General features: G+C 71.9%; 199 protein-coding genes, 3 pseudogenes and 1 riboswitch (1 of these 203 cut by a window edge). Of the genes and pseudogenes, 106 read left to right on the top strand and 96 right to left on the bottom strand.

Annotated features, from left to right (window positions below; all coding sequences use genetic code 11):
• Positions 1–114 precede the first annotated feature (114 nt).
• The 5 genes from IE255_RS09720 to IE255_RS09700 all read right to left on the bottom strand — a co-directional run bounded on the left by IE255_RS09720 (position 115) and on the right by IE255_RS09700 (position 8,205).
• On the bottom strand, positions 115–2,940 hold the full coding sequence (locus IE255_RS09720; protein ID WP_190049782.1) for a TniQ family protein: 2,826 nt from the start codon (positions 2,938–2,940) through the stop codon (positions 115–117).
• Positions 2,937–4,025, bottom strand: a complete 1,089-nt coding sequence (locus IE255_RS09715; RefSeq protein ID WP_190049781.1) for a TniB family NTP-binding protein — start codon at positions 4,023–4,025, stop codon at positions 2,937–2,939. The genes IE255_RS09720 and IE255_RS09715 overlap by 4 nt, the downstream gene beginning before the upstream one ends.
• A complete protein-coding gene (locus IE255_RS09710; RefSeq protein ID WP_190049780.1) occupies positions 4,022–6,067 on the bottom strand; it encodes a TnsB C-terminal domain-containing protein in 2,046 nt (681 codons plus the stop codon). Before IE255_RS09710 ends, IE255_RS09715 begins: the two co-directional genes overlap by 4 nt.
• Positions 6,064–6,816, bottom strand: coding sequence for a TnsA-like heteromeric transposase endonuclease subunit (locus tag IE255_RS09705; protein WP_190049779.1), 753 nt, complete (start codon positions 6,814–6,816; stop codon positions 6,064–6,066). The genes IE255_RS09710 and IE255_RS09705 overlap by 4 nt, the downstream gene beginning before the upstream one ends.
• Positions 6,817–7,035: 219 nt before the next feature.
• Complete coding sequence (locus IE255_RS09700; RefSeq protein ID WP_190049778.1) at positions 7,036–8,205, bottom strand: C40 family peptidase; 1,170 nt, start codon at positions 8,203–8,205, stop codon at positions 7,036–7,038.
• 8 nt (positions 8,206–8,213) lie between these two features.
• Positions 8,214–8,384: riboswitch (cyclic di-AMP (ydaO/yuaA leader) on the bottom strand.
• Positions 8,385–8,696: 312 nt separating this feature from the next.
• Between IE255_RS09700 and pcrA the strand changes: the two genes are divergently transcribed.
• Entirely contained in the window at positions 8,697–11,174 is a 2,478-nt protein-coding gene (pcrA, locus tag IE255_RS09695; protein ID WP_190049777.1) for a DNA helicase PcrA, read from the top strand.
• A gap of 51 nt (positions 11,175–11,225) precedes the next feature.
• Here pcrA and IE255_RS09690 read toward each other — a convergent pair whose 3' ends face one another.
• Both IE255_RS09690 and IE255_RS09685 read right to left on the bottom strand, forming a co-directional pair.
• Positions 11,226–12,764 (bottom strand): M23 family metallopeptidase, encoded by a 1,539-nt coding sequence (locus IE255_RS09690; protein WP_372487517.1) that lies wholly within the window; start codon positions 12,762–12,764, stop codon positions 11,226–11,228.
• Between the two features lie 296 nt (positions 12,765–13,060).
• A complete protein-coding gene (locus IE255_RS09685) occupies positions 13,061–13,927 on the bottom strand; it encodes an esterase/lipase family protein (protein WP_190049775.1) in 867 nt (288 codons plus the stop codon).
• 533 nt (positions 13,928–14,460) lie between these two features.
• Here IE255_RS09685 and icmB point away from each other — a divergent pair.
• On the top strand, positions 14,461–14,883 hold the full coding sequence (icmB, locus tag IE255_RS09680) for a coenzyme B12-dependent isobutyryl CoA mutase small subunit (protein ID WP_190049774.1): 423 nt from the start codon (positions 14,461–14,463) through the stop codon (positions 14,881–14,883).
• A 305-nt stretch (positions 14,884–15,188) separates the two neighbouring features.
• On the opposite strand, the gene IE255_RS09675 is transcribed toward icmB, so the two are convergent.
• Together IE255_RS09675 and IE255_RS09670 are read right to left on the bottom strand one after the other, a co-directional pair.
• Entirely contained in the window at positions 15,189–16,862 is a 1,674-nt protein-coding gene (locus IE255_RS09675) for a DUF5691 domain-containing protein (protein WP_190049773.1), read from the bottom strand.
• 145 nt (positions 16,863–17,007) lie between these two features.
• Complete coding sequence (locus tag IE255_RS09670) at positions 17,008–18,363, bottom strand: SWIM zinc finger family protein (protein WP_190049772.1); 1,356 nt, start codon at positions 18,361–18,363, stop codon at positions 17,008–17,010.
• A gap of 145 nt (positions 18,364–18,508) precedes the next feature.
• Here IE255_RS09670 and IE255_RS09665 point away from each other — a divergent pair, with 145 nt between their 5' ends.
• From IE255_RS09665 to sucD, 6 genes are all read left to right on the top strand, one after another.
• Complete coding sequence (locus tag IE255_RS09665; RefSeq protein ID WP_190049771.1) at positions 18,509–19,639, top strand: ATP-binding protein; 1,131 nt, start codon at positions 18,509–18,511, stop codon at positions 19,637–19,639.
• A gap of 34 nt (positions 19,640–19,673) precedes the next feature.
• Positions 19,674–22,082, top strand: a complete 2,409-nt coding sequence (locus tag IE255_RS09660; protein WP_234560119.1) for a DUF5682 family protein — start codon at positions 19,674–19,676, stop codon at positions 22,080–22,082.
• Between the two features lie 139 nt (positions 22,083–22,221).
• Positions 22,222–23,388 (top strand): VWA domain-containing protein, encoded by a 1,167-nt coding sequence (locus IE255_RS09655; RefSeq protein ID WP_190049769.1) that lies wholly within the window; start codon positions 22,222–22,224, stop codon positions 23,386–23,388.
• A 239-nt stretch (positions 23,389–23,627) separates the two neighbouring features.
• Entirely contained in the window at positions 23,628–24,755 is a 1,128-nt protein-coding gene (locus IE255_RS09650; protein ID WP_190049768.1) for a hypothetical protein, read from the top strand.
• A gap of 638 nt (positions 24,756–25,393) precedes the next feature.
• On the top strand, positions 25,394–26,575 hold the full coding sequence (gene sucC, locus IE255_RS09645; protein ID WP_190049767.1) for an ADP-forming succinate--CoA ligase subunit beta: 1,182 nt from the start codon (positions 25,394–25,396) through the stop codon (positions 26,573–26,575).
• A gap of 21 nt (positions 26,576–26,596) precedes the next feature.
• Positions 26,597–27,481, top strand: coding sequence for a succinate--CoA ligase subunit alpha (gene sucD, locus IE255_RS09640; protein WP_190049766.1), 885 nt, complete (start codon positions 26,597–26,599; stop codon positions 27,479–27,481).
• A 100-nt stretch (positions 27,482–27,581) separates the two neighbouring features.
• Here the strand turns inward: sucD and IE255_RS09635 are convergent, their stop codons facing one another.
• The gene (locus IE255_RS09635) at positions 27,582–28,730 is read right to left on the bottom strand and encodes an RNA polymerase sigma factor (protein ID WP_372487521.1); all 1,149 of its coding nucleotides are present in this window, start codon (positions 28,728–28,730) and stop codon (positions 27,582–27,584) included.
• A gap of 297 nt (positions 28,731–29,027) precedes the next feature.
• Positions 29,028–29,138: pseudogene (locus IE255_RS40330) on the bottom strand (RNA polymerase subunit sigma-24); the annotation flags it as partial.
• 114 nt (positions 29,139–29,252) lie between these two features.
• On the opposite strand from IE255_RS40330, the gene IE255_RS09630 reads away from it, so the two are divergent.
• Positions 29,253–31,055, top strand: coding sequence for a cell division protein PerM (locus IE255_RS09630; protein ID WP_229906336.1), 1,803 nt, complete (start codon positions 29,253–29,255; stop codon positions 31,053–31,055).
• A gap of 14 nt (positions 31,056–31,069) precedes the next feature.
• On the opposite strand, the gene IE255_RS09625 is transcribed toward IE255_RS09630, so the two are convergent.
• Positions 31,070–31,849: a hypothetical protein gene (locus IE255_RS09625; RefSeq protein WP_190049764.1), complete on the bottom strand. Its 780-nt coding sequence runs from the start codon at positions 31,847–31,849 to the stop codon at positions 31,070–31,072.
• A 321-nt stretch (positions 31,850–32,170) separates the two neighbouring features.
• On the opposite strand from IE255_RS09625, the gene purN reads away from it, so the two are divergent.
• Positions 32,171–32,809, top strand: coding sequence for a phosphoribosylglycinamide formyltransferase (gene purN / locus IE255_RS09620; RefSeq protein ID WP_190049763.1), 639 nt, complete (start codon positions 32,171–32,173; stop codon positions 32,807–32,809).
• On the top strand, positions 32,806–34,368 hold the full coding sequence (gene purH / locus IE255_RS09615) for a bifunctional phosphoribosylaminoimidazolecarboxamide formyltransferase/IMP cyclohydrolase (RefSeq protein WP_190049762.1): 1,563 nt from the start codon (positions 32,806–32,808) through the stop codon (positions 34,366–34,368). Before purN ends, purH begins: the two co-directional genes overlap by 4 nt.
• A gap of 78 nt (positions 34,369–34,446) precedes the next feature.
• On the opposite strand, the gene IE255_RS09610 is transcribed toward purH, so the two are convergent.
• The 3 genes from IE255_RS09610 to IE255_RS09600 all read right to left on the bottom strand — a co-directional run bounded on the left by IE255_RS09610 (position 34,447) and on the right by IE255_RS09600 (position 38,633).
• Positions 34,447–36,135 carry a serine/threonine-protein kinase gene (locus IE255_RS09610; protein WP_190049761.1) on the bottom strand — a complete coding sequence of 563 codons (1,689 nt, stop codon included), beginning with the start codon at positions 36,133–36,135 and terminating at the stop codon, positions 34,447–34,449.
• 79 nt (positions 36,136–36,214) lie between these two features.
• Positions 36,215–37,825: a protein kinase domain-containing protein gene (locus IE255_RS09605; RefSeq protein ID WP_190049760.1), complete on the bottom strand. Its 1,611-nt coding sequence runs from the start codon at positions 37,823–37,825 to the stop codon at positions 36,215–36,217.
• Positions 37,826–38,045: 220 nt separating this feature from the next.
• Positions 38,046–38,633, bottom strand: a complete 588-nt coding sequence (locus IE255_RS09600; protein ID WP_190049759.1) for a hypothetical protein — start codon at positions 38,631–38,633, stop codon at positions 38,046–38,048.
• Positions 38,634–38,907: 274 nt separating this feature from the next.
• On the opposite strand from IE255_RS09600, the gene IE255_RS09595 reads away from it, so the two are divergent.
• The 4 genes from IE255_RS09595 (at position 38,908) to IE255_RS09580 (ending at position 43,215) form a co-directional block, all read left to right on the top strand.
• Positions 38,908–39,762, top strand: a complete 855-nt coding sequence (locus IE255_RS09595) for a bifunctional methylenetetrahydrofolate dehydrogenase/methenyltetrahydrofolate cyclohydrolase (RefSeq protein ID WP_190049758.1) — start codon at positions 38,908–38,910, stop codon at positions 39,760–39,762.
• Positions 39,752–40,243 (top strand): DUF3017 domain-containing protein, encoded by a 492-nt coding sequence (locus IE255_RS09590; protein ID WP_190049757.1) that lies wholly within the window; start codon positions 39,752–39,754, stop codon positions 40,241–40,243. Before IE255_RS09595 ends, IE255_RS09590 begins: the two co-directional genes overlap by 11 nt.
• Positions 40,244–40,630: 387 nt before the next feature.
• A complete protein-coding gene (locus IE255_RS09585) occupies positions 40,631–41,893 on the top strand; it encodes an XRE family transcriptional regulator (protein ID WP_229906335.1) in 1,263 nt (420 codons plus the stop codon).
• A gap of 332 nt (positions 41,894–42,225) precedes the next feature.
• Positions 42,226–43,215 (top strand): malate dehydrogenase, encoded by a 990-nt coding sequence (locus IE255_RS09580; RefSeq protein ID WP_190049755.1) that lies wholly within the window; start codon positions 42,226–42,228, stop codon positions 43,213–43,215.
• 58 nt (positions 43,216–43,273) lie between these two features.
• On the opposite strand, the gene IE255_RS09575 is transcribed toward IE255_RS09580, so the two are convergent.
• Complete coding sequence (locus IE255_RS09575; protein WP_190049754.1) at positions 43,274–44,170, bottom strand: bifunctional helix-turn-helix transcriptional regulator/GNAT family N-acetyltransferase; 897 nt, start codon at positions 44,168–44,170, stop codon at positions 43,274–43,276.
• A 104-nt stretch (positions 44,171–44,274) separates the two neighbouring features.
• Between IE255_RS09575 and IE255_RS09570 the strand changes: the two genes are divergently transcribed.
• The 6 genes from IE255_RS09570 to IE255_RS09545 all read left to right on the top strand — a co-directional run bounded on the left by IE255_RS09570 (position 44,275) and on the right by IE255_RS09545 (position 52,154).
• A complete protein-coding gene (locus IE255_RS09570) occupies positions 44,275–44,847 on the top strand; it encodes a DinB family protein (protein WP_190049753.1) in 573 nt (190 codons plus the stop codon).
• Positions 44,848–45,027: 180 nt separating this feature from the next.
• Positions 45,028–46,548, top strand: coding sequence for an aldehyde dehydrogenase family protein (locus tag IE255_RS09565; RefSeq protein WP_190049752.1), 1,521 nt, complete (start codon positions 45,028–45,030; stop codon positions 46,546–46,548).
• 63 nt (positions 46,549–46,611) lie between these two features.
• Positions 46,612–48,144 (top strand): GMC family oxidoreductase, encoded by a 1,533-nt coding sequence (locus IE255_RS09560; RefSeq protein WP_190049751.1) that lies wholly within the window; start codon positions 46,612–46,614, stop codon positions 48,142–48,144.
• A gap of 32 nt (positions 48,145–48,176) precedes the next feature.
• Positions 48,177–49,247: a quaternary amine ABC transporter ATP-binding protein gene (locus tag IE255_RS09555; protein WP_190049750.1), complete on the top strand. Its 1,071-nt coding sequence runs from the start codon at positions 48,177–48,179 to the stop codon at positions 49,245–49,247.
• Positions 49,247–51,196 carry an ABC transporter permease gene (locus IE255_RS09550; RefSeq protein ID WP_190049749.1) on the top strand — a complete coding sequence of 650 codons (1,950 nt, stop codon included), beginning with the start codon at positions 49,247–49,249 and terminating at the stop codon, positions 51,194–51,196. Before IE255_RS09555 ends, IE255_RS09550 begins: the two co-directional genes overlap by 1 nt.
• A gap of 1 nt (position 51,197) precedes the next feature.
• Positions 51,198–52,154 carry an ABC transporter substrate-binding protein gene (locus IE255_RS09545; protein WP_190049748.1) on the top strand — a complete coding sequence of 319 codons (957 nt, stop codon included), beginning with the start codon at positions 51,198–51,200 and terminating at the stop codon, positions 52,152–52,154.
• A gap of 6 nt (positions 52,155–52,160) precedes the next feature.
• On the opposite strand, the gene IE255_RS09540 is transcribed toward IE255_RS09545, so the two are convergent.
• Genes IE255_RS09540 through IE255_RS09530 form a run of 3 tightly spaced genes read right to left on the bottom strand, consistent with a single transcriptional unit; the run spans position 52,161 to position 53,820 of the window.
• Complete coding sequence (locus IE255_RS09540; RefSeq protein ID WP_190049747.1) at positions 52,161–52,877, bottom strand: isocitrate lyase/PEP mutase family protein; 717 nt, start codon at positions 52,875–52,877, stop codon at positions 52,161–52,163.
• Positions 52,874–53,320 (bottom strand): carboxymuconolactone decarboxylase family protein, encoded by a 447-nt coding sequence (locus IE255_RS09535; protein ID WP_190049746.1) that lies wholly within the window; start codon positions 53,318–53,320, stop codon positions 52,874–52,876. Before IE255_RS09535 ends, IE255_RS09540 begins: the two co-directional genes overlap by 4 nt.
• Entirely contained in the window at positions 53,317–53,820 is a 504-nt protein-coding gene (locus tag IE255_RS09530; protein WP_190049745.1) for a carboxymuconolactone decarboxylase family protein, read from the bottom strand. Before IE255_RS09530 ends, IE255_RS09535 begins: the two co-directional genes overlap by 4 nt.
• A 47-nt stretch (positions 53,821–53,867) precedes the next feature.
• On the opposite strand from IE255_RS09530, the gene pdxR reads away from it, so the two are divergent.
• Together pdxR and IE255_RS09520 are read left to right on the top strand one after the other, a co-directional pair.
• The gene (pdxR, locus tag IE255_RS09525; RefSeq protein ID WP_190049744.1) at positions 53,868–55,256 is read left to right on the top strand and encodes a MocR-like pyridoxine biosynthesis transcription factor PdxR; all 1,389 of its coding nucleotides are present in this window, start codon (positions 53,868–53,870) and stop codon (positions 55,254–55,256) included.
• A gap of 48 nt (positions 55,257–55,304) precedes the next feature.
• The gene (locus IE255_RS09520) at positions 55,305–55,772 is read left to right on the top strand and encodes a carboxymuconolactone decarboxylase family protein (protein ID WP_190049743.1); all 468 of its coding nucleotides are present in this window, start codon (positions 55,305–55,307) and stop codon (positions 55,770–55,772) included.
• Between the two features lie 64 nt (positions 55,773–55,836).
• On the opposite strand, the gene IE255_RS09515 is transcribed toward IE255_RS09520, so the two are convergent.
• The 7 genes and pseudogenes from IE255_RS09515 to IE255_RS09480 form a co-directional block, all read right to left on the bottom strand.
• Complete coding sequence (locus IE255_RS09515) at positions 55,837–56,640, bottom strand: aminotransferase class IV (protein WP_229906334.1); 804 nt, start codon at positions 56,638–56,640, stop codon at positions 55,837–55,839.
• A gap of 11 nt (positions 56,641–56,651) precedes the next feature.
• Entirely contained in the window at positions 56,652–57,830 is a 1,179-nt protein-coding gene (locus IE255_RS09510; RefSeq protein ID WP_190049742.1) for an FAD-dependent monooxygenase, read from the bottom strand.
• Positions 57,827–59,398 carry a class I adenylate-forming enzyme family protein gene (locus IE255_RS09505; RefSeq protein WP_190049741.1) on the bottom strand — a complete coding sequence of 524 codons (1,572 nt, stop codon included), beginning with the start codon at positions 59,396–59,398 and terminating at the stop codon, positions 57,827–57,829. Before IE255_RS09505 ends, IE255_RS09510 begins: the two co-directional genes overlap by 4 nt.
• Positions 59,399–59,421: 23 nt before the next feature.
• The gene (locus tag IE255_RS09500) at positions 59,422–60,945 is read right to left on the bottom strand and encodes an AMP-binding protein (RefSeq protein WP_190049740.1); all 1,524 of its coding nucleotides are present in this window, start codon (positions 60,943–60,945) and stop codon (positions 59,422–59,424) included.
• The gene (pabB, locus tag IE255_RS39090) at positions 60,942–63,545 is read right to left on the bottom strand and encodes an aminodeoxychorismate synthase component I (protein WP_229906333.1); all 2,604 of its coding nucleotides are present in this window, start codon (positions 63,543–63,545) and stop codon (positions 60,942–60,944) included. Before pabB ends, IE255_RS09500 begins: the two co-directional genes overlap by 4 nt.
• Positions 63,546–63,576: 31 nt before the next feature.
• A pseudogene (locus IE255_RS09485) lies at positions 63,577–64,157 on the bottom strand (hypothetical protein).
• A 104-nt stretch (positions 64,158–64,261) separates the two neighbouring features.
• Complete coding sequence (locus IE255_RS09480; protein WP_190050098.1) at positions 64,262–65,107, bottom strand: DMT family protein; 846 nt, start codon at positions 65,105–65,107, stop codon at positions 64,262–64,264.
• 126 nt (positions 65,108–65,233) lie between these two features.
• Between IE255_RS09480 and IE255_RS09475 the strand changes: the two genes are divergently transcribed.
• On the top strand, positions 65,234–65,587 hold the full coding sequence (locus IE255_RS09475; RefSeq protein ID WP_190049739.1) for a hypothetical protein: 354 nt from the start codon (positions 65,234–65,236) through the stop codon (positions 65,585–65,587).
• Between the two features lie 15 nt (positions 65,588–65,602).
• Complete coding sequence (locus IE255_RS09470; protein ID WP_190049738.1) at positions 65,603–66,778, top strand: glutathionylspermidine synthase family protein; 1,176 nt, start codon at positions 65,603–65,605, stop codon at positions 66,776–66,778.
• Positions 66,779–66,820: 42 nt separating this feature from the next.
• Here IE255_RS09470 and IE255_RS09465 read toward each other — a convergent pair whose 3' ends face one another.
• The gene (locus tag IE255_RS09465) at positions 66,821–67,483 is read right to left on the bottom strand and encodes a DUF4276 family protein (protein WP_190049737.1); all 663 of its coding nucleotides are present in this window, start codon (positions 67,481–67,483) and stop codon (positions 66,821–66,823) included.
• On the bottom strand, positions 67,480–68,682 hold the full coding sequence (locus tag IE255_RS09460) for an AAA family ATPase (RefSeq protein ID WP_190049736.1): 1,203 nt from the start codon (positions 68,680–68,682) through the stop codon (positions 67,480–67,482). The genes IE255_RS09465 and IE255_RS09460 overlap by 4 nt, the downstream gene beginning before the upstream one ends.
• Positions 68,683–69,024: 342 nt before the next feature.
• Here IE255_RS09460 and IE255_RS09455 point away from each other — a divergent pair, with 342 nt between their 5' ends.
• Positions 69,025–70,506 (top strand): glycine hydroxymethyltransferase, encoded by a 1,482-nt coding sequence (locus tag IE255_RS09455; RefSeq protein WP_268255752.1) that lies wholly within the window; start codon positions 69,025–69,027, stop codon positions 70,504–70,506.
• Positions 70,507–70,537: 31 nt separating this feature from the next.
• Here the strand turns inward: IE255_RS09455 and IE255_RS09450 are convergent, their stop codons facing one another.
• The 3 genes from IE255_RS09450 to IE255_RS09440 form a co-directional block, all read right to left on the bottom strand.
• On the bottom strand, positions 70,538–71,218 hold the full coding sequence (locus tag IE255_RS09450) for a hypothetical protein (protein WP_229906332.1): 681 nt from the start codon (positions 71,216–71,218) through the stop codon (positions 70,538–70,540).
• A gap of 151 nt (positions 71,219–71,369) precedes the next feature.
• Complete coding sequence (locus IE255_RS09445; RefSeq protein ID WP_372487518.1) at positions 71,370–72,344, bottom strand: WS/DGAT domain-containing protein; 975 nt, start codon at positions 72,342–72,344, stop codon at positions 71,370–71,372.
• Positions 72,337–72,960, bottom strand: a complete 624-nt coding sequence (locus tag IE255_RS09440; RefSeq protein ID WP_190049734.1) for an RNA polymerase sigma factor — start codon at positions 72,958–72,960, stop codon at positions 72,337–72,339. Before IE255_RS09440 ends, IE255_RS09445 begins: the two co-directional genes overlap by 8 nt.
• A 131-nt stretch (positions 72,961–73,091) precedes the next feature.
• Here IE255_RS09440 and trpS point away from each other — a divergent pair, with 131 nt between their 5' ends.
• Entirely contained in the window at positions 73,092–74,105 is a 1,014-nt protein-coding gene (trpS, locus tag IE255_RS09435) for a tryptophan--tRNA ligase (RefSeq protein WP_190049733.1), read from the top strand.
• Positions 74,106–74,248: 143 nt separating this feature from the next.
• Complete coding sequence (locus IE255_RS09430) at positions 74,249–74,827, top strand: 2'-5' RNA ligase family protein (RefSeq protein ID WP_190049732.1); 579 nt, start codon at positions 74,249–74,251, stop codon at positions 74,825–74,827.
• 451 nt (positions 74,828–75,278) lie between these two features.
• On the opposite strand, the gene dprE2 is transcribed toward IE255_RS09430, so the two are convergent.
• Positions 75,279–76,034, bottom strand: coding sequence for a decaprenylphospho-beta-D-erythro-pentofuranosid-2-ulose 2-reductase (gene dprE2 / locus IE255_RS09425; RefSeq protein WP_190049731.1), 756 nt, complete (start codon positions 76,032–76,034; stop codon positions 75,279–75,281).
• 19 nt (positions 76,035–76,053) lie between these two features.
• Positions 76,054–77,448 carry a decaprenylphosphoryl-beta-D-ribose oxidase gene (dprE1, locus tag IE255_RS09420; RefSeq protein WP_308280864.1) on the bottom strand — a complete coding sequence of 465 codons (1,395 nt, stop codon included), beginning with the start codon at positions 77,446–77,448 and terminating at the stop codon, positions 76,054–76,056.
• A 133-nt stretch (positions 77,449–77,581) separates the two neighbouring features.
• On the opposite strand from dprE1, the gene IE255_RS09415 reads away from it, so the two are divergent.
• Genes IE255_RS09415 through IE255_RS09400 form a run of 4 tightly spaced genes read left to right on the top strand, consistent with a single transcriptional unit; the run spans position 77,582 to position 80,439 of the window.
• Positions 77,582–78,103, top strand: coding sequence for a phosphatase PAP2 family protein (locus IE255_RS09415; RefSeq protein ID WP_190049730.1), 522 nt, complete (start codon positions 77,582–77,584; stop codon positions 78,101–78,103).
• Positions 78,096–79,040: a decaprenyl-phosphate phosphoribosyltransferase gene (locus IE255_RS09410; protein ID WP_190049729.1), complete on the top strand. Its 945-nt coding sequence runs from the start codon at positions 78,096–78,098 to the stop codon at positions 79,038–79,040. The genes IE255_RS09415 and IE255_RS09410 overlap by 8 nt, the downstream gene beginning before the upstream one ends.
• A gap of 23 nt (positions 79,041–79,063) precedes the next feature.
• Positions 79,064–79,534: a GtrA family protein gene (locus tag IE255_RS09405; RefSeq protein ID WP_190050094.1), complete on the top strand. Its 471-nt coding sequence runs from the start codon at positions 79,064–79,066 to the stop codon at positions 79,532–79,534.
• Positions 79,522–80,439: a YihY/virulence factor BrkB family protein gene (locus tag IE255_RS09400; protein WP_190049728.1), complete on the top strand. Its 918-nt coding sequence runs from the start codon at positions 79,522–79,524 to the stop codon at positions 80,437–80,439. The genes IE255_RS09405 and IE255_RS09400 overlap by 13 nt, the downstream gene beginning before the upstream one ends.
• Here IE255_RS09400 and IE255_RS09395 read toward each other — a convergent pair.
• Positions 80,387–81,706 carry a D-alanyl-D-alanine carboxypeptidase family protein gene (locus tag IE255_RS09395; protein ID WP_372487519.1) on the bottom strand — a complete coding sequence of 440 codons (1,320 nt, stop codon included), beginning with the start codon at positions 81,704–81,706 and terminating at the stop codon, positions 80,387–80,389. The two genes, IE255_RS09400 and IE255_RS09395, sit on opposite strands and share 53 nt — an antisense overlap.
• A gap of 91 nt (positions 81,707–81,797) precedes the next feature.
• Here IE255_RS09395 and IE255_RS09390 point away from each other — a divergent pair, with 91 nt between their 5' ends.
• From IE255_RS09390 to IE255_RS09380, 3 genes are all read left to right on the top strand, one after another.
• On the top strand, positions 81,798–82,037 hold the full coding sequence (locus IE255_RS09390) for an SCO4848 family membrane protein (protein WP_190049726.1): 240 nt from the start codon (positions 81,798–81,800) through the stop codon (positions 82,035–82,037).
• A 476-nt stretch (positions 82,038–82,513) separates the two neighbouring features.
• Positions 82,514–83,896, top strand: a complete 1,383-nt coding sequence (locus IE255_RS09385) for a metallophosphoesterase (RefSeq protein ID WP_443732516.1) — start codon at positions 82,514–82,516, stop codon at positions 83,894–83,896.
• Positions 83,897–84,080: 184 nt separating this feature from the next.
• The gene (locus IE255_RS09380; protein WP_190049724.1) at positions 84,081–85,637 is read left to right on the top strand and encodes an ABC transporter substrate-binding protein; all 1,557 of its coding nucleotides are present in this window, start codon (positions 84,081–84,083) and stop codon (positions 85,635–85,637) included.
• A gap of 14 nt (positions 85,638–85,651) precedes the next feature.
• On the opposite strand, the gene IE255_RS09375 is transcribed toward IE255_RS09380, so the two are convergent.
• The 10 genes from IE255_RS09375 to IE255_RS09330 all read right to left on the bottom strand — a co-directional run bounded on the left by IE255_RS09375 (position 85,652) and on the right by IE255_RS09330 (position 93,209).
• A complete protein-coding gene (locus tag IE255_RS09375) occupies positions 85,652–86,392 on the bottom strand; it encodes a TetR/AcrR family transcriptional regulator (RefSeq protein ID WP_190049723.1) in 741 nt (246 codons plus the stop codon).
• A 17-nt stretch (positions 86,393–86,409) separates the two neighbouring features.
• On the bottom strand, positions 86,410–86,949 hold the full coding sequence (locus IE255_RS09370; protein ID WP_190049722.1) for a thiol-disulfide oxidoreductase DCC family protein: 540 nt from the start codon (positions 86,947–86,949) through the stop codon (positions 86,410–86,412).
• A 12-nt stretch (positions 86,950–86,961) separates the two neighbouring features.
• Positions 86,962–87,369: a hypothetical protein gene (locus IE255_RS09365; protein ID WP_190049721.1), complete on the bottom strand. Its 408-nt coding sequence runs from the start codon at positions 87,367–87,369 to the stop codon at positions 86,962–86,964.
• A gap of 100 nt (positions 87,370–87,469) precedes the next feature.
• On the bottom strand, positions 87,470–88,243 hold the full coding sequence (locus IE255_RS09360; protein ID WP_190049720.1) for a LamG-like jellyroll fold domain-containing protein: 774 nt from the start codon (positions 88,241–88,243) through the stop codon (positions 87,470–87,472).
• Positions 88,244–88,302: 59 nt separating this feature from the next.
• Positions 88,303–88,941, bottom strand: a complete 639-nt coding sequence (locus tag IE255_RS09355) for a Uma2 family endonuclease (protein ID WP_190049719.1) — start codon at positions 88,939–88,941, stop codon at positions 88,303–88,305.
• 151 nt (positions 88,942–89,092) lie between these two features.
• Positions 89,093–89,872, bottom strand: coding sequence for a succinate dehydrogenase iron-sulfur subunit (locus tag IE255_RS09350; RefSeq protein WP_190049718.1), 780 nt, complete (start codon positions 89,870–89,872; stop codon positions 89,093–89,095).
• Positions 89,872–91,626 carry a succinate dehydrogenase flavoprotein subunit gene (sdhA, locus tag IE255_RS09345; RefSeq protein ID WP_190049717.1) on the bottom strand — a complete coding sequence of 585 codons (1,755 nt, stop codon included), beginning with the start codon at positions 91,624–91,626 and terminating at the stop codon, positions 89,872–89,874. Before sdhA ends, IE255_RS09350 begins: the two co-directional genes overlap by 1 nt.
• Positions 91,627–91,645: 19 nt before the next feature.
• Entirely contained in the window at positions 91,646–92,128 is a 483-nt protein-coding gene (locus IE255_RS09340) for a succinate dehydrogenase hydrophobic membrane anchor subunit (RefSeq protein ID WP_190049716.1), read from the bottom strand.
• Positions 92,129–92,133: 5 nt separating this feature from the next.
• On the bottom strand, positions 92,134–92,514 hold the full coding sequence (sdhC, locus tag IE255_RS09335) for a succinate dehydrogenase, cytochrome b556 subunit (protein WP_037670267.1): 381 nt from the start codon (positions 92,512–92,514) through the stop codon (positions 92,134–92,136).
• Between the two features lie 221 nt (positions 92,515–92,735).
• Complete coding sequence (locus IE255_RS09330) at positions 92,736–93,209, bottom strand: 2-oxo-4-hydroxy-4-carboxy-5-ureidoimidazoline decarboxylase (protein WP_190049715.1); 474 nt, start codon at positions 93,207–93,209, stop codon at positions 92,736–92,738.
• A gap of 290 nt (positions 93,210–93,499) precedes the next feature.
• On the opposite strand from IE255_RS09330, the gene IE255_RS09325 reads away from it, so the two are divergent.
• The 4 genes from IE255_RS09325 to IE255_RS09310 all read left to right on the top strand — a co-directional run bounded on the left by IE255_RS09325 (position 93,500) and on the right by IE255_RS09310 (position 96,911).
• Positions 93,500–95,095: a beta-N-acetylhexosaminidase gene (locus tag IE255_RS09325; RefSeq protein WP_190050093.1), complete on the top strand. Its 1,596-nt coding sequence runs from the start codon at positions 93,500–93,502 to the stop codon at positions 95,093–95,095.
• A 96-nt stretch (positions 95,096–95,191) separates the two neighbouring features.
• A complete protein-coding gene (locus IE255_RS09320) occupies positions 95,192–95,698 on the top strand; it encodes a hypothetical protein (protein WP_190049714.1) in 507 nt (168 codons plus the stop codon).
• Between the two features lie 108 nt (positions 95,699–95,806).
• Positions 95,807–96,361: a hypothetical protein gene (locus tag IE255_RS09315; RefSeq protein ID WP_190049713.1), complete on the top strand. Its 555-nt coding sequence runs from the start codon at positions 95,807–95,809 to the stop codon at positions 96,359–96,361.
• A 154-nt stretch (positions 96,362–96,515) separates the two neighbouring features.
• Positions 96,516–96,911 (top strand): hypothetical protein, encoded by a 396-nt coding sequence (locus tag IE255_RS09310; RefSeq protein ID WP_190049712.1) that lies wholly within the window; start codon positions 96,516–96,518, stop codon positions 96,909–96,911.
• A gap of 2 nt (positions 96,912–96,913) precedes the next feature.
• On the opposite strand, the gene IE255_RS09305 is transcribed toward IE255_RS09310, so the two are convergent.
• Positions 96,914–98,080, bottom strand: coding sequence for an N-acetylmuramoyl-L-alanine amidase (locus IE255_RS09305; protein ID WP_190049711.1), 1,167 nt, complete (start codon positions 98,078–98,080; stop codon positions 96,914–96,916).
• A 179-nt stretch (positions 98,081–98,259) separates the two neighbouring features.
• Positions 98,260–100,932: an N-acetylmuramoyl-L-alanine amidase gene (locus tag IE255_RS09300; protein ID WP_190049710.1), complete on the bottom strand. Its 2,673-nt coding sequence runs from the start codon at positions 100,930–100,932 to the stop codon at positions 98,260–98,262.
• A gap of 306 nt (positions 100,933–101,238) precedes the next feature.
• On the opposite strand from IE255_RS09300, the gene IE255_RS09295 reads away from it, so the two are divergent.
• The 5 genes from IE255_RS09295 to IE255_RS09275 all read left to right on the top strand — a co-directional run bounded on the left by IE255_RS09295 (position 101,239) and on the right by IE255_RS09275 (position 105,732).
• Complete coding sequence (locus tag IE255_RS09295; protein ID WP_190049709.1) at positions 101,239–101,856, top strand: RNA polymerase sigma factor; 618 nt, start codon at positions 101,239–101,241, stop codon at positions 101,854–101,856.
• Between the two features lie 162 nt (positions 101,857–102,018).
• Positions 102,019–103,002, top strand: a complete 984-nt coding sequence (locus tag IE255_RS09290) for a hypothetical protein (RefSeq protein WP_190049708.1) — start codon at positions 102,019–102,021, stop codon at positions 103,000–103,002.
• Positions 103,003–103,134: 132 nt separating this feature from the next.
• A complete protein-coding gene (locus IE255_RS09285) occupies positions 103,135–103,593 on the top strand; it encodes a hypothetical protein (RefSeq protein WP_190049707.1) in 459 nt (152 codons plus the stop codon).
• A 370-nt stretch (positions 103,594–103,963) separates the two neighbouring features.
• Positions 103,964–104,638 (top strand): RNA polymerase sigma factor, encoded by a 675-nt coding sequence (locus IE255_RS09280; protein ID WP_190050092.1) that lies wholly within the window; start codon positions 103,964–103,966, stop codon positions 104,636–104,638.
• On the top strand, positions 104,638–105,732 hold the full coding sequence (locus IE255_RS09275) for a hypothetical protein (protein ID WP_190049706.1): 1,095 nt from the start codon (positions 104,638–104,640) through the stop codon (positions 105,730–105,732). The genes IE255_RS09280 and IE255_RS09275 overlap by 1 nt, the downstream gene beginning before the upstream one ends.
• Before the next feature lie 157 nt (positions 105,733–105,889).
• Here IE255_RS09275 and IE255_RS09270 read toward each other — a convergent pair whose 3' ends face one another.
• Positions 105,890–106,720, bottom strand: coding sequence for a L,D-transpeptidase family protein (locus IE255_RS09270; protein WP_190050091.1), 831 nt, complete (start codon positions 106,718–106,720; stop codon positions 105,890–105,892).
• Between the two features lie 136 nt (positions 106,721–106,856).
• On the opposite strand from IE255_RS09270, the gene IE255_RS09265 reads away from it, so the two are divergent.
• The gene (locus IE255_RS09265) at positions 106,857–108,437 is read left to right on the top strand and encodes an acyl-CoA mutase large subunit family protein (RefSeq protein ID WP_190049705.1); all 1,581 of its coding nucleotides are present in this window, start codon (positions 106,857–106,859) and stop codon (positions 108,435–108,437) included.
• A gap of 62 nt (positions 108,438–108,499) precedes the next feature.
• On the top strand, positions 108,500–109,147 hold the full coding sequence (gene leuE, locus IE255_RS09260; RefSeq protein WP_190049704.1) for a leucine efflux protein LeuE: 648 nt from the start codon (positions 108,500–108,502) through the stop codon (positions 109,145–109,147).
• Positions 109,148–109,154: 7 nt separating this feature from the next.
• Here the strand turns inward: leuE and IE255_RS09255 are convergent, their stop codons facing one another.
• Complete coding sequence (locus IE255_RS09255) at positions 109,155–110,561, bottom strand: FAD-dependent oxidoreductase (RefSeq protein ID WP_190049703.1); 1,407 nt, start codon at positions 110,559–110,561, stop codon at positions 109,155–109,157.
• Between the two features lie 78 nt (positions 110,562–110,639).
• Between IE255_RS09255 and IE255_RS09250 the strand changes: the two genes are divergently transcribed.
• The gene (locus IE255_RS09250) at positions 110,640–111,290 is read left to right on the top strand and encodes a TetR/AcrR family transcriptional regulator C-terminal domain-containing protein (protein ID WP_190049702.1); all 651 of its coding nucleotides are present in this window, start codon (positions 110,640–110,642) and stop codon (positions 111,288–111,290) included.
• Between the two features lie 10 nt (positions 111,291–111,300).
• Here the strand turns inward: IE255_RS09250 and IE255_RS09245 are convergent, their stop codons facing one another.
• From IE255_RS09245 to IE255_RS09230, 4 genes are all read right to left on the bottom strand, one after another.
• Positions 111,301–112,221: a class I SAM-dependent methyltransferase gene (locus IE255_RS09245; RefSeq protein WP_190049701.1), complete on the bottom strand. Its 921-nt coding sequence runs from the start codon at positions 112,219–112,221 to the stop codon at positions 111,301–111,303.
• A 63-nt stretch (positions 112,222–112,284) separates the two neighbouring features.
• Positions 112,285–113,439, bottom strand: coding sequence for an acyltransferase family protein (locus tag IE255_RS09240; protein WP_190049700.1), 1,155 nt, complete (start codon positions 113,437–113,439; stop codon positions 112,285–112,287).
• A 177-nt stretch (positions 113,440–113,616) separates the two neighbouring features.
• Positions 113,617–114,948 (bottom strand): alpha-2,8-polysialyltransferase family protein, encoded by a 1,332-nt coding sequence (locus tag IE255_RS09235; RefSeq protein WP_190049699.1) that lies wholly within the window; start codon positions 114,946–114,948, stop codon positions 113,617–113,619.
• On the bottom strand, positions 114,948–115,934 hold the full coding sequence (locus IE255_RS09230; protein WP_190049698.1) for a glycosyltransferase family 2 protein: 987 nt from the start codon (positions 115,932–115,934) through the stop codon (positions 114,948–114,950). Before IE255_RS09230 ends, IE255_RS09235 begins: the two co-directional genes overlap by 1 nt.
• Before the next feature lie 198 nt (positions 115,935–116,132).
• Here IE255_RS09230 and IE255_RS09225 point away from each other — a divergent pair, with 198 nt between their 5' ends.
• The 4 genes from IE255_RS09225 to IE255_RS09210 are packed head-to-tail and all read left to right on the top strand — an operon-like array spanning position 116,133 to position 121,007.
• Complete coding sequence (locus IE255_RS09225; protein WP_190049697.1) at positions 116,133–117,479, top strand: DUF6716 putative glycosyltransferase; 1,347 nt, start codon at positions 116,133–116,135, stop codon at positions 117,477–117,479.
• A 35-nt stretch (positions 117,480–117,514) separates the two neighbouring features.
• On the top strand, positions 117,515–118,780 hold the full coding sequence (locus IE255_RS09220) for an N-acylneuraminate cytidylyltransferase (RefSeq protein WP_190049696.1): 1,266 nt from the start codon (positions 117,515–117,517) through the stop codon (positions 118,778–118,780).
• A 14-nt stretch (positions 118,781–118,794) separates the two neighbouring features.
• Positions 118,795–119,733, top strand: a complete 939-nt coding sequence (locus tag IE255_RS09215; RefSeq protein WP_190049695.1) for an N-acetylneuraminate synthase family protein — start codon at positions 118,795–118,797, stop codon at positions 119,731–119,733.
• A gap of 47 nt (positions 119,734–119,780) precedes the next feature.
• Positions 119,781–121,007, top strand: a complete 1,227-nt coding sequence (locus IE255_RS09210; protein ID WP_190049694.1) for a ferritin family protein — start codon at positions 119,781–119,783, stop codon at positions 121,005–121,007.
• Here IE255_RS09210 and IE255_RS09205 read toward each other — a convergent pair.
• The gene (locus IE255_RS09205) at positions 121,004–121,702 is read right to left on the bottom strand and encodes a class I SAM-dependent DNA methyltransferase (protein ID WP_190049693.1); all 699 of its coding nucleotides are present in this window, start codon (positions 121,700–121,702) and stop codon (positions 121,004–121,006) included. The genes IE255_RS09210 and IE255_RS09205 overlap by 4 nt on opposite strands.
• A gap of 299 nt (positions 121,703–122,001) precedes the next feature.
• Between IE255_RS09205 and IE255_RS09200 the strand changes: the two genes are divergently transcribed.
• The 9 genes from IE255_RS09200 (at position 122,002) to IE255_RS09160 (ending at position 132,762) form a co-directional block, all read left to right on the top strand.
• Positions 122,002–123,234 carry a M20 family metallopeptidase gene (locus IE255_RS09200; RefSeq protein WP_190050090.1) on the top strand — a complete coding sequence of 411 codons (1,233 nt, stop codon included), beginning with the start codon at positions 122,002–122,004 and terminating at the stop codon, positions 123,232–123,234.
• A gap of 522 nt (positions 123,235–123,756) precedes the next feature.
• Positions 123,757–124,806 (top strand): BMP family lipoprotein, encoded by a 1,050-nt coding sequence (locus IE255_RS09195; protein ID WP_190049692.1) that lies wholly within the window; start codon positions 123,757–123,759, stop codon positions 124,804–124,806.
• Between the two features lie 276 nt (positions 124,807–125,082).
• Positions 125,083–126,129, top strand: a complete 1,047-nt coding sequence (locus IE255_RS09190) for a BMP family lipoprotein (protein WP_190049691.1) — start codon at positions 125,083–125,085, stop codon at positions 126,127–126,129.
• Positions 126,130–126,337: 208 nt separating this feature from the next.
• Entirely contained in the window at positions 126,338–127,909 is a 1,572-nt protein-coding gene (locus tag IE255_RS09185; RefSeq protein ID WP_190049690.1) for an ABC transporter ATP-binding protein, read from the top strand.
• Positions 127,909–129,030, top strand: a complete 1,122-nt coding sequence (locus tag IE255_RS09180) for an ABC transporter permease (RefSeq protein ID WP_190049689.1) — start codon at positions 127,909–127,911, stop codon at positions 129,028–129,030. Before IE255_RS09185 ends, IE255_RS09180 begins: the two co-directional genes overlap by 1 nt.
• Positions 129,027–130,292 (top strand): ABC transporter permease, encoded by a 1,266-nt coding sequence (locus IE255_RS09175; RefSeq protein ID WP_190049688.1) that lies wholly within the window; start codon positions 129,027–129,029, stop codon positions 130,290–130,292. Before IE255_RS09180 ends, IE255_RS09175 begins: the two co-directional genes overlap by 4 nt.
• On the top strand, positions 130,289–130,705 hold the full coding sequence (locus IE255_RS09170; RefSeq protein ID WP_190049687.1) for a cytidine deaminase: 417 nt from the start codon (positions 130,289–130,291) through the stop codon (positions 130,703–130,705). Before IE255_RS09175 ends, IE255_RS09170 begins: the two co-directional genes overlap by 4 nt.
• An 84-nt stretch (positions 130,706–130,789) precedes the next feature.
• On the top strand, positions 130,790–132,073 hold the full coding sequence (locus IE255_RS09165; RefSeq protein WP_190049686.1) for a thymidine phosphorylase: 1,284 nt from the start codon (positions 130,790–130,792) through the stop codon (positions 132,071–132,073).
• 95 nt (positions 132,074–132,168) lie between these two features.
• Positions 132,169–132,762 carry a Uma2 family endonuclease gene (locus IE255_RS09160; RefSeq protein WP_190049685.1) on the top strand — a complete coding sequence of 198 codons (594 nt, stop codon included), beginning with the start codon at positions 132,169–132,171 and terminating at the stop codon, positions 132,760–132,762.
• Position 132,763: 1 nt separating this feature from the next.
• Here IE255_RS09160 and IE255_RS09155 read toward each other — a convergent pair whose 3' ends face one another.
• Complete coding sequence (locus IE255_RS09155; protein ID WP_190049684.1) at positions 132,764–133,684, bottom strand: AEC family transporter; 921 nt, start codon at positions 133,682–133,684, stop codon at positions 132,764–132,766.
• Positions 133,685–133,815: 131 nt separating this feature from the next.
• Between IE255_RS09155 and IE255_RS09150 the strand changes: the two genes are divergently transcribed.
• Positions 133,816–134,202, top strand: coding sequence for an STAS domain-containing protein (locus IE255_RS09150; protein ID WP_190049683.1), 387 nt, complete (start codon positions 133,816–133,818; stop codon positions 134,200–134,202).
• Here IE255_RS09150 and IE255_RS09145 read toward each other — a convergent pair.
• The 3 genes from IE255_RS09145 to IE255_RS09135 form a co-directional block, all read right to left on the bottom strand.
• Positions 134,086–135,102 (bottom strand): sigma-70 family RNA polymerase sigma factor, encoded by a 1,017-nt coding sequence (locus tag IE255_RS09145; RefSeq protein WP_190049682.1) that lies wholly within the window; start codon positions 135,100–135,102, stop codon positions 134,086–134,088. The two genes, IE255_RS09150 and IE255_RS09145, sit on opposite strands and share 117 nt — an antisense overlap.
• A 154-nt stretch (positions 135,103–135,256) precedes the next feature.
• Entirely contained in the window at positions 135,257–136,390 is a 1,134-nt protein-coding gene (dnaN, locus tag IE255_RS09140; RefSeq protein ID WP_190049681.1) for a DNA polymerase III subunit beta, read from the bottom strand.
• Positions 136,391–136,505: 115 nt separating this feature from the next.
• The gene (locus IE255_RS09135) at positions 136,506–137,777 is read right to left on the bottom strand and encodes an MFS transporter (protein ID WP_190049680.1); all 1,272 of its coding nucleotides are present in this window, start codon (positions 137,775–137,777) and stop codon (positions 136,506–136,508) included.
• A 63-nt stretch (positions 137,778–137,840) separates the two neighbouring features.
• On the opposite strand from IE255_RS09135, the gene IE255_RS09130 reads away from it, so the two are divergent.
• Entirely contained in the window at positions 137,841–138,791 is a 951-nt protein-coding gene (locus IE255_RS09130; RefSeq protein WP_190049679.1) for a LysR family transcriptional regulator, read from the top strand.
• A 74-nt stretch (positions 138,792–138,865) separates the two neighbouring features.
• On the opposite strand, the gene IE255_RS09125 is transcribed toward IE255_RS09130, so the two are convergent.
• A complete protein-coding gene (locus tag IE255_RS09125) occupies positions 138,866–139,624 on the bottom strand; it encodes an alpha/beta hydrolase (RefSeq protein WP_190049678.1) in 759 nt (252 codons plus the stop codon).
• 123 nt (positions 139,625–139,747) lie between these two features.
• Here IE255_RS09125 and IE255_RS09120 point away from each other — a divergent pair, with 123 nt between their 5' ends.
• Complete coding sequence (locus tag IE255_RS09120) at positions 139,748–140,905, top strand: adenosine deaminase (protein WP_190049677.1); 1,158 nt, start codon at positions 139,748–139,750, stop codon at positions 140,903–140,905.
• Positions 140,906–141,046: 141 nt separating this feature from the next.
• Positions 141,047–141,403 (top strand): ATP-binding protein, encoded by a 357-nt coding sequence (locus IE255_RS09115; RefSeq protein ID WP_190049676.1) that lies wholly within the window; start codon positions 141,047–141,049, stop codon positions 141,401–141,403.
• A gap of 86 nt (positions 141,404–141,489) precedes the next feature.
• Here the strand turns inward: IE255_RS09115 and IE255_RS09110 are convergent, their stop codons facing one another.
• The 5 genes from IE255_RS09110 to afsQ1 form a co-directional block, all read right to left on the bottom strand.
• Positions 141,490–141,702 carry a PspC domain-containing protein gene (locus tag IE255_RS09110; protein ID WP_190049675.1) on the bottom strand — a complete coding sequence of 71 codons (213 nt, stop codon included), beginning with the start codon at positions 141,700–141,702 and terminating at the stop codon, positions 141,490–141,492.
• 64 nt (positions 141,703–141,766) lie between these two features.
• The gene (locus IE255_RS09105) at positions 141,767–142,351 is read right to left on the bottom strand and encodes a VanZ family protein (protein ID WP_190049674.1); all 585 of its coding nucleotides are present in this window, start codon (positions 142,349–142,351) and stop codon (positions 141,767–141,769) included.
• 88 nt (positions 142,352–142,439) lie between these two features.
• Complete coding sequence (locus tag IE255_RS09100; RefSeq protein WP_190049673.1) at positions 142,440–143,057, bottom strand: hypothetical protein; 618 nt, start codon at positions 143,055–143,057, stop codon at positions 142,440–142,442.
• A complete protein-coding gene (locus tag IE255_RS09095) occupies positions 143,057–144,658 on the bottom strand; it encodes an ATP-binding protein (protein WP_190049672.1) in 1,602 nt (533 codons plus the stop codon). The genes IE255_RS09100 and IE255_RS09095 overlap by 1 nt, the downstream gene beginning before the upstream one ends.
• The gene (gene afsQ1 / locus IE255_RS09090; RefSeq protein WP_010048893.1) at positions 144,655–145,332 is read right to left on the bottom strand and encodes a two-component system response regulator AfsQ1; all 678 of its coding nucleotides are present in this window, start codon (positions 145,330–145,332) and stop codon (positions 144,655–144,657) included. The genes IE255_RS09095 and afsQ1 overlap by 4 nt, the downstream gene beginning before the upstream one ends.
• 239 nt (positions 145,333–145,571) lie before the next feature.
• Between afsQ1 and IE255_RS09085 the strand changes: the two genes are divergently transcribed.
• Positions 145,572–146,321, top strand: coding sequence for a SigE family RNA polymerase sigma factor (locus IE255_RS09085; protein WP_190049671.1), 750 nt, complete (start codon positions 145,572–145,574; stop codon positions 146,319–146,321).
• A gap of 211 nt (positions 146,322–146,532) precedes the next feature.
• Here IE255_RS09085 and IE255_RS09080 read toward each other — a convergent pair whose 3' ends face one another.
• On the bottom strand, positions 146,533–147,192 hold the full coding sequence (locus IE255_RS09080; protein ID WP_190049670.1) for a uridine kinase family protein: 660 nt from the start codon (positions 147,190–147,192) through the stop codon (positions 146,533–146,535).
• Between the two features lie 100 nt (positions 147,193–147,292).
• Here IE255_RS09080 and IE255_RS09075 point away from each other — a divergent pair, with 100 nt between their 5' ends.
• Positions 147,293–147,700 (top strand): hypothetical protein, encoded by a 408-nt coding sequence (locus IE255_RS09075; RefSeq protein WP_190049669.1) that lies wholly within the window; start codon positions 147,293–147,295, stop codon positions 147,698–147,700.
• 67 nt (positions 147,701–147,767) lie between these two features.
• Here the strand turns inward: IE255_RS09075 and IE255_RS09070 are convergent, their stop codons facing one another.
• Genes IE255_RS09070 through deoC form a run of 3 tightly spaced genes read right to left on the bottom strand, consistent with a single transcriptional unit; the run spans position 147,768 to position 151,049 of the window.
• Complete coding sequence (locus IE255_RS09070; RefSeq protein WP_190049668.1) at positions 147,768–148,652, bottom strand: aldehyde dehydrogenase family protein; 885 nt, start codon at positions 148,650–148,652, stop codon at positions 147,768–147,770.
• Entirely contained in the window at positions 148,645–150,081 is a 1,437-nt protein-coding gene (locus IE255_RS09065; RefSeq protein WP_190049667.1) for an aldehyde dehydrogenase family protein, read from the bottom strand. The genes IE255_RS09070 and IE255_RS09065 overlap by 8 nt, the downstream gene beginning before the upstream one ends.
• Before the next feature lie 5 nt (positions 150,082–150,086).
• The gene (gene deoC, locus IE255_RS09060; protein WP_190049666.1) at positions 150,087–151,049 is read right to left on the bottom strand and encodes a deoxyribose-phosphate aldolase; all 963 of its coding nucleotides are present in this window, start codon (positions 151,047–151,049) and stop codon (positions 150,087–150,089) included.
• Between the two features lie 109 nt (positions 151,050–151,158).
• On the opposite strand from deoC, the gene IE255_RS09055 reads away from it, so the two are divergent.
• A complete protein-coding gene (locus tag IE255_RS09055; RefSeq protein WP_190049665.1) occupies positions 151,159–151,863 on the top strand; it encodes a PH domain-containing protein in 705 nt (234 codons plus the stop codon).
• 72 nt (positions 151,864–151,935) lie between these two features.
• Here IE255_RS09055 and IE255_RS09050 read toward each other — a convergent pair whose 3' ends face one another.
• From IE255_RS09050 to IE255_RS09040, 3 genes are all read right to left on the bottom strand, one after another.
• Positions 151,936–153,567 (bottom strand): phospho-sugar mutase, encoded by a 1,632-nt coding sequence (locus IE255_RS09050; RefSeq protein ID WP_190049664.1) that lies wholly within the window; start codon positions 153,565–153,567, stop codon positions 151,936–151,938.
• Between the two features lie 314 nt (positions 153,568–153,881).
• Entirely contained in the window at positions 153,882–154,706 is an 825-nt protein-coding gene (locus tag IE255_RS09045) for a purine-nucleoside phosphorylase (protein ID WP_190049663.1), read from the bottom strand.
• Positions 154,707–154,799: 93 nt separating this feature from the next.
• Positions 154,800–155,237 (bottom strand): gamma-glutamylcyclotransferase family protein, encoded by a 438-nt coding sequence (locus IE255_RS09040; protein ID WP_190049662.1) that lies wholly within the window; start codon positions 155,235–155,237, stop codon positions 154,800–154,802.
• Positions 155,238–155,335: 98 nt separating this feature from the next.
• Between IE255_RS09040 and IE255_RS09035 the strand changes: the two genes are divergently transcribed.
• Both IE255_RS09035 and IE255_RS09030 read left to right on the top strand, forming a co-directional pair.
• Positions 155,336–156,784, top strand: coding sequence for an NAD(P)H-quinone dehydrogenase (locus IE255_RS09035; protein ID WP_190049661.1), 1,449 nt, complete (start codon positions 155,336–155,338; stop codon positions 156,782–156,784).
• Positions 156,785–156,949: 165 nt separating this feature from the next.
• Complete coding sequence (locus tag IE255_RS09030; protein ID WP_190049660.1) at positions 156,950–157,927, top strand: DeoR/GlpR family DNA-binding transcription regulator; 978 nt, start codon at positions 156,950–156,952, stop codon at positions 157,925–157,927.
• 231 nt (positions 157,928–158,158) lie between these two features.
• On the opposite strand, the gene IE255_RS09025 is transcribed toward IE255_RS09030, so the two are convergent.
• Complete coding sequence (locus IE255_RS09025) at positions 158,159–159,931, bottom strand: acetyl/propionyl/methylcrotonyl-CoA carboxylase subunit alpha (RefSeq protein WP_190049659.1); 1,773 nt, start codon at positions 159,929–159,931, stop codon at positions 158,159–158,161.
• A gap of 336 nt (positions 159,932–160,267) precedes the next feature.
• Between IE255_RS09025 and IE255_RS09020 the strand changes: the two genes are divergently transcribed.
• Positions 160,268–160,744 carry a hypothetical protein gene (locus IE255_RS09020; protein ID WP_190049658.1) on the top strand — a complete coding sequence of 159 codons (477 nt, stop codon included), beginning with the start codon at positions 160,268–160,270 and terminating at the stop codon, positions 160,742–160,744.
• Here IE255_RS09020 and IE255_RS09015 read toward each other — a convergent pair.
• The 4 genes from IE255_RS09015 to IE255_RS09005 all read right to left on the bottom strand — a co-directional run bounded on the left by IE255_RS09015 (position 160,713) and on the right by IE255_RS09005 (position 163,436).
• Complete coding sequence (locus tag IE255_RS09015) at positions 160,713–161,333, bottom strand: Maf family protein (protein WP_190049657.1); 621 nt, start codon at positions 161,331–161,333, stop codon at positions 160,713–160,715. The genes IE255_RS09020 and IE255_RS09015 overlap by 32 nt on opposite strands.
• 33 nt (positions 161,334–161,366) lie before the next feature.
• Entirely contained in the window at positions 161,367–161,495 is a 129-nt protein-coding gene (mmpB, locus tag IE255_RS39885; protein WP_267974148.1) for a morphogenic membrane protein MmpB, read from the bottom strand.
• A gap of 111 nt (positions 161,496–161,606) precedes the next feature.
• Positions 161,607–161,816, bottom strand: coding sequence for an acyl-CoA carboxylase epsilon subunit (locus IE255_RS09010; RefSeq protein ID WP_114254953.1), 210 nt, complete (start codon positions 161,814–161,816; stop codon positions 161,607–161,609).
• Positions 161,817–161,831: 15 nt separating this feature from the next.
• On the bottom strand, positions 161,832–163,436 hold the full coding sequence (locus IE255_RS09005; protein ID WP_190049656.1) for an acyl-CoA carboxylase subunit beta: 1,605 nt from the start codon (positions 163,434–163,436) through the stop codon (positions 161,832–161,834).
• A gap of 110 nt (positions 163,437–163,546) precedes the next feature.
• Between IE255_RS09005 and IE255_RS09000 the strand changes: the two genes are divergently transcribed.
• Together IE255_RS09000 and IE255_RS08995 are read left to right on the top strand one after the other, a co-directional pair.
• Positions 163,547–164,413: a biotin--[acetyl-CoA-carboxylase] ligase gene (locus IE255_RS09000; RefSeq protein ID WP_190049655.1), complete on the top strand. Its 867-nt coding sequence runs from the start codon at positions 163,547–163,549 to the stop codon at positions 164,411–164,413.
• Positions 164,414–164,759: 346 nt separating this feature from the next.
• Positions 164,760–165,863, top strand: coding sequence for an adenylate/guanylate cyclase domain-containing protein (locus tag IE255_RS08995; RefSeq protein ID WP_190049654.1), 1,104 nt, complete (start codon positions 164,760–164,762; stop codon positions 165,861–165,863).
• A gap of 95 nt (positions 165,864–165,958) precedes the next feature.
• On the opposite strand, the gene IE255_RS08990 is transcribed toward IE255_RS08995, so the two are convergent.
• Positions 165,959–166,645: a hypothetical protein gene (locus tag IE255_RS08990; protein WP_229906330.1), complete on the bottom strand. Its 687-nt coding sequence runs from the start codon at positions 166,643–166,645 to the stop codon at positions 165,959–165,961.
• 217 nt (positions 166,646–166,862) lie between these two features.
• Here IE255_RS08990 and IE255_RS08985 point away from each other — a divergent pair, with 217 nt between their 5' ends.
• From IE255_RS08985 to hutH, 3 genes are all read left to right on the top strand, one after another.
• Entirely contained in the window at positions 166,863–167,663 is an 801-nt protein-coding gene (locus IE255_RS08985) for an enoyl-CoA hydratase/isomerase family protein (RefSeq protein ID WP_190049653.1), read from the top strand.
• A 124-nt stretch (positions 167,664–167,787) separates the two neighbouring features.
• Positions 167,788–168,936: a GGDEF domain-containing protein gene (locus IE255_RS08980; protein ID WP_190049652.1), complete on the top strand. Its 1,149-nt coding sequence runs from the start codon at positions 167,788–167,790 to the stop codon at positions 168,934–168,936.
• Between the two features lie 94 nt (positions 168,937–169,030).
• Positions 169,031–170,569, top strand: a complete 1,539-nt coding sequence (gene hutH / locus IE255_RS08975; RefSeq protein WP_190050088.1) for a histidine ammonia-lyase — start codon at positions 169,031–169,033, stop codon at positions 170,567–170,569.
• Between the two features lie 78 nt (positions 170,570–170,647).
• On the opposite strand, the gene IE255_RS08970 is transcribed toward hutH, so the two are convergent.
• Positions 170,648–170,962, bottom strand: coding sequence for a hypothetical protein (locus tag IE255_RS08970; protein WP_190049651.1), 315 nt, complete (start codon positions 170,960–170,962; stop codon positions 170,648–170,650).
• A 148-nt stretch (positions 170,963–171,110) separates the two neighbouring features.
• Here IE255_RS08970 and IE255_RS08965 point away from each other — a divergent pair, with 148 nt between their 5' ends.
• The 4 genes and pseudogenes from IE255_RS08965 to IE255_RS39085 form a co-directional block, all read left to right on the top strand.
• Positions 171,111–171,410 carry a hypothetical protein gene (locus tag IE255_RS08965; protein ID WP_229906329.1) on the top strand — a complete coding sequence of 100 codons (300 nt, stop codon included), beginning with the start codon at positions 171,111–171,113 and terminating at the stop codon, positions 171,408–171,410.
• A 266-nt stretch (positions 171,411–171,676) separates the two neighbouring features.
• A complete protein-coding gene (locus IE255_RS08960; protein WP_190049649.1) occupies positions 171,677–172,927 on the top strand; it encodes a L,D-transpeptidase in 1,251 nt (416 codons plus the stop codon).
• 346 nt (positions 172,928–173,273) lie between these two features.
• On the top strand, positions 173,274–176,588 hold the full coding sequence (locus IE255_RS08955; RefSeq protein ID WP_190050087.1) for a S8 family serine peptidase: 3,315 nt from the start codon (positions 173,274–173,276) through the stop codon (positions 176,586–176,588).
• Positions 176,589–176,742: 154 nt separating this feature from the next.
• Positions 176,743–176,913: pseudogene (locus tag IE255_RS39085) on the top strand (antibiotic biosynthesis monooxygenase); the annotation flags it as partial.
• A gap of 20 nt (positions 176,914–176,933) precedes the next feature.
• Here IE255_RS39085 and IE255_RS08950 read toward each other — a convergent pair.
• Complete coding sequence (locus IE255_RS08950) at positions 176,934–177,851, bottom strand: helix-turn-helix domain-containing protein (RefSeq protein ID WP_190049648.1); 918 nt, start codon at positions 177,849–177,851, stop codon at positions 176,934–176,936.
• Between the two features lie 181 nt (positions 177,852–178,032).
• Here IE255_RS08950 and IE255_RS08945 point away from each other — a divergent pair, with 181 nt between their 5' ends.
• From IE255_RS08945 to IE255_RS08935, 3 genes are all read left to right on the top strand, one after another.
• Complete coding sequence (locus tag IE255_RS08945) at positions 178,033–179,073, top strand: NAD(P)-dependent alcohol dehydrogenase (RefSeq protein ID WP_190049647.1); 1,041 nt, start codon at positions 178,033–178,035, stop codon at positions 179,071–179,073.
• A 105-nt stretch (positions 179,074–179,178) separates the two neighbouring features.
• Positions 179,179–179,562: a VOC family protein gene (locus tag IE255_RS08940; protein WP_190049646.1), complete on the top strand. Its 384-nt coding sequence runs from the start codon at positions 179,179–179,181 to the stop codon at positions 179,560–179,562.
• Positions 179,563–179,676: 114 nt separating this feature from the next.
• On the top strand, positions 179,677–180,438 hold the full coding sequence (locus IE255_RS08935) for an SDR family oxidoreductase (protein ID WP_190049645.1): 762 nt from the start codon (positions 179,677–179,679) through the stop codon (positions 180,436–180,438).
• 3 nt (positions 180,439–180,441) lie between these two features.
• Here the strand turns inward: IE255_RS08935 and IE255_RS08930 are convergent, their stop codons facing one another.
• From IE255_RS08930 to IE255_RS08915, 4 genes are all read right to left on the bottom strand, one after another.
• Positions 180,442–181,389, bottom strand: a complete 948-nt coding sequence (locus tag IE255_RS08930; RefSeq protein ID WP_229906328.1) for a DUF5829 family protein — start codon at positions 181,387–181,389, stop codon at positions 180,442–180,444.
• Between the two features lie 319 nt (positions 181,390–181,708).
• The gene (locus IE255_RS08925; RefSeq protein WP_190049644.1) at positions 181,709–182,842 is read right to left on the bottom strand and encodes an AI-2E family transporter; all 1,134 of its coding nucleotides are present in this window, start codon (positions 182,840–182,842) and stop codon (positions 181,709–181,711) included.
• A gap of 58 nt (positions 182,843–182,900) precedes the next feature.
• A complete protein-coding gene (gene msrA / locus IE255_RS08920; protein ID WP_190049643.1) occupies positions 182,901–183,569 on the bottom strand; it encodes a peptide-methionine (S)-S-oxide reductase MsrA in 669 nt (222 codons plus the stop codon).
• A 92-nt stretch (positions 183,570–183,661) separates the two neighbouring features.
• The gene (locus IE255_RS08915) at positions 183,662–184,780 is read right to left on the bottom strand and encodes a hypothetical protein (RefSeq protein ID WP_190049642.1); all 1,119 of its coding nucleotides are present in this window, start codon (positions 184,778–184,780) and stop codon (positions 183,662–183,664) included.
• 163 nt (positions 184,781–184,943) lie between these two features.
• On the opposite strand from IE255_RS08915, the gene IE255_RS08910 reads away from it, so the two are divergent.
• Positions 184,944–186,098, top strand: coding sequence for a cystathionine gamma-synthase (locus IE255_RS08910; RefSeq protein WP_190049641.1), 1,155 nt, complete (start codon positions 184,944–184,946; stop codon positions 186,096–186,098).
• Between the two features lie 25 nt (positions 186,099–186,123).
• On the opposite strand, the gene IE255_RS08905 is transcribed toward IE255_RS08910, so the two are convergent.
• The 3 genes from IE255_RS08905 to IE255_RS08895 all read right to left on the bottom strand — a co-directional run bounded on the left by IE255_RS08905 (position 186,124) and on the right by IE255_RS08895 (position 187,764).
• On the bottom strand, positions 186,124–186,372 hold the full coding sequence (locus IE255_RS08905) for a hypothetical protein (RefSeq protein ID WP_190049640.1): 249 nt from the start codon (positions 186,370–186,372) through the stop codon (positions 186,124–186,126).
• A 190-nt stretch (positions 186,373–186,562) separates the two neighbouring features.
• Positions 186,563–187,066 carry a sigma factor-like helix-turn-helix DNA-binding protein gene (locus IE255_RS08900; RefSeq protein WP_190049639.1) on the bottom strand — a complete coding sequence of 168 codons (504 nt, stop codon included), beginning with the start codon at positions 187,064–187,066 and terminating at the stop codon, positions 186,563–186,565.
• A gap of 191 nt (positions 187,067–187,257) precedes the next feature.
• Entirely contained in the window at positions 187,258–187,764 is a 507-nt protein-coding gene (locus tag IE255_RS08895; protein WP_031119764.1) for a MarR family winged helix-turn-helix transcriptional regulator, read from the bottom strand.
• A gap of 163 nt (positions 187,765–187,927) precedes the next feature.
• Between IE255_RS08895 and ilvA the strand changes: the two genes are divergently transcribed.
• The 3 genes from ilvA to IE255_RS08880 all read left to right on the top strand — a co-directional run bounded on the left by ilvA (position 187,928) and on the right by IE255_RS08880 (position 191,083).
• Positions 187,928–189,157 (top strand): threonine ammonia-lyase, encoded by a 1,230-nt coding sequence (gene ilvA / locus IE255_RS08890; protein WP_190049638.1) that lies wholly within the window; start codon positions 187,928–187,930, stop codon positions 189,155–189,157.
• Between the two features lie 151 nt (positions 189,158–189,308).
• A complete protein-coding gene (locus tag IE255_RS08885; protein WP_190049637.1) occupies positions 189,309–190,286 on the top strand; it encodes an ATP-binding cassette domain-containing protein in 978 nt (325 codons plus the stop codon).
• The gene (locus IE255_RS08880) at positions 190,283–191,083 is read left to right on the top strand and encodes an ABC transporter permease (protein ID WP_190049636.1); all 801 of its coding nucleotides are present in this window, start codon (positions 190,283–190,285) and stop codon (positions 191,081–191,083) included. The genes IE255_RS08885 and IE255_RS08880 overlap by 4 nt, the downstream gene beginning before the upstream one ends.
• A gap of 96 nt (positions 191,084–191,179) precedes the next feature.
• On the opposite strand, the gene greA is transcribed toward IE255_RS08880, so the two are convergent.
• Together greA and IE255_RS08870 are read right to left on the bottom strand one after the other, a co-directional pair.
• Positions 191,180–191,677: a transcription elongation factor GreA gene (gene greA / locus IE255_RS08875; protein ID WP_031119760.1), complete on the bottom strand. Its 498-nt coding sequence runs from the start codon at positions 191,675–191,677 to the stop codon at positions 191,180–191,182.
• A gap of 179 nt (positions 191,678–191,856) precedes the next feature.
• Positions 191,857–192,255 carry a DUF4307 domain-containing protein gene (locus IE255_RS08870; protein WP_190049635.1) on the bottom strand — a complete coding sequence of 133 codons (399 nt, stop codon included), beginning with the start codon at positions 192,253–192,255 and terminating at the stop codon, positions 191,857–191,859.
• Positions 192,256–192,404: 149 nt separating this feature from the next.
• On the opposite strand from IE255_RS08870, the gene mca reads away from it, so the two are divergent.
• On the top strand, positions 192,405–193,286 hold the full coding sequence (gene mca, locus IE255_RS08865; protein ID WP_190049634.1) for a mycothiol conjugate amidase Mca: 882 nt from the start codon (positions 192,405–192,407) through the stop codon (positions 193,284–193,286).
• Positions 193,279–193,575, top strand: a complete 297-nt coding sequence (locus IE255_RS08860; protein WP_190049633.1) for a hypothetical protein — start codon at positions 193,279–193,281, stop codon at positions 193,573–193,575. The genes mca and IE255_RS08860 overlap by 8 nt, the downstream gene beginning before the upstream one ends.
• 81 nt (positions 193,576–193,656) lie before the next feature.
• On the opposite strand, the gene IE255_RS08855 is transcribed toward IE255_RS08860, so the two are convergent.
• Complete coding sequence (locus IE255_RS08855; protein ID WP_190049632.1) at positions 193,657–196,854, bottom strand: tetratricopeptide repeat protein; 3,198 nt, start codon at positions 196,852–196,854, stop codon at positions 193,657–193,659.
• Between the two features lie 237 nt (positions 196,855–197,091).
• Here IE255_RS08855 and IE255_RS08850 point away from each other — a divergent pair, with 237 nt between their 5' ends.
• From IE255_RS08850 to IE255_RS08830, 5 genes are all read left to right on the top strand, one after another.
• Entirely contained in the window at positions 197,092–199,125 is a 2,034-nt protein-coding gene (locus tag IE255_RS08850) for a thioredoxin domain-containing protein (RefSeq protein ID WP_190049631.1), read from the top strand.
• A gap of 132 nt (positions 199,126–199,257) precedes the next feature.
• The gene (locus IE255_RS08845; RefSeq protein ID WP_190049630.1) at positions 199,258–200,535 is read left to right on the top strand and encodes a glycosyltransferase; all 1,278 of its coding nucleotides are present in this window, start codon (positions 199,258–199,260) and stop codon (positions 200,533–200,535) included.
• Complete coding sequence (locus tag IE255_RS08840) at positions 200,532–202,181, top strand: ArnT family glycosyltransferase (protein ID WP_190049629.1); 1,650 nt, start codon at positions 200,532–200,534, stop codon at positions 202,179–202,181. The genes IE255_RS08845 and IE255_RS08840 overlap by 4 nt, the downstream gene beginning before the upstream one ends.
• Positions 202,178–203,371, top strand: a complete 1,194-nt coding sequence (locus IE255_RS08835; RefSeq protein WP_190049628.1) for a glycosyltransferase — start codon at positions 202,178–202,180, stop codon at positions 203,369–203,371. Before IE255_RS08840 ends, IE255_RS08835 begins: the two co-directional genes overlap by 4 nt.
• A complete protein-coding gene (locus tag IE255_RS08830) occupies positions 203,368–205,779 on the top strand; it encodes a galactose oxidase family protein (protein ID WP_190049627.1) in 2,412 nt (803 codons plus the stop codon). Before IE255_RS08835 ends, IE255_RS08830 begins: the two co-directional genes overlap by 4 nt.
• Here the strand turns inward: IE255_RS08830 and IE255_RS08825 are convergent.
• The 3 genes from IE255_RS08825 to trhA form a co-directional block, all read right to left on the bottom strand.
• Complete coding sequence (locus IE255_RS08825) at positions 205,770–206,501, bottom strand: Mut7-C RNAse domain-containing protein (protein ID WP_190049626.1); 732 nt, start codon at positions 206,499–206,501, stop codon at positions 205,770–205,772. The two genes, IE255_RS08830 and IE255_RS08825, sit on opposite strands and share 10 nt — an antisense overlap.
• A gap of 33 nt (positions 206,502–206,534) precedes the next feature.
• Positions 206,535–207,161 (bottom strand): TetR/AcrR family transcriptional regulator, encoded by a 627-nt coding sequence (locus tag IE255_RS08820; protein WP_190049625.1) that lies wholly within the window; start codon positions 207,159–207,161, stop codon positions 206,535–206,537.
• Between the two features lie 107 nt (positions 207,162–207,268).
• A complete protein-coding gene (trhA, locus tag IE255_RS08815) occupies positions 207,269–207,982 on the bottom strand; it encodes a PAQR family membrane homeostasis protein TrhA (RefSeq protein WP_190049624.1) in 714 nt (237 codons plus the stop codon).
• A 328-nt stretch (positions 207,983–208,310) separates the two neighbouring features.
• Between trhA and IE255_RS08810 the strand changes: the two genes are divergently transcribed.
• Positions 208,311–210,140: a phosphoenolpyruvate carboxykinase (GTP) gene (locus IE255_RS08810; protein WP_190049623.1), complete on the top strand. Its 1,830-nt coding sequence runs from the start codon at positions 208,311–208,313 to the stop codon at positions 210,138–210,140.
• Positions 210,141–210,854: 714 nt separating this feature from the next.
• On the top strand, positions 210,855–211,583 hold the full coding sequence (locus tag IE255_RS08805) for a hypothetical protein (RefSeq protein WP_190049622.1): 729 nt from the start codon (positions 210,855–210,857) through the stop codon (positions 211,581–211,583).
• A 100-nt stretch (positions 211,584–211,683) separates the two neighbouring features.
• Here the strand turns inward: IE255_RS08805 and IE255_RS08800 are convergent, their stop codons facing one another.
• Together IE255_RS08800 and IE255_RS08795 are read right to left on the bottom strand one after the other, a co-directional pair.
• Positions 211,684–212,106 (bottom strand): SCO4983 family protein, encoded by a 423-nt coding sequence (locus IE255_RS08800; RefSeq protein WP_190049621.1) that lies wholly within the window; start codon positions 212,104–212,106, stop codon positions 211,684–211,686.
• A gap of 112 nt (positions 212,107–212,218) precedes the next feature.
• The gene (locus tag IE255_RS08795) at positions 212,219–213,430 is read right to left on the bottom strand and encodes a pyridoxal phosphate-dependent aminotransferase (RefSeq protein ID WP_190049620.1); all 1,212 of its coding nucleotides are present in this window, start codon (positions 213,428–213,430) and stop codon (positions 212,219–212,221) included.
• A gap of 545 nt (positions 213,431–213,975) precedes the next feature.
• On the opposite strand from IE255_RS08795, the gene IE255_RS08790 reads away from it, so the two are divergent.
• Both IE255_RS08790 and IE255_RS08785 read left to right on the top strand, forming a co-directional pair.
• A complete protein-coding gene (locus tag IE255_RS08790) occupies positions 213,976–214,692 on the top strand; it encodes a hypothetical protein (RefSeq protein ID WP_190049619.1) in 717 nt (238 codons plus the stop codon).
• A 307-nt stretch (positions 214,693–214,999) separates the two neighbouring features.
• Positions 215,000–215,923: a S1 family peptidase gene (locus tag IE255_RS08785; protein WP_190049618.1), complete on the top strand. Its 924-nt coding sequence runs from the start codon at positions 215,000–215,002 to the stop codon at positions 215,921–215,923.
• Positions 215,924–215,945: 22 nt separating this feature from the next.
• Here IE255_RS08785 and IE255_RS08780 read toward each other — a convergent pair whose 3' ends face one another.
• Together IE255_RS08780 and IE255_RS08775 are read right to left on the bottom strand one after the other, a co-directional pair.
• Positions 215,946–217,559: an N-acyl-D-amino-acid deacylase family protein gene (locus IE255_RS08780; RefSeq protein WP_190049617.1), complete on the bottom strand. Its 1,614-nt coding sequence runs from the start codon at positions 217,557–217,559 to the stop codon at positions 215,946–215,948.
• 13 nt (positions 217,560–217,572) lie between these two features.
• On the bottom strand, positions 217,573–218,850 hold the full coding sequence (locus tag IE255_RS08775) for an amino acid deaminase (RefSeq protein ID WP_190049616.1): 1,278 nt from the start codon (positions 218,848–218,850) through the stop codon (positions 217,573–217,575).
• Between the two features lie 147 nt (positions 218,851–218,997).
• On the opposite strand from IE255_RS08775, the gene IE255_RS08770 reads away from it, so the two are divergent.
• From IE255_RS08770 to IE255_RS08750, 5 genes are all read left to right on the top strand, one after another.
• Positions 218,998–220,032: a sugar kinase gene (locus tag IE255_RS08770; RefSeq protein ID WP_190049615.1), complete on the top strand. Its 1,035-nt coding sequence runs from the start codon at positions 218,998–219,000 to the stop codon at positions 220,030–220,032.
• Positions 220,029–220,790 (top strand): IclR family transcriptional regulator, encoded by a 762-nt coding sequence (locus IE255_RS08765; RefSeq protein ID WP_190049614.1) that lies wholly within the window; start codon positions 220,029–220,031, stop codon positions 220,788–220,790. Before IE255_RS08770 ends, IE255_RS08765 begins: the two co-directional genes overlap by 4 nt.
• Positions 220,787–221,197 carry a RidA family protein gene (locus IE255_RS08760; protein WP_190049613.1) on the top strand — a complete coding sequence of 137 codons (411 nt, stop codon included), beginning with the start codon at positions 220,787–220,789 and terminating at the stop codon, positions 221,195–221,197. Before IE255_RS08765 ends, IE255_RS08760 begins: the two co-directional genes overlap by 4 nt.
• A gap of 103 nt (positions 221,198–221,300) precedes the next feature.
• Entirely contained in the window at positions 221,301–222,779 is a 1,479-nt protein-coding gene (locus IE255_RS08755) for a GntP family permease (RefSeq protein ID WP_190049612.1), read from the top strand.
• 54 nt (positions 222,780–222,833) lie between these two features.
• Complete coding sequence (locus IE255_RS08750; protein ID WP_190049611.1) at positions 222,834–223,334, top strand: hypothetical protein; 501 nt, start codon at positions 222,834–222,836, stop codon at positions 223,332–223,334.
• 21 nt (positions 223,335–223,355) lie between these two features.
• Here the strand turns inward: IE255_RS08750 and IE255_RS08745 are convergent, their stop codons facing one another.
• Positions 223,356–224,711, bottom strand: a complete 1,356-nt coding sequence (locus tag IE255_RS08745) for a M14 family metallopeptidase (RefSeq protein WP_190049610.1) — start codon at positions 224,709–224,711, stop codon at positions 223,356–223,358.
• A 275-nt stretch (positions 224,712–224,986) separates the two neighbouring features.
• Between IE255_RS08745 and IE255_RS39080 the strand changes: the two genes are divergently transcribed.
• The 4 genes from IE255_RS39080 to IE255_RS08720 form a co-directional block, all read left to right on the top strand.
• Positions 224,987–227,890, top strand: a complete 2,904-nt coding sequence (locus IE255_RS39080; RefSeq protein ID WP_229906327.1) for a LuxR C-terminal-related transcriptional regulator — start codon at positions 224,987–224,989, stop codon at positions 227,888–227,890.
• 42 nt (positions 227,891–227,932) lie between these two features.
• Positions 227,933–228,823 carry an anti-sigma factor RsbA family regulatory protein gene (locus IE255_RS08730; RefSeq protein WP_190049609.1) on the top strand — a complete coding sequence of 297 codons (891 nt, stop codon included), beginning with the start codon at positions 227,933–227,935 and terminating at the stop codon, positions 228,821–228,823.
• 80 nt (positions 228,824–228,903) lie between these two features.
• The gene (locus IE255_RS08725) at positions 228,904–229,386 is read left to right on the top strand and encodes an ATP-binding protein (protein WP_190049608.1); all 483 of its coding nucleotides are present in this window, start codon (positions 228,904–228,906) and stop codon (positions 229,384–229,386) included.
• Between the two features lie 161 nt (positions 229,387–229,547).
• Positions 229,548–229,683: the 5' end (the start) of an Nramp family divalent metal transporter gene (locus IE255_RS08720; RefSeq protein ID WP_190049607.1), read on the top strand. The gene runs 1,181 nt beyond the window's last position; only the first 136 of its 1,317 coding nucleotides appear in the window; it begins with the start codon at positions 229,548–229,550; its stop codon lies off the right edge, out of view.

Below are 229,683 nucleotides of genomic sequence, written 5' to 3'. Positions count from 1 at the left end.
TTCTTCAGGCCGTGATGCGGTGTTGAGTTTCGAGATGGGCGGCGCGGTGGCCCTCAGCGGTGAGGGTGTAGAAGGTGCGGCGTCTGCCGGGGCCGCGGCCAGGGGTGGCTCTGTTCATCCAGGCGGCGTCGTCTCGAGGCGGCTGGTGAGCCATCCTGCGCGTTCGAGTCGCTTGAGCTGGGGATAGAGGGTTCCTGGTTCGAGGCCGGTGCGTGGGATGACCTCTGCTCCGTAAAACTCCTCCTGTGGTCGGGTCAGCAGGTGCCGCAGGAGGATCAGCGTCGGTCCGGTGATGCGGACACGCTCGACAGCGATGTCGCTGAAGGGGGTGGGTGGGCCGGGATTGCGGCGGATTCTGAATTTGGCGTGGGCGGCTTCCAGGGTGTGATCGTCGGGTTGAGCCGTGATCTGGTCATGCTGGAGTGAGGTGGTCATGAGGGCCTGTACTCGGTTTTTTTCGAGGTTGCGCAGCAGTTGTCGGCCCTGCTTGGTGGGCTGCTGGGGTCGGCCGAAGGCTGCTCGGTTGAAGAGCGGCGTACCGATGTCACGTTCCAGCCGCTGAAACTGTGTGACCAGGGCGTTCGGTTCGACCTTCAGGTAATGGGCGGCGCTGTCGAGAGACGGGAAGCGCATGGCGATCTGGAAGCGGTGGAGCCGCAACCAGCCATGGAGTGTGCCTTTGACGGCGGTCCGGACGGCACGCGGGAGGTTGGCGTCGGTCTTGGTCATGATCGTGCGGCTGTGCACTCCCGGTGGCCGCAGAGGGATATTCAGGCGCTTGAGACGTCGACGCACTGTCTCGTCCTCGGTGCCGAGTTCTGAGGCGATGTCGAGGGTCGAGCGCTTGTGGGTGAGGTATTGCTCGCGTAGCCATGCCGGGTCCATGGGGAAAGGCTTGCGGGTGCGGCGGACGGTGACGCCGAGGGCGCGGGCATGAGCAACGGCGAGCGGGCGCGGGATGCCGGTTTCCCGGGCGATGTCTCGAAGGGGCTTGCCGCCGTCGATGTACTCGCGTTGAAGGAAGTCTGCGGTGAGGACGGCTTTGGCCTGCTGACGGAGGCGCCAGGAACCGACGCTCGATCGCCTGCTCCAGGCGCGGGGTTCGCGGGGAACGCGTTCCAGTGCGAACCGGACGTGGGCCAGGGTGGTGTCCAGAGCTCTGGCCGCCTCTCGTGGGGCACGTTGTTCGGTGATGACGATGCGGCGCACTTCCTCCAGGTCGAGGTCGTCGAGGCGGCGGCCGGGGAGGGCGAGGCCGTCGGCGCATTCCTGCGGTGGTTCCCAGGTCAGTGGTTCCTTGATGCTCAGGTCGTGCAGGATGCCGACCGCGTGCTGATGGAGCGCGTCGCGCTGGTCGAGGGTCAAGGAGGGCGGGAAGGCGAAGTAGCGGGAGCGGTCGGCTACTGATCGCAGGGTGAGGGGGTGGCGTGGGTCGGTCAGGTCGGCTCCGGTGAGCAGTTGGTTGAGGTAGCGCTGGGCGTTGAGGTAGCGGGGCGCCACGGTGGTCTTGCTGCTGAGCTGTTCACCGGGCTGGTTGCCGGTGCGGAAACAGAGTTCCCGCCAGTCGTCTGGGCTGATCGGGGCTACCGGGATGAGACGTCGGCGACGCTCGTAGTCGATCGGGCTGCCGTGATCGTCGAGGTAGTGGGCGAGGTTGCAGAGCGCGGTGAGCACGGCGGGATGCCCGGACTTGAGGGCTCGCTGCAAGGTGACGGTCATGGCGTTCGGCAGGTGCGGGCCCAGGCGGTCGGTGACGCCCCGTGCCCTCAGGTCGGGCTCGCCAGGCAGGAGGAGAAGTGCGGCGGCGATGCCACGGAACAGGTTCTCCTGCGTTCCCTCCCGGGGCATGAGCCGGACTGTCCAGCTGGGCCAGAGAAGTTGCGGAACATGACGGATGCGTGCGCCCGCCCTCTGGTCGCCGGGGCTGGGGACGCGGGCGCGGGGGGTGGAGGAGGCAAACCGGACACGGTCGAGGGCGCCCATTGTGTGGTCGCCGGCGTGCAGGAATCGGCGCTGTGCGGGAGGCGAGAGCTGGGACCACTGTTCGGCGGTCATGCCTCGGGGGATCACCTTGTTCGCGGTGTCGTGCCGTGCTCGCAAGTTGTGGACGGCATGGACGGCGAAGGAGTCATCATCTGTGTTGAGGAAGGGCAAAGCCGTGTGGGCGATCACGCCGCTGACGGCGGAGCCGAGCGGCTTGGCCCGATCGGCAGGGGTCCGCGTGGCCAGTGGCCGGTGCTGCCAAAGCCGCTGGATCGTCGCGCCCATGGGAGCGACGTTGTGGTCGTGGATCGTGTGCATCAGCCATGACGTGCAGTGGTTGAGGTCATCCAGGACCGTGCGGGCCGTGGCCGGGGTGGCGAGCAGGCTGTCGACGCGGCACTGTGCGGCCAGCAAGGGGTGATCAGAAGTCAACGGCAGAAGTTCGGCGCTGGACAGGTCGGTGCCGCAGACCGATGCCAAACGGGAACCGATGGTGCAGGCCGTCGGCGGGAAGCGGTGGGTGTGTCCGGGCAGTCTGACGCGTGTCCCTTTGCCGCAGCCGGGACAGGTGTCGTGCAGCAGTGCCTTGTGCGCAGTGCAGGCGAAGACCCAGGGGAGCCACCACTTCAGTAGCCAGCGTCCCTCCCGTTCGGCCAGGCACTGGGGGCAGAATCGGCATCGCCGCTGACGCCGGGGGCCGAAGGGGAAGCCGGGGCCGATCACCGCTTGGTCGAGGCGGCCGGCCGGAAGGCCGGTGCGGGTCTCCAGCATGCGGAGGGAAGCGGTGGGCAGGTCGGTGACCAGTGGGCGTGTGAGAGAGTGCCGGGGCAGGCCCAGGACGCGCAGGAACGCGGAGAGGGGCATGCCGTTGCGACGGCTCAGCGCTTCCAGCCAGCTGTCCACACCCTCGCCGGGCAGAATCGGCAACCGCAGCGGCAGCACACGCGTCTCGGTCACAAGGCATCCCCGAGCACGGTAGTGATGTTCGCATGGGCCATCCCTGCGGCCAGCTGCGTGCGTGCCTGCTCCGACGCTTCGTCCAGCCGGACTCCGTCGAGCACCTCGCGGGTCACGGCTTCCGTGCCGTTGCGGATCGCGCGGTAGCAGCCCCGCATGAGCAGGGTGAAGTACGACCCGATGTGCCCGCTGGTGCGTTCGAAGAGGTAGTCCGCGTGGCGCAGCAGCATCCCGGGCCGGTGCTCGGCAAGGACGAGCTGGCGTTCCGTGGCCTTGATCAGGCTCCGCCAGTGGCGGCGGCCCTGCTCGGTGTCGAGCCGGAACGGATCGACACCCAGACGGGTCCAGCGACGTGCGGTCTGGGCCAGGGCCACGTTCTTGCCGGTCAGACCGTCGGCGAAGAACCGCCGCTCGGCCAGACCGACACCGACATAGACGAAGGTCACCGGCAGTTCGTTGGCGAGCCACTTGAGGTGGTTGGACACCGCCAGGCCGTCGCGGCGGTCCAGGTCGATGAAGTGGATGTCGTCGATGATGCCGAGCTGTGTCTCGCAGGACAGGACACAGTCCAGGGCGTGACTGGCCAGGGCGGCCGCGTTCGCCCGGTCGGTGGCCGGGTGGCCGTAGTACTCGCAGATCATCCGGTTCAGGGTTCGCAGGGTGGTGTTGGAGGTCAGCCCGACACGGAAGACCGGGATGCGTTCGTGCCCGGGCTCGGTGACCGGGGACAGACGGCGCATCTGCTGACGGTCGAAATCGCGGCCGAACAGGTTGGCGATGGTGGTCTTGCCCAGACCCGGCAGGGCGTCAATGACGGCGGCGGAACGGATGCGGTCGCCGTCCTGCCGGTTGCTGGCCACGATCTGTTCGAGTTCGTCGTGAATGGCCGCGAGCTGTGGAGTCTGCACGATGCCGAAGTTGGCGTGCCAGTCGTGCCGGGCGTCGTTGTAGTCCTCAGCTGCGGCCTCGCCCAGCGCGGTTAGCCGGGCTCGTGTCAGGGTCTCAGGCCGGAGCCGGGGCGGAGCGTCGGCGAAGCGGCGCCAGCCCTCCTTGCGGGAGAGGCTGAACAGGTTGGGCTGCCTCACTCGATCACCTCGAAGGCGTCGGCGTAGAAGTCGTCGCCTTCAGGGATGTCGAACAGTTCGTCCTCGTCATCGCTGTCCCCGGCCGGCAGTTCCGGCACCAGCCGCAGCTCCGGAGGCGTCAGAGGGCCGGACTGGTCCGGCAGCACCGGCAGGGACAGAGCCCCGCGTTCAGCCGACAACCTCACCGCGATGCGGCGTTCGCGCCGGTCGGTGACCATGCCCTGGTCCCAGCGGGCCAGAAGATCCGCAAGGGCCTGCGCGGAGTCGACGTGCCGACCCTCCCGGGCGGCGAGCCTGCGGGCAAAAGCGGCGGCCTCACCGCTGAAGGCCATGTGTAGTGCGGGTGCGTGCTCCCAGTGCAGCGCGTGCCAGGAGTCGTCGGCAGGGTCCTGGAAGTAGACGAACCGTACGTCGTCAGGGTTGACGTGGATTGGCCACTGCCGTCCCATTCCGGGGTAGGGGCTGGGTGTGTTGCGGTAGCCGTCCAGAACGGGGCCGTTGTAGCGCATCCCGTCGACCTCGACCCCGTAGTGCTGGATCGTGCGTGCCTTGACCGCGAGAAATTGAAAGGCTAGCTCCGGCGACGCGGGCATGCGCAGCCGTCCGGCCCGGGATAGACCGATGCGGAGCATCTCCAGCGGCGACAACGACAGCTTCGGCCACTGCGGAATGACCAGTCCGTCATGCTCACGCCGGTGATAGACCTCCGAGATCCACTCAGGGATGATCTCCTCCACCTCGTGGATGAAGAAGAACGCGGCATCCTCGACCGCCTCACCCCGGCTGTGGACATCGGGCCCCTTGTATGCGGGAAGGTGCTGGATCAGCCCCTCCCGCAAGGTGCGGAAGAAACGCTCGACCGTCGGCTTGTCCGTTGGCTTCTTCGGCTGGGCTGGCTGAATCGACATGCCCAGACGGGTGCAGACCCCGATGACATGCGCCGAGATGAACGCCCGCCCATGATCGATGACCAGCGTCTCCGGCGGACACAGCCCGCCGCCCGGCACGAGCCCCTCCTCGGTGAACACCACCTCGTCCCACAGCCCGTGGTAAGGAGCCAGCGCGGGGCGGATCGAGTCATCCAGCGGAGGGCAGGCCGCCTCGAAGAGCACACTGGCGACATCGAGCGCCTTCGTAGAGCAGGCCGTCACCCGCAGGCCGACAATGCAGCGCGAGAACAGGTCTTGAGCAACGGTGAGCTGGAGCGGAACCCACCGGCAGGTCACCGGTTCCATGGCATAGATGTCCAGGTCCTGGGTGTCGAGCACGACGTACTCACCCGGTCGGGCAGCCCGCAGCCGCCCGTAGGCGCCCTGCGGCCTGTCCGCGATCGAACGGCGTGCCTTGGCACTGCCGGAGACCGCGTTCGTGCCCTTGGTCAACACGGCAAGCCTCGCGTAGGCCGTGCTCCGGGACGGAACGGCGACGATGCCCTTGCCGTACTCGCTGTTCAGCCGTTCCTCGACCCGCGACAACAGGGCCGACCGGGTAGGGGTCGAGCTGGCCACCGACTCCGCCACCACGCGGCGGACCGCTTCCTCCCACCGGGGATCGACGCTGGAAGTCCTCCCGGCGCGGGCGTCCACGAGCCCTGCATCGCCGCTTTCCCGGTAAGCGGTTAACCAACGCTGCAGCGTGCGAGGCGAGACACCGAGCTCAGCTGCCTTGGCAGCGGTCCGCTCTTTGAGCGGGAGATCGGGGCCGTATTCGGGCCGAGGTTCGCCAGGCAGAGCATCGGTCGCGTGCCCGGACTGGTAACCGCTGAGCACTTCGCGGACGTGCCCGGCCCGTTCCCGCAGCCGCTGACGCTGGTCGGCCGACAAGGACGCCAGCAGCAGGCCCACCCCGTCCGCAGCGGCCTGCGCTGGCTCATCCATCGACCGGGCGTTGGCCGCCAGCCGCCCGAGCGGAACGGAGCTGTACTCGCCCGTCCGCTCGTTATGGACCGTCGTCCGGAGCCCGTCGATGTCCACGACCTCGACGACGTCACCACCGAAGAAGAGACGCACCCCCGGGAACAGCGACACCGCGTATGCGTTCATGCCGCCACCCGCACCCGGCTTGCACCGTTCAGCGGAGTCCGCAGGTCAGCAACGAGCCGACCGGACCACACCAGGTGCAGGACGACCGGACGGACGATCTCGCACGGGTGCTGCCCGGCCAGCGCGGCTTCGACGGCACCGATCGTCGGCTGGCAGGTGGCAGCCTCCAGCACATGCGGGACGAGCGAGGCTTCCACCAGCTCCCGGCGCCGGTAGCCGGCCAGGAAGCGCACGTTCTCCACGACGGCCTGCTCAGCCCCCGACCAGGTCTCATAGACCCAGCCGCGGCGCGAACACACCCGGCGTGTCCAGTCGAACTGCGCGATCACCTTGGGATCCCTCATACGTGAGGGCGCCTTGACGTCCACGACAGTCACCAGACCGTCGGCATGGACGAGGAACAGATCAGGAACATGACGGCGAACGCGGTCACCGTCAGCACCGACCAACTGGAACGGCTGGGCCGCGACCTCCACGACATCCGGCGCGAAATCGGCAAGCAGAATGCGGGCGAGCTCCAGTCGACTCTCGTAGGCCACGAGACGACCCGTTGTGGCGGCGTGGTACCAACCCGAGTAGTGCTTCCGACCCCGGTACCAACGGAACTCGCGTACCGGCTGTCCGCCAGCGACCTCGTCCACCGGGACCCTGTGGAGTTCGGCCTCGACCAGCCGACCGTCGGCCCGCCGGTACGCCGCCCGAACCGTCCGACTATCTGTCGCGTCCGCGACGCCTGGACCAGTCCCCATGGTCGCCCCTTCGTGTCCGATGCCATCGACACCAAGACACTGGCAACCACCATGAGTAACGTGGATGAGAAGCCGGGAAGACCAACGAGGTAGTGGACCCGTGCGGTATGGCACGGCCAGGCGCCGGACCTGGCCGTGTACCGAAGAGAGCGTGTCGACTGACAAGTTGACGACAAGTCACTCGGACAGCGACATCTCTAATCGGAACCTACATGCCTCTCAGGCCGGCCGCACCACGCTGTGGATCGCCGACTCGCCGTCGTAGTAGATCGACTCCTCGCGCACGTAGGTGCCGGGCTTCGGGGCGTGGATCATCATGCCGTTGCCGATGTAGAGGCCGACGTGGGTGACGTCGTCGTAGAAGAAGACCAGGTCACCGGGCTGGGCCTGGGAGAGGGGGACCGTGCTGCCGGCGGCGACCTGGTCGTAGGTCGTGCGTGGCAGGGTCACGCCCGCGGCCTTCCACGCGGCCTGGGTGAGGCCGGAGCAGTCGTAGGAGCCGGGTCCGACGGCGCCCCACACGTACGGCTTGCCGATCTGGGCGCGGGCGAAGGCGAGGGCCTTCTCGGCCTTGGTGGCGTACGAGGAGTCGGCCGGGGCCGTCGTGGACGTCGAGCCGGAGCCCGCCGACGCGGAGCCGCTCTCCTGCTGCCGCGCGGCCTCCTCCTGGGCCTTCTGCTGCTCGGCCTGCTCCCGGGCCAGCTCGGCGGCCTTGCGGGCGGCCTCCTCCTGCTTCTCCTTCTCGATCGCCGCGAGCCGCGCCTTCTCCTCGGCGGTCAGCTTCGACAGCAGGGCGCGCGCGTCGGCGAGCTTCCGCTGGACGGTGGCCTTGGCGGTCTTCAGGTCGCCCTGCGACTCGGTGAGCGTCGCGAGGCTCTCGGTGGCCTCCTGGCGCTTCTGCATCGTCTCGGACTGCTGCGTGACGTAGTCGTCGACCGCGACCTTCTGACGGCCGGTCATCCGGTCCATCAGCTGGGTCTGGTCGAAGTAGTCCTGCGGGGTGTCCGCGAGCAGGAACGTCGCGGTGTCCGGGGCCGAGGCGCCGGTGCGGTACTGGGCGGCGGCGAAGGAACCCAGCTGCTCCCGCGCCTCGTTGAGCTTCTGGGTGCGCTGGGCGACGTCGTCGAGGAGGGTGTCGACGCGCTTGCGCTGCTTCGCGGTCTTCTCCTTGGCCGCGTTGTACTTGTCGGTCGCCGACTCGGCCTGGCGGTACAGGTCGTCGACCTTCTTCTCGACTTCCTCCAGGCTGGGCTTCTCGTCGGCCTCGGGGGCCGCGTTGGCCGACTGGGACAGCAGGGCCACGGAGGTGAGGGCCGCCGTTGCCAGGGCCGGGGTCCGTATGCCTGCCACGCGCGTACCCGTAGGACGCGACTTGCGGTGCGACGCCAAGGGAGGCGACTCCTTCCATGTTCCGCCTACCGGGTTAGCTGTCGGGTTCGGGCGGGTATGTCGGAAGGGTTGCCCTACGGCCTGCTCCGGAAAGGGAGTCGGGCCGATTCACCCCAAGTTCTCGGTGGGTCCCCGGCTCCGGCTGCTCGGTGGCGCACCGGACTCGGCGGAGGCCGCGCGGCCCGGCGACGTTCGCCGGTGGGGGTCATGCGGCCCGTCCGCACCGTAGCCAACTCGTGTGGCCCCTGTGAAGGTTGATGGGTGATATGCCCGATACATTTTCGTGACCTTATTCATGAACGTCGCGGACAGTGAGCGATCAAGGGGGATTCGTTATAAGTCATCCCTGATTGCGACGTCGTCGCGCACCGTGATCACGTCGCACTGGAGGGTGACAATGCGCCGAAGTGTGGTCGGCGGGCCCCGGGCTTCCGGCGATGTTCTCAGGGCGGCGGCGGGCTGTCAGTGGGGCGCCCTAGACTCGTAGAGCGATGAGCAGCCTCTTTGACGACAGCTTCCTGGCGGACCTCCAGGCCCAGCGGGGCCCCGCGGACGAGCCCCCGCCACCGCCCGAGGACGATCACGCTCCGGAGTCGATTCCGGACGATCTGTTCGGCGGGAAGTTCGACGTGCCGCCGGACCGGGACACCCACTACCGCGACGGCGCCCCGCGCCCGGTGGTGGACACCGCCGCCCTCCTGGAGGGGCTGAACGACAACCAGCGCGCCGCCGTCGTCCACTCCGGCTCCCCCCTGCTCATCGTGGCCGGTGCCGGCTCCGGCAAGACCCGCGTCCTCACGCACCGCATCGCCCACCTGCTCGCCGAGCGGGGCGTGCACCCGGGCCAGATCCTCGCGATCACCTTCACCAACAAGGCCGCCGGCGAGATGAAGGAGCGCGTCGAGCAGCTCGTCGGCCCGCGCGCGAACGCCATGTGGGTCATGACCTTCCACAGCGCGTGCGTGCGCATCCTCCGCCGGGAGAGCAAGAGGCTCGGCTTCACGTCCTCGTTCTCGATCTACGACGCCGCCGACTCCAAGCGCCTGATGGCCCTGGTCTGCCGCGACCTGGACCTCGACCCCAAGCGCTTCCCGCCCAAGTCCTTCAGCGCCAAGATCAGCAACCTGAAGAACGAGCTGATCGACGAGGAGGACTTCGCCGCCCAGGCCTCCGACGGCTTCGAGAAGACCCTCGCCCAGGCCTACGCGATGTACCAGTCGCGGCTGCGCGAGGCGAACGCCCTCGACTTCGACGACCTGATCATGACGACGGTCAACCTGCTGCGCGCCTTCCCGGACGTCGCCGAGCACTACCGCCGCCGCTTCCGGCACGTGCTGGTGGACGAGTACCAGGACACCAACCACGCCCAGTACGCCCTGGTCCGCGAGCTGGTCGGCACCTCCGAGCACCCCGTCGACGTGCCGCCCGAGGCCGAGATCCCGCCGGCCGAGCTGTGCGTGGTGGGTGACGCCGACCAGTCGATCTACGCCTTCCGCGGCGCGACGATCCGCAACATCCTCCAGTTCGAGGAGGACTACCCGGACGCGACGACGATCCTGCTGGAGCAGAACTACCGCTCCACGCAGACCATCCTCAGCGCGGCCAACGCGGTCATCGAGCGCAACGAGTCCCGCCGCCCCAAGAACCTGTGGACCAACGCGGGCTCGGGCGCGCAGATCACCGGCTACGTCGCCGACACCGAGCACGACGAGGCGCAGTTCGTCGCCGACGAGATAGACCGCCTCACGGACGCGGGCGAGGCGAAGGCCGGCGACGTCGCCGTTTTCTACCGCACGAACGCCCAGTCCCGTGTCTTCGAAGAGGTCTTCATCCGCGTCGGCCTGCCCTACAAGGTCGTCGGTGGCGTCCGCTTCTACGAGCGCAAGGAGGTCCGGGACGTCCTGGCCTACCTGCGCGTGCTGGCCAACCCGGAGGACTCGGTGCCGCTGCGCCGGATCCTCAACGTCCCCAAGCGGGGCATCGGCGACCGCGCCGAGGCGATGATCGACGCCCTCGCCCAGCGGGAGAAGATCAGCTTCCCGCAGGCGCTGAAGCGCGTGGACGAGGCGTACGGCATGGCCGCGCGCTCCACCAACGCCGTCAAGCGGTTCAACACGCTGATGGAGGACCTCCGTACGATCGTCGAGTCCGGCGCCGGACCGGCCACGGTGCTGGAGGCCGTCCTGGAGCGCACCGGGTACCTCGCGGAGCTTCAGGCCTCCACCGACCCGCAGGACGAGACCCGGATCGAGAACCTCCAGGAACTCGCCGCCGTCGCCATGGAGTTCGAGCAGGAGCGCGGCGAGGGCGAGCAAGGCACGCTGGCCGACTTCCTGGAGCAGGTCGCGCTGGTCGCCGACTCCGACCAGATCCCCGACGAGGAGGACGGCGACGGCGTCATCACGCTGATGACCCTGCACACCGCCAAGGGCCTGGAGTTCCCGGTCGTCTTCCTGACCGGCATGGAGGACGGCGTCTTCCCGCACATGCGCGCCCTCGGCCAGACCAAGGAACTGGAGGAGGAGCGGCGCCTGGCCTACGTCGGGATCACGCGCGCGCGGGAGCGGCTGTATCTGACGCGGTCCACGCTGCGCAGCGCCTGGGGCCAGCCGTCGTACAACCCGCCCTCCCGGTTCCTGGAGGAGATCCCGCCCACCCACGTCGAGTGGAAGCGCACGGGCGCGACCGCTCCCGCCTCCTCCGGGCCGGTCTCGGCGGTGGCCTCCTCGCTGTCGTCGTCCCGCTCGCGTTCCTCGGCCTCGGGCGCGTCCGGTTTCGCCACGCGCCGCGCCTCAGAGCAGCCGGTGGTGTCGCTGGCGGTCGGGGACCGGGTCACGCACGACCAGTTCGGGCTCGGGACCGTCGTCGCGGTCAAGGGCACGGGCGCGAACGCCGAGGCCACGATCGACTTCGGCGACACCAAGCCGAAGCGGCTGCTGCTGCGGTACGCGCCGGTGGAGAAGCTGTAGCCCGGTGACAGACGCCCCCCGTCGGCTCGACCGGCGGGGGCTGCCGGGACGTTACGCCGGGTCGACGCCGTGGCTGCGCAGCCACGGGAGCGGGTCGATCGCCGAACCGCCGGCGGGGCGCACCTCGAAGTGCAGGTGCGGGCCGGTGGAGTTGCCGGAGTTGCCGGAGCGCGCGATCGGGTCGCCGGCCTTCACGGTCGTACCCGAGGGGACCGTGTACGTGGAGAGGTGGCAGTACCACGTCTCCGTGCCGTCCTTCGCGGTCACGACCATCATGTTGCCGTACGCGCTGTTCCACTGCGTGCGCACGGTGCCGTCGGTCGCGGCCATCACGGTCGTGCCGTACGACACGGGGAAGTCGATGCCGGTGTGCAGGGACATCCAGTTGATGCCGGACTGGCCGTAGTAGGCGCTGAGTCCGTGCTGCGCGACCGGCAGGGCGAACTTCGGCCGCAGCCGCTCCTTGCGGGCCGCCTCCTCCGCCGCCCGCTTCCGCTCGGCCGCCTGCTGGGCCTTGAGGTCGATGCGCTCCTGCGTACGGCTGGCCCGGTCGGCGAAGTCGTCGGCGCCGGCGGCGAGGCTCTGCAGCTGCGTGTCCAGCTTGTTGTTGGCGGCGGCCGGCTTCACCGGCTGCGCGTCCGCCGCGGTCGTGTGCGCCTCCGCGGCGCCGTCGTCGGTGAGGCTGCCGACGGAGGCGGCGGCGATCCCGGCGACGCCCATCACGCACGCCGAGGGCACCGCGATGGTCAGCAGCGCCGAGCGCTTGGGGGGCGTACGGCGGCGGGAACGGGACCCGGCGCGCGAGGCGGCCCGTGAGGCCGGGGGCGGGGTGACCTCCTCCTGGTCGTCCAGGAGCGGGCCGACGGTGGGGAGTTCGCCGGTGGCGGCCGGATCGCCGCCGTCCGACGCGGGGTCGTGGTAGCCGGCCCCGGCGGATTCGTCGTAGGCGACCTGCTCGAACGTCGCGGTCTCGTGCTGGTCGAAGGGCTCGGCCGGGTGCTCGTACCCGTCGGAGGCCGGGGCGGCGGCGCCGTCGGTGTTCCACTGCGTGGCGTCGTAGGCGCCGGTGTCGAAGGCCTGCGTGCCCCATTCCCACTGCTGGGTCTGGTCGGCCGGGTTGCCGGACTGGTCGGGCTGGAGCCAGGCCCCGGCGTCCCACTGCCCGGTGCTGTCGGGCGACGTGGCCTGCGGCGGGATGACCGACAGCGGCTGCTGCTCGGCCGTCCAGGAGGTCGTGTCGTAGACGCCGGTGTCGTAGGCGGCGTGGTGCTGGGCCGCGTACGCGTCGTAGTGCGGGTTCTCGTGCGTGCCCGTGGGCCAGTGGCCGGTGTCGTACGTGCCCGTGTCGTGGCCGGTGCCCGGCATGTCGCCGAAGAGGGGGTCGGTGGCGAAACTCGCGGTGGTGTGCCCGGTGGCGTCGAAACCGGTGCCGTCCGTGCCGCTCGCGTCAAAACCGGTGGCGGCGTAGTCGCCGTACGTGGTGAAGTCGCCGTACTGGGCTTCCTGGGTGCCGTACGACGTGTAGTGCGCCGAGGTGGCGTCGGAAGCCGGAGCCGGGGCCATGGTCCCCGACGGGTGACGGTCGTTCACCAACTTCTCTTTCGCCTCGACAACAGGGGCTGCCAGAGCAGTGCGGCGACTGTACCCGGCGGTACGCGGGCACGACAATCTTCGACAGGTTTCGCGCGCGCAGGAAACGGGCATTCGGCCGTGTTTCGGCGGACTGCGGGCGCGGGTTTGGCCCTGTGTTCGATGTTTGTTCGAGGCTGGTCGGGGTGTCGATGGAGTTCGTCGTCTGTATGACGAGTCTGTGAGCCAGGTGTGACGGGCTGAGGGCCGACTGTCGCTCGACCGAGTGGCGAAACGGTGAGTGAGCCGGGCCGGTCTCAGGCCACCGTGAGGCCGTCGGCACGGCCGGCGGACGGTTCACCCGGGCGAGCCGTGTCCAGGACCTGCCGTATTCCGTTGGCGACGGCGGGGTGCACGGGCAGGGCGAGATGACCGATGCCGGTCACTCGCACGTTCTGCACCGTCAGGTCGGGGTGGTCGATGCAGGCCGTCTCCAGCGGATCCATCACGTGGTCCAGGTCGCTCCAGAAACTGACGAAGTGCGTACGGCAGCCAGGGGCGGGCCGAGTGAGCTCCTCGAGCACCGGTGAGCCGGGGCGCATCTGGCGCACGATGGGGTGCGCGTTCGCCAGGGGCATCACTCGGGTGCCGGAGTGCGGCGTGCCGAGTGTCACAAGGGTGCGCACGCGCGTGTCGCCGCCGAGCCGCTGCACGTAGTAACGCGCTATCAGACCGCCGAGGCTGTGCCCGACGACGTCGACCTGCCGGGCTCCGGTGCGCTCGCAGATTTCCTCTATGTGCCGGCCGAGCAGCTCGGCCGCGGCGCGTATGTCGCAGGTCAGCGGCGAGTAGTTGAGGGACTCGATCTGCTGCCTGCCGTGCTGGGCGAGGCTGCGGCGCAGCAGGACGAAGACCGAGCGGTTGTCGATGAAGCCGTGCAGCAGGACGACCGGGGGCTTGGCCCGGGTGGGCAGTTGGGCGGCGCCGTCGGCGGTGGGCAGTGGCGGGGCGGGGGCTCGCCGCTCCTGGGCGATGCCGGAGGGGTAGAGGAGGAGATGTCCGGCCAGGATCGCGATCTCCAGGGCGGTGGCCTTCAGGAGGGCCATCGACAGTCCCGCCAGCCGGCTCGGCAACAGGCGTTGGCAGAACGGCAGAAAGGGCAGAGCCTCCCGCGTGACCTTCATCGCCGACCTCCTGTCGGCACGCGGAAGGACAGCTTTGCCCCCCGTGTGCTCTCGTGGAAAGCCGGTGCGAAGGCGGCCGGTCGTGACCGCGCGGACGGCGTGAGCCGCGTGAGCTGCGGGGGCTGAGCGTGGCGTGTGGCCTGTGTGATGCCAGTGGTGCGAGGGAGTCCTTGGTCCCTGTGGTGACGGGACTCCCCGCTGTTGCGCCGTGCCTGCCCTGCGTGCTGTGCGTGCGGTGCTTGTCCTGCGTGCCCTGCCTGCCTTCGCCGAAGTGCCGTACCGCCGCGGTGCGTGGTGGGTGGCGCGGCGGTACGGCGACCTCGTTGCGGCTCCCCTTGCGCTTGTCCCATCGTGTGATTTCCCCCTCGGTCGGCGTCGCGAAACTGCCGGTTGCGGGATCCTGTAGATAACGTTCGTTCACTTGCCCGGGCGGTTCGGGGTAGGCCGGTGCGGTGTGTGCGGCATGTACGGCATGCCTGATGTGTGCGGTACTTGTCGGAACGGATGGATGTAGTCGCTTCATGGAGGCAGTGATGGGTGTGGCAGCCGGTCCGATCCGCGTCGTGGTGGCCAAGCCGGGGCTCGACGGCCACGACCGTGGGGCCAAGGTGATCGCGCGGGCCCTGCGCGACGCCGGTATGGAGGTCATCTACACCGGGCTCCACCAGACGCCCGAGCAGATCGTCGACACGGCGCTCCAGGAGGACGCCGACGCGATCGGGCTCTCCATCCTCTCCGGCGCGCACAACACGCTCTTCGCGGCGGTGATCGACCTGCTCAAGGAGCGGGACGCGGAGGACATCCTGGTCTTCGGCGGCGGGATCATCCCCGAGGCGGACATCCCCCTGCTGAAGGAGAAGGGCGTCGCGGAGATCTTCACGCCCGGCGCGACGACAGCGTCGATCGTGGACTGGGTCCGGGCGAACGCACGCCAGCCGGCGGCCTCCGGCGGCTGACCCGGAGGGTTCGGGGCGGGCCGTTGCCGGTGCGCTGCGGGTGGTGGACGTGAGGCGTGGGTGCCTGGCTGAGGCGAGGTGTTCGTGCCCGGCTGGGGGCTCGCGAACCGCCGAGGTGGGGCATCCCTGACCGGTCGGCTCCGGGTGCCTGTGGGCGGTTCGGGTGTGGACCGCTCGGCGGCCCGCCGACGCAGTGGGCCAGGGGCTGCCGGGGCGATGGTCCGTGGTGGATCGCGCGCACTTTCCGGCCGCTGTGGCCCACCCCGTGGCACCGAGCCGGTGCTGTCCCGCTCGGCCGGTGAGCCTCAGTTCTGCGCCGGCCCCATCTCCTCCACCATCGCCGCGCGCAGGCGCAGCGTCGTGACCAGGCGCTGGAAGGCCTCCGCCCAGTAGCCACCTGCTCCCGGGGACGCGTTCTCCGGTTCGTCCGGTACGGCCAGCAGGGCGTCGAGGCGGCCGGATTCGGACGGGTCGAGGCAACGCTCGGCCAGGCCCATGACTCCGCTGAAACTCCATGGATAACTCCCCGCGTCCCGAGCGATGTTGAGCGCGTCCACCACGGCCCGGCCGAGCGGCGGAGCCCACGGCACCGCGCACACGCCGAGCAGTTGGAAGGCCTCGGACAGGCCGTGCGTCGCGATGAAGCCGGCCACCCACTCGGCCCGTTCGGCGGCGCCCAGCGTGCCGAGCAGCTTGGCGCGTTCGGCCAGGGACACCGCGCCCGGACCGCCCGCCTCCGGTGCCGAGGGCTCGCCGAGCAGCGCGCGCGACCACTCGGCGTTCCGCTGGCGCACCGCGGCCCGGCACCACGCCGCGTGCAACTCGCCCTGCCAGTCGTCGGCCACCGGCAGCGCCACGATCTCCCGGGGTGTCCGCCCGCCCAGCCGCCGCGACCAGGTCCCGAGCGGTGCCGCCTCCACCAACTGGCCGAACCACCAGGACCGTTCGCCCCGCCCGGCCGGGGCCTTCGCCACGACGCCGTCGCGCTCCATGCCCGCATCGCACTCATGGGGTGCTTCGACGACGATCGTCGGTGCGGCATGCGGGTCCGGCGAGGTCCGCGTGTCCCGCCCGGTCCCCGCGGACTGGGTGTGGTCGATGGCCACGCAGGCCTCCGCCCTGACCGCCATCCGCGCGGCGAGTGCCGAACCGGGCAGTGCCGACAGCAGTTCCGCCGCCGTCGCCCTGACGTTGCGGCTGCGGTCGGCGAGGGCCTGTTCCAGGAACGGCTCGTCGTCCGGGCCAAGGCCCGTGCGCAGGGAGTCGAGGAACATCAGCCGGTCCTCGGCCCGTTCCGTCGCCCAGGTCGTCTCGAGCAGGGAGCGCGCGGCGGCCGGCTCCCGGTCCCGCAGCGCGGACAGGAGGGCGACCCGTTCGGCGAACAGGCCCTCCTGCCACAGCTGCTGGGTCCTGTCGTCGTCCTCCAGGTGCGGCAGGGCAGCTCCACCGCCCGGTGTGGAGCGCAGGGCGAACCGCCAGTCCGGGTTCAGCCGCGCCAGCCACAGGGCCCGCGGCCCCGCGAACTCCAGCGCGGCCGGGCGCAGGTCCGTCCGCCCCCGGGCCGCGTCGAGCAGCGCGGGCAGCACCTGCGGGGGCGGCGCGAAACCACGGGCGTTCGCCGCCGCGAGCCACTGGGGCAGCAGCTCCATGAGGTCGGGCGCGGTGCCCCGGCGGCCGCCGCCGGACCCGCCGGGGCGGTCGGCCAGCAGCATCGCGAGTCTGCGGGCGGCCGCCGGCGGCAGGGGCGGCCGCGGGTCCTCCGGGGCCGGCCGCGGGCGCTCCGCCGCCCGCGCCGGACGCAGACCGGCCCGTCGCCGTACGGTCTCCAGGGCCGCCGCGTCCAGCAGGGCCACCGGTGCGTCCGAGCCCGGGGCGGTGCCCGGCGGGGTGCGCCGGGCCGTGCCCAGCAGCGCCGTGGTGACGAGCCCCTCCCAAGCGCCCGTGCCGGGCGCGTCCACAGGAGCGGAGGTCCTGGTCATGAGCTTCCTTTCCGCCGGGCGCCCAGGGGTGGTTGAAGGCTCACCCTTACCGGTTGTCCCGTGATGCCTGAAAGATTCGTGGATCCCTGAGAAGGGCGGGTCTGCTCGGACTGGTCGGGCGCCCGATGGCTCAGGGCCCGATGGCTCAGCACAGCGCCACCGCGTCGCCCGCGCCCTCGGGCCAGGCCGTCAGCGGCGTGAAACCCTGGTGGCCGCATTCGCCGAAGACCCTGACCGGGGCGCCGCCCGACAGGGCGACGAGCCGCCACAGGCCCGGCCGGGACCGCGCGGCGGGGGTGAGCGGCAGCGCCGCGTCCTCGTCGGCGTCCGCCAGCTGCCAGGAGTCGCCGTCCGGCACCGGGACGACCCGCTCCAGCGTCACCGGGATGGACTCCAGCCACGGATCGTCGCGCAGGGCGTCGCCGTAACGGGCCGCCGCCTGCGACGTCGTCAGCCCCGGCGGACGTATCGCCGCCGGCGCGGGCGGTGCGAACTGCTCGCCCAGGGCCACCCGCGGCTGCCCGGCGCCCGGGTATGCGGACACCTCGGCCTCCAGGGTCAGCCCCACCGGCAGCGCCAGCTCCGGGGCGCGGCCGGCGGCACCGTAGGAGAGGAGCAGCACCGTGCGGTGCGATTCGGCGCCGTGGAGCCAGATCCGGCGGGTCGTCAGGCGCGGATCCGTCGTGTCGTACTGGGCGAGGACCAGCCAGCGGTCCCGCACCGGCGGGCCGTCCGCCGAGGCCGGCAGGCCGATGCGGGAGCGGACCGTGGCGGCGAGGCCGTCCGGCAGCCGCTCGCGGCGCAGCCAGCCCTGGCCGAGGAGATGCAGCAGCGCGCACTGCTCCAGCAGCCGCACCGGCCAGCCCGGGCCGGTGGACGGGATGGCGCCCAACTCCCGGACGCGGGCGGCCAGGCCCTGCGCCTGGGCGTCGACCATGCGGGCCGCCGTCTCCTCCCAGAGGCCGTAGCCGGACTGCTCCGCCGACGCCAGGCCACTCCGCAACAGATCCGCCAGGCGCTGCTCCAGCTCCACCGCGCCCGCCGTGACCCGCTCGGCCCGGCGCTCCGCCCGGCGCCGCGCCGCCTCCGGATCAGCGGACGCAGACGAAGAACCCGGGCTCTCCCCGGCCTTCTTCTCCTCCGCGCGCTGGCGCCGCCCCGCTATCCACTGCCCGGCCCACTCCGGTGCCTCTCCCGCCGGCACCGCCCCGTCGCCGCCCGCCCAGAGCAGCAGCAGCCCGAGCGCGTGCTTGCACGGGAACTTGCGGCTCGGGCAACTGCACTTGTACGCGGGCCCGGAGGCGTCCGCGATGTCCACGATCGTCTGATACGGCTTGCTCCCGCTGCCCTTGCACAGCCCCCACACCGTCCCCTCGTCGGAACTCCCCGCCTCGGACCACGGCCCCGCCGCGCCGAGTTTGCTTCCCGCTTTGCGTGATGCGGCGTCAGGCGCCAGTGCCAGCACCTGGTCCGCGGTCCAGCGCACCCCCTGCTGAGTCATGCCATCGAAGGTAGATCCCCCCACTGACAATCGGTCCCGCGAGCGGCACCGGCACAGTGTTTCCGCAGGTCAGAACGGATTGTCAGTGGTGTGGTGCAACGTTGGTGCCAGATCCGAACCGGCCGAGCTGGAGGGGGACTTTGCCATGACTGTGTCCGTTGAGCCGACGTCCGTCGAAGCAGGGGAGACGGAGCCGACCCAGGCATTGCGACCGCACGCCGAGGACGCCTTCGCCGGCGAACTCGCCACGCTCGCCGCGCAGGACGACCGTCCGCGCCCGGCCCGCTGGAAGCTGTCGCCGTGGGCCGTCGCGACGTACCTGCTCGGCGGCACCCTGCCGGACGGCACGGTGATCACACCCAAGTACGTCGGCCCGCGCCGCATCGTCGAGGTCGCCGTCACCACGCTCGCCACCGACCGCGCCCTGCTCCTGCTCGGCGTGCCCGGCACGGCGAAGACCTGGGTCTCCGAGCACCTGGCCGCGGCGGTCAGCGGCGACTCCACGCTGCTGGTGCAGGGCACCGCCGGCACCCCGGAGGAGGCCATCCGGTACGGCTGGAACTACGCGCAGCTGCTCGCCCACGGCCCGAGCCGCGACGCCCTCGTACCCAGCCCGGTCATGCGGGCGATGGCGGAGGGCATGACGGCCCGCGTCGAGGAGCTGACCCGCATCCCGGCCGACGTGCAGGACACGCTCATCACGATCCTGTCGGAGAAGACGCTGCCGATACCGGAGCTGGGCCAGGAGGTGCAGGCGGTCCGCGGCTTCAACCTGATCGCCACGGCCAACGACCGCGACCGCGGGGTCAACGACCTGTCCAGCGCCCTGCGCCGCCGTTTCAACACGGTCGTGCTGCCGCTGCCGGAGAGCCCCGAGGCCGAGGTCGCCATCGTCTCGCGCCGCGTCGACCAGATCGGCCGCTCCCTCGACCTGCCGGCCGCACCCGACGGTCTCGACGAGATCCGCCGTGTCGTCACGGTCTTCCGGGAGCTGCGCGACGGGGTCACGGCCGACGGCCGGACGAAGCTGAAGTCGCCGAGCGGCACGCTGTCCACGGCCGAGGCGATCTCCGTCGTCACCAACGGGCTCGCGCTGGCGGCCCACTTCGGCGACGGCGTGCTGCGGCCGGGCGATGTCGCCGCCGGGATCCTCGGCGCGGTGGTCCGGGACCCGGCGGCCGACCGCGTCATCTGGCAGGAGTACCTGGAGACGGTCGTCCGCGAGCGGGACGACTGGAAGGACTTCTACCGGGCCTGCCGTGAGGTGAGCGTGTGAGGGACACGGGGCGGGGGCTTGTCGGGGGGCGGACATGGGTTGGGAGGGGAACCAAGTGACGGACGTGGAAAGGGCCGTAGGCCGGGGGGCCGGGGCGGGGCCGGTGCTGCTCGGGGTGCGGCATCACGGGCCGGGGTCGGCGCGGGCCGTGCGGGCGGCGCTGGAGGAGACCCGGCCGGGCGTGGTGCTGATCGAGGGGCCGCCCGAGGCCGACGCGCTGATCCCGCTCGCAGCCGACGAGGAGATGCGGCCGCCGGTCGCCCTGCTCGCCCATGCCGTGGACGAACCCGGCCGGTCGGCGTTCTGGCCGCTGGCCGAGTTCTCCCCGGAGTGGGTCGCCCTCCGCTGGGCCCTGGAGCACGGTGTCCCGGCCCGCTTCATCGACCTGCCGGCCACGCACACACTGGCCTGGGGGAGGCAGGAGGACCAGGCGGGAGCGGAGGGGGAGTCCCCTCTCGACGCCGACCCGGCGGACAGCGAGGGCGACTCCGGCCCCGCCGACGCGCGGATCGATCCGCTGGGGGTGCTCGCCGAGGCCGCCGGCTACGACGACCCGGAGCGCTGGTGGGAGGACGTCGTCGAGCACCGGGGCGTGGGGGAGGGGGACGCGCTCGCGCCGTTCACCGCACTCGAGGAGGCCATGGGGGCGCTGCGGGAGACCTACGGAAGCGGGGGACACGACCGGGACCTGGTGCGGGAGGCGCACATGCGGCTCCAGGTGCGGGCGGCGCAGCGGGAGTTCGAGGACGGCGTGGCCGTCGTCTGCGGGGCCTGGCATGTGCCCGCCCTGCGGCGGAAGACCACCGTCGCCGCGGACAAGGCGCTGCTGAAGGGATTGCCCAAGGTCAAGACGGACATGACCTGGGTGCCGTGGACCCACCGCAGGCTCTCCCGGTACAGCGGGTACGGGGCCGGCATCGACTCGCCGGGCTGGTACGGGCACTTGTTCAGCGCCCCGGACCGGCCGGTCGAGCGGTGGCTGACCAAGGTGGCGGGGCTGCTGCGCGCCGAGGACCGGATCGTCTCCTCCGCGCACGTCATCGAGGCCGTGCGGCTGGCCGAGACGCTCGCCGCGATGCGCGGCCGGCCGCTGCCGGGCCTGAGCGAGACGACCGACGCGGTGCGGGCGGTGATGTGCGAGGGCTCGGACGTGCCGCTGGAGCTGGTGCGGGACCGGCTGGTCGTGGGGGACGTGCTGGGGGAGGTGCCGTCGACGGCGCCGGCCGTTCCGTTGCAGCGGGACCTCGCCCGGCTCCAGCGCCGGCTGCGGCTGAAGCCGGAGGCGCTGGAGCGGGAGGTGGAGCTCGACCTGCGCAAGGAGACCGACGCCGCCCGCAGCAGGCTGCTGCACCGGCTGCGGCTGCTCGGCATCGCCTGGGGCGAACCGGCCGCCTCGCGGGGCAGTACGGGCACGTTCCGGGAGACATGGCGGCTGCGCTGGGAGCCCGAGCTGTCCGTGCGGGTGGCCGAGGCGGGGGTGTGGGGGACGACCGTCCTGTCCGCCGCCAACGCCAACGCCGAGGCGGACGCCGTGGCCGCGGAGGGCCTCGCCGACGTCACCGCGCTCGCCGAGCGCTGCCTGCTGGCCGAACTGCCCGGCGCGCTGCCGACCGTGATGCGGATCCTCGCCGACCGAGCGGCCCTCGACACGGACGTCGGCCAGCTCGCCCAGGCGCTGCCGGCCCTGGTCCGCTCCCTGCGCTACGGCGATGTGCGCGGCACGGACACCGGGGCCCTCGGGGAGGTCGCCGCGGGCCTGGCCGAGCGGGTCTTCGTCGGCCTGCCCCCGGCCTGCGCCGCGCTCGACGCGGACGCCGCCGAGGAGATGCGGCGTCACGTGGACGCGGTGCACGGGGCCGTGGGGCTCCTGGGGGACACCCCCGCGGCGGGACACGGCCACCTGAGAGGCCGCTGGCAGTCGGTGCTGCGGGTGCTGTCCGGGCGGGACACCGTGCCCGGGGTGATCCGGGGGCGGGCCGTGCGGCTCCTGCTCGACGACGGGGAGCTGGCGCAGGACGAGGCGGCGCGGCTCATGGGGCTCGTCCTGTCCCCGGGCACGCCGCCCGCGGACGCGGCCGCGTGGATCGAGGGCTTCGTCGGAGGAGGCTCCGGCGGCGGGATGCTCCTGGTGCACGACGAACGGCTGCTCGGCCTGGTCGACGCGTGGCTGACCGGCGTACCGGCGGAGGCGTTCACGGACGTGCTGCCCCTGCTGCGGCGGACGTTCTCGGCCTACGAGCCCGGGGTGCGCCGGACCCTCGGCGAACTGGTCCGACGCGGGCCGGGTGCCGAGGGAGGCACCGCAGCCGCCGGCACCGGCATACCCGGCTTCGCGGCCGAACTCGACACGGCGCGCGCGGACGCCGTGCTGCCGGTGATGCGGCTGCTGCTCGGGCTGGACGAAGAGGACACCGAAAAGGACCTGATGGGGGTGGCGGGATGACGACCGACGGACTGAGCGAGCCGACGACGAGGGCGGCACAGGGGGACACCGCCGGGAACGGCGCCCGGGCGGACGGCCGGCCGACGACGACCGTGCCGGTGATCCCCCTGTGGGAGCGGCTTCGCGGGGGAGGCCACGGATGACGGCCGAGGTGACGGACCCGGCGCAGGAGCGGCTGCGGCGGTGGCGGCTCGTGCTCGGCGGAGACGCGGCGGACGGCACCGGATGCGCGCTGTCCGGTCAGGACGCGGCGATGGACGGGGCGCTCACCGCGCTCTACGGCAGGAAGGACGGCACGTCGCAGGGCGGCCGGGACCGTTCGGCGGGGCTCGGGGCGTCGGCGCCGTCCGTGGCGCGCTGGCTCGGGGACATCCGGACGTACTTCCCGTCCTCGGTCGTGCAGGTCATGCAGCGCGACGCCATCGACCGGCTCGGACTCGCCACGCTCCTGCTGGAGCCGGAGATGCTGGAGGCGGTGGAGGCCGACGTGCACCTGGTCGGCACGCTGCTGTCGCTCAACAAGGCGATGCCCGAGACGACGAAGGAGACGGCACGGGCCGTCGTACGCAAGGTCGTCGAGGACCTGGAGAAGCGGCTCGCCACCCGCACCCGGGCCACCCTCACCGGCGCCCTCGACCGCAGCGCCCGCATCAACCGGCCACGACACCACGACATCGACTGGAACCGCACCATCGCGGCCAACCTCAAGCACTACCTGCCCGAGTACCGGACGATCGTGCCGGAGCGGCTCATCGGGTACGGGCGGGCGACCCAGTCCACGAAGAAGGAGGTCATCCTCTGTATCGACCAGTCGGGATCCATGGCGGCATCGGTCGTGTACGCATCGGTGTTCGGAGCGGTGCTCGCCTCGATGCGGACGATCTCCACGCGACTCGTCGTCTTCGACACGGCGGTCGTCGACCTCACCGACCAGCTCGACGACCCGGTCGACGTCCTGTTCGGGACGCAACTCGGCGGCGGTACGGACATCAACCGGGCGCTCGCGTACTGCCAGTCGCAGATCACCCGGCCCGCGGAGACGGTGGTCGTGCTGATCAGCGACCTCTATGAGGGCGGAATACGCAACGAGATGCTCAAGCGGGTCTCGGCGATGAAGGCGTCGGGGGTGCAGTTCGTGACGCTGCTGGCGCTCTCGGACGAGGGGGCACCGGCGTACGACCGGGAGCACGCGGCCGCGCTCGCCGCGTTGGGGGCACCGGCGTTCGCCTGCACGCCCGATCTGTTCCCGGAGGTGATGGCGGCGGCGATCGAGAAGCGGCCGTTGCCGATACCGGATGCGGCGTGATGCGGAGCGGTTGGATGGCGACTTGTCGATGCAGTCATCGAAATCGGGTTGCTAAAAGGGACATGACTGGTCATCAGTAGGGAGGGGCTTGCGCAACCTCCGCACTCCCGTGCGAGGATCAGCGCCTGCTCGGCGGTGCGTCGCGCTGTGCCGGGCAGTACCGCGTGGTGCCGACTCGGTGCCCGTAACGCGTGACGCGTTCCGCGCCTGTTCCGTCGCACGGGAGGAAGCTCCCCCTCTTGACCTGGTCAGCAGCCCTGCCCGGTGCCGCGCTGCGCATGCTGCGCACGGCGGCCGGGCGGCGTGCCCTCCAGGTGGGGCTGCTGGTGGGCGGAGTGCTCCTCATCGGGCTGCTGTGCGGAGAGCGGGCGCATGCGGCGGACGGCGGGCGCGTATTGACGAACGGCACGGCTGGGTGGACCGAGGCGACAGATCCTCACGTCGTGCCCGGAGCCGACGCCGCTCACGGCGTCAGGGCCGTAGAGGAGCGAGTCGTACGGGCCGCTGGTGTGGTGGGCCAGGTGGTGAGCGGGGGCCGGGCGGAGTCGGGGGCGGAGGCGACGGAGCCTGCACCGGCACAGTCGCCCAAGCGGCCGTCGACGCCGGTACCTCCCGACCGACCGAAGCCGCCACGCCTGCCGGCGCCGGTGCTGCCCGAGCTGCGGTTGCTGTCCGGACTGCCGACTGGGCCGACGCTGCCCGAGCTGCCCGACGCCCCAGCGGCGCCGGCGCTGCCCGAGCTCCCGCCGCTGTCCGACCTGCCCGCCCAGCCGCCGCTCCCCACGCTCCCTGACGCCCCCGCCGTCCCCGACGCCCCCGCCCTCCCCGACCTGCCGAGCCTGCCCGCCCTGCCGGACGTCCCCGCCCCGCCCGATGACGGCGTCGCCCTCCCCGGAGAGCCCGGTTCTCCCTGGCTGCCCAGCCGTCCGGCCCTGCCCGGCCACGCCCTTCCCGTGCCGGTGGTGGCTCAGCCGCAGCCGGGCGGTGTGCAGGCGCCGTCGGATGACGGGTCTGTCTCCGTCGAGCGGTCCGAGGTGATGGAGCCGACCGGTGCGGGTGCGGGCACCAGGGCATACGACGCCGAGCACGGCTCCCGTGCCGGCCGGCGAGACCACGGGGACCCGGACCGCGCCGGACAGCCCGCCCACGTCCGGCACGCCCCGGCCGAACACGCCCCCGGCGGTCGTCCTGACGGCACGCTCGGGCATCGGGCCACCGTCGACAACAGCACCTCGCGCCAGGGTGACGTGCATGCCGTCACCCTGGACCACCGCGCCCCGCTGAGGCTCGTCCCCGGGGCCGCGGCCTGCTCCTACGCGGACGGAACCCGGGACAGACACCGGGACGTAAGCGTCTTCCCCGGCTAGCACACCTGGCGCACCCGGCCGGACCGCCGCGCCCCGTCGCAGATCGGCCACGCGGGGCAGCCGCGTCCCGTCCCTGGAGCCCCGTGGGTCGTCGCCCCGGGGGCCGTCCCACCGGCACCCATCCGCACCCATCCACCCTCATCCGCACCCATCCACCCTCATCCGCACCCATCCACCCTCATCCGCACCCATCCGCCCAAGAGCTCTACGAGGCATCCGGCCCCGGACGGCCGAAAGCCGTCGGTCGTCCGGGGCCGGAACCTCGTGGATGGGGCCGGCTGGTCCCCATTGGGGTGGGGACCAACCGGCCCGCACCCCGGAGAGCCTGGTCCTTAGCAGGGACTTTGCGCTCCTTCGGGGGTGTTCGGCGGGCCTCACCGGGTCAACCCCAGCCCGGTGAGGCCCCTCACCCCAGGCACGCCGTGCCAGAGAGCGCGGCATCATGTGACAGGTATCACCGCTCAGGTGTGACCCTCGATTTAGAGCGGCTCCGCAAGCGGCGATAACCTGCGAGACGGACATGCCGCGCGCTCGGACACCGTGTGCGCCTCCCTTGTGACACATGCGGACGTCACGTTGCCCTTCGCGGCACGCCCACGCATCCAACGAACCGCGATCACTGATAGGGACGGAAGCGCGTGGACCTGTTCGAGTACCAGGCGAGGGACCTCTTCGCCAAGCACGATGTACCGGTGCTGGCCGGTGAAGTCATCGACACGCCTGAGGCGGCCCGCGCAGCCACCGAGCGCCTCGGTGGCAAGTCCGTCGTCAAGGCCCAGGTGAAGGTCGGCGGCCGTGGCAAGGCCGGTGGCGTCAAGCTCGCCGCCGACGCGGACGAGGCCGTCGCCCGCGCGACGGACATCCTCGGCATGGACATCAAGGGCCACACGGTCCACAAGGTGATGATCGCCGAGACGGCCCCGGAGATCCTGGAGGAGTACTACGTCTCCTTCCTCCTGGACCGTGCCAACCGCACCTTCCTCTGCATTGCCTCCGTCGAGGGCGGCATGGACATCGAGGAGGTGGCGGCCACCCGCCCGGAGGCCGTCGCCAAGATCGACGTCGACGCCATCGACGGTGTGGACAAGGCCAAGGCCCAGGAGATCGTGGCCGCCGCCAAGTTCCCGGCCGAGGTCGCCGACAAGGTCGCGGACGTCCTCGTCAAGCTGTGGGACACCTTCGTCAAGTCGGACGCCCTCCTCGTCGAGGTGAACCCGCTGGCCAAGGTCGCCTCCGGTGACGTCATCGCCCTCGACGGCAAGGTGTCCCTCGACGACAACGCCGAGTTCCGCCACCCCGAGTTCGAGGAGCTCCACGACAAGGCCGCCGCCAACCCGCTCGAGGCGGCCGCCAAGGCCAAGGGCCTGAACTACGTGAAGCTCGAGGGCGAGGTCGGCATCATCGGCAACGGCGCCGGCCTGGTCATGTCGACCCTGGACGTCGTCGCGTACGCCGGTGAGGCGCACAAGAACGTCAAGCCCGCCAACTTCCTCGACATCGGCGGCGGCGCCTCCGCCGAGGTCATGGCGAACGGCCTCGAGATCATCCTCGGCGACCCGGACGTCAAGTCCGTCTTCGTCAACGTCTTCGGCGGCATCACCGCCTGCGACGCCGTCGCCAACGGCATCGTGCAGGCCCTGGAGCTCCTGGAGTCCAAGGGCGAAGAGGTCACCAAGCCGCTGGTCGTGCGCCTCGACGGCAACAACGCCGAACTGGGTCGCCAGATCCTCGACGACCGCAACCACCCGCTCGTGCAGCGCGTGGACACCATGGACGGCGCGGCCGACAAGGCCGCCGAGCTGGCTGCTGCCGCGAAGTAAGGGACGAGGTCACAGAACACCATGGCTATCTTCCTCACCAAGGAATCCAAGGTCATCGTCCAGGGCATGACCGGCTCGGAGGGTCAGAAGCACACCCGCCGCATGCTGGCGTCCGGCACGAACATCGTCGGTGGCGTGAACCCGCGCAAGGCGGGCACCAGCGTCGACTTCGACGGCACCGAGGTACCCGTCTTCGGCTCCGTCAAGGAGGCCATCGAGAAGACCGGCGCCGACGTCACGGTCATCTTCGTCCCGGAGAAGTTCACCAAGGACGCGGTCGTCGAGGCCATCGACGCCGAGATCCCGCTCGCGGTCGTCATCACCGAGGGCATCGCGGTGCACGACACGGCGTCCTTCTGGGCCTACGCGGGCAAGAAGGGCAACAAGACCCGCATCATCGGCCCGAACTGCCCCGGCCTGATCACCCCCGGCCAGTCGAACGCCGGCATCATCCCGGCCGACATCACCAAGCCGGGCCGCATCGGCCTGGTGTCGAAGTCCGGCACGCTGACGTACCAGATGATGTACGAGCTGCGCGACATCGGCTTCTCCACCTGCGTCGGCATCGGCGGTGACCCGATCATCGGCACCACCCACATCGACGCGCTGAAGGCGTTCCAGGACGACCCCGACACCGACCTGATCGTCATGATCGGTGAGATCGGCGGCGACGCCGAGGAGCGGGCCGCGGCCTTCATCAAGGAGAACGTGACCAAGCCGGTCGTCGGCTACGTCGCGGGCTTCACCGCGCCCGAGGGCAAGACCATGGGCCACGCCGGCGCCATCGTCTCCGGTTCGTCCGGCACCGCCCAGGCGAAGAAGGAGGCCCTCGAGGCCGCCGGCGTCAAGGTCGGCAAGACGCCGACCGAGACCGCCAAGCTGGCCCGCGAGATCCTCGCCGGCTGACGCCACTCCGGCTGACAGTGGGCCCGCTCCCCGCCCGGGGGCGGGCCCACCGCCGTTTCCGTGCCCACAGGCCTGTCACCGGCCTGTCACCACCGGCCTGTCACCGCGGCTGCGGCAGCAACCGCTCCGGCCCCTTCTGCTCCTCCTCGCGCAGCTTCGCCCGCAGTTCCCGCTCCGACTCCGACAGCGGCCCGGGTGCGACCCGCGGCGGCACGCCCTGGACCGTCTCTCCCCGCGGCACGGGTGGCTCGTAGTGCGTGGGGGCCGTGCGGGCGGTGAGGGCAGTGGCGCCGATCAGGGCCACCGTGAAGGCGATGGCAGCCCGGGTCCAGAAGCGGGCCCGGCGTTCCCCGCCCTGCCGCACCACCAGCGGTTTGGCGGCCCGGAGCCGCTCGGTCGAGGCCAGTTCGACCAGCCGCCAGTGCAGCACCTCGGGGTCCGCCAGCTCCGGCAGCCGCTCGGCGAGCGCCTCACGGGCGTGCATCAGCCGGTTCGCCGCCGCCCGGGTGCTCGCCTCCGTCTCCGCCGCGGTCTCCGGCAGGCCGAGCCCGACCCCGTCGTAGAGCAGCAGCGTGCGGCGGTAGGACGGCGGGAGCTTCAGCAGGGTGTCCATAAGCGCGCGGTCGAACGTGTCCGAGGGCGGCGGCTCCGGGTAGCGGTAGCGGGCCCGGAACCGGTGCCACGGAGAGAGCGCGCACTCGTACGCAATCGCGCGCACCCAGCCCGCCGGGTCGCGGTCGCGGGCCACCTCGGGCCAGCGCTGCCAGGCGATCTGGAAGGCCCGCTCCACCGACTCCCGGGCCAGCTCACGGCGACCGGTCAGCAGATAGGTCTGCCGGACGAGCGCGGGAGCGCAGAGGCCGTACAGCGCGTCGAAGGCCTGCTCGGGCGTCAGCACATCGGCCGCGTCACCGGCCCGCCCCGTCCCCACGGCCCGAGCGGCCCCACGACTCCGCTCGCGCACCGGGGCTCGATCGGAGGCAGAGGTGCGGACTCGGTCGAGGACAGGGGGGTGGCCTCGGTCGGCGGCCGGGGTGTGCCCTCGGTCGGATACGGGAGGGAGGCCGCGGTCGGGGCCGGGCGTGTGCGGTCGTTCGGGCGCAGGGCCCCGCAGCCGGTCGGCGGCCGAGGCGCGCCCCCGGCCCGGGTCCGCGACGCCTGTACGCCGCCGGCCCGTGACGGAGTTCCGGCTCCGGTCGTCCACGGAGGCACGCTTCCCGCCGGCGGCAAAGGCGCGTCCCGCGCCCACGGTGGGTCCCGCCTCGGCCGCAGAGGCGCGTCCCGCGCCCGCCGTAGAAGCCCGGCCCCGCTCCGCAGCCGCGGCAGCCCTCCGCCGGTCCCGCCCGCCTGCTCGCCGGGTCTTCCCCTCATCAGATGCGGGGTCACCATATGCGGGTTCTCCGGATGCCGGATCACCGGATGCCGGATCGTCAGAACCGGCGGCACTCGCATGAGGCGACGTCACCTCCCCCTCCGGCACCAGCGAGTTCAGCAACTTCGCGTACTTCTCCCCTTTGCGGCCGCGCGGCGTGACGTGGCCGGTCTCCCACCCGCGCACCGTCTCGCTGGTGACACCCACCCGGGAGGCCAGCTGAGCCCGCGTCAGCGAGGCGGCCTCACGCAGGCGTCGACGCTCCTTCGGCGGGGGGAGCGGCATGGCAGGGCTCTGTGTCACAGGGCGCCCCTCCGTACGGAAAAGTACATAAACGTATATTGAGCGACACAACGGTGGTTCGCCTGTTACGACGGGAAAGCGCGTGTCGTTGGGAGCATGGCGGGCGTGATCGAGATGACCGCTCGCCGACGTCCGTCGCCGCCCCTGCTCCTTCGGATGCGCGACCGCACGCCCGGACTGGTCGGCGGCCTGGCGGACGGCGCGGTCGCGGCGGGCCTGGGGCTCGCCTCGTTCGCCGTGCTCGTGATGATGCTGTGGATCAGCTCCCCGTATCCCGACAGCGGCCCCGGCGGCGCGCTGCACGTCGCGGCGGCGCTCTGGCTACTGGCCCACGGCGCCGAACTGGTCCGCACCGACACGCTCTCCGGCGTCCCCGCCCCCGTGGGCATCCCGCCCCTGCTGCTGCTCGCGCTGCCCGTGTGGTTGCTGCACCGGGCGGCGCGGGACGCAGCGGACGGCGGGGCGGGCGACGAGGACGACGGCTTCGGCGAGGACGTCGAGCCGGGCGAGGGACCGCCGCTCGTTCCCGCCCGCACCGCCTGGACGGGCGTCGTCCTCGGCTACCTCGCCGTCGCCGCGCCCGCCGCCCTGTACGCCGCCGGCGGTGCGCTGCGGCCGTCGTGGGTGTGGACGGCGGTGTGCGTGCCGCTGGTCGCGGCCGTGGCGGCGGGGGCGGGCGTGTGGTCGGCGTACGGCCGTCCGGGCGGGCCGCTGCGGCGGCTGCTGGGCGTGCTGCCGGCGGGAGTACGGCCGCTGGTCCTCGGCCCGGACGGCCGCCCGGGTGTCGCCGCCCGGGCGACGGCGGCCGGGCTGGCGGTGCTGGTCGGAGGCGGCGCGCTGCTGGTGGCGTTGTCGCTGGTGGGGCACGGTACGACGGCCCAGGCGTCGCTGCTCCGGCTGACCGAGGCCTGGTCGGGGCGGTTCGCGGTGCTGCTGTTGTGCGCGGCCCTGCTGCCGAACGCGGCGGTGTGGGGTGCCGCCTACGCCCTCGGCCCCGGCTTCGCCCTCGGCGCCGGCCATGTCGTCAGCCCGCTGTCCTCGGCGCCGGCTCCGTTCCTGCCGCCGTTTCCGCTGCTGGCGGCGGTGCCGGAGGCGGGGGAGGGGACGCCGGTGCACTGGGCGGCCGGGGCCGTGCCGGTGGCCGCAGGTGTCGTCGTCGGCTGGATGGTGGCGAAGGGCGCGGCCCCCGGGGAGGGCGGGGCGACGAGGCCGGGCGGCGGGCGGGCCGTGGTCTGGTCGGCGGCGCGCACCGCCCGTGCGGCCGGTCTCACGGCCGTGTTCTGCGCGGCCGTGCTCGCGGGGCTCGCCGCGCTGGCGGGCGGGCCGCTCGGGGCCGCCGTCCTGGCCGGTTTCGGGCCGGTGTGGTGGCAGGTGGGCGCCGCGACACTGGCGTGGCTGACGCTGGTGGCGGTCCCGACGGCGGTGGGGGTACGGGCCTGGCGGTGCCGGTCGCCCCGGGCGGAGGAGGCGAGGATCGGCAGGCAGCGGGAGGAGGCGGCCGAGGGCACGCACCGGAGCGGGCGGCTGTGGAACGGGCCGCGTCCGGGTGGCGGCTGGTTCCGGCGCACGGGAGTCGCCGGAGTCGCAGGGGTGGCCGGAGTCCCCGGGGGCGGCGGAGTCCCCGGGCGTGCCGGGGATGAGGTGCCACCGGCGACCCCGGAGCCCGCACCGAACACGCCGGACACGCCGGACATGCCCTACGCGCCCTTCGACCACGACGCCCTGTACGGCCTCAGCGACCAGGAGCAGCCACCCGACACCGACTTCGAGCCCTACCACTTCCTGCCGGCCGACCCGGCCCCCGAGCCGCGCGACCCCCGGCAGTCCGGCCGGGCACCGCAGCCCCGCGACACCACACCCTCACCCGGCGACCCGACCTCCGAGCCGGGCCGTCCGTGAGGCGGTGCGAGGCGTCAGCCGTCCGTCCCCAGCACGCCCCGCAGCTCCTCCGGGAGCAGTGTCGAGCAGGACTGCCTGGCCTCGTTCGTGAGGGCGTCGTTCGTGCACGTGTAGTAGTCCCGGTAGACCAGCTGGGCCGCGAAGGTCGCGGCGACCAGGGCGATCGCCAGCGACGCCGTGACCAGGCCGCTCACCGCCGCCGTCGTCTGGGGGCGGCCCTGCTGCTCGGGGGCCGGGGAGTCCGGGTCGGGCCTGCGGGGGTTGGCGCGCAGGGCGCTGATGCCCCAGTAGAGGGCGAGCGCGCCGAGCAGCAGCGCCACGTACGGCCAGCTGAAGAGGGCGAAGAAGAAGGCCCACATGCCCGACAGCAGGGCGTAGCGCGCGCGGCGCTGGGCGGGGTCCGTCGGGTCCCAGCGCATGGTCGGACCGCCGCCCTGGGGGCCGCCCGGGCCCTCGGGGCCGCCGCGGGGGCGTTCGCCGAAGCCGTCCTGGGAGCGGCCGGGCTGGCGGTCGCTCCACTGGCTGCCCCAGGGCGAGCGGTCGCGCTCGCCGCCCTCCCCGGAGTCGCCCGACGGGCGGCGCGGCTGCCAGGGCCGGTCCGGGGTGCCCTCGGGCGGCGGGGCGAAGGGGTTGTCCTCCTGGGAGCCGCGCCCCCGCCCGTCGCCGCTGTCGCCGTCGGACGGCGCGTCGGGCGGTGAGCTGGGGCGCTCCCGCAGCAGCACGGCGCCGCGCTCCCCTCCCTGTGCTGCCGACAGCGGGGGGAACGTGAGGAGTCGCAGGCTGCGGTCCGGCATCAAGTGAGCGTCTTCCCGTTGGTGAGTAGGGCTGGGCGGATGGGACAGTCGGTGCGGCGTGGGGGGCCGGGTCCGTCACCTCCTGAACGCATCGCGCCCGGACAGCGTTCCCGAACCCGCTCCGCCCAGACGCTACCTTCCGGCCATGCCCCCGTCCCGTGGGGGCCGTCCGGTGTGCCGGTATCGTTGCTGACGGTCGGCCGGTTCGTAGGCTTCCCCGTATCCGGGGGCGCGAAGCATTCGTATGAATGTACAAACGCCAAGGTGATACGCCAAGGTCCGGCCGCTGGACAGACGCTCCCCCGAGAAAGGCCCACCACCGTGGCCGCCAAGCCCGTGGCCCCGCGCGCCAAGCGCCTCGTCGTGCTGGTCTCCGGATCCGGCACCAACCTCCAGGCGCTGCTCGACGAGATCGCCGCCACCGGCGCGCAGGAGTACGGGGCCGAGATCGTGGCCGTCGGCGCCGACCGCGAGGGCATCGAGGGGCTGGCGCGTGCCGAGCGCGCCGGGCTGCCGACCTTCGTGTGCAAGGTCAAGGAGTACGGCAGCCGCGAGGAGTGGGACGCCGCCCTCGCCGAGGCCGTCGCCGCCTACGAGCCCGACCTCGTCGTCTCCGCCGGGTTCATGAAGATCGTCGGCAAGGAGTTCCTGGCCCGGTTCGGCGGGCGGTTCGTCAACACGCACCCCGCCCTGCTGCCCAGTTTCCCGGGAGCCCACGGCGTGCGGGACGCGCTCGCGTACGGCGCCAAGGTCACCGGCTGCACCGTCCACTTCGTCGACGACGGCGTCGACACCGGGCCGATCATCGCGCAGGGCGTGGTGGAGGTCCGGGACGAGGACGACGAAGGCGCTCTGCACGAGCGCATCAAGGAAGTCGAGCGAAGGCTGCTCGTCGAGGTCGTGGGGCGGCTCGCCCGCAACGGCTATCGCATTGAGGGACGAAAGGTAGTTATCCAGTGACCGCCGAGAGCAACAAGCGGCCCCTTCGCCGGGCGCTCGTCAGCGTCTACGACAAGACCGGTCTCGAGGACCTCGCGCGCGGGCTCCACGAGGCCGGGGTCGAGCTCGTCTCCACCGGCTCCACCGCCGCGAAGATCGCCGCTGCCGGCGTCCCCGTCACCAAGGTCGAGGAGCTCACCGGCTTCCCCGAGTGCCTCGACGGCCGCGTCAAGACCCTGCACCCGCGCGTGCACGCCGGCATCCTCGCCGACCTGCGCCTGGAGGACCACCAGCGGCAGCTCGCCGAGCTGGGTGTCGAGCCGTTCGACCTCGTCGTCGTCAACCTCTACCCGTTCCGCGAGACCGTCGCCTCCGGTGCCTCGCCCGACGAGTGCGTGGAGCAGATCGACATCGGCGGTCCGTCGATGGTCCGGGCCGCGGCCAAGAACCACCCGTCGGTCGCGGTCGTCACCAGCCCGGCCCGGTACGCCGATGTGCTCAAGGCCGTCCAGAGCGGCGGCTTCGACCTCGCCGCCCGCAAGCGGCTCGCCGCCGAGGCCTTCCAGCACACGGCCGCCTACGACGTCGCCGTGGCCTCCTGGTTCGCCTCCTCCTACGCGCCCGTCGACGAGTCGCAGTTCCCCGACTTCCTCGGCGCCACCTGGGAGCGCGAGCACACCCTGCGCTACGGCGAGAACCCGCACCAGCCCGCCGCGCTCTACGTCTCGGGCACCGGCGGCCTCGCCGAGGCCGAGCAGCTGCACGGCAAGGAGATGTCGTACAACAACTACACGGACACGGACGCCGCGCGCCGTGCCGCGTACGACCACGCCGAGCCGTGCGTCGCGATCATCAAGCACGCCAACCCCTGCGGCATCGCGATCGGCGCGGACGTCGCCGAGGCGCACCGCAAGGCGCACGCCTGCGACCCGCTGTCGGCGTTCGGCGGCGTGATCGCCGTCAACCGCCCGGTCAGCAAGGAGATGGCCGAGCAGGTCGCGGAGATCTTCACCGAGGTCATCGTCGCGCCGGACTACGAGGACGGCGCCCTGGAGGCCCTCACCAAGAAGAAGAACATCCGCGTGCTGCGCTGCCCCGACGGCCCTTCCGCCGCCGTGGAGGTCAAGCCGATCGACGGCGGCGCGCTGCTCCAGGTCACCGACCGGCTCCAGGCCGACGGCGACGACCCGGCGAACTGGACGCTGGCGACCGGCGAGGCGCTGAGCGCCGGGGAGCTGGCGGAGCTGGCCTTCGCCTGGAAGGCCTGCCGCGCGGTGAAGTCCAACGCGATCCTGCTCGCCAAGGACGGCGCCTCGGTCGGCGTCGGCATGGGGCAGGTCAACCGCGTCGACTCCTGCAAGCTCGCCGTGGAGCGGGCCGGGGAGGAGCGGGCCCGGGGTGCGTACGTCGCGTCGGACGCGTTCTTCCCGTTCCCCGACAACATCGACGTCCTGGGCGCCGCGGGCGTCAAGGCCATCGTCCAGCCCGGCGGTTCCGTCCGTGACGAGCTGGTCGTCGAGGCCGCGCGGAAGGCCGGCATCACGATGTACTTCACGGGGACGCGGCACTTCTTCCACTGAGGCCGGATGCGGGGGCGGCGGCCGGGTCGTGGCCGCCGCCCCCCTTTTTTCGTCTTTCGTTACGAATTTCGTCTTTCGTTACGAACCGCGCAGCGCCGCCCACGTCCTGGGCCCGACCTTGCCGTCCGCGTCCAGCCCCTTGTCGCGCTGGAAGCCCCGGACCGCCTTGGCGGTGTCCTTGCCGAACCGGCCGTCCACGCCCGCGCCGCCCAGGTCGTAGCCGCGCTTGGCCAGCATGCACTGGACCTGCACCACGCGCTGGCCGCTGTCGCCGCGCCGGGTGAGTTCGGTGCCGGAGTAGTAGGTGCAGTCGGTGAGCCACGGGGGCTCGGCGGGGGTGGCCGGCGGACGCGGGGGTGTCGTGGCGGGGGAGGGGCGGGGCTGCGTCGTCGTCGGTGGGGGCGACGGGGTGGTACGGGCCTCCTCCCGGGGCTTCTCGTCCGGGCTGGGCGGGGCTTCCGTGGGCTCGGGGGTCGTCGGCCTCCCGGACGGGGAGGAGGGGCTCGGGGCCTCGAATCCCGTCAGGCCGGTGTGGTCGTCACCCGGGCCGGACGCACTGGCCGTCGCGGCGGGGGAGCCGGAGGCGTCGGCCGGGGCCGCCGGGCGGGTGACCACATAGGCGGTGACGGCGACGGCGCACACGGTGAGGACGGCGGCGAGGACGGCGTACGGCTTCAGGCGCCGCCGGGCCGCGGTGCCACCCGCGGGCGTACCCGGCGGCGGTCCGAAGCCCGGCCCCGGGGACGGACCTGCCACCGCCGGCCGCACCTCCGGCCGCGGTACCGGGCTCTCCCGCAGCACCTCGCCGGCCTGCTGCCGAGCGAGGAGGCGGTTGTCCAGCGGCTCCTGCCAGGCCGCGGCCCGGGGCCGGGACATCGACGCCTCGACCAGGTCCGCGGGGTCCGGGCGGCGGGACGGGTCCTTGGCGAGACAGGCCGTCAGGAGGTCGGCCAGGGCCGGGTCGACCGTCCGTACCTCGGCCATGACCTCCGCGTTCGGCTCCTCCGACGCGATGCGGTGCAGGACGTCGACGCCGGTGCCGTCGCCGAACGGGGCGTGCCCGGTGACCGCGTGGACGACGGTGCTCGCGCAGCAGAACACGTCCGAGGCCGTGTCGCAGCGGCCGTCCCTGAGGTACTCGGGGGACATGAAGGCGGGCGTGCCGACGCGGTTGCCGGTCGTGGTGATCGCGCTGGCGTCGGCGGCCTGCGCGATGCCGAAGTCGACGACGTGGGCGCGCTGCCGGGTCAGCAGGACGTTCGACGGCTTGAAGTCCCGGTGCACGATGCCGGTCGCGGCCAGCACGCCCAGCGCCTGCCCGAGATCACCGACCAGCCGCCACGCCCCGTCCGGCCGCAGCACACCGCACGCGCGCACCGCCTCCGCCAGGTTGAGGCCGGGTAAGTAGGCCGTCGCCATCCACAGCAGTTCCGTGTCGGGCTCGAACCCCGTGCCCAGCAGCTCCGGGGTGTAGGGCGCGCCCACGCGCGCGTGCACGGTGGCCTCCCGCTCGAACCGCCGCCGGAAGTCCGCGTTCTCGGCGTACTCGGGCCGGATGACCTTCACCGCGGCGAGCCCGGGTGTCCCGTCCGCCTGCCGCGCCAGGTAGACCCGGCCCATGCCGCCGCTGCCGAGCAGGCCCAGCGGCACGTACGGCCCGATGCGCACGGGATCCGCGGGCCGCAGTGGTGTCGCCCCCGACCGCCGGAGCGCGGCGTCACGGGACGCCGGAGTGCCGGACGGCCTGGGCGGCCGATGGTCTGACATGGATCCCCCGAGTGGTGTCCTCACCAACGTGCTCTCGTGTCACATCAGTTGGGGTGAGGCTACCGCCTGACCCCGCGGGTCATCTCTTGCCGGGCGGCGCGTACTCCTTGAGGAAGTGGGCGACGCGGTCGGCGTAGCCGCGTACGTCCGACGGTACGCCGCCCGCCTTGTTCACCGTCCGGTACGACCTCCGGTAGGCGGCGGCGATCAGTACCCGCCGGTCGCCCGGCAGCTCCTCGTGCAGGCGCGGTGCGATCCAGCACAGGTAGCGGCCCATCGCCGGGATGGACTCCGCGGGCGGGAAGGGGGGTTGGGGGACGGTCTCCCCGGGGGTGCCGTCCTCGTTCATCCACCAGCGCAGCACGCGCGGGGTCCAGCGGGCGATGCCGTACTCGTCGTTGGCGGGGTCCGCGAGGTCCGGGTCGAAGTCGCTCTCCACCTTCAGCATGGCGGCGATCAGGACCGGGGTGACGTCCTTCTGGTCGCAGTCGTGCGCCGTCTCGACGATCAGCAGCCGGTACGCGGGCGGGATGCCCCGGTCGGTGCGGAGTTCGGCGGCGCCGTACGCGGCGGCGGAGACGTGCGCCGTCGCGCCGGAGCCACCGCCGCCCCCGCCCGGGGCGCCGTCGGCCCGGACGCTGATGCCGTAGGCGAGCGCGGCGACGGCGGTGGCGGCAGCGGCCACGGCCGCCGCGACCGGCGTACGGCCAAAGCCGCGGCGGGCCGGGCTCAGGCGGGGCGGGCGGAAGGGGCGGTGGCCGGTGCCGGTGGCCGCCGCGACCCGGCGCAGCAGCGCCTCGCCGGTGATGCGGTCCGCGTGGGTGCGGGTCAGGCAGGCGGACACGATCCGCCGCCAGTCGTCCGGCAGTTCGGGGGACAGGCGCAGTTCGTCGGTGCCGCGGGCGTAGGCCGCCGCCGCGTCGCGGCGGGCCACCGGGGTGGCGCCGGGCAGCGGGAAGGAGTCGGTGAGGACGAGGTGGGCGAGGACGCCGAAGGCCCAGACGTCGGCGGACGGGCGGATCCGGCGGCCGCGCTCGCCGATCTCGGTCCACAGCAGCTCGGGCGGGGTGTAGTCCGGGGTGGAGAAGGCCGGGGTATAGGCGTGGGTGCCCTCCAGTTCGGCGGCCATGTTGAAGTCGGCGAGCCGGACCGAACCGTCCTCCATCAGCAGCACGTTGGCCGGCTTCAGGTCGCCGTGCACCCAGCCGGCCCCGTGCAGCTGGGCCAGCCCCTCGCAGACCTGCGCGAGCAGCGCGGGGCCGGCCGCGGGCCGGGGCGTGGCGGCGAGCAGCGCGGACAGGGAGCCCTCGGCCCGCTCCAGGACGAGGACGGTGGCGCCGTCCAGCTCCGGGCGGTCCGGGTCGTCGACCGTCAGCGTCTCGTACATCCGCACCAGCCGCGGATGCCGCAGCCGCCGGTACAGCTCGACCTCCCGCTCGATCAGCTCCCGCAGATGGGTCAGCCGGCGGGGCGTGGCCGTGCCGGTGGGCAGGAACTTCAGGGCGGCCGTCCGCGGCAGCTCCTCATCGCCCGCGCGCGGACGGGAGCGGCCCTCGGGCCGCCCGGTGGCGTCACCGGTGCGCCGGGCGGCGTACACACTGCCGAAGGCGCCGGTCGCGATGGGCTCGCGCACCTCCCAGACGCCGACCCGGTACCCCTTCGGCACGGGCACGGCGTAGGGCTCGGTCACCGGGCCACCCCGCCCGACGGCCCGCGGCGCTGGATGTGGTTTCGCTGGTCCTCCGTGGTCGGCGGAGGTACGGCGATGATGCTGTACAAGGTGCTCTCCCCGTGCCTGACAGCTACCACCGTCAGACTAGGGCGACGCGCCAGGGCCGTGCCCCCCTCGTACGGGTGAGACACGGCCCTTGGGTGTGATTGGCGTGAACGGTCCGGTCGACCGGGTCCGTTCAGTAGCGGGGGCGGTTGAACCAGGCCTTGCCGTTGGCGTTGCCGACGAACACCGCCACCAGGACGGCCAGGATGGTGTGCACCAGGCCGATGATGACGAACGGGTAGATGCCGAGCACCGCGGTGATGATGGCGAAGACCAGGATGGTGATCCGGGCGCCGTTGCCGCCGTTCTTGAACTTCGTCGCCAGGACGGCCGCGAACACGAGCCAGGCCACGCCGAACACCACGTAGCCCCAGATCACGCCGGTCGACTGGCCGACCAGGTCCTGGAAGGCGGTGTTGTCCTGGAGGGACTCGTCGTCCTTCGCGGCGTTCAGGGCCGCGGCGGCGAAGGCGAGCAGCACCACGCCGACGACCTGGAGGCCGACGATCACCCACATCATCACGCGGGCCGCGCTCACCGAGCTCGGCATCGTGGTCGGCGCGGCCGGTCCGCCGTAGGGGGACACCGGAGGGGCCTGCGGGTAGCCGTAGCCGGGTGCCTGCCCCTGCTGCTGCGGGTAGCCGTAACCCGGCTGCTGCTGCTGCTGCGGCTGCTGCCCCTGGGGAGCGCCGTAGGGATTGTTCGGGTCGCCGTAGCTCATGGCGGACTTTCCTCCGTTGTTCCGAGTGCGGGGACGCGCGTGGCATCCGCACGGAGGAGAGTTCTTCAGATTGCGGCCGTCCCCCCGTTGAGCTGCCCGCGGCACTTGTCAGGTCATCGTTCTTCACCACTGACGGGCTTGTCCAGCCGCATTCCCGATGTGTTGTGCAAGTGCAACATCGCTGATCATGAGCGGATACGGGCGGAGGGACCCCGCGGTGCCCGGATTGCGGCCGGATTGGAACCGTGGCGGGGTCATCCGCGAGGATGGGGTCATGACCGCCCAGATTCTCGATGGCAAGGCCACCGCAGCCGCGATCAAGTCCGATCTGACCGCCCGCGTGGCGGCGCTGAAGGAGAAGGGCGTCACGCCCGGCCTCGGCACGATCCTCGTCGGGGACGACCCCGGCAGCCAGAAGTACGTCGCCGGCAAGCACCGCGACTGCGCCCAGGTCGGCATCGCCTCCATCCAGCGGGAGCTGCCCGGCACCGCCACGCAGGAGGAGATCGAGGCGGCCGTGCGCGAGCTGAACGAGGACCCGGCCTGCACCGGGTACATCGTGCAACTGCCGCTGCCCAAGGGCATCGACGAGAACCGCATCCTGGAGCTGATGGATCCGGACAAGGACGCGGACGGGCTGCACCCCATGAACCTCGGGCGCCTCGTCCTCAACGAGCCGGCGCCGCTGCCCTGCACCCCGAACGGCGTGCTGACCCTCCTGCGCCGCTACGGCGTGGAGATCAAGGGCGCCGAGGTCGTCGTCGTCGGCCGCGGCGTCACCATCGGCCGCCCGATGCCGCTGCTCCTCACGCGCCGCAGCGAGAACGCGACCGTGACCCAGTGCCACACCGGCACCCGTGACCTGTCGGCGCACCTGAAGCGCGCGGACATCATCGTCGCCGCGGCCGGTTCCGCCCACCTGATCCGCGCCGAGGACGTCAAGCCGGGCGCGGCCGTCCTCGACGTCGGCGTCTCCCGCAGCGCCGAGGGCAAGATCGTGGGCGACGTCCACCCGGACGTGGCCGAGGTCGCCGGCTGGATCTCCCCGAACCCCGGCGGGGTCGGCCCGATGACCCGCGCCCAGCTGCTCGTCAACGTGGTCGAGGCGGCGGAGCGCAGTGTCGGCTGAGCAGCAGACCCCCAGCGAGCAGGACACGTCCGAGGGCCTCACCGTCCGGGACCCCGTCAGCGCGCCCGACGCCGAGGGGGTGCCGCGGCGGGTCACCCGGCGGTTCCCGCTGTTCACCAAGGACACCGCGCGGCCCGAGGGCGGTGGCCGCGCCGCGTCCGGGGACGCGCCCGCGCCCGCGCGGCAGTGGCCCGTCCTCGCCGTGCTCGGTCTGGCCGGAGTGGGCCTGCTGGTGACGGCGTTCGACCAGTTCCGGCTCGGGACACTGCTGATCGGCGTCGCCCTGCTGGGCGGCGGTGTGATGCGCTGGCTGCTGCCGGACGTCGGCATGCTCGCCGTCCGCTCCCGCTTCACGGACATCGTCACCTACGGCGTCCTCGGCCTGGTGATCGTCATGCTGGCGCTGATGGCCCAGCCGAAGCCGTGGCTTCAGATCCCGTTCCTGAAGGACACGCTGCACTTCACGGTCACCAGCGAGTGACGAGAGCGGCGGCCCGTCCTCTCCCCCGAGGAAGGACGGGCCGCCGCCACGACCCACCCTCGTGCACGGCGAACTGCCTGTTCAACTGCTGTCAGTGCGCTGTGGCACGGAAGTGACGGTTCCGGTACGTCCCGCTTCCGATTTCGCACGAACTGGTGCAACAACGGGGTTGGCGTGGACAATCAGGACGGTCCAGGGTGTATCGCGCGCGCTCCCCACGCTCCTGTGCGCCCCCAGGTCTGGGAACTGAGATCCTGAGTGGGCGCATCCCTGTGGGTAGCCACAACGGGGACTCGGCCAAGGCCGCCACGCGCGGGGCGAACAGCGCGGGACATAACAGCACGAACCGGGGGGAAGAGGGGGGAAGCAATGCCTCGTTGGAGGGCCTTGCCGGATGAACTCGATCCACAGATCAGGGAGTTCACCAGCCAGTTGCGCAGACTCGTGGACCGCAGCGGTCTGAGCATCGCGTCGGTGGCGGACCGCACGGGCTACAGCAAGACGTCGTGGGAGCGTTATCTGAACGGCCGGCTGCTCGCGCCCAAGGGCGCGATCGTCGCCCTGGCCGAGGTCACCGGGACCAACCCGGTCCACCTGACGACCATGTGGGAGCTCGCCGAGCGTGCCTGGAGCCGCTCGGAGATGCGGCACGACATGACGATGGAGGCCATCCGGATCTCCCAGGCGCGCGCCGCGCTCGGGGAGTTCGGCGGGCAGGACTTCGGCGGTTCCCCGGCCGACGGCAAGGCGGCGTCCGCCGGCGGCAAGACCGCCCGCAGGAGCGGCAGTGCCACGGTCACGCCGGGTATCGCGGGCCCGGCCGGAGTGGCCCCGACGGTGCCGCCGCAGCCGACGGCTCCCGAGGTCCAGGACTCCACCGGCGGCGGGGTGCGCGAGGACGCCGGCCGGGGCGCGAGCGAGGTCAACTCCTGGGGCATCGCCGGGTACAAGGGCCCCTCGCCGGCGGGCGGACGCCCCGCCGGCACCGGGTCCTGGCCCGGTTCGGGGGCCGGAACACCCGCCGGGCCGTCCGCAGGGACTCCCACCGGGCCCACCGGGTCGCCCGGCGGACCCGCCCGGACACCGGCCGCGGGGGCGGGCTCGTACGGCGAACCCCCGCGGGACGTCACCCCTACCGGCTCCGGCCGGGCCGGCGGCTCCGCCGGCAAGCGGAGGACCGGGACGTTCCTCGCGGGTGTCGTGGGCGTGCTCGTGGTGATCGCCGGCGCGTTCTACCTCACCGGCGGTGGCGACGCGACCAAGGGCAGCGCCAAGCCGCCCGCGCCGACCGCCAGCACCGACCCGGACCTGCCGCCCGGCGTGAAGTGCAGCGGCGACAGCTGCACCGGCAAGGACGCCGAGAGCATGGGGTGCAGTGGTGACCTGGTGACCACCGCCCAGACCGTCACCGTCGGCACGACCGTCGTCGAGGTCCGCTACAGCGAGACCTGCAAGGCGGCCTGGGGCCGTATCACCCAGGCCGCGCAGGGCGACGAGGTCCAGGTCAGCGCGGGCAAGGCCAAGCAGGGCGGAAGCATCACGGTGGCCGGGGACACGATCGCGTACACCCCGATGGTGGCCGTGAAGAACGCCGCCGACGCCAAGGCCTGCGCGACGCTGGCGTCCGGACAGCGGGGCTGCACCGAATAGCCGGAGGCGGCGCGATCCGTTCGAGCCGGGAAGGAATTCGGGAGAGGGAGGCATGCCCGCGGGAATCGCGGGCACGCGAACGGTACCCCCACGGGATTCCGGCACGGTCGGTTCCCCCCCCCAAGGCGGCCGCCTTCGTCCTCCTCTCCCGGACGGGCGGCCGCCTTTTGTGTGGCTTGGGGCGGTGTTGTGGGGTGGGCCACACCGACCCGGCCGTCCGGGATCCCGGATGCGCGATAGCCTGACCGCTGGATGGATCTCTTGACGCCAAGAGATCGATCAAACGTCCGGGGCAGGGACGCCCCACCGCCAGCTGTCATACGGAGAACGCCATGACCCGCACTCCCGTGAACGTCACCGTCACCGGCGCGGCCGGCCAGATCGGTTACGCCCTGCTCTTCCGCATCGCCTCCGGTCAGCTGCTCGGCGCGGACGTGCCGGTGAAGCTGCGCCTGCTGGAGATCACGCCGGCGCTGAAGGCGGCCGAGGGCACGGCCATGGAGCTGGACGACTGCGCGTTCCCGCTCCTGGCGGGCATCGACATCACGGACGACCCGAACGTCGCCTTCGACGGCGCCAACGTCGGTCTGCTCGTCGGCGCCCGCCCCCGCACCAAGGGCATGGAGCGCGGCGACCTGCTGGAGGCCAACGGCGGCATCTTCAAGCCGCAGGGCCAGGCCATCAACGCCCACGCCGCGGACGACATCAAGGTCCTCGTCGTCGGCAACCCGGCCAACACCAACGCCCTGATCGCCCAGGCCGCCGCGCCGGACGTACCGGCCGAGCGGTTCACGGCCATGACCCGCCTGGACCACAACCGCGCCCTGACGCAGCTGTCGAAGAAGACCGGTACCCCGGTCTCCGAGATCCGGAAGCTGACGATCTGGGGCAACCACTCCGCCACGCAGTACCCGGACATCTTCCACGCCACGGTCGCCGGCAAGAACGCCGCCGAGGTCGTCAACGACGAGAAGTGGCTGGCCGAGGACTTCATCCCGACCGTCGCCAAGCGCGGCGCCGCCATCATCGAGGCCCGTGGCGCCTCGTCGGCCGCCTCCGCCGCCAACGCCGCCATCGACCACGTCTACTCGTGGGTCAACGGCACCGCCGAGGGCGACTGGGTCTCCATGGGCATCCCGTCGGACGGCTCCTACGGCGTCCCGGAGGGCCTGATCTCCTCCTTCCCGGTCACCTGCAAGGACGGCAAGTACGAGATCGTCCAGGGCCTGGAGATCAACGAGTTCTCCCGCGCCCGGATCGACGCCTCCGTCAAGGAGCTCGAGGAGGAGCGCGAGGCGGTCCGCGGCCTCGGCCTCATCTGACCGTCGGTTTCTCCCCGTCGGCCCCGTACCGGTTCCTCCGGTGCGGGGCCGGCGGCGTTCAGGGGGCCAGCCGCTTCTCGAACCAGTGCTGGCCGTAGACGTGGTCGCTGTACGCCGGGATCTCCTGGTAGCCGCACGCCCGGTACATCGCCCGCGCCTCGGTGAGCACGGCGTGCGTGTCGAGCCGTACGACGTTCCAGCCGCGGCGCAGGGACTCGTGCTCGATCGCGGCGAGCAGACGGCGGGCGAGGCCGAGGCGGCGGGCGTCCGGGTGCACCCACACATGGCGGATCTCGCCCACCCCGGGCTCCAGCCGCCGCAGCGCCCCGCAGCCCACCGGCCGGCCCTCCTCGTACGCCACGAAGAACGCGCCCGCGTCCCCCGAGACCTGGCCGGGGCGGACCAGGTCCGCCTTGTCGAAGCCCTCGGGGAAGCGGGCGTCGAGGTCGGCGGCGTACGCGTCGAGGCAGGCGCGGGCGTCCGGGGCGTGGCCGTCGACCAGCTCGACGGTGATGGCCGCGAGGCGCAGCAGCCGCCGGGCGGTGGCCATCGCGTCGGTGAGCTGCTGCCGCTGGGGTGCGGTCAGGCCCCTCAGCACGTCCGAGGCGAGGGTGTCGGCGCGGCGGTTCTGCTCCTTGACCTCGACGCGGCCGGCCGGGGTCAGTTCGATCATGCGCAGCCGGTTGTCGTCCGGGTGCGTGCGCAGCCGGACCATGCCCTGGGCCTGGAGGGCCTTGGCCATCCGGCTGAGGTATCCGGCGTCCAGGCCGAGCCGGCTCCTGAGCTCGCGCAGGGAGACACCGGCCGGGTTCTCGGAGATCTCGAACAGCAGCCGGGCCTCGCCGAGCGGGCGGTCCTGGCCCAGGTAGTGGTCGTTCAGCACACCGATCCGGCGTGTGAAGTAGCGGTTGAACCGGCGGAAGGCCGCCACCTGCTCCGTCGACACTGGCTCCATAATCTTTGACTTTAGTCAAAGGAATCGGATGCGTCGACCGAGGTGTCGACCGGATGTGCCGAGCTCCCGGCCCGTTGTCAGACCCGGGCCCTAGCCTTCGGGGCATGACTCAGGACACGGAGGCGGTACCGCTGGAGCCGCCGGTCGCCGGCGACGAGGTCGCGACCCTCGTCGGCTCCCTGGAGCGACAGCGCAGGACGTTCGCCTGGAAGACGGAGGGGCTGGACGCGGCCGGTCTGGGGGTGCGGATCGCGTCCTCCTCCGTCACCCTGGGCGGGCTGCTCAGGCACCTCGCCCTGGTCGAGGACCAGTACCTGTCCGTGCGGCTGCTCGGGAACGAGCCCGCGCCGGAGTGGCGCGCGGGGGACCGGGACGCCGAGCCGGGCTCGGAGTGGAGATCGGCCGCCGGGGACACGCCCGAGCAGCTGTACGCACTGTGGGCGGGGGCCGTGGCCCGGTCCCGGGCGAACCTGCGGTCGGTGCTCGCCGAGGGCGACGCCGGCCGGCTCGCCGCGTTCACCACGAGGGACGGGCGGTCCCCGAGTGTGCGGCGGATCCTGGTCGACCTGATCGAGGAGTACGCGCGGCACGTCGGGCACGCCGACCTCATCCGCGAGTCGATCGACGGACGGGTGGGGGAGGACCCGCCGGAGGACTTCCAGCCCTGGACGATCTGACGTCACCGCACCTGATCGACGGGTGGTTTGCCCCTGATTGTCCGCATCTCCCGTGACACAGCACACTTTCGGCCATGGATCGCGCATGCATCCGGGGGTGCAGGGCAGGCGCACTCGGTCTCTTAGTGACACGTGTGTGACACAAGGGCGCTGATCAGGAACGGAAGGCGAAAAGCGATCATGGCGGAAAGTACCGAACTTCAGGCGCGCGAAACCATCCACGCGGGAGGGGAGTGGCGCGCGGCCGTCTCCGGCGCCACGCGCGAGATCCTCGACCCCGCGGACGCCCTGCCGTTCGCCGTGGTCGCGGAGGGCGACGAGAAGGACACCGACCTGGCGGTCGCCGCGGCCCGGCGGGCGTTCGACGAGGGGGAGTGGCCGCACACCCCCGTCGCCGAGCGCGCCGCGCTGCTGCGCCGCGTCGCCGACCTGCTCGTGCGGGACCGGGAGAAGCTGGGCCTGCTGGAGGCCCGGGACGCGGGCAAGACCGCCGAGGAGGGCCGCGTCGACATCGACTGCGTCGCCGACGCCTTCCGCTACTTCGCCGACCTGGTCGCCGGCGAGGCCCCCGGCCGGGTCGTGGACGCGGGCTCGCCCGACATCCACAGCGTCGTCGTGCACGAGCCGGTCGGCGTCTGCGCGATGATCACGCCCTGGAACTACCCCCTCCTCCAGGCCAGTTGGAAGATCGCCCCGGCCCTGGCCGCCGGCAACACCTTCGTCGTCAAGCCGAGCGAGATCACCCCGATGACGACCATCGCGCTGATCGAGCTGCTCGTCGAGGCCGGCCTGCCCGCCGGTGTCGCCAACATCGTCACCGGGCCCGGCCATTCGGTCGGCGCCCGCCTGTCCGAGCACCCCGACGTCGACCTGATCTCCTTCACCGGCGGCCTGGTCAGCGGCACCAAGGTCGCCCAGGCCGCCGCACCCACCGTCAAGAAGGTCGCCCTCGAACTCGGCGGCAAGAACCCCAACGTCGTCTTCGCCGACGCCTGCGCCACCGAGGAGGGCTTCGACACCGCCGTCGACCAGGCCCTCAACGCCGCCTTCATCCACAGCGGCCAGGTCTGCTCGGCCGGCGCCCGCCTCATCATCGAGGAGTCGGTGCGGGACCGGTTCGTCACCGAACTCGCCCGGCGCGCCGAGAAGATCCGTATCGGCCGCGGCACCGAGGACGGCGTCGAGTGCGGCCCGCTCGTCTCCGAGCAGCAGCGCGCCAAGGTCGAGGCGTACGTCGAGTCCGCCCTCAAGGAGGGCGCGGTCCTGCGCTCCGGCGGCAAGCGCCCCGAGCCGTCCCTGCAGCGCCCGGAGAACGGCTACTTCTACGAGCCGACCGTCCTCGACCACTGCCACCGCGAGATGCGCGTCGTACGGGAGGAGGTCTTCGGGCCGGTCCTCACCGTCGAGACCTTCCGCACCGAGGACGAGGCCGTCGCCCTGGCCAACGACACCGAGTACGGCCTCGCGGGCGGCGTCTGGACCGCCGACCCGGGCCGCGCCCGCCGCGTCGCCGGCCGGCTGCGCCACGGCACGATCTGGATCAACGACTTCCACCCCTACCTGCCGCAGGCGGAGTGGGGCGGTTTCGGCAAGAGCGGAGTGGGCCGCGAACTCGGCCCGGCCGGACTCGCCGAGTACCGCGAGACCAAGCACGTCTACCAGAACCTCGCGCCGAAGCCGGTGCGCTGGTTCGCGGGCTGACCTACCCCACCCTTCGAGCCCGACCACGTCCCCCCGGTTCACCCCCACTGGAGCAAGCACGCCATGTCCCACGCCAGCCATGAGTACGACTATGTCGTGATAGGCGGCGGAACAGCCGGTTCCGTCATCGCCTCCCGTCTCACCGAGCACCCCGATGTCACCGTCGCCGTCATCGAGGGCGGCCCCAGCGACGTGGGCCGCGACGACGTGCTGACCCTGCGCCGCTGGATGGGCCTGCTGGGCGGCGAGCTCGACTACGACTACCCCACCACCGAGCAGCCACGCGGGAACTCGCACATCCGGCACAGCCGGGCCCGCGTGCTGGGCGGCTGCTCCTCGCACAACACCCTGATCGCCTTCAAGCCGCTGCCCGCCGACTGGGACGAGTGGGAGGCCGCCGGCGCCAAGGGCTGGGGCGCGGTGCAGATGGAGGCGTACTTCGCGCGCCTGCTCAACAACATCGTCCCGGTCGACGAGAAGGACCGGAACGCCATCGCCCGAGACTTCGTCGACGCCGCCCAGCAGGCGCTGGGCGTGCCGCGCGTCGACGGCTTCAACAAGAAGCCGTTCACCGAGGGCGTCGGCTTCTTCGACCTCGCCTACCACCCCGAGAACAACAAGCGGTCCTCGGCGTCGGTGGCGTACCTGCACCCGGTGATGGACGAGCGGCCCAACCTGACGATCCTGCTGGAGACCTGGGCGTACAAGCTCCAGCTCGACGGCAACCGCGCCGAGGGCGTGCACGTGCGCACCAAGGACGGCGAGGAGATCCTCGTCAAGGCGCGCAACGAGGTGCTGCTGTGCGCCGGCGCGGTCGACTCGCCCCGGCTGCTGATGCACTCCGGCATCGGCCCCAAGGCCGACCTGGAGAAGCTCGGCATCCCCGTCACGCACGACCTGCCGGGCGTCGGCGAGAACCTGCTCGACCACCCCGAGTCGGTCATCGTCTGGGAGACGAACGGCCCCATCCCGGAGAACTCCGCGATGGACTCCGACGCGGGCCTGTTCGTGCGCCGCGACCCCGAACTGGCGCACCCCGACCTGATGTTCCACTTCTACCAGATCCCGTTCACGGACAACCCGGAGCGACTGGGCTACCAGCGGCCCGAGTTCGGCGTCTCGATGACCCCGAACATCCCCAAGCCGAAGAGCCGCGGCCGGCTCTACCTGACCAGCGCCGACCCCGAGGTCAAGCCCGCCCTCGACTTCCGCTACTTCACGGACGAGGACGACTACGACGGCCGCACCCTCGTCGACGGCATCAAGATCGCCCGCGAGATCGCCAGGACCGAGCCGCTGGCCGGCTGGCTCAAGCGCGAGGTCTGCCCCGGCCCGGACGTCACCGGCGACGAAGAGCTGAGCGAGTACGCCCGCAAGGTCGCGCACACCGTCTACCACCCGGCGGGAACCTGCAAGATGGGCGCCGACGACGACCGGCTCGCGGTCGTCGACCCCGAGCTGCGCATCCGCGGCCTGGAGGGCATCCGGGTCGCCGACGCCTCCGTGTTCCCCACCATGACCACCGTGAACCCGATGATCGGCGTGCTCATGGTCGGGGAGAAGGCCGCCGAGCTGATCGGTGGTGGTGCCAAGTGACCGCGACCCTCGAACCCCCCACGGAGCAGACCATGGACACCACACCCGTCTTCTCGGTGGAGGGCCTGTGGAAGGTGTTCGGCCCCAAGGCCGAGCGCGTCCCCGCCGACCCCGAGCTCACCGCCCTCGACCCCGCCGAGCTGCGCGCCCGCACCGGCTGCACCGCCGCCGTCCGGGACGTCAGCTTCGACGTGCGCAAGGGCGAGGTCTTCGTCGTCATGGGCCTGTCCGGCTCCGGCAAGTCCACGCTGGTGCGCTGTCTGACCCGGCTGATCGAGCCGACGGCGGGCACCATCGCCATCGACGGCGAGGACGTCCGCGCCATGGACCGCTCCCGGCTGCGCGAACTGCGCCGCCACCGCGCCGCCATGGTGTTCCAGCACTTCGGCCTGCTGCCGCACCGCACGGTCCTCGACAACGTCGCCTACGGCCTGGAGATCCAGGGCATGGGCAAGGCCGAGCGGCGTGAGCGGGCCGCCGCGGTCGTCGCCAAGGTCGGCCTGGAGGGCATGGAGCAGCGCCGCCCCGGCCAGCTCTCCGGCGGTCAGCGCCAGCGCGTGGGCCTGGCCCGCGCGCTCGCCGTCGACCCCGAAGTCCTGCTGTTCGACGAGCCGTTCAGCGCGCTCGACCCGATGATCCGGCGCGACATGCAGGAGGAGGTCGTCCGGCTCCACCAGGAGGAGGGCCGCACGATGGTCTTCATCACCCACGACCTCCAGGAAGCCCTGAAGCTGGGCGACCGCATCGCCCTGATGCGCGACGGCCGGGTCGTGCAGCTCGGCACGCCCGAGGAGATCGTGGGCTCGCCCGCCGACGACTACGTCCGCGAGTTCGTCCGGGACGTCCCGCGCGAGCAGGTCATGACCGTCCGTACGGCCATGCGCCGCCCCGTGGGACACCAGGACGGCAGCGGACCGGCGGTCCGGCCCGAGGCGACGGTCTCCGAGGCGATCGAGGCGGTCGCCCGCGCCGGCGCACCGGCCCGTGTCATGGACAAGGGCCGCTGCGTGGGCGTGATCGACTCCGACACGCTGCTCGGCGTCGTCGCCGGCACGGAACAGCCCGCTCCGCCGGGGACCGGGCAGCCCAAGGAGGCGGTGTGATGGCGACCATCACCGCCAACCCGCCCCGCATCGGCCTGCCCGCGCTGCTGAAGAACCGGGCCGTTCACAAGCTCCTCCTGCTCGCCGCCGCGGCAGCGATCCTGGTGCCGCTGGCCGACGCCCGCTGGGCCAGCGGCACCTGGCCGAGCGCGCTGACCCTCGACTTCTCCGAGCCGCTCGCCAAGGCCAGCGACTGGATCATCGACAACCGCGACAGCCACCCGCTGTTCCTGTACTTCTTCGGCCACGTCAGCAACGTCGTCGTCATCGCCGTACGGGCCGTCTACCTCACCCTCCTGGCCATCGGCTGGGCGGGCGTCACGGCCCTGGGCGCGCTGGTCGCCTGGCGCGTGGCGGGCGTGCGGCTGGCGCTCGGCACGGCCGTCGCGTTCCTCGCCTGCGGCCTGCTCGGCATGTGGGTGCCGACCATGCAGACCCTCGCCCTGATGGTCGTCGCGGTCCTCGCGTCGGTCGTGGTGGGCGCGCTGCTCGGGCTCGCCTCCGGGCTGTCCGACCGCATGGACCGCGTGCTGCGCCCCGTCCTGGACACCATGCAGGTGCTGCCCGCCTTCGCCTACCTGCTGCCGGTCGTGCTGGTCTTCGGCATCGGCGTCCCGGCGGCCGTCCTGGCCACCGTCGTCTACGCCGCCCCGCCCATGGCCCGCCTCACCGCGCTCGGCCTGCGCGGCGCCGACAAGGAGGTGCTGGAGGCGGTCGAGTCGCTCGGCTCCACCGCACGCCAGCGGCTGCTGACGGCCCGGATCCCGCTGGCCCGCAAGGAACTGCTCCTCGGCGTCAACCAGACGATCATGATGGCGCTGTCCATGGCCGTCATCGCGGCCGTCATCGGCGCGGGCGGTCTCGGTGACCGCGTCTACCAGGCGCTGGCCTCGGTCGACGTCGGTGCCGCGCTCGCCGCCGGTATCCCGATCGTGCTGCTGGCCGTCGTCCTGGACCGCGTCACCGGTGCGGCGGGGGAGCGGCTCGGCGCCGAGCCCGAGCCCCGCAGCGGCCTCGGCTGGCTCCTCGCCCTGGCCGGTGTCGTCGCCGTGGCGGTCGCCGGGCGGCTCGCGGGTCGGCTGGACTGGCCCGAGGCCTGGATCGTCAACATCGCCGAGCCCGTCAACCGCGCCGTCGACTGGATGACCGCGCACCTGTACTCCGGCGTCCCCGTCATCGGCGGCACCGCCGACTGGGCGGGCCACTTCACCACCTGGGTCCTCGACCCGGTGCGCGACGGCCTCCAGGGGCTGCCCTGGTGGTCGCTGCTGCTGATCGTCGCCGCCCTGGCCTGGGTGATCGGCACCTGGCGCACCGCGCTCACCGCCGTCCTCGCCATGGCCGCGATCGGTGTCCTCGGAGTCTGGAAGCCGTCCCTGGACACCCTCTCCCAGGTCCTGGCGGCCGTCGCCGTCACCCTGGTCGTCGGCTTCGCCGTCGGTATCGCGGCGGCCCGCAGCGACCGCCTGGAGCGCATGCTGCGCCCCGTCCTGGACGTCTTCCAGACGATGCCGCAGTTCGTGTACCTGATCCCGGTCGTCGCCCTGTTCGGCGTCGGCCGCGCCCCGGCCGTCGCCGCGGCGATCGTGTACGCGCTGCCGGCCGTCGTGCGCATCACCACCCAGGGGCTGCGCCAGGTCGACCCGGCCGCGCTGGAGGCCGCCGGCTCGCTCGGCGCGACCAGCTGGCAGCAGCTGAAGCAGGTGCAGCTGCCGCTGGCCCGCCCGGCGCTGCTGCTCGCCGTCAACCAGGGCCTCGTCCTGGTCCTCGCCGTCGTCGTCATCGGCGGCCTGGTCGGCGGTGGCGCGCTCGGCTACGACGTCGTCTTCGGCCTCGCCCAGGGCGACCTGGCGACCGGTCTGGTGGCCGGCGTGGCGATCGTCTGCCTCGGCCTGATGCTCGACCGGGTGACCCAGCCCACCGAACGCCGCGCGAAGAAGGGAGCGTGACATGCGAGTCCGCAAGACGGCCCTGGTAGCCGCTCTGAGCTCCCTGGCGCTGCTTACCGGCTGCGGCGCCGCCGACATGACCAAGCAGGCCTCGCCCTTCGCCAACGCGCAGGGCGCGAAGACCGTGACCCTGTCCGTGCAGTCCTGGGTGGGCGCGCAGGCCAACGTGGCCGTCGCCCAGTACCTGCTGGAGCACGAGCTGGGCTACCGCGTCGACACCGTCCAGGTCGACGAGGTGCCCGCCTGGGACGCCCTCAGCCAGGGCCGCGTCGATGCGATCCTGGAGGACTGGGGCCACCCCGAGCAGGAGAAGCGGTACGTCGACGACAAGAAGACGATCGCCCGCGGCGGCGAACTCGGCGTCACCGGCCACATCGGCTGGTTCGTCCCGACGTACCTCGCCAAGAAGTACCCCGACATCACGAACTGGAAGAACCTCAACAAGTACTCCCACCTGTTCCGCACCCCCGAGAGCGGCAACAAGGGCCAGCTGATGGACGGTTCGCCGTCCTACGTCACCAACGACAAGGCGCTGGTGAAGAACCTGAAGCTGGACTACCAGGTGGTGTTCGCGGGCTCCGAGGCGGCGCAGATCACGCAGATCAAGCAGTTCGCCAAGGAGAAGAAGCCCTTCCTCACCTACTGGTACGCGCCGCAGTGGCTCTTCGAGAAGGTCCCCATGACCGAGGTGAAGCTGCCGCCGTACAAGGAGGGCTGCGACGCCGTCCCGGAGAAGGTCGCCTGCGCCTATCCGCACACGCCGCTGGAGAAGTACCTGAACTCGGGCTTCGCTAAGAACGGCGGCAAGGCGGCGGCCTTCCTGAAGAAGTTCCAGTGGACGACCGAGGACCAGAACGAGGTCTCCCTGATGATCGCCGAGCAGAAGATGTCCCCCGAGGACGCGGCGAAGAAGTGGGTGGACAGCCACAAGTCCACGTGGAAGAAGTGGCTGTCCTGACGTCCCCTACGTCAGACGGGCGGCGATCTCCCGCAGGGCCCGGGCGGCCCGCCGCTGGAGTCGCGGCCCGAAGGTGATCCGGGTGGCCCCTCGCGCGCCGAGTTCGGCGGGTGAGGGGCCCTCGTCGACCAGGGCCCCCACGTTGATCGGCCCCTCGATCCCGGCGCGCAGCAGCGGCAGCACCTCCGGCGGGGCGCCGATCGGGTACACGCAGTCGGCCCCGGCGGCGACGTACAGCGCGGCCCGCTCCACGGCCCGCTCCGGGTCGGCGACCCCGCGGGCGAAGGTGTCCACGCGGGCGTTGACGAAGAGCCGGTCACCCGCCGCCGCCCGCACCTCGGCCAGCCAGTCGGCGTGCGCGTGCGGGTCCTTGAGCACCCCGCCCTCGGAGTCCTCCAGGTTGCAGCCCACCGCCCCGGCCTCCAGCAGCCGCTCCACCAGCTCCTTCGGGGCGAGCCCGTACCCGCCCTCCACATCCGCGGACACCGGCACGTCGACGGCCCGGACGATCCGGGCGACCGCCGCGAACATCTCGTCGGCCGGGACCTGCCCGTCCTCGTACCCGAGGGAGGCGGCGACGCCGGCGCTGGGCGTGGCGAGCGCCTCGAACCCCGCCTCGGCGAACACCCGGGCACTGGCCGCGTCCCACGGCCCGGGCAGCACGAGCGGATCACCGGGCGCCCGGTGGTGATGCAGGGCGCGGAACACTTCGGCCTTGCTCATGGTGTGTAACCCCCCGGCGGGATCCGGCGGCCGACCATCACCCGGTTCCAGTTGTTGATGGCGACGACCAGCCCGATCAGATGGGCGAGCCGGGCCTCGTCGAAGTGCTCGGCGGCCCGCTCGTACACCTCGTCCGGCACGAAACCAGTGGTCAGCACGGTCACCGCCTCCGTCAGCGCCAGCGCGGCCCGCTCTCGCTCGTCGAAGACGTCCTCGGCCTCCTCCCACGCGGCCAGCAGATCGAGCTGCTGCTCGCTCACCCCGTACTCACGGGCGATCGCGAGGTGCATGTCCAGGCAGAACGCGCAGTGGTTGAGCTGCGAGGCGCGGAGCACGACGAGTTCGGCCAGGGCGGGGTCGCCGAGCCCCTTCTTGGCGGTGGCGCTCAGGGCGGACAGGGCCCGCGCGACCGCCGGGTCCAGCAGCCGGGTCCGGGTCGTCACTTGTACTGCCCCGGCCGGTAGTGGCCCGGTGTCATACGGCAGGTCACCCCGAACCGGTTCCAGGCGTTGATCGCCGTGATCGCGGCGATCAGCTGCGCCAGCTCGGCCTCCTCGAAGTGCCGGGCCGCGTTCTCGTACACCTCGTCCGGCACGAAACCGTCCGTCAGGACCGTCACGGCCTCCGTCAGTTCCAGGGCCGCGAGCTCCTTCGCGGTGTAGAAGTGCCGGGACTCGTCCCAGGCGCTCAACTGCACGATCCGCTCGACGCTCTCGCCCGCCGCGAGGGCGTCCTTGGTGTGCATGTCGATGCAGAAGGCGCAGTGGTTGATCTGGGAGGCGCGGATCTTCACCAGCTCGTACAGCGTGTGGTCGAGGCCCTGCCGGGCGGCGATCTCCAGCCGGACCATCGCCTTGTAGACGTCGGGCGCGTGCTTGGCCCAGTCGAGGCGGGCGGGCTGCTCGGCGGCGTACTCGGCGGTCTTCTCTTCACTGATCGTCATGGACTCGACCCTAGGAAAAAAGCAGCCCAGGAGTATGGTCCATTTCCATGGCGGAACGCTGGGCCACTTTGGGCATCGACCTGCATGTGGAGCCGACCGGGCCGGGCCTGCGCCGGGGGCTGACCGATGCCCTGCGCAAGGCGGTGCGCTCCGGCCGGCTGGCCCCCGGCACCCGGCTGCCCTCCTCGCGCACGCTCGCCGCCGACCTGGGCATCGCCCGCAACACCGTCGCCGACGCCTACGCCGACCTGGTCGCGGAGGGCTGGCTGACGGCCCGGCAGGGCTCGGGCACCCGCGTCGCCGAGCGCGAGGTCGTCCCGCCGGCCGGCACGGCACCCCACCCCCGGGCCGGCACCCGCCCGGCCTACGACCTGCGCCCCGGCAGCCCCGACCTCGCGTCCTTCCCGCGCGCGGAGTGGCTCAAGGCCGCCCGCCGCGCCCTCGACGCCGCCCCGTACCACGCGCTGGACTACGGCGACCCCCGCGGCCGCCCCGAGCTGCGGGCCGCGCTCGCCGGCTACCTCTCCCGGGCCCGGGGCGTGCGCGCCGACCCCGAACGGATCGTGGTGTGCGCCGGGTTCGGCCACGGCCTGAAGCTGCTCGGCACGGCCCTGCGGGCACGCGGGGCACGGACCGTCGCGGTCGAGTCGTACGGCCTCGGCGTGCACGGGCGGATCCTGACCGCGTCCGGCCTGCGCACCACGCCGCTGCCCTTCGACCGGCTGGGCACGGACCCCGGCGAGCCGGCCGGTGCCGACGCGGTCCTGCTCACCCCCGCCCACCAGTTCCCGATGGGCGTGCCCCTGCACCGCGACCGCCGTACGGCCGTCGTGGACTGGGCGCGGCGCACCTGCGGCCTGGTGCTGGAGGACGACTACGACGGCGAGTTCCGCTACGACCGGCAGCCCGTCGGCGCCCTCCAGGGCCTGGACCCCGACCGGGTCGTCTACCTGGGCACCGCCAGCAAGTCCCTCGCGCCGGGGCTGCGGCTGGCCTGGATGGTGCTGCCGCCGGACCTCGCCGAGCAGGCCGCCGCGGCCAAGGGCGGCGTCGACGTCTGCGGGGCGCTGGACCAGCTGACCCTGGCCGAGTTCCTCACGTCCGGGGCCTACGACCGTCATGTGCGCGCCACCCGGCTGCGCTACCGGCGCCGCCGGGACGCCCTGGTCGCCGCCGTCGCGGCCCGGGCCCCCGAGGCCCATGTCACCGGCATCGCGGCCGGTTTGCACGTCCTGCTGCGGCTGCCGCCCGGCACCGAGCAGTCGGTCGTCCAGGCGGCCCACTGGCAGGGACTCGCGGTCCACGGACTCGGCCGCTACCGGCGCGCCGACGCGCTCGCCGAGCCGGTCGACGCCCTGGTCGTGGGATACGGGACACCGCCGGACCACGCGTGGTCCGGAGCGCTGGACGCACTCTGCGCGGTACTGCCCGGATAATCGCGGGAATTCGCCTCCGGAATGCCGTGCGAAGGATATGGTCACCCCATGAGCGAAAGCCTTTCCCCGTCCCGTGTGGCCCTGAAGAAAATCACCCCCGACGTCTCCGCCGCAATGGGTTCCCTGCATGCCGCCGCCGTTTCCGCGGCGCAGGACGCCGAACTCGAACCGGAACTGCTGGAACTGGTCAGGATCCGCGCCTCGCAGATCAACGGCTGCGCGTTCTGCCTCGACCTGCACACCAAGGACGCCCGCGCCCGGGGCGAGACCGAGCAGCGCATCTACACCCTGAACGCCTGGCGGGAGACGCCCTTCTTCACGGAACGCGAGCGCGCCGCCCTGGCGTTGACCGAGGCCGTGACCCTGGTCCACGACGGCCGCGTCCCGGACGCGGTCTACGCCGAGGCGGCCGGGGTCTTCGACGAGAACCAGATCGCGGCCCTCATCTGGGCGGCCACCGTCATCAACGCGTACAACCGGATCGCGATAGCGACGCGTATGGTGCCGAAGAACTGAAGCGGACAGCGGAAAACGCGCCGGGTCGAATTCCTCCGACCCGGCGTAACCATTCCCCTGGAATTCAGCTCTCCGGCAGCGGTTCCATAACTCCGTCCAGCCACGCCCGCCATTCCCCGGCCCGTTCCGCCGGAGGCACTCGCATCGGCCGTCCGATCCACTCCGTCACCGGCCGGATCCCGTGCAGCGCGTTCGTCAGCCACACCTCACGGCCGTCCAGTTCGGCCACGGTCCGCTCGCGGTGCGCGATACGGATCCCGGAGCGCAGCGCCCGCTCCTGGACCAGCCCGGCCGTCACACCCGGCAGGACGGGCAGCCGGGGCGGGGGCAGGCACAGGGTGTCGTCCTCCCACCACAGGAGGCTGGCGGTGGCCGACTCCAGCACCGTGCCCGAGGGCGCGATCAGCACCGCCTCGTCCGCGCCCTCGCCGCAGGCCCGGCGGCGCATCCGGGCCAGGGTCTCCAGGTCCGGGCCCTTGCGGCGGGGCACGGTCCGCGGGTCGGACTGGCCCGCCGCCCACAGCCGGATCGCCGACCCGAGCGGCGGAGCGGGCCGCAGCCGCAGCCGCAACTCCAGGGATCCCGCGGCGAGTTCCACCCGGGGGAACCACGCACCCGTGCGCGGCAGCACGGCGGTCATGTCCTGCCAGAACTCGACGAGCCGGCGCGGCTCCGGCCCGCCGCACTCACCGCAGGACCGCGAGAACCGCTCACGGTGCCGGGCGTAGGCGCGGACCCGGCCCTCGCGCAGCAGCCACGAGTCCGCCACCAGCAGCCGCCCACAGGCCGCCTGATCCGGGGCCGGGGCCAGGCCGCGGCCCGGCGTCCACGTCCACAGGCCCTCCGCCACCGCCGGTCTGGTCTTCAACTGTTCCTCCTTCAGTACCTGCCGCCCGCGACGGCCGGCGCCCCGTGCCGGGGCCCGTACGGCGCGTGCTCCAGCCAGGATCCGCACCACGGCAGCACCGGCGCCAGCGCCGCCGCCGCCCGCTGCCCGACCCGGACGATCCGGCGGCGCGGCCGCAGATGGTCCAGGGCCGCACCGGCCGCGGCGCTGTTGAACAGGGCCGCCGCGCGCCGCACCTCGGCGAAGCGCGCCACCGCCTCCCCCGTCCCCGCGGCGATCGCCTCGGCAGCCGCCGCCGCGTCCGCGATCCCGCTGTTCATGCCGCGCGCCCCGAACGGCGGGAAGAGATGCGCCGCCTCGCCGGCCAGCAGCACCCGCCCGCGCGGATCGGTGAACGAGGCCGCCACCTTGCGCAGGAAGCGGTACGTCGACACCCACAGGATCCGGTCGCCGTAGCCGTCCCCGGCGACCGCGGGCAGCCAGCGCCGTACGGCCTCCTCGCTGCCGAACTCCTCCGGCCGGTCGTCGTCCCGGCACTGGAGGTCGACCTGGAAGCCCCCGGTGAACGGCACCCGCATCACACTGCGCCCGCCGACCCCCGGATGCTCGTAGTGGAAGACCCGCTCCAGCGGCAGCTCGGCGCCCGGGACGTCGGCGACGTCCACGACGACGTGGACGCCCTCGCCGTGGGTCCCCTCCAGCTCGATGCCCAGCTCGCGCCGGACCGTGGAGCGGGCCCCGTCGGCGGCGACGGCGTAGGAGCCGGACCACACCTGTCCGTCCGCACCCGTCAGCCGGACCCCGGTCTCCGTGGTGCGTACACCCGCCACGCGCGCCCCCCAGACGAACTCCACGCCGGCCCGCTCGCAGGCCGCCCGCAGGAACCGTTCGGTGTCCGTCTGGCGCAGGCTGGTGAAGGGCGGCGGGCCGGACGGGGGCGGGAAGGTCCGGGCGTAGACCTCGCGGCCCCGGTAGAGGGTGCGCCTGGTGTGCCAGGTCCGCCCGTACGACGTGATCTCGGCGGCGAGGCCGGGCAGCATGGCGTCCAGCAGGGCGAGGGTCTCGCGGTGCACGAACAGGGCCCGGCTGCCCGGCCGTCGACGGTCCTCCGGGTCGGCCTCCAGCAGGACGACGGGGAGTCCGTGAGCCCGCAGCGCGAGGGCAGCCGACAGGCCCGCGGGCCCGGCGCCCACCACCACGACCGGGCTCATGCCCGGGCGCCTTCGGCCCTGGTCCCGGTCAGCATCCGGGCGATCTCCACGCGCTTCACCTTCCAGGTCGCGGTCATCGGCAGGTCCTCGAACCGCCACTGCCGCGGTTCGGCCATTGCCGGCAGGTCCGCCGTGGCCCGCCGCCAGCGCTCCGGGTCCAGGGGCCGCTCGCCGCGCACGCACACCACCGGCACCGGCTCCCGGTCCGCGCCCGGCACGATGACGACCTCGCGCAGCTCCTCCAGCCGGGACATCAGCGCGTCCTCGACCTCCAGGTTGCTGTGCACGGCGTCGATCCGGTCCACCTCACGGTCGATCAGGTGCAGCGCGCCCAGGCGGCTGCGGTGGCCCAGGTCGCCCATCTCCCACCAGCCGTCGGTGAGCTGGCGGTCGTAGCGCTCCGGCATGCCGAGGTAGGTGAGGATCCGGCCCCGGGTGCGGGCCTCGATCCGGCCGGGCGTGCCCGGCGGGACCGGCCTGCCCGCGGCGTCGGTGACGCGGACCCGGGTGAAGCCGGGTATCCCGAACCCGACCCGGCGGCCGTCCGCGCGGGCGGCGCCGCGCCGGGTCACCACCTGGAACGCCACCGGGCCCGTCTCGCTCTGCCCGTACAGCTGGATCAGCCAGGGCGTACGCCGCCGCGACGCGTTCAGCAGCCGCCGCACGGTACGCGGATGGATCGCGTCGAACGTCGAGCCGTACGACCGGACCCGGGACAGCGGGGCGCCGGGCGCGTCGGCCAGTTCCTCCCACAGCACGAACGTGTTGGGGTGCGTCTCCACGATGCCGGGCCGGTGCCGGACCAGCAGCGGGCCCACCGCGGCCGGGTCCGGGTCGGTGATCAGCACGAGCGGGCTGCCGAAGTGCAGCAGCACGCCGAGCAGGTGGTAGAAGCGCGAGTGCACGAACGACATGTGCAGGGCCGCGGTCTCGCCCCGGGTGGGCCAGCCCATCGCCTGCTGCGGCACGAGCCGGTTCCACATGGTCTGCGCGCAGTGCACGGCCAGTTTGGGGACGCCGGTGGTGCCCGAGCTGTGGGTGATGAGGGCGGGTTCGCGGGGGTGGAGCCGGACGGGCGGGGGCGGCTCGGCCCCGGCGTACGCCGCCAGCGGCTCCGCCCCGGGCGCGTCGTCCACGGCGAGCGTCCGCCGCACGAGCCCCGGCAGGTCCAGGCCCTTGAGGCCGGCCAGGGTGACGCTGTCTGTGATCAGCCAGGGCCGGCGCAGCCGCTCCAGGAGCTGCCCGGCCACCTCGGGGGCCAGCGCGGGCGACAGCAGTACCGGCACCGCGCCGATCCGGGAGGCGGCGCAGGTCAGCAGCATGATGTCGACGTTGTCGGCCTTGTGCACGACGACCTGCTCCGAGGGCCGCACCCCGGCCTCCCACAGCCGTCCCGACAGCTCCTCGACCAGGTCGGCCAGGACGGTGTAGGTCAGGTCGACCCCGAGGGCGGGGGCGACGTCCAGCGGCCGGTCCAGGGTGACGAAGACGGCCCCGTGCCGGTCGGCGGCACGCCGGAAGACCGGTCCCAGGTAGAAGCCGCGGTCGGCGAACAGGGGCTGTCGCATGGGGTCGTTCCTTTCCGAGCGGTTCACCAGGCGCCCCGGCGGAGCAGATGGCGGCGGAGCTTTCCGGTCGCGGTGCGGGGCAGCGACGGGACGAAGCTGACGCTGCGGGGGACCTTGAACGCGGCGAGGCTCTCCCGCGCCCGGCCGATGAGCTCGTCCGCCAGACCGTCCCGCAGCGGCGGCACCGGGACCACGAACGCCCGCAGCCGGCTCGCGCCCCGCCCGTCCGGCACGGCCGCGACCCCCACCTCCCGCACCGCCGGATGACCGCGCAGCACGGCCTCCACCTCCAGTGGGGAGACGGTGATCCCGCCGACCATCTCCATGTCGTCGGCGCGGCCCAGATGCCGGTAGGAGCCGTCCGGTTCGCGGCACGCCCGGTCCCGCGTGGCCAGCCAGCCGCCGACCAGGGCCCGCGCGGTCTCCTCGGGCCGGTTCAGATAGCCGGGCGTCACCGTCGGCCCGCGCACCCACATCTCGCCCTCCTCGCCGTCCGGCACCGGATGGCCGTCGCGGTCGCGCAATTCCACCTCGAAGCCGGGGACGGGACGGCCGACGGTGCCCGGGTGGTGGTGGGAGAAACCGTTGGCGCAGAACGCGTGACCGGCCTCGGTGGAGCCGATCTGCTCCAGCACCGGCGCCCCGAGCAGCGCGGTCACCTGCTCGGCCAGGCCCTCCGGCAGCCCCTCCCCGGCCGACACGGCGGCCCGCACCGAGGCGAAGCACCCCTCGTGCCCGCTGCCCCGCTCGGCCACCAAGGCGGCGTACGCGGACGGCACGGAGTAGAGCAGCGTCACCCGGTGCCGGGCGACGAGCTCGTCGACGGTCGCCGGGGTGGGGCGCCGGTCCACCAGGACGGCGGACGAGCCCGAGAAGAGCGGGAAGACGAAGGCGTTGCCGAAGCCGTAGGCGAAGAACAGCTTCGACACCGACAGGGTGACGTCGTCCGCGGTGATCCGCAGCACCCGCCGGCCGACCAGGTCGTGGTACGTCCGCGGATCGCCGTGCGTGTGCACGACACCCTTGGGGCGGCCCGTGGTGCCGGAGGTGTACTGGACGTAGAGCGGGGTGTGCGCGTCGACCTGGTGGGCGGGCGCGGGCCCGGCGGCCGGGGCGAGGGCCATCAGCTGGTCGGCGCCGAGGCGCGCCCGGCCGGGGAACCGGTCCTCCAGGCCCGGTCCCGTCACACACAGCACGGCGCCGGTGTCCTCGGCGAGGAACGCGTGGTCGGCCGCCGGGAGTTCGGGATTGACCAGGACGGCCACGGCGCCGAGGCGGGCGGTGGCGAGGAAGGCCGTCACCCAGGCGAGGGAGTCGGGCAGCGCCAGCAGCACACGGTCGCCGGGCCGGACCCCGTGCCCGGCGAGCACGGTGGCGGCCCGGGCCGCGAGGTCGTGCACCTCGCCGTGGGTGGAGGACCGGTGCCCCTGGTGGAAGGCGGCCCGCCCGCCCCACCCGCGCCGCTCGGCGAGCCCGGCGAGCTGGGCCGCGAGATTCCCGGGCGCCTCGGCCTCGACCGGGTGCAGGGTGACCTGCGGACTCGTCATCGCCGGGCCTCCTCGGCCGCCCCGGCCCGGTTCCCCGGCGGCCCCTGCCGCCGCATGCGGTCGGCCGTGCGCTGGTGGAGGGCCCGCATCGGGGCCGCCGTCTTCAGCAGCATCTCCTCGTACTCCGCGTCCGGATCGGAGCCGAGCACGATCGCACCGCCCGCACCCAGATGCAGCCGGCCGCCGGCGATCACCGCGGTCCGGATCACGATGCCGAGATCGGCGCCGCCGCCGCACCCGAAGTAGCCGAGGGCCCCGGAGTAGACGCCCCGGGCCTCGGTCTCCAGCGCGTCGATGATCTCCATGGTGCGCAGCTTGGGCGCGCCGGTCATCGACCCGCCCGGGAAGCAGGCCCGCACGCAGTCCACCGCGTCCGTGCCCGGCCGCAGCCTGCCCTCCACGGTCGAGACGAGCTGGTGCACGGTGGCGTACGTCTCCGTGGCCATGAGCTTGGAGACCCGCACCGACCCGGTCCGGCAGACCTGGCCCAGGTCGTTGCGGAGCAGATCCACGATCATCAGGTTCTCGGCCCGCGTCTTGGCGTCCGACGCGAGCGCGTCCCGCAGCCGGGCGTCCTCCTCCGGGCCGTCGCCCCGGGGCGCGGTGCCCTTGATGGGCCTGGCCTCGGCCCTGCCGTCCCGGCCGATCCGCAGGAACCGCTCGGGCGAGGAGCCGGCCACCTCCAGCTCCCCGAACCTCAGGAACGCCGCGTACGGCGCCGGGTCGTCGCGGCGCAGCGTCCGGTAGAACGCGTACGCGTCGGGCGGGGCGGGCAACCGGGCGGCGTTGGTCAGGCAGACCTCGTAACTGGTGCCCGCCCGCAACTCCCGCTTGCACGCCTCGATGTCCGCGAGATACGTCGCCCGGTCGCGCACCAGCCACGGCTCGGCGGCGCCCGGGTCCGCCGGGGCCGGCTCCACGGGCAGGGGCGGCCGCTCCGCCGCCACGCAGGTGAGGCCAGCCAGCGCGCTCTCCAGCCAGTCGGCGGCCTCCCGGGCGGCCTGCGGGGTGTCCTCCGCCAGGCAGACGGCGTAGGTGAAGCCCTCCTGGTGGTCCACCGCGATGACCCGGTCGGCGAACAGCCAGGCGGCGTCCGGGGCGGGGGAGCGGTGACGGTTGGGCGACCCGCAGTCCGCCTTCACCTCATAGCCGAAGTAGCCGACGTAGCCCCCGGTGAAGTCGAACGGCAGCCCGGTCGCGTCCACCCGGCGATGCGCCAACTGCCGCTTCAGGTAGTCGAAGACGCCGGCCGCGACCTTCCGCACCGGCCGCCCCGCCCGCTCGATCTCACAGCGCCCGGCAGCGACGTCGTACCGCACGAACTCGGCGAGCGGCCCGCTGTCGTCCCCGAGGAACGAGAACCGCGACCGGCCCGGCTCGACCAGGGAGCTGTCCAGCCAGAACCCGCGGCGGGACCCGGCGAACATCCGGGTGAAGACCGCCTCGGTGTCGACAGCACCGGGGATCCGCCGGCTGTGCAGCCGGTAGCCGGTACGGCTGGGGCGACGGGGCCGGGGGATGGCGGCGGACGGCGCTGCGGGCTCCGGGGCGGCCTCGGCTGCCGGGGCGGCCTTGCCGGGCGGGGCGGCCTCGCCGGACGGGGTGGCCCTGCCGGGCGGGCTCGCCGCGGCCTGGGAGACGGCGGCAACCCCGGCGGACGGTGCTGCCGGCACCGGGGCGGTCTCGGCTGCCGGGGCGGCCTTGCCGGACGAGGTGGCCCTGCCGGACAGGGCGGCCCTGCCGGACGGGGCGGTCTCGCCGGACGAGGTGGTCTCGCCGGACAGGGCGGCCCCGCCGGGCGGGCTCGCCGCGCCCTGGGAGACGGCGGCCACCTGGAAGACGGCCGCGGCGGCCGTACGCCAGGGACCCGCAGAAGCCGCCGGCACCACCGCCCCCGCCGTCGGCACCACCGCCCCCACCTTCGCCCGCCGAACCCCCGCGTCGCACTCCGGGACACCGGGCCGGCGCCCGGCCCCCTCGTGCGGCGGCACCGCCGTGTTCTTGGCGCGCAGCTTGCCGACCCGCTCGGCGGTCAGGTTGCGGAAGTTCACGAGCATGCGGTGGCCGTACTCGGTGAGGACGGACTCCGGGTGGAACTGCACGCCCCACAGCGGCCGGCTGCGGTGCCGCAGTCCCATCAGGACGCCGTCCTCCGCCCAGGCCGTGGCCTCCAGCGTCTCCGGCAGCGGCTCGCGTACGGCCAGGGAGTGGTAGCGGACGGCGGTGAAGTGCTGCGGCAGGCCCTGGAACAGGTCCCGTTCGTCATGGCGGACCGTGGACAGATGCCCGTGCCGCAGCTCCGGAGCCGGCCCCACCCGCGCGGTCTCCCCGAGCGCGATGCCCTGATGCCCCAGACACACGCCGAGCACGGGCACCGGGGAGGTGGCGATCAGCCGGGCCCCGATGCCGAAGTCACGCGCACGGCCCGGGTGTCCGGGGCCCGGGGACACCACGAGGTTGTCGAACTCCCGGAGATCCGGCAGGCCGTCGACGGGCGCGTCGTTGCGTACCACCACCGGCTCCTCGCCGTTCACCTCGGCGATCAGCTGGAACAGGTTGTACGTGTACGAGTCGTAATTGTCGATGAGCAGGGTTTTCAACCGGCCCACCCCCCTCTGTTCGTTCACGGACCTAGGTCGTCCGGCGTTTGTGCCGGCCGCGCAGCGCCTGGAGCGACGGGTACAGCCATTTCCTGAAGAAACGCTGGAGCCGCGGCATGAGAATCCAGGTGACAAGGGCGGTCACACACAGACACAACAGCAGCGTGCGAAACAGTGCATTGAGGTCACCGAGATAGGGAAGCACCGTCAGATTGAACAGGAGCACTGGCGGAAATACCGCGCTCATATTCACGAACCACAGTTTCCATTTCGACGGCGGAGCCGGCGGCGCGGGCGTCAGCGTCTGCGCGTCGAACCAGGCCCGGGCGCCCCGCACCCTTCTGCGCTCGGCCTCCCGGGCGATCCCCTCCAGCCGGGCGTCCCACTGTGCCCGGGACGTCGATTTCTCCCAGGCCAGGGCCGAACCCTCGCTGGCGAAGCGATAGACGACATGCCACTCCGCCTCTCCGTCGACAAGTACGCCACCCCCCCCAGAAAACCCGGCTGCCGCGCGTTCGCGCCCAGCATGGCCCACCCCCAGGAGTGAAAGTCGACCGCACGGCCCGGCGTCACGCGATAGGCCACGGTGACCGTGACGGGATTACTGGCCACGCCGTCCCATACGGAAAGCGCTCCCCTCGCGTTCAAGATTCAACAAACAATTTTCGGGATGTTCGGAAGGTGAAGGCTTTCGGTAGCCGGGAAAGCACTTGCGGTCACTTCCGCGCGGCCACGCGGTCCGCCGACTCGACCGGCGCCTCCCCGAACCGCGACAGCGCCAGCGCCCCGGCCACCGCCACCGCGAAACCGAGCACCGCCAGCCACCCCAGCCCTGGCCGCGTCCGGTCCCCGAGCCACACCACGCCGATCAGCGCGGGCGCGACCGTCTCCCCGAGCACCAGCCCGGCGGTCGCCGTGGTGACCGACCCGCGCTGGAGGGCGGAGGTCAGCAACAGGAACGCGGCCCCGCCGCCGAGCAGCAGCGCGTACGCCGCCGGGTTGGTGAAGAGCGCGGCCGGCGTGAGCCCGTCGATGAGCCGCACCGCCACCTCCACCACCCCGAACCCCAGCCCCGCACCCAGCCCCAGCGCGAGCGCCCGCCCCCGCTCCGGCAGCCGCCCGCCCGCGACCCCGAGCAGCAGCACCCCGGCCACCGCGCCGACCAGCGCCCACCTCAGCCAGGCCGGCCCGGCCCCGTCGCCCTCCGCCCCCGACGCCAGCCCGAGCAGCGCGAGCCCGGCGCACACCACCCCCACCGCCGCCCACTCGACCCGGCTCAGCCGCACCCTCAGCAGCCGCGCCGCGACCACCGCCGTCACCGCCAGACTCGCGGCCAGCGCCGCCCCCACGGCGTAGATCGGCACGGAGCGCAGCGCGAGGATCTGCAACACGAAACCCAGCCCGTCCAGCGCGAGCCCGGCCAGATACCGCCACTGCCGCAGCGCCCGCCACAGCAGCGCCACATCCCCGCCCGGCCCGGTCGCGGCCGCCGCCCGCGCGGCGATCGCCTGAAGCACCGTCGCCGTACCGAAGCAGACGGCGGCACCAAGGGCGCACAGCATTCCAAAGATCACAAATCGACGGTACGGGGAGGCCGGTAGACGGGGGGCTCGTGCGCGTCCCTTCTCACCGATCTCTAGGCTGTCCGCTCGGCAGTGCACACGGGGACACCACGGGGAGACACCGACATGGCGGAAACACGGCGGCGACTGCGTTCGAGCACGGTGGTGCTGGGCGGGATGGGCGTCCTCGCGGCGGCCCTGTCCGCGTGCGGCTCCGACCCGGACCGCCGCTGTGTGGACCGGGACAGCTACGACTACATCAACGGCTACAAGATCGTCGCCGACAAGAACTGCACGTCGTCGTCCGGCGGTTCCTCCGTCGGCAAGGGCCGCAAGAAGACCGGCAAGACCCAGCGCATGGACGCCGACTGGTACTACGACGCCGAGGTCAGCGGCGGCTACGCCGACTACGGCACCTTCAGCCGCAGCGAGGCCGTCGACCGGGGCGGCTTCGGCTGCTCCGGCAGCGGCGGCGGCTGACCGGGCCGTACGCAGATGGAACGCCGCACCATCGAGCCCCGCCCCGGCTGGCAGCAGACCGTCGAGGAACAGGGCCTGATCTACCCGCTCACCCGCTACCCGGACGACTCCCTGCGCCCTTACTGGGACGAGAGCGCGTACTACGTCTTCACCCTTCCGGAGATCGAGGCCCTGGAGGAGGTGGTCGAGGAACTCCACCGCATGTGCCTGGCGGCGGCCGAGCACATCGTCGCCGAGGACCGCTTCGCCGATCTGGGCATCACCGACCCCCGGGTGGCCCGGGCGGTCGCCGAGGCCTGGCACCGCCGAGCCGAACTCCCGTCCATCTACGGCCGTTTCGACCTCCGCTACGACGGCACCGGCCCGGCCAAGCTCCTGGAGTACAACGCCGACACCCCCACCTCCCTGGTCGAGGCCGCGTCGCCCCAGTGGTTCTGGATGGAGGAGCGCTTCCCCGGCGCCGACCAGTGGAACTCCCTCCACGAGCGCCTCATGGACGCCTGGAAGCACCAGGCCGCCCTCCTGCCGCCGGGCAGCCCCCTCTACTTCGCCTACTCCTCCGCCGACGAACTCGGCGAGGACATGATGACTGTCGCCTACCTCAAGGAGACCGCCGAGCAGGCCGGCCTCGCCACCGACTGGATCTCCATGGAGGAGATCGGCTGGGACCGCCTCTCCGGCCGCTTCGTCGACCAGCGCCTCCGCTTCATCCGGAGCATCTTCAAGCTCTACCCCTGGGAGTGGCTCACCACCGATCGCTTCGCCGACCACGTCCTGAACACCCTCGACAACGGCGGCGGCACCGGCTCCACCCTCTGGATCGAACCGGCCTGGAAGATGCTCCTCAGCAACAAGGCCCTGCTGGCCATCCTCTGGGAGCTGTACCCCGGCCACCCCAACCTCCTCCCTGCCTACCTGGACGGCCCCCGCGACCTGCCGTCCTGGGCCGCCAAGCCCCTCCTCGGCCGAGAGGGCGCGGGCGTCACGATCCACGAGCCCGGCACGGACCGCACCCCACGCGACGAACCCTGCTGCTACCAGCAGCTGGCCCCCCTGCCCGACTTCGACGGCAACCGAGTGGTCCTCGGCGCATGGGTGGTGGAGAACGAGTCGGCGGGCCTGGGCATCCGCGAGTCCTCGGGCCTGATCACGGACGAGTACGCACGGTTCCTGCCGCATGTGATCTTGTAGGGGGCGTGGTGGCCAGGTGTCAAAGCTGGGGGAGGGCTCGGTTCAGGAGTCGAGTATCTCGCGGACTCCCGTGACGAATGCGACGAAGCTCGGGGAACGGTTCTCATCCACGTTCAGGTGCGGTCCAATCCTGCGCCCCCACTCAGGCTTGGACGAGATTCGGATACCTTCCGCGCGCAGAGCTGCCTCAAAAGCATCTGAGCATTTGCCGCTGGGTGTGTCCGGGTTGCCTCGGTAGGCGCGCGGGGCGGTCCGCGGCGCCTTGGGAAAGCCTGCCAGCACGGCAGCCCAGTCACCGAAGTACCATGCCTCAAGCTCTCGAATGGCGATTCTGTTCAATACGTGAAAAGTTCCGCTGCCGTCACGTCGAGAGCGCGAGACCAGACCGGCGTCGGCCGTTGCTTTGTCAAGCTGCCTCTTCAAGAGCACGCAGTCGTCAGTATCTCGGTCGACCAGGACGACAACTCTCACATCTTCACCTCGCCTTCTCGAGGCGGCGTAACCGCTGAGACGGTCCGGCAGTTTCTTCAGCAAGTCCGGCTTTCCCCGGAACTGGCGAATCCCTACTTTGACTCGCTTCCCCTCCGTGATCTTGGCGAGGACGGACTTAAGCGCCTCACTGGCCGACTCTTCTTCGACAAGTACCTCGAGTTGGATGATTCCTTTTTTCGCTGCACCGAGGTGGTCTCTCCTCTTCTTTCTCACTGCTCCTTTCCTTCCACCTCGGCCACCGGGGTTTTCGGCGAAGGTAGATCGTCGAAGTAATTCTCTTGCCAGAGCGTCCCCAGGAGTGCCCCGTTCTCCAGCATGTCGGTCACTAGGGGAATGGTGTGCGGGCGCACCACTCGAGTGTATCCGTCCTTCCCTCGGTAGAGCGCAATCACCTCGTCCGGCTTGCACGAGTTGACGAAGTCATGCGAATGAGTCGTCACGAGAACCTGTGACCGCTCGCTGGCCTGACGGCACTGGTCGGCCAGGCCGGGCAGGACGGTGGGATACAGGTGGTTCTCAGGCTCTTCGATGCCGATGAAGGGCGCCGGGGCCGGGTCATAAAGAAGAGTCAGGTAAGAAAGCAGCTTCAGTGTTCCATCGGATGCGTTGCTGGCCAGCACTGAATCATCGAAGGGAGCATCCTTGATAAACAGGACCAATCGGCCGTCAGGTGAAGTGTCGTAGTCGATCCTCTCCAACGCGGGCACTGTTTCCCTCAGGGCGTCGATCACCGCGCTCAGGCGTTCTGGGTGGTTCTCCTTGAGGAACTGCAGCACGTTGCTGATGTTGTCACCCGATTGGGAAAGCTTCTCCTGTGGTCCCGCAACCGGGGACTGCCTCTCTTCAGCTACGGAAAGGTAGGAGAGATACCACCCAGAAATGAATCGCCGAAGCGCCGCGACGCGACGGTGGGACTTGAACTGGCCCAGAGCATTGACGGCCAGCTTGTCCGGGCCATCCAGTGCTTCTTGCTGAGCACTCGCCGTTTCCTCGTCGACAACGTACCCCGCACCGTTCTGGAAGTCGAGAATGTGGCGCGGTCGACCCTGCGCTGGACTCACGGTCCACCGCAGCCACTCTCGGCTGACTACTGGGCGCCCTCTCTCTTCTGTAATCTCGAGACGATAGGTCAGGAGTCTTTCCCGCGGCTTCTCACGGTAGGAAATCTGGATGGCAACCGCGCCATTGGAATTCCGTGACCGGAGTTGGCGCAGGCCGCCTCTTCTGTCCCAAGCGGTCCGTACGCCGAGAGTGAAGCAGGTCTCCATGAATGCGAACACGTCGAACAGTGTGGACTTTCCGCTGCCGTTTGGGCCGAGCAGTACTGTGAAAGGCTTCAGATTCCTGATTTCAACATTCTGTAGTACTCGGTAATTCTCGATCTTGATTGACTCGATCACTGGGGGGCGCATTTCTGCTCCTTCTCTGCAACCGGCAACGGTTCACTGTTCGTGGTGACGCAATGGTAGTCCGAGGAGCGGCTCAACATCCCTTCGCTCTTGGCGAGTTGTTCTGGAATCGCTGTGTTACTGCGACGCAGCAATGAACGAGATTAGGTCATCCACGAAGATGAGCTGGGCGACGGAAGACTCAGCGCCCGGATGGTGGACGCCCCGCCCGGCACTCCGTGCCGCCCGGTAGGCTGGCGCCGGGCCGTGACTGGCGTGCTGGGATGGGACCGACCATCGGGAAGCGGCCCCCGGACCTGGCTGAACCCCGGGTGCCGGAACCGTGCCGTGCGCCTGGGCCGTACCGTGAACGCTGAACGCAACGTCCGGAGGTCCCACATGCCAGCCGAGCCCCTCTCCACCGCTTCCACCGCCTACCGCGCCGCCCTCGACGTCATCCGCGCCGTGGAACCCCGCGTAGCGGACGCCATCGGCCAGGAGGTCGCCGACCAGCGCGAGATGCTCAAGCTGATCGCCTCCGAGAACTACGCCTCCCCGGCCACGCTTCTCGCGATGGGCAACTGGTTCAGCGACAAGTACGCCGAGGGCACCATCGGCCGCCGCTTCTACGCCGGCTGCCGCAACGTCGACACCGTCGAGTCCCTCGCCGCCGAGCACGCCAAGGAACTCTTCGGCGCCCGCCACGCCTACGTCCAGCCGCACTCCGGCATCGACGCCAACCTCGTCGCCTTCTGGTCGGTCCTCGCCCAGCGCGTCGAGCTGCCCGCCCTGGAGAAGGCCGGCGTCCGCCAGGTCAACGAACTCTCCGAGGAGGACTGGGCGGAGCTGCGCCGCGCCTTCGGCAACCAGCGCATGCTCGGCATGTCCCTGGACGCCGGCGGCCACCTCACCCACGGCTTCCGCCCGAACATCTCCGGCAAGATGTTCGACCAGCGCTCCTACGGCACGGACCCGGCCACGGGCCTGATCGACTACGAGGCCCTGCGCGCCTCGGCCCGCGAGTTCAAGCCGCTGATCATCGTCGCGGGCTACTCGGCCTACCCCCGTCTGGTGAACTTCCGGATCATGCGCGAGATCGCCGACGAGGTCGGCGCCACGCTGATGGTGGACATGGCGCACTTCGCCGGCCTGGTCGCGGGCAAGGTCCTGACCGGCGACTTCGACCCGGTCCCGCACGCCCAGATCGTGACCACGACCACCCACAAGTCCCTGCGCGGCCCCCGCGGCGGCATGGTCCTGTGCGACGACTCCCTGAAGGACCAGGTCGACCGCGGCTGCCCGATGGTCCTCGGCGGCCCGCTCCCGCACGTCATGGCCGCCAAGGCCGTCGCCCTCGCGGAGGCCCGCCAGGAGTCCTTCCGCGACTACGCCCAGCGCATCGTCGACAACTCCCGCGCCCTCGCCGAGGGCCTGATGCGCCGCGGCGCCACGCTGGTCACGGGCGGCACGGACAACCACCTGAACCTGATCGACGTCGCCTCCTCCTACGGCCTCACCGGCCGCCAGGCCGAGGCCGCCCTGCTGGACTCCGGCATCGTCACCAACCGCAACGCCATCCCGGCCGACCCGAACGGCGCCTGGTACACCTCCGGCATCCGCATCGGCACGCCCGCGCTCACGACCCGTGGCCTGGGAACCGCCGAGATGGACGAGGTCGCGGCCCTGATCGACCGCGTCCTCACCACCACGGAGCCGGGCACGACCAAGTCGGGCACCCCCTCCAAGGCGGCCCACGTCCTCGAGCCGAAGATCGCGGACGAGATCTCCCGCCGCGCCACCGACCTCGTGTCCGGCTTCCCGCTCTACCCGGAGATCGACCTCGGCTGACCCACCGGAGCGGCACAGGCAGCCCCGACCCTCACCGGTCGATCAACTCCTGCCGCGGCTCCCCGCGCGGCGGCCCCGCATCGTGCCGGGCCGCCGCGCGGCGTATCAGCACCGAGCCGCCGCCCCCGAGGACCAGACCCGCGGCCAGTCCCGGCAGTGCCCACCACCACTGCGCACCCTCGTCCGTGCTCGCCGCGGTGGTCCTGGTGGGCGCGGCCGAGGGCGAGGTCCCGGTGCTCGGCGCGCCCGAGGCCTCGCCGAGCACGCCGAGCCGCTCCAGCAACGCGTGCAGCCGGGCCGGCTGCCTGGCGCGGTGCCACTGGCCGGTGGAGGGAAGCGGGGTCCCCATCGCCGTCCGAATCACCACGTCCCCCGGCTGTGGACGGCCGACGAGCACCGTGTCCTGTCGCCAGGGGTCCACGTTGTGGATCATCCACGTGATGCTGACCCACTCGCCCGGGCCGTCGCCCAGCTCCGGCGGCTCCACCCGCGGGGCGTTGTCGAGCTCGCCGCCCGCTCGGCCGAGGAGCTTCTCCAACTCGGCGTACTCACGGTCCCCGGCATAGAGCCCCGCGGCCCGTTGACTCGTGGGCGACGCCAGGAACACGCTCGTCGGCCCGCCGGCCGACGCGGACGGCGCTCCCAGCAGCGCCACGGCGAACAGGGAAACCAACGCCCCCGTCACCGCGATCAGTTGACGCATCCTCACCATGCGACCCTCCCCGGTCCCGATGCGGCGCGGCAGCCGCACCCGCTGTGTCACTCCTGGTACACCGCCCGACCCTCCGGGGTTCCCACCCCACCGGGACCGATGGAGAAGGCCTCAGGGACGGGCCCCCGCGACAGACGCCCGTCCCTGACCGCTACCGCAGCGACCGCGCCACCGCCGCCGCCCGCTCCTTCGAGGCCACACCCTCCAAGCGGAGCGTCGCCCGCCCGCCGTGGGTCCACAGCAGCGTCGGCCCCGCCGGGCGCTCCTCGCGCAGGAAGCGGTCACCCTGTGCGTCCTCCAGCCAGAAGCTCAGCAGGTGGGGGCGCGGAAGCCACACGGCCACGTCCGAGGGGCCGGCCTGGGAGGTGCCCTCGTCCAGCGGCACCCACTCCGCAGGCTGCGGCACCGTCTTGACGAACTCCACGCCCAGCCGCGCCGGATACTCGTCCAGCCGTATCGTGCCGCCGCTCTCCCGCCAGCACAGTGTCGTCAGGTACCGCCCCTGCGGCTGCCGGGTCACGGTCACCGCGTCCGGCGTGCCGAGCGCCGGCGGCACCAGCGGGCGGAAGCCCGTGCGCCGCTCGGCCTCGGCGAGGGACACAGGACGCGGGCAGCCCGGCACCTCGGCGCTCGACGGTGTCGCCGACGGGGCGTACCGCACCTCGACCCCGCCGAAGTCGAACCAGTCGAGGACCGTGGCCCGCACCGGGGGCGTGAGCACGAGCACCGTCAGCAGGCCGCACAGCGTCGCCGTCAGCGAACGCCACCGCATCCCCGTCCAGCGCCGCACCGCCCGCAGCCGCTCGGCGGGCCGGTCCGGCTCGGCCACCGGGACCGGCACACCCTCGGCGAGTATCTGCCCCAGCACCCTCTCGACCATGGTCTCGGCATCGGCGGACCGGCCGGACCCGTCGGTCCCGGGCGGGTCCAGCGACCGGCCGAGCGCCCGCAGCTCCTCCGGCAGCCGGGAGGGCTCGCCGCGTCGGTATCCAGTGCCGGGCCGCCGCCCCGCGCCGGACGGGCGCCCGCCACCGGGTCGCCGCCCCGCGCCACGCCGCCCACCGGCGCGGCCCTCACCAGCGCCGCCCTCACCGTCGTACGACTCGTCGTCGTAGGACTCACTCACGCTCCTCACCCCCTTCCCGAGCTTTCCGAGGTTTCCGGGCTTCCCGGGCTTCCTGGGCTTCCTGAAATTTCGGAGCTTCCCGAGGACGGAAATCCGGCAGCAGGCGGGCCAGCTTCCGCAGGGCGCGGTTCAGCCGGGACTTCACCGTGCCGCGCGGCCCGCCGAGCGCCTGGGCCGTCTCGCGTTCGTCCATCTCCAGCAGATAGCGGTAGGTGACGACCAGGCGGTGTTCCTCGCTCAGCTTCTCCAGGGCGGCCAGCAGTGCCGCGCGGCGCTCCGTCTCCAGCGTCGCGACCACCGGGTCCGCTGCATCCGGTATCAGCGGCTCCGCCTCCATGAGCGCCGCCTCACGGCCGACCAGGGTGCGCTGGCGCGCCGCCGAGCGCACTGTATTCCTCGTCTCATTGGCGACGATCGCCAGCAGCCACGGCTTGAACGCCATGCCGTCCCTGAACCGGCCCAACGCGCTGTAGGCCTTGACGAAGGCCTGCTGTACCACGTCCTCCGCGTCCGCACCCGCCCCGAGCGCGGCAGCCGCCCTGAGCGCGATGCCCGTATGGGCCCGCACCAGCTCCGCGTACGCCTCCGGCTCTCCGGCGCGTACGCGTGCGATCACCGCGGCCTCATCGACGATGCGGCCCCCCTCCCGCGTTCTCACACTCTTGTTACACCGCCGGGGACGGATCGGTTCCCATCTGTTCGCGGCCGGTTCCGGACCGGTCCCCGCGACCTGAGAGAATGGTGAACATGGCCTCTGACCGACCCCGCGTGCTCTCCGGCATCCAGCCCACCGCCGGCTCGTTCCACCTCGGCAACTACCTCGGCGCCGTCCGCCAGTGGGTGTCCCTCCAGGAGACCCACGACGCGTTCTACATGGTGGTCGACCTGCACGCGATCACCATCCCGCAGGACCCGAAGGACCTGCGCGCGAACACCCGCATGGCCGCCGCCCAGCTGCTGGCCGCGGGGCTGGACCCGGACCGCTGCACGCTCTTCGTCCAGAGCCATGTCCCCGAGCACGCCCAGCTCGCCTGGATCATGAACTGCCTCACCGGCTTCGGCGAGGCCAGCCGTATGACCCAGTTCAAGGACAAGTCCGCCAAGCAGGGCGCCGAGCGTGCGTCCGTCGGCCTGTTCACGTACCCGATCCTCCAGGTCGCGGACATCCTGCTCTACCAGGCGAACGAGGTCCCGGTCGGCGAGGACCAGCGCCAGCACATCGAGCTCACCCGCGACCTCGCCGAGCGCTTCAACGGCCGCTTCGGCCCCACCTTCACCCTCCCGAAGCCGTACATCCTCAAGGAGACGGCCAAGATCTACGACCTTCAGGACCCGTCGATCAAGATGAGCAAGTCGGCGTCCACGCCGAAGGGCCTCATCAACCTCCTCGACGAGCCGAAGGCCACGGCGAAGAAGGTCAAGAGCGCGGTCACCGACACGGACACCGTGATCCGCTACGACGTGGAGAACAAGCCCGGCGTGTCGAACCTCCTCACCATCCACTCCACGCTCACCGGCAGGTCGGTCGCCGAGCTGGAGCAGGAGTACGAGGGCAAGCTGTACGGCGCCCTCAAGACGGACCTCGCCGAGATCATGGTCGAGTTCGTGACGCCGTTCCGGGAGCGCACCCAGCAGTACCTGGACGACCCCGAGACGCTCGACTCGATCCTGGCCAAGGGCGCCGAGAAGGCCCGCGCGGTCGCCGGGGAGACCCTCGCCCAGGCGTACGACAGGGTCGGCTTCCTGCCCGCCAAGCACTGAACGCCACCCCCGCGCACAGCCGTACCACCGAACAGCGCCGTACATCACTTCGGTTGCGCCTGCCCGTAACCCGGCCGTGGCCGTACAGTCGATAACCGGGTGGTCGTATCAGCGGCCCGCTAACTGAACCGACAGGAGACGATGTGGGGACCGTAACGATCGGTGTCTCGATCGCGGTCCCGGAGCCTCACGGCAGCCGGCTTCAGCAGCTGCGCGCGGGCTTCGGCGACGCCGCGGCTCACGGCATCCCCACGCACGTCACCCTGCTGCCGCCGACGGAGATCGACGAGGCGTCCCTGCCGGCCGTCGAGGCGCATCTGACCGAGGTCGCCGCAGCCGGTCGCCCGTTCCCCATGCGGCTGTCCGGCACGGGCACGTTCCGGCCCCTGTCGCCGGTGGTGTTCGTCCGGGTCGTCGCGGGCGCGGAGGCCTGTACGGAGCTCCAGCAGCAGGTCCGCGACCCCGCCGGGCCGGTCGCACGCGAACTTCAGTTCCCGTACCACCCGCACGTCACGGTCGCGCACGGCATCGAGGAGGCGGCGATGGACCGCGCCTTCGAGGAACTCGCCGGCTACGAGGCCGAGTGGCCCTGCACGGGATTCGCCCTCTACGAGCAGGGCGCCGACGGGGTCTGGCGCAAGCTCCGCGAGTTCACCTTCGGCGGCTCGGTGGTCCCGCCACAGGCCGGACGCGTGGAGCGCGGCTCGGTCCCGACGCGCTGATCCAGTCGCGGTCCGAACGCAGATGCCGGACTCCCGGTGGGTTGGCCGGCAGCCTCCGAGCACCCGGGCAGGTCAGTCGGCAGTTGCCGGTGTCCCGGTGGATCAGCTGTCGGCCGCGCGGAGTCCCGGTGGGTCACCCGCCCGGCCGCCGGGTGCCCGGCGTCAGTCGGCAGCTGCCGGAGTTCCGGCGGGTCAGCTGCGCGGTGTCCCGGTGGGGCAGCCGTCGGCCGCCGGGCACCTGGCAGGTCGGCTGGCAGCTGCCGGACACCCGGCGGGTCAGCCGCCGGCCGCCAGGAGTCCCGGTGGGTCAGCCGCCAGCTGCCGGACCCCCGGCGGGACAGCTACCAGCCGCCGGGCACCCGGCAGCAGCCGCCCCCCGGCGGGGCAGGCCACAGCCGCCGAAACCCGGCCTGCGGATCAGATCGGCAGTCGCCGAAACCCGACCCGCGGATCAGATCGGCAGTCGCCGGAACACGCCCCGTGGCAGATGCCGTAGCGCCGACATGACCACCCGCAGCGCGCCCGGCACCCAGACCGTCTCCGAGCGGCGCCGCAGACCCAGCTCCACGGCCGTCGCGACCGCCTCGGGCGTCGTCGCGAGCGGCGACTCGGGCAGGCCGGCGGTCATCCGGGTCCGGACGAAGCCGGGGCGTACGACCATGACGTGTACGCCCGTGCCGTGCAGCGCGTCGCCCAGGCCCTGCGCGAAGGCGTCCAGGCCGGCCTTGCTGGAGCCGTAGATGAAGTTCGCACGGCGGGCCCGCTCGCCCGCGACGGACGACATCACGACCAGCGAGCCGTGCCCCTGGGACTGGAGCGCGCGGGCGCACACCAGGCCCGCCGAGACCGCGCCGGTGTAGTTGGTCTGCGCGACCCGCACCGCCGCCTCCGGTTCCCGTTCGTCACGGGCCTGGTCGCCCAGGAGCCCGAAGGCGAGCAGCACCATGTCGATGTCGCCCTCGGCGAAGATCTTCCCGAGCACGGCCTCGTGGGAGGTGGGGTCCAGCGCGTCGAAGGCGACGGTGTGCACCTCCGCCCCGAGCCCGCGCAGCTGCCCGGCGGCCTCCTCCAGGGCGGGCGAGGGACGGCCCGCCAGCCAGACCGTACGGGTGCGCCGGGCGATCAGCCGGCGGGCGGTCGCCAGCGCGATCTCTGACGTACCGCCGAGGACGAGCAGGGACTGGGGGAGGCCGAAGGCGTCCTTCATGACAGCTCCTAGTTGTTGCCTAAAGACCGAGGCGGCGGGCCAGGTCGGACACGAAGACCCCGTGCGGGTCCAGTTCGGCGCGCAGGGTGCGGAAGTCGTCGAGGCGCGGGTACATCGCCGCGAGCAGTTCCGGGCGCAGCCGGGCGTCCTTGGCGAGGTAGACCCGGCCGCCCGCGGCGGCGACCTCCTCGTCGAGCTCGTCGAGGAACGCGCCGAGGCCGGGCAGGCCCGCCGGGATGTCCAGCGCCAGCGTCCAGCCCGGCACGGGGAAGGACAGCCAGCCCGGGTCGGACTCCCCGAAGCGCTTGAGGACGGCCAGGAAGGACGGGCAGCGGCGTTCGGAGATCCGGCGCACGATGCGGCGCAGGGCGTCCTCCTGGCCGTAGCCGACGACGAACTGGTACTGCACGAAGCCGCCCCGGCCGTAGACGCGGTTCCAGTGGGGCACGCCGTCCAGGGGGTGGAAGAAGGCGGAGATCCGCTGGAGTCGGCCGGCCCGGGCGCGGGGGGACTTGCGGTACCAGAGCTCGTTGAACAGGCCCACGGTGGTCCGGCTGAGCAGGCCCTCGGGGAGGACGGCGGGCGCGGACGGGAGGCGCGGCGTGCGGAAGGACAGCGGGTCCCGGCGCAGGCGGGCGGGGAGCGCGTCCAGGGGCGCGTGGTCGCCGCGGGTGAGGACCGCGCGGCCGGTCGCCGCGCCGCGGGCCAGCAGGTCGATCCAGGCGACCGAGTAGCGGTAGCGGTGGTCGGTGGCCGCCAGCCGGGCCATCAGGTCGTCGAGGTCCGTCGCCCGTTCGGTGTCGACCGACATCAGCGAGGTCTCGACCGGCTGGAGCCGGATCGTCGCGGTGAGGATCACACCCGTCAGGCCCATGCCGCCCGCGGTGGCGTCGAACAGGGGCGTGCCGGGGATCACCGTGCGGATCTCGCCGTCCGCGGTGAGCAGTTCGAGGGCGAGCACGTGCCGGGCGAAGGAGCCCGAGACGTGGTGGTTCTTGCCGTGGATGTCGGCGCCGATCGCCCCGCCGACGGTGACGTAGCGGGTGCCGGGGGTGACCGGCACGAACCAGCCGAGCGGCAGCAGCACCTCCATCAGCCGGTGCAGGGAGACGCCCGCGTCGCACAGCACGGTGCCGCCGTCGGCGTCGATCGCGTGGACGCGGTCCAGGCCCGTCATGTCGAGCACGGACCCGCCCGCGTTCTGCGCCGCGTCCCCGTACGCCCGGCCCAGGCCCCGGGGGATCCCGCCGCGGGCCCCGCACTCCCGGACGGCCGCCGCGGCCTCCTCGTACGTCCGCGGGCGGATCAGCCGGGCGGCCGTCGGAGCGGTGCGGCCCCAGCCGGTGACGGTGGTGTGGTCCAGGCCCATGACGTCAGGGGCGGAATCGGGGACGGAATCGGTGTCGGCAGACATGTCCGTGACCGTATCGCCCCCATGTGAGCTATTAGTTCGAGAACATGGCATCCCTCCCCGAAACGGGTGATTAATGGGATGTCGCTCAATATTGCCGGAGTTCAGGCCAGGTGGGCGTGAACAGTGAGTCCACATGGACGACCTCGACGACCTGCACGACATGGACCACCGGATCGTTTCGGCGCTCAGGGCGTGCGGCACCGACCCGCGCGTGGCCGGTGCCGCGCGTGCCCTGTCCTGGGCGGGGGAGCACGCGGCGCTGTGGCTGGCGGCGGGGCTCGCCGGAGCCGCCGTCGACCGCAGGAGACGCGGCGCCTGGCTGCGCGGCACCGCCCTCACCGCGGGGGCGCATCTCGTCAGCATGGGGGTGAAACGGGTCGTGCGCCGCCCGCGCCCCGCGCACGTCGAGCCCCTGGTGCGCACGGCCGGCCGGCACTCCTTCCCCAGCTCCCACGCCACCTCCGCCACGGCCGCCGCCGTCGCCTTCGGCGCCCTGGGAGCCCGCGCGGTCCCGCCCCTCGCCGTAGCCGTGTGCGTCTCACGCCTGGTGGTCGGGGTCCACTACCCCTCCGACGTCGCGGCCGGTGCCGCCCTCGGCGCCCTCACGGCCCGGCTCGGCGCCCGCTGGATGAGAGGAGGCGCCCACCATGGCTGAGACGGCCATCCTGCGGCAGCGCGCCCCCGAGCAGCAGTCCGCGTCACCCCGCAAGGGCGGTCTCCTGGCCGGTCTCGTCAGGACCGCGCGGCCCAAGCAGTGGATCAAGAACGTCCTCGTGGTCGCGGCCCCGGCGGCGGCGGGCGAGCTCTTCGCCCGGCACGCCCTGATCCAACTCGCCCTGGTCTTCGTCCTCTTCACCGCCTGCGCCGCCGCCGTCTACCTCGTCAACGACGCCCGCGACGCCGACGCCGACCGCGCCCACCCCGTCAAGCGGCACCGCCCGGTCGCCGCCGGACAGGTCCCCGTGCCCGTCGCCTACGCCGTCGGCGGCTGCCTCGGCGTCCTCGCGCCCTGCGCCGCGGCCTGGCTGTGCGGCCCGGCCGTCGCCGCCCTGCTGACCGCCTACCTCGCCATGCAACTGGCCTACTGCGTCAGCCTCAAGCACGTCCTCGTCGTCGACCTGGCCGTCGTCACCACCGGGTTCCTGATGCGGGCCATGGTCGGCGGACTCGCCCTCGGCATCCCGCTGTCGCGCTGGTTCCTGATCACCACCGGGTTCGGCGCGCTGTTCATGGTGTCGGCCAAGCGCTACTCGGAGGCCGTGCAGATGGCCGGAAAAGCGGGCGCCACGCGCGCGTTGCTCACCGAGTACACCACCGGCTACCTCCGCTTCGTCTGGCAGCTCGCGGCCGGTGTCGCCGTCCTCGGCTACTGCCTGTGGGCCATGGAGGAGGGCGGCGTCCCGCACACCAGCGTGCTGCCCTGGCGGCAGCTGTCCATGGTCGCCTTCATCCTCGCGATCCTGAGGTACGCCGTCTTCGCCGACCGCGGCACGGCCGGGGAACCCGAGGACGTCGTCCTGCGCGACCGGGCGCTCGCCCTCATCGGCCTGGTGTGGATGGCCATGTACGGCCTGGCGGTGGCCAATTGGTGACCACGCGCGCGTGGCCGAGCCGCATGCTTCCGGGCCGCAAGCTCCCGGGCCGCAAGCTCCCGAGCCGCACGCTCCCGTGCCGCCGGGAACTCCTGGGGTTCGCCGCCGTCGGTCTCCTCGCCTACGCCGTCGACCTCGCGCTCTTCACGTACCTGCGCGGCCCCGCCGCCCTCGGCCCGCTCACCGCCAAGGCCCTGTCCTTCGTGGCCGCCTGCTCCGTCGCTTACGCGGGCAACGCCCTCGGCCCCTACCGCACCGCGCGGGCCCGGGGCCTGCGCCCGTACGCCGTGTTCTGCGCGGTGAACCTCGCCGGGGCCGCCGTCCAACTGCTCTGCCTCGCCGTCAGCCACTACGGCCTCGGACTCACCTCGCAGCGCGCGGACACCGTCTCCGGCGCGGTCGTCGGCATGGCGCTGGCCACGGTCCTGCGGTTCTGGGGTACCCGTACATGGGTGTTCCGGGCGGAGGGCAGAGTCGGATCATGGACTGGCTGAAAAAGCTCCCGATTGTCGGGCCGTGGGCGGAGCGGCTGATGATCACCCACGCGTGGCGGTCGTTCGAGCGGCTGGACCGCGTGAAGTGGACGCGGCTGGCCGCCGCGATGACCTTCAGGAGTTTCGTCGCGCTCTTCCCGCTGCTGACGGTGTCCGCCACCATCGCCGCCGCCACGCTCAGCACGGCGCAGCAGAACGCGCTTCAGGACAAGATCGCCGAGCAGGTGCCCGGCATCTCCGACCAGCTCGACATCGCCGGGCTGGTGGACAACGCCGGCACGATCGGGCTCATCGCCGGCGCGCTGCTGCTCTTCACCGGCATCAGCTGGGCCGGTTCCATGCGCGAGAGCCTGCGGGCGGTGTGGGAACTGCCCGACGACGAGGAGAACCCGGCCCTGCGCTACGCCAAGGACGCGGGCGTTCTGATCGGCCTCGGCGGCGCGCTCCTCGTCACCATCGCCGCCTCCGCCGTCGCCTCCGCGATGATCGGCTGGATCACCCGGCAGCTGGGCATAGACGAGGGCGGCTGGGGCGGGATCCTGCTGCACACCGCCGCGTTCCTGGTCGCCGTGCTCGCCGACTTCCTGCTGCTGCTCTACGTCCTGACACTGCTGCCCGGCGTCGAGCCGACGCGGCACCGCCTGTTCGTGGCGGCGCTGACCGGCGCGGTCGGCTTCGAACTGCTGAAGTTGCTGCTCAGCGGCTACCTCCAGGGCGTGGCCGCGAAGAGCATGTACGGCGCGTTCGGCGTGCCCGTCGCGCTGCTGCTGTGGATCAACTTCACCTCGAAGCTGGTGCTGTTCTGCGCCTCCTGGACGGCGACGCAGAGCAAGCAGGACGAACTCCCGGACCTCACGGACGAGTCCGGCGGCGCACCAGATCCGGCAGCGGCCAGCGGCGGTTGACCAGGAACGCGCCGCCCGCGAGCAGTACCAGCACACCCCCGGTGATGCCGAGCGCGACCCCGACGCCGCTGGAGCCCTTCGCGGCCGGGGCGCTGGCCACCGGCTTGGCGCCGGTCCCGGCCGTGCCGCTGCCGCCGTCCCCGGCGCCACCGGCCTCGCCGGAGGGGTTCGCGCCGGGCTGGGCACTGGCCTGCGCGGCGCTCTTCGGCGGCACCAGCTCGCCCACCGGCTGCACCTTCCCGGCCGCCTTGAAGCCCCAGTCGAACAGCCGGGCGGTCTCCTTGTAGACCTCGTTGTGCTCGTCCTTCTCCGGGTTCATGACCGTGACCAGCAGCACCTTGCCGTCCCGCTCGGCGACGCCGGTGAAGGTGGCGCCCGCGTTGGTGGTGTTGCCGTTCTTGACGCCCGCGATGCCCTGGTAGACGGGCACGTCGGAGTCACCGGCCAGCAGCCGGTTGGTGTTCTGGATCTCGAAGGCCTTGCGGACCGTCTTGCCCTTCTTGTCCTTCTTCGTCTCGCCGGGGAACTTCGCGCTGACCGTCGAGGCGTACTCGCGGAAGTCCTTCTTCTGCATCCCGGAGCGGGCGATCAGCGTCAGGTCGTAGGCCGACGAGACCTGCCCCTCGGCGTCGTAGCCGTCCGGGCTGACGACGTGCGTGTCGAGGGCCTGGAGCTCCTCGGCGTGCTCGTTCATCTCCTTGACGGTGTTCTCGATGCCGTCGTTCATCGCGGACAGCACGTGTACGGCGTCGTTGCCGGAGCGCAGGAAGACCCCGAGCCACAGGTCGTGGACGGTGTACGTCTCGTCCTCCTTTATCCCGACCATGCTGGAGCCCGAGCCGATGCCCGCCAGGTCGGAGGGCGCGACCTTGTGCTTGGCGGTCCTGGGGAACTTCGGCAGCAGCGTGTCCGCGAACAGCATCTTCAGCGTGCTCGCCGGGGCGAGGCGCCAGTGCGCGTTGTGCGCGGCCAGGACGTCACCGGTCTCGGCGTCGGCGACGATCCAGGAGCGGGCGGTCACCTCCTTCGGCAGCACCGGCACGCCGCTCGCCAGGTTCACCTGCGTCCCCGCCCGCCCGAGCCGGGCGCCGCCGACGGTCGACATCGACGCCGGGGGAGTGGCCGAGGGGCTCGTCGACGGGCTGCCCGAAGGGCTCGGTGACGGGCTCGGGGCGGCGACGGCGGCGGGTGCGGCCAGGGCGAGGGACGACAGGACGGCGGAGGTGACCAGCAGGGATCGCCTGGCGGTCTTCTTGGGAGCGGGCACGGTCGGAAACGTACATGCAGTACGCAGGGAAGTCCCGCCTCCGTCCCCACCCCGCGAACGGAACCGGACAGGCTCTGGCGATACTGGACTCATGAAGCTCAGCCGCCCCGTCTCCTGGTTCCTGCTCGCCTTCGGGGTGTGGAGCTGGGTCATCTGGATCACTTTCGTCAAGAACCTTGTCATGGACAGCAGCGGGCTCGCCTTCGACGACGGTCATCCCACGGCTTACTTCTGGGTGCACCTGCTGCTCGCCGTCGTTTCCTTCGTATTGGGGACGGCCATCGGGGCCATCGGGTTGCGTGGTCTGCGCGCACTGCGCCGGACGTCATAACGGCAATCGGGAGACACGACACCGTGCCCATCGTCTTCGTACTCGTCGCACTGCTCGTCCTGGCCGTCCTCGTGACGGCCAACTGGTACGTGTGGCGACGCCTGTTCCGCGACACGACCCGGGGTCCGGGGCTCACCCGCCGCCTGGGCGCCGTGCTGGTCGCCGGCGGCTGGGCCCTCGCGATCACGGCCCTGGTTGCCGAGCGCACGGGCGCTCCCTTCTGGCTCCAGCAGGTCCTCGCCTGGCCGGGCTTCCTGTGGCTGGCCCTGTCGATCTACCTGTTCCTGGCGGTGCTGGCGGGGGAGGTCGTACGACCGCCGCTGCGGTGGTTCCTGGACCGGCGAGCGAGAACGGGCCCGGGGCCCGATGCGTCCGACAGGGGAACGGGGCCGCAGGGGGACGGCGTCGCGGGCGCGCCCGCCGATGCGGCGGCGTCCGAGGTGGCCGCCGCCTCGCAGGTCGACCGGGGCGATGGAGTGCCTGCCGGTGCGACGACGGCTGGTTCGCAGGCGGCTGGCGTCGCGGACGCGCCCGGGGCCGTGTCCTCCGCCACGACCGCAGCCACCCCGCAGGGAGGCGGCGCCTCCGGTGCGCCGGTGCCCGCGGTGGCCGCAGGTGCGGCGGCGGCCGGTTCGCAGGCGGACGGCGGTGTCGGTGAGCCTGGTGGGTTGCCTGCCTCGGCGACGGCAGCCGGTTCTCAGGCGGACGGCATCGCAGGCATGCCCAGTGGGGCGCCTGCCTCCACGGCGGCAGCCGGTTCTCAGGCGGACGGTGGCAGCGCCGCGCCCGCTTCCGCCGCGGCAGCCGCCTCGCCCGCCGACCCCGGCTCCACAGCGACCGCCCCCCACCCGCAGGCCGACCACACCCCCGAGGCCTCACCCCAGCCGCTCACCACCACCGCGCCCGAGCCCACCGCTCCCACCGCCCCCGAGTCCACGGCGCCCACCGCCTCCGCGCCCACCGCCTCCGAACCCACCGCGCCCGAGCCCACCGCGCCCACCGCCTCCGCGCCCACCACTCCCGCCCCCACCGGCCCCTCCCGCCGACTCTTCGTCTCCCGGGTCGTCGCCGGGGCCGCCGCGGCCGCTGCTGTCGGGACCGTGGGGTACGGCACCTACGGCGTGCTGCGTGGGCCGAAGGTGAAGCGGGTCGCCGTGCCGCTGGCCAAGCTGCCGCGTGCCGCGCACGGGTACCGGATCGCCGTGGTCAGCGACATCCACCTCGGCCCGGTCCTGGGCCGCGGCTTCGCGCAGACGGTCGTCGACACGATCAACGCGACCCAGCCCGACCTGATCGCGGTCGTCGGCGACCTGGTGGACGGGAGTGTGAAGGACCTGGGCCCCGCGGCCGCCCCGCTCGCCCAGCTGAGGGCCCGTCACGGGTCCTACTTCGTCACCGGCAACCACGAGTACTTCTCCGGCGCCGAGCAGTGGGTCGAGGAGGTCCGCCGCCTGGGCCTGACCCCGTTGGAGAACGCCCGCAGGGAGATGCCGTACTTCGACCTGGCCGGAGTCAACGACGTGGCGGGCGAGGACGAGGGCCAGGGCCCCGACTACGCGAGGGCCCTCGGCGACCGGGACACCGCACGCGCCTGCGTGCTGCTCGCCCACCAGCCCGTCCAGATCCACGACGCCGTCGAGCACGGCGTCGACCTCCAGCTCTCCGGCCACACCCACGGCGGCCAGCTCTGGCCCGGCAACCTCCTCGCCGCCGCGGCCAACCCCACCGTCGCGGGCCTGGAGCGCTACGGCGACACCCAGCTCTACGTCTCCCGCGGCGCCGGCGCCTGGGGCCCGCCCACCCGGGTCGGCGCTCCGTCGGACATCACCCTGATCGAGCTGGCGTCGAAGCAGGCCTGACCGCGCACCTCAGGGGAGCGCTGTGAAACCGGACCGAAACGCCCATCGGTAAGTTCTTTCCCAACTCATCAGATCTCCCTTCCCCCTGGTCAAACTCCTGTGATTGGGTGAGCCCGCCACGAAGGGGTGTGGCATACGCACATGGGCCCAAGGGGCCCGGGGAGGCCCAGGGAGGGCAAAGCCGATGCGATCGGTTCGCATACGGATAATCGCGGCGCTGCTCGTCCTGGCCGGCGCGGGCGTGGGCGCCTGGCAGTTCCTGCCGTCGAAGAGCGACGGCGGGACCATCACGGTCGGCACGACGGACGCCGTCACCTCGCTCGACCCGGCCGGCGCCTACGACGCGGGCTCCTGGGCGCTGTTCAGCAACGTCTTCCAGTCGCTGCTGACCTTCGCCCCGGGCGGCACCGCCCCCGTGCCGGACGCGGCGAAGAGCTGCTCGTTCGTGCGCGGCGACCTGACGACGTACCGCTGCGAACTGCGCTCCGGCCTCACCTTCCCGAGCGGCCGGACGATGACCGCCCAGGACGTGCGGTACTCCTTCGACCGGATCCTGCGGATCAAGTCCCCCGTCGGCCCGGCGCCCTTGCTGGAGACCCTGCGCTCGGTGGACGCCGACGGCATGACCGTCACGTTCCACCTGTCCTCGCCCGACGCCACGTTCCCGTTCAAGGTGGCCACCGGCGCCGGCTCGATCGTCGACCGCACCAAGTACCCGGCCGGCAGGCTGCGCACCGGCGACGGTGTCGACGGCACGGGCCCGTACACCCTCACCTCGTACACGAAGGACAGGAGGGCGGTCCTCGCCCCCAACCGGCACTACCAGGGCGCCGTCCAGGGCGGTGCGCACCGGCCCGTCGAACTGCGCTACTACGGCGACCCCGGCGCCCTGGACACCGCCTGGAAGGACAAGCGGATCGAGGTCGCGACCCGCCAGCTGCCGCCGCAGGTGCTCGCCGGACTGAACCCGAGCGACCCCACGCAGCGCGTCTTCGAGGCGGACGGCTCCGAGACCCGGAACCTGTACTTCAACACCCGTGCGGGCAAGCCCCTGCACGACCCGAAGGTCCGGCAGGCCATGGCCTGGCTGATCGACCGCGAGCGGCTGGCCGCCACCGTGTACGACGGGACCGTCGACCCGCTGTACTCGCTGATCCCGGCCGGCCTCACCGGCCACACCGCCTCGTTCTTCGACGACTACCCGAAGCAGGACCCGAAGAAGGCACGGCAGCTCCTCACCGAGGCCGGCGTGACCCTGCCGGTCCGCTTCACCTACGGCTACGCCAAGGGCCGCGGCGCCGGTGCGCAGGAGGCCGCCGAGATCAAGCGGGAGCTGGAGGCGACCGGCCTGTTCCAGGTCACGGTCCAGGGCTACGAGTGGACCGACTTCCAGAAGCGGTGGGCGAGCGGCAAGCTCGACGCGTACGCCGTCGGCTGGGTCGCCGACTTCCCCGACCCGGACACCTTCGGCGCCGCGCTCGTCGGCACGGACAGCGCCATGAACACCGGCTACAGCAGCAAGACGGTCGACCGGCTCATCACCGACAGCCGGCGCTACGCCGACCGCAGCGAGGCCGACCAGGACTTCCGCGCCGTGCAGCAGACCGTCGCGCGGGACGTGCCGGTGCTGCCGCTGTGGCAGGCGAAGGAGTACGTCGTCACCACCGAGGACATCGGCGGCGGCCAGTACCTCTCGGACGGCACGGGCGTGTTCCGGCTGTGGAGCCTCACCGGGATCTGACGCCCCGGCAGACCCTAGGCGCCGGTGCGCCGCGCGGCCGGGTCCGGGATCGCCCGCGTCATGCCCGGCAGGAAGTCCGTGAACAGCTCGTGCACCTCGCGGACGAGGGGCCGCAGCACCCGGAAGCGGGCCAGGGCGACGCCGCGCGCGGTGAGCCGGGCACCGCGCTCGGCGAGCCGGTAGCTGCGCTCGCGGCCCTCGGTCCGGTCGAAGATCCAGTACAGGCAGAGCCCCATCTGGGACAGCCACATCAACTCGGGCAGGATGTCCCGCAGTTCCTCGGGCACCTTGGTCTTCACCCCGGCCAGCACGTCCCGGTGGACGCTGATCGCCTCCTCGCGCGCGTGCTCCGACTCGGGGGAGAAGGGGCTGAGCGGGCTGTCCGGGTCGGCGGCGTTCTTGAAGAACTGCACCGCGAACTCGTGGTAGGGCGCCGCGATGTCCAGCCAGGCCCGCAGCACACCCGCGAGACGCGCCTCCAGGTCGGTCTCCCGGTCCAGGATCTCCCGGACCGCCACCTGGTGCTCGGCGGCGATCCGGTCGTAGAAGCCCTGGATCAGGTGCTCCTTGCCCTCGAAGTAGTAGTACGCGTTCCCGACGGAGACCCCGGCCTCCTTGGCGATGGCCCGCATCGTCGTCTTGTCGTAGCCGCGCTCCTGGAACAGCCGCATGGCCGTCTCCAGGATCAGCGCGCGGGTCTGCTCGGACTTGGTCGGGTTGGCGCCGTCGCCGGGGCCGTCGTTCTTCGCGGGCACGGGAAGAGAGCCTAACGTCAGCGCCCGGGCGCCGGGCGAGGGGCACAGGTGCCGTCCGCGCAGCCCGGGGCGGTGTAGGACCAGCCGCCGTCCGGGTCGTACGACCACCCGTCCGCCCGCCGGTACACCCGCCCGCCCCACCGCGCCCCCTCCCGCTGCCCCCGGTGCCACTGCGCCCCGCGCCATTTGGCGGCGGCGAGCACCGCGCCCTTGGCGAGCCGGGCACCCGACGGCGTGCTCAGCCGGTGGGCGAGCGGCCGGTGCTCGCGCAGCGCCCACAGGGTGACGATCCAGGCGGCGGGTCCCTCGTAGACCTGCCCGGCGTCACCCACAACGGTGATCTCGTCGAGGGTGCGGCCGTGGTCGAGGCCGGGAAAGCGCCGCCGGGCCTCCTCGGAGGCGGCCGGGACCAGCTCCAGCGGCACCAGCTGGGGCTGCCGCCGGAGCCAGTCGCGCAGGAACGCGCACAGGGAGCACTCGGCGTCGTACAGGACGGTGAGCCGGCGGACCGGTGCGGGTGCGTGCGGGACGCCGGCGTTCGCGCCGGTGGCGTTCATGCGGGCCTCCGCTCAGGCCTGCGCCGACGGGGCGACCCAGCCCTGCGGCGGCACCGGCGGCACCTGCTCCCGCTCCATGGTCCCGCGCCGCCGGATCCGGTTCAGCACGTAGACGTTGGCCAGGTGCATCACGCCGAGCACGAGCAGCACCACGCCGAGCTTGGTCGACAGGGCCTCGAAGACACCGCGCGTGTCGGTGATGGTCTCGTCACCGCTCAGGTACAGCGCGACGAACCCGAGGTTGACGAGGTAGAAGCCGACCACCAGGAGGTGGTTGACGGCGTCGGCGAGCTTCTCGTTGCCGTGCAGCACGTCGGCGAGGAAGACCCTCCCGTTCCGGCTGAGCGTGCGGGCCACCCAGATGGTCAGCCCGACGCTGACCACCAGGTAGATGACATAGGCGACGACCGTACGGTCCATTGCCCCACCCTTCTTGAACGCGTTCAAAACGCTGTCGAGAGAGACTCTAGACCCCTTTTTGAACATGTTCAACACATGGCTGCCGATCATGCCGGCCTGTTCAGGCCCCGCAGCCGCCCACCCGCCGGGTGCTCAGCGCGATGTCGTCCATGCGGACGTCGTAGGAGGACGGGCTGGGGTCGGCCTGGTAGAGCTGCCAGCCCAACTTCAGCTCGTCGAACGCCGGGAAGACGAACGGGTCCGACGTGCCGCCGTGGTGGTGGGTGGAGACCGTCAGGTCGGGCTGTTCGACGCCGTCGAAGTAGACGGTGACGCGGTTGTCAGTGGCGTCCAGGTGGAATTCGACGCACTGCCACTCACCGGGACGCGCGGGCGCCGAGGTCTTCCAGGCCGTCCAGTCGCCCGTGGGGCCGAGGTCCGAGCCGACACCCCAGAAGTTGCCCTGGTCGGTGGGGGCGTACTGGCCGCCCAGTGGGCGGACCAGGGTCGGGGAGTCTGGGCCGGAGGCCTCCGCGAGGGTCCAGTGCGCCCAGTCGGGGGCCGTGGGGAAGGCGTCCACGCGGAGGCGCAGGCGGGCCCAGAAGCTGTTGCCGGGCGGGGCGAGGCCGGGGAAGACGAGGAAGGCGTGGCCGTTGCCCTCGGTGCGGATGCGGAGTTCGCGGCCGTGACCGGCGGAGCTGGGGGCGACGGTGAGGGCGCCGTCGGACGTGTCGGTGGTCCAGCCGGGACCCGTGGTGACCGGGCCGAGGGGGAGGCGGTTGAAGTTCTCCCGCTCGAAGACGGGGGAGGGTGTTGCCGAGACTGTGGGGGATGCCGTGAGCAGCGCGGATGTCGTGGCCAGGAGCGCGGCGGCGGCCCTTCTGAGGTATGCCATGCGGGCAGTCTGGCCACGGGAGTCCCAGACGTGACTGGCGCCGAGCCCTGAGTGGCCGGTCAGGTTCCGTTTCTGTCCGGATCGGGTCGGTCGACCTTTTTCGCTTGGCCTGCCTTCAAGATCTCCGCAACGTCCAAGGTGACCTTGGCGCCGAGGGAGTCGGGAAGGGAGACGATCTCGCCGGGGGCGTGCGGGCGGTGGTTCTCGTACGTGTCCCCGACGGGGTCGGTGAGGACGTGGAGGCGCTCGTGCTTACGGTCGACGATGACATACACGGGGACCTTCGCCTCCGCGTACGCGGTGACCTTGGTACGCAGGTCCGTCCGGTAGTTGCTGGAGGTGACCTCCAGGACCAGGCGGAAGCAGACGGGGTCGTAGCAGTTGTTCTCGATGAGGTGGTCCCGGTAGTCGGCGTCCACCAGGGACAGGTCCGGGATCGCGTAGTCCTCCGCCCCGGTCGGCAACCAGAGGCCGATGCCCTGGATCAGTCGTGACTCCGTCCCGTGGAGGCCGGCCGCGATGAAAGGCAGCGTCAGGTCGGTCATGACATCGCCGTGAGGGCCGTCGGGAGGTGGGGACACGAGGATCTGGCCTCCGATGATCTCGACTCGGTAGCCCGGGTTGCGCTCCATGAGCCGGTTGGCCTCCGCGATCAGCGGACGCTTTCCGTAAGGCCGCTCGACGGCTGCAGCGGACATCAGGTGCCTCCCGTGGCTGGTGTCGAGACCATCATCGTAGGCCGGACGACGTCTGTGCGTCCTTCACGGTCGCGTTCACCCGATGGTGTGGCATATGCCAGAGGGCCCCGTCTCCAGCGGAGACAGGGCCCTCGTCGGCAAGGGGACGTCCTCAGTAGCGGCGCGTGATCAGCGCCCTCTTCACCTCGGCGATCGCCTTCGTGACCTCGATGCCGCGCGGGCACGCGTCCGTGCAGTTGAAGGTCGTGCGGCAGCGCCACACGCCGTCGCGGTCGTTGAGGATCTCCAGGCGCTGCTCGCCCGCCTCGTCGCGCGAGTCGAAGATGAAGCGGTGCGCGTTGACGATGGCGGCCGGGCCGAAGTACTGGCCGTCGTTCCAGAAGACCGGGCACGACGTGGTGCAGGCCGCGCAGAGGATGCACTTCGTGGTGTCGTCGAAGCGCTCGCGGTCCTCGGCGGTCTGGAGACGCTCGCGCGTGGGCTCGTTCGTGTCCTTCGTGATGAGGAAGGGCATGACGTCCCGGTACGCCTGGAAGAACGGCTCCATGTCCACGACCAGGTCCTTCAGGACCGTGAGGCCCTTGATGGCCTCGACCGTGATCGGCTTCTCGGGGTTGATGTCCTTGATCAGCGTCTTGCAGGCGAGACGGTTCTTGCCGTTGATCCGCATGGCGTCCGAGCCGCAGATGCCGTGCGCGCAGGAGCGGCGGAACGTCAGCGTGCCGTCGAGCTCCCACTTGATCTTGTGGAGGGCGTCGAGGACGCGCTCCTTCGGGTCGATCTCGACCTGGAAGTCCTCCCAGGTGGCATCCGCCGCGACCTCCGGGTTGAAGCGGCGGACCCGGAAGGTGACCGTGATGTAGGGGGAGTCGGCGAAACCGGGCTCGGGCTTGCCGGCCGCGTCTTCCTTGTCCAGAACAGGGGTAGCCATCAGTACTTACGCTCCATCGGCTGGTAGCGGGTCTGGACGACCGGCTTGTAGTCGAGACGGACGGTTTCGGAGCCGTCGGCGCCGACCTCGCGGTACGCCATGGTGTGCCGCATGAAGTTGACGTCGTCGCGGTTCGGGTAGTCCTCGCGGTAGTGACCGCCGCGGGACTCCTTGCGGGCGAGCGCGGAGACCGCCATGACCTCGGCGAGGTCGAGCAGGTTGCCCAGCTCGATGGCCTCCAGCAGGTCCGTGTTGAACCGCTTGCCCTTGTCCTGGATCGCCACGTTCCGGTAGCGCTCGCGCAGCTCCGCGATCTTCTCGACCGCCGTCTTGATGGTCTGCTCGGTGCGGAACACCATGACGTTGGCGTCCATGGTCTCCTGCAGCTCGCGCCGCAGGACCGACACCCGCTCGGCGCCGGTGGAGTTGCGCAGCCGCTCCACCTGCTCCAGCACGAGCTCCGCCGGGTTCTCCGGCAGCTCGACGAAGTCCGCCTTCTGCGCGTACTCCGCGGCGGCGATGCCCGCGCGCTTGCCGAAGACGTTGATGTCCAGCAGCGAGTTGGTGCCGAGGCGGTTGGCGCCGTGCACGGACACGCAGGCGACCTCGCCGGCCGCGTACAGGCCCGGGACGACCGTGGTGTTGTCCGCCAGGACCTCGCCCTCGACGTTCGTCGGGATGCCGCCCATCGCGTAGTGCGCGGTGGGCTGGATCGGGATCGGGTCCGTGTACGGCTCGATGCCGAGGTACGTACGGGCGAACTCCGTGATGTCAGGCAGCTTGGCGTCCAGCTGCTCCGGCGGGAGGTGCGTCAGGTCGAGGTAGACGTGGTCGCCCTCGGGGCCGCAGCCGCGGCCTTCGCGGATCTCCGTGTAGATGGAGCGGGAGACCACGTCACGGGACGCGAGGTCCTTCATCACCGGCGCGTACTTCTCCATGAAGCGCTCGCCGTCCTTGTTGCGGAGGATGCCGCCCTCACCGCGGGCGCCCTCCGTCAGCAGGATGCCCATGCGCCAGATGCCGGTCGGGTGGAACTGGAAGAACTCCATGTCCTCCAGCGGGATGCCCCGCCGGTACACGGCCGCCTGGCCGTCGCCGGTCAGCGTGTGCGCGTTGGACGTCACCTTGAAGAACTTGCCGCAGCCGCCGGACGCGTAGACCACGGACTTCGCCTGGAAGACGTGGATCTCGCCGGTCGCCAACTCGTACGCCACGACACCGGCCGACTTCTTGACGCCGTCGACCTCGGTGATCAGCTGGTCCAGGACGTAGAACTCGTTGAAGAACTCCACGCCCTCCTTGACGCAGTTCTGGTACAGCGTCTGGAGGATCATGTGGCCGGTGCGGTCGGCCGCGTAGCAGGAGCGGCGGACCGGGGCCTCGCCGTGGTTGCGGCTGTGACCGCCGAAGCGGCGCTGGTCGATCGTGCCGTTCGGGGTGCGGTTGAACGGCAGGCCCATCTTCTCCAGGTCGAGGACGGAGTCGATGGCCTCCTTCGCCAGGATCTCGGCGGCGTCCTGGTCGACCAGGTAGTCACCGCCCTTGACCGTGTCGAAGGTGTGCCACTCCCAGTTGTCCTCCTCCACGTTGGCGAGCGCGGCGGCCATGCCGCCCTGCGCGGCGCCCGTGTGGGAGCGGGTGGGGTAGAGCTTGGTGAGCACGGCGGTGCGGCTGCGCTTCGTCGACTCGATGGCGGCGCGCATACCGGCGCCACCGGCGCCGACGATGACGGTGTCGTACTTGTGGATCTTCATGATTCTCGCAGCCCCGTGCCTAGCGGATGTTCGGGTCGAAGGTGAAGATCACCAGCGTGCCCAGCAGGATGGTGAACACCGTGGCGGTGTAGAGCAGGCCCTTGAGCCACAGCCGGGTGTTCGCGCGCTCCGCGTAGTCGTTGATGACCGTGCGCAGGCCGTTGGCGCCGTGCAGCATGGCGAGCCACAGCATCAGCAGGTCCCAGACCTGCCAGAACGGGGACGCCCAGCGGCCCGCCACGAAGGCGAAGCCGATCTTGGAGACGCCGCCGTCCAGCACGAGCTGGATCAGCAGGTGGCCGAGGACCAGCACGACCAGCACGACACCCGACAGGCGCATGAACAGCCAGGCGGCCAGCTCGAAGTTGCCCCGGGTGGTCTTCGGGGTCTTCTTGGTGCGCTTGCGCGGGGCCTCGATGAGGGGCGCCGGGTTGTCGACGGTGTAGACGGCGCCGCCCTCGACGGGGCCGACGCCCGCAGCGGTCTTCTCAGTCGTGGACATTGGCGTCAGCTCCCGAACAGTTCACGAGCGGCGTGGCCGAGGACGGGGTAGATCGCCCCGAGCATCAGCACGACCCAGAGGGCGACGACGGTCCAGAGCATCTGCTTCTGGTAGCGCGCGCCCTTGATCCAGAAGTCGACGGCGATGACGCGCAGACCGTTGAGCGCGTGGAAGAGGATGGCGGCGACGAGGCCGTACTCCAGCAGCGCGACGATCGGCGTCTTGTACGTGGCCACGACCTTGTCGTAGGCCTCGGGCGACACACGGACGAGTGCGGTGTCCAGCACGTGAACGAACAGGAAGAAGAAAATGAGGACGCCGGTGACTCGGTGAGCCACCCAGGACCACATTCCTTCCCGGCCGCGGTACAGCGTTCCAGCCGGCACGGAAGTTTCCTCCGGGAGCGGGGATTGGGGCCGCGCCGGCTTGGTGTGTCGGTCGGGCCCGGCCGGGTACGGTCCACCGGCCCCCAGCATCGTAGCGAGGCGCTGCCGCCGGGCTGCGCCGGGGTCCCAGGGTGTGATCAAACTGGCATGCAAAGGGGTACAGGTGGGTTAGCGCGGCCAAGGGGTGTGGGGGTGCCGCCTGGACTGCCGGGTGCGGGCCGTCAGTGGTTGATCGCGCAGTTCCCCGCGCCCCTGAGGGCGGTCAGCAGACGCCCCCTCGCGAGGTGCCGGAGTTCGTCCGCCGTCACGGCCCGCTCCTCTTCCGGATCGTTCGTCAATCGTGACCGGATGGCTTCCAGGATGCGGTCGAGGACCTCGTCCGGGGCCACGCCGTCCAGGCAGATGACGAACACGTGTCCGAAACGGGCCTCGTAGGCGGCTTGGGCCGCGCTGAGGGCTGTGTGGGCCGCGGAGTAGGTGCCCGGCGGGAGCGTGGGTAGGGGCTCGGCGGCCAGGGCCTCGGTCAGGTCGGCCCAGGTCAGGTCGTAGGCCGCCTCGTCCGCGGCGGCGAGCAGGGACTCGAGGTCCGGGTAGGGGCGGTGCTCCGCGACACGCCCGGCCCAGCGCGGGCTGCGGAGGCAGCTGAGGAGCGTCTGCTCCAGATCCTCGGCGGAGGCTGTGTTGAAGTGCTCCACCGGTATGCCGAGTCGGCCGGGGAGGTCTGGGAGACGGTGCGCAGGCAGCGTGGGTCCTCGTGGGCGTCACGTGTGTCGGCAGGGCATGTTGTGAGAGTTGTGACGTCACGCTATCGAGTACGACCATGACGTGTCCGACGGATGCCCGAATTTCACCCGGGAGAGAGAGTTTTCGCACGCGTGGTGGACGCGCGCCGGGCGAGGGCGGGTCTTAGGTTGGCGATGTGAGTCAGCACAGGCGCCGGGTTCCGGCGAAGCAGGGAAAGCAGCGGCAGTTGCTGGTCGTGGCCATGGCGGTAGCCCTGGTCGTGATCGCCGCCGGGGTGAGTCTCGGGCTCTGGGCGGCCTCGGGCGGTGAGGGCGGCGCCACCGGGCCGGAGGCCAGAGCCTCCCGGGGCGGGGTCGCGGCCGCGCCCACCGAGCCGGGCACGAGCCCCAGCCCGAGTCCGACCCGCTCGTATCCCCTGTCCGAGGCGCCCCGCACCATCCCCGCCGTGCGCGACCACACCCCGGCGCGCGGCCCGGGCTGGCGGCCCGAGAAGGGCAACCGCGTGGTCGTGGACGACCCGGCGCTGGCCGACGAGGGGCGGCTGATCGCCGGTGAGCTGGGGCTGACGTACCAGGGCGAGAAGAGCGACAAGCGGGCCGGGGACCTGCGGCTGAGCCTGAACGACGACAAGGGCGCGAACCCGGAGTCGTACGTCATGACCGTGCGCGACGGGCGCGTCGAGATCAGCGGGCCCGCCGACGCGGGCGTCTTCTACGGCACCCGCACGCTCAAGCAGGAGGCGCACGACGGCGGGACGGCGCCCGAGGGCGTGGTGCGGGACGAGCCGGCCAAGGCGCAGCGCGGGTTGATGCTGGACATCGCGCGCAAGAACTTCACGGCCGGCTGGATCGAGGACCGGATCCGGGAACTGGGCGATCTGAAGTTCAACCAGCTGGGGCTGCACTTCTCCGACGACCAGGGGTTCCGGATCGCCTCCGACACCCATCCTGAGGTCGTGTCCCAGCAGCACCTGACCAAGGCGCAGGTGCGCAGGATCGTCGACCTCGCGGAGAGCCGGCACATCACCGTCGTGCCCGAGATCGACTCGCCCGGGCACCTCGGCGCGGTCCTGGACGCCCACCCCGACCTCCAGCTGCGCAGCGCGCAGGGGTCGCCGGTGCAGGGCGCCATCGACATCTCCAAGCCCGAGAGCGCCGAGATCGTCGACGACCTGCTGAACGAGTACGCGGACCTCTTCCCCGGCGGGTCCTGGCACCTCGGCGGCGACGAGTACCAGGCGCTGACCCGCTCGAACCCGGAGGCGTCGTTCCCGCAGCTGGCCGCGGCCGCCCGGGAGAAGTACGGCTCCGGCGCGACGGTCGCCGACCTCGCCACCGGCTGGCTCAACGACCGGGCCGCCACCGTCCGCGAGCACCAGCGCACCCCGCGCGCGTGGAACGACGGCTTCTTCCGCGGCGGGTCCGTCCAGGCAGACAAGGACATCCAGGTCGCTTACTGGACCGGCAAGGAGATCGGCGCCCGGCAGCCCGCGGAGTACCTGAGCGCGGGCCGCAAGGTGATCAACTACAACGACGAGTTCCTGTACTACGTGCTCGGCGAGCCGCAGACCTTCGTCTACCCGACGGGGCAGCGGATCTACGAGCAGTGGACACCGCGGGTGCTGCGCGGCACCGCGGCCGTGCCGGAGCGCTACGACGGGCAGATCCTCGGCGGGTCCTTCGCCGTCTGGTGCGACCTCGCGAACTCCCAGACGCAGGACCAGGTGGCGGCCGGGATCCGGATGCCGCTGCGGGCGACCGTCCAGAAGCTGTGGGACCCCGACCGGCCCGAGCTGTCCTGGGCGGAGTTCCGGGCACTGGCGGACAGGCTCGGCTGACCCGGTACGCGTTGGCCCATACGGCTGCGCACTCCCGTACGGCTGTGGTGGTCTTCTGACGGGAGCCGAATCGAATATGCCGGGGGGAACCGGGACATGGGTTACTGGGGATACTTCGTCGTGGGCCGGGGGGAGCGGCCGCTCGCCGAGCTGGACGCGCTGGCGGGGGCCGGGGGCGGCCTGACGCGGCGTGAGGCGGCGCCGGGCGGGTGGCAGCTCTGGGAGTACCCGAGCGGCGACGGCGACATCGGGAACATGAACGTCCTCGCCCGGGAGACCGGGGCGCCCGCGCTCTTCGGCTACGTCATGAACAGCGAGTGCGTCGTGCTGGAGGCGGCGGCGCCTGAGAGCGGGGCGTGGACGACCTGCCTCGGGCGGGCCGCCATGGCCGGGTATCTCGGGGCCGACCGCGAGGGCCTCACGCTGGAGGACTACTTCCTGGAACCCGGCGACGCCGCCGAGCGAGCCGTCCGCTGGGCCGCCGAGGCCGGGCACGAGGTGAACGCCGACGCCCTGGTGGACGTACTGACTTCAGACCCCGATCCCCTGGCCGAAAACCTCTTGTTCCGCTTCCTCGACAGACTGGGCGTGGTGCCCCTGTGACACTCCGGGGCCGTCGCACGCAGTAAGGGGAAGTGCGGGTTCCGTGAGGGGTGAGGGCTGGCAGCGGCCTGGTGGGCCCCTGAAGAAGGCCCGCGGAGGGAGGCGTGGATGAGCCTGGTGGAGTTGATCGCACAGGCCGACGAACGCGGGCTGGCCGCGAGCGGGCTGGCCTGTTTGGATCGGTGTGTGCCCCTGCTGGGCGGCGACGACGAGATCCTGCGCCCCCTGTGGGCGAGCCTCACCGACGGCGCCGGCGCCGGTGAGTGGGGCGAACGGCTGGAGCAGGCGCGCGGGAAGCTGGACGTCGCGGGCGCCGAGGACGAGGCGGCCCTGCTCGCCCACCGCATGCTCGAGGCCGCTCCCGCCGGGTGGGCCGCCGCCGAGGTGCGGTTGTGGGCCGACGCCTGCTCCGTCGCCTCCCTCCAGATCCACCGCCTCCTCGACACCGCCGAGGACGAGGCCTCGTCCGTCGCCGCGCGCCGCGAGGGGCGTACGGAGGGCATGTCGCCGCTCGTCGCCGCGGAACTGCGTCGCCAGATCGTCGTCCTGGAGGTCCTCGCCGGGCACGGCTCGGCCGGGCTGCGCCGGGCCCTGGAAGTGTCGACGGAGGGGCGGCGGGTGCTGCGCGCGGTGGTGTCGCGCCGAATCCGGAAACAGGGCTGAAAACGGGACAGCCGACGCCTCTGACCGGCCCAAACCCCGTTTCCTGGAAGGGTCTTGTGACCGTCCCTTGAGCGAGGTGGGGCGGTCCTGCGCGGGTTGCGGGAAGCCCCCGGATCCGGGTGACGAAACGCTTCGCCACAGCGCTCTTCAGGGTGTGACGACTCGAGCGGAGACCAGGCCGTCGGCGGCGGCGAAGCCGCTGCGGTGGGCGGCGGACGCGGTGGCGACGATGCGCGAGGGAGCACGGCTGCGCCTCGACTACTCGGCGCAGAGCCTGTGGAGCATCGACCGGATGATCGAGGGGATACGGGGGGAGGGGGCGCCGTTGGCGGCCGTGGAGGAGGTGCTGCGTGGCTTCGGCGCCTACGCCGGTGAGGTGATGGCACGTCAGACCGGGGCCGAGTGGTGGGCGAGCGGCGGCGACCACTGGATCCGCACCCCCGACGGGCGCCTGTGGGACCCGATCGACGAGGCCCGCCGCTGCTACGCCGGGAACGGATCGCTGCGGCTGCTGTGCCGGGACGCGGTGCACTCCGCGCCCCGGCGGTAGGTTCAGCGGCCGAGCACGCCCTCGGTCCAGGGCTCGCTCGGCTCCGAAGCGGGCTCGGTGGGCTTGCCGGCGTTCCCGGCGAGGGCGCGGATCTCGGGCAGGTCGTCGTAGAGGTGCTGGCCGGGGCAGGCGGTCGGGTAGCCGTCGCGGTGGCCGGAGATGCGGTGCAGCGTGACCTTCTGGCCCAGCTTGTACTTGCCGTTGTCGGCACCGGCGGTCAGCACGGTCGTCCCGGTCGGGTCGAGGCCGTACAGGCCGAGCTTCCAGGCCGCGACCTTGGCGACCGACTCGCGCGCCGCGGTGCTGGTGGTGGCCGTCGTGTAGTCGCCGAGCACCGAGATGCTGCTGGTGGCGGTGTTGAACCCGTAGGTGTGCGCGCCGAGGACGGGCTTGTCGATGCCGCCCGCGCGGCCCTCGAAGACCGTGCCGCACTTGTCGACGAGGAAGTGGTAGCCGATGTCGTTCCAGCCGTTGCTCCGCACGTGGTAGAGGAAAACGCCGCGCACGATCGACGCCGACTCCTCGCAGGCGTAGTCGTTGGTGCCCGCGGTGTGGTGGACGAACATCGCCTGGGTGTCGGTGGTGTAGGTGGGCGGGTCCTTGACCAGGGACTCGTCGGCGCCCCAGGCGGAACGGGGCGTCACGGCGGGACGGTCGGCGGCGGGCGCTCCGGCGGCCGGTGCGACGACGTCCGGTTCGACGACCTCGGTGTGCACGCCGTCCGGCCCGCTCTCGGGGTCGACCAGGTCGACGCGCAGTCCGGCGGGCAGCCGCGAGCCCGCGACGCGCACCTGGACGCCGTCCGAGGGCCCGGTCCACAACGGCTGGGTGCCGCCGCGCACTCCGGCGCGGTGGCGGTCGGGGCCGGTCTCGGGCGTCCGCACGTCGGTGTCCAGGGCCCGCCACGCGCTCCACTCGCCGCTCGCGCGGGAGCGGGTGCGCACCTGCGCGGTGCCGTCGAGGGCCGCGTCCGGGTCGTCCCAGGTGATCCCGACCATGCTGAACGGCTCGGTGGTGCGCGGCGCGAGGGACCGCTCGTGCGGATCACCGCCCGGCACCCGGAGGGTGTGCACTCCGTCGGAGGAGGAGGCCAGGGCCGGTCCGGCGGGGCCGAGGGCGCCGAGGGCCAGGGCCGTGGCGACGGCGGTGCGCAGCAGAAGGCGTGTCATTCGGTGCTCGTTTCCGGTCCACGTGCGGGGCGGCGAAATGTCGTGATCGTCATTCCCGCCCGCCGAGCCGTCCGTTCGCCCGGCCGGAGAAATCCGGCGAACGGAGGACGGCCCGCGGGACGCGGCAGGGGCCCCGCGCGGTGCACGGGGCCCCTGTTCTCAACCGCGCTGACGAGTCGTCACGGCGTCAGCGTCTGGCCCAGCTGGGCGTCCGTCGGCGTGCCCAGCGTGGACTTGCTGAAGATGACCGAGTCGGCGTAGCCGAGGCCGGTGCTGTTGCTCGGCAGGTGCAGCAGGATGCCGTCCGTGCCGTCCTCGCCCGCCGCGCCGAACGTCAGGTCCGCGCGCCCGTAGCCGGACAGGTCCGTCAGCGACACCGCCGAGCCCATGATGTCCCCGCTCTCGGAGACCCCCGGGACGCCGGAGGTGTCCTGCGAGACGGCGATCGAGCCGGAGCCGGTGAGACCCGAGGAGGTGCCCTTCAGCAGGACCGCGTTGCCCGCGTTGACCTGGTTCGCACCGTCGCGCGGCCAGTCCTCGTTCGGGACGCCCACGAGTGCGTCCGCGTAGCCGTCGGCGTTGTGGTCGCCGACCGAGACGGAGCTGCCGAAGGCGTCGCCGGACTCGTTGCCGCCGGGCACGTACGCCGTGTCCTGGTGGACGACCCTCATGCCGGTCGTGGTGAATCCGGTGGAGGTGCCCAGGAGCATGGTGACCTGGCCGGCGGCGGAGCCGCCCGACTCGGAGGCGTACGGCTGGCCGATGACGATGTCGTCGTAGCCGTTGCCGTTGACGTCACCGGCCGCGAGGGACCGGCCGCCCTTGACGGAGAGGACGCCCGCCTTGGTCAGGCCGGTCGCCGAGCCCGCGAAGCGGACCACGCGGCCGATGCCGCCGGTGTCGCGGTAGTTGAGGGCGATGTCCGCGTAGCCGTCCCGGTTGAAGTCGCCGGCCGCGGCGTCGAGGAAGGACACGGACCCGGTGGCCGTGGTGAGCGTGCCGTACCCGGTGGCGCCGCCGGTCAGCCGGGCGTTCCAGTTGCCGCCCTTGCCGGTGCCGGCGGAGAAGACATCCGCCCTGCCGTCGCCGTTGAAGTCGCCGACGGCGACGGTGGAGCCGAGCTTCGCACCGGTGGAGGTGACGCCGGACGTGCTGTAGGAGAAGCCCGAGTCGAGGCCGGGGCCGTACAGGACCGTGACCGCGCCGCGGTCGGCGTGGCCGCTGGTGTCGTCCTCGCCGGGAGCGCCCACGGCCAGGTCGGCGTAGCCGTCGCCGTTCACGTCGCCCCACGCCGTCGAGGTGCCGAAGTTGTCGCCGCCCTCGGAGGTGCCGGGGACGCCGGAGCTGTTCTGGGTGAGGGTGCGCCTCGCGGAGGTGACCGGGCCGTCGATGCCGCCCGGGACGACGGTCAGGGTGCCGACGCCGCCGGACACCCTGGGCGTGCCCGCGACGAGGTCGCTGATGCCGTCGCGGTTGTAGTCCGAGGTGGCCAGGGCGTGCGAGATGCCCGGGGTCTTGGCGAGCGAGGCGAGCTGGGAGAGCTTCGGGTAGAGGTTCTTGCCCGGGCAGGCGGTGTAGTTGGTGTCCTTGTGTCCGAACACCCGCGGCAGCGTGACCGACTGGCCCTTGGGGATCTTGTTGCCGTCGACGTTCTGGTCCACACCGGAGGTCAGGGTCACCTTGCCGGTCGGGTCGATGCCGTACATCCCGAACTTCCAGGCGACGATCCGCGCCATCGCGTCGAGCGCGGCGCGGCTCGGCTGGGCCGTCTCGAAGTTGCCCAGGTAGGAGATGCCGACCGTGTCGGTGTTGAAGCCGACGTCGTGCGCGCCCGTCACCGGCAGGTCCATGCCGCCGCTGCGGCCCTCGAAGATCTGGCCGCACCTGTCGACGAGGAAGTTGTAGCCGATGTCGTAGTAGCCGCGCGCGAAGTGCTCCTGCTGGATGGAGCGCAGCCGGGCGCGGGACTGGCCGCAGGACAGGGTGTTGTCGCTGTCCATGCCGGTGTGGTGGATGACGGCGGCCTTGATCTGGGTGCCGTAGGCCGGTGTGCCGTCGTAGTCCGTGGAGGCGCCCCATTCGGCCTGCGTGATGACCGGCGGCCTGACGACCGTGGAGGGGCGGGGCGCGGGGACCGTGGAGGTCGGGGAGGGGGAGGTGGATGCGGTGGGGGAGGCCGTGTCGCTGGGAGTGCCGGTCGGGGCGGGCGTCCCGGGGGGAGCTGCGGTCTCGGTCGGCGTGGCGCTCTCGGTGGGGGCCGTCGGCTCGGTCGTCGCAGGGACAGGGGTCTCCTCGGCGTACGCCGCGGGCCGGATGCCGCCCTTCGGGTCGGTGCCGGGGTCGAGCAGCTTCACGTCCATGCCGGCGGGCTGGCCGCCCGCCTCCGTGCCGTCCGCGTTCACGACGCGCACCTCGACACCGTCCGCGTCGCCGGTCCACAGGGACTCGGTGCCGCCGCGCAGTGCGGCCCGCTCGCGCTCCGCGCCGTCCGCCTGGCCCGGCTCGGCCGACAGCTTCTGCCAGCCGGACCACCGCCGGCTCTCCAGACCCCTGGTCCGCACCTCGGCCGTGCCCCGGACCCGGGCGTCGGGGTCGTCCCAGGTCACCAGCACCGCGCTGAACCGGTCCGTGTCCTGCTTGGCCAGCCCCTTGCGCCCGGATCCCTTGTCCTTGAGCTTCACAGTGTGGACGGACGGCTTGCGGCTCTGGGACCCGCCGTCGGATCCGCCCGGCGGATCGGCCGTCGCGTAGGTGACCACCCCCGCTCCGCTCAGGACGACGGCACCGACCGTCAGCCACGCCTGTCTCTTCAGACTGAGCGGTTTGTACGCGCGCGTGCTCCGAGGACTCAAGACCCCACCCCTGAAATGGACACATCGGCACCTGCTGTCACAGCTGCCACTCACTCAGCGCACAGCTATGGCCAGACGTCACGCGGTCGTGCCGCTGCTGTGCGGAATGCGAACCGGGCGGGCCGTGCTCGGAGGCGATCTCCCGCCCGCTGTGACACTTCTCGGCGGCCCGACGCTGATGACCATGGAGGACGTGGCACGGACGCGTCCCCCGCGGTGCGGGCGCACCGGGCAGGACATCCCGGACATCCGGGGTGTTCCGGTCGGAGCGGTCCACCGCGCACTCGGTACGAACGAGGACGGTTCTTGGGCCAGGGAGGGGAATCCCGGCGCGCGCAGGCGCACGACGGGGAACTGGGCGCGGCCGTCGCGCGGGCCCAGAACGGCGACGAGGCAGCCTTCGCGGTCGCCTACCGGATCGTGCAGCCCGGGCTGCTGGGCTACCTGCGCGGACTGGTCGGCGAGGACGCGGAGGACGTGGCCTCCGACGCCTGGCTGGAGATCGCCCGGGACCTGGGGCGGTTCAAGGGCGACGGGGCCGGCTTCCGCGGCTGGACGGCGACCATCGCCCGGCACCGGGCGCTGGACCATCTGCGCCGCCGGCGGGTACGGCCGAAGTCGTCGACGCTGGAGCAGGACGTCCTGGACCTGCCCGGGCCGCAGAGCACCCACGACCAGGCGCTGGAGGCCATCTCCACCGAGTACGCACTCCGGCTGGTCAGCGGCCTGCCGCAGGACCAGGCCGAGGCCGTGCTGCTCCGGGTCGTGGTGGGCCTCGACGGACCCGCCGCGGCCCGCGTCCTCGGCAAGCGGCCGGGTGCCGTACGGACGGCCGCGTACCGGGGACTGAAACGCCTCGCCGCCCAGCTGGGCGCCGAAGGTGTGACGGATGAGGCTCCACGGACGCTGGGGGAGTCAAAGTGAACGACGGCGGCGGGCCGGGCGGGCTCCCCGGGGCCGGTGCCCTGAACGGGGCGCACGAGCGGAACGTATGGATCGGCCCCGGAACGCCGGGCCGGCCGGCCGGGTCGTGGCAACACGGCGGGCCATGCGGGGCATGTGGATCGAGCAGGGACGGAACCGGACATGGGTGAACATCAGAGCGGCGGCGAGGTCCCCGGCCGTCGGCGTGTGCACCCCGGAGGTTCCGCGTACGGCGACCGGGCGGCACGGGACGCCGACGGCCGGCTGCCCGGCCACCGCGGCGCGGCCGGCCTCGGCGGCCCGGGCCTCCTCGGGTCCCGGCCCGGCATCGACGACGCCGCACTGGAGGCGCTGCTCGCCGCCGCCCTCATCCGGGACGGGATCGACGCCGAGGCCGAGCAGCGGGCCGTGGCCGCGTTCCGGGCCGCCCGGGACGCCGGTCCGCACCGGGCCCGCACCCGCCGCCGGGACGACTGGCGGCCCCGCGAGCGGTGGCATCCCGGGCGTTCGCTGAAGGCCACGCTCTCCGTGCTGCTCGCCAGTCTCACGCTGGGCGGTGTCGCGGTCGCGGCGATCGGCTCGGCCGGATCCTCGGACGGGGGCGACGACCGCGGCCGCCCGCCCGCCACCACCCGCGCCCCCGGCGCCCCCGGCGCCTCGGCGGGCGAGCCCACCGACGCCGCGTCCGGCTCCCCCTCCGCGCGCCCGGACCACCCCGCGCCCTCCCGGGACACCGAGGCCCACTGCCGCGCCTACGAGCGGGTCGACGGCCGGGGCAGGGCCATGGACGCGACGGCCTGGCAGCGCCTCGTCGAGGCCGCGGGCGGCGAGAGGAACGTCACGGCGTACTGCGCCGAGCAACTGGCCCGGTCCGAGGCGAAGCCCGGTGCCACCCCCCAACCCGGGAAGAGCGCGGGGGCCCCGGGTTCCGCCGGCTCAGGAAACGCCTCCAACAACAACTCCGGTAACACCTCCGGCAACGGCTCCGGCAATGGGGACACCGGCGCGGGCAACGCGGAGAACGGTTCCGGCGCCGCGGACAATGGCTCGGGCGCCGCGCGGAGCGGCGGCGACAGCGCCGCCGACGGTGGTTCGTCGTCCGGATCCCAGGGCAAGCCCGCCCAGCCCGACAGCCGTCGTCCGTAGCGCGGAGCCGGCACCGGCGGCTCCGCGGGGCAGCAGTAGCCCGCAAGCGCGCGTCCGAAACGAGATCTTCGAGATGTACGACAACCTTGCCCGGCCTTGCCCGGCAGCTCGTCGGCGGGTGAGGTGGTCGCCATGACCTCTTCGTATCCCGCCGCCCTGCCTCTGCTGATCGGCATCGTCGTCGCCGCCGTGACCGCCTTCGGTCTCGTCGGATACGGCTTCCCGGCGATCGGCAGGGGCGGCCCGGGGGCCGTGGCACGCGGCGGCGGCGCGCTCGCCGGAGCCCTCGCCGCGGTCGCCTACGCCTGGGGCCTGATCGCGCTCTTCCTCGACGAGAGCGGCACCGCCCAGGCCTGCCAGGACGCCAACCCCGCGCTGTACGGGCAGGTGAGCGGCTACAGCGTGTCCTACCTGCCGCCGGCCCTCGACTGCCGCATGTCGTCAGGTAGTTCGTACGCGGCGGCCGTCCCCGGCTTCCTCACGCCCGTGATGACGGTCAGTGCGGTGATCGCGGTGACGCTCGCCCTCATCGCCGTAGTCGAACACCGCCGCACCACGACACCCCAGCATCCCGGGAAGAGGAGCACGTGAGCGACACTCGCCGGCATGTATCCGGCATCGCCCCAAGTCAGGCGATGTGCCGGAGACGGCCGGGGCCGCCACCCCCCACAGGAGAGGCCCCGGCCGTCGCGCGGTACGGGCCGCGCGGCGGCCCGTACTACCTACAGCGCCCGGTGTGCGTTTTCTGTCACACCCCACCGTGTCACGGCTTAGTTGCATCCTGGGCGGACATGGACGGGGAGTGGTTTCAGGTCGTAACGTGCCTTTCGCGCCAGAGCGGAGGCGGCAAGACCACCGCAACCACCTGCGGCTTGCGAACCGCAACCACCAATTGAGCAACCACGACGGCGAGAACCCGGTCCGCGAGAGCGGCGCCGGCTCAGGCGCAGAAGGGCGCGCGGTGCTGGGGGACGACGCGGAGCTGACCGCCGCGGTGCGTGCGGCACAGGACGGAGATGAGACCGCGTTCCGGACTGTGTACCGCACCGTGCACCCACGGCTGCTCGGATACGTACGGACGCTGGTCGGCGACCCCGACGCCGAGGACGTGACGTCCGAGACCTGGCTGCAGATAGCCCGGGACCTGGAGCGGTTCACCGGCGACGCGGACCGCTTCCGCGGCTGGGCCGCCCGGATCGCCCGCAACCGCGCGCTGGACCACATACGCATGCGCGGGCGCCGCCCCGCGATCGGTGGTGACGAGACCGAACTGACCGGCCGGGCCGCCGAGTGCGACACGGCCGGCGAGGCCATCGAGGCGCTCGCCACGGACGGTACGTTCTCCCTGATAGCCCGGCTGCCGCAGGACCAGGCCGAGGCGGTCGTGCTGCGCGTGGTCGTGGGCCTCGACGCGAAGACCGCCGCCGAGACCCTCGGCAAGCGCCCCGGCGCTGTCCGCACGGCGGCGCACCGGGGCCTGAAGCGGCTCGCCGAGCTGCTCGGCGACAACCCGCAGGCCGATCCGGAATCGGCCGGTGTGCTCGATGCCCTGCCGCCCCAGCGAGAACCGCGCGGCGGTGCGGTGACGTCCGCAGGTGTGACGCACAGCGTTGCGCGGACGCAGAAGGATGTGTGATGGCCGACGAGCAGTACAGGTGGCTGGACCGCGAAACGGCGGAGCGTTTGCTGAGCGGAGAGCCACCCGAAGCTGTCGACGGCGCCGCCCGCGGCGAGGCCGAACGGCTCGCCAGGACGCTCGGCGCGCTGTCCGCCTCACCCCCGCCGACCAGCGAGGAACTCCCCGGTGAGGCCGCGGCCCTGGCCGCTTTCCGCAAGGCGCGCGCGGAACGCGCCGACGCCGGCGCGACCCCCGCGGACCCCGGAGCGCAGGCTTCCGGCGAGGTCTCCGACGCCGGGGTGGTCCGGATCGGAACCGCGCGCGGCCGCGTCTCCGGCGCTGTCCGGCGACCTCGCTGGGCCCGTCCCGCGCGCCTCGCGGTGGCCGCCGCCCTGGCCGTCGGCATGGTCGGCGGAGTCGCCGTCGCGGCCGGAACCGGAGTGCTGAGGGCACCGTTCGGCGGCGAGGAGCCCGAGCCCGGCGCCTCGGTCTCGGCCGCGGTCACTCCTCACGAGCGCCCGCTGATGTCGCCCTCGCCGAGCGACGGCGGGCAGGGCGGGTCCACCCCCGGCGACGGCGCCCCGGACGACACCCAGGACGGCACCTCGACCGGCGGCACCGGCGGCTCCGGGCGGGGCGAGGCACGCGACGACGCCTCCCCGAAGCCCGACGCCGGCGACCGGGGGGACCGCCCCGGCGACAGCCGCCGGGAGATCGCCTCCGCCTGCCGCGACCTCCGCGACGGCAAGCGGCTGGACGCCGGCCGCAAGCGCGCCCTGCGGGACGCGGCGGGCGGCACCCGGGTGTGGGGGTACTGCGAGGGCGTCCTCTCCACGGCCGGCCCCCGCTCGACGGAGCGGAACGACAAGCGGTCGGACACGGACGGGCAAAAGAACAAGAACAAGAACAAGGAGAAGAACACGGACGGCGACGGGCAGCCGGAGCCGCGTCAGGACCGGAAGCAGGACCAGGCCGAGCGGACGGCCGGCGAGCGGGCCGAGAAGCAGGCCGGCGACGAGGACGATGGGGACCGCGGCCGGTCCCCGCGCTCTCTCGCACCGCTCCGACCTGCGGTTTCGTCCCCCGTGGAAATTTCCTGGCCGAGGGTGTGACGTTTTCGACCGCCCCGGCGCAGTAATGAGTGAGCCGACTGGTCATCGGCCGTCGCACGGAGCCGGGGTTCCCCCCGTACCTACGGCTCGTGCACCTGAGCGCGGGCGGGACACGTTCCCCCGGTCCCGCCCGCGCCCCAGCTTCTCTCCCCTTAACTCAGCGGGACACGACGACCTTGTCGCCGTTGCGGACCTGCGCGTACAGGCCGGCGATCGCCGCCTCGTCCCGGACGTTGACGCAGCCGTGCGAGGCGCCCGCGTAGCCCCGGGCGGCGAAGTCGGCCGAGTAGTGCACGGCCTGGCCGCCGCTGAAGAACATCGCGTAGGGCATGGGGGAGTCGTAGAGCGTCGAGACGTGGTCGCGGGACTTCCAGTAGACGGAGAAGACGCCCTCCCGGGTCGGTGTGTACTGCGAGCCGAAGCGGACCGCCATCGTCGACACGGTCCGCCCGTCGATCATCCAGCGCAGGGTCCTGCTGGTCTTGTCGACGCACAGCACCCGGCCGGTCGTGCAGCGCGGGTCCGGCGGGTCGGCCGGCTGCCCGCCCATCAGATACAGGTCCCACCTGCCCGGCTCGCGGGTCATCCCCAGCAGCCGCTGCCAGGTGACGGTGTCGGTCTCCCCGGTGCGGGGCAGCCCGCGCTTGCCCTGGAAGCCGCTGACCGCCTGCTCCGTCTGCTCGTCGTACGTCCCGGTCGGCCCGTCGAAGAGCCAGGCGACCTGCCGCAGCCGGGCCTGGAGTTCGCGGACGTCCCGGCCGGTGTCCCCGCGGGACCACAGCACGCGGGGCGCGGCGCGGGGCTTGTCGTCACCGGGTGGGGCGGGTGCGGTGCCGCTGCCGCCGGGCGTGCGGGCCGGGGACGGGGTGCCGCCGGGGATCTCGATGTGCACCGGCGAGCCGCGCTTCCCGTCGCCGTTCTGCGGCTGCACGGTACAGCCGGTCAGCGCGGCCAGTACGGCGAGTGCCGCCGCGATCGCTCTGCCCATGCCCGTGGTACGCACACGGCCCCCCGTCGTCTCACCGGCGTGCCCGGATGTCACCTGAGATGTTCCCCGGGCGTGACCCGCCGCGAACCAGGGGGCATGGTGGTGAGCGAGGTCACTCTGTGGGAGGCATCACACCATGGCGCGAGAGTCGGAGTCCGGACTGCCGATCGAGCCGCTGTACGGGCCGGAGGCCCTGGCGGGCTGGGATCCGGCGGAGAAGCTGGGGGAGCCGGGGGCGTTTCCGTACACGCGGGGTGTGTATCCGTCGATGTACACCGGCCGCCCCTGGACGATGCGCCAGTACGCGGGCTTCGGCACGGCGGCGGAGTCCAACGCCCGCTACCGGCAGCTGATCGCCCACGGTACGACGGGCCTGTCGGTCGCCTTCGACCTGCCCACCCAGATGGGCCACGACTCCGACGCCCCGCTGGCGCACGGCGAGGTCGGCAAGGTGGGTGTGGCCATCGACTCGATCGACGACATGCGGGTGCTGTTCGGCGGCATCCCGCTGGACAAGGTTTCCACGTCGATGACGATCAACGCCCCGGCGGCGGTGCTGCTGCTCCTGTACCAGCTGGTCGCCGAGGAGCAGGGGGTCAGCGCCGACCAGCTGACGGGCACGATCCAGAACGACGTGCTGAAGGAGTACATCGCCCGTGGCACGTACATCTTCCCGCCGAAGCCGTCGCTGCGGCTGATCGCGGACACGTTCCAGTACTGCCGGGCCGAGATCCCGAAGTGGAACACGATCTCGATCTCCGGCTACCACATGGCCGAGGCGGGCGCGAGCCCCGTGCAGGAGATCGCCTTCACCCTCGCCGACGGCATCGAGTACGTGCGCACGGCGGTGGCGGCGGGCATGGACGTGGACGACTTCGCGCCGCGCCTGTCGTTCTTCTTCGTCGCCCGTACGACGCTGCTGGAGGAGGTCGCCAAGTTCCGCGCCGCGCGCCGGATCTGGGCCAGGGTGATGCGTGAGGAGTTCGGCGCTCGCGATCCGAAGTCGCTGATGCTGCGCTTCCACACGCAGACGGCCGGGGTGCAGCTGACGGCCCAGCAGCCGGAGGTGAACCTGGTCCGCGTGGCGGTCCAGGCCCTGGCGGCGGTGCTGGGCGGCACCCAGTCGCTGCACACCAACTCCTTCGACGAGGCCATCGCCCTGCCGACCGACAAGTCCGCCCGGCTGGCCCTGCGCACCCAGCAGGTCCTGGCCCACGAGACGGACGTGACGGCCACCGTGGACCCGTTCGCGGGCTCCTACGCCGTCGAGAAGATGACGGACGACGTGGAGGCCGCAGTCGTCGAGCTGATGGGCAGGGTCGAGGAGCTGGGCGGCGCGGTCGAGGCGATCGAGCGCGGTTTCCAGAAGAACGAGATCGAGCGCAGCGCCTACCGCATCGCCCAGGAGACCGACTCCGGCGAGCGGGTCGTGGTCGGCGTCAACCGCTTCCAGCTCGACGAGGAGGAGCCGTACGAGCCGCTGCGCGTCGACCCCGCCATCGAGGCCCAGCAGGCCGAGCGCCTGGCCAAGCTGCGCGCGGAGCGCGACCAGCCGGCCGTGGACGCGGCCCTCGCCGCCCTGAAGAAGGCCGCCGAGGGCGACGACAACGTCCTGTACCCGATGCGGGAGGCGCTGAAGGCCCGGGCGACGGTGGGCGAGGTGTGCAACGCGCTGCGCGAGGTGTGGGGGACGTACGTCCCGTCGGACGCCTTCTGACCTGGACCCGGGGCGGGGAGCGTGCTGTCCGGGTGTCAGACCCGCGTGCGACACTCCTTCGCATGTTCGGTGTCATCGATCTGCCCGCCTACCTGGCGGGCCTTGTCCTGATCATCCTGCTGCCCGGTCCCAACTCGCTGTACGTGCTGTCCGTCGCCGCCCGACGGGGCGTGCGGGCGGGCTACACCGCCGCCGCCGGAGTCTGGTGCGGGGACACGGTGCTGATGACGCTGTCCGCGGCCGGGGTCGCCTCGCTGCTGCAGGCGAACGCCGTGCTGTTCGGGATCGTGAAGTACGCCGGGGCCGGCTATCTGACGTGGCTGGCCCTCGGCATGCTGCGGGCCGCGTGGGGCATGTGGCGGACGCGGGGCGAGCGGTCCGCCGAGGGCGAGGCTCCCGCGCCGGCCGAGGAGCGGCCCTTCCGCCGCGCCTTCGTCGTCAGCCTGTTCAACCCCAAGGCGATCCTCTTCTTCGTCGCCTTCTTCGTACAGTTCGTGGACCCGGCATACGCCTATCCCGCCCTGTCTTTCGTCGTCCTCGGCGCGTTCGCGCAGCTCGCCAGCGTGCTGTACCTCAGCGCGCTGATATTCGGCGGCACCAGGCTGGCCGCCGCCTTCCGCCGCCGCAGGCGCCTGTCGGCGGGGGCGACCTCGGCCGCGGGTGCGCTGTTCCTGGGCTTCGCCGTGAAGCTGTCGCTGACGGGCGCGTAGGGCGCCCTCACCGGCCCTGGCCGAAGCGGCGGAGGTACTGGGGAAGTCCGGCCGCCGTGCCGCCCGCCCAGCCGACGTAGCCGTCGGGGCGGACGAGGTACAGGCCGGGCCCGTACGCCCCGGGCGCGGGCCCCCGTACCACCCGTACCGGCGCCCGGAGGACCGGGGCCGGCGCTCCGCCCAGGGCCAGCAGCGTCCAGTGCGGCCCGCGGAACGCGTCGAAGAGCCGGACGCCGTCCACCGTCCCGTCGGGGGCGCGGTCGCCGGCCCGGAGCGGGCCCGGGTCGGTCCGGGTCTCGCGGGTGAGGGACGACTCCCGGTAACCGAGGCCGAGTTGGCGGGTGGCGCCGCCGCGCCGGGTCTCGCCCCGGTGCACCCGCGTGGACAGCCCGAGCACGTCGGCGGCGACGGGCCGCCGCTCCTCCTCGTAGGAGTCGAGCAGGGCCGGGTCCGCGCCGTCGCGCAGCACCGCGCCCAGCTTCCAGCCCAGGTTGTAGGCGTCCTGGACGCTGGTGTTGAGGCCCTGGCCGCCGGCCGGGGAGTGCACGTGCGCCGCGTCGCCGGCGAGGAAGACCCGCCCGGAGCGGAAGCGGTCCGCCAGGGCCGCCCGGGGGCGGAAGTCCGAGGCCCAGCGCAGCTCCGTCACGGCCTCCGGCGCGAGATGCGTACGGGCGGCGACGACCTTCCGCAGGCCCTCCAGGGAGAGGTCCGGGGCCGTCCCGTCGGGGAACTGCGCCACCAGCTGGAAGTCATCCGTGCCGGCCAGCGGACAGATCGCGAGGAAGCCGTCGCTCTCCCCGCCCGGCGGGAAGAGGTGCCAGTTGTCCCGGTCCAGGCCACTGATCCGGACGTCCGCGACCAGCATCGGGTTCGGGTCGACGGTCTCGCCCGTCATGCCGATGCCGAGCAGGGCGCGCACGGTCGAGCGGCCGCCGTCCGCCGCGACGGCGTACCGGGCGGTGACGGTCTCGCCGGAGGCGAACTCGGCGCGGATCCCGTCCGCGTCCTGCGTCAGGCCGGTGACCTCCCGGCCGAAGGCGACCCGTCCTCCCAGCTCCTCCAGACGCGCCCGCAGGATCTCCTGCGTGCGCCACTGCGGCACCATCCACGGCTCGTCGTACGGCGCGTCCTCGCTCGCCTCGGCCGGGTCGAACATCCGGTGCTCGCCCGCGCGCCTCCCGTCCTGCCAGACCATCCCCACCGGGTAGGGGCCGCCCGCCGCGCGGATCGCGCCGAGCAGGCCCAGATCGTCGAAGACCTCCATCGTGCGCGGCTGGATCCCCTTGCCGCGCGAGCCGGGGAACAACGCCCCGGACCGCTCGACGACCAGCGCGGCCACGCCCCGCCGCGCGAGGTCGACGCCGAGCGCGAGCCCGGTCGGGCCCGCCCCCACCACCAGCACATCCGTGTCCATGCCCCACCCGCCCTTTCCTTAACGCCGTTAAGCAAGCACGCTGACGAGCGTCTCCTTAACGGTGTTAAATTGTCAAGCGTGAGTACGGAACGACGCGCGCCCCTGGACCGCCGACGGGTCGCGGACACCGCGCTGCGGCTGCTGAACGACGTGGGCCTGGACGGCCTGACCCTGCGCGCCATTGCCCGGGAACTGGACGTGAAGGCGCCCGCCCTCTACTGGCACTTCAAGGACAAGCAGGCGCTGCTGGACGAGATGGCGACGGAGATGTACCGCCGGATGGTCGCCGAGGCCGCCCTCGACCCGGCCGACACCTGGCGGGAACGGCTGCTGAAGGCCAACCGGGGGCTGCGCGCGGCCCTGCTCGGCTACCGGGACGGCGCGAAGGTGTTCAGCGGCTCACGCTTCATCGGCATCGAGCACGCCGGCCCGATGGAGGACAACCTGCGCCTGTTCACGGCCGCCGGATTCACGCTCCCGCAGGCGGCCCGGGCGCTCACCACGGCCTACCTGTACACGCTGGGCTTCGTCACCGAGGAGCAGGGCGTGCACCCTCTGCCGGGCGAGCGCCGCGAGGGTTACGACATGGACGAACGCGCCCGCCTGATGGCCGACTTTCCCTTGTCGGCCCAGGCGGGCGCGGAGATCTTCGAGGACTACGACCGGCACTTCGAGGAGGGACTCGCCGTCGTGGTCGAGGGGATCGGGGTGCGGTACGGCGTCTCATGACACCCCGCGGTCAGGACCGGTTCGCGCGGGCCCGCCGTACGGCCCGGGTGACCACGGGCGGCAGCAGGTCCTTGGCGAGCCGGCGGGCCCGGGACGGGGCGGGCCGGGCCGGGCGCGCCGCGCGGGACTCGGTGGCCTTGGGGGCGGGGACCGGTGCCGGCGCGGGCTCCACGTAGTGCCGGGAGGGCGGGAACGCGGGCGGCTTCATGCCCTTGGAGCGGGCGCGGACCAGCCGGTGACCGGCCGCCTGCTGCACGCTCAGCCCGCAGTCCGAGCGCTGCCGGAGCATGGCGAGCAGCTCCTCCTGGAGCGGCTCGGGATCGCCCCAGGTGCCGTACAGCTTCTGCGTGCTCAGGCAGATCGGGCGCAGCCCGCGGTTGAGGACCGCCTCCCAGGCGGCGACCGAGACACCCGGGGTGTGCTCGGAGCGGAAGTCGTCGAGGACCACGATGCCGTCGGGGCGCAGGATGTCGTGGGCCGCGCCGATGTCGCCGTACACGTGCTCGTACAGGTGCGAGGCGTCGATGTGGATGAAACGGCAGGTGTCGGGGGCCACCTTCTCGGACACCAGGGAGCTGGGGCCCGCGATCACCGTCGGCAGGGTGTCGTGGAAGGAGAGGTAGTTCCGCTCGAAGGCCTGCTGGGTCAGTGAGGCGTACGACTTCTGCGACTCCGCCTTGTTGGCGCCGTCCGGGGCCTCGCCCTCGAACAGGTCGCAGACCGTGAACTTCTCGCCCTCCTGGAGGTGGTGGCCGAGCAGGATCGCGCTCTTGCCCATGTAGACGCCGAGCTCCAGCAGGTCGCCGCTCATCCCCTGCTTCTTCTGCTGCTCCAGGAACCAGGTGAACAGCACCTGGTCCAGCGGTGGGAACCAGCCCGGGACGTCCGCGAGTTCGCCGGGGTGCTTGTCGGTCGCTTGTGCGTTGGTCATGAGACGAGCCTTCTCTGTGAGCGTTGCCCAAACCGACGGTGGGTTGAACGTCCCGTGAACAGCTCAGCGGGCCTTGGCCAGCGCGGCCCGCAGCCGTGGCGTCAGCGGCTTTTCCACATATTTGTTCAGCAGCCACGCCAGCAGCAGCATTGACGCCACCGTCAGGGAGAAAGTCGCCGCCGATGGCAGACCGAGGCCGCGGTGCAGGGCGTGGATCACCACCCAGCCGAGATGTTCGTGGACCAGGTAGAACGGATACGTCAGCGCCCCCGCCACCGTCAGCCAGCGCCAGTTCGCCCAGCGCAGCCAGCCCAGCGCGATCGCCGCGACCGCCACGAAGCCGAAGGTCACGACGAGGGCGATCCCGAGCGAGGAGCGGTACGAGAACCCGCCCGCGTCGGGGGCGTGCCACAGGCTCTGCACCGCGTAGTGCTGCCCGATCAGCCAGCTCACGGCCACGATGCCCCACCCGTAGGCGTCCCGCCGGTCGAGGTGGACGAGGTAGAGGCCGACACCGCCGATGAAGAAGGGCGCGTACTCGGGCATCAGGACGATGTCGAGCAGCGGCATGTTCGCGTTCTCGGCGATCACCGCCGCCAGCATCCAGCCCGCGCAGAACATGATGACCCGGCGGCGGTTCGCCCCGGGCAGCACGACGCACAGCGCGAACAGGGCGTAGAAGCGGATCTCCGCCCACAGCGTCCAGCACACCCCGAGCACCCGGTCCACGCCCAGCGGCATCTGAAGCATGGTCAGGTTCACCAGGGCGTCGCTAGGCGAGACCGCCTTGTAGGCCACCATCGGCAGCGCGAACACCGCCGTGACGAGCACGACCGCCACCCAGTAGGCGGGCAGCAGCCGGGAGGCCCGGGAGGCGAAGAACGACTTCAGCGGCCGGCCCCAGCCGCTCATGCAGATCACGAACCCGCTGATCACGAAGAACACCTGGACGCCGAGGCAGCCGTAGGCGAAGAACTCGTGCAGCGTGGGGAACTGGAGCTTCGGCGAGGAGCCCCAGGCCTCGGCGACCTCGCCGTCACGCCCGCCGTAGTGGTACGCCGCCACCATCAGCGCGGCCACCAGCCGCAGGCCGTCGAGGGCGCGCAGCCGGCCGCCGGAACTCTGCCGGCGCCGTGGGACGGTCGTGGCGCCCGGTGGTTCGACCAGCACCGCGACACCGGGCTGGGGCTTGCGGGGGGTGACGACCGTCTCGGTCACGCTGAAAACCTCTGTGTGGCTCGTATGTCCTTTACCTGGGCCGCCTGTGGGGCGGGCAGGGCGCCTGTCACCCTAGGACGTGAATTGACGCAATTACGTTCGATGGCAACAGGCTTCGCCTGCCGGTCTCCATGGGTTCATCTGGATGTTGCCGAGACCGCCTGTCGAGTGGGCCTTTCAGCGGCGTACCGCCTTGCGCAGCGCCCGCGCCCGCCGGACCACTCGGCGTGCCGCGGAATTGCGGGGCAGGAACGCCAGCCGCTGCGGAATTCCTCCCGGCAGCCCGAGCGAGGTGAGGCGGCGCTTCTTGAAGTAGCGCCGGGTGCGCGGACCGAGATGGCGGGCGAGGAACTGCTCGGCCTGCTCACGCAGCTCCGGGTAGATCTGCGGCTGCATGGTGAATCCGACAGCAGTGACGAGGTCGGACAGCCGCTCGGCCGGCAGCACGTCGCCGGCGTTGCCGCTCTCCAGGTCGGGCAGCAGCGCGTCCGCCAGCGTGGTGGGGATGCGGTTGCTGTTCTGGTAGGGCGTCAGCCGTTCCAGCAGCAGTTCGGTTCCGATGCGCGCGACCGGCAGGTCGTAGAAGGCCGACGCCGTGAACAGGGCGGTGGAGAAGCAGCCGATGACCAGTGCGGGCCGGGCGCGGTCGAAGAGGACCTCGGCGAGGACGGGCGTGTCCAGCACGGTGAGGTCGACGCCGAGCTTCTCGGCCTCGGTCTCCAGGGCGCGGCTGTAGCGGGCCGGAGCGGTCGGGTGCGGCTTGAAGACGACCGTGCGGTGCCCGCGGGCGACGGCGCCCCGCATCATCCGCACGTGCAGGTCCTCTTCCTCCTCGGGGGAGAGGATGTTCAGCGCCGACAGGTACTGGCCGAGCAGCAGCGCCGAGTCGCCGGGCAGGTCGGGCAGTTCGGGCACGGTCTCGGTGACCTCGCCCAGCACCTTCAGGAACGCGGGCGTCGGCACCAGGTGCGCCGGCACGCCGAACTCGGTCAGCAGCATCGGCGTGAGCCCCGGCACCAGGTCCAGGTGGAGCAGCCGCCGCACGCGGGTGCCGACCAGCGGGTCGAGCTTGTTGCGCGTGGGGCCGTAGCTCATCAGGCCGTCGGCGTAGACGTCGACAGGGGCGTCGGTGAACAACTGGGCCACCGTGAGCGCGGGCGCCACCTGGATGGACTCCAGGACCAGGCTGACGCGGTCGTCGCCGAGGCCCCACAGCATCCGCAGATAGCGCTCGAAGAGCGGGATGTCGTCGGCGCGCGGGGTCCAGGCCCCGGGGTGGAAGGGCCGGATGGCCTCGTTCCAGGACAGCACGTCGTCGAAGTGCTCGCGCAGCGGCGCGAAGCCCGGCATCTCGTCGAGGGCCGGGGTGGTCTCCGGGGTCGCGGAGTTGTTGAAGACCAGCAGCACCCGGCGGTCCGGCTCCTCGAAGAGGTCCGAGTCGATCGCGGCGGCCAGGGTGGCGACGCCGTACAGCGTCGAGGCGCAGAAGATCTGAGTGGTTCCGGGCATCAGGCGGCCGCTCCCGTCGTGGTCACCCGGCGGCGCAGCCGCCGCAGCTTGGACGCGCGGTCCATGTCCATGGCCTCCAGGGCGTCACGGAGCGCGTCCTGCGGCATCCGCTTGATGGCCGCCGCGCTCATCGACCGCAGCTGCCTCGCCACGGCCGGTTCGAACCTGTCTTCGTTGGAGAGGTGGTGGGCGATGATCGCGCAGTAGGTCCGCACCGCCTTGGGCAGCAGCCGGTTGGCCTCGCGGTCCGCGGCCGTCTCCTCGATCACCTGGTCGAAGGCGCGGATGAAGTCGAGCTGGCGGACATCGCCGATCTGGGTGAGGGACGAGGCCACCCCGCGCCGGTAGAACACGCCCAGCAGGCTCACCACGGCGAACGACTCCGCCTCGCGGTGCAGCTTCCAGATCCACGGCCGGTCCTCGGCCGTGCGCAGCCCGTCGGTGAAGTGGAGCACGCCCTTGTCGACGAGGCGGCGGTGGTAGGCGCCGGCCCAGGCGTAGGCGTAGTCCACCGACGTGGAGCGGTGCGCCGGGAGGATCGCCTCCCGCGGGTCGAACGCCTCCCAGCGGCGGCCGACCGGGACCCGGTGCACCGAACGGGCCCGGGCGGTGGCCTGCACATGGTCGGTGCGCACGAAGTCGCACCCCAACCGGTCCATGGCGGACACCAGTTCGGTGAGGTAGCCGGGGGCCAGCCAGTCGTCACCGTCCAGGAACGTCAGGTACTCGCCCTGTGCCGCGTCCAGGCCGGTGTTGCGGGCGGTGGCGAGACCACCGTTCTTCTCGTGTCGGATGTACCGCACCTGGGCGACATCCGAAAGTTCCTCGGCCGCTCGTTCGAGAATGGCCGGGGTTTCGTCCTTCGAATGGTCGTCGACCAGGATGAACTCGAAATCCCGGTCGGCGTTCAGCCGGAGGCTTCTGAGGGTGTCCGGGGCATATTGCTGCACGTTGTAGAACGGCACGATCACGGAAAGCTTAGGCACCCGCAAAACGTTAGGAGGCCGCCCGGCAGCGGAACTTTCCGATGGACGTACACCGGGTGAACTCAATGTGTCAGAACGGTGCACCCCGTGTACTTCCCGCCTTCCAGCGGGCCAGTTCGGCTCTCGGTGGGGTGTTGTTAACTTTTCGTTGAGTCGGGGTTCCGCCATACCTAGGATTCGCTTCCTAGCGTCATCGACGTGCCAGCAAGTACACCGAAGCGCCCGCGAATCGCCGTCCTCGCGGACTCCGACACCCGATGGAAATGGGGTGCGCTGACCGCGCACCGCATCGCCCCGGGACCGTCCATGGAAACCGGAGCGCGCGAGGCCGCGCAAGTCGGCCCTGTCCTCGACGGATTCCTGCTGCGCGGCCGGGCCACGCCCACCCCGCGCCAGCTGGAGGAAGTCGGCGTGCGCGCCGACTCCCTGCGGGAGGTCACCGCGGTCGAGTTCCTGCGCGTCATGGCCGAGGAGTCCTACGACGTGCTGGTCCTCTCCCTCGTGGGCGGCGGTGTGCAGGCGATGCTGCACGGCCTCAAGCGCGTCTGGGAGGACAGGACTTCGCGGCCCGTCGTCGTCACCGGCTACGTCGGCGTCGTCTACGAGAAGCTCGCCGACGGCCTGCTGCTGCGGCACGGCGCGGACCTCGTCCTCGCCAACTCCCGCCAGGACGCGGACCGTTTCCGGGCCGTCTACGAAGGGGTCGGCGCCGACGCCTCGTCGGTGACGGAGGTGGCCCTGCCGTTCCTCGGCGGCGCGCCCTACGAAGGTGAACACGACCCCTACACGGTCGTCTTCGCCGCCCAGCCCTCGGTCCCCGAAAGCCGCAAGGACCGTACGTACCTGCTGAACCGGCTGGTGCAGCACGCCCGCAGGCACCCCGAGCGCGAGGTGCTGCTGAAGCTGCGCTCCAAGCCCGGCGAACACACCACCCACATCGAGGAGTTGCCGTACCAGAAGCTGGTGCAGCGCCTCGACCCGCCCGAGAACTTCCGCCTCGTGTACGGGAACATGGGCGACGTCCTCGACCGCACCGACCTGTTGGTGACGGTCAGCTCCACGGCCGCCCTGGAGTCGCTGCACCGCCGCATCCCCACGGTCGTGCTGACCGACCTCGGCATCCGCGAGTCGCTCGGCAACCACCACTTCATCGGCTCCGGCTGCCTCGCCTCCTGGGACCAGCTCGACGCCGGGCACCGGCCGGTGCCGGACGAGGAGTGGGTCTCCCGGCAGGGCGTCGTCGCGGACGGCTCCTACGACTCCGCCTTCGACGCGGCCCGCGAACACATCGCCAAGCTGCTCGGCCGGCCCGGCGGCCTGCCCCCGCTGACCCCGTACTACACCCCCGTCACCGCGCCCGGCTATCTGCCCGGGATCCTCGCCCGCCACCACCTCGGCCCGGACGGCACCCCGCTGCCCGGCGCGCCCGCCGCCGACAAGGAGCCCGGACCGGTCCGGCAGATCGTGCGCCGGGCGGCGCGCGGCGCCTACCGGCACGGCGTGCAGCGCGTGGCGCCCGTCATCCGGCGGATGGGGGAGCTGTGAGCCGCCCCGAGACCCCTGCTCAAGGAGTAGACCCCATGTCCCAACCGGAAGCGGGCAAAGGCGCCTCGGTGCGCCGCGTGCTCGCGGTGATCCCCGCGCGCGGCGGCTCCAAGGGCGTGCCCGCGAAGAACCTCCTCCCCGTCGGCGGCGTCCCGCTGGTGGCGCGGGCGGTGCGCGAGTGCCGCGGCGCCCGGCTCGTGACCGACGTCGTGGTCTCCACCGACGACCAGGCCATCGCGGCCGCCGCCCGTGAGGCGGGCGCCGAGGTCGTGCTGCGCCCCGCCGCCATCGCCGGTGACACCGCCACCTCCGAGGCCGCCGTGCTGCACGCCATGGACGCCCACGAGGCCCTGCACGGCGCGCCGGTGGACGTGGTCCTGCTCGTGCAGTGCACCAGCCCGTTCCTCGTCCGCGAGGACCTCGACGGGGTCGTGGGCGCGATCGCCGAGAACGGCGCCGACACCGCGGTGACGGTGGCCCCCTTCCACGGGTTCATCTGGCGGGACGCGGAGGACGAGGTCGCGGCCGGTTCCGTCGCGGAGGCCGACGCCGCGGTCGGCGGCGGCTACGGCGTCAACCACGACAAGTCCTTCCGGCCCCGCCGCCAGGACCGCCCCCAGGACCTGCTGGAGACCGGCGCCGCCTACGCCATGGAGGCGTCCGGCTTCCGCAAGCACCAGCACCGCTTCTTCGGCCGCACCGAGCTGGTCCGCACCGACCCCGCCCGCGTGCTGGAGATCGACGACCCGCACGACCTCGCCCGCGCCCGGGCCCTCGCGCCGCTCTTCGACGCGGACCGCCCCGGCGCCCTCCCGACCGCCGCCGACATCGACGCGGTCGTCCTCGACTTCGACGGCACCCAGACCGACGACCGGGTGCTCGTCGACTCCGACGGACGGGAGTTCGTCTCCGTGCACCGCGGGGACGGACTCGGCATCGCGGCCCTCCGCAGGAGCGGCCTGAAGATGCTGATCCTGTCCACGGAACAGAACCCTGTGGTCGCCGCCCGGGCCCGGAAGCTCAAGCTCCCGGTGCTGCACGGCATCGACCGCAAGGACCTCGCGCTGAAGCAGTGGTGCGAGGAGCAGGGCATCGCGCCGGAGCGCGTGCTCTACGTCGGCAACGACGTCAATGACCTCCCGTGCTTCGCCCTCGTCGGCTGGCCCGTGGCGGTCGCGAGCGCCCACGACGTCGTGCGCGGCGCCGCACGCGCGGTCACCACCGTCCCCGGTGGCGACGGCGCGATCCGAGAGATCGCCAGCTGGATCCTCGGCCCCTCTCTCGATTCCCTCACCAAGTAAGGACATCTCCTGCCATGAGCACCAACTCCCGTATCCGTCAGTTCGGTTCGCGCGAGGTCGGCCCGGGCAAGCCGGTCTACGTCTGCGGCGAGATCGGCATCAACCACAACGGCGAGCTCGAGAACGCCTTCAAGCTGATCGACGTGGCCGCCGAGGCCGGCTGCGACGCGGTCAAGTTCCAGAAGCGCACCCCGGAGATCTGCACCCCGCGCGACCAGTGGGACATCGAGCGCGACACGCCCTGGGGCCGGATGACCTACATCGACTACCGCCACCGCGTGGAGTTCGGTGAGGACGAGTACCGCCAGATCGACGAGTACTGCAAGAGCAAGAACATCGACTGGTTCGCCTCCCCGTGGGACACCGAGGCCGTCGCCTTCCTGGAGAAGTTCGACGTCCCCGCCCACAAGGTCGCCTCCGCCTCCCTCACCGACGACGAGCTGCTGCGCGCCCTGCGCGCCACGGGCCGCGCGGTGATCCTCTCCACCGGCATGTCGACCCCCAAGCAGATCCGCCACGCGGTCGAGGTCCTCGGCTCCGACAACATCCTGATGTGCCACGCCACGTCGACCTACCCGGCGAAGGCCGAGGAGCTCAACCTGCGCGTGATCAACACCCTCCAGCAGGAGTACCCGAACGTCCCGATCGGCTACTCCGGCCACGAGACCGGCCTCCAGACCACCCTCGCGGCGGTCGCCCTGGGCGCGACCTTCGTCGAGCGCCACATCACCCTCGACCGCGCCATGTGGGGCTCGGACCAGGCCGCCTCCGTGGAGCCGCAGGGCCTGACCCGCCTCGTCCGCGACATCCGCACCATCGAGGCCTCCCTCGGCGACGGCGTCAAGAAGGTCTACGAGTCCGAGCTCGGCCCGATGAAGAAGCTGCGCCGCGTCAGCGGTGTCGTCGCCGAGGCGGAGATCGCCGCCGCGGCGGGCGAGCCGGTCGGCGTCTGAGCGCACCACCCCCCACACCCCCCTTACGACGGGACGGTCGTACGTCGATGAGCCCCCGCGCCGGGAACGCCGGCACCCACACTCTCGCGTTCGTCGAGAGTCCGGTACAGCTGCTGAACGTGCTGGAGTGGGCGCATGCGCACGCCCCCGGCGTGGGGCTCACCCTCGTGGTGCTGTCGCCCGTCGACCCGATGACGCGCGGCCAGCTGCGGCGGATGTCCGACCTGGCCCGTGACGAGGGGCACGAGGTCCGCTGGGAGGAGGCGCGCGGCGGTCCGCTCGCGCCCTTCCAGACCATCGGCGGACTGGCCGGCCTGCTCCGCAGGGCGCGCCGGATCGTGCTGGGGGACCCCTTCTCCCGCTACGTCCAGCTGCTGCTGACGATCACCCGCGCCCGTGACCTGGTCGTCGTCGACGACGGCACGGCGACGATGGAGTTCGTCGGGCAGCTGGCCCGGGGCGAACGCCTGGTGCGCTGGCACCGCAAGGGCGGCCGCCCCGGCCCGCGGGACCTGATCTTCGCGCCGGTGTCCTCCTCGGCCCGGCGCCGGCTGACCCCCGGGGCCAGGCGGCAGGTGGAGATCTTCTCCTCCATGCCGATGGAGGAGACCCCCGAGGGCGTCGCCGTCAGCGCCAACACCTTCGCCTGGACCAGGGACCGCTTCGGCCCGCCCCGCATCACCAAGGGCGCCGACATGGTCGGCACGTCCCTGGTGGAGACGGGCGTGGTGGACGACGGCCGCTACCTGGAGGCCGTCCGCGCCCTGGCCAGGGCCCACGGTGCCACGCGCTACTTCGCCCACCGCCGCGAGAGCACGGACAAGCTCCACCGGCTCGCGGTCGAGACCGGCCTGGAGATCGTCCGCCCCGAACTCCCCCTCGAACTGATCGCCCGCCGAGGCCCCATCGGCCGGACGATCCTCAGCTTCCCCTCCACGGTCGTCCACACCCTCCCCCTCGCCCTGTCCGGCACCGAGGTCCGCGTCGCGGTCTGCGACATCGACCCGGCATGGCTGACCCGGAACGCCTCCCCCCGAGCACAGGGCTTCCTGTCCGGCGTGACGGGAACGGCCCGGGACGTCCACCGCCTGTCGACCGCACCACCACCGGACCCCGCGGAGCCGGAGAACACCCCGGACGTCCCGGACACCCCGGGCCCACTCGGCCCGACGAACTCCCCCGGGACGGTGAACTTCACCACTACTCCGGGTCCCACGACCCTGGCCGGCCCGACCGGGACGGCGGGAGCTGCGGGGGCGGTGGCCGCGGGCTAGCGGCCCTCGGCGGCGGACCCGGGCGCCCCGTCGGGCTTGTGTGCCAGGAGGAACGCCCGAGGGCGTTTCTCCTCTCCCACGGGCTCGCGCACGACCCGGGCGTAGAGCTCCAGGCCCGCCTCCCCGAGGTGCGCGGCGACCGTGTCCGGGGTGCGCCAGTGGTAGTCGAGCGAGATCTCCTGCCCGAAGCGCTCGGTCAGCCGCAGGTGCCCGTCCTCGTCACCGGACTGGAAGGCGAGCAGTACGGGCGCGCCCGGCACCAGGACGCGGTGGAACTCGGCGAAGACCGACGGCAGATGGTCGTCCGGCACATGGATGATCGAGTAGAGCGCGACGATGCCGCCGAGCGTCTCGTCCGGCAGGTCCAGAGCCGTCATCGAACCGACGTGGAAGCGCAGCCCCGGGTGTGCCCGGCGGGCCAGGGCCACCATGCGGGGCGAGACGTCGACCCCGAACACCGGCAGGCCCAGGCCGTGCAGCCGCGCCGCGACGTACCCGGGGCCGCTGCCGATGTCGGCGACCGGCGGCCGCGCAGGCCCCCCGGGCACACGGGCCAGCTCCGCGAAGGCCGTGAGCAGCGCGCTCTCCAGCGGTCTCCCTGTCAGACTGTCGGGAAACCCGGCGGCGTACGCCTCGGCGATGGCGTCGTACGAGGTCTGGGTGGCCTGAAGGAACTCGGGGCTGTGGGCGCGCACGGGGCGCACACTAGCGGGGGCGGGCGTCCGGCAGATGAACGCGCCCGTGTTCGCCGCGCAGGGCGTGGTATCCGTGGAGAGGATGGATGGATACCGGAGTCTGACTCAGGTGTGGTCAAAGTCACACTCCGTGGGGTGCGGAGGCCCGACTCGGCCCAAAAGGCGGGCGAGTTTACCCATCTCAGTTGATAGCTATGCGTCCGGCGGTCATATTTTCTTCCCCGAACGGGTTGAAGTTTTGTTGATCGAGGGTCAGTCGACCGCCCTGGCGCCCTACCCTTCAGAGGGTGAAGCAATTGATGTCACTGGAGTCCGAGGTCGTTCTTCCCGGGGGAGCCGTCCTTCCCGGTGTGCTGCCCGGCGCCCTGCGCGCCGAGCTCATCGCGTTCCGACGCGATCTGCACATGCACCCGGAGCTCGGCAACCAGGAGTTCCGCACCACCGCGGCGATCAAGGAGCGGCTGGAGAAGGCCGGCCTCAAGCCGCGTGTCCTCTCCGTCGGGACCGGACTCGTCTGTGACATCGGCGTAGCCGGCGAGCAGTGGGACGGGGGTCCCAGCATGCTCGCCCTGCGGGCCGACATCGACGGCCTGCCCATCCCGGACACCAAGTCCGAGTGCCCGTACCGCTCGACCGTGCCCGACCGCGCGCACGCCTGCGGCCACGACGTGCACACCACCGTCGTCCTCGGCGCCGGCCTCGTCCTCGCCGAACTGCACAAGCAGGGCCTGCTGCCCCGCCCCGTCCGGCTGATCTTCCAGCCCGCCGAGGAGGTGCTGCCCGGCGGTGCCGCCGACGTCATCGGCTGCGGGGCGCTGGAAGGGGTCGGCGCGATCGTCGCCGTGCACTGCGACCCCCGGGTGGACGCGGGGAAGATCGGGCTCCGGGAGGGTCCCATCACCTCCGCCTGCGACCGGCTGGAGATCGCCCTGGCCGGCCCGGGCGGGCACACCGCGCGCCCGCACCTGACGACCGACCTGGTCACCGCCGCCGCTCGCGTCGTCACCGACGTCCCCGCCCTGGTCGGCCGGCGCTTCGACAGCCGCAGCGGGCTGGCCATTACCTGGGGCCGGGTCGAGTCCGGGCACGCGCCGAACGTGATCCCGCAGCACGCCGAGCTCTCCGGCACCGTGCGCTGCCTCGACATCGAGGCGTGGCGGACGGCGCCCGACGTCGTGGTCGCGGCGATCGACGAGGTCGCCAACCTGCACCGCGCCAAGTCGGAGATCAACTACGTGCGCGGGGTCCCGCCCGTCGTCAACGAGCCCGGCGTCACCGAGCTGCTGCGCGACGCCATGATCGCCCGGCGCGGGGTCGAGTCCGTCGAGGGCACCGAGCAGAGCCTCGGCGGCGAGGACTTCTCCTGGTACCTGCAGCACGTCCCCGGCGCGATGGCCCGCCTGGGCGTACGCACCCCGGGCGAGCGCCACGTACGCGACCTCCACCAGGGCGACTTCGACGTCGACGAGTCGGCGATCACGGTCGGCGTGGAACTCTTCACCGCCGCGGCCCTCGTCAACGGCCTCCGCTAGGGCCTGTCGTTTGGATCAGGTCGCAGGGAAGTGACGGTACTTTTCAGCGCCGGTGAGCGGGGTCTGGTGCGTGCAGCTGCAAGGCGGAGGAGGGCGTCGACGCGGAGCGTCGGCAACCGACGACAACGCGGCAGATGCGCGTGCCAGACCCCGCGTCTGCGGCGTGATCCAAACGACAGGCCCTAGCACCGACGCTCTTGGGGGCGCGGGGAACTGCGCGACAAGCCACGACGGCGCCGCACACTGACCACAACCCCGCCCCCACCGGCCGACCCGGCGCACCCTCCGGTTGCGCCCGGCGCAGCCCAGAGGCAGCCTGGGTCGCGTGACGAGCAGGCACGCGCCGTGTCCCCGAGTACACCTTTCGACCCCGTTCGATCCCGTGGTTCACAAGGGCGTAACCGGCCATCGGCACGAATGGATAACGGCCCCGCGGCGAACCGTTCCCAGGAGTGTCTACGCGCGTTAATGTGCGCCGAACTGAGCACCCGCTGCGGGGCTTTGGAGAATGGGGAACTTCAGATGCGTCGGATATCCAAACTGACCCGCGTCGCGGTGGGGGTCGCGTCGCTGGGGCTCGTCGCCACGGCCTGTGGCGGCACCAGCAGTGAGAACGGCGGCAGTGACACCCAGGGCGACAAGGGTCTCGCCATCGCCTACGACATCGGCGGCAAGGGTGACCAGTCCTTCAACGACGCCGCCTACGCCGGCCTGACCAAGGCCAAGGACGAGTTCGGGTACACGACCGCCGACATCGAGCCCACCGAGGGCGAGACCGACGCCGACAAGGAGCAGCGCCTGGCCTCGCTGGCCAAGCAGGGCTACAACCCGATCATCGGTGTCGGCTTCGCCTACGGCCCCGCCATGAAGAACGTGGCCTCCAAGTACCCGGACACCACCTTCGGCATCGTCGACTCCGTCGTCGAGGGCAAGAACGTCGCCTCCCTCGTCTTCGCCGAGGAGCAGGCCTCCTACCTCGCCGGCGTCGCCGCCGCCAAGGCCACCAAGTCGAACACCGTCGGCTTCGTGGGCGGTGTCGACATCCCGCTGATCCACAAGTTCGAGGCCGGCTACGAGCAGGGTGTCGAGGACACCAGCGGCGGCAAGGTCAAGGTCATCTCCCAGTACCTGACCCAGACCGCCGAGGAGGGCGGCTTCTCCAGCCCCGACAAGGGCAAGGCCGCCGCCGAAGGCCAGATCGAGAAGAAGGCCGACGTCGTCTACCAGGCGGCCGGCCTCTCCGGGCAGGGCGTCATCGAGGCCGCCGCAAAGGCGAAGGTCTGGGCGATCGGCGTCGACTCCGACCAGTACAAGCAGGCTGCCCTCGCCCCGTACAAGCAGTACATCCTCACCTCCGCCCTCAAGGACGTCGGCGGCGCGGTCTACGCGCTGGCCAAGTCCGTCCACGACGACAAGCCGCTGACCGGCACGCAGACCTTCGACCTGAAGGTCAACGGCGTCGGCATGTCCGAGGCGAACCCCGAGTACGCCAAGGTCCCGGGGCTCAAGGCGGCCGTCGACAAGGCCAAGCAAGGCATCATCGACGGCTCCATCAAGGTCCGGACCGAGTAGACGCGACAGGTCGGACGGCAGCCGGAGCGGGCGGGCACCCAGGGTGCCCGCCCGCTCCGCCGTTCCCGGCACACCGCCCGCCCGGATCACCCAGCGCCACCCGCCGTTTGCGGTCGGCAACGCCCCGGCCAAGACCCGGTGATGGCTTGGCCACGGGCGCATAACAAGGTGGACAGAAGGGGTTTCCAGGGAGGTCTACGCGCGTTAATCTGCGGCGAAGCCAGCGCCGAAGCCGAACCGTCCCGGCGCTAAGCGACCCGACAGGAGCACCCACACATGCGCCGGATTTCCCGGATCACGGTCGCAGGCGCAGCGACCGCCTCCCTGGCCCTCGCCCTCGCCGCCTGCGGCAGCACCTCGACCTCCGGGTCGTCGGACTCGAAGGGGAACAAGGGCCTCGCCATCGCGTACGACGTCGGCGGCAAGGGCGACCAGTCCTTCAACGACGCGGCCTACGCGGGCCTGGAGCAGGCGCAGAAGGAGTTCGGCTACGAGACGGCCGACGTCGAGCCCACCGAGGGCGAGACGGACGCCGACAAGGAGCAGCGCCTGGTCTCGCTGGCGAAGCAGGGCTACAACCCGGTCATCGGCGTCGGCTACGCGTACGCCGCGGCCGTCAAGGGTGCCGCGGAGAAGTTCCCGAAGACCACGTTCGGCATCGTCGACGACGCCACGATCAACACCAAGAACGTCGCCGACCTGGTCTTCAACGAGGAGCAGGCCTCCTACCTGGCCGGCGTCGCCGCTGCCAGGAGCACCAAGTCGAAGGTCGTCGGCTTCGTGGGCGGCGTGGACATCCCGCTGATCCACAAGTTCCAGGCGGGCTTCGAGCAGGGCGTCAAGGACACCGACCCGAAGGTCAAGGTCCTGTCGCAGTACCTGACCCAGACGGCCGAGGAGGGCGGCTTCTCCAGCCCCGACAAGGGCAAGTCGGCCGCCGAAGGTCAGATCGAGAAGAAGGCCGACGTGGTCTACGCGGCCGCGGGCCTCTCCGGCCAGGGCGTGATCGAGGCCGCCGCCACCAGCAAGGTGTGGGCCATCGGCGTCGACTCCGACCAGTACCAGCAGGCCGCCCTCGCCAAGTACAAGGACTTCATCCTCACCTCGGCGATGAAGGACGTCGCCAAGGCGGTGTACAACCTGGCGAAGTCGGTCGAGGACGGCAAGCCCGAGACCGGTATCGTTCGTGGCGATCTGAAGACCGGCGAGGTGGGCCTGTCGAACTCCAACCCGAAGTTCGCGGACGACGCCGAGCTCCAGGAAGCCATCAAGACGGCCAAGGAGAAGATCATCAGCGGCGAGATCAAGGTCAAGAGCAGCTGACGAGTCGTAAGTCGAGCAGGCAGTAACCCCGGGGTTACGTCCGCTCAACGGGGTACGGGGAGGCTGCTCCTCGTACCCCGTTGTCGCGGTGCGTCGGCCCCTCTGTATGCCGTAGGGGCGCTACGCGCGTAGACGACCCCCGTCCCCAGGAGAGTGCGCCATCAACGCGTCCAGCAGCCCTCCGGCCGGAGCGGCGGTCAACGAATCGGTGACCGCCGTCGAACTCGCCGGGATCACCAAGCGTTTCCCGGGCGTCGTGGCCAACCACGACATCCACCTCAGCGTCCGCAAGGGCACCGTCCACGCCCTCGTCGGTGAGAACGGTGCCGGCAAGTCGACGTTGATGAAGATCCTCTACGGCATGCAGAAGCCGGACGAGGGCACCATCGCCGTCGACGGCGAGCAGGTCGGCTTCTCCTCGCCGGCCGACGCCATCGCCCGCGGCATCGGCATGGTCCACCAGCACTTCATGCTCGCCGACAACCTCACGGTCCTCGAGAACGTCGTCCTCGGCAGCGAGCAGCTCCACGGCATCGGCGCCAAGGCCCGCCGCAAGATCAAGGAGCTCTCCGAGCGCTACGGCCTCGGCGTCGAGCCCGACCTGCTGGTCGAGGAGCTCGGCGTCGCCGCCCGCCAGCGCGTGGAGATCCTCAAGGTCCTCTACCGCGGCGCCCGCATCCTCATCCTGGACGAGCCGACCGCCGTGCTCGTGCCGCAGGAGGTCGACGCCCTCTTCGCCAACCTGCGCGAACTGAAGTCCGAGGGCCTGTCGGTCATCTTCATCTCGCACAAGCTCGGCGAGGTGCTCTCCGTCGCCGACGAGATCACCGTCATCCGCCGCGGCACCACGGTCGGCACGGCCGTCCCCGCCGAGACCACCCCGCGCCAGCTCGCCGAGATGATGGTCGGCAGCGAACTGCCCACGCCCGAGACGGCCGAGTCCACGGTCACCGACCGCCCGGTCATCAGCGTCGACAAGCTGCGCCTGGCCGCCCCCGGCGGCAAGGCCCTCCTGGACGACATCAGCTTCACCATCCACGCGGGCGAGGTCCTCGGCATCGCCGGTGTCGAGGGCAACGGCCAGACCGAGCTGGTCGACGCCCTCATCGGCCTGAAGGCCGCCGACTCCGGCACCATCCGGCTCGCCGACGAGGAGATCACCGGCTGGGCCACCCGCAAGCGCCGCGAGCAGGGCGTCGGCTACATCCCCGAGGACCGGCACCGCCACGGCCTGCTCCTGGAGGCGCCCCTCTGGGAGAACCGCATCCTCGGCCACGTCACCGAGAAACCCCTCGCCAAGGGCGTCTGGCTGGACCCGAAGGCGGCCCAGGAGGACACCCGCCGCATCGTCGAGGCCTACGACGTGCGCACCCCCGGCATCGACGTCACCGCCGCCTCCCTCTCCGGTGGCAACCAGCAGAAGCTGATCGTCGGCCGCGAGATGAGCCACAAGCCGCGCTTCCTGATCGCCGCGCACCCCACCCGGGGCGTGGACGTCGGCGCCCAGGCCGCCATCTGGGACCACATCCGCGAGGCCCGCCGCGAGGGCCTGGCCGTGCTGCTGATCTCCGCCGACCTGGACGAGCTGATCGGCCTGTCCGACACGCTGCGCGTGATCTACAACGGCAAGCTGGTCGCGGACGCCGACCCCGCCACCATCACCCCCGAGGAACTCGGCTCGGCCATGACCGGTGCCGTGACCGGGCACCTCGAGCACGAAGAGACCCCCGAGATCTCGAAGGCCGACGCCCCCGAGTCTCCGGAAGACGAGGCCCGCTGATGAAGAAGTTCGACAGGGAGCGCGTGCTCCTCGCGGTGGCCGGACCGGTCATCGCGCTCGCCGTGGCCTTCGTCCTGAGCGCGATCGTGCTGGTCGCGTCGGGCAAGAGCCCGGTCGAGCCGTTCGCCCTGATGTTCGAGCAGATCGGCTTCTCGGACATCCAGGTGCTGGTCATCAACCAGGCCTCGATGTACTACATCGCGGCGCTCGCGGTGGCCATCGGCTTCCGGATGAACCTGTTCAACATCGGCGTCGACGGCCAGTACCAGCTCGGCGCGATGCTGGCCGCGATCGTCGGCGCCCACGTCGCTCTGCCGGCCGCCCTCCAGATCCCGCTGCTGCTCCTGACCGCCGTCCTCACCGGCGCCTTCTGGGCCGGCATCGCCGGTGTCCTCAAGGTCACCCGCGGCGTCAGCGAGGTCGTCGCCACGATCATGCTCAACGCGATCGCCACCTCCGTGATCGCCTACCTGTGGCTGCCGAACGTCTTCGGTGTGAAGGTCGGCAACAACAACACCACCGGCGAGATGCACTCCTCCGGCTGGATCCCCGGCATCGGCATGGGCGCGGCCGGCGAGATCTACGGCCTGGTGCTGCTCGCCGTGCTGCTCGGCATCGGCTACTGGGTCGTCCTCAACCGCACCCGCTTCGGCTTCGACCTGCGCGCCTCCGGCGCCTCGGAGACCGCGGCGGCGGCCAGCGGCGTCGACCCCAAGCGCATGGTGCTCACCGCCATGCTGCTCTCCGGCGGCATCGCGGGCCTCGCCGGCCTGCCGATCCTGCTCGGCGACACCCACACCTACAGCCTGAACTTCCCCACCGGCATCGGCTTCCTCGGCATCGGCATCGCCCTGCTCGGCCGCAACAGCCCGGTCGGCATCGCCTTCGCCGCGCTGCTGTGGGCCTGGCTCGACAAGGCCTCGCCCGAGCTGGACTTCCACGGCTACGACAAGGAGATCGCGGTCATCATGCAGGGCCTGATCGTGCTCTCGGTCGTCGTCTCCTACGAGGCCGTCCGCGAGTGGGGCCTGCGCCGCCAGCAGCGCCGGGTCGGCGCCGAACTGGCCGCCGGTCACGTCCTCGGCAACAACGACACCACGAAGGAGGTGGCTGGCCGATGACCACCGCGACCGACCTCAACCAGCCCACGCTGCAGCCCGCGGCGCCGACCGGCCGCCGCCTGTCGCTGCCCGTCCTGCTGCTGATCATCGCCGGCGGACTGGCGCTCACCTCGATCGTCCGGCTCATCACCGGCGCCGACGGCATCACCAACGTCAGCCAGATGTCCACCGCGCTCCAGCTCGCCGTGCCGATCGGCCTCGCCGGCCTCGGCGGCCTGTGGGCCGAGCGCGCGGGCGTGGTCAACATCGGCCTCGAGGGCATGATGATCCTCGGCACCTGGTTCGGCGCCTGGGCCGGCTTCCAGTGGGGCCCGTGGACCGGTGTCCTGGTGGGCATCATCGGCGGCTGCCTCGGCGGCCTGCTGCACGCCTTCGTCACCGTCACCTTCAACGTCAACCACATCGTCTCCGGTGTGGCGATCAACATCCTCGCCCTCGGCGCCACCCGCTACCTCGCGCCTCTCGCCTTCGAGGGCCACGCGGGCGGCTCCGCCAAGCAGTCCCCGGCGGTCGACTCCCTCGGCAGCTTCACCGTGCCCGGACTCTCCGACGGGCTCAGGGAGCTCAACGACAAGGGCTGGTTCCTGATCTCCGACATCGCGGGCCTGCTCGGCGGCCTGGTCACCAACGTCTCCTGGCTGACCCTGATCGCCGTCGCGCTGATCCCCGCCACCTGGTGGATCCTGTGGCGCACCGCGTTCGGCCTGCGCCTGCGCTCCTGCGGCGAGAACCCGGTGGCCGCCGAGTCCCTCGGCGTCAACGTCTACAAGTACAAGTACATCGCCGTCGTCATCTCCGGCGGCCTCGCCGGGCTCGGCGGTGTCTTCCTGTCCATCGTGGCCAACCCCTTCTATCTGGAGGGCCAGGTCAGCGGCCGCGGCTTCATCGGCCTCGCGGCGATGATCTTCGGCAACTGGATGCCGGGCGGCCTCGCCCTCGGCGCCGGCCTGTTCGGCTACACCGACAGCCTCAACCTGCGCGGCGGCTCCGCCAACGTCCACGCCCTGCTGCTGCTCGGCGCGCTGCTGCTGATCATCGGCGCGATCTGGCTGGTGGTCCGCAAGAAGTACGTGCCGGCCGTCGTCACCCTGGTCTGCGGCGCCCTGGTGTTCGCCTGGTACGCCTCCACCGACGAGGTCCCGAACCAGGTCGTCTCCGCCACGCCGTATGTCATCACCCTGGTGGTCCTCGCGCTGTCCGCCCAGCGGCTGCGGATGCCGAGGGCGAACGGCATGCCGTACCGGAAGGGACAGGGCAAGTGACCGACGCCGACCGGGCTGCCGACCGGGCCGTCGACTGGGAGAAGCTGCGCGCGGTGGCCCGGGACGCCATGTCCCGGGCGTACGCCCCGTACTCCGGGTACCCGGTCGGTGTGGCGGCCCTGGTCGACGACGGCCGGATCATCTCCGGCTGCAACGTCGAGAACGCCTCGTACGGGCTCGCCCTGTGCGCCGAGTGCGGCCTGGTGTCGGAGCTGCACAACACCGGCGGCGGCCGCCTGACGCACTTCACCTGCGTCGACCGTCACGGCGACACGCTCGTGCCGTGCGGCCGCTGCCGCCAGCTGCTGTACGAGTTCGGCGGCCCGGACCTCCTGCTGGAGACCCCGGCGGGCATCCTGCCGCTGTCGGAGATGCTGCCCCAGGCCTTCGGGCCGGGCCACCTCAGCAAGTAACGCCCGTGCGGCCCCTCCGCGTCGGTCACGCGACCGGCTCGGAGGGGCCGCACGGCTTCTGGAACCCTCGGAAGGAAGCAAGTCATGGCCATGGACGCCATCTCCGTCATCCGCACCAAGCGGGACCGCGGCGAGCTCGGCGACGAGCAGATCGACTGGGTCATCGACGCGTACACCCGAGGCGAGGTGGCCGACGAGCAGATGTCGGCCCTCGCGATGGCCATCCTGCTCAACGGCATGAACCGCCGCGAGATCGCCCGCTGGACGGCCGCGATGATCGCCTCCGGCGAGCGCATGGACTTCTCGTCCCTGTCCCGCCCGACGGCCGACAAGCACTCCACGGGCGGCGTCGGCGACAAGATCACCCTGCCGCTGGCCCCGCTGGTCGCGGCCTGCGGCGCCGCCGTCCCCCAGCTCTCGGGCCGCGGCCTCGGCCACACGGGCGGCACGCTGGACAAGTTGGAGTCGATCCCCGGCTGGCGGGCCCTGCTCTCCAACGAGGAGATGCTGCACGTCCTGGAGACCACGGGCGCGGTGATCTGCGCGGCGGGCGACGGCCTGGCCCCCGCCGACAAGAAGCTCTACGCCCTGCGCGACGTCACGGGCACGGTCGAGGCGATCCCGCTGATCGCCTCCTCGATCATGTCGAAGAAGATCGCGGAGGGCACGGGCTCGCTGGTCCTGGACGTGAAGGTCGGCTCGGGCGCCTTCATGAAGACCATCGAGGACGCCCGCGAACTGGCCTCCACGATGGTCGGCCTGGGCACCGACCACGGCGTGCAGACGGTCGCGCTCCTCACGGACATGTCGACCCCGCTCGGCCTGACGGCCGGCAACGCCCTGGAGGTCCGCGAGTCGGTGGAGGTCCTGGCGGGCGGCGGCCCGGCGGACGTGGTCGAGCTGACGATCGCCCTGGCCCGCGAGATGCTCGACGCGGCGGGCATCAGGGACGCCGACCCGGCGAAGGCCCTGGCCGACGGCTCGGCGATGGACGTCTGGCGCCGGATGATCGCGGCGCAGGGCGGCGACCCGGACGCGGCGCTGCCGGTGGCCCGCGAACAGCACGTGATCAAGGCCCCGGCCTCCGGTGTCCTGACCCGCCTCGACGCGTACGGCATCGGCGTCGCCGCCTGGCGCCTGGGCGCGGGCCGCGCCCGCAAGGAGGACCCGGTCCAGGCGGGCGCGGGCGTGGAGATGCACGCCAAGCCGGGCGACACGGTAACGGAGGGCCAGCCCCTGCTGACCCTGCACACAGACACGCCGGAGCGGTTCGCGTACGCGCTGGAGGCGGTGGCGGGCTCGTACGACATCGCCGCGCCGGGGACGGCCTTCACGGCGTCGCCGGTGGTGCTGGAACGTATCGCCTGACCAGGGGCTTTCCCTTTCGGGTGAACGGGGCCGGTGGACCACCGCCGGTCCCGTTCGGCATGCTGGGATCGGTGACGCACCGATTGGAGACCGCCATGAGCGCACTCACAGTCGACCATTCGACGGCCAACGGCCACGAGTGGGACGACCTCGTCCGGATCTGGCAGGAGACGGACGCGCCAGAGGGCTGCAAGGTGGAGATCATCGAGGGGATCGTCACCGTGGCACCACCGCCGTCCAATGCCCACAACGACATCGCTGACCTGGTTCAGCGAGCCCTGTACGAGGTCATCCCCAGGCACTGGGGCATCTATCAGACCCTGGGCACGGCGGTCCCGTCGCGTGACGGGCTCTACATTCCTGATCTCGCAGTCGCTCCCAGGCAGGTGCTGCGTGACGAGGGCGGCAACTTCATCCCAGCGGCTGCCGCCGAGCTGGTCGTCGAGATCACGTCCAAGTCCAATGCGACCCACGACCGGATCAAGAAGGCCGCAGGTTATGCCCAGGCCGGTGTTCCGCTGTACTTGCTCATCGACGGCTGGGCCCCCGGTGGCCCCACCATCACGCTCTACGGCGAACCGCAAGGCGACGTCTACCGGGTTCTGCACGCAGGGAAGTTCGGCGAGCAGATCGAGTTGCCGGAGCCCTTCGGCCTGAAGCTCGACACCGACGAGTTCCCGCAGAGGTAAGTCACCCGAGAAGCGCCGCCACCACCACCAGAACCGGCACCGCCACCACCGTCGACAACAAGATCGCCTCCCTCGCCAGAACCTCCCCGACCCGATAGCTGCTCGCGTACGTGAAGAGGTTCTGTGCCGCCGGAAGCGACGACGTCACCACCACGTCGAGCAGGGGCGCCCCGTGCAGGCCGAAGACGCCCGTGGCCAGGGCCCAGGCGATCGCCGGCTGGGCGAACGACTTCAGCGACACGGCGAGGAGGACAGGGGCTCGTTCAGCCCCGCGCAGCGGAAGCGTGCTGCCCCTCAGCGAGATGCCGAAGGCCAACAGCACCGCGGGTACGGACATGTTGCCGATGAGGGTGAGTGGGTCCATCAGCGGGCCCGGGACATGGAGCCCCGACGCCGATGCCGCCACCCCGGCCAGGGAGCCCAGCGCGATCGGGTTGCGCAGCGGCGTGAGCAGCCGCTGCCACAGCGGCCGCTTCTCCCCGCCGCTCGCCAGGTCCAGAATCGTGAGCGCCACCGGCGTGACGCCGACCAGCTGGAACAGCAGCACCGGCGCGACCAGTGACGCGTCGCCCAGCACGTACACGGCGATCGGAATGCCGAGGTTCCCGGAGTTGACGTAGCTGGAGCAGAGCGCGCCGATCGTCGTCCGGCCCACGCCCCAGCCGCGCGCGGCGCCCACCGCCACGAAGACCCCCGCCGCCGCTGCCGTGCTCATCGCCGTGACCAGCAGCCGGTCGGAGAAGATCACCGACAGGTCGGCCTCGGCGAGGGTCGTGAAGAGCAGGGCGGGAGACGCCACGTGGAAGGCCAGCTTGGTCAGGACCTCGCGGCCGCCGTCGCCCAGATATCCCCGGCGACCGATCAGATAGCCCACCCCGATGACGACCGCGATGACCGCGAACCCGCTCAGCACCCCCTGCACGTCGGCTCCCCGGCGAAGAGGGCGTCGGACAGCGCGGAAGGGGCAGATGCATGGGGCATGCAGCCAACCCTCCGGGGAAGGCCGTCCCGTGGTCAATGTGATCCTCGGCGCCGAGAGGACGGACAGCCGCGATGAGTTACCACCGCCCGCGCGGTCTACCGATCGTGGACGCCATGACACCGCCCGTGCTCGTACTGCCCGGCCCCGTCACCCGGGACGAGGTGAGAGGGCTGAGCGACGATGTGCGGGCACTGCTGGACGGCAGCGGTGCCCGGGTCGTGGTGTGCGATGTCGGAGGCCTGGGGCCGCCGGGCCTCGCCACCGTGGACCTGCTGGCACGGCTCCAGCTGGCCGCCCGGCGGGCCGGCGGGCGGATCAGGCTGCGCGACCCCCACCCGGCCCTATGCGCGCTCCTCGACCTGGTCGGACTCCGCTTCGAGGTGGAGGGGCAGGTCGAAGAGCGGGAACCAGCGCTGGGTGTCGAGGAAGCAGTGGAACCCGGTGATCCGGCCGTCTGAGATCTCCAGCACCTGGACCGCCCACGGCGTGAAGCCGCCCTTCTCCGGGTCCGGCTTGTACTGCGCGAACCCGGGCAGGCCGTTGACCTGCACCGGCACCAGCCGGGAGCCCGCGCAGGGCGCGCCGAGGGTGGTCATGAAGCCGGTGATGTCCCGCACGCCGGTCAGCCACAGGTCGAACGGCGGCATCGTCATGACCGCGTCCTCGTGCAGCAGGGCCGTCAGCGCCGTCATGTCGTAGCCCTCGAAGGCCGCCACATAGCGGTCCAGCAGCTTCTGCTGGTCCTCGTCCAGCGGGTCGGAGACGGTCGCGTCGGCGCCCGGCTCCTGCCGCTCGGCGAGGGTGGCGCGGGCCCGCTGGAGGGCGCTGTTGACCGACGCCACCGAGGTGTCCAGCAGCTCCGCGACCTCGCTGGCCTTCCACGCCAGGACCTCGCGCAGGATCAGCACGGCCCGCTGCTTGGCCGGCAGCTGCTGGAGCGCGGCCATGAAGGCGAGCCGGACGGACTCCTTGGCGACCGCCGCCTCCGCCGGGTCGTCGGTCGTGGGCAGCACGCGGGCGTCCGGCATGGGCTCCAGCCAGGTGTTGTCCGGTCGGGGAGTGAGGGCCGCCTGGGCGAGCGGGGTGGATTCGGTGAGGTCCATGGGCCGGGCGCGCTTGTTGCCCGCGGTCAGCATGTCCAGGCACACGTTGGTCGCGATGCGGTAGAGCCAGGAGCGCAGGCTGGAGCGGCCCTCGAACTTGTCGTAGCTGCGCCAGGCGCGGACCATCGTGTCCTGCACCGCGTCCTCCGCTTCGAAGGAGGAGCCGAGCATCCGGTAGCAGTACCCCGTCAGCTCCGTCCGGTGTGCCTCCAGCCTGGAGTCCAGATCCGTCGGTGTCGCCGTGCCGTTCGCCATCCCACCCACCCCTGTGGAAGTTCTGTTCACGCGCCTTCGCGCCCCAGCACTTCGGAAGCTACCGCAGCCCACTGACAACGGCCCCCCGAGCACACAAACGCGCAGGTCGGAGGCGGTGATCCAGAACCGCCGCAGCCACTTCGCGCGAGCCGCCTCACACGAGCTGCTTCACCGACATCAGCAGATGCCGGTGCGCCCCGGCGGCGTCCCCCCGCTCGTCCACGGCGTGCAGCAGCGCCCGCTGCCCCGCCCCCAGCAGCTCCAGCCGGACCCGCGGGCTCTCGAAGGACGTCAGCGCGTCCAGCAGGTAGGCCGGGTTGAACGCCACCGGCACCTCCTCGGCGCCGCTCAGCGTGGCCGGCAGCCGCTGGGCCGCCACGTCGTCCCCGTAGCCCGCGCGCAGCAGCACGGAGCCGTCGGCCGAGAAGTCCAGCCGTACCGGACTGTTCGCCTCGGCCACCACCGCGACCCGCCGCACGGCCTCCGCGAGCCCCTCGCGTTCCACCTCGGCGACCGCGGCCCCGCTCATGTCGAACAGCGACTTGTACGCGGGCAGCCGCCCGTCCAGCAGCCGCAGCGCGGTCCGCGTCCGCCCGCCCTCGAACCCGATGAGACCGCCGCCCCCGCCCGGCTCCCACCCGATCACCACGTCCCCACTGCGCTCCGGCGACCGCGCGAGGTCCAGCAGCCGCCGCGCGGGCAGCAGCGCCTCCACGACCCCGTCGGTGGCCGCCGCCCCCGGCTGCCACTCCAGCCGCCGCACGGCATACCGGTAGCGGTCCGAGGCGGCGAGGGTCATCTCCCCGCCCTCCAGGCGCAGTTGGACGCCCGTCAGCAGCGGCAGCGTCTCGTCGCGCCCGGCCGCGACCGCGACCTGGGCGACGGCGGTCGCGAACGCGCCGGCGTCCACCGTGCCGTACGGCGCGGGCGGCGCCGGCAGGGCCGGGTACTCGGCGAGCGGCAGCGTCGACAGCCCGAAGCGCGTGCCGTCCGCCTCCACCGCGAACCGCGACGCCTCCAGCGCGCAGCTCACCGGCCCCTCCGGCAGCACCCGGCAGACGTCGAGCAGCCGCCGCCCGAGGACGAGCACCCGCCCGGGCGCCAAGGCCTCCGCCTCGGCCTCCACCCGTACCGCCGCCTCGAAGTCGAACCCCGTCACGGCCAGCCGCCCCGCGTCCGCCTCCAGCAGCAGCCCGCCCAGCACCGGCACCGGCGTCCGCGCGGGCAGCGCCCGCACCGCCCGTCCCACGGCCTCGGCGAACGCCGTGCGGTCGATGCGGAACTCCATGAAAATCCCCCTGGTCGAATCCGGTGGTCAGCGGACGCGGACGTTATCCGCACCCACTGACAACCGGCCCCGAGCAGGGGGAATGCTCCGCCCTCAGGCTCACATGGCCCGGGCCTCAGGCGGCCGTGGCGAGCCTCCGCTGGATCCGCGCCGCCCGCGTCCCGAAGACCGTGATCGTCACGACGCCGAGCACGGCGAGCAGTCCGACGCCGACCGTCCCGGCCCAGCCGCCCGCGTGGAAGGCGACGGCCCCGACGGTGCTGCCGGCGCTGGAGCCGACGTAGTACGCGGACTGGTACAGCGCCGAGGCCTGGGCGCGGCCGGACGCGGCCGTCTTGCTGACCGCCGAGGAGGCCACCGCGTGCCCCGCGAAGAAACCGCCGGTGATGAGGACCAGCCCGAGCAGCACCACCGGCAGGGACCCGGCCAGGGACAGCAGCAGGCCCGCGGCGGTCGTACCGCCCGCCGCGTACAGCGCGCCCCGGCGGCCCAGCCGGCCCACCAGGCGTCCGGCCGTGGACGCCGACACCGTGCCGACGAGGTACACGAGGAAGACCGAGCCGATGATGCCCTGCGGCAGCGAGAACGGGGCCTCGGTCAGCCGGTAGCCGATGACCGTGTACACGCCGCCGAACACCGTCATGAACAGCGCGCCGATCGCGTACAACCGGCACAGCAGCGGGTTGGACAGGTGGTCACGGACCGTCCTGGCCAGCACGCGCGGCCGCAGCGAGCCGGCCTTGAAGTTCTTCGGGGCGGGGAGCAGCAGCCGGAAGGCCACCGCACACGCCACCGCGAGCGCGCCGATCACCCCGACGGCGACCCGCCAGCCCCACTCCTGCGCGACCCAGCCGGTGATGACCCGGCCGCTCATCCCGCCGACGCTGTTGCCCGCGACGAACAGCCCGATCGCGGTGACCAGCGCCTTCGGGCTGACCTCCTCCGCGAGATACGCGGTCGCCGACGCCGGCAGCCCGGCCAGGGCCGCGCCCTGGAGCGCCCGCAGCGCGACCAGGACACCCAGCGAGGGGGCGAGGGGCACAAGCAGCCCGACGGTCACCGCCACGGCCAGCGAGGCCGTCATGACCGTACGCCGTCCGAAGCGCTCCGACAGGGCGCTCATCGGCAGCACGAACAGCGCCAGCCCGCCCGTCGCGGCGGCCACCGTCCAGCTCGCGTCGCTCGCCGCCACCCCGAACTCGCCGGAGATCAGCGGGAGCAGCGCCTGCGTGGAGTACAGCAGCGCGAAGGTCGCGACACCCGCGAGGAAGAGGGCGAGGCTCATCCGGCGGTAGCCGGGCCCGCCCGGGGACATACGTGAGTCGACGGCAGGGACAGAGGCTTCGGCGCCCACGGTGGTGGACGCCCCGGTACTGGCGGGAGACATGCCTCGAACGTACGGACGCCACCACTGATCCGTCCAATGCATGGAACGGTCATAATCGTTCCCATGGCGCATCAACTGAGTTCACAGCCCCGGCTGTCACCTTCCAGTGACGCAGAAGACATGGTGATGTTGCTGGCGCCACGCCTCGCGTACTTCGCCGGCGTCGCCCGCACCGAGCACGTCACCCGCGCCGCCCAGGAGATGAACGTCCCCCAGTCGACCCTCTCCCGGTCCATGGCCCGCCTGGAGCAGGACCTGGGCGTCGACCTCTTCGCCCGCCACGGCCGCACGGTCTCCCTCACCCCGGCCGGCCGCACCTTCCTCGCCTCCGTCGAGCGCGCCCTGGCCGAGATCGAGCGGGCCGCCGAGGAGGTGCGCGCCGACGCCGACCCCACCACCGGCAAGGTCGCCTTCGGCTTCCTGCACACCATGGGCGCCGAGACCGTCCCGGGCCTCCTCCAGGCCTTCCGCGCCGACCACCCGCGGGTCCGCTTCAGCCTCGTCCAGAACTACGGCGAGGCCATGCTCGAACGCCTCCGCGCGGGCGAACTCGACCTCTGCCTGACCTCCCCGGTCCCGGACGCCCCCGACCTGGTGGCCCGCCGCCTGGACGAGCAGAAACTGCGCCTGGTCGTCCCCGCCGACCACTCCCTCGCCGGCCGCCGCCGCATCCGCCTGGCCGAGGCGGCCGACGAAACCTTCGTCACCCTCGAACCCGGCTACGGCCTCCGCCGCATCACCGACGACCTCTGCAAGGAGGCCGGCTTCAAGCCCCGCATCGCCTTCGAGGGAGAGGAGGCGGAGACCTTGAGGGGCCTGGTGGCGGCGGGCCTGGGGGTGGCCCTTCTGCCCCCGCCGGCGGTCCCTCGCCCGGGAGTGGTGGAACTGACCGTCACGGCTCCCCGAGCGGCCCGCGAAATCGGCGTGGCCTGGCTGGAAGGCAGACCGGACACACCCCCGGTGGCGGCGTTCAAGAAGTTCTTGCTTTCAAGGAGGGGAAGTCTGTTGCCTTGATCGGGGGCGCGGGGAACTGCGCGAGCAACCACAGAAAACCCGCACCCCGAAAACCACAAGCACCTCAAACGGCGCTACCGCCTCGAAGGACAGAACCCCGCAGCCAACGGCATCCGCAACCCCAACGGCGGCGGCGCAGCGAACGCGTCCCGCACAGGCCGCGACACAGCCCGCCCGAACACGGCCCCCATCACAAAATCCTCGGCCAACGCCAGCACTTCATCCCGGTACTGCTGCAACCCGTGCCCGTCCGCATGCACTTCGAACCGGCACACATCCCGATTCGCCTTCTTCGCCCGCGCCGCCAGCCGGAACGACAACTCGGGATCCGTCCGCTCGTCGTTCGTGCCGTGCACGATCAGCACCTGCCGCCCGACCAGCTGCTTCACCGGCTCGGGCGGCGCCGCCACATCCTCCTCCGGCAGCCAAGGCGCCAGCGCCAGCACGGAGTTCACGGCCTCGTGCCCGCCCGCGTGCAGCGCCGCCCGCCCGCCCATCCCGAGCCCGGCGAGGCAGACGGGGACGTCCCCGTAACGCCGTACGACCTCGTCGGCCGCCCACGCCGCGTCCCGCGCGAGATTCGCCTCGCTGCCGTTCCAGCCGCGGCAGCGGTAGTGCACCACGTGCACGGCGAGCCCCTCGCCCCGGCCCGCCCGGGCCAGCCGGCGTCCCAGGCCCCGCACGGAGGCGGTCGCCAGCAGGGGCGAGGGTCTGCGACCGGAGACCTCGTCACCGCCGGGGAGCAGCAGCACCACGCCGCTCACCGCCGTCGGATCCGGTCCGAGTGCCCTGCCCAGCCGGGCCCTGCGAACCGGCGTCGCTTGGTGTGCCATGACAGAACAGTGTCAGAAGCGCGGGTGTACTCAACCCGTCCTCGGGGTCACCGTTACGTATCGACGGAAACGTCAAGCATTCGAGCACGCGCCCTCTACGCGCGTAGGAGTTAGAGTGCGGAAATGACGAGCCAGACCATCGCGAACACCCCGACACCGGACCAGATCCACCGGGCGCCCAAGGTTCTGCTGCACGATCACCTCGACGGCGGCCTGCGCCCCGCCACGATCGTCGAACTCGCCCGCGACAGCGGATACTCCCAGCTCCCGGAGACCGACCCGGAGAAGCTCGGCGTCTGGTTCCGCGAAGCCGCCGACTCCGGTTCCCTGGAGCGGTACCTGGAGACGTTCTCCCACACCGTCGGCGTCATGCAGACCCGCGACGCCCTGGTCCGGGTCGCCGCCGAGTGCGCCGAGGACCTCGCCGAGGACGGTGTCGTCTACGCCGAGGTGCGCTACGCCCCCGAGCAGCACCTGGAGGGCGGGCTCAGTCTCGAAGAGGTCGTCGAGGCCGTCAACGAGGGCTTCCGGGAAGGGGAGCGGCGCGCCCGGGAGAAGGGCCTGCGCATCCGCGTCGGCGCCCTGCTCACCGCCATGCGGCACGCCGCCCGGGCCCTGGAGATCGCCGAACTCGCCAACCGCTACCGGGATCTCGGGGTCGTCGGCTTCGACATCGCGGGCGCGGAGGCCGGCTACCCGCCCACCCGGCACCTGGACGCCTTCGAGTACCTCAAGCGCGAGAACAACCACTTCACCATCCACGCCGGCGAGGCGTTCGGACTGCCGTCCATCTGGCAGGCGCTCCAGTGGTGCGGCGCCGACCGGCTGGGGCACGGGGTGCGGATCATCGACGACATCCAGGTCCACGAGGACGGCCGGGTCGAACTCGGGCGGCTCGCCTCGTACGTCCGGGACAAGCGCATCCCGCTGGAGCTGTGCCCGAGCTCCAACCTCCAGACCGGGGCGGCGTCCTCGTACGCCGAGCACCCCATCGGTCTGCTGCGCCGGCTGCACTTCCGGGCAACGGTCAACACGGACAACCGCCTGATGTCCCACACCAGCATGAGCCGGGAATTCGAGCACCTTGTCGAGGCGTTCGGCTACACGCTCGACGACATGCAGTGGTTCTCCGTCAATGCGATGAAATCAGCGTTCATTCCTTTCGATGAACGACTGGCCATGATCAATGACGTGATCAAGCCCGGTTATGCCGAGCTGAAATCCGAATGGCTGTTCCGTCAGACCGCCTCTACCAGCGGTTCTGTGACGTCGGAGGGTTGATCCGGGGGTAATTCGAGCATCGGGAATGCGGGCGGTGTTCACAATCCGTCCGCATTTCGATGTTTGCGGCGGACGGTGCCGCGTGACTACGGTCGCTGGACCGCTCACACACCCCGTCATCCCATTACGAGGACGCATTTCATGAAGCAGTCTGCTGCCAAGACCCTCGGTGTCGCCGCTCTCGGTGCCGCTTTCGCCGCTGCGGGTGCGGGCGCCGCCAACGCCGCCGCCCCGGCCCTTCCGGACACCGCCCGGACGCTGGAGAACGTCACCACGGCGCTCCCCGCGGAGCAGCTCTCCCAGACGCTGCCGGGCTCGGGCGAGGCGCTGGGCCAGGGGCAGACGGCGACCAGTGCCGGTCTGGCCGCCGCCCAGCCGGTCGCCGAGCAGCTGCTCGCCGAGGGCCCGACCGGCCCGGCCGCCAAGCTGCTCGGCGGGCTCCCGGTGCAGAGCCTGCCCACGCACGGCCTGCCGGTGAACGGCGTTCCGGTCGGCTGACCCTCCCGCCGAGGCGGACACAAACACGCCGATGGGGCGCACCCCTGGAACCAGGGTGCGCCCCATCGGCGTTCCCGCATACGGCGTTACCAGGCCGTCTGCGCCTTGTTGCGCACCTTGTCCTCCGCGGGCAGCAGGATCCACAGCGCGATGTACAGCAGGAACTGCGGGCCGGGCAGCAGACAGGAGACCAGGAAGATCACCCGCATCGTCGTCGCGGAGGTGCCGAAGCGCTTGGCCAGCGCGGCGCACACTCCGCCGATCATGCGGCCGTGGGTGGGGCGGGCGAGGCGGGACATGTGCGGCTCCTTCAGCGTGGTGGGTGTGAGGCCTCTCGTCCGAGTACCCCATCTGCACTCCACGCTACGGAGACGAAGGGGGCAAAGCGTCGCTCCACGGGGCGATCCCGACCCTGGGAATCGTCGGGGTCCGACCCTGAGCCGGCTCCTCCGGGGCCAGGGGCGCGCGGAGCGGGGACGCGGTGGTGCGGCGGCGCAGCCAGGAGCGGCCGGCGGGAACCAGCGCGAGGTGCGCGAGGGCCACGCCCGCGGTGTTCAGGAACAGCGAGTCGACGTCGACGACCTGACCGGGGACGCCGGTCTGGAGCAGTTCGATGCCCAGCGACAACAGGGCGCCGGCCGCGACCGTGCGCAGCAGGGACGCCAGCGGCGAGACGAACAGCCTGCCGCTCGCCATCGGCAGCAGCACGCCCAGCGGCGCGAGCAGGGCCAGCTTCTCGCCGATGTGCCGGGCCGCCTCGGGCCAGCCCAGGGCGAGATCGGCCCGGACCCCGGCGAACGGCCGCAGGTTGGCGGGCATCACCCAGGGCACGTCCAGCGGCCGCAGCGTGAACCAGGCGATGAACGCGAGGTGTGCGACGAGGAGGACACCTCCTGTCACACGGATGCGGAACGCGGCGCTGCCGCCGATGGAGCCTTGACGCTGCACGCCCCCCTAGACGCGGCCTCCGGCGCGATCGGTTCCGGGATGCCCCCCGGTAGGCCTGTGAGGCATGCGCCACACAGGCCGGGCCGCCTCACTCCCCGGCCACGTCCTTGGACGGCGGTTCCTTGCTGCCCGGGCGGGCCCGTACCTCGTCGGTGCACTCGTAGCGGCGCGGGGGCCCGGCGCCGGGGCCGCCCAGGACCACGGAGCCGTCGCCCTCGGCGGCGGCCGAGTCGGAGAACGTGCAGACGATCTGGGCGAGGGCGTACGAGGTGAGGCCGTCCGGCGCCATGCTCAGCCGCAGCGCGTCCTCCGGGTCCCCGGGCCGGGGCCCGCCCACGGTGATGCCGCCGCGTACGTCCGTGCTGTAGCCGGCCTCCTTCTCGGCGGGCGACGGCGACTGCGCCAGCTGGTCCAGCAGGCCCTGCGCCACCAGCAGGCGCCGCTCGGAGTCGGCCGCGCCGTCCGGGACCCGCACGGTCCGGTCCACGGTCACCAGCGAGGACCCGCACAGCAGGAACACCTGCACCGGCAGCCCCCGGGCCGCCTGCGCCGACCCGTCCGGCTCGGCCAGCGAGCACCGCACCCGCGAGGGCGCCGGCCCGAAGTTCGTCGGCACCTCCGTGGCCCGGATGCCGCAGCCGGCCAGCAGGACGGCGAGCGCCGGCACGGCCAGCAGACGGGACACAGTCGCGAGACGTGCGGTCATCAGGCGTCCCCCTTCGAGTCCTCGCCCTTGTTCCGGTCGGTGTCCTTCTCCGGCTTCCGCTGCTCCTCGGCGGGCTGCTCCGCCGATGTGTCGCGCGGCAGCCGCAGGGTGAACACCGCGCCCGAGTCGGGCGAGTTGGCCGCGGTGATCTCGCCGCCGTGGATGTGGGCGTTCTCCAGGGCGATGGACAGGCCCAGGCCGCTGCCCTCGGAGCGCGGCCGGGAGGCGCTGGCCTTGTAGAAGCGGTCGAAGACGTGCGGCAGGACGTCCTCGGGGATGCCGGGCCCGTGGTCCCGCACCTCGATGACGACCGAGTCGTCCGCCTCCCGGACCGACACCCGCACCGGGGAGCCGCCGTGCTTGAGCGCGTTGCCGATGAGGTTGGCCAGGATGACGTCCAGGCGCCGCGGGTCGATCCGGGCGTGGATGCCGCGTTCGGCGTCCAGCTCGACCGCGTCCAGCCAGGCGCGGGCGTCGATGCACGCGGTGATCTGGTCGGCGATGTCGACGTCGTCCAGGACGAGCCGGGCGGTGCCCGCGTCGAAGCGGGTGACCTCCATCAGGTTCTCGACCAGGTCGTTCAGCCGCCGCGTCTCGCTGACCACCAGCCGGACGGCCGGCTCGATCATCGGGTCCATGCTGCCGGTCTCCGCCTCCAGCTCCTCCTCCAGCACCTCCGTCACGGCGGTGATGGCGGTGAGCGGCGTCCGCAGCTCATGGCTCATGTCCGCGACGAACCGCCGGGACGCCTCGTCCCGCGCGGCCATGTCGGCGACCCGTTTCTCCAGCGCCTCGGCCGCGTTGTTGAACGTCCGCGACAGATCGGCGAGTTCATCGGTCCCGGACACCCGCAGCCGGGTGTCCAGCTTGCCCTCCCCGAGCCGCCGCGCCGCCGCCCCGAGCCGCTGCACCGGCTTCAGCACCGTCGTCGCCGCGGCCTGCGCGAGGAGCGCCGAGCCGATCAGCGCGAGTCCCGTGGCGATGCCCAGCGACCAGGCCAGCGAGTTGAGGTCCTTCGCCTCCGGCTCCAGCGACTTGAGCATGTAACCGGTCGGGCCGCCGCCGATCACGCGCGTGCCGGCCACGAGATACGGGGTGTCGTCGTCGATGACCCGCTGCCAGTACAGGTGGTGCGGATGCTTGTCGGCCCCGTCGACCCTCTGCGTCTTGTTCACCGCCGTGCGCAGCGAGACCGGCACGTCCCGCAGCGAGAAACCGCTCAGCCCGCCGGAGCTGCCGTAGACGGTCCTGCCGTCGGGGTCGCGGGCGACCAGCAGCACGCTGAAGCGCTGGTCGCTGCCCGCCATCTGGCCCGCGGTGTGCTGCAGCTCGTCCTGCGTCGGATGCTCGGGCAGCGCGCCCGCCCGGTTCTGCATCTCCTGCTGGAAGTCGCGCAGCACGGCGTCCTGGGTGCGGGTGAGCACCGCCTCCCGGTTGAGCCAGTAGGCGATGCCGGACGCGGACACGGCGGCCGTCAGGGCCACCAGGCCGAAGACGACGACCAGCCTCAGCCGCAGGCTCGTGAAGCGCAGCCGCGACAGAACTCCCTTGCGCGCCGCGGTCCAGCCGCGGTCCCCCCCTTGGTGGTGCCGCTGGGTCACTGAGGCGGATCCAGCCGGTAGCCGACACCGCGCACGGTACGGATCAGCGTCGGGGACGACGGCACGTCCTCGACCTTGGCGCGCAGCCGCTGGACACAGGCGTCCACGAGCCGCGAGTCGCCCAGGTAGTCGTGCTCCCACACCAGCCGCAGCAGCTGCTGGCGGGACAGCGCCTGCCCCGGCCGCCGGCTCAGCTCCAGCAGCAGCCGCAGCTCGGTCGGCGTGAGCTGGAGGTCCTCGCCGTTCTTCGTCACGGTCATCGCCGAGCGGTCGATGACGAGGCTGCCGAACGTCGCCGCGTCGTTGGACTCCCGCTCGCCGCGCCGCAGCACGGCCCGGATCCGGGCGTCCAGCACCCGCCCCTGCACCGGCTTGACGACATAGTCGTCGGCGCCGGACTCCAGCCCGACCACGACGTCGATGTCGTCGCTGCGCGCGGTGAGCAGGATGATCGGCAACTGGTCGGTGCGCCGGATGCGCCGGCACACCTCGAACCCGTCGATGCCGGGCAGCATCACGTCCAGCACGATCAGATCCGGGCGCTGCTCGCGCAGCAGCTTCAGACCGTCCTCACCGCTGGCAGCGGTCGCCACGCGGTGACCCTGGCGCGTCAGAGAGAGCTCCAGGGCCGTCCGGATGGCGTCGTCGTCCTCGATCAGCAACAGGGAAGGCACGGGCTCATTCTGGCCCATGGAGGGGTCGGGGTTCGACCGGTGGGGCCGAGACGGTCGGCGCCGGTACCTCCGACCCCTGTGGACGACGTGTGCTCGTCCTGTGGCCGACCCCTGTGACAGGTCTGTGACAGTCGGCGGACACGGCCATGAAAGTGCCGCGGCAAGCTTTTCGGCACAGGCAAGGAAGCCCGCCCGACCGGCGGGCCGCACACCGGTAAGTCCACGACGGGGGGCGCGAGATGAACACGCTGCACGGCACCAGCTCCAGCGCAGTGATCACGCGTCTGCACGACGTGCACCGGGGTTCCGAGAAGTCCGGTGCCGTGAGCGGGCGGGGGTGCGCTCGCGGCACCGGGCGTCAGCACACCGCGTTCATGACGGTGGTTGACGCGCACACGGGGGAGAGCAAGGGGGCGGCTCACGGGGGAGCCGCGTACAGGGAGGACTCGGGGGAGCGCCGCTCGCTGACGGAGGCGGAGTTCACCGCCTACGTCCAGGAGCGCCGCGCCTCCCTGTACGCCACCGCCTACCACCTCACCGGCGACCGCTTCGAGGCCGAGGACCTGCTGCAGAGCGCGCTGTTCTCGACCTACCGGGCGTGGGACCGGATCAGCGACAAGGCCGCGGTCGGCGGATACCTCCGCCGCACCATGACCAACCTGCACATCAGCGCCTGGCGGCGCCGCAAGCTCAACGAGTACCCGACCGAGGAACTGCCGGAGACGCCCGGCGACACGGACGCGATGCGCGGCACCGAGCTGCGCGCGGTCCTGTGGCAGGCGCTGGCCCGGCTGCCCGAACTCCAGCGCACCATGCTGGTCCTGCGCTACTACGAGGGCCGCACGGACCCGGAGATCGCGGAGATCCTCGACATCAGTGTCGGCACGGTGAAGTCCAGCATCTGGCGGTCGCTCCGCCGGCTGCGCGAGGACGAGGTCCTCAGCTTCGGCCGTGACGAGGAGGACGCCTTCGGCGAGCTCGTGGCCTGAAGGCTGGGGGAAGCACCACAAGGGGGCCCACGGGGGAACTGCGGAGGCGCTGGGGGGCGTCTCCTCAGGACGGTGGGGGAACACGGGGGAGCACGGGGAGCACAACAGCGGGGCTGGAGGGCCGGGGGGTCTGTCCAGTCCCGCTTCCTTGTGCCCGGCGGGGGAGGCGGTCAGGAGAGGCGCAGTCCCGCCAGAAGCCCTTCCCAGGACCTCAGGCCGCCGTGCGGAGGCTCGCGCACCGGCCCGCCGCGGCGGCCGCCAGCCGGCCCATCGCCTCGTCGCGGTCGCAGGCGTGCGCGCCCAGCGCGGTCTGGCGGGCGACGATCGAGCGCTCCTGCCGCATCAGGCGCCAGCCGCGGCGCAGCAGGAACGGCACCGACTTGCGGCCCTCCCGCAGATCCCGCAGGAAGCGGCGGCGGAAGGTCCGCACCGGTCCGCGGCTCAGGCACAGCGCGTCGGCGAGGACGCCGAGTTCCCGGCAGCGCCGGACGATGTCGGCGGCGAAGACGCCCTCCGCGACGAACAGCGGGGTCCGCCCGATCTCGATCGTCTCCTCGCCGGTACGGGCGCTGAGGGCGATGTCGTAGACGGGGACGCGCGCCCGGCCGGTGCGGCACAGGTCGGTGATCGCGGCGACGGCCAGGTCCGCGTCCCACGAGTCCGGATGGTCCCAGTCGATGTCGGAACTCCCCGCCACCAGGGGCAGCGTCGGGTCGTCGCCCTCCTTGTAGAAGTCGTCGAGCCGGAGCACCGGGAGGCCGGAGCGGGCCGCGAGAAGGGACTTGCCGGAGCCTGAGGGGCCGCAGAGCAGCACGACTCGCGTCGGTATGGGCAGTGGGGAACTCACGGGACACCAGTGTGAGGCATCCATCGGGGGCCGTACGACCCCGCGGGTCGCCTTTGATGCGCGCGTCGCACCTCAACTACCCTCTGTGTTGAATCGGTTACCGAATGCATCAGAAGTGGCAGCGATGGCCCGACACGACTCTCCCAAGAAGCCGACCGCCCAGCGCGCCCTGGCCGTCCTCGCGACCGCAGGAGCGGCGCTGGGCGCGGGCACGGCGACGGCCGCGGCGGACGCCGAGTCGGTCCTGGGCCTGGTCAACACCCGGCCCACCTCCCTGGGCCGGATCGACCCCCAGTCCGGCCTCCAGGCCACCACCGGCACCCTCGGCTACGTCACCGGCCCGGTCGCGGGCCTCAAGCCCAACCCGCTCGCCGGCACGGGAGTCGACCCGCTCGACAACGGCGTCGGCACGAAACTCGCCGACTTCAAGCCGATGACGTCCCAGGCGCTGACGGGGCCGGTGGCGCAGGCCCAGTCGATCGCGAGCATTCCGGTGGTGGGACAGGCGGCCGGGCTGCTGTCGCAGCAGTAGGCGCGCACGCGGAGAAGCCCCGGCCCTCCCGGACGGAGGAGGGCCGGGGCTTCAGCTGTGGGGGCGCCTAGTAAGAGGAACCCGACGCGCCCAGCGAACCCGTGGGGTGCCAGACCGTCTTGGTCTCCAGGAACGCCGTCATGCGGTCGATGCCCGGGGTCTCCGCGTAATCCACAGGCTGTGGACGCAGGACGCGCTTGAGGTTGTCGGCCGCCGCGATCTCCAGCTCCTTCGCCAGGGCCTCGTCGGCGCCCGCGAGGTCGATCGCGTTGACGTCCTGGTGGGCGGCGAGCGGGGTGGCGATCTCCGCCGTGCGGCCCGACAGGACGTTGACCACGCCGCCGGGGACGTCCGAGGTGGCCAGCACCTCGGCCAGGGACAGGGCGGGGAGCGGGGACCTCTCGCTCGCCACCACGACCGCCGTGTTGCCCGTCGCGATCACCGGGGCGAGCACCGACACCAGGCCCAGGAAGGACGACTCCTGGGGCGCCAGCACCGCGACCACGCCCGTCGGCTCGGGGGAGGACAGGTTGAAGAACGGGCCCGCCACCGGGTTCCCGCCGCCCACCACCTGGGCGATCTTGTCGGTCCAGCCCGCGTACCAGACCCAGCGGTCGATCGTCGCGTCCACGACCGCCGCCGCCTTGGACTTCGACAGGCCCTCCGCGTCGGCCACCTCGCGCGTGAACTGGTCGCGGCGGCCCTCCAGCATCTCGGCGACGCGGTAGAGCACCTGACCGCGGTTGTACGCCGTCGCCCCCGACCAGGCGCCGAACGCCTTGCGGGCGGCCACCACCGCGTCCCGGGCGTCCTTGCGTGAGGACAGGGGCGCGTTGGCCAGCCACTTGCCCTTGGAGTCGGTCACCTCGTACACCCGGCCGCTCTCGGAACGCGGGAACTTCCCGCCGACGTACAGCTTGTAGGTCTTCAGTACGGTGAGTCGCTCAGACATCGAGGTACGCCTCCAGGCCGTGGCGGCCGCCCTCGCGGCCGAAGCCCGACTCCTTGTAGCCGCCGAACGGCGAGGTCGGGTCGAACTTGTTGAACGTGTTGGACCAGACGACGCCCGCGCGGAGCTTGTTCGCGACCGCCAGGATGCGCGAGCCCTTCTCCGTCCAGACTCCGGCGGAGAGGCCGTACGGCGTGTTGTTCGCCTTGGCGACCGCCTCGTCCGGCGTGCGGAAGGTCAGGACCGACAGCACCGGGCCGAAGATCTCGTCCCGGGCGATCCGGTGTGCCTGGGTGACGTTCGTGAACAGCGTCGGGGCGAACCAGTAGCCGCTCTCCGGCAGTTCGCACGCCGGCGACCAGCGCTCGGCGCCCTCCGCCTCGCCCTGCTCCACGAGCGAGGTGATGCGGGTGAGCTGCTCCTCGGAGTTGATCGCGCCGATGTCCGTGTTCTTGTCCAGGGGGTCGCCCAGGCGCAGCGTGGAGAGCCTGCGCTTCAGGGACTCCAGCAGCTCGTCCTGGATCGACTCCTGCACCAGCAGACGGCTGCCCGCGCAGCAGACCTGGCCCTGGTTGAAGAAGATGCCGTTGACGATGCCCTCGACGGCCTGGTCGATGGGGGCGTCGTCGAAGACGATGTTGGCGCCCTTGCCGCCCAGCTCCAGCGTGACCTTCTTGCGGGTGCCCGCGACCGTGCGGGCGATCTCCTTGCCGACGGCGGTGGAGCCGGTGAAGGCCACCTTGTTCACGTCGGGGTGGGCGACCAGGGCGGCGCCCGTGTCGCCGTAGCCCGGGAGGATGTTGACGACGCCCTTCGGCAGGCCCGCCTGGCGGCAGATGTCCGCGAAGAACAGGGCGGAGAGGGGGGTCGTCTCGGCGGGCTTCAGGACGACCGTGTTGCCCGTCGCGAGTGCCGGGGCGATCTTCCACGCCAGCATGAGGAGGGGGAAGTTCCAGGGGATGACCTGGCCCGCCACGCCGAGCGGCCTCGGGTTCGCGCCGAACCCCGCGTGGTCGAGCTTGTCGGCCCAGCCCGCGTAGTAGAAGAAGTGCGCGGCGACCAGGGGCAGGTCGGCGTCGCGCGTCTCCTTGATCGGCTTGCCGTTGTCGAGGGTCTCCAGGACGGCCAGCTCACGGCTGCGCTCCTGGATGATCCGCGCGATGCGGAACAGGTACTTGGCGCGCTCCGAGCCGGGCAGCGCCGACCACTTCTCGAACGCCCGGCGCGCGGCCTTCACCGCCCGGTCGACGTCCTCCGAACCGGCCTGGGCGATCTCGGAGAGGACCTCCTCGGTGGACGGAGAGACGGTCTTGAAGACCTTGCCGTCCGCCGCCTCGACGAACTCACCGTCGATGAACAGGCCGTAGGAGGGCGCGATGTCGACGATCGAGCGCGACTCGGGGGCCGGAGCGTATGCGAATACCGATGCCATGGTGATCAGTCCACCGTCACGTAGTCGGGACCGGAGTAGCGGCCGGTGGCCAGCTTCTGGCGCTGCATCAGCAGGTCGTTCAGCAGCGAGGAGGCGCCGAAGCGGAACCAGTGGTTGTCCAGCCAGTCCTCGCCCGCCGTCTCGTTGACCAGGACGAGGAACTTGATGGCGTCCTTGGAGGAGCGGATACCGCCGGCCGGCTTCACACCGACCTGGATGCCGGTCTGCGCACGGAAGTCACGTACCGCCTCCAGCATGAGGAGCGTGTTCGCCGGGGTCGCGTTGACGGCGACCTTTCCGGTGGACGTCTTGATGAAGTCCGCGCCCGCCAGCATGCCGAGCCAGCTCGCGCGGCGGATGTTGTCGTACGTCGAGAGCTCGCCCGTCTCGAAGATGACCTTCAGGCGTGCGGAGGTCCCGCAGGCCTCCTTCACGGCGGTGATCTCGTCGTACACCTTCAAGTATCGACCCGAGAGGAACGCCCCCCGGTCGATGACCATGTCGATCTCGTCGGCACCGGCGGCGACGGCGTCGCGCACGTCGGCGAGCTTGACGTCGAGCGCGGCGCGGCCGGCCGGGAAGGCCGTGGCGACCGAGGCGACCTTGACGTCGGAGCCGGCGACGGCCTCCTTGGCCACGGCCACCATGTCGGGGTAGACGCAGACCGCGGCCGTACTGGGCGTCGTGCGGTCGGTCGGGTCGGGCTTGACCGCCTTCGCGCCGAGCGCCCGGACCTTGCCCGGGGTGTCCGCGCCTTCCAGCGTCGTCAGGTCGACCATCGAGATGGCGAGGTCGATGGCGTACGCCTTCGCCGTCGTCTTGATCGAACGGGTGCCGAGGGAGGCCGCACGCCCCTCGAGTCCGACCGCGTCGACGCCCGGGAGCCCGTGGAGGAAGCGGCGCAGCGCGCTGTCGGACGCGGTGACGTCCTTGAGGGGGTGAGCTGCGGTGAGTGCAGTACTGGGCATGGTCACCAGACGAGCATATCTACGCGCGTAGCGGCTGTACAGCCCTCCGAATGTCCAGGGCGGGGCACCCCCGGAGCCCGGGGCCGGGCGGGTCCGGCAGAATCGAGGCATGACGAGCCCCGAGTCCCAGTCGCCAGCGCCGCAGCCCTCGGAGCCCGGGACCGAGGACCGGGTGTACCGGTCGGTTCCGGCCATCGCCGGGGGTGTGCTGCTGCTCGCCATCACCGGGTGGCTCGGCATCGACGCCGTGGTGTCGGGCGAGGGGCGCACGCCGTGGCTGGCGCTCGCCGTGATGCTGCTCGTCGTGCCGCTGGTCGTCGCCTTCACGCTGCGGCCGGCCGTGTATGCGGGCGACGACCGGCTGCGGGTCCGCAACCCCTTCCGCGTCGTCGTCGTGCCCTGGGGGCGGATCGCCTCGCTGAAGTCCGCCTACTCGAACGAGGTCGTCACCGAGTCCGGCGCGAAGTACCAGCTGTGGGCCGTGCCCGTCTCGCTGCGCGCCCGCAAGAAGGCGGCGCGGCGTGAGATGCGGGCGACCGCGCAGGCGCGGCGGGAGATGGGGCGGGGGCGGGACGAGGGGCGTGGTCATGCGCTCGGGATGGGCGCGGGGCTGGGCCTCGGCGGAGGGCCTTCGTCCGACGGGCCCGTGCGGGCGGAGACCGATCGGATCATGGACGAGCTGCGCGGGCTGCACGAGGCGCGGCGCGAGGCGGAGTCGGCGCAGGGTGAGGTGACCGTGCGGTGGGCCTACGAGGTGATGGGGCCGGCGGTGGCCGGGGCGGTGCTGGTGCTGATTCTGGTTCTGGTGGGGTGACGGGGGTCCCTTCCGGGCGGCTCTGGGAAGCGGTGGCGGTCCGAGGCCGCCCGGAAGGGTTCCCCTGTCGTCTCAGATGCCCGCCGCCGTCGACAGGTCGCGCTTGATCGACTCCAGGAGGGCCGTCGCCTTCGCGCGGGCCTCGGGGAGGTCGGTGTGTGACGGGACCGGGATCACGACCTCCAGGTAGCACTTGAGCTTCGGCTCCGTGCCGCTCGGGCGGACGATCACCCGGGCGCCGTCGAGCGTGTAGCGCAGGCCGTCCGTGGGCGGGAGGTCGTCCGTGCCCTGGGTGAGGTCGTCGGTGCGGGTGATGGGCAGGCCGGCCAGTTCGGTCGGGGGCTGCTCGCGCAGGCGGCGCATCGCGGCGGCGATGAGGGAGAGATCCTGGACGCGCACCGAGAGCTGGTCCGTGGCGTGCAGGCCGTGTTCCACCGCCAGGTCGTCGAGCAGGTCGAGGAGGGTGCGGCCCTCCTCCTTCAGCTGCGAGGCCAGTTCCGTGATCAGGAGCGCTGCCGTGATGCCGTCCTTGTCGCGTACGCCGTCGGGGTCCACGCAGTAGCCGAGGGCTTCCTCGTAGCCGTAGCGCAGGCCCTCCACGCGGGCGATCCACTTGAAGCCGGTGAGCGTCTCGACGTGCGGGAGCCCCGCCTTCTCGGCGATACGGCCGAGCAGGGAGGAGGAGACGATCGACTCCGCGAAGGCGCCGGTCGCGCCGCGGCGGACCAGGTGGGCGGCGAGGAGGGCGCCGACCTCGTCACCGCGGAGCATGCGCCAGTCGGTGCCGTCCTGTACGGCAACGGCGCAGCGGTCCGCGTCCGGGTCGTTGGCGATGATCAGATCCGGGGCGGTCTCGCGGGCCTTGGCGAACGCCAGGTCCATCGCGCCGGGCTCCTCCGGGTTGGGGAACGCGACGGTCGGAAACTCCGGGTCGGGGTCTGCCTGCTCCGTGACCAGGGCCGGTTCCGGGAAGCCGGCGCGGGCGAAGGCGGCGAGGAGGACGTCCTTGCCGACGCCGTGCATCGCCGTGTACACCGTGCGGGCGGTGCGCGGGGAGTCCTTGGACAGGACGGCGTCCGTGCGGGCGAGGTAGGCGTCGAGGACGCTGTCGTCCAGGGTGTCCCAGCCTTCGGTGGGGCGCCGGACCGTGGTGAGGGACGGGACGGCGGCGATCTCCTGCGCGATGTCGACGTCCGCCGGGGGGACGATCTGGGAGCCGTCGCCGAGGTAGACCTTGTAGCCGTTGTCGCGGGGCGGGTTGTGGCTGGCGGTGACCTCCACGCCCGCGACCGCGCCGAGGTGCCTTATCGCGAAGGCGAGGACGGGGGTCGGGAGGGGGCGGGGGAGCACGGCCGCGCGGAGGCCGGCGCCGGTCATGACGGCGGCGGTGTCCTGGGCGAAGTCGTCTGACTTGTGGCGGGCGTCGTAGCCGATGACGACGAGGCCGTTCTCGTGGCCCTGCTTCTTGAGGTACGCGGCGAGGCCGGCGGCGGCGCGGATGACGACCGAGCGGTTCATGCGCATGGGGCCGGCGCCGAGTTCGCCGCGGAGGCCGGCGGTGCCGAACTGGAGGGTGCCGGAGAAGCGGGCGGCGAGTTCGGCGTGGTCCTGGGCGTCGATGAGGCGGGCGAGCTCGGTGCGGGTGTCCGGGTCGGGGTCCTCGGTGAGCCACGCCTGGGCCTGTGCGATGAGTTCGTCGTGCACGGTGTGGTGTCAGCCTCTCCGTTGTGGTGTGTGCGGGTGCCTGCGGCGGCCTGCGCGGGTGTGGTGGGGGGTGCGCGTAGCGCCTGACGCCGGGTGGTGGGTCGGGGCCGCGCCGGGGGGTGTCCGTCCTCGGAACGGCGCGATGGGGTTGCGTACCGACTAACCGTCCGTTGACGCGCCAACCGCTGCGGGCGGACACCCCCCGACACGTCCCCTTCTCGCCGTACGCGGGTGCAGGTGCACCTAGCTGCGGGCAATCGTGCCGCTAAGGGCGGCACGGGTGGGCGCAGCGGCACCCCGCTCCGCCGGGTTGCTTACAGGCGGTCCAGGACCTGAGCCAGCAGGGAACCCATGCGCGTCGCCGAATCGCGGCCCGCCTGGAGGACCTCTTCGTGGTTGAGGGGCTCCCCGGTCATGCCCGCGGCCAGGTTCGTCACCAGGGAGATGCCCAGAACCTCCGCGCCCGCCTCGCGCGCGGCGATCGCCTCCAGGACCGTCGACATGCCCACCAGGTCCGCGCCGATGACACGGGCCATGCGGATCTCGGCCGGCGTCTCGTAGTGCGGGCCGGGGAACTGGGCGTAGACGCCCTCCTCCAGCGTCGGGTCGACCTCCTTGCACAGGGCGCGCAGGCGCGGGGAGTAGAGGTCGGTGAGGTCGACGAAGTTGGCGCCGATGATGGGGGAGGTGGCGGTGAGGTTGATGTGGTCGCTGATCAGGACCGGCTGGCCGGGGCGCATGCCCTCGCGCAGGCCGCCGCAGCCGTTGGTGAGGACGATCGTCTTGCAGCCGGCTGACACGGCCGTGCGGACACCGTGGGCGACGGCGGCCACGCCGCGGCCCTCGTAGTAGTGCGTGCGGCCGAGGAAGACGAGGGCGCGCTTGTCGCCGATCCGGTACGAGCGGATCTTGCCTCCGTGGCCCTCGACTGCCGGCGGCGGGAAGCCGGGCAGCTCGGTGACCTGGAGCTCTGCCTCGGGGGCGCCGAGGGCGTCCACGGCCGGGGCCCAGCCGGAGCCCATCACGAGGGCGACGTCGTGGGTCTCGGCGCCGGTGAGTTCGCGCAGGCGGGCCGCGGCGGCGTCGGCGGCCGCGTGGGGGTCGCCCTGGATGTCGTCCGGAAGAAGAGATGCGTTCACGCCGACGAGGGTAGCCGGTGATGGCCTACGCGCGTAGATGGCGGAGCTCACGGGGTGGCGATCGTTGTCTTGTCGTTTCCGACGAAGAGGGCGTCAGCAGGGGCGTTTGCGGAGTTCCATCACGTAGTCGTGCGGAGCGCCGGCCGACTCGGCCGCGTCGGCGATCTCGCCCAGGTTGCGGGCGGAGGGCAGGCCGCCCTCGTACGCGTTCAGGGTGAAGGCCCAGCCGTTCTCTTCACCGTCCAGGGTGTGGACCCGCACGCGTGTCCGGCGGTAGATGTCGAGGCCCACGCCCTCCCAGCGGTCCAGCGACTCCTCGTCCATGGGGGCGATGTCGTACAGCGCGACGAAGACCTGGGACAGCGGGTCCTCCACGATCGTCGGCAGTGCGCCCTCCCAGCCCAGGTGCTCCCCGCCGAAGGTCAGTCGCCACCCGTTCAGCCAGCCGGTGGCGCGCAGCGGCGAGTGCGGGGCGCGGCGGGACATCAGCCGCGCGTCGAGGTTGCCGGCGTACGCGGCGTAGAGCGACATGGGGAGAGGGTACGGCAGGCGGCCCGGGCGTCACTGTCGTAACGGAGCCGCGTCGGGGGCGGGCCCCGGGGCGGTGGCATGTTGAGGCGTGCGGGACAATGGAGTACGTGACTCGGATCGTGATCATCGGTGGCGGACCCGGCGGATACGAAGCGGCGCTGGTGGCCGCGCAACTCGGTGCGGAGGTGACCGTCGTCGACTGCGACGGTCTGGGCGGGGCGTCGGTGCTCACCGACTGCGTGCCGTCGAAGACCCTGATCGCCACGGCCGAGGTGATGACCACCTTCGACTCCTCGTACGAGGAGCTGGGCATCATCGTCGCCGACGACACCCCGCCCCTGGAGCAGAGCGCCCGGGTGGTCGGGGTCGACCTGGGGAAGGTCAACCGGCGTGTGAAGCGGCTCGCGCTCGCCCAGTCGCACGACATCACGGCCTCCGTGACGCGTGCCGGGGCGCGTGTCATGCGCGGGCGCGGGCGGCTGGAGGGCATGCAGGCGCTCGACGGGTCGCGCAAGGTCGTGGTGCGCGCCGCCGACGGGAGTGAAGAGACTCTGACGGCGGATGCCGTGCTCATCGCCACCGGTGGGCATCCCCGCGAGCTGCCCGACGCCCAGCCCGACGGCGAGCGGATCCTGAACTGGACCCAGGTCTACGACCTCGACGAGCTCCCCGAGGAGCTGATCGTGGTCGGGTCGGGTGTGACCGGTGCCGAGTTCGCCGGTGCCTATCAGGCGCTGGGGTCGAAGGTGACGCTCGTGTCGTCGCGGGACCGGGTGCTGCCCGGTGAGGACCCGGACGCGGCCGCCGTGCTGGAGGAGGTCTTCCGGCGGCGCGGAATGAACGTCATGGGGCGTACCCGGGCGCAGTCCGCCAAGCGGGTCGGGGACCGGGTCGAGGTGACCCTCTCCGACGGGCGGGTCATCACCGGGTCCCACTGCCTCATGGCCGTCGGTGCCGTTCCGAACAGCTCGGGCATGGGGCTGGAGGAGGCCGGGGTCCGGCTGCGCGAGTCCGGTCACATCTGGACCGACAAGGTGTCGCGCACGACCGCTCCGGGCGTGTACGCGGCCGGTGACGTGACCGGTGTCTTCGCGCTGGCGTCCGTGGCCGCCATGCAGGGACGTATCGCCATGTACCACTTCCTGGGCGATGCCGTGGCCCCGCTGAACCTGAAGACCGTCTCGTCGAACGTCTTCACCGACCCGGAGATCGCCACCGTCGGCTACACCCAGGCCGACGTCGACGCCGGGAAGATCGACGCCCGGGTCGTGAAGCTGCCGCTGCTGCGCAACCCGCGCGCCAAGATGCAGGGCATCCGCGACGGCTTCGTCAAGATCTTCTGCCGGCCGGGGACGGGCATCGTGGTCGGCGGCGTGGTCGTGGCGCCGCGTGCCTCGGAACTGATCCACCCCATCTCGATCGCGGTCGACAACAATCTGACAGTCGAACAGATCGCGAACGCCTTCACCGTCTACCCCTCCCTGTCGGGCTCGATCGCGGAGGTGGCACGGCAGTTGCACACCCGCAAGATGAACGGCGACGGCTGAGGCCGAATCCGACTCCTCGCTGGTCACGGGTAGTGTTCGACCATTCGTACGGCATAGGCGGCCGGACTAGGCCCTATACCACTTCCCGCTGCTCCGTGCGAACATCTTCTGCTATTCAGCGCAAACTGCTGAAAGCAGACGGTCGCTGGCGTTACTGTCAGTTTCGTGTTCGCTGCAGAACGTCGCCAATTGATCCTCGAAATGGTGCGAGCGAACGGGGCCGTGTCGCTCCGTGAGCTCGCCCGCGTCGTCCAGACCTCCGAAGTGACCGTACGGCGGGACGTGCGCGCGCTGGAGGCAGAAGGACTCCTCGACCGCCGGCACGGCGGTGCGGTACTGCCGGGCGGTTTCACGCGGGAGTCCGGCTTTCCGCAGAAGTCTCATCTCGCGACCGCCGAGAAGACCGCCATCGCCGACCTCGCCGCGAATCTCGTGGAAGAGGGAGAGGCGATCGTGGTCGGGGCGGGTACGACGACCCAGGAGCTGGCGCGCCGGCTCGCCCGGGTGCCCGGGCTGACCGTCGTCACCAACTCGTTGCTGGTGGCGCAGGCTCTGGCCCACGCCAACCGGGTCGAGGTCGTGATGACCGGCGGTACGCTCCGCGGTTCGAACTACGCCCTCGTCGGTAGCGGTGCCGAGCAGTCCCTGCACGGGCTGCGGGTGTCGCGGGCCTTCCTCTCCGGGAGCGGGCTGACCGCCGAGCGGGGGCTGTCCACGTCCAACATGCTGTCGGCTTCGGTCGACCGGGCGTTGGTGCAGGCGGCCTCGGAGGTGGTGGTCCTCGCGGACCACACCAAGCTCGGGACGGACACGATGTTCCAGACCGTGCCGACGGATCTCATCACGCGCCTCGTGACGGACGAGCCGCCCGCGCACGACGACCGTGCGGCCACGGAGCTTCAGGCGCTTGCCGACCAGGGTGTGCAGATCGCCGTGGCCGGGGGGCCGGGGGGTTCTTCGGCGGGGGTGGGGGGCCCGGGGGGTGACTCCGTCCCGGCGCGCCAGCAGCGCCGGGATGTGCCGTTGCCCGGGCCTCGGCGTCAGGTGCCCGGGGCCGGGGGTGGGTTGCGGTCCGCCACGATGCTGGGGGAGCAGAGTCCTGGGGCGGAGCGGGCGCGGGTGGCGGATCTGCGGCGGCGTTGACTGCCGACGGTTGTTTGACCACCGACGGTTGTCGACTGCCGACGGGGTTGAGTCGCTGCGGGTTGCCAGGTGCTCGGCGTCGGTGCCGGGGCCGGGTGGGTCCGCTGCCCGGCGGTGCGGGGTGCCGCTGCGCCCACCCGTGCCGCCCTTAGCGGCACGATTGCCCGCAGCTGAGCGGACTCGGCGCGGCCCCGACCCGGGGCCGCGCCGTAGGCGTTCGTCCGTCGAGCCTCAGTCCTTGATCTCGCAGATTGCCGCGCCCGACGTCACCGACGCGCCGATCTCCGCGCTCAGGCCCTTGATCGTGCCGGACTTGTGGGCGTTGAGGGGCTGTTCCATCTTCATGGCCTCCAGGACGACGACCAGGTCGCCTTCCTTGACCTCCTGGCCCTCCTCGACCGCGATCTTGACGATGGTGCCCTGCATCGGGGAGGCGAGGGTGTCGCCGGAGGCGACGGGGCCGGACTTCTTCGCCGCGCGGCGCTTGGGCTTGGCTCCCGCCGCGAGGCCCGTACGGGCCAGGGACATGCCGAGGGAGGACGGCAGGGAGACTTCCAGGCGCTTGCCGCCGACCTCGACGACGACCGTCTCGCGACCCGGCTCCTCGTCCGCCTCGGCGGCGGCCGGCGCGGCGAACGGCTTGATCTCGTTGACGAACTCCGTCTCGATCCAGCGGGTGTGGACCGTGAACGGACCCTCCTGGCCGTGCACCTCAGGGGCGAACGCCGGGTCCTTCACCGCCGCGCGGTGGAACGGGATCGCCGTGGCCATGCCCTCGACCTGGAACTCCTCCAGGGCCCGGGCGGCCCGCTGGAGGGCCTCCTTGCGCGTGCGGCCGGTGACGATCAGCTTCGCCAGCAGCGAGTCCCACGCCGGGCCGATGACCGAGCCGGACTCCACGCCCGCGTCCAGCCGCACGCCCGGGCCGGACGGCGGGGCGAACGTCGTGACCGTGCCGGGCGCGGGCAGGAAGTTGCGGCCCGGGTCCTCGCCGTTGATGCGGAACTCGAAGGAGTGGCCGCGCAGCTCCGGGTCGCCGTAGCCCAGCTCCTCGCCGTCGGCGATGCGGAACATCTCCCGCACCAGGTCGATACCGGCGACCTCCTCGGTGACCGGGTGCTCCACCTGCAGACGGGTGTTGACCTCCAGGAAGGAGATCGTGCCGTCGAGGCCGACGAGGAACTCGACCGTGCCGGCGCCGACGTAGCCGGCCTCCTTCAGGATCGCCTTCGACGCGCGGTACAGCTCGGCGACCTGCGCCTCGGACAGGAAGGGCGCGGGCGCCTCCTCGACCAGCTTCTGGTGGCGGCGCTGGAGGGAGCAGTCACGGGTGGAGACCACGACCACGTTGCCGTGGCGGTCGGCCAGGCACTGCGTCTCCACGTGACGGGGCTTGTCCAGGTAGCGCTCGACGAAGCACTCGCCCCGGCCGAAGGCGGCGACGGCCTCACGGACCGCCGAGTCGTACAGCTCCGGCACCTCTTCCAGCGTGCGCGCGACCTTCAGACCGCGGCCGCCGCCGCCGAATGCCGCCTTGATCGCGATCGGCAGCCCGTGCTCCTCGGCGAACGCGACGACCTCGTCCGCGCCGGATACCGGGTCGGGCGTGCCCGCCACCAGCGGGGCGCCGGCGCGCTGCGCGATGTGCCGGGCGGCGACCTTGTCGCCCAGGTCGCGGATCGCCTGCGGCGGCGGGCCGATCCAGATCAGGCCCGCGTCCAGGACCGCCTGGGCGAACTCGGCGTTCTCGGAGAGGAAGCCGTAGCCGGGGTGGACGGCGTCCGCCCCCGACTCGCGCGCCGCCTTCAGTACCTTCTCGATGTCGAGGTAGCTCGTGCCCGGGGTGTCACCGCCCAGGGCGAACGCCTCATCCGCGGCGCGGACATGCAGAGCGTCCCGGTCCGGGTCGGCGTAGACGGCCACGCTCGCGATCCCGGCGTCCCGGCAGGCCCGGGCCACGCGGACAGCGATTTCGCCACGGTTGGCGATGAGCACCTTGCGCACGATTGAGGCTCCCTCCTTGAAACAAGCCGAGTTTAGGGACTGCCGACACGACACTTCGACCCGTCCCCAGTGGTGAGCTTGCCCACACGGAGCGTGATACGAGGCTCGCTCGACCCGCGAAATCCCTTGTCGCACCGCGGTACGCAGTACTCCTCCGGGAAACCCTAGCCGTCCCCTGTGGTCAAGGTCTCTGTCATCACGTGCTGCGGGCCACTCCGTTTCTTTGTGGAGTCCCTACGAATGGCCCAATGATTCTTTGCCCGCCACCGGACCCTTGCCCCCCGGTTTACCCGTTAGTAGCCTCGCGGTGTCTTCGGAGGGAAGAGGGTGGGCCCGGTGATACGCAGGCCGGTGGCGTGGGTCGTGGCGGTGGTGCTGTTCGCCGAGGCGTTCGGCATCGCGGGGCTCAACTGGTTCCTGGGGGTCGTCGTCGACCGGCAGGACATGTCCCTGGCCGGGCTCGATCCGCACATGATGTCGGTGTCGTCGAAGATCGGCGGGATCGCCTTCGGCTTCTACTACGCGCTGTGCGGCCTGGTCGCCCTGCTGGTGGCGCTGCGGGACCGGCCCCCGGCGGGCCTCGGGCGCGTGCTGCTGATCAGCGCGGCGGTCGTGCACGGCATCCTGGGCGCCTTCACCTGGGGGCTCGTCGGCTGGCCCGCGTTCCTGTTCATGGTGCTGGTGCTGGGCCTCATCGTGCTGCTGCTGATGACGTACGACCGTCCGGCCGAGCCCGCCGACGCCGCGCCCGCGGGCGGGAAGGGCGGCGACGGGTCCCCGGTCACTTCTCCGCCGGCTCCCACAACTCCGTGATCCCGACGCCCAGTTGGGCGAGGAGCCGCCGGACGAGGGGGAGGCTGATGCCGATCACGTTGCCGTGGTCGCCGTCGATGCCGTCGATGAACGGGGCCGAGCGGCCGTCCAGCGTGAACGCCCCGGCGACGTAGAGGGGTTCGCCGGAGGCGACGTAGGCGGCGATCTCCTCGTCGGTGGGGTCGCCGAAGTGGACGATGGTGGACGCCGTTGCGGAGACGTAGCGGCCGGTCAGCGTGTCGTAGATGCAGTGGCCCGTCTGGAGGGTCCCGGCCCGCCCGCGCATCGCCTTCCAGCGGGCGGTGGCCTCCTCGGCGTCCGCGGGCTTGCCGAGGGCCTGGCCGTCGAAGTCGAGCACCGAGTCGCAGCCGATCACGAGCGCGCCCTTGACCTCGGGCCGGGCCGCCACGACGGAGGCCTTCGCCTCGGCGAGGGCGAGGGCCAGCTCGGCGGGGGTGGGGGCGGTGACGGCGTCCTCGTCGACGCCGCTCACGATCACCTCGGGGGCGAGGCCGGCCTGGCGGAGCAGGCCGAGCCGGGCGGGGGACTGGGAGGCGAGGACGAGTCGCCTGCGGCGCTGAGCAGTCATGCCGTTCAGGTTAGTCACCCGAGCAAGACCCACTCACCTCACGCCGATCACGAGCATCGCCAGCACCATGGCCAGGGCCAGGAGAACGCTCAGCCGCCGCAGCATGTTCTGCGTATCACGCAGATCTTCGGGCGGTTCGTTCTCGGGGTCGGACCACAGCATGGCACCAGCGTGCGGCTTGGCCGGTGCGGGGCGCCTGAGTAGGGGTACTCATATTGGCGCCCCGCGTTTTTCCGCAGTGCGCGGTTCCCCGCGCCCCTGAGTAAGACAGCGCTAGGCCGGCCAGTAGGTGCGGCCCCATGCCGTCGGCCCCGGCTGGGGCAGGCGGTGGGTCGCGATGCGGGACGGGTCGGACCAGGAGTCGCGAGGGGTCGGCGCGCCGGGCGGCGTTGCCGCTGCCGCCGCGGCGCGGGCCCTGACCACCGCCAGGGCGGCGGCCAGCTCCTCCGGGGTCGGGTTGCCCCGTACGACCTTGATCGTCATGTGGGCTCCTGTTGGCTAGAGGGGGATGTTGCCGTGCTTCTTCGGAGGCAGGGATTCCCGCTTCGTCCGCAGTTGACGCAGACCGCGTACGACGTGGCGGCGGGTCTCGGACGGCATGATCACGGCGTCGATGTAGCCGCGCTCGGCCGCGACGTAGGGGTTGAGGAGGGCGTCCTCGTACTCCTGGATCAGCCGGGCCCGGACCGCCTCCAGGTCCTCCCCGGCGGCCTCGGCCTCGGCGAGGGTGCGGCGGTGCAGGATGTTGACCGCGCCCTGGGCGCCCATGACGGCGATCTGGGCGGTGGGCCAGGCGAGGTTGAGATCGGCGCCCAGGTGCTTGGAGCCCATGACGTCGTAGGCCCCGCCGAACGCCTTGCGCGTGATGACGGTGATGAGCGGGACGGTCGCCTCGGCGTAGGCGTAGATCAGCTTGGCGCCGCGGCGGATGATGCCGTCGTGCTCCTGGTCGACGCCGGGCAGGAAGCCGGGGACGTCGACGAAGGTGATGACCGGGACGTTGAAGGCGTCGCAGGTGCGCACGAAGCGGGCGGCCTTCTCGCTGGCCTTGATGTCCAGGCACCCGGCGAACTGCATCGGCTGGTTGGCGACGATGCCGACCGGGCGGCCCTCGACCCGGCCGAAGCCGGTGACGATGTTCGGCGCGTACAGCGGCTGCGTCTCGAAGAACTCGGCGTCGTCCAGGACGTGCTCGATCACCGTGTGCATGTCGTACGGCTGGTTCGCGCTGTCCGGGACGATCGCGTCCAGCTCGCGGTCCTCGTCGGTGACCTCCAGGTCGGCCTCCTCGGGGAAGACCGGCGGCTCGGAGAGGTTGTTGGACGGCAGGTACGACAGCAGCTGCTTGACGTACTCGATGGCGTCCTTCTCGTCGCCCGCCATGTGGTGGGCGACCCCGGAGGTCGCGTTGTGGGTCCGGGCGCCGCCCAGTTCCTCGAAGCCGACGTCCTCGCCGGTGACGGTCTTGATGACGTCCGGGCCGGTGATGAACATGTGCGAGGTCTGGTCGACCATGACCGTGAAGTCGGTGATGGCCGGGGAGTAGACGGCCCCGCCCGCGCACGGTCCGACGACCAGGCTGATCTGCGGAATCACGCCGGAGGCATGGGTGTTGCGGCGGAAGATCTCGCCGTAGGCGCCCAGGGAGGCCACACCCTCCTGGATGCGGGCGCCGCCGGAGTCGTTGATCCCGATGACCGGGCAGCCGGTCTTCAGGGCGAAGTCCATGACCTTGACGATCTTCTGCCCGTAGACCTCGCCCAGGGCGCCGCCGAAGACGGTGAAGTCCTGCGAGAACACGGCGACGGGGCGGCCGTCGACGGTGCCGTAGCCGGTGACGACGCCGTCGCCGTACGGCCGGTTCTTGTCGAGGCCGAAGTTGGTGGAGCGGTGCCGGGCGAACTCGTCCAGTTCGACGAAGGAGCCCTCGTCGAGCAGGAGATCGATCCGCTCACGGGCCGTCAGCTTGCCCTTGGCGTGCTGCTTCTCGACGGCGCGTGCGGAGCCGGCGTGCGTCGCTTCCTCGATGCGGCGCTTCAGATCCGCGAGCTTGCCCGCGGTCGTGTGAATGTCAGGCTGCTGCTGCTCTTCCGGCTCGGACATCGGGATGCGGCTCCCTGCCTGCTCAAAAGGGGGGACGGTTACTCATCCGTAGCGTAGTGGGGTGCCTCCGCATCGGCAGTGCGGCGTTTACCACACCTAGGGTGGCTTGCATGACGCCGCGAGATGCATCAGAGCCGAACGGTAGCCGTTGGTCGGACCTGGACCGTCCGCCCCTCAATGTCACCGCCCTGCGCCGGGGTCTGGTGCGGGAGGGCGGGCTGTGGTCGGAGGTGGAGGTGGTCCAGCGCACCGGCTCCACCAACTCCGACCTGGTGGCCCGGGCGGCCGAGGGCAGGGCCGCGGAGGGCGCGGTGCTCGTCGCGGAGGAGCAGACGGCCGGGCGGGGGCGCCTCGACCGCCAGTGGTCCGCCCCTCCCCGGTCGGGCCTGTTCTTCTCCGTGCTGCTCACGCCGGGCGAGGTGCCGGTGGCGCGGTGGGGGTGGCTGCCGCTGCTCACGGGGGTCGCGGTGGCGACGGGGTTGTCGCGGGCGGCGGGGGTCGACACGGCTCTGAAGTGGCCGAACGACCTGCTGGTCACGGTGGGGGGAGAGGAGCGCAAGGCCGGGGGGATCCTGGCCGAGCGGGCCGGTGACGACGGGGTCGTGATCGGCGTCGGGATCAATGTCTCGCTCAGGGCCGACGAGCTGCCCGTGCCGACGGCGGGGTCACTGGGGCTGGCCGGGGCGGTGAGCACGGACCGGGATCCGCTGCTGCGCGGGGTGCTGCGGTCTCTGGAGGAGTGGTACGGGAAGTGGCGTGCGGCCGGGGGCGACGCGGGGGCGTGTGGTTTGCACGAGGCGTATGCGGCGGGGTGCGCGACGCTCGGGCGGGTGGTGCGGGCGGAGTTGCCGGGGGATCGGGCGGTTGTGGGGGAGGCGGTGGCTGTGGACGGGGACGGGCGGTTGGTGCTGGCTACGGGGGAGGGGGTGCAGGAGCCTGTCGGCGCCGGGGACATTGTTCACTTGCGGCCTGCTTGAGCTCAGGCCGGGTGGGTCCGCAGCCCGGCGGAGCGGGGTGCCGCTTCTTTGGGAAGGGTGCCGCCCTTAGCGGCACGATTGCCCGCAGCTCAGTGGATCAACGGCCCGTGGCTGGGCGCCGGCCAGGTGTTTTCAGCCCGTCCGGCGATTGAGGACGAGGCCGTTCAGGCCGAAGCGGGGGTCTGGGGGCGGCAGCCCCCCAGAGGGCGTGGCACCAACGCCGAGTGCCAGGTCAACGCCGGGCACCTCACCCCCCGGCAGACCTAACGGAGTGAGCTGGCGCACACCTGCCGTAGAGTTGAGGCCGGTCGATACATGACCGTGACAGATCGGAAGGGCAGCACGCGTGACCGTCGACGACTCGGGTTCCGGCACGGACGCGCAGGGCGACCCCGGCGAGGATCCGCTCGCCCTGCGGCTGGAACAGCTCATCCTGGGCGCCGAGCGCCGCTACACCCCGTTCCAGGCGGCCCGCAGCGCCGGCGTCTCCATGGAACTGGCCTCCCGCTTCTGGCGGGCGATGGGCTTCGCCGACATCGGGCAGGCCAAGGCGCTCACGGAGGCGGACGTCCTCGCCCTGCGGCGCCTCGCCGGTCTCGTCGAGGCGGGCCTGCTGAGCGAGGCGATGGCCGTCCAGGTGGCCCGGTCCACCGGGCAGACCACCGCGCGGCTCGCCGAGTGGCAGATCGACTCGTTCCTGGAGGGGCTGACCGAGCCGCCCGAGCCGGGCATGACGCGCACCGAGGTGACGTACCCGATCGTCGAGCTGCTCCTGCCCGAGCTGGAGGAGTTCCTCGTCTACGTCTGGCGGCGGCAGCTCGCCGCCTCGGCCGGGCGGGTCGTGCAGGCCGCCGACGACGAGGAGATGGTCGACCGGCGGCTCGCGGTCGGCTTCGCGGACCTGGTCGGGTTCACGCGGCTGACCCGGCGGATGGAGGAGGAGGAGCTCGGCGAGCTGGTCGAGGCCTTCGAGACCACGGCCGCCGACCTGGTGGCCGCGAACGGCGGACGGCTGATCAAGACCCTCGGCGACGAGGTGCTCTACGCCGCCGACGACGCGGGCACGGCCGCCGAGATCGCCCTGCGGCTGATCGAGACCATGGCGCACGACGAGACGATGCCGGAGCTGCGCGTCGGCATGGCGTTCGGCACGGTGACCACCCGTATGGGTGATGTCTTCGGTACGACCGTGAACCTGGCCTCCCGGCTCACCTCGATAGCTCCGAAGGACGCCGTCCTGGTCGACACCGCTTTCGCCGAGGAGCTGATCCGCACGCAGGACGCCCCGGCCTCCGAGGCGGAGGCGGCCGAGGAGGCCGCGGCGGCGGAGAAGGAGGGCGAGGAGCCGCCGGTGTACCGGTTCGGGTTGCAGCCGATGTGGCAGCGACCGGTGCGTGGGCTGGGCGTCGTCGAGCCGTGGCTGCTCACGCGGCGGGACGTGCGGTCGTAACCCACCGGCGGGACGTGCGGTCGTAACCCGCGGCGCGAGCCGTTCGCAACCCACCGCGGCCGAGCCCTTCGTGACCCACCGCGGCCGAGCCGTGCTCAGTCGCGGTCGCCCGGCGTGTCCACGCACAGGCCGACGACCGGCACGCACAGGCCGGGGTCCTGCGGCTTCTGCGGATTCTTCGGCTCGTCGGGCTCGGGAGCCGGGGCGGGGGCGGTCCGGCTCGGCGGTGAGGTCGGGGCCGGGCGCGGGGTGTCCCCCGTGGGGGCCGGGGCCGGGACCTTCGTGGTGCCGGGGACGGTCGGGGCGCTGGGCGCGGCGGCCCGGGGCGTCCTGTCGGTTCCACGGGTGTCGGCGGTGGTCGCCGGGGTGCGGGAGGCCGCCGGTCCACGGGTGGCCGGAGACGGGGTGAGGCCGCCCAGGGCGGCGGGCGACGAGGGGCTCGCCTCGGGGGCGGCGGGGAAGGTCGCCGCGGTGTCGGTGGTGTCGTCGGTGCCGGTGGAGACCGGGTCCGGGCGGGGCTCGGCCTCGACGGTGCCGACGGTGTCGGCGCCCGGGCCGGAGGTCAGGCGTACGAGGCTCAGGGCGCCCGCGGCCAGGGCGAGGCCGCCGGCGGCGAGCAGGACCTTGCGGGGGCGGGGCTTGCGGTGCCGGCCGCGGACACGGGGGGCGAAGGGGCCGGGGTCCGCCGGGGCCGGCTCGTAGGGATCGGCCGGCTCCGGTCGGCGGAGTGCCGTGGCGGCCCCGGTGTCCCATTGAGGCTTCGCCGGTCTGTTCGTCGTCATCATGGTCCCTCCCGATGCGCACGCGCCCCCTGTGCGCCATGGCTGACGCACGTTATGCGCTGCCATGGGCGGTCGGGCCCGAGTTGGGGTGATGTCACCCGAACGGGTGGGCGGGTGGTGGTTGCGGGAACCGGGCGCGTCCGCTCTTTCGCGGCCGGGGTGCGGCTGCGATGATCGGAGCGGCGATGTTGTTAACCCGCGTTAACCGGAGGGTGTCATGAGCGAGGAACGGTTCGGGGAGTTCGTGCTGGTGCGGCGGCATGAGCAGGGGCATGTCGCGGAGCTCGTCCTCGACCGGCCCAAGGCCATGAACGCCGTGTCGACGGAGATGGCGCGGTCCGTCGCCGGGGCCTGTGCGGCGCTGGGGCAGGACCGGGACGTACGGGTGGTGGTGCTGACCTCGACGCATGAGCGGGCGTTCTGCGTCGGGGCCGACCTTAAGGAGCGGAACTCGTTCAGCGACGCGGATCTGCTGCGGCAGCGGCCGGTGACGCGGGGGGCGTACACCGGGGTGCTGGAGCTGCCCGTGCCGACGGTGGCGGCGGTGCACGGGTTCGCGCTGGGGGGCGGGTTCGAGCTGGCGCTCGCGTGCGATGTGATCGTGGCGGACCGTACGGCGGTGGTGGGGCTGCCGGAGGTGTCGGTGGGCGTGATCCCCGGGGGTGGCGGTACGCAGTTGCTGCCGCGGCGGGTGGGGGCAGCCCGGGCCGCTGAGCTGATCTTCTCGGCGCGGCGGGTGGAGGCCGTGGAGGCGGGGGAGTTGGGGCTCGTCGACCAGGTGGTGGAGGCCGGGCGGGACCGGGAGGAGGCGTTGGCGCTGGCGGCGCGGATCGCCGGGAACTCGCCGGTGGGGTTGCGGGCGGCGAAGCGGGCGTTGCGGTTGGGGCAGGGGCTGGATCTGCGGGCCGGGCTCGAGGTGGAGGACGCGGCGTGGCGGGCTGTGGCGTTCTCGGGGGACCGGGCGGAGGGGGTTGCGGCGTTCAATGAGAAGCGGAAGCCGGAGTGGCCGGGGGAGTGAGGGCTGAGCCCACCCGTGCCGCCCTTGGCGGCACGATTGCCCGCAGCTGAGTCGGTCCTCTGAATCCGTCCCCGTTCGCGTCTTAAACAGGTCAGTTTGGCTGGAAACTCCCTAGCCTGGAGTGATGGGTGAGGACAGACGGCTCGCGGCCGTCGTCGCGTTGGCTCAGGGGATGGCGGCCGCGCACGGGTCGCGTGAGGCGTGGCGGGCCGCGGCTGCCGGGGCGTGCCGGGCGCTGGGCGGGAGCTTTGCCGCGCTGTCGGTGTGGGAGCGGGAGCTCGGGCGGCTGAAGGTCCTTGTGAACGTCGGTGAGCTGGCCGAGGGGGAAGAGGAGTTCCCCGAGGACGAGGCCTACCCGGTGCACCAGTTCGCGGAGATCACCGAGTTCCTGCACGAGCAGTGGGCCGGCGGCGGGGAGCCGGACGCGTGGGTGGAGACCGCCGAGGGGCCCGCCGCCGGGCAGCCCGGGTACTGCCACCAGCGCGTCGCCGCCCTGCGCCGCCGGGGCCGCGGCTGCTGCGTGGTCGCGCCGATCGTGCTGCACGGCCGGGCCTGGGGCGAGCTGTACGTCGCCCGGCCGGCCGGCGAGCCCGTCTTCGAGCGGGCCGACGCCGACTTCGCCACCGTCCTGGCCTCCGTCGTGGCCGCCGGTATCGCCCAGACCGAGCGGCTGGAGGAGGCCCGCCGTCTCGCGTTCACCGACGCGCTGACGGGACTCGCCAACCGCCGTGCCGTGGACGTACGCCTGGAGCGGGCGATCGAGCGGCACCGCAGGGACGGCGCCGTCGTCAGTCTCGTCGTCTGCGATCTCAACGGGCTCAAGCGGGTCAACGACACCCATGGGCACGCCGTCGGCGACCGGCTCCTGGAGCGTTTCGGCTCGGTGCTGTCGCTGTGCGGGGCCATGCTGCCGGGGGCCCTGGCGGCCCGGCTCGGCGGGGACGAGTTCTGTCTGCTCGCGGTCGGGCCGCCCGCCGACCAGGTCGTGAAGGCGGCCGGCGAACTGTGCCGGCGGGCCGCCGAGTTGGAGCTGGGGGACGGCGTGGCCTGCGGCGTCGCGTCCACCGAGGATCCGATCGGGCCCGTGCGCTCGGCGCGCCGGCTGTTCCGGCTCGCCGACGCCGCCCAGTACCGGGCCAAGGCCGAGCGGGCCGCCCGGCCGGTGGTCGCCGGGCGGGCCGGGCCCGACGATCCCGTGGTGCGGCTCGCGGACGAGCCGTCCCAGGAGGCCGACGGCGAGCGGCGGCGGTTCCGCGGCCGGCACGCGCCCTGAAGTCGCCCGGGCGGTGTGACGCATCAGTAAGGGGTGAACCCCGCCCCCAGTGGTGACATCATCGAATTCACTGCGTACGCTCCTGAATATGGATATGCACACTGTGGTGGTGGGGACGTCAGGGGTGACCGCGTCCGACGTGCTCGCCGTGGCACGCGCCGGTGCCCGCGTCGAGCTCTCCGAGGAGGCCGTGGCCGCCCTCGCCGCGGCCCGCGAGATCGTGGACGCGCTGGCGGCCAAGCCGGACCCCGTGTACGGCGTGAGCACCGGCTTCGGGGCGCTGGCGACCCGGCACATCAGCCCGGACCTGCGCGCGCAGCTCCAGCGCAACATCGTCCGCTCGCACGCCGCCGGGATGGGCCCGCGGGTGGAGCGGGAGGTCGTCCGCGCCCTGATGTTCCTGCGGCTGAAGACCGTCTGCTCGGGGCACACCGGCGTCCGGCCCGAGGTCGCGCGGACCATGGCGGACCTCCTCAACGCCGGTATCACCCCGGTCGTGCACGAGTACGGCAGCCTCGGCTGCTCCGGCGACCTCGCGCCGCTGTCCCACTGCGCGCTGACGCTCATGGGGGAGGGGGACGCAGAGGGCCCCGACGGCGTCGTACGCCCGGCCGCCGAACTGCTCGCCGCGCACGGCATCCGGCCGGTCGAACTGCGCGAGAAGGAAGGCCTCGCCCTCCTCAACGGTACCGACGGCATGCTCGGCATGCTGGTCATGGCCCTGGCCGACCTGGAGACCCTGTACCGGTCCGCCGACGTCACGGCCGCCCTGTCGCTGGAGGCCCTGCTCGGCACCGACAAGGTTCTCGCACCCGAGCTGCACGCCATCCGGCCGCACCCGGGGCAGGCCGCCAGCGCCGCCAACATGCTGGCCGTGCTGAAGGGCTCGGGCCTGACCGGGCATCACCAGGACGACGCGCCGCGCGTGCAGGACGCCTACTCGGTGCGCTGCGCGCCGCAGGTCGCCGGGGCAGGGCGGGACACCATGGCCCACGCCCGGCTGGTCGCCGACCGCGAACTGGCCTCCGCGGTGGACAACCCGGTCGTGCTGCCCGACGGGCGTGTGGAGTCCAACGGCAACTTCCACGGGGCGCCGGTCGCCTACGTCCTGGACTTCCTCGCCATCGCCGCCGCCGACCTCGGCTCCATCGCCGAGCGGCGCACCGACCGGCTGCTCGACAAGAACCGCAGCCACGGCCTGCCGCCGTTCCTCGCCGACGACGCCGGTGTGGACTCGGGCCTGATGATCGCTCAGTACACGCAGGCCGCGCTGGTGAGCGAGCTGAAGCGGCTCGCCGTACCGGCGTCCGCCGACTCGATCCCGTCCTCCGCGATGCAGGAGGACCACGTCTCGATGGGCTGGTCGGCGGCGCGCAAGCTGCGCACGGCCGTCGACAACCTCACCCGGGTCCTGGCCGTCGAGCTGTACGCCGCCACGCGCGCGATCGAACTGCGCGAGGGGCTGACCCCGGCGCCCGCGACGCGGGCGGTCATCGACGCCCTGCGGGAAGCGGGAGTCCAGGGCCCGGGGCCCGACCGGTTCCTGGCGCCCGACCTGGCCGCGGCGGACGCGTTCGTGCGGGACGGGCGGCTGCTGGCCGCGGTGGAGTCGGTCACCGGGCCGCTCCAGTAGGACGACCGGCCGCTCCAGCAGGACGGCCGCCCGGACGGAAGGGGCTCTGCCGGTCGGCAGGGCCCCTCTCAAGTGCGGTCAGAAACCGAGCCGTTCCCGGCGGACCGAGTACACGACGAACCCGGCCCCCAGCGTCAGGCAGAAGGTCCCGCCGAGCACGTACGGCGTGCTGTCGAAGCTGCCGGTGTCGGCCAGCCGGGTGCCGGTGACGGAGGCGTCCGCGGTGGTGGCGGCGATCCGGGCCTGCTCCGTGACCTGCGGCGACGGGCTCGCCGCGACCGCGTCTCTCACCGGCGAGTCCGACGTCGCGTTGGCGGACGGGACGAACCACAGGGCGCCCAGCAGGGACGCCGCGGCGGTGGCGGTCAGCAACGGACGGCGAGCGGATGACACGGAATATCGATCCCCTTGTGGCGCTGGCGAATTGGCCGTGTGGGGCGATGTTAGTGAAAGGCGCGGGTCACGGGAAAGTCACGGGCGCTTCTGGCCTTACGCTCCCGCCATGAGCACTCCAGAGACATCACGTTTTGTACGGGTTCGGGTGGAACTTGTTCTCGAGGTCGAGGACGCCGACGCGGTCACGAAGTCCGCGCTGCGCCGTCTCGCCGACGACGCCGGGCTGCCCGAGGCGGAACGGGCCCACGCCGAGGGCGCTGTGACGGAAGACACCGCGGAGGCCCTCGCCTACCTCGTCGACCCGTTCGACCTGGTCAGCCAGGTGCCGGGGGTGGAGCTCCAGCAGGCCTCGTGGAGCAGCGAGCGGATCGAGTACGACCCCGATTCGCCGGATTGGGACCTGGACGAGGATGATGTCGTCGACGACGAGGACGGCGACCGCTGAGACTGCTGGGGAAATTGGTGCCCCGGGCGGCAACCGCCGTCCGGGGTCTTCGCGTCTCAGGGGGCGCACGACCGCAGTCGCGTCGTCCGGCACCGTCCGCCACGGACGTGGTGATCCCCACACCTGCGTCACCTGGGGAACCGGACGAACCGGTCGTAGCGTTGAAAGTTCTCGACGAGGACTCACGAGTCCTGACGGGGGCACTTGGATTTTCGACGGGAACATTCGGGGTTTTGGGGAAATCGGCAACGATGGAGAAGCGTGTGATGACGGTCAGTAAGCGGCGCAAGGGCCTGACGGTCGCGTCCGCACTGCTCGGCGGAGTGCTGGTGCTCTCGGCGTGTTCCGGCGGCGACGACAGCGCCGCGGGTGGCGACGGCGGCGACAGCTCCCAGTCGAAGGTCGACGAGGCGGCGGCCAAGAAGACCTCCGAGGCCCAGATCAAGATCACGCCGGAGGACGGCTCCGACAACGCCTCCATCAACAACTCCGCCGCCGTCACGGTGAGCAAGGGCACGCTCACGAGCGTGAAGATGACCACCTCCGACGGCACGGAGGTCAGCGGCCAGATATCCGCCGACAAGACCAGCTGGAAGCCCAGCACGCAGCTGGAGCGCTCCACCACCTACAAGCTGTCGGCGGAGGCGAAGGACTCCGACGGGCGCGTCGCCCACGAGAACGCCTCCTTCACCACGGTCTCCCCGGCCAACAGCTTCATCGGCAACTTCACCCCGGACGACGGCACCACCGTCGGTGTCGGCATGCCGGTCTCGATCAACTTCGACAAGGCGATCACCAACAAGGCGGCCGTCCAGAAGGGCATCACGGTCAGCACGACCAGCGGCCAGGAGGTCGCCTGCCACTGGTTCAACGCCAACCGCATGGACTGCCGGCCCGAGGACTACTGGAAGGAAGGCTCCACCGTCACGCTGAAGCTCGCGCTCGACGGTGTCGAGGGCGCCGAGGGCGTCTACGGCGTCCAGCAGAAGACGGTCACCTTCAAGATCGGCCGCAACCAGGTCTCGTACGTCGACGCGAAGACCAAGCAGATGAAGATCACGCAGGACGGCAAGACCGTCCGCACGATCCCGATCTCCGCCGGCTCGCCGGAGAACAAGACGTACCAGGGCATCATGGTGATGTCCGAGAAGTTCAAGGAGACGCGCATGAACGGCGCGACCGTGGGCTTCACGGACGACGACGGCAAGGGCGAGTACGACATCAAGGACGTGCCGCACGCCATCCGCCTCTCCAGCTCCGGCACGTTCATCCACGGCAACTACTGGGGCCCGAAGTCCATCTTCGGCAACGCGAACACGAGCCACGGCTGCGTCGGCCTCCAGGACGCCAAGGGCGCCGACGACCCGAACACGCCGGGCGCGTGGTTCTACAACAACTCGATGATCGGTGACGTGGTGGTCGTCGAGAACACCGGCGACAAGACCATCGCGCCGGACAACGGCCTCAACGGCTGGAACATGAGCTGGGCCGACTGGAAGGCCGGCTCGGAGCTCTGACGGTTCCTCAGCTCCCCGTAGGAAGACCGCCGCCCGCCCCGAAAGGGACGGGCGGCGGTCTCGTCTGCTCACCCGCCTCTCGTGTGCGGGCTCTTCGCACAACAGCCACATCACTGTCAAGGTGAACACGCGTGCGTAATCGTCCAACCCTGTAACGGAGTTCCGGCAGCCGTGTAACAGTCAGCCGACGGATTTCTTAGCCTCTTCTCATCTATTGAGCAGCTGATCACCCCTCGGCATACTGCGTATTCCGGGGGGTGTACGAGCATGCGTACGAGACCACCCCCGGCCGGGTGAACGGGGAATTCGCCCGGTACTTCTGCAAGGGGGAAACTTGCGCAGACAAGTGAAAAGGGCGTACGCGGCCACGGTCGCCACAGCGGCAGCCGTCGCCCTCGCAGCGGGTATGACCAGCCCGGCGTCGGCCAACGGCGAGCAGACCGCCGCCGCGTCCAAGCCGGCTTCGCTCACCGCCAAGCACCACATCACGCTGATCACCGGTGACCGGGTCGCCCTGGACGCCAAGGGCCGTGTCATCGGTCTGGAGCGGGCCAAGGGCCGTGAGGACATACCCGTCCAGGTCCGCAAGCTCGACGGCCACACCCTCGTGATCCCGGCCGACGCGGCCCGGCTGGTCGCCACCGGCAAGCTCGACCAGCGGCTCTTCGACGTCACCGAGCTCAACAAGTCCGCGACCCGCAAGGCCCAGAAGAAGGGCCTGAAGGTCATCGTCGGCTACCAGGGCAGCGCCGCGGCCGCCAAGGCCGACGTCCGCGACGCGGGCACGCTGAGCCACTCGCTCAAGTCCCTGAACGCGGACGCCGTGCAGGCGCCGCAGCAGGACACGCCCGAGCTGTGGGACGCGGTCACCAACGGCGACAAGACCGCCTCCGGTATCGCGCACGTCTGGCTCGACGGCGTCCGCAAGGCCAGCCTCGACAAGTCCGTCCCGCAGATCGGCGCCCCCAAGGCGTGGTCGGCCGGCTACGACGGCAAGGGCGTCAAGATCGCCGTCCTGGACACCGGTGTCGACGCCACCCACGACGACCTCAAGGGCCAGGTCGTCGGCGCCAAGAACTTCACCACCTCGCCCGACGCCACCGACAAGGTCGGCCACGGCACGCACGTCGCCTCCATCGCGGCCGGCACCGGCAAGAAGTCCGGCGGCAAGTACAAGGGCGTCGCGCCCGGCGCGAAGGTCCTCAACGGCAAGGTGCTCGACGACAGCGGATTCGGCAGCGACTCCGAGATCCTCGCCGGCATGGAGTGGGCCGCCGCCGAGGGCGCCGATGTCATCAACATGAGCCTGGGCGGCGGCGACACGCCCGCGATCGACCCGCTGGAAGCGGCGGTGAACAAGCTGTCCGAGGAGAAGGGCGTCCTGTTCGCCATCGCGGCCGGCAACGAGGGCGACTTCGGCGACCAGACCATCGGCTCCCCGGGCAGCGCCGCAGCGGCCCTGACCGTCGGCGCGGTCGACGACAAGGACGTGCTGGCGGACTTCTCCAGCCGCGGCCCCGGCATGGACGGCGCCCTCAAGCCCGACGTGACCGCGCCCGGCGTGGACATCACCGCGGCCTCCGCCCCCGGCAACCAGATAGCCGACGAGGTCGGCGAGAAGCCGGCCGGCTACATGACGATCTCCGGTACGTCGATGGCGACGCCGCATGTCGCGGGCGCGGCGGCGATCCTGAAGCAGCAGCACCCCGAGTGGAAGTACGCCGAGCTGAAGGGTGCCCTCACCGGCTCCACGAAGGGCGGCAAGTACACGCCGTTCCAGCAGGGTTCGGGCCGTATCCAGGTCGACAAGGCCATCACGCAGTCCGTGATCGCCGAGCCGTCGTCCGTGAGCTTCGGCATCCAGCAGTGGCCGCACACCGACGACAAGCCGGTCACCAAGGAGCTGACGTACCGCAACCTCGGTACGAAGGACGTCACGCTGAAGCTGGCGGCGACCGCCACCAACCCGAAGGGCCAGGCCGCCCCGGCCGGCTTCTTCAAGCTCGGGGCCACCTCGGTGACCGTCCCGGCCGGCGGCAAGGCCTCCGTCCCGTTCACGGTCGACACCAAGCTGGGCGGCACCGTCGACGGCGCCTACTCGTCGTACGTGACGGCGACGGGCGGCGGCCAGACGATCCGCACCGCCGCCGCGGTGCAGCGCGAGGTCGAGTCGTACGACGTCACGCTGAACGTCCTGGACCGTGACGGCAAGCCGGCGAAGAACTACAGCTCCGACCTGACCGGCATCGCGGGCCTGGGCAAGGGCAAGGGGGCCATGCCGTACGACGCGGACGGCACGGTCACCGCGCGGCTGCCCAAGGGCACCTACATCCTCAACACGCACGTCTACGCGGGCGACGACCCGGAGAAGTTCGAGGGCGTCGACTGGCTCGCGCAGCCCAAGCTGAACGTCACCAAGAACACGACGGTCACGCTGGACGCCCGCAAGGCCAAGGCGGTGGACATCACCGTCCCGGCCACGGGCACCAAGTCGGAGTTCGCCTCCGCCGACTACACCGTGGAGGCCGGTGACTCCAGCTACGGCTTCGGCTGGTGGCTGGACTCCTTCGCCGACATCCGCACCGCCCACGTCGGCCCGCAGATCACCGACGGTTCGGTGACCCAGCAGTGGGACGGCCACTGGAGCAAGGGCGACAAGGAGGAGTACAACACCGTCGCCGGCGGCCCGGTCAAGCAGCTCGCCACCGGTTTCACCAAGCACTACAAGGCCGGTGAGCTGGCCACGGTGAAGGTCGGCCTCGGTGCCGCGGCGAGCGGCAAGAAGGGCGCGATCAACGCGGTGGGCTGGATGCCGTGGAGCAACAGCGCCTCCTCGATCGGCATCCAGCAGACCCTGCCCGGCACCCGGACGCTGCACCTGTCCGCCCTGGGCGGTGTGGAGTGGCAGCTCGAGTTCGCCCAGTACGGCGGGGTGGACGCGGACGGCTTCCCGGTCGACGAGGCCGCCTACTCGATGGGCCAGCAGAAGTACGCGGCCGGCAAGAGCTACTCCAAGACCGTCAACACGGCCGTCTTCGGACCGCGGCTCAACGCCGACTTCGGCATCTTCCGCGAGGGCAACGAGATCTACGGTTCCCTGCCGCTGTTCGCCGACGGCAAGGGCAACGTGGGCTACTCGCAGTTCACGTCGGCGGCCACGACCCTGTACCGCAACGGCAAGAAGGTCGGCAGCAACGACGACCCGCTGTTCGGCGAGAAGCCGTTCACGGTCCCGGCCGGTGACGCCGAGTACAAGCTGACGACGTCGGTCAAGCGCAGCGTCAAGGTCGCGGCGGCCTCCACCCGCATCGACGCCAGCTGGACGTTCCGCTCGAAGAAGACCGCCGACCTCAAGCAGCTGCCCGCCTCCACGGCCCGCTTCAACGCGGCCACGGGTCTGGACAGCAAGGTCGCGGCCGGCAAGACGGTCAGCATCCCGGTCACCGTCGAGGGCGCGGCCAAGGGCAGCAACCTGAAGTCGCTGTCGGTGTACGTGTCGTACGACTACGGCAAGACCTGGAAGAAGCTCACCGTCACCAAGGGCAAGGTCAGCTTCAAGAACCCGGCGAAGGGGAAGGCCATCTCCTTCCACGCCAAGATCGCCGACAAGAAGGGCAACAAGTCGACGATCTCGATCTACAACGCGTACTACGGCAAGTGATCCGTAGCGCCCGTTAGCGAACCGCCCGCCGGAAGAGAAGCTTCCGGCGGGCGGTTCGTGCTTCTGTGGGCCCATGACGGCCCACACACTGCGTCGACTACGAGGTGCTGAAGGACGACCTCCTGGCACCGGTGTTCGCGGGGCTCGGCCCCGAGCGGACGAGGCGGGCCTGCCCACCGACGCGGAGTTCCGCTCGGCGTTCCTGGCGTACGTGGAGTGGGGGACCCGACTCGCCGTCCACTTCTCGAGCCCGGGCGCGAAGCCTCCGGCGGAGCAGGCGGTGCCCACGTGGACGTGGGGCGCGGCTCCGCCGTACCAGGGGTGAGCGGCGGGCGGCGGAGTCTGTCAGGCCGGCGGGGCGGATGACGCCCCGGTGCCCGAGCGCAGCGCGTCCGCCCCCCAGCTCGCCAGCAGCCGCAGGGCCTCCGCCGATGGGGAGTCCGGCTCCGCGTGGTACGTGATCAGGGACTGCTCGGCATCGTCGACCAGGCGGAACGTCTCGAAGGACAGGGTCAGGTCGCCGACCAGGGGGTGGCGCAGGCGTTTGACGCCGTAGCTCTTCTCCTTGACGTCGTGCGCGGCCCACAGCCGGCGGAACTCCTCGCTCTTCACGGAGAGTTCGCCCACCAGGGCGGACAGCTGCGGGTCGTCCGGATGGCAGCCCGCGTCCATGCGCAGATAGCCGACGATGTCGGAGGCCTTCCGGTCCCACTCGACGAACAGCTCGCGGTACTCGGGCCTGAGGAACACCAGCCGCGCCCAGTTGCGCTCCTGGGCCGGCAGCTCCGCCCAGTCGCCGAAGAGGGCCGCGGCCATCCGGTTCCAGGCCAGGACGTCCGAGCGGCGCCCGACGACGTACGCCGGGACGCTGTCGATCGAGTCCAGCAGATGCCGCAGCGCCGGCCGCACCTGTTGGCTGCGCGCCACCGACTTCTTCTTGTGCTGCTTCGGCTTCGCCAGGTGCATCAGATGCGCGTGCTCGGCGCCGGACAGCCGCAGGGCGCGCGCGATGGCGTCCAGCACCTCCGCCGAGACGTTGCGCCCGTTGCCCTGCTCCAGCCGTGTGTAGTACGCCACGGACACCCCGGCCAGCTGCGCCAGCTCCTCGCGGCGCAGTCCCGGCACGCGCCGCCGCCCGAAGTCGGGCAGCCCCACGTCCTCCGGCTTCAGCCGGGCCCGCCGGGTGCGCAGGAACTCGCTGAGCTCGGCACGCGGATCCAGGCCGCCACCGGCTGTCCGTGCGGGTTCGGGCTGTACGTCCATGCCCTCCAGTATTCACGGTCGTACGCACACGAGCCTGACCCCGCCAGTGGTACGCACGCTGTGCGTACGCAGAACCGTGGTCTGGGTGAGCGCCCGGACATCCCGCACGCTGGTGATCGTGCCCGGTCAGAACATCCCGAAGGCAGCCGGGCACGAAGACCCTGCTAGGAGAACCCCCGGCATGACCACTGTTGCTGCGTACGCCGCCCCCGCGCCCAAGGCTCCGCTGGAGCGCACCACCATCGAGCGCCGCCAGGTCGGCGAGTTCGACGTCCTGATCGACATCAAGTTCGCCGGCATCTGCCACTCCGACATCCACCAGGCCCGCGAGGGCTGGGGCGAGGCGATCTTCCCGATGGTCCCCGGCCACGAGATCGCCGGTGTCGTCTCCGAGGTCGGTCCGGGCGTCACGAAGTTCGCCGTCGGCGACCGCGTGGGCGTCGGCTGCATGGTCGACTCCTGCCGCGAGTGCGAGAACTGCAAGGCCGGCCGCGAGCAGTACTGCGTCCAGGGCAACGTCCCGACCTACAACGGCATCGGCAAGGACGGCGAGCCCACCTACGGCGGCTACTCGCAGAAGGTCGTCGTCGACGAGAACTTCGTCGTCCGCATCCCCGACGGCCTCTCCCTCGACGTCGCCGCGCCGCTGCTGTGCGCCGGCATCACCCTCTACTCGCCGCTCAGGCGCTTCGGCGCCGGCCCCGGCAAGAAGGTCGCGATCGTCGGCCTGGGCGGCCTCGGCCACATGGGCGTGAAGATCGCGCACGCGCTCGGCGCCGAGGTGACCGTGCTGTCGCAGTCCCTGCGCAAGCAGGAGGACGGCCTGAAGCTGGGCGCCGACCACTACTACGCCACCAGCGACCCGAAGACCTTCGAGGAGCTGGCCGGCACCTTCGACCTGATCGTCTCCACGGTCTCGGCCCCGCTGGACTTCGGCGCCTACCTGTCACTGCTGAAGACCGAGGGCACGCTGGCCAACGTCGGCGCCCCCGAGGAGCCGATCTCCCTCAACCTCTTCTCGGTGATCGGCGGCGGCAAGACCCTCGCCGGTTCCATGATCGGCGGCATCGCGGAGACCCAGGAGATGCTGGACTTCTGCGCCGAGCACGGCCTCGGCGCCGAGATCGAGCTGATCCGCGGCGACCAGATCAACGAGGCGTACGAGCGGGTGCTCGCCAGTGACGTGCGGTACCGGTTCGTGATCGACACGGCGACGATCTGATCCGTATCCCCGGTGAGGGCCCCGGCCGTGTGCCGGGGCCCTCGGCGTCGTCCGGGCGGCCACCGCCGGTACGGCCGTATCGTGGGTCGGGAGGGGAGGCCCACCATGACCGTGCAGCTGAACCACACCATCGTCGCCGCGCACGACAAGCGCGCCTCGGCCCGGTTCCTCGCCGACATCCTGGGGCTCGACGTGAGCCCGCCCTACGGACCGTTCCTCCCGGTCGAGATCTCCAACGGCGTGACGCTCGACTTCATGGACAGCCCCGGCGCCATCACGCCGCAGCACTACGCCTTCCTCGTCTCGGAGGAGGAGTTCGACGAGATCTTCGCCCGCATCCAGGAGGCCGGTCTGACGTACTGGGCGGACCCGTTCCACAGCCGTCCCGGCGAGATCAACCACAACGACGGCGGCCGCGGCGCGTACTTCGACGACCCCGACGGCCACCGCCTGGAGATCATCACGAGGCCGTACGGCAGCGGCGGCTGATCCCTCACGCCCCGCTCGTCGAACCTTCGTGCCCCCGGCTCGTCACACCTTCGCGCCGCTGCCCGTCATACCGGCGAAGGCGACATCACAAGGCGAAGAGCCGGGGAGCGAGTCATGACATCACCGATCCTGGTCACCGGCGGCACGGGCACCCTGGGCGGCCACGTCGTCCCCCTGCTGCGCGCGTCCGGCCACGAGGTGCGGATCCTCAGCCGGAGCCCGCGCCCGGCCGCGGACGGCATCGCGTACGTCACCGGCGACCTGCTGAAGGACGAGGGCGTGGCGGCCGCCGTCGAGGGCGCGGAGACCGTGCTGCACCTCGCGGGCGGCCCCAAGGGCGACGACGAGGCGACCCGCACCCTGGTGCGCGCCGCGTCCCGGGCCGGCGTACGGCACCTGGTCTACATCTCGGTCATCGGCGCGGACCGGGTCCCGCTGGCCTGGATGCGCACGAAGCTGGAGTCGGAGCGGGCCGTCGCGGAATCGGGCATCCCGTGGACGACCCTGCGCGCCGCCCAGTTCCACGACCTCACGCTGACCATGGTCGAGAAGCTGGCGAAGCTGCCGGTGTTCCCGGTCCCCGGCGGTCTCCGGCTCCAGCCGGTGGACTCCCGCGAGGTCGCGGCCCGCCTCGCGGAGCTGGCCCTCGGCGCCCCGGCCGGCCTGGTCCCGGACCTGACCGGCCCGCACGTCCACGACCTCGCCGCCCTGGCCCGCCCCTACCTCCGCCTGCGCGGCAGGCGCCGCCCCATGCTGCCCGTCCGTATCCCAGGGAAGGCGGGGCGGGCGTACCGGGCCGGGGCGAACCTGACGCTGGAGGGGGCCGAGGCGGGGAAGCGGACCTGGGAGGAGTTCCTGGCGGAGAGGCTCGGCTAGGCCTTACCCGGAGGCGCTCGGCCGGTCCTGGCCCCCGAAGGTCCACACCGCGCGGGACCCCGGGCCGACGACGAGGTCCGAGTGGCCGATCCGCTCCACGTGCCGGTCCGGCACCGGCCGGTTCAGCACCATCTCGACCTGCTGCAGACCCACCTGGTCGACGGGCACGGCGTCGAAGCGCAGTGTGGTGCCACCGCCCTTCGCGAGGACGCCTCCGCCCGGCAGCGAACGGACGGCGAACCCGCCGGCCTTCAGCAACGGCACCGTGTTGGCGAGGTCCCGCGCGGTCACCGCGAGGCGGATGCCGGTCACGTCCCGCATCAGGTGGTCGCGGTAGGCGTCGGACAGGTAGCGCTCCCGGCCCACGTCACCGGGGTGTGCGGCGGGCTCGGTGTTGCTGCGCGGGTCGGCGAAGTACTCCGGCCGGTACTCCATGCCCCAGGCGCCGAACCGGTCGTACTGGCCGGTGGTGAAGACGGCGTCGAACCACGGCACGGGGGCGCCGTCACCGAAGTCGCGCGTCTGCCGGAACTCGATCGGGTCGGTGACGCCCTGCTGCCGCAGGCGCTCGGTCACCGCGGCCAGGTCCCCGGCCCGCTCGGTCGACACGCCCAGGCCGGCGGAGCCGAGGGTGCCGTCCTGGCCGGGCAGATCGCCCACGCCGAACAGTTCGACGTAGGTCTCGCGGCCCATCAGATAGCGGCCGGTCCAGGTCTGCCCGCCGGAGCCGGTCGTGGTGCGGACCTGGAAGTTCGCGAAGTCGCGCAGGTAGGAGGAGTGCTCGATGGCGTCGGCGGTCTCGCGGTCGAGCACGCCGTAGGCGTGGTTGTAGAACAGCAGCTGCCGTCCGTCCGCCGGCCCGCGCTCCCCGGCGTGAGCTGTGCCCTGGACCGCCCCCGCGAGGGCCAGGGCGACGACCATGATCACCTGTAACGCTCGGCTGAGAACCATGGGAGGGAGCGTATGGCGGGAGGAACCGCTTCCGCCGGGGTTATGGGTCTTTGCGGGCAGGGGTGGGTTACGGGGCTTTGCCGGGCAGCAGGGGGTACGGGGCTTTGCCTGCCGGCAGGGGTTACGGGTCTTTGCGGGTAGGAGGCTGCGCGGCGGCCACGGCCCGCGGCGGATCCGGCGCACGGGCGACGCGGCGACGACACGGCGCCCCGCGACCTGGGCGGGGCGCCGTGACTTGGGGGGTGCGCGACCTAGGAGGCCCGGCGACCTGGGCGGTGTCCCGCGGCCTGGGCGGGGGTGCCGTTCGTGCGCCGGTTTCTTACGACGGGACCGGGGCGCCGGTGGCCGGCTCGTCGGGGCCCGGATCACCGGGGCCCGGTTCCTCGGGTCGCGGGACGACGAGTTGCTCGCGCACGTAATTCCAGACCACGGCGATCAGCGCGGCGACGGGTACGGCGAGCAGGCTGCCCACGATGCCGGCGAGACTGCCGCCCAGCGTCACCGCCAGCAGCACCACGGCCGCGTGGAGGCCGAGCCCCCGGCTCTGGATCATGGGCTGGAAGACGTTCCCCTCAAGTTGCTGCACCACGACGATGATGGCCAGCACGAGCAGCGCGTCCGTCAGGCCGTTGGAGACCAGCGCGATGAGGACCGCGACGAAGCCGGCGAACAGCGCGCCGATGATCGGCACGAACGCGGAGACGAAGGTCAGCACCGCCAGGGGAAGCACCAGCGGTACCCCCAGGACCCACAGCCCCAGGCCGATCAGCACGGCGTCCAGCAGGCCGACAGCCGCCTGGGAACGCACGAAGGCACCCAGCGTGGCCCAGCCGCGCGCGAACACGGTCGGGACGTCGGTGGCGAGCCGGCCGGGCAGCTGACGGCCGAGCCAGGGCAGGAACCGCGGGCCGTCCTTGAGGAAGAAGAACATCAGGAAGAGGGCCAGGACGGCGGTGACGACGCCGTTCACCACGGTGCTCACGCCCGTGACGACCGCGCCCACCATGCTGCCCAGGCCCTCCTGAGCGCGGGAGACCGCGCTGTCGAAGGCCTTGTTGATCTGCGCGTCCCCGATGTTCAACGGCGGCCCGGCGGCCCACTCGCGCAGCCGCTGGATGCCCTCCACCACCCCGTCGGTCAGCTCACCCGACTGGGACGCCACCGGCACGGCGATCAACGCCACGACGCCCACGGCGACCAGCAGGAACAGCACCGTCACCACCGACGCGGCGAGCGCGGGCGGCCACCCGCGACGCCGCAGGAACCGGGCCAGCGGCCAGGTCAGCGTGGTCAGCAGCAGCCCGACCACGAGCGGCCACACCACGGACCACATCCGGCCCAACAACCACAGAGCAACGGCCAGTCCGGCCAACACCAGCAGCAACTCGGCCGAAACGCGCGCGGATACACGCAGCGCGGCACGGGATCTGGAGGAACTCAGGGGCGCAGTCACGGAGGCACCCTATTGGGTGCTCAAGCCGTGCCGGACACCCTGGTGCCGCTGCCGGCCCTCAGCCGTCGGCCCTGGCCACGCCGATCGGGCACGACACGCCCGTCCCGCCGATGCCGCAGTAGCCCGCCGGGTTCTTGTCCAGGTACTGCTGGTGGTAGCCCTCCGCCGGGTAGAAGGGGCGGCCCTGTGCCGGGACGATCTCCGTGGTGATGTCGCCGTAGCCGGAGGACGCGAGGACCTTCTGGTACGCCGCGCGGGAGGACTTGGCGGTGGCTTCCTGCTCGGGGGTGTGGGTGTAGATCGCCGAGCGGTACTGCGTGCCCACGTCGTTGCCCTGGCGGAAGCCCTGCGTGGGGTCGTGGGACTCCCAGAACGTCTTCAGGAGGCGCTCGTAGGAGATCTGCCGCGGGTCGAAGACCACGCGCACGACCTCCGTGTGGCCGGTCAGGCCCGAGCAGACCTCCTCGTACGTGGGGTTCTCGGTGTGGCCGCCCTGGTAGCCGACCAGGGTCGTCCACACACCGGCCGGAAGCTGCCAGAACTTGCGCTCGGCGCCCCAGAAGCAGCCCAGGCCGAAGTCGGCGGTCTCCAGGCCCTCGGGGTAGGGGCCGAGCAGCGGGTTGCCGAGGACGGTGTGGCGGTCGGGGACCGTGAACGCCGGCTCCGGGCGGCCGGGAAGCGCCTGCTCGGGGGTCGGCAGCTGGGGCGTACGGCTGTGCAGGAACATGCGGTCTCCAATCGGGGCGACGCCCCCTTCAACGCGGCGCGACCTCCCGGAATTCCGGTACGGGCCCCGCCCTGGCCCGCCCGGGGCGCGCCTCAGTGGGGCAGGCTCGCCGGGCTGCCGCCGTTCGCCTCGTAGCCCGCCACCGCTAGCGCCCGGTACACCGCGAACTCCGCCGCCGGGTCGGCCGACAGGGTCCAGGGCAGGGCGCCCACGTGGCCGTCGATGTGTATCAGCTGGTTCATGGCCTCGGACCAGCGCTCGCCGCGGACCAGGAAGAAGACCAGCATGTGCCGCACATGCGCCAGCATCGGGTCGTCGGGGCGGGCCGAGTGCACCGCGTGCAGTGCGCCGTGCACCGCCTTCGTGACGACCTCGCTCTGCCAGAAGCTGCTGACCAGGGTCACCTCGGGGAGGTGCTCGAACACCGCGAAGAGCGGCATCGCCGCCAGGAGGGAGCCCTGGGGGGCCCGGGCCGCCGCGGCCTCCGCGAACGAATAGGCCAGGTCACGCGAGCCGTGCCACTTCTCGCACCAGTAGTGCAGCGCGGCCAGGTGCGCCCCCATGTGGTTCGGGGCGCGGTCCAGGATCTTCAGCCAGAGCTGCTCGAAGTCCTTCTGGGAATAGCCCAGCCCGCGGGCCACCGACAGCTCCACGATGTACGGGATCGGGTCCCCGGGGGCCAGCAGCGCCGCCTCGCCGCACGCCGCCTTCGCCTCCTCCATGATGATCCGGAACTCGTCCGTCCCGGGCGTCGCCGTCCGCCACGCCTGCTGCACCAGGAACTCGGCGTGCACCGCCGCGCCGCCCGCGTCCTTGGGCGCCTCGGCCCGCCACACCCGCAGCCACTGCCCGCCCGGTGCCTCGCTCACCCCGCCGGGTCGCTGCGAGAGCTCCAGCGAGGCCGCGCCCGCGAAGGCCTGCACCCGCTGCCAGCGCCGCTCGCCCTCCGTCTCCGTGCCCGCGAGGAGCTGCCGGGCCGCGCGGTAGTCCTGCGTGCGCTGCACCACGTCCAGGACGTCCAGCAGGTCCTGATCGGGTCCGGGCATGCGGATGTCGAGCTCCTCCTCGCGGACGAAGCCGTAGTTCGCCGGGTCCGCGGCGTCCGGGTGGTCGGGCGAGACCAGCCCGACCGCACCGCGCCTGCGCCGCATGAAGGGGAGCAGCACGAAGCCCAGCATGACCAGTGCGATCAGGACCCAGAGAATCTCCATGCCACAAGCGAACCAGACCACGCCGACAATTGGCCAACCTGCTCCGCGAACCTGTGGAAAACCTGGCCGCGCGACCCCCGCCGCCCTGTGGAAAACCCGTCCCGGAGCCCCGGCCGCCTCGTAGTCCGGCACTCTTCGCGTCGGCGCACTACCCTCGGTGCCCATGAGCGACAGGCACATCAGTCAGCACTTCGAGACGCTCGCGATCCACGCGGGCAACACCGCCGACCCCCTGACGGGCGCGGTCGTCCCGCCGATCTACCAGGTCTCGACCTACAAGCAGGACGGCGTCGGCGGCCTGCGCGGCGGCTACGAGTACAGCCGCAGCGCCAATCCGACCAGGAGCGCGCTGGAGGAGAACCTCGCCGCCCTGGAGGGCGGCCGCCGCGGCCTCGCGTTCGCGTCCGGACTGGCGGCCGAGGACTGCCTGTTGCGGACGCTGCTCAGCCCCGGCGACCACGTCGTCATCCCCAACGACGCCTATGGCGGCACGTTCCGCCTGTTCGCCAAGGTCGTCGCCCGCTGGGGCGTGGAGTGGTCGGTCGCCGACACGAGCGACCCGGCCGCCGTACGGGCCGCCCTCACCCCGAAGACCAAGGTCGTGTGGGTGGAGACCCCGTCCAACCCGCTGCTCGGCGTCACCGACATCGCCGCCGTCGCTCAGGTCGCCCGGGACGCCGGCGCCCGACTCGTCGTCGACAACACCTTCGCCACGCCCTACCTCCAGCAGCCGCTCGCGCTCGGCGCGGACATCGTCGTGCACTCGCTGACCAAGTACATGGGCGGCCACTCGGACGTCGTCGGCGGCGCCCTGGTCACCAGCGACGTCGACCTGGGCGAGGAGCTGGCCTTCCACCAGAACGCGATGGGCGCCGTCGCCGGGCCGTTCGACTCCTGGCTGGTGCTGCGCGGCACCAAGACGCTCGCGGTGCGCATGGACCGGCACAGCGAGAACGCCGCCAAGGTCGCCGACATGCTCACCCGGCACGCGCGCGTGACGAGCGTGCTGTACCCGGGCCTGCCGGAGCACCCCGGCCACGAGGTCGCCGCCAAGCAGATGAAGTCCTTCGGCGGCATGGTCTCGTTCCGGGTCGAGGGCGGCGAGGGGGCGGCCGTCGAGGTCTGCAACCGCGCCAAGGTGTTCACGCTGGGCGAGTCCCTGGGCGGTGTCGAGTCGCTGATCGAGCACCCGGGCCGTATGACCCACGCCTCCGCGGCCGGCTCGGCCCTGGAGGTCCCGGCCGACCTGGTGCGCCTCTCCGTCGGCATCGAGAACGCCGACGACCTGCTGGAAGACCTTCAGCAGGCGCTCGGCTAGGCGACGGGGGCGGGCCCTCGCGGGGTCACCAGCCGGTGAGGGGTGGAGTCGTGTCCGACGGCGGCTCCACCCACGGGCGGGCCGTCAGCGCCCACACCGTGAACGCCACGGCCGCGGCGAACAGCAGCAGCCACAGCGCGCGGCGGGCGAGCGTCCGGCGCCGCAGCATGCGCCCGCCCCGGCGCACCGCCTCCGCGTGGATCTCGGGCGGCACGGGCCGCGGCGCCTGCTCCAGCAGCCGCCGCACGGCCGCCTCGCGGTCGGTTCCCCTCATCCCCGTCCCCGCTCGTCGGAAGGGCTTGCGACGGGAGGCCTCACGTCGGGACGGCTCACGTCGGGAGGCCTCACGTCGGGACGGCTTGCGACGAGAGGCCTCACGTCGGGACGGCTTGCGTCGGGACGGCGCTCGTCGGAATGGCTCTCGCCGGGTGGGCTCATGACGGGTGGGCTCTCGCCGGGTGGGTTCATGACGGCACCGCCTTCGCGGCCGGCACCGCCGGTGCCGGGCCCCGAGGCCGGTGCAGCAGGGTCGACGTCGCCCGGTGGCAGATCGCCCGTACGCGCTCCGTGGACAGGCCGAGCAGGGCCGCCGTCTGCTCCTCGGCGACGCCCTCGTGGAGCCTGAGCACCAGGATCAGCCGCTCCTGCGGGGTGAGCGGGGCCAGGGGACTGCCGGGGTGCGGGCGGGAGCGGCCGAGAGCGCCGTAGTGGTGCCAGGCGCCGCGCGCGAAGCGGGTGGCCAGGTCCTGGCGGGTGCGGTCGTACGGATCCTCGCCGCGCAGCCGGTCCCAGCACGCGTACGTGCGGGCCAGCGACAGCGTCAGCAGGCGCCGCGCGCGGGGGTTGTCGTCCGGGGCCTCCGCGGTGAGCAGGGTGGCGGCGTGCAGCAGCCGCCCGGCCGCGCCCGCGACGAACGCCTCAAACTCCCGGGCCCGCCGGACTGCCTGGGACGCATGCCGTTGTCGCACCGCGCCTCCCGCCTGAGGGCGACCCTGAGGATGCGGGCCCGGCCGCGTGCGACGGGGACCCGGTCTCATATCAGGCCAGCAGCGCCCCCGCGGTCAAGAGCCGCGCACGGCCCGGCCGCTCGTCACGCGCGCGTGGATCATGGACTCCGGGCGGTGTCGGCGTCCGCCCCTCCGTGATCCCGTACGGCTGATCAGGACGGCGACTGCGCCTCCGGCCCCGGCACCCCCTGCGCCGCCATCCGGGAGGACAGCGCGGTGTTGAAGCGGGTGAGGAGCGAGCAGAACGCCTCGCGCTCCTCCGGCTCCCAGTCGTGGGTCAGCTCGGCCATCAACTGCCGCCGCGACGAGCGGACTTCCTCCAGGCGCGCCTGCCCGCGCGGGGACAGCTGGAGCACCACCGCGCGCCCGTCCTCGGGGTGCGAGGTGCGCTTGACCAGACCGGTGTCGACGAGCGGAGCCACCTGCCGGGTGACCGTCGACGAGTCGATCCCCATGCTCGCGGCGAGCGCCTTGACGCCCATCGGCCCTTCCTTGTCGAGCCGGTTGAGCAGCAGGTACGCGGCGCGGTCCATGGAGTTGCGCACCTGCCCGACCCCGCCGAGCCGGGTCTGTTCGGCACGGCGGGCGAACAGCGCCACCTCGTGCTGGAGCGTGTCGAGAAGACCGGTGTCACCGACGGTCGTCATGTCCATCGACATTTCAGGTGTTGTGGGCATGGCCGGGGGCTCACTTCGTGGAGGGCTGGCTGATTGGGGGACAGGGTACGCGGCCGGAAGGCGGGTCGTACCGGCGCTGCGCAAAGCGGGTCTCGGAGGTTGGTCACAACGGCCGTTCCCGCCCGTGAACTGCGATGCTGGAGTCATGAGCTACAGCACGGCTGACTCCTTGCAGCCCGTCACCCTCGACGATGTGCGCGGCGCCCAGAAGATGCTCTCGGGCGTGGCGCGGGTGACCGCGATGGAGAGCAGCAGGCACCTGTCCCAGCTGGTCGGCGCGCCGGTGCACCTCAAGTGCGAGAACCTCCAGCGGACGGGCTCGTTCAAGCTGCGCGGCGCGTACGTCCGGATCGCCGGCCTGCTGCCCGAGGAGCGCGCCGCCGGTGTGGTCGCCGCGAGCGCCGGCAACCACGCGCAGGGCGTCGCCCTGGCGTCCTCGCTGCTCGGCGTGCGCTCCACGGTGTTCATGCCGAAGGGCGCCCCGCTGCCCAAGGTCAGCGCCACCCGGGACTACGGGGCCGAGGTGCGGCTGCACGGCCAGGTCGTCGACGAGACGCTGGCCGCCGCGCAGGAGTACGCGGCCGAGACGGGCGCGGTGTTCATCCACCCCTTCGACCATCCCGACATCATCGCGGGCCAGGGCACGGTGGGCCTGGAGATCCTGGAGCAGTGCCCCGAGGTCCGCACGATCGTGGTCGGCATCGGCGGCGGCGGGCTGGCCGCCGGGATCGCGGTGGCGGTGAAGGACCTGCGGCCGGACCTCAGGATCGTCGGCGTGCAGGCGGCCGGGGCGGCGGCCTATCCGCCCTCGCTGGCGGCGGGGCGGCCGGTGACGGTCGGGAACCCGGCGACGATGGCCGACGGCATCAAGGTCGGACGGCCGGGCGACGTGCCCTTCGGGCTCATCGGCCGGCTGGTCGACGAGGTGCGCACGGTGAGCGAGGACGAGCTGTCCGCCGCGCTGCTGCTGTGCCTGGAGCGGGCCAAGCTGGTCGTCGAGCCGGCCGGGGCGAGCCCGGTCGCGGCGCTGCTGAGCGCGCCCGGCTCCTTCGAGGGCCCGGTCGTGGCGGTGCTGTCCGGCGGCAACGTCGACCCGGTGCTGATGCAGCGGGTCCTGCGGCACGGCATGGCCGCGCAGGGCCGTTACCTGGCGGTTCGCCTCCGGCTGACCGACCGGCCCGGCGCTCTCGCCACTCTCCTGGGCGTGTTGTCAGTGGTCGACGCTAACGTCCTCGATGTGAGCCATGTACGGACCGACCCACGGCTCGGGCTCACGGAGGCGGAGGTCGAGCTGCACCTGGAGACGAAGGGCCCGGCGCACTGCGCCGAGGTGGGTCAGGCGCTGCGCGAGGCGTGCTACACGGTCATGGACTGACCTGGCTGCCGAGCCGGTCAAGATCGCCTTCGTCCCTCGTAACGGACATGGACGGGGCCCATTGAGAAACGCGATACATCGCGTTATGGTGTGTCTGTGAGAAGCCTCACCGGGCATCTGTCCGGCCAGTCACCAAGACGTGGGGATTCATATGCCAAGCGCCATTTATGCCGAAGGTCTGGTCAAGAGCTTCGGTGACGTACGGGCCTTGGACGGCGTCGACCTCGACGTGCCCGAGGGCACCGTCCTGGGCTTGCTCGGGCCGAACGGCGCGGGCAAGACGACCACCGTCCGCTGCCTGACGACCCTGCTGCGCCCCGACCGCGGACGGGCGGTCGTCGCGGGCATCGACGTGCTCAAGCAGCCCGACGCCGTCCGCCGCTCCATCGGCCTGTCCGGCCAGTTCGCGGCCGTCGACGAATACCTGACCGGCCGCGAGAACCTCCAGATGGTCGGGCAGCTCTACCAGATGCGGGCGAAGGCGGCGAAGGAGCGCGCGGCCGAGCTGCTGGAGCAGTTCCACCTCACGGACGCCGCCGACCGCCCCACCAAGACCTACTCGGGCGGCATGCGCCGCCGCCTCGACCTCGCGGCGGCCCTCGTCGTCTCACCGCCCGTGATGTTCATGGACGAGCCGACGACCGGCCTCGACCCGCGCAACCGCCAGCAGCTGTGGGAGGTCATCAAGCAACTGGTCTCCGGCGGCACGACGCTGCTGCTGACCACGCAGTACCTGGAGGAGGCCGACCACCTGGCGCACGAGATCGCGGTGGTCGACCACGGCAGGGTCATCGCCCAGGGCACCTCCGACCAGCTCAAGGCCCGCACCGGTGGCGAGCGCGTCGAGGTCGTGGTCCACGAGCGCGAGCACATCCAGGCCGCCGCCGAGGTCCTCACCGGCTTCGGCAAGGGCGAGGTCACGGTCGAGGACCACATGCGCAAGCTCACCGCACCCGTGACCGGCGGCGCCAAGCTCCTCGCCGAGGTCATCCGCGAGCTGGACACCCGCGGCATCGAGATCGACGACATCGGCCTGCGCCGGCCGACCCTCGACGACGTCTTCCTGTCCCTGACGGGACACGTGGCCGAGGTCAAGGACGAGGAGAACGGCAAGGGGGCCGTCCAGTGAGCGCCATCAGCGATTCCGCGGTCATCGCCCGCAGGAACTTGATCCGCATGGGCCGGATCCCCGAGATGCTCATCTTCGGACTCATCCAGCCGATCATGTTCGTGGTGCTGTTCACCTACGTGTTCGGCGGCTCGATCCAGGTCGGCTCGTCCAACTCGACCCAGGCGTACCGCGAGTTCCTGATGGCCGGCATCTTCGCCCAGACCGTCACCTTCGCCACCGCGGGCGCGGGTGCGGGCATCGCCGACGACATGCACAAGGGACTCATCGACCGCTTCCGCTCGCTGCCGATGGCGCGGGGCGCGGTCCTGACCGGCCGGACCATCGCCGACCTGGTGCAGACGGCGCTCACCCTCGTCGTCCTGGCGGTCGTCGCGGTGATCGTCGGCTGGCGTACGCACGAGAACTTCGGCAAGGTCCTCGCCGGATTCGCCCTGCTCCTGCTCTTCGGGTACGCGTTCTCGTGGATCGGCGCGCTCATCGGACTGTCCGTGCGCACTCCGGAGGCGGCGACCTCGGGCGGACTGATCTGGCTGTTTCCGCTGACCTTCATCTCGAACGCGTTCGTGGACGCGAACCTGATGCCGTCCTTCCTGCGGCACATCGCGGAGTGGAACCCCTTCAGCGCCGTCGTACAGGCGTGCCGCGAGTTGTTCGGCAACCTTCCGCCGGGCTTCGAGACGCCCGACGCCTGGCCCATGCAGCACCCCGTGTGGGCCTCGCTGATCTGGTCGGTCGTGATCATCCTGGTGTTCCGCACGCTCGCGGTCCGCAAGTACCGCCGGGCGACCGGCTGACGGCTGTGGCTCAGGAGGCCGCGTGGTCCGCGACGGTATGACGATGCCCCCGGCGCCGCAGCGGTGCCGGGGGCAGGTCGAAGGTCGGTCGGGTGCTCAGCCCTCGTACGGCTCGGCCTTCAGGATCTTCACCGAGGCCTTCTTGCCGTTCGGCAGCTCGTACTCCGCGTCCTCGCCGACCTTGTGGCCGATCACGCCGGTGCCCAGCGGGGACTGCGGGGAGTACGTCTCGATGTCGGCGCTCGCGTACTCGCGCGAGGCGAGCAGGAACGTCAGCGTGTCGTCCTCGTCACCGTCGAACGCGATCGTGACGACCATGCCGGGCGCCACGGCGCCGTCCGCCGCGGGCGCCTCACCGACCTTGGCGTTCTCGAGGAGCTGGGTGAGCTGGCGCACACGGAGTTCCTGCTTGCCCTGCTCCTCCTTGGCCGCGTGGTACCCGCCGTTCTCACGCAGGTCGCCCTCCTCGCGCGCCGCGGCGATCTTCGCGGAGATCTCCGCCCGCGCGGGACCAGTAAGGTACTCAAGCTCAGCCTTGAGCTTGTTGTACGCCTCCTGGGTCAGCCAGGTGACGTTCTCGCTGGTCTGGGTCACAGGTGCTCCTCGTAGGTACTGGGAATACAAAGCATCGCCCTACCCAGAAGCATGTTCCTTCACGGATGGGCGAAACCACGAGCCTAACAATTCAGGGGCAGAAGGGGGAGGACATAAGCCACCAGATTCACGTCAACGCAGGTCAGGCGCTACGTATTCCAGGTGACGCCCGGTTGTCGTCAGTCGGCGTGGCAGCCCAGCAGCTCGGCCGTGGTCCCCTCGGAGGTCGTACGCAGCGTGACGACCTTGTCGATGCGGGTGGCGTCCCCGTCGAAGCGGAAGTCGGCCCGGCCCACCTCGGCGCCGTTCTCGGCCTGCGAGCGCACGGTGCAGTAGCCGTCGGCGCCGGCGTCCTTGCGGACCTCCAGGTGCACCCGCACGGACTCCTTGCCCGGCTCGAAGCTGATCACCTCGGCGCTGATCTTGCTCTGGGCGACGTAGTGGTAGCCGAACCAGCCGACGAGCCCCAGCAGCGCCACGGCGAGGACGGTGCCGACGGCCTTGAGCTTGCGGTCGGCGCGCTCGTCCGAGGAACGGCCGTAACGGCCCTCGGGCAGTCGCGTGCTCGCCGTGCTCATGATCGTCCTCCATGCGGGGGCCGGGACGAACCTCCCGGAAGGGCCCCGGGATACCCGGTCCCGGAATTATTCGCCCCCCGATTCGGTCACTATAGAAGCCGCTGATTGCGCCGACGCACACAGGGCGCCGACTTACTGAGGATTGAGTCTTGACTGACCAGTTGCGACTGATGGCCGTTCATGCCCACCCCGACGACGAGTCGAGCAAGGGCGCGGCGACCATGGCGAAGTACGTGTCCGAGGGGGTGGACGTGCTGGTCGTGACCTGCACGGGCGGGGAACGCGGCTCCATCCTCAACCCGAAGCTGCAGGGCGACAAGTACATCGAGGAGCACATCCACGAGGTACGCAAGAAGGAGATGGACGAGGCCCGGGAGATCCTCGGGGTCAAGCAGGAGTGGCTCGGCTTCGTCGACTCGGGCCTGCCCGAGGGCGACCCGTTGCCGCCGCTGCCGGAGGGCTGCTTCGCCCTGGAGGACGTCGACCACGCCGCCGGTGAGCTGGTGCGGAAGATCCGCTCCTTCCGTCCCCAGGTGATCACCACCTACGACGAGAACGGCGGCTACCCGCACCCCGACCACATCATGACCCACAAGATCTCGATGGTGGCGTTCGAGGGGGCGGCGGACACCGAGAAGTACCGGGAGGCCGAGTACGGCCCCGCCTACCAGCCGCAGAAGCTCTACTACAACCAGGGCTTCAACCGCCCGCGCACCGAGGCCCTGCACCAGGCGATGCTCGACCGCGGCATGGAGTCCCCCTACGGGGAGTGGCTCAAGCGCTGGGAGGAGTTCGGCATGAAGCAGCGCACGCTCACCACGCACATCCCGTGCGCCGACTTCTACGAGATCCGCGACAAGGCGCTGATCGCGCACGCCACGCAGATCGACCCGGACGGCGGCTGGTTCAAGGTGCCGATGGAGATCCAGAAGGAGGTCTGGCCGACGGAGGAGTACGAGCTGGCGAAGTCCCTCGTCGATACCTCCCTCCCCGAGGACGACCTCTTCGCGGGCGTCCGCGACAATGCCTGACATGAGCGCAAGCGCAAGCCTGGCAATGACGCACCTCGTCTCCTTCGCCAAGGAGGTCGACGAGGACAAGGTCACCCCCGGCGTCCTCGGCTTCATCGTCTTCGCGGCGATGGCCCTGGCGGTGTGGGCCCTGATGAAGTCCATGAGCCGGCACATGAACCGGGTCGACTTCACGGAGGTCCCGGACCCGAAGGAGACGTCCGAGGCGGAGCCGTCCCGGACGGGGTCCCCGGACACAGAGGGCACCGCGGACGCCGCGCCCTCGGGCCAGGGCAAGAAGCAAGGCTGACGCTCCCGCGCCAGGGGCGAACCCGTCGGCGGCCCGCACCGCCGCCGACGGGTGCCCGCGTGTTTTTGGACGCGAGGGTGGTCACGCCTTCCCGTCCACGGCGACCCCCATCACCTCCCGCGCATGCCGGCTCGGCGTCATCCCCAGCCCCCAGGCCTGCCACCCCGCCTCCAGGCTCACGCCGCGCTCCAGCAGCAGTGCCCAGGCGTCGACGTAGTCGGCGAGCTTCTCGTCCCGCAGGGGATGGCCGGCGCGGGACAGCTGGGACAGTTCCTCCTGGGCGACGGCCGTGCCGACCTCCACGCCGCCCGGGGCCGCGTAGGGCAGGAGCGTGCAGCGCAGGAAGCGGGCCCAGTCCTCGCCCCGGCGGTCGCCGTACGACGTGAAGAGATCGACGGCCTCGTCGCACAGGGCCAGCGCCTGCTGGGTGCGGGCGTTGCCCGCGTCCACGACCGCCAGTTCCAGGCAGGTCCACGCCTCGCCGTGGGCGACGCCGATGCGCTGGAAGTCGGCGCGGGCGTCCACCAGGAGCTGGCGGGCGAAGCCCGAGTTGCGCAGGGAGCCCGTCTGGGCCGCCCGCTGGTCGCGGGTCACCCGCGCCGAGTGGTGGCGGGCGCAGGCCAGGCCGTACACGTCCCGCATGCGGGAGAACATCGTGCGCGAGCGTTCCAGTTCGCGGACCGCCTGGTCCAGGTTGCCGGTCTCCTCCAGGGCCTGGCCCAGGTAGTACAGGGTCCACGCCTCGCCCCGCGCGTCCTCGTTGTCGCGGTGCCGGGCCGCCGCCCCGCGCAGCTCCTCCACGGCCGGGGACGCGTCACCGGCGACCAGCAGGGCCCGGGCCAGCTGGGTCAGGGCCCAGGCCTCGCCGCGGGCGTCGCGGGTCCGGCCGTACAGGTCGAGGGCGGCGCGCAGCTCGGCCTCGGCGCGCGGGACGTCGCCCATGCGCAGGCCCAGCTGGCCGAGCTGGAAGTGGGCCCAGGCCTGGCCGTGCACGGACTCGCCCTGGCGGTGCAGGACCAGCGACTCGGTCAGCAGGTCCAGCGCCTCCGCCAGCCGGGCCCGGTCCCGCTCCACCGCCGCGAGGGCGTGCATCGTCCACGCCCGGTCCGTCGCCAGCGCGGGGGCGGCCTGGAGGGCCAGGGCCTCGCGGAGCTTCGCCGACGCCTCCGTCAGGTTGCCCTGGTGGTGCAGGGTGATGCCGAGGGAGCACAGGGCGCGGGCGGCCCCGGCGTCGTGGTGCGCCTCCCGGTACAGGTCGACCACCGAGGCCAGGGTCGTACGGGCCTTGTCCAGCTCGCCGAGCTGGCGGGCCGCGATGCCGGTGCGCCACTGCACCGAGCGGACGAGCAGGCCCTCGTCGACCGCCTGCGCGAGTTCGCTGATCTCGCCCAGGCGGTAGAGGTCGCCGCGCAGCAGGCAGTAGTCGCACAGGGCGCCCAGCAGGTTCAGCACGGCCGCCTGGTTCACGCCCTCGGCGTGCCGCAGCGCCGCCGTGATGAAGCTCGACTCGTCGTCCAGCCAGCGCAGCGCCTCGTCGAGGGAGGTGAAGCCGTAGGGGCTGAAGCGGTTGGTGCGGGTCGACATGTTGCCGTCGACCATGCGCAGCACCGAGTCGGCCAGCTCGGCGTAGTTCACGATCAGCCGCTCCTGCGCCGCCGTGCGCTCGGCGGGTTCCTCCTCGTCGAGGAGGCGGGCCTGGGCGAAGGCGCGGACCAGGTCGTGCAGCCGGTAGCGGTTGCCCCGGACGTGGTCGATCAGGCCCGCACGGGACAGCGCCTCCAGGTGACGGGCCGCCTCCGCCTCGTCGGTGGCCAGCAGCGCGGCGGCCGCGGCGACGCCCAGCGAGGCCCGGCCGGCCAGGGCCAGCCGGCGCAGCAGCCGCCGTACGGTCTCGGACTGGTCGCTGTAGCGCAGCCACAGGGCGCGCTCGACCGGCTCGACCGGGCCGTACGCGTCGAGGTCGGTGGCCAGGGCGCGCGGGGAGCGCGGGCCGAGGCAGGAGCCCGCGATGCGCAGCGCCAGGGGCAGTCCGCCGCACAGCTCCCGGACCCGGTCGGCGGACTCGGCGTCGTACGGCCCGGAGCGGTCCTGGGCCGCCGCGCCGAGCAGTTCCTCCGCACCCGCCGCGTCCAGCGGCTCCACGGCCAGCTGGTGCACCCGCGCGGGCAGGTCGGACAGCTCCAGCGGGCGCCGCGCGGTCACGAGCACGAGGCTGTCGGACCGCTCCGGGACCAGGGCGCGGATCTGCTCGGCGTCCGCGGCGTCGTCGAGGACGACCGTGACCGGCAGGCCGGTCAGATGCTGGTGGTACAGCTCGCTGAGCCGTTTGACCTGCTGGTCGGGGGAGGAGCGCTCGCGGAACAGCAGTTGCTCGCGGGGCGCGCCGAGCCGGTTCAGCAGGTGCAGCAGGGCGTCGCGGGTGGGCAGCGGCGACTCGCCCGGGCCCTCGGCGCGCAGGTCGACGACGCAGGCGCCGCGGAAGTAGTCCTTCAGATCGTGCGTGGCGTGCACCGCGAGGGTCGTACGGCCGCTGCCGGGCGTGCCGTGCAGGACGACCACGGTCGGCTGGGTCTCCGTGCTCGCCCGGGCCGCCTGCACCCACTGCCGGATCTGCGCCAGCTCCTGCCGCCGCCCGGCGAACGGCTTCGCCGGTTCCGGCAGCTGCCCGAAGGACTGCGTCAGCACATTGCGCCCGCGGGCCGCCGCGCTCTTGTCGGCGCCCCGCAGCCGCGGCCCCGTCTTCTTCGGTCCGGTGGAGGCGGCGAGGACCCGCTGCTGGTCCAGGAACGGCCGGATGCCCCGCACCTCCAGCGCCGTCAGCCACTGGAGCCGCAGCTGTTCCGGTCCGCCCGGCTGGCTCGCGGCTCCGGCGCGGCGGTGCGCGGCCGGCAGATGGGAGCCGACCACCTTCACCACCGTCGCGGCGGCGCCCACGACGCCGACCGTGACGCCCGCGCCCAGCGCCGTGCCGGTGCCCGTGCCGAGGGCCATGTCGGCGACGACGGCCGCGACCGCCGCGACCCCGGCCACCAGCAGCGGCGTCCCGGCACCCTCCCGGGCGTAGCGCTGCCCGAAGGTCAGCTGCCCGGCCGCGGCCTCGTCCAGGGCGCGCGTGTAGGCCTCGTACTCCTCGGACGCGCTCCGCGCCATCACGTCGAGCGCCCCGCGCGCCCGCGCGAGCAGCACCTTCCCGTCGGTGCGCCCGCCCGTGCGGCGCACCTCCTCCTCCACGGCCCGCACCAACAGCCGCTCGGCCTCCGCCCGATGACTGTCCCGCATGTCACGTCCCCCTCCGGCGGCAACGGCGATCCTCGGTGGTCCCTCGGTCGTCCCTCGCTCGTTGTCTCGGTCGTGTCGTGGTCAAGTGTGCTGCGGACGGCGCATCGGGGCGAGGGGGCGTGCCCGGCACGATTGTGTGAAGACCCGGGTGGGCCGGTGTGCCGCGCGCCCGGCGGCCGGGCGTCCCGTGCGACGCCTGACGCGTGGCGGGCGGGGTACTGCGGCAGGATGGGAACCATGCCGAACCGACTGGCGCACGAGACGTCCCCCTACCTCCTCCAGCACGCCGACAACCCCGTGGACTGGTGGCCGTGGTCGGCCGAAGCCTTCGAGGAGGCCCGTAAGCGGAACGTGCCCGTGCTGCTCAGCATCGGCTACAGCAGCTGTCACTGGTGTCACGTCATGGCACACGAGTCCTTCGAGGACCAGGAGACCGCCGAGTACCTCAACGCGCACTACGTGAGCGTGAAGGTCGACCGCGAGGAGCGGCCCGACGTCGACGCCGTGTACATGGAGGCCGTGCAGGCGGCGACCGGGCACGGCGGCTGGCCCATGACCGTCTTCCTCACCCCGGACGCCGAGCCGTTCTACTTCGGCACCTACTTCCCGCCCGCTCCCCGCCAGGGCATGCCCTCCTTCCGGCAGGTGCTCCAGGGTGTCCACCAGGCGTGGGAGGACCGGCGGGACGAGGTCACCGAGGTCGCCGGGAAGATCGTCCGGGACCTCGCCGGGCGGGAGATCTCCTACGGCGACGCCCAGACCCCCGGCGAGCAGGAACTCGCGCAGGCGCTGCTCGCGCTGACCCGGGAGTACGACCCGCAGCGCGGCGGATTCGGCGGGGCGCCGAAGTTCCCGCCGTCCATGGTGCTGGAGTTCCTGCTGCGCCACCACGCCCGGACCGGGGCCGAGGGCGCCCTCCAGATGGCGAGTGACACCTGCGAGCGCATGGCCCGCGGCGGCATCTACGACCAGCTCGGCGGCGGCTTCTCCCGCTACTCCGTCGACCGCGACTGGATCGTGCCGCACTTCGAGAAGATGCTGTACGACAACGCCCTGCTGTGCCGGGTGTACGCGCATCTGTGGCGGGCCACCGGGTCGGAGCTCGCGCGCCGGGTCGCGCTGGAGACCGCCGACTTCATGGTGCGTGAACTGCGCACCGTCGAGGGCGGGTTCGCCTCCGCGCTCGACGCCGACAGCGACGACGGCACCGGCAGGCACGTCGAGGGCGCGTACTACGTGTGGACGCCGGAGCAGCTGCGCGAGGTGCTCGGCGAGCAGGACGCCGAACTCGCCGCCCAGTACTTCGGCGTGACCGAGGAGGGCACCTTCGAGCACGGCCAGTCGGTCCTCCAACTGCCGCAGCAGGAGGGGCTGTTCGACGCCGAGAAGGTCGCCTCCATCCGCGAGCGCCTGCTCGCGAGGAGGGCCGAGCGGCCCGCGCCCGGCCGGGACGACAAGGTCGTCGCCGCCTGGAACGGACTCGCGATCGCCGCGCTCGCCGAGACCGGCGCCTACTTCGACCGGCCCGACCTCGTCGAGGCCGCCCTCGCCGCCGCCGACCTGCTCGTCCGGCTGCACCTGGACGAGCAGGCCCGCCTCACCCGCACCAGCAAGGACGGCCACGCCGGTGCCAACGCCGGTGTCCTGGAGGACTACGCCGACGTGGCGGAGGGCTTCCTCGCGCTCGCGTCCGTCACCGGGGAGGGCGTCTGGCTGGAGTTCGCCGGGTTCCTCCTCGACCACGTCCTGGCCCGCTTCACCGACGAGGAGTCGGGCGCCCTGTTCGACACGGCCGCCGACGCCGAGCGGCTGATCCGGCGCCCGCAGGACCCGACCGACAACGCCGCGCCGTCCGGCTGGACCGCGGCGGCCGGCGCCCTGCTGAGCTACGCCGCGCACACCGGTTCCGAGCCCCACCGCACGGCCGCCGAGCGGGCCCTCGGCGTCGTCAAGGCGCTCGGGCCGCGCGTGCCCCGCTTCATCGGCTGGGGGCTCGCCGTCGCCGAGGCCGTGCTGGACGGGCCGCGCGAGGTCGCGATCGTGGGACCGGCCCTCGACGACGAGGGCACCAGGACCCTGCACCGCACGGCGCTGCTGGGCACCGCGCCCGGTGCCGTGGTCGCCGTCGGCGCCCCGGAGAGCGACGAGTTCCCGCTGCTCGCGGACCGTCCACTGGTCGGCGGTGAACCGGCCGCCTACGTCTGCCGTAACTTCACCTGCGACGCCCCGACGACCGAAACTGACCGGTTGCGTGCGGTCTTGAGCGACTGAATCCGCGAATCAACGGAAACACGCTCTTTATCGGAACAGCCCCCAGACTTCACAGTTCCCCCTTAATCTCTGCACAGTGTCGCGACGGACGGGACGGTCGCGACGGGGGGTCTTGGATCTGGGGGGATCTGTTTGCTGACGTCTGTCTTCATCGCTGCCGTTTCACTGGCCCTGTTCTGGATGGCGGCGTTCACGCTGTGGTGGCAGATGCACGCCTGGCGCACGCCGGAAGTGCTCGCCTCCACCCGGTTCAGCAGTCCGGACGGGGACGAGCACGTCTCCTTCTCGCTGCTGCTGCCCGCCCGGCACGAACAGGCGGTGCTGGACCACACGATCCAGCGGCTGCTGGAGTCGAGCCACACCGGCTTCGAGATCATCGTGATCGTCGGGCACGACGACCCGGAGACCACCGCCGTGGCCGAGCGGGCCGCGGCGCGTGATCCCCGGGTCCGCGTCGTCGTCGACACGCACGAGAAGAAGAACAAGCCGAAGGCCATGAACACGGCGCTGCCGCACTGCCGCGGCGACGTCGTCGGCGTCTTCGACGCGGAGGACCAGGTCCACCCCGAGCTGCTCGCGCACGTCGACCACGCCTTCCGCACCACCGGCGCCGACGTCGTGCAGGGCGGGGTGCAGCTGATCAACTTCCACTCCAGCTGGTACAGCCTGCGCAACTGCCTGGAGTACTTCTTCTGGTTCCGCTCGCGGCTCCACCTGCACGCGCAGAAAGGTTTCATTCCGCTCGGCGGCAACACGGTCTTCGTCCGCACCGGCGTCCTGAGGGAAGCCGGCGGCTGGGACCCGAACTGCCTCGCCGAGGACTGCGACCTGGGCGTGCGCCTGTCCAGCGTCGGCAAGAAGGTCGTCGTCGCCTACGACTCCGACATGGTGACCCGGGAGGAGACCCCGGGCTCGCTGATGTCCCTGCTGAAGCAGCGCACCCGCTGGAACCAGGGGTTCCTCCAGGTGTACCGGAAGAAGGACTGGAAGCAACTGCCCACCCTCGGGCAGCGGCTGCTCGCCCGCTACACCCTGATGACGCCGTTCATGCAGGCCTTCACCGGCCTGGTCATCCCGCTGAACGTGGCGATCGCCCTGTTCCTGGACGTGCCCGTCGGCATCGCCTTCATCACCTTCCTGCCGGCCGTCACCGCTCTGGTCACCTTCGTCTTCGAGATCGTCGGACTGCACGACTTCGGCAAGCAGTACGGGCTGCGCGTGCGGTTCGCGCACTACCTGAAGCTGATCGTGGGCGGCCCCTTCTACCAGGTCCTGCTCGCCGGGGCGGCCGTCCGGGCCGTGTGGCGTGAGCAGCGCGGCCGCAACGACTGGGAGCTGACGACGCACGTCGGCGCGCACCTCACCCGGGCCGAAGCGAGCCGTGAGACCCGAGAGGACGTTCCCGCGTGACCTCCACCCTTCCCGCGGTGACCCCTGTGAAGGTCCCCGCGCAGCGACGGCCTGTGTCCGGCACCGGTGCGCACCGCCGCGTGGAGCCGCCGAGCCGGCTGCGCTCCTCCCGGTCCGACCTGCTCCTGTGCGGTGTCCTCCTCGTGGCGATCCTCGTCGTGCAGGGCTGGAACATCGCCGACTACCCGGCCCTCAGCGACGACGAGGGCACCTACCTCGCCCAGGCCTGGTCGGTCCAGCAGGGCAACGGCCTCGCCCACTACACCTACTGGTACGACCACCCGCCGCTGGGCTGGATCCAGATCGCCGTGCTGACCTGGATACCGGCGCTGATCAGCCCCGAGTCGATGACGGTGGGCACCATGCGCGCCGCGATGCTGCTGATCAGCGGCATCAGCGCCGTCCTCGTCTACGTGCTGGGCCGCCGCCTGGCGCTGCCCCGCTGGGCGGCCGCGCTCGGCATGGTGTTCTTCGGCCTCTCGCCGCTGGCGGTCGTCCTCCAGCGGGAGATCTTCCTCGACAACCTCGCGGTGATGTGGACGCTGCTGGCCTTCACGCTGGCCGCCTCCCCGAGCCGCCACCTCTGGCACCACTTCGGCGCGGGCATCGCGGCCGCCACGGCCGTGCTCACCAAGGAGACGATGCTCGTCGTCCTGCCCGCCCTGTTCCTCACCATGTGGCGGCACAGCCACAAGGACACCCGCAAGTTCGCCCTCACTGGAGCCGTCACGGCCTGCGCCCTGATCGGCTTCTCGTACCCGCTGTTCGCCCTGCTGAAGGGCGAGTTGCTGCCCGGCGCCGGGCACGTCTCCCTCTGGGACGGCGTCAAGTACCAGATGACCAGGCCCGGTTCGGGCTTCATCCTCGACCAGGGGTCCGGCTCCTGGGGCGTGCTCCAGTCGTGGCTGTACTACGACAGGATCCTGCCCCTCGGCGGCCTCGCGGGCGCCCTGCTCCTGCTCGCCACCTGGCGCTGGTCGGTCACCGCCCGGGCCCTGGCCGGACCGGCCCTGGCCGTCGCGATCTTCGCCGCGCTGGCGCTGCGCCCGAACGGCTACCTGCCCGCGATGTACGTCATCCAGGCCCTGCCGTTCCTCGCGCTGGTCCTCGCCGGAGGAACCGCCTCCGTCGCCCACGCGGTGCTGAGCCGCTGGCGCTCCGAGGCGGAGAAACGCTACGTCAGCGTGGGCCGGTACGCGCTCGCCACGGTTCTCGCCCTGGCCGCCGGCGCCTACGTCGTCCCGCACTGGTACGACGGCGCCCGCACCGCCGTCACCACCGACGCCAACGCCCCCTACAAGGCCGCCTCCAAGTGGCTGGCCACCGAGGTCGAGAACCCGGAGCGCACCCGGGTGCTGGTCGACGACGCCCTCTGGCTCGACCTCGTCCACCAGGGCTACCGGCCCGGGCTCGGCGTCATCTGGTTCTACAAGGCCGACCTGGACCCGGCGGTGACGAAGACGATGCCGCGCGGCTGGAAGGACCTGGACTACGTCGTCGCCTCGCCGACCGTGCGGCGCGACGCGGCCGACCTGCCCAACGTCAAGGCCGCCATGGAGCACTCGGAACCGGTCGCCACCTTCGGCACCGGCGAGGACCGCATCGAGATCCGCCAGATCCAGACGTCCGCCGGAGGCGCGCGATGAGCCAGGAGTCCACCGTCCCCGGAGAGGTCGTCGAGACCGCCGAGATCCCCGAACCGGGCGCCGTCACCATCGTCGTACCGACGTTCAACGAGTCGGCGAACGTACGGCAGTTGCTGCGCCAGATCACCGAGTCCGTCCCGGCCCGGCTGCCCTGCGAGGTCCTGTTCGTCGACGACTCCACCGACGACACACCCGCGGTCATCGAGAAGGCGGCGCAGGACTGCCCGTTCCCGGTGACCGTGCTGCACCGCGAGGAGCCGGTGGGCGGGCTCGGGGGCGCGGTCGTCGAGGGGCTGAAGGCGGCCACCTCGGACTGGATCGTCGTCATGGACGGCGACTGCCAGCACCCGCCGGCGCTCGTGCCCGACCTGGTCGCCACCGGCGAGCGGGCGAACGCCGGGCTGGTCGTCGCCTCCCGGTACATCAAGGGCGGCAGCCGGGCCGGGCTCGCGGGCAGCTACCGCGTGGCCGTCTCGCGCGGGGCGACCTGGCTGACCAAGGCGCTCTTTCCCCGTCGGCTGCACGGCATCAGCGACCCGATGAGCGGCTTCTTCGCGATCCGCCGCAGCGCGGTCACCGCCGAGGTCCTCCAGCCGCTCGGCTACAAGATCCTCCTCGAACTCGCCGTCCGCAGCCGCCCGCGCGCGGTCACCGAGGTGCCGTTCGTCTTCCAGGACCGGTTCGCAGGCGAGTCCAAGTCGACCGCGCAGGAAGGCTTCCGCTTCCTGCGCCATCTGGCCGGGCTGCGCGCCGCCTCGCCGGTCGCGCGCATGATCGGCTTCGGCCTGATCGGGCTCACGGGCTTCGTCCCGAACCTGCTCGGCCTGTGGGCGCTGACCGCCGTCGGCATGCACTACGTACCGGCGGAGATCCTCGCCAACCAGCTCGGCGTCGCCTGGAACTTCGTGCTCATCGAGCACCTGCTGTTCCGCGAGCGGCGCCGGCACCGGCGCTGGTGGGACCGGGCCGGGCGGTTCGCGCTGCTCGCCAACGCCGATCTGGTGCTGCGCATCCCGCTGATCGCCGTGTTCGTGCACCAGCTGCACCTGGGCGTGCTGTCCGCCACCGCGCTCGCGCTGGTCACGACGTTCGTCCTGCGCTTCGTGGCCACCGAAGCGCTGGTCTACCTGCCGCGCCGGGTCCGTGAGGAGTCCGTGCGCGACGGCCGCACCGCGAGGAGAGCCGTGTGAACCTTCGTCGCAGAACGACCGCGCTCCTGTCCGTGGCGGGCCTCACCTCGGGCCTGCTGCTGACCGCACCCCAGCCCGCCTCCGCCGCCAACCTCATCAAGAACCCGGGCTTCGAGACCGCCGGCACCGGTGACATGCCGTACTGCTGGGAGAAGTCCGGCTGGGGCGACAACGACTTCGCCTTCACCACCACGGCCGACGCGCACTCCGGGGCCAAGGCCATGAAGGTCGAGCTGACCCGCCGCGTCGAGGGCGACCGCAAGGCGCTGATCACCGAGTCCGCGGAGTGCGCCCCGGTGGTGACGCCGGGCAAGCAGTACGACCTCGGCCTCTGGTACAAGACGACGACCCCGGACGCGGCGATCACGCTGTTCCGGCACGACACGACGGCCGGCTGGCAGTACTGGACCGACCTCAAGACGCTGGACTTGGCGGGCACCTGGACCGAGGCCACGGTCCGCACCCCCGAGGTCCCGGCCGGCACCGACCGCATCTCCTGGGGCGTCTCCGTCTACGGCACCGGCTCTGCCACCACCGACGACTACACGATGGACCAGGTGCCCGACCCGGTTCTGCCACCGCAGTGCACCGGCACGGCCGAGCAGTGCGCCAACGGCAAGTGGGACGTGCTCCCGACCCAGAACCCGGTCCGCTCCATGCACTCCGTCGTCCTGCACAACGGCAAGGTGCTGCTGATCGCGGGCTCCGGCAACGACGAGTCGATGTTCGAGGCGGGCACCTTCACCTCGGCGGTCTACGACCCGGAGAAGGGCACCTACAAGGTCATCCCCACGCCGAAGGACATGTTCTGCGCCGGGCATGTGCAGCTCCAGGACGGGCGCGTGCTGGTGATGAGCGGCAACAAGGGCTACCCGACGGCGGACGGCCGCGTCGGCTACCAGGGCTACAAGGACTCGTATGTCTTCGACCCGGAGACGGAGACCTACTCCAAGACCAACGACATGAACGACGGCCACTGGTACCCGTCGGCCACGATCCTCGGCAACGGTGACGTCATCTCCTTCGGCGGGCTGCGCGAGGACTCCACCGGCTCGGTCGCCGCCGAGCTGTTCTCCGAGGCGGAGCAGCAGTGGCAGCCGCTGTGGAAGGTCAACCAGACCTGGTCGTACTGGGGCCTGTACCCGTCGATGATCCTGATGCAGGACGGCCGCCTCTTCTACTCGGGCAGCCACGTCTTCGGCAACAACATCCCCGGCACGGGTTCGGCGATCTACGACTACGGCGCCAACACCGTCACCCAGGTCCCGGGCCTGCGGAACAAGGACGAGCGCGACCAGTCGGCCAGCGTGCTGCTGCCTCCGGCGCAGGACCAGAAGGTCCTCACCCTCGGCGGCGGCAACATCGACTCCAACCCGGAGGCGAACCGCCTGACCGACATCATCGACCTCAAGCAGCCGAACCCGTCGTACGTGGCCGGGCCGCCGATCCCGCAGGGCACGGTCGACCTCGGCAACGGGCCCGTCCCGCAGACCGGGAACCAGGGCAAGATGTACGTCTCCGCGGTGCTGCTGCCCGACGGCAAGGTGCTGGAGACGGGCGGCGCCCTGCACAACCGTGCCAACCCGGTCTACGAGACGTCGATCTTCGACCCCGCGTCGGAGACCTTCGACCCGGTGGCCGTCGACCCCGAGGCGCGCGGTTACCACTCCTCGGCGTTCCTGCTGCCCGACGGCCGCGTGATGACCACCGGCGACAACCCGGGCAACGGCTCCTGGAACCACGACGTGTCGGTCTACAGCCCGCCGTACCTGTTCAAGGGCCCGCGCCCGCAGATCACGTCCGTCATCGACACCGAGTGGACCTACGGCGACACCCAGCGGATCACCGTCGACCGGCCCATCGCCAAGGCCGAGCTGATCCGCCCGGCCGCCGTGACGCACTCCTCCGACCCGAACCAGCGGTTCGTGGACCTGCCGCTGTCGGTCGACGGCAACAACGTCGACCTGAATGTGACGAGCAACCCCGACCTGGCCCCGCCCGGCTGGTACATGCTCTTCGCGGTCGACGCCAACGGGGTGCCGTCGGTGGCGAAGTGGGTGCACCTTGAGGGCCCGCAGGCCCTCACGGCGACGGACGCCTCGGCCCATGTCCACGACTTCGCGGACGCGCCGGCGGGCAAGGTCGCGGGGCCCGGCAAGAAGCGCACGTCGCAGAAGGTCAGCCCGACGATCTCCGGCTGCGACCGCCACTACGGCTCGGCCAACGTCTGCGTGCCGACCGACTTCCCGGCGGAGGTGAAGAAGTCGACGGCAGCCCGCTGTGAGTGGCTCAAGGCGAACGACTACGGCCGCCTGAAGGTCAACGGCAGGGACGACCCGCTGGGCCTGGACCGCGACAGGGACGGCATCGCCTGCGGGAAGGGCGATGTGAGGAAGGGTCAGCGATGACCGCGTGAGTCTGCCAGGGCGCGTTCCACGATGGCCTCCAGCTGCTCGTGGTGCGCGCCCTTCCAGTACGCCCGGCCGCACGCGGTGCACTGCGCGAACACGTCGTACGTCGCGTGCGTGCCGTGTTTCAGCTGGTCGGCGACCTCGTCCTTGGTCGCCTTGCGCAGCACCCCGTTGCAGGCCGTGCAGCGCGTCCACGGCAGCAAGTCGGGCCGGAACCGGTCCAGGACGTCACGCAGCTGCTCCTCGGGACGGGTGCTGTAGACGAACGCCCCCGCCCACAGCTCGCGGCGCCGCAGCAGCCCCCGGTCGCGGCTCAGCATGACCCGCTGCTCGGCCGCCGAACGCGCCGCGAGGGCCGGGTCGCCGATGTCGGTCGACTCGTACGCCGTGTCCACGCCGAGGAGGCGCAGCCGGCGGGCCAGTGTGCCGAGATGGACGTCGAGGAGGAAGCGGAGGGGAGCCCCGGGCACCCGCTGCGGGCGTACGACGGTCCGTACCGTCACCGCCTCCCCGGACGCCGGGACGTGCGAGACGGGCACCTCGCGGCCGTCCACGACCAGCGCGCCCACCTCGGTCAGCGGCACGCCCAGCGACTCGATGACATGGCCGAGGCTGGAGACACCGTCGGTGGTGGCCCGCACGGCGCCGTCCCTGCGGGCCCGGGGGACGAAGACGTGCAGCTCGGGCGCGAACTCGACGCGGATCTCGGGACCGTTCACCTGGTCAGGATGACACGGCGGCGGGCGCCGGCCTCAGGGTTTTCCGGTCGGCAGGCCGTGTTCCAGGACGTCCAGGGCGCGGTCGACGAGGTCCCGGATGTCGTCCCGGTGGCCGGTCTCGGCCCAGTAGTGGGAGACCTCCAGCAGGCCGCCCAGCACCGACATGGTGAAGACCCGCAGCTCCAGGCTGTCGGGGTCGAGCCCGGAGCGCTCGGCGAGGCCTGCGCGGAGCAGCCGGCCGGTCGCCGCCATGCTCTCCATCATGCGGGCGCGGACGGCGGGCACCTCGACCCCGAGCCGCATCCGCAGCCGCGTCACCTCGGGCTCCTCGGCGAGGCTCAGGTCGAGGGCCGTGCGCATCACGTGCCGCATGACATCGGCCCACGACTCGTCCGACGGCCGGGTCCGCAGCTCCTCCAGCATCACCGGGTCCCACTCGTCGGTGATGACGATGTCCTCCTTGGCCGGGAAGTACCGGAAGACGGTCGACGGCGACACCTCGGCGCGGTCGGCGATCTGCTCGATCGTCGTGGCGTCGTAGCCCTGCTCCTCGATCAGCGCGTAGGCCGCGGCGCGGATCGCCCGGCGGGTCTTGATCTTCTTCCGCTCCCGGAGACCCAGCTGAGGGCGGTCGGCGGGGGTGGTGCGTGGGGCCGTCATGAAGGTCATTCTCGGGCATCAGGGGTCGGGCGAGGATGTGATAGCGAGCATGAAGGCGGCAGAAAGGGCCACGGCTCGAAGCCGTGGCCCTGAGGGGGCGGGAAGGGTCACCCGTGCTGGTATGCCACCAGTGAGATCCCCACGTAGTGCGCGATGAAGGCCGCCAGGGTGAGGGAGTGGAACACCTCGTGGAAGCCGAACCAGCGCGGTGACGGGTTGGGCCGCTGGATCCCGTAGACCACGCCGCCCGCGCTGTAGAGCACGCCGCCGACGATGATCAGGACCAGGACGGCGATGCCGCCGGTCCGCATGAAGTCCGGCAGGTAGAAGACGGCCGCCCAGCCCATCGCGATGTAGCAGGGCGTGTAGAGCCAGCGCGGGGCGCCGACCCAGAAGACGCGGAAGGCGATCCCCGCGACGGCCGCCGCCCAGATGCCCCACAGCAGCCACCGCCCCTTGGCCTCCGGCAGGAGCAGCATCGTCAGCGGCGTGTACGTGCCCGCGATGATCAGGAAGATGTTGGAGTGGTCCAGCCGGCGCAGGACGCCGTCCATACGGGGGCTCCAGTCACCCCGGTGGTACAGCGCGCTCACGCCGAACAGCATGCAGGCGGTCAGGGCGAAGATGCCGCACGCGATGCGTCCTCTGGTCGAGTCGGCGAGGGCGGTCAGCACCAGGCCCGCGACGAGGACGGCCGGAAACATGCCGAGGTGCAGCCAGCCGCGCAGCTTGGGCTTCACCGGGTGCGGCAAGGAGAGCGCCTGCGGACCGCGGCCGTCGGCCGGCGTGTCCGTGGGCGCGTCGGGGGCGAACGCAGTCATGGCCGAATGGTAGCTACGGAACCGTAAGTGACCTATCAGTCCGTCGGATTGGACGACTAAGAGTGGCCATCCTCTCACCGGAGCCGAATGATGGTTACGCAAATGGACGGTCAGGTGAACCCAATGTGCACGTAAAGCGGCGTGAGAAACCGTGGCGATCCTCACGTTGCTCACCTGTGCGCTCCTCTGGACAGATGGGCACATGCGTCGGATGATCAAATGAGTGCGGTCGGCACCGGATGAGCGCCAAGATCCACCGTGAAGCATCCGGGTCGCAGCCCCCACGGGGCCTCCACATCACCAAAAAATCCCTCATTTAGGAGCAATCGTGGCGCGCGACATCGCGGCTCCCACCGTCCCCACCAGTCATCAGGGGCTGGTCTCGTGGGTCAACGAGATCGCAGAACTGACGCAGCCGGACAACGTGGTCTGGTGTGACGGATCCGAGGCCGAGTACGAGCGACTGTGCGAGGAGCTCGTCCAGAAGGGCACCTTCCGGAAACTCGACCCGATCAAGCGCCCCCACTCCTACTACGCGGCCTCCGACCCCAGCGACGTCGCCCGCGTGGAGGACCGGACGTTCATCTGCTCCGAGAAGGAGGAGGACGCGGGCCCCACCAACCACTGGAAGGCCCCCGCCGAGATGCGGGAGATCTTCCAGGGCTCCGGGGGCGAGGGCGGCCTGTTCCGCGGCTCGATGCGTGGCCGGACCATGTACGTCGTGCCCTTCTGCATGGGCCCGCTCGGCTCGCCGCTGTCCGCGATCGGCGTCGAGATCACCGACTCGGCCTACGTCGCCGTCTCCATGCGCACGATGACCCGCATGGGCCGGGCCGTCCTGGACGAGCTCGGCGACGAGGGCTTCTTCGTCAAGGCCGTGCACACCCTGGGCGCCCCGCTGGAGCCCGGCCAGGAGGACGTCCCCTGGCCCTGCAACACGACCAAGTACATCTCGCACTTCCCCGAGGACCGCGAGATCTGGTCCTACGGCTCCGGCTACGGCGGCAACGCCCTGCTCGGCAAGAAGTGCTACGCCCTGCGCATCGCCTCCGTCATGGCCCGTGACGAGGGCTGGCTGGCCGAGCACATGCTCGTCCTCAAGCTCACCCCGCCGCGCGGCGAGGCCAAGTACGTCGCCGCGGCCTTCCCGAGCGCCTGCGGCAAGACCAACCTCGCCATGCTGGAGCCGACCATCCCCGGCTGGACCGTCGAGACCATCGGCGACGACATCGCCTGGATGCGCTTCGGCGAGGACGGCCGGCTGTACGCCATCAACCCCGAGGCCGGTTTCTTCGGCGTCGCGCCCGGCACCGGCGAGCACACCAACGCCAACGCGATGAAGACGCTGTGGGGCAACTCCGTCTTCACGAACGTGGCGCTGACCGACGACGGTGACGTGTGGTGGGAGGGCATGACCGAGGAGCCCCCGGCCCACCTCACGGACTGGAAGGGCAACGACTGGACGCCGGAGTCCCAGACCCCGGCCGCCCACCCCAACGCCCGCTTCACCGTCCCGGCCTCGCAGTGCCCGATCATCGCGCCGGAGTGGGAGGACCCCAAGGGCGTGCCGATCTCGGCGATCCTCTTCGGCGGCCGCCGTGCGACGGCCGTACCGCTGGTGACGGAGTCCTTCGACTGGAACCACGGCGTCTTCCTCGGCGCCAACGTGGCCTCCGAGAAGACCGCCGCCGCCGAGGGCAAGGTCGGCGAGCTGCGCCGCGACCCCTTCGCGATGCTGCCGTTCTGCGGCTACAACATGGGCGACTACATGGCCCACTGGATCGACGTGGCCAAGGACAAGGACCAGTCCAAGCTGCCGAAGATCTACTACGTCAACTGGTTCCGCAAGGACGACGAGGGCAAGTTCGTCTGGCCCGGCTTCGGCGAGAACTCCCGCGTCCTGAAGTGGATCGTCGGCCGCCTGGAGGGCACCGCGGAGGGCGTCGAGACCCCGATCGGCATCCTGCCGACGAAGGACGCCCTCGACACGAACGGCCTGGAGCTGTCCGACAGCGACCTGGACTTCCTGCTCACCGTGGACAAGGAGGTCTGGCGCGAGGAGGCCGCCCTGGTCCCCGAGCACCTCAACACCTTCGGCGACCACACGCCGAAGGAGCTGTGGGACGAGTACCGCGCGCTGGTGGAGCGCCTGGGCTGAGGCCCACCCCCGAACTCCGCGGCCGGCTGGAACCGACAGTGCCCTGACCAGCAACATCGTCACGGCCGGCCGCGGAACGCACTGGCGGGGCCCGCACAACGGCGTGCGGGGTTCCGGGCCCGTCGCCGCCCTCCGTCCGCCCCGACGGAACCCGGCGGCGACAGGCTCACTCCCGCCCGCTTCGGCGCGGCCCGCCCAGCGGGCTCACGAACGTGCCGATGGATGACCGAGCGCTCCGGCCGACGACCCACGCCGACCGGAGCGCTCGGGCGCTCCCGGAGCGGTACGTCGATCCCGCGCGGGCGCAGGGCGCGGCGCACGCCTACCCAGAAGTGGGGCGCAAGCCCCCGATCAACGCTGTCGTTTGATGAGGTATGCCGCGGCCAGGCAGGCAAGAGCGATGACGGCGAGGACCGCTGCCGTCGTCATTCCGCCGGGAAGGCTTCCGCCACGGGCCAGATACCAGTAACTCTCGTGCCGAACCAACAGGACGGCAGCGGTGCCGGAGCCGTACAGTTCACGATTTAATCGCGACACTTCGTCTCTCCTCGCCCACACATTCCGTGGGGTGAGCCGGGCGACTCACCCCATGGGACGTTTTTGTCCGGTTACCCCACGGCACTGCTCGCAAGCTGACCCGCGTCGAACGGGGTCGTAGTAGCGGTGGCCCATCTTGTACAGGCCGGTCGGGTCCAGGTACGTGCCCGCGTAGCGGTGGGGCTAAGGGACGGCCTCGGTGGTGGTGCCGCGGAGCAGTGGGTCGAACTCTTCCTGGCCCCGCACGCGTTGTTGGCCGACCCCGCCGACGCCTGGCTGCCGCCCGGTGCCCGCGGCCTGGTCGTGCGGCTCGATCCGGTCACCGGTTTCCTCCGGTCCGCCACGCTCCACGACGACCGCGGCCCCCTGGCCACGGCCAGGGTCGGCGAGCTCGGCGTCCACGACGTGCGGTCGTCGGCCGAGGCGGGGCGGGTGGTGGCGCGTATGGCCAGGACCCTGGTGGATCCCGTCCGGCTGTCGGCCGATGTCGTCGTGGAGGCCGACCCGCACGAGGACCTCTCCTTCACGGCCGAGCCGTCGGCCCGCTCCCGGACGGCCTCGCTCGGCGGGCACCGCCTGACGGTGACCGGAGACTGCGCGCTGGACGGGACGAGCCCGTTGGCGGCCCGGCCGGCCGAACTGCTCGCACCGGCCCGGATCGTGTCTCATCCGGCACAGGTCGCGGCCGTGTCGGCGACCTCCGTCCGGGCCGGCGTCCGTCCGCTGCGCACCTTCCCGTTCAGTGCCTGGGCCCTGGACAAGAGCCTGACGTGCGGCTTCACGATCGCCCCGGAGGCGGGCGTCCTGGTGCGGGCGGAGGCGGCGGCGGACGGCCACGTGGTCTTCCGCCACGTCGTCACCGCCCTCGGCGCTCCGGCGGACCGGCTCGCCCCCGCCCGCGCGTAGCCGCGGGCGGGGGCGAGCCGGGGTGATGGTTTGTGGCGCCCGGTCCGCGCGTCGCTGCGGGTGCGCGCGGACCGGGGCCGTCGGGGGAGCCCGGGTGGGCTCAGCGGGACGCGAGTTCGCGCGGCTCCAGAGCCGCGGTGTGGGCGTCCATCCGCTCGGCGGCCAGGATCGCGGCCGCCGTGTCGGCGCGGGAGGCGGCGACGACCAGCGCGCGGCCCGCCAGGGCGTGCGCCCGCCGGTGCAGGGCGGTGGCGTTCTTCTCGCGCCGGGCGCCGGTCATGGGCGCGCGAAGCGGCGTACGCCCTCCTCGCAACCGGCCCACCTGTTCCGCGAGCCGCTCCGCCGCGGTGTCCAGGTCGGCCGAGCGCTCCCTCGCGCGCAGCTCGTCCGTGACGGCGAGCAGGGCGGCGAGATGGCCCGCGAGCTGGATGTCCAGCTCTTCCTCACGGGAACGGTGGGGGAAGTCCGGGTTGGGGCCGTCCACCGTGCTGTGGACCGACTTGGTGCGGATCGGTTCGTACATGGGAGGGCCTCCTGAGTGCTTGCAGGAAGCCATCCTAGCTTAGATTTCGTCTAAAGTTGAGTTGTTCACAAACCCGGACTGGGTGCACACGCAGGGTGAGGGAGGCGTCCGGTCAGGGCTGGCTGTAGCCGTCCAGGAAGTGCCCGATGCGCCCCACGGCGTCGCGCAGGTCCCCGACCGTCGGCAGGGTCACCACGCGGAAGTGGTCCGGCTCCGGCCAGTTGAAGCCGGTGCCCTGGACGACCATGATCTTCTCGCGCCGGAGCAGGTCCAGGACCATCCGCCGGTCGTCCTTGATCTTGAAGACCTTGGGGTCGAGGCGCGGGAAGAGGTACAGCGCCCCCTTCGGCTTCACGCAGGTCACGCCGGGGATCTGGGTCAGCAGCTCGTACGCCACGTCCCGCTGCTCGCGCAGCCGCCCGCCCGGCAGGACCAGGTCGTTGATCGTCTGCCGCCCGCTGAGCGCGGCGACCACGCCGTGCTGTCCCGGCATGTTCGCGCACAGGCGCATGTTCGCCAGGATCGTCAGGCCCTCGATGTAGGAGTCGGCGTGCGCGCGCGGCCCGGAGATCGACATCCAGCCGACCCGGTAGCCGGCCACCCGGTACGCCTTCGACATGCCGTTGAAGGTGAGGGTGAGCAGGTCGGGGGCGACGGCGGCGGTCGGGGTGTGCGTGGCGCCGTCGTAGAGGATCTTGTCGTAGATCTCGTCCGAGCAGACCAGCAGGTTGTGGCGGCGGGCGATGTCGGTGAGCCCCTTGACCATCGCCTCGTCGTACACGGCCCCGGTCGGGTTGTTGGGGTTGATGATCACGATCGCCTTGGTGCGGTCGGTGACCTTGCGCTCGACGTCGGCCAGGTCCGGCATCCAGTCGGCCTGCTCGTCGCACCGGTAGTGCACGGCGGTGCCGCCGGACAGGGAGACGGCGGCGGTCCACAGCGGGTAGTCGGGCGCGGGTACGAGCACCTCGTCGCCGTCGTCCAGCAGGCCCTGCATCGCCATCACGATCAGCTCGGAGACGCCGTTGCCGATGAAGACGTGCTCGACGTCCGTCTCGATGCCGAGGGTCTGGTTGTGCATCACGACCGCGCGGCGCGCGGCCAGCAGTCCCTTGGCGTCTCCGTATCCATGCGCCGACGACACGTTCCGGAGGACGTCCTCCAGGATCTCGGGCGGGCACTCGAAGCCGAACGCCGCCGGGTTGCCGGTGTTCAGCTTGAGGATGCGGTGACCGGCGGCTTCCAGCCGCATCGCCTCCTCGAGCACCGGGCCCCGGATCTCGTAACAGACGTTGGCGAGCTTGGTCGACTGGATCACCTGCATGTCTGGGAGCTTACGGCCCGGTATCGCGTCACGGGCCGTGTTTTCCGCCACGTGAGACGCGGCGGTTTGGGCGGATATCGCCGCACGCTGCCCCACCAGCACCTCTGGTCCCTAGAATGCGCCGCCATGTCCAAGCCATTCGAATACGCCGACGGAGCGACGGGCGGCGAGCCCCAGGGCCCGCCGAACGTGTACCTGCCGCAGGCGGTCCCGCCCCCGGCGTACGACGCGTACGCCGATCCGGCGGCGGCGCACGGGTGGCAGGACCTGTACGGCGATGGCGGGGGGTCGGGGGCACTGCCGGGGTTACGGGGCACGCCGGCGGGGGTGGCGCGAGGGCCGTGGGTGGCGCGGGGGGCGTGGGCGGCGCGGGGGCTACCGGCCACGCTGGCGGGGGTGGCTCGGGGGTCACCTGGACCACGGGGGCAGGCGGTGCCAGGGATGCGGTGGGTGGCGCGGAGGTCGGCGGCGGTGCTGGGGCCGTGGGCGGCGGGGGTGGCTCGGGGGTCACCTGGACCACGGGGGTCGGGGGCGCCGCGGATGCCGTGGGTAGCACGAGGGTCGTCGGCGGTGTCACGGATGCCGGGGGCGGCACGGGGGTCGTCGGCGGTGCTGGGGCCACGGGCGGCGAGGGCGGTTCGGGGGCGACCTGGACCATGGGAGTTGGCGGCGCCCCGGATGCCGGGGGCGGCGCGGGGGACGCCGGCTCCAGGGGCGCCGCGGGCGGCGGTGGCGACACGCGCGAGCTGCCGGTGGTGCCGGCGCGCGGTCGGTCCGGGGCAGGGCATCGTTCCCGGCGCCGGCCGAGCCCCTGGCGGGGCCGCCGCGTGGCGGTCGCCGTCGGCGCCCTCGGCGCGGTGTCGGCGGCGGTTCTGATCGCCGGGTTCTTCCTCTCGGGCGCGCCCTCGGGTGGGACGCGGGGTGGTGAGGGCGGCCGTACGGGACCGACGGCGGGGGAGTCGCAGGCGGCGGCGCCCACGGATGCCAGCCCGGCCTCGACCCCCGCCGCGCCGCTCGTCGACCGCCCGGCGGACAGCGGCGAGCCGTCCGGAGTCGCCGCGTCCGCATCCGCGTCCGCGAGCCCGCCCGCCACGCCGAGCCGCACCCCGTCCGCCGGCGGGCCGGACGGTGCGCCGCCCCCGGCCGTCAGCCCCTCGGCCGGTGTCCCTACGACTTCTGCGCCTGCTGTTACTGCGTCGGCGCCGGGCAGGCCGGAGGGGAAGCCGGGGCATGGTCCTGGTGGCACGAAGGGTCCCAAGTAACCGGCCTGTGCGGCGAAGCCGCACCCCGTCGGGCGGCGGATCGGACGGTGCCCCGACGACTTCCCCCCCGCCGCCAACCCGTCGGCCCAGGCAGGCCTGACGGGAACCGGGGCACGGGCCCGGTGGCGCCAAGGGCCCCAAGTGGTCAGACCGTCAGGGCGGTTGAGTAGGGTCGGGCAGGACGCGCTGGTTCCGGTTGTGGAACGACTCCTTGCCCCGTCACCCTTGCGACGATCACAATGTGCATGACAACACTGCGGGCGGCCGGAAGATTTCCGGCCGCCTCCGTCGCAAGAGGGGACCCCCCATGAGAAAACCTCTCGCCGCCGCGTTCTGCGCCCTGGCGATAGCCGGGGCCGGCGCGGCTCCCGCGACCGCTGCCGAGGCCGCCCCCACGGGCGTCGGCAAGGCCGCGGACACGGGCTCGGCCACGTCCGCCGTCTCGGGCGTGGTCTCGTCCGTGGAGCAGACGCTGTCCGGCCTCAACCCGTCGGCCAAGGCCGTGAACTTCGCCGGCACCGTCTCGCTCAGCAACTGCTCCGGCTCGGTCGTCCGCATGCCGGACTCCGAGGACAACGACCCGGCGCTCGTGATGACCAACGGCCACTGCCTGGAGTCCGGTTTCCCCGGCCCCGGCGAGGTCCTCGTCGACAAGGCGTCCAGCCGCACCTTCGGCCTGCTCAACGCCTCCGGCTCGCGCGTCGCCACCCTGCGCGCCGCCAAGCTCGCCTACGGCACGATGACCGACACGGACGTCGCGCTGTACCAGCTCACCACCACGTACGCGCAGATCAAGAGCTCGTACAACATCAACCCGCTGACGCTGAACGACACCCACCCGGTCGCCGGCACCGCCATCAGCATCCCCTCGGGCTACTGGAAGCGGATCTACAGCTGCTCCATCGACGGGTTCGTGCCCACCCTGAAGGAGGGCGACTGGACCTGGAAGGACTCGGTCCGCTACACCTCCGCCTGCAACACCATCGGCGGCACGTCCGGCTCGCCCGTCGTCGACCAGGCCACCAACAAGGTCGTCGCCGTCAACAACACCGGCAACATGGACGGCGAGCGCTGCACGGTGAACAACCCCTGTGAGGTCGACGCGAACGGCTCCGTGACCGTCCGCAAGGGCATCAACTACGCCCAGCACACCTACGGGATCCCGGCCTGCTTCGGCATCGACAACAAGCTCGACCTGAGCGCGAGCGGCTGCACCCTGCCCAAGCCGTAAGGCAGGGTCCTGGGGCGGGCGGTCACGCGGGGGGAGTCCCGCGGACCGCCCGCCCCGCCAGGACGTCCGTGCGCCGGCCGTCCTCGATCACGAAGCGGCCGCCGACCAGCACGTACGGGATGCCCGCCGGGAGCCTGCGGGGTTCCGCGAACGTGGCGCCCGCCGCGACCGTCGCCGGGTCGAAGAGGACCAGGTCGGCCACGTATCCCTCGCGGACCAGGCCCCGGTCCGGCAGCCTCAGCCGCGCGGCCGGGCGCGAGGTGAGGTGCGCTATGCACTCCTCCAGCGACAGCACCCCCAACTCCCGCACGTAGTGCCCGAGGTAGTGCGGGAACGTGCCGTAGGCGCGCGGGTGCGGCTTGGCGCCCTGGAGGATGCCGTCCGAGCCGCCGGTGTGCACCCGATGGCGCATGATCGCCCGGACGTTCTCCTCGTGCCCCACGTGCTGGAGGATCGTCGGGGCCAGCCGGTCGGCCAGCAGCAGCCCGCGCGCGGTCGTCCAGGGCGCCTCGCGCCGCACGTCCGCCGACTCCTGGATCGTCCGGCCCACGTAGTCGGCCAGGGCCGGGTCGTTCACGCCGGAGATCTCGATCGTGTCCCACTCGATGGGCACGCCGTGGCAGCCGTCCGAGCCGGTGACCTCCAGGTCGTGGCGGATCCGTTCCGCCGTGCCGGGGTCCGCCAGCCGCCTGAGGACCTGCTCGGGGCCGCCCTCGCTCGCCCAGCTCGGCAGCATGGCCGCGAGGGTCGTGCAGCCGGGCGTGTAGGGGTAGGTGTCCAGGCTGATGTCGGCCCCGGCGGCCAGCGCCTCGTCCAGCAGGGCCAGCAGCTCGGGTGCCCGGCCCTTGTTCACGCCGAAGTTCATGGTGGCGTGGGCGAGATGCAGGGGGCAGCCGGCCTCGCGGGTCAGGGCGATCATCTCCGCGTACGCCTCCAGGGCGCCGGCGCCGTAGGAGCGGTGGTGCGGGCAGTAGTAGCCGCCGTACGACGCCACCACCCGGCACAGCTCGGTCAGTTCCGCGTCCGGGGCGTACATGCCGGGCGTGTACGTCAGCCCCGACGACATGCCGACGGCGCCCTGCTCCATGCCCTCGGCGACCAACTGCCGCATCCGATCGAGCTCTTCGGGCGTGGCCTCGCGGTCCTCCCAGCCGACGGCGAGCGCCCGGACCGTGCCCTGCGGGATCAGGTAGGCCGCGTTCACGGCGATCCCCCGGTCCAGTCGGTCCAGGTACTCGCCGACCGAGCGCCAGTCGAAGTCGATGTCGTCCCCGGGCCCGTTCCACCCGGCGATCGCCCGGCGCACCTCGTCGAGCGTCCGGTCGTCGACGGGCGCGTACGACAGCCCGTCCTGGCCGATGACCTCCAGGGTGACGCCCTGCGCGGCCTTGGCGCTGTGGTCGGGGTCGCGCAGCAGGGCCAGGTCGCTGTGGGCGTGCATGTCGACGAAGCCGGGGGAGAGGACCAGGCCCTCGGCGTCCAGCTCCCGGCTGGCCTTCGGCCGCTGGCAGCCGGCCGCCGCGGCCTCCTTGACGATCCCCGTGATCCGGCCGCCGTCGACCACGACGTCGGCCCGGTACGAGGGTCCGCCGGAGCCGTCGACGACGTCCGCGTCCCGGATGACGAGCTCTTCCATCGCTGACGGCCTCCTAGAAGAACGTGCGGACGTAGTCGACGACCGTGCCGTCCGCCTCCGCGACAGGGATCAGCTGCCACTTGTCGAACGAGGTGCACGGGTGCGAAAGACCCAGGCCGACCCAGTCGCCGACCTCCAGATCCGCCTCCGGCGTGGTGCTCAGCCACGCGTGCTGGTCGGACAGGGCCGTCACCGACACGCCGGTGGCCGGGCGCTCGGCGCCGTCCCGGCGGATCACCTGGGCGAAGGGCAGGTCGAGGTCGTAGGCCGCGTCCCGCTTGCCCGCGTTGACGAAGGCCTGCTCGGCACAGGGCCGCGACACCACCTGCGTCCACAGCCGGAACGCCGGCTCCAGCGCGCCCTCCTCGGGCACCCGGTTGAACGGCGTCAGCTTGCGGTAGTGGCCGTCGTCGTGCGAGACGTAGGCGCCCGAGCGCAGCAACTTCAGCACCGGGCGGGAGAGTTCGGGGATCTCCGCGAAGACCTCGGCGACCGCGTCGAACCAGGCGCTGCCGCCCGCGCTGACCACGATCTCGTCCACGTCCGCGAAGCGCCCCGCCTTGTCGAAGTCCACGGCCAGCGCGACCAGCCGCCGCAGCCAGGCCGTGACCCGCTCCGGGTCCGCCTTCGGCACCTCGCCCTCGTAGCCCGCGACGCCGACCAGCCGCAGCGTCCGGGTGCCGGCCACCGCGTCCGCGACCGCCGCGCACTCCGCCTCCGTACGGACACCGGTCCGGGCGCCTTCCCCGGCGGCGAGCTCGACGACCACGTCCACCGGGCGCCCGGCACCGCGCAGGGCCGCGTCCATCAGCTCGACGCCGCGCACGGAGTCGACGTAGCAGACGAGACGGAAGTCCGGGTCGGCGTCCAGCTCGGTGGCGATCCAGCGCAGTGCGGCCGTGTCGACCAGCTCGTTCGCGAGGAACACGCGCCGGGTCCCGAACGCCCGCGCCACCCGCACCTGGTGCGGCACCGCCAGCGTGATGCCCCACGCTCCGTGCTCGATCTGCCGCCGGAACAGCTGCGGGGCCATGGAGGTCTTGCCGTGCGGCGCGAACGCCAGGCCGTGCCGGGCCGCGTACGTCTCCATGAGCCTCAGGTTGTGCTCCAGACGCTCGGCGGACAGCGCGAGCACGGGCGTGGCGAAGCCGCCGGTGAACAGGTTGCGGCGCTGGGCGGCCAGCTCGCCGACCGTCAGTCCGTCGGCGTCCGGCGGGAGGCCCTTGAAGCGGTGGTCGACGCGCTCGGCGGCGAGCCGGGCGAGGGACTCGGCGGCAGTGTCGGCTGGCATGGAGCCTCCTGATCTGCGGTGTTGCAATATCTGCAACCTTCATTGCGTATGTCGCTGAACGCTGTCTAACATCTCGGCCACCGCCGGTCAATGAAACCGTTCAAGGGAACCGACACCCACCGAAGCCGCCGAGGAGCTACGAACATCGTGACCCCCACCGGACCCTGCAACGCCCCCGACGTCGTCGACGTCGTCGCGCTCGGCGAGTCCATGGTCACGTTCCTGCCCTCCCGGCCGGGCCGGCTCGCCGACGTGCCGTCGTTCGAGCGGGGCATCGGCGGGGCGGAGTCCAACGTGGCGTGTGTGCTGGCGGCGGCCGGGCACTCCGCGCGGTGGGTCAGCAGGGTCGGGGACGACCCGTTCGGCGACCATCTGGTGGAGGCGATCGGCGGGTACGGGGTCGACGTGGCCCACGTCCGCCGCGACCCCGCCCGCCCCACCGGCATCTACTTCCGCACCGCCGGGGACCGGGCCGGCGACGCGCACGAGGTGGCGTACTACCGGGCCGGCTCGGCGGCGTCCGCGATGAGCGTGACGGACCCCGACCCGGCGGCGGTGCGCGCCGGACGCGTGCTGCACCTGTCCGGGATCACGGCCGCGCTGTCCGGCGGCTGCCTGGACCTGATGCGCGAGCTGACCGCACGCCGCCCCGGCCGCCCCCTGGTCTCCTTCGACGTCAACCACCGGCCCGGCCTGTGGCGCGACACGGACGCGCCCCGGGTGCTGCGCGACCTCGCCCGGGGCGCGGACCTCGTGTTCGTGGGCCAGGACGAGGCCTGGGGCCTGCGCAGCGCCGAGGCCGTCCGCGCCGCCCTCCCCGAACCCGAGGTGCTGGTCGTCAAGCAGGGCGCCGCCGGAGCCACCGTCTTCGAGAAGCGGGACGTCACCTTCGTCCCCGCACCGCAGGTCGAGGTCGTCGCCGCCGTCGGCGCCGGAGACGCCTTCGCCGCCGGGTTCCTCTCCGCCACCCTGCGCGGACTGCCCCTGCGGGAGCGGCTGCGGCACGGGCATCTGATGGCCGCCGCCGCGCTCACCGTCCCCGGCGACCTCGCGACCCCGCCCACCCGGCAGCACGCCGACCGGCTCGCCGCCCTGGACGACGCCGCATGGGGGAGACTGCGACTCGGCCCCGGCTGGACCGAGGACACCCAGCGGGCCGACGAGGAGGTACGTACGCCATGAGCCAGACCGTCGACCGCGCGCTCAGCATCCTGCCGCTGCTCGCCGAGGGCCCCGCCGACCTGGGGCAGGTCGCCGACCGCCTCGGCGTGCACAAGTCCACGGCGCTGCGCCTGCTGCGCACCCTGCACGAGCACGGGCTGGTCTACCGCCAGTCCGACCAGCGCTACCGCCTCGGCGCCCGGCTCTTCGCGCTCGCCCAGGAGGCGATGGAGAACCTCGACGTCCGCGAGATCGCCCATCCCCACCTGGTCCGCCTCAACGAGAGCTGCGGGCACACCGTGCACCTCGCCGTGTACGAGGAGAACGAGGTCCTCTACATCGACAAGGTCGAGAGCCGCTACCCGGTGCGCATGTACTCCCGCATCGGCAAGCCCGTAGCCATCACCGTCGCCGCCGTCGCGAAGCTGCTGCTCGCCGACCTGCCCGAGCACGAGCGGCGGGCGGTCGCGGAGAAGCTCGACTACCCGATGTACACGTCCCGTTCGACGCCCCACGCGAGCGCGTTCCTGCGCGAGCTGGAGAAGGTGCGCGAACAGGGCTGGGCCACCGACCTCGGCGGCCACGAGGAGTCCATCAACTGCGTCGCCGCCCCCATCCGCGGCGCCGACGGCCGGGTCGTCGCCGCGATGTCGGTCTCCGCGCCGAACGTCGTCGTCACCGCCGACGAACTCCTCACCCTCCTGCCGCTGGTGCGCCGCACGGCGGACGCCATCAGCGGGGAGTACTCCGGCAGAACACCAGTGAAGGGCACCGTATGACGGACAAGATCGCACTCACCCCGAAGACCCACACCACCCCGCCGGCGAAGTTCTCGCACGGTGTGAAGAAGGGCAACATCCTCCAGGTCGCCGGCCAGGTCGGCTTCCTGCCCGCCGAGGAGGGCAAGCCGCCCACGCCCGCCGGGCCGACCCTGCGCGAGCAGACCCTCCAGACCCTGGCCAACGTCAAGGCGATCCTTCAGGAGGGCGGCGCCTCCTGGGACGACGTGATGATGATCCGCGTCTACCTCACCGACGTGGCCCACTTCGCCGAGTTCAACGAGATCTACGACGCGTACTTCGAGGAGCAGGGCCTGACCCAGCCGCCCGCCGCGCGCACGACCGTCTACGTCGGTCTCCCCGCGGGCCTCCTCGTCGAGATCGACGCACTGGCCGTCCTCGGCTGACCCACCCCCACTCCCGCACGTCCGTGAGGCGCGGCGCCCCGATGCGCCGCGTCGCGCTCCGCCCTACCCAGAAGCCGCATGCATTTACCCAGAGGACCCCCGAATGTCCCATCCGCTCGCCGCGTCCGCCCCTGCCGAGACCCCACCCCACACGGGAGGCCTGCTCCTCCTCGTCGACGGCACCGCCGGACTCCTGCTCACCGCCGCGCTCGGCATCGCGCTGCTGCTCTTCCTCATCATCAAGGCCAGACTCCAGCCGTTCGTCGCGCTGCTCGCGGTCTCCATAGCCGTCGGCCTCGCGGCCGGCCTGTCGGTCACCGAGCTCTTCGGCACGGTCCAGAGGTCGGACGCCGTCTCCACGATCGAGTCGGGCATGGGCGGCATCCTCGGCCATGTCGCGATCATCATCGGCCTGGGCACCATGCTCGGCGCGATCCTCGAGGTCAGCGGCGGCGCGGAGGTCCTGGCGGGCCGGCTGCTCGGCCTGTTCGGCGAGCGGCGCGCGCCCCTCGCCATGGGCCTGACCGGCCTGATCTTCGGCATCCCGGTCTTCTTCGACGTCGGCATCTTCGTCCTGGCGCCCATCGTCTACGCCGCCGCCAAACGCTCGGGCAAGTCGATCCTGCTCTACTGCCTGCCGCTGCTCGCGGGCCTGTCCGTCACGCACGCGTTCCTGCCGCCGCACCCCGGCCCGGTGGCGGCCGCCGGTCTCCTCCACGTGGACCTCGGCTGGGTCATCCTCATGGGCATCGTCTGCGGCCTGCCGGCCGTGGTGGCCGCGTGGGCGTACTCGGCGTGGATCGGCCGCCGCATCTTCGTCGCCGTGCCGCAGGACATGGTCGAGGCGGCGGAGGAGGCCAAGCAGGCCGTCGTCGACGAGCAGCGCGCTGCCGGGGTCGCCCCGAGCGAGCAGCCGGTCTCCCTCGGCACGGTCCTCGGCATCATCGGCACCCCGCTGGTCCTCATCCTGGCCGCGACGTTCTCCTCGATCGCGCTGGACCCCTCCACGCTGCGCTCGGTGATCGAGTTCTTCGGCAACCCGTTCGTGGCGCTGACGATCGCCCTGTTCCTCGCGTACTACCTGCTGGGCATCCGCCGCGGCTGGTCCCGCAAGTCCCTGGAGACGGTGTCCACCGCGTCCCTCAAGCCGGTCGGCAACATCCTGCTGGTGGTCGGCGCGGGCGGCATCTTCGGCGCCGTCCTCAAGGCCAGCGGCGTCGCCCAGGCCCTGTCCGACACGTTCAACGACGTGGGCCTGCCGGTGATCGTCCTCTCCTACCTGATCTCCGTGGTCCTGCGCGTCGCCCAGGGCTCGGCGACGGTGGCCATCGTGACGACGGCCGGCATCGTGGCGCCGTTGCTGTCCGAGGGCGACCACTCCCAGGCCTTCATCGCCCTGGTGATCATGGCGATCTCCGCCGGCTCCATCTTCGCCTCGCACGTCAACGACGGAGGCTTCTGGATGGTGGCCAAGTACTTCGGCATCAGCGAGCGGGACACGCTCAAGACCTGGACGGTGCTGGAGAGTGTGCTGTCCGTGGCGGGGTTCTTCGTGGCGGCGGTGTTGAGCCTCTTCGTGTAACGATGCGGGGGCTGGCTGTGTGCGGCACAGGTTTGTCGACCATACTGCTCCGCTGTGGAGCAGCGCATAGGTTCGAGCAGCCAGCCCCTGGAGGGCGCCGGATTCGACCCGGCCTTCATCCCCGGGCTCACGTCACCCGCGTCCGGCCGGACGGAGGACGACGGGCCGGAGAAGGAACCGGAGGTCGCCGAGGCCGAGGAGGCCGCCCCCGAGCCGGAGGAAACGGACACGGCGTCCTCCTCCGAGCCGGACGAGGACGCCGTGGCCGACGGCCCCGTCTTCGAGGCCTCCGACCGCCGCGCGCGGATAGTCGCCGACCACAGAGGCGTACGACTCCGCCTGGACGACCAGGAGTGCGAGTTCCGGTGGGACGAGATCGGCGCGGTCGAGACGGAGACCGCCCGCTTCGGCAAGCGCTACACCGTCACCGTCCACACTCCTGACCGGCGCTGGTACCCGATCGAGATCCAGGCGCCGGCCAGGAGCCACTTCAAGGAGTGGGACGAGCAGTTGGACGCGGTGCTGGACGCCTACTTCGACGAGGACGCCGCTTAGGGGCGCGGGGAACCGCGCCCGTCAACTGCAGTACTGGCTCTCCTTGCCGATCGACCGGTACATGCAGTCCGCGTTCTCCAGCAGTTGCAGCACCGCGTCCCGGTTACGGGAGGTCTCCCGCTCGATCACCTCGTCGGGCGGGTAGAACCCGCCCCCGGCGCTGGAGCTCGGGTACATCTCGAAGGTGTAGCCGAAGATCTTGTGCACACCCCAGAGATAGTCGTCGATCGACCCGTCCGTGATGTACAGGTCGCTGGACTGCTCCGCCGTGTACCCGTTGCTCGCGGCCATCTTCTGCCCGACCGCCTTGAACGCCGCGTTGTCGTCGGCGGTCATCCCGGTCGTGGTGTCGGAGTAGGTGTAGCCGAACGGCCACAGCACCAGCTCGCTGTACGTGTGGAAGTCGACCCCGGCCCTGATCTGCTGCTTGCCGCCGACGACCCGGCTGCGCACGAAGTCGGCGACCACCTTCACCTCGGGCGCGGACTCCGCCGCCGGACCCCGGTACGTGTCGGAGGACGGCGAGCCCGAGGAACCGCCGCAACAGCCCCAGCGGTAGTTCCAGTTGCGGTTCATGTCCGTACCGACGTACGACGAACCGGAGTTGGGCTGCCGGTTCTTGCGCCACGAGCGGTAGGACCCGGTGGCGATGTCGTACTCGCCGCCGTCCGGGTTCATGTCCGGCACGATCCAGATCTCGCGGTTGTTCACCATGTTGGTGACGCGTGAGTCGGATCCGTAGTCGGAGGTCAGCTCGCGCAGCAGGTACAGCGCCATCTCGACGGTGAGGTGCTCGCGGGCGTGCTGGTGGTGCGTGAACAGCACCTCCGGCTCGGACTCGTCGGTGCTCACGTTGTCGCTGATCTTGATGGCGACGATGTTCCGGCCCTGGTACGACTTGCCGATCACGCGCTGGCTCGCGATGGACGGGTTGGCCGAGACGACCGAGTTGATCGCGCTCGTCATCTCCGCGTAGTTGTGGTACTTCGAGTCGGCCGACGGGAAGTCGAAGACCCGGACGTCGTCCTCGCCGGCGGACCGGTCGGGGACCGCGCCGAGCGGGGTGACCTCGTAGCCCTGCGCGCGCAGCTTCCTGATCTGGTCCGCGCGGCCGGAGACGACGACACCGTGGTCGTGGACCTCGTCCACGGTCACGCCCGTGCGCTGAAGTGCCGTGCGGTCCTGGGCCGTCGAGTGCAGATGGACCTCGTACTGCCGGATGTCGTGCGCCGACGGGGCGGCCTTGGGCGCGCTGTCGGCGGTGGCGTCCGGCGTCGTCGCGGAGAGGGGCGCCGCGAGGGCGAGGGCGAGGAGCGTGGCGAGGGCCGCGGTGCGTCTGCCGGTGCGGGCACCGGAGCCTCGTATGCGAAGCCGCATGAAATCTCCTTGTGGGAGGTGGGGTTGTTCCGTGCGACGTACGTGTGCGGGTGGCGCACATCGTTCTGCCAATGGCATGAGCAGGTCAAGACCGAAAGTGGCCGTGCAGTGTACGCGTGTGGCGCGGCGGTCGAGAGGGAGCGGCCGAAGTACACCCACGGGTGTGACCCGAGCGTGCATATATGTACGTAACCGGGAGAGAGTGTGGGTCCGCGCAAGGGGAGCCGGAGTGGTCCGGATCCTCGGACCACACCCCCCCAGAGGACTGGCTGATCATGGGCGGATCAGCGCCACGACGGGACCACCATCTCCCGGCCGAGACGACCAGCTTCGTCGACCGGCGTGGCGAACTGACCGAGGGCCGCGAGCTGCTGGCCCGCGCACGGCTGGTGACGCTGACCGGACCGGGCGGCGTCGGCAAGACCCGGCTCGCCGCACGCATCGCGGCCCGGGTGCGGCGGGCCTTCCCGGACGGCGTGCGCTTCGTGCACCTCTCCGGACTCCACGACCCGGCGCTCGTCCCGCTCGCCGCCGCCGACGCGCTGGGCCTGCACGACCACTCCCCGCAGCCGCCCCTGGCCGCCCTCGTCGAGCAGGTACGGGAGCGGCGGCTGCTCCTCGTCGTCGACAACTGCGAGCACCTCGCGGGCGCCTGCGCCCGGCTCGCCGCGGCCCTGCTGCGCGGCACGGAGGGCGTCCGGATCCTCGCCACCAGCCGGCACCGGCTGGGCCTCACCGAGGAGCACCTGCTGGAGGTACGGCCCCTGCCGGTGCCCGACCCGGACGGCGACCTCTCCGCCGCCGAGGGCTACCCGGCCCTCACGCTCTTCGCCGACCGCGCCGCCGCCGTCGTCCCCGGCTTCCGCCTCACCCCCGCCAACCGGGCCTCCGTGGCCCGCCTCTGCCGCCGCCTGGACGGCCTGCCCCTCGCCATCGAACTGGCCGCCGTCCGCATGCGCGTCCTCGACGTCGACCAGCTCCTGGACCGCCTCGACGACCGCTACCGCTTCCTCACCACCGGCAGCCCCGCCGCCCTGCCCCGCCACCAGACCCTGCGCGCGGCCGTCGCCTGGAGCCACGACCTGTGCACCGGCCCCGAGCAACTGGTGTGGGCCCGGCTGACGGTCCTGGCGGGCAGCTTCGACCTGGAGACGGCGGAGGCGGTGTGCGCGGACGACGGCGGCCCGGAGGCTGCCGCCTGGTACGCGGAGCCCCAGGAGCCGCCGACCGACCGCGCGCCCGCACGGACCTTCACGGACGCCCTCGGCGAACGGGCCCGGGACGGGCAGGGGGTGGCGGACGACTCCGGCGAAGGGGGCGGTGCCGCGCCGGCGTTCTCGGCTGGTTCTGCGGGTGCTTGCATGGCCGGCTCCGGGCTCGCGTGCAGGGCCGGTTCCGCGCCCGCTTGCATGGCCGGTTCCGAGCCGGCGTTCTCGGCCGGCTCCGCGCCTGCGTTCCCGGCCGGTTCCGCTCAAGGCGCCCGGCACGGGCCGGTGCTCCCCGCCGTCCCCGGCCAGGGGCATCGGCCCGCGCAGGTGGTTCCGGCCGGGGCCGCGGTGCCTGCTGCCCGGCCCGCGCAGGCGCGCACGGGAACCGGGGCCCTGACCCAACCCGGCCCGGACGACCAGCTCCTCCTACTTGCGCGTACGGGCGGACACCTAGGGGCGCGGGGAACTGCGCGACCAGCCACAGGGCTGCCGCACCCGGGAACGAACGGAAACTGTTACGGCGGGGGAACCCCCGGCGCGGGCCCGGCTCTGCGGACCGACGACGTCCTGGAAGCTCTCGCCGGGCTCGTGGACAAGTCCGTGCTCTGCCGGGAGCCCGGGCCCGGCGGCGTGCGGTACCGGCTGCTGGACACGCTGCGGCAGTTCGGGCTGGAGCAGTTGCGGCGGGCGGCGGGGGAGGAGGGCGTCGCCCGGCGGCGGCAGCGGGACTGGATGCTGCGGCGGGCCGAGGACTGCGAGCGCGGCTGGTTCGGGCCCGGGCAGCCGGAGGCCGTCGCGCGCCTGCGCGCCGACCGGGACAATCTGCGCGCCGCCCTCGACTTCAGCCTCTCCACCCCCGGCGAGGCACGCGCCGGGCTGCGCCTCGCCGGCACCCTCTGGTTCTACTGGCACGCCTGCGGCGCCCCCCGCGAGGGCCTCTACTGGCTCGACCGGGCCCTGGCCGCCAGCCCCGAGCCGACCCGGGAACGGGCCCGCGGCCTGTGGGTCGCCGGGCTGCTCGCCGCCGCCACCCAGGACTTCCCCCGGGGCCGCCGCCACGCCACGGACGCCCTCGCCCTTGCCCGCGCCCTGGGCGACACCGCCGAAGCCGCCCACGCCGAGTACGTCATCGGCGTCATCCGGCTGTTCGGCGACGACCTGCCCGGCGCGCTGGAGCACTTCGAGGCCACCGTCGCCCGCGGACCCGTACCGGGCCAGCACCTGAGCCTCGTAGGCCTCGACCAGGTCGAACTCGCCTGCGCCCTGGGCTACCTGGGTGAGGCCGACCGGGCCGTCGAGGTGTGCGAGCGGGCCCTGCGGCTGTGCGAGCGGCACGGCGAGCAGTGGGTGCGGTCGTACGTGCTGCGCATGCTCGCCCTCGCGCACACCGTGCGCGGCGACTGGCCCCGGGCCGAGCGGCACGCCCGCGAGGCCCTGCGCCTCAAACTCGCCGTCCACGACGTCATGGGCATCGCCCTCACCCTCGACCTGCTCGCGTCGATCGCGACCGCACGCGGCGCCCACGAGCACGCGGCCGTGCTGCTGGGCGGCGCCGACCGCGTCTGGGCCGACATCGACAGCGGCCGCTGGGGCGCGCACACCCTCAACTCCGCCCGCCGCGACAGCGAGGAGCGGACCTGCCGGGCCCTGGGACGCGACGCGTTCGAACGCGCCCACCGGCGGGGCGGCGGGCTCGGTCTCACCGAACTCGTCGGCCACGCGCTCCAGGAGCTGGCCCGCCCCGGCGAGTCCGCCGCCGACCGGCCGCCGCACGAGGACACCGCGGTCCGCCTGACCCGCCGCGAGCGAGAGGTCGCCCAGCTCGTCGCCGAAGGGCTCGCCAACCAGCAGATCGCGGACCGCCTGGTGATCTCCCGCCGCACCGCCGAAGGCCATGTGGAACGCATCCTCAGCAAGCTCGGCTTCAGCAACCGCAGCCAGATCGCCGCCTGGGTGACGGCACAGCGCTGACCCGCCCGCACCGACCACCTCACACCCACCCGAGGGGATCACGTGACCACCGGACAACCCACCCCGTTCGACCACCGCATGGCCGTCTTCGGCACCGACGACGGCTTCCTCGCCGCCGCCCTGCCCTTCCTCCGTGAAGGCCTCGCCGCCCCCGGCGAACCCCCGCCCGTGGCCATCGCCGACCCCCGCAACCTGGAGCTCCTGCGGGACGCCCTCGGCGGGGACGCGAAGGACGTCACCTGCGTCCCGCACACCGACTGGTACACCGGCTCCGCCGCCAACGCCGTCGCCCAGGCCGGCTCGTACGTCACCGCCCACGCAGGCCCCGGCGGCCGGATCCACCTCCTCATGGAGCCCGTCTGGAGCGGCCGCGCCGGCCGCTCGGCCCGCGAGACCACCGAGTGGATCCGCTACGAGGCGCTCGCCAACCTCCTCTTCGCGCCCATGGCCACGACCGCCCTGTGCGCGTACGACACCCGCACCGCCGGGCCCGCCGTCGTCGCCGCGGCCCGCCGCGCCCACCCCGACACGGACGTGTACCAGGACCCGCTGCGGCTCACGGCCGAACTCGACGCCGTACCGCTGCCGCTGCCCCCGGCCGGCGCACAGCCCTGCGCCGAGCCGCACGCCGCCGCCGTGCGGGCCTGGGCGGAGGCGCGGGGGCTGCCCGCCGCCGACGCCGAGCTGTTCGGCGCGGCCGTGGCGGAGACGGCGGCGGCCCTGGCCCCCCTCGACGGCCCTGCCCTCCTGTGGGGCGAGGCGCCCGCCTGCGTCTGCGAACTGCGCTCGGCCCGCCGGCTCGACGACCCGCTCGCCGGGTTCGTCCCGCCCCCCGCCGACGACCCGGGCCTGTGGTACGCGCGCCAGGTCTGCGCGTACGTGGACATCCGCGACGACACGGAGGGCGCCACGGTCCGCCTCCAGTACGCATAGCCGCCTGCTTGCCCAAGCAGGTAGGGGATCGGGTAGTCCTCCCCCTGCGCCGGACCTCCCCGAGGACCACCCTGGATCCCATGCTGCAACTCTCCGGGCGCCACCTCCCGGACCCAGACGCCCGGTACGGCCCGTTCCCGCAACCCCCCTTGGGAGCAGGCCACCTGAGCGTCGAGTACGCACCCCGGCCCTCCGCCGTCCGGGAGGCACGCGCGGAAGTGCGCAGGCAGTTGGAGGGCTGGGGGCTCGCGGAGCGCGGTGAGGTGGCGGACGTGGCCGAACTGCTCGTCGGCGAGCTGGCCACCAACGCACTGGTGCACGCCGGGAGCCGCTTCCGGCTCACCCTCTTCGCCGCGCACGGCCTGCTGCGCTGCGAGGTCACCGACGAGGAGCGGAGCGTCCCCCGGGTGCTGGACGCGGGCACCGGGGAGAGCGGCCGTGGGATGTTCCTGGTGGACGCGCTCGCCCGGCGCTGGGGCTGCCACCGGGACGGGCCGGGCAAGACCGTGTGGTTCGAGCTCGGCACGTGCGGGGCGGACGGCTGTGGTCGGCGACAGCCGTGACGCTACCGCTGGGGTGGGCCTTGGCGGTGCGTTCTGCCCGCCTGGGCCCGTCTTCGGGCTGCGGGTTTCGTTGTGGCTGGTCGCGCAGTTCCCCGCGCCCCTGAGGTTCGTTACGCCACGCCCTCTTGTCGGCCCGGCCTCATTGCGGTTTCTTGATCTGCATGGCGGACAGCACGGGAAACACCACGGATCACGAGGCCGCGCACCAACCCCCGCTGCGCAAGGCGAGTTGGAAGTACATCGGGCCGGGTATCGTCGTCGCGGCGACCGGCGTCGGGGCCGGTGATCTGGTCGCCA

Source organism: Streptomyces lomondensis, assembly GCF_014651035.1.
Taxonomy (GTDB): Bacteria; Actinomycetota; Actinomycetes; order Streptomycetales; family Streptomycetaceae; genus Streptomyces; species Streptomyces lomondensis.
Note: the sequence above shows the minus strand (reverse complement) of the source record. Positions and strands in the feature narration are given on the sequence as shown.

Bases quoted from the DNA above. Each gene is read 5' to 3' on its own strand.
- IE255_RS08910 (WP_190049641.1), top strand. From the start codon at position 184,944: ATGAGCGACAGGCACATCAGTCAGCACTTCGAGACGCTCGCGATCCAC.
- IE255_RS08855 (WP_190049632.1), bottom strand. From the start codon at position 196,854: ATGCGGGACAGTCATCGGGCGGAGGCCGAGCGGCTGTTGGTGCGGGCC.
- IE255_RS09235 (WP_190049699.1), bottom strand. From the start codon at position 114,948: ATGCCCGGAACCACTCAGATCTTCTGCGCCTCGACGCTGTACGGCGTC.
- IE255_RS09665 (WP_190049771.1), top strand. From the start codon at position 18,509: ATGACTGTGTCCGTTGAGCCGACGTCCGTCGAAGCAGGGGAGACGGAG.
- IE255_RS09655 (WP_190049769.1), top strand. From the start codon at position 22,222: ATGACGGCCGAGGTGACGGACCCGGCGCAGGAGCGGCTGCGGCGGTGG.
- IE255_RS08725 (WP_190049608.1), top strand. From the start codon at position 228,904: ATGCTGCAACTCTCCGGGCGCCACCTCCCGGACCCAGACGCCCGGTAC.
- IE255_RS09685 (WP_190049775.1), bottom strand. From the start codon at position 13,927: ATGAAGGTCACGCGGGAGGCTCTGCCCTTTCTGCCGTTCTGCCAACGC.
- IE255_RS09500 (WP_190049740.1), bottom strand. From the start codon at position 60,945: ATGACGAGTCCGCAGGTCACCCTGCACCCGGTCGAGGCCGAGGCGCCC.
- IE255_RS09705 (WP_190049779.1), bottom strand. From the start codon at position 6,816: ATGGGGACTGGTCCAGGCGTCGCGGACGCGACAGATAGTCGGACGGTT.
- IE255_RS09315 (WP_190049713.1), top strand. From the start codon at position 95,807: ATGAGCCTGGTGGAGTTGATCGCACAGGCCGACGAACGCGGGCTGGCC.
- pdxR (WP_190049744.1), top strand. From the start codon at position 53,868: ATGGCGGAACGCTGGGCCACTTTGGGCATCGACCTGCATGTGGAGCCG.
- IE255_RS09480 (WP_190050098.1), bottom strand. From the start codon at position 65,107: ATGCTGTGCGCCCTTGGTGCCGCCGTCTGCTTCGGTACGGCGACGGTG.
- IE255_RS09595 (WP_190049758.1), top strand. From the start codon at position 38,908: ATGACCGCCCAGATTCTCGATGGCAAGGCCACCGCAGCCGCGATCAAG.
- IE255_RS09560 (WP_190049751.1), top strand. From the start codon at position 46,612: ATGTCCCACGCCAGCCATGAGTACGACTATGTCGTGATAGGCGGCGGA.
- IE255_RS08820 (WP_190049625.1), bottom strand. From the start codon at position 207,161: ATGACGGCCCCACGCACCACCCCCGCCGACCGCCCTCAGCTGGGTCTC.
- IE255_RS09210 (WP_190049694.1), top strand. From the start codon at position 119,781: ATGAGCCCCCGCGCCGGGAACGCCGGCACCCACACTCTCGCGTTCGTC.
- msrA (WP_190049643.1), bottom strand. From the start codon at position 183,569: ATGTTCCTGCACAGCCGTACGCCCCAGCTGCCGACCCCCGAGCAGGCG.
- IE255_RS09130 (WP_190049679.1), top strand. From the start codon at position 137,841: ATGGCGCATCAACTGAGTTCACAGCCCCGGCTGTCACCTTCCAGTGAC.
- IE255_RS09015 (WP_190049657.1), bottom strand. From the start codon at position 161,333: ATGACTGCTCAGCGCCGCAGGCGACTCGTCCTCGCCTCCCAGTCCCCC.
- IE255_RS08960 (WP_190049649.1), top strand. From the start codon at position 171,677: ATGACGGTCAGTAAGCGGCGCAAGGGCCTGACGGTCGCGTCCGCACTG.
- IE255_RS09270 (WP_190050091.1), bottom strand. From the start codon at position 106,720: ATGGGCAGAGCGATCGCGGCGGCACTCGCCGTACTGGCCGCGCTGACC.
- IE255_RS09290 (WP_190049708.1), top strand. From the start codon at position 102,019: ATGGGTGAACATCAGAGCGGCGGCGAGGTCCCCGGCCGTCGGCGTGTG.
- hutH (WP_190050088.1), top strand. From the start codon at position 169,031: ATGCACACTGTGGTGGTGGGGACGTCAGGGGTGACCGCGTCCGACGTG.
- IE255_RS09350 (WP_190049718.1), bottom strand. From the start codon at position 89,872: ATGGCTACCCCTGTTCTGGACAAGGAAGACGCGGCCGGCAAGCCCGAG.
- IE255_RS39080 (WP_229906327.1), top strand. From the start codon at position 224,987: ATGGGCGGATCAGCGCCACGACGGGACCACCATCTCCCGGCCGAGACG.
- ilvA (WP_190049638.1), top strand. From the start codon at position 187,928: ATGAGCTACAGCACGGCTGACTCCTTGCAGCCCGTCACCCTCGACGAT.
- IE255_RS09055 (WP_190049665.1), top strand. From the start codon at position 151,159: ATGACGAGCCCCGAGTCCCAGTCGCCAGCGCCGCAGCCCTCGGAGCCC.
- IE255_RS09285 (WP_190049707.1), top strand. From the start codon at position 103,135: ATGACCTCTTCGTATCCCGCCGCCCTGCCTCTGCTGATCGGCATCGTC.
- sdhA (WP_190049717.1), bottom strand. From the start codon at position 91,626: ATGAAGATCCACAAGTACGACACCGTCATCGTCGGCGCCGGTGGCGCC.
- IE255_RS09200 (WP_190050090.1), top strand. From the start codon at position 122,002: ATGTCACTGGAGTCCGAGGTCGTTCTTCCCGGGGGAGCCGTCCTTCCC.
- IE255_RS09580 (WP_190049755.1), top strand. From the start codon at position 42,226: ATGACCCGCACTCCCGTGAACGTCACCGTCACCGGCGCGGCCGGCCAG.
- IE255_RS09180 (WP_190049689.1), top strand. From the start codon at position 127,909: ATGAAGAAGTTCGACAGGGAGCGCGTGCTCCTCGCGGTGGCCGGACCG.
- IE255_RS08755 (WP_190049612.1), top strand. From the start codon at position 221,301: ATGTCCCATCCGCTCGCCGCGTCCGCCCCTGCCGAGACCCCACCCCAC.
- IE255_RS08745 (WP_190049610.1), bottom strand. From the start codon at position 224,711: ATGCGGCTTCGCATACGAGGCTCCGGTGCCCGCACCGGCAGACGCACC.
- IE255_RS09340 (WP_190049716.1), bottom strand. From the start codon at position 92,128: ATGTCCACGACTGAGAAGACCGCTGCGGGCGTCGGCCCCGTCGAGGGC.
- dnaN (WP_190049681.1), bottom strand. From the start codon at position 136,390: ATGGAGTTCCGCATCGACCGCACGGCGTTCGCCGAGGCCGTGGGACGG.
- IE255_RS08935 (WP_190049645.1), top strand. From the start codon at position 179,677: ATGACATCACCGATCCTGGTCACCGGCGGCACGGGCACCCTGGGCGGC.
- IE255_RS09320 (WP_190049714.1), top strand. From the start codon at position 95,192: ATGGGTTACTGGGGATACTTCGTCGTGGGCCGGGGGGAGCGGCCGCTC.
- IE255_RS09520 (WP_190049743.1), top strand. From the start codon at position 55,305: ATGAGCGAAAGCCTTTCCCCGTCCCGTGTGGCCCTGAAGAAAATCACC.
- dprE2 (WP_190049731.1), bottom strand. From the start codon at position 76,034: ATGAAGGACGCCTTCGGCCTCCCCCAGTCCCTGCTCGTCCTCGGCGGT.
- IE255_RS09600 (WP_190049759.1), bottom strand. From the start codon at position 38,633: ATGAGCTACGGCGACCCGAACAATCCCTACGGCGCTCCCCAGGGGCAG.
- IE255_RS09570 (WP_190049753.1), top strand. From the start codon at position 44,275: ATGACTCAGGACACGGAGGCGGTACCGCTGGAGCCGCCGGTCGCCGGC.
- IE255_RS09085 (WP_190049671.1), top strand. From the start codon at position 145,572: ATGAACACGCTGCACGGCACCAGCTCCAGCGCAGTGATCACGCGTCTG.
- IE255_RS09550 (WP_190049749.1), top strand. From the start codon at position 49,247: ATGGCGACCATCACCGCCAACCCGCCCCGCATCGGCCTGCCCGCGCTG.
- IE255_RS09145 (WP_190049682.1), bottom strand. From the start codon at position 135,102: ATGGCGAACGGCACGGCGACACCGACGGATCTGGACTCCAGGCTGGAG.
- IE255_RS09470 (WP_190049738.1), top strand. From the start codon at position 65,603: ATGGAACGCCGCACCATCGAGCCCCGCCCCGGCTGGCAGCAGACCGTC.
- IE255_RS09625 (WP_190049764.1), bottom strand. From the start codon at position 31,849: ATGCCGGACCGCAGCCTGCGACTCCTCACGTTCCCCCCGCTGTCGGCA.
- IE255_RS09115 (WP_190049676.1), top strand. From the start codon at position 141,047: ATGAAGCAGTCTGCTGCCAAGACCCTCGGTGTCGCCGCTCTCGGTGCC.
- IE255_RS09415 (WP_190049730.1), top strand. From the start codon at position 77,582: ATGGACGACCTCGACGACCTGCACGACATGGACCACCGGATCGTTTCG.
- mmpB (WP_267974148.1), bottom strand. From the start codon at position 161,495: ATGCTGTGGTCCGACCCCGAGAACGAACCGCCCGAAGATCTGCGTGAT.
- IE255_RS09710 (WP_190049780.1), bottom strand. From the start codon at position 6,067: ATGAACGCATACGCGGTGTCGCTGTTCCCGGGGGTGCGTCTCTTCTTC.
- IE255_RS09575 (WP_190049754.1), bottom strand. From the start codon at position 44,170: ATGGAGCCAGTGTCGACGGAGCAGGTGGCGGCCTTCCGCCGGTTCAAC.
- IE255_RS09110 (WP_190049675.1), bottom strand. From the start codon at position 141,702: ATGTCCCGCCTCGCCCGCCCCACCCACGGCCGCATGATCGGCGGAGTG.
- IE255_RS08800 (WP_190049621.1), bottom strand. From the start codon at position 212,106: ATGTACGAACCGATCCGCACCAAGTCGGTCCACAGCACGGTGGACGGC.
- pcrA (WP_190049777.1), top strand. From the start codon at position 8,697: ATGAGCAGCCTCTTTGACGACAGCTTCCTGGCGGACCTCCAGGCCCAG.
- IE255_RS09005 (WP_190049656.1), bottom strand. From the start codon at position 163,436: ATGTCCGAGCCGGAAGAGCAGCAGCAGCCTGACATTCACACGACCGCG.
- IE255_RS09100 (WP_190049673.1), bottom strand. From the start codon at position 143,057: ATGACCGCACGTCTCGCGACTGTGTCCCGTCTGCTGGCCGTGCCGGCG.
- IE255_RS09360 (WP_190049720.1), bottom strand. From the start codon at position 88,243: ATGGCATACCTCAGAAGGGCCGCCGCCGCGCTCCTGGCCACGACATCC.
- IE255_RS08990 (WP_229906330.1), bottom strand. From the start codon at position 166,645: ATGACGACGAACAGACCGGCGAAGCCTCAATGGGACACCGGGGCCGCC.
- IE255_RS09275 (WP_190049706.1), top strand. From the start codon at position 104,638: ATGGCCGACGAGCAGTACAGGTGGCTGGACCGCGAAACGGCGGAGCGT.
- IE255_RS09265 (WP_190049705.1), top strand. From the start codon at position 106,857: ATGGCGCGAGAGTCGGAGTCCGGACTGCCGATCGAGCCGCTGTACGGG.
- IE255_RS08915 (WP_190049642.1), bottom strand. From the start codon at position 184,780: ATGGAGATTCTCTGGGTCCTGATCGCACTGGTCATGCTGGGCTTCGTG.
- deoC (WP_190049666.1), bottom strand. From the start codon at position 151,049: ATGCCCAGTACTGCACTCACCGCAGCTCACCCCCTCAAGGACGTCACC.
- IE255_RS09035 (WP_190049661.1), top strand. From the start codon at position 155,336: ATGGAGTACGTGACTCGGATCGTGATCATCGGTGGCGGACCCGGCGGA.
- IE255_RS09070 (WP_190049668.1), bottom strand. From the start codon at position 148,652: ATGTCTGAGCGACTCACCGTACTGAAGACCTACAAGCTGTACGTCGGC.
- IE255_RS08835 (WP_190049628.1), top strand. From the start codon at position 202,178: ATGAGCCAGGAGTCCACCGTCCCCGGAGAGGTCGTCGAGACCGCCGAG.
- IE255_RS09670 (WP_190049772.1), bottom strand. From the start codon at position 18,363: ATGACTCAGCAGGGGGTGCGCTGGACCGCGGACCAGGTGCTGGCACTG.
- IE255_RS09510 (WP_190049742.1), bottom strand. From the start codon at position 57,830: ATGAGCCCGGTCGTGGTGGTGGGCGCCGGGCCCGCGGGCCTGTCGGCT.
- dprE1 (WP_308280864.1), bottom strand. From the start codon at position 77,448: ATGTCTGCCGACACCGATTCCGTCCCCGATTCCGCCCCTGACGTCATG.
- IE255_RS08760 (WP_190049613.1), top strand. From the start codon at position 220,787: ATGACGGACAAGATCGCACTCACCCCGAAGACCCACACCACCCCGCCG.
- IE255_RS08795 (WP_190049620.1), bottom strand. From the start codon at position 213,430: ATGCAGGTGATCCAGTCGACCAAGCTCGCCAACGTCTGTTACGAGATC.
- IE255_RS09475 (WP_190049739.1), top strand. From the start codon at position 65,234: ATGGCGGAAACACGGCGGCGACTGCGTTCGAGCACGGTGGTGCTGGGC.
- IE255_RS09410 (WP_190049729.1), top strand. From the start codon at position 78,096: ATGGCTGAGACGGCCATCCTGCGGCAGCGCGCCCCCGAGCAGCAGTCC.
- IE255_RS08905 (WP_190049640.1), bottom strand. From the start codon at position 186,372: ATGAGGGGAACCGACCGCGAGGCGGCCGTGCGGCGGCTGCTGGAGCAG.
- IE255_RS09390 (WP_190049726.1), top strand. From the start codon at position 81,798: ATGAAGCTCAGCCGCCCCGTCTCCTGGTTCCTGCTCGCCTTCGGGGTG.
- IE255_RS09160 (WP_190049685.1), top strand. From the start codon at position 132,169: ATGAGCGCACTCACAGTCGACCATTCGACGGCCAACGGCCACGAGTGG.
- IE255_RS09220 (WP_190049696.1), top strand. From the start codon at position 117,515: ATGTCCCAACCGGAAGCGGGCAAAGGCGCCTCGGTGCGCCGCGTGCTC.
- IE255_RS09460 (WP_190049736.1), bottom strand. From the start codon at position 68,682: ATGCGCCCCCCAGTGATCGAGTCAATCAAGATCGAGAATTACCGAGTA.
- IE255_RS09150 (WP_190049683.1), top strand. From the start codon at position 133,816: ATGAGTTACCACCGCCCGCGCGGTCTACCGATCGTGGACGCCATGACA.
- IE255_RS09000 (WP_190049655.1), top strand. From the start codon at position 163,547: ATGACGCCGCGAGATGCATCAGAGCCGAACGGTAGCCGTTGGTCGGAC.
- IE255_RS09195 (WP_190049692.1), top strand. From the start codon at position 123,757: ATGCGTCGGATATCCAAACTGACCCGCGTCGCGGTGGGGGTCGCGTCG.
- IE255_RS09065 (WP_190049667.1), bottom strand. From the start codon at position 150,081: ATGGCATCGGTATTCGCATACGCTCCGGCCCCCGAGTCGCGCTCGATC.
- IE255_RS09190 (WP_190049691.1), top strand. From the start codon at position 125,083: ATGCGCCGGATTTCCCGGATCACGGTCGCAGGCGCAGCGACCGCCTCC.
- IE255_RS08945 (WP_190049647.1), top strand. From the start codon at position 178,033: ATGACCACTGTTGCTGCGTACGCCGCCCCCGCGCCCAAGGCTCCGCTG.
- IE255_RS09555 (WP_190049750.1), top strand. From the start codon at position 48,177: ATGGACACCACACCCGTCTTCTCGGTGGAGGGCCTGTGGAAGGTGTTC.
- IE255_RS08860 (WP_190049633.1), top strand. From the start codon at position 193,279: ATGCCTGACATGAGCGCAAGCGCAAGCCTGGCAATGACGCACCTCGTC.
- IE255_RS09040 (WP_190049662.1), bottom strand. From the start codon at position 155,237: ATGTCGCTCTACGCCGCGTACGCCGGCAACCTCGACGCGCGGCTGATG.
- IE255_RS09245 (WP_190049701.1), bottom strand. From the start codon at position 112,221: ATGACCAACGCACAAGCGACCGACAAGCACCCCGGCGAACTCGCGGAC.
- leuE (WP_190049704.1), top strand. From the start codon at position 108,500: ATGTTCGGTGTCATCGATCTGCCCGCCTACCTGGCGGGCCTTGTCCTG.
- IE255_RS08950 (WP_190049648.1), bottom strand. From the start codon at position 177,851: ATGGACGTACAGCCCGAACCCGCACGGACAGCCGGTGGCGGCCTGGAT.
- IE255_RS09325 (WP_190050093.1), top strand. From the start codon at position 93,500: ATGGCGGTAGCCCTGGTCGTGATCGCCGCCGGGGTGAGTCTCGGGCTC.
- IE255_RS09175 (WP_190049688.1), top strand. From the start codon at position 129,027: ATGACCACCGCGACCGACCTCAACCAGCCCACGCTGCAGCCCGCGGCG.
- IE255_RS09400 (WP_190049728.1), top strand. From the start codon at position 79,522: ATGGACTGGCTGAAAAAGCTCCCGATTGTCGGGCCGTGGGCGGAGCGG.
- IE255_RS09405 (WP_190050094.1), top strand. From the start codon at position 79,064: ATGCTTCCGGGCCGCAAGCTCCCGGGCCGCAAGCTCCCGAGCCGCACG.
- IE255_RS08985 (WP_190049653.1), top strand. From the start codon at position 166,863: ATGAGCGAGGAACGGTTCGGGGAGTTCGTGCTGGTGCGGCGGCATGAG.
- IE255_RS08895 (WP_031119764.1), bottom strand. From the start codon at position 187,764: ATGTCGATGGACATGACGACCGTCGGTGACACCGGTCTTCTCGACACG.
- IE255_RS09255 (WP_190049703.1), bottom strand. From the start codon at position 110,561: ATGGACACGGATGTGCTGGTGGTGGGGGCGGGCCCGACCGGGCTCGCG.
- IE255_RS08765 (WP_190049614.1), top strand. From the start codon at position 220,029: ATGAGCCAGACCGTCGACCGCGCGCTCAGCATCCTGCCGCTGCTCGCC.
- IE255_RS09365 (WP_190049721.1), bottom strand. From the start codon at position 87,369: ATGGACCGTACGGTCGTCGCCTATGTCATCTACCTGGTGGTCAGCGTC.
- IE255_RS09450 (WP_229906332.1), bottom strand. From the start codon at position 71,218: ATGGTGAGGATGCGTCAACTGATCGCGGTGACGGGGGCGTTGGTTTCC.
- IE255_RS09380 (WP_190049724.1), top strand. From the start codon at position 84,081: ATGCGATCGGTTCGCATACGGATAATCGCGGCGCTGCTCGTCCTGGCC.
- IE255_RS08785 (WP_190049618.1), top strand. From the start codon at position 215,000: ATGAGAAAACCTCTCGCCGCCGCGTTCTGCGCCCTGGCGATAGCCGGG.
- IE255_RS09660 (WP_234560119.1), top strand. From the start codon at position 19,674: ATGGGTTGGGAGGGGAACCAAGTGACGGACGTGGAAAGGGCCGTAGGC.
- IE255_RS09075 (WP_190049669.1), top strand. From the start codon at position 147,293: ATGGCCCGACACGACTCTCCCAAGAAGCCGACCGCCCAGCGCGCCCTG.
- IE255_RS09355 (WP_190049719.1), bottom strand. From the start codon at position 88,941: ATGTCCGCTGCAGCCGTCGAGCGGCCTTACGGAAAGCGTCCGCTGATC.
- IE255_RS09370 (WP_190049722.1), bottom strand. From the start codon at position 86,949: ATGAACGCCACCGGCGCGAACGCCGGCGTCCCGCACGCACCCGCACCG.
- IE255_RS09505 (WP_190049741.1), bottom strand. From the start codon at position 59,398: ATGCGACAGCCCCTGTTCGCCGACCGCGGCTTCTACCTGGGACCGGTC.
- IE255_RS08940 (WP_190049646.1), top strand. From the start codon at position 179,179: ATGACCGTGCAGCTGAACCACACCATCGTCGCCGCGCACGACAAGCGC.
- IE255_RS08870 (WP_190049635.1), bottom strand. From the start codon at position 192,255: ATGAGCACGGCGAGCACGCGACTGCCCGAGGGCCGTTACGGCCGTTCC.
- IE255_RS09125 (WP_190049678.1), bottom strand. From the start codon at position 139,624: ATGGCACACCAAGCGACGCCGGTTCGCAGGGCCCGGCTGGGCAGGGCA.
- IE255_RS08780 (WP_190049617.1), bottom strand. From the start codon at position 217,559: ATGGAAGAGCTCGTCATCCGGGACGCGGACGTCGTCGACGGCTCCGGC.
- IE255_RS09165 (WP_190049686.1), top strand. From the start codon at position 130,790: ATGGCCATGGACGCCATCTCCGTCATCCGCACCAAGCGGGACCGCGGC.
- IE255_RS09610 (WP_190049761.1), bottom strand. From the start codon at position 36,135: ATGTCAGACCATCGGCCGCCCAGGCCGTCCGGCACTCCGGCGTCCCGT.
- trpS (WP_190049733.1), top strand. From the start codon at position 73,092: ATGGCCTCTGACCGACCCCGCGTGCTCTCCGGCATCCAGCCCACCGCC.
- IE255_RS09080 (WP_190049670.1), bottom strand. From the start codon at position 147,192: ATGGATGCCTCACACTGGTGTCCCGTGAGTTCCCCACTGCCCATACCG.
- sucD (WP_190049766.1), top strand. From the start codon at position 26,597: ATGGCTATCTTCCTCACCAAGGAATCCAAGGTCATCGTCCAGGGCATG.
- IE255_RS09135 (WP_190049680.1), bottom strand. From the start codon at position 137,777: ATGTCTCCCGCCAGTACCGGGGCGTCCACCACCGTGGGCGCCGAAGCC.
- IE255_RS09215 (WP_190049695.1), top strand. From the start codon at position 118,795: ATGAGCACCAACTCCCGTATCCGTCAGTTCGGTTCGCGCGAGGTCGGC.
- IE255_RS09540 (WP_190049747.1), bottom strand. From the start codon at position 52,877: ATGAGCAAGGCCGAAGTGTTCCGCGCCCTGCATCACCACCGGGCGCCC.
- IE255_RS08775 (WP_190049616.1), bottom strand. From the start codon at position 218,850: ATGCCAGCCGACACTGCCGCCGAGTCCCTCGCCCGGCTCGCCGCCGAG.
- IE255_RS08930 (WP_229906328.1), bottom strand. From the start codon at position 181,389: ATGGTTCTCAGCCGAGCGTTACAGGTGATCATGGTCGTCGCCCTGGCC.
- trhA (WP_190049624.1), bottom strand. From the start codon at position 207,982: ATGACTGCGTTCGCCCCCGACGCGCCCACGGACACGCCGGCCGACGGC.
- icmB (WP_190049774.1), top strand. From the start codon at position 14,461: ATGGGTGTGGCAGCCGGTCCGATCCGCGTCGTGGTGGCCAAGCCGGGG.
- IE255_RS09675 (WP_190049773.1), bottom strand. From the start codon at position 16,862: ATGACCAGGACCTCCGCTCCTGTGGACGCGCCCGGCACGGGCGCTTGG.
- IE255_RS09305 (WP_190049711.1), bottom strand. From the start codon at position 98,080: ATGACACGCCTTCTGCTGCGCACCGCCGTCGCCACGGCCCTGGCCCTC.
- IE255_RS09530 (WP_190049745.1), bottom strand. From the start codon at position 53,820: ATGACGATCAGTGAAGAGAAGACCGCCGAGTACGCCGCCGAGCAGCCC.
- IE255_RS09010 (WP_114254953.1), bottom strand. From the start codon at position 161,816: ATGACGATCAAGGTCGTACGGGGCAACCCGACCCCGGAGGAGCTGGCC.
- IE255_RS08850 (WP_190049631.1), top strand. From the start codon at position 197,092: ATGCCGAACCGACTGGCGCACGAGACGTCCCCCTACCTCCTCCAGCAC.
- IE255_RS09565 (WP_190049752.1), top strand. From the start codon at position 45,028: ATGGCGGAAAGTACCGAACTTCAGGCGCGCGAAACCATCCACGCGGGA.
- IE255_RS08980 (WP_190049652.1), top strand. From the start codon at position 167,788: ATGGGTGAGGACAGACGGCTCGCGGCCGTCGTCGCGTTGGCTCAGGGG.
- IE255_RS09545 (WP_190049748.1), top strand. From the start codon at position 51,198: ATGCGAGTCCGCAAGACGGCCCTGGTAGCCGCTCTGAGCTCCCTGGCG.
- IE255_RS09630 (WP_229906336.1), top strand. From the start codon at position 29,253: ATGGCGGGCGTGATCGAGATGACCGCTCGCCGACGTCCGTCGCCGCCC.
- IE255_RS08885 (WP_190049637.1), top strand. From the start codon at position 189,309: ATGCCAAGCGCCATTTATGCCGAAGGTCTGGTCAAGAGCTTCGGTGAC.
- IE255_RS09120 (WP_190049677.1), top strand. From the start codon at position 139,748: ATGACGAGCCAGACCATCGCGAACACCCCGACACCGGACCAGATCCAC.